We start from the raw sequence: 227,456 nt of genomic DNA on the forward strand, positions 1-227,456 counted from the left end.
GGACGGGTGGGTGCGTACCCGCGATATGGGATGGCTGGACCACGATGGGTTCCTCTACCTGGCCGACCGCAAGGAGGACATGATCATCTCCGGCGGCTACAACATCTGGCCGGCCGAGTTGGAGAACGTTCTGGTGGAGCACCCGGCCGTCCGCGAGGCCGCCGTGGTGGGCATCCCGCACGAGAAGTGGGTCGAAACCCCGCACGCCGACGTCGTCCTCGAAGATGGCTGTGCCGCAACCGTTTCCCCACAAGATCTGATCGATTGGACGCGGGAGCGTCTCGGGTCGGTCAAGAAGATCACCAGCGTCGCGTTTGTCGAGACGCTGCCGAAGACCCCGATCGGGAAGGTGTTGCGGCGCGAGATCCGCGACCGGTACCGCTGATTTCCAGTGATTTCGGTGCGCTGGGGGGCGCTGAGCGCCCCCCAGCGCACCGAAATCGCCACTGCGTCAGGGCATCAGCAGGCTCTGCCAGGTACGCTCCCCCTCGGGCGCCGGGGCCAAATTGGTCTGAGTGACGGTCTTGCCGTCCGGTCCCACGTACGTCCCGGTCGCCGGGTCGTACTCGGCGAACGCCACCGGCGGGACCGGTGCCGCATCGGCCGCCGGCGCGCTGGTCAACTGCGGGATGTCCTGCCCGGACAGCGTCGCGTTGGGATCACCCTTCCAGTTGAGGCCGTCGTTGAGCGGGACATACTCTTCATCGCTCTCACACATCTGCCACGTGGGGGCCCGCTTGCCCGGCCGCGTCACACACGGCGTGTTGCGGGCGCCGCGCACGTTGAAGCCCGAATCCTGCGGGGTTCGGCAGTACAGATCGCCGGGCGGCCGGTCCGGATAGTCCTGGAGCGACGGCACCCGCTGCTGAGCGACCGGGAGGAATCCGGTGGTGCACGGTGGCGGCAGGTTCACGTTCAAGTTGAAACTCAGGTAGGCGCCCGTGTACTTCTGGGGGGCGTTGCGGTTGGCCACCCCGATGGCCTGCATGGCGGCCGCACCCTGCGGTAGCAACACCAGCAATTGCTCGATGTTGTCCCGGTAGGTGACGGCCACCTCTCCGAGACTGACCATGTTGGCCAGCACAATGGGTAGCGTCGGCGCTACCCGGTCGAACAGCTGTCGCACTTCGCCGAGGGCCGAGGGGCCGTCCCGTAGGACGCCCTGCAGATCACCGTCGGTGGCTCGCAGCTGGTCGGTGACGGACGCGACGTTGGCCGCCCAGGCCCGCACGGCATCCGAGGTCTCGGTCTGCGTATTGAGCACCGGCGCGGCCTGGTCGAGTAATGCGGTCCAGGCGTCCAGGTTCTCCTCGGCGTCGAGGGCGACTGCAGCTGAGCCCTTGACCAGCCGCGAGATCTCCGGTCCCAGACCACCGACGGCAAGATAGGCCTCATCGACAAGTGTCTTCAGATTGTCCTGCGGCACGGCGCCCAAACCCGCGTTGGTGGCATCCAGCAGCGTGTTGATGTCGGGCGGCACCGAGGTCCGATCGACGGGTATCACGTCACCGTCCTTCAGGTCCGGCCCCTCGCCGCTGCGCGGTAACAGGGTGATGAACTGTTCACCGACCGCAGTCTGGCTGTGCACCTGGGCATCGAGGTCGGCGGGGATCCTGGTGTTGGAGTCCAATGTCAACTGCGCTTGCACCCCGCCGCCGCGCATGAGCATGACCGATGTCACCTCACCGACCGCAGTGCCCCGGTAGGTCACGTTCGCGCGTTCGTAGAGCCCAGCCGCATCCGGCAGTTCGACAGTCACGCTGTACTTTCCGATGTCGAACAACAAGCTGGGCAGTTTGATGTAGACCAACATCAGCGAAACGAAAGCCAGCGTCGACACCGTGCCGACGATGGCCAACTGCAGCCAAATCCGTCTGGTTATGCGCATTTCAGCGGCCCTGATCCATTCGGTAGGGGACCACCAGCGGGTTTCCGGCGGTGTACGGGCTGGGCAGTTGCCCGATGGTGCGGCCCCACTGCATCTCCAGTTCGGTCAGGTTGCCCTCCCAGCGGGTGCCGGTGAAGAACGACGAGTCCAGCCGACTCAGCGTGAGGTCGATCACCGCGCTGAGATTCGAATAGTCGCCACGCTGCCATTTGGTGATCGTCTCCTTGGGCCACGGGAAGGTGGAGTAGAAGCTCAGGGAGCGGGTCAACGACGGGCCCGCGTCGGCCAGCGACTGTAGCACCGGCCCGAGGTCCTTGAGCTCCTTGACCAGGTTCTCCTTGGTCAAATGAACTGAGTCACCAGCTAATTCACTGAATCGTCCCATTTGGTGAAATGCGTCGGTGAGGGTGTCGCGTTGGTCCCGCAGTACCGCCACGGCATCCGGCAGCGTGCGCAGCGCGTTGTCGACGACGGGCCGCTGATCGGCCACCTGACCGACGAGCGAGTTGAGGCTTTCGACGGCTCCGATGATCTCCTCGGTTTGGTTCTCGCCGTGCTCGATGAACAGATCGACCTGTTCGATCAGGCTGCGCAGATCATCTTCGCGGCCCGCGAACGCCGTGCTCAACGACTGGGTGATGTCGTGGAGGTTGCCGATGCCGCCCTGGTTGAGCAGCAACGACACCGCGGCCAACGCCTGTTCGGTGGAGGGGTAGCGGCTGCCCGACGACAGCGGGATCAACGATCCGTCCTGCAGTCGTCCGGAGGGCGGGGCATCGGTGGGCGCCGCCAGTTCGATGTGCAGCGAGCCGAGCAGGCTGGTTTGTCCGACGGTAGCGGTGGTGTTGGCCGGCAACTCGACGTCCCCGTTGAGCCGCATGGTCACCAGGGCGTGCCAATCCTGCAACTCGATCTTGGTGACGTTGCCGACGGTGACGTCGTCGACCCGCACCCGGGAGTTGCGCTCGATGTTGTCGACATCGGGCAATTGCGCCCGCACTGTGTAGGCTCCCGGCCCGCCGCCCTCGGTCCCGGGCAACGGCAACGTGTTCGCGCCCTGCCACTCTGAGCAGCCGGACACCGCGAGGCTGACGGATACCGCCAGCGCCGCAGTTCCCACCACGCGCCTCATGATCCGCCCCCGGGCGGTAGCATCAGGGATTCCAGTCCGGAGCCAGGCTGGTGTGCCGGCGCTTCCGCGCTGTGCGACACCACTTCTGCAGGCGGGGCCGGCGGGCCCGGCGGAATGTAGTCCGGCCGCATCCAATCCTCGCTGTAGGTGATCTCGTTCGGCCGTGCCGACGGACCCACGATCACGTTCTCGCCGATCGGCGGGAAGTTGTACTGGCGGTTCTTCACGATGGGCGCCAGATACTGGACACACAACTTCGCTGATTGTTCGGCCCCCAGCCGTGATGCCGCCTGCACGGCGCTGCAGAGGAACCCAATCGGATCAGCGAAGTTGGTGATGGCCAGGCCACTGGTCATGGTGCCCTGCGCCGGCTGGTAGATGTTCAGGAAGTTCTGAAAGACGTTGGGCGTCAGGTGCAGGGTCTGCTTGATGTCATCGAGGCTGTCGTGCAGTGCCTGGCTGACCGAGGCAAGCTTGTCGGTCGTGGTGCCCAGCGTCTCGCGATTATCGGCGACGAACGAACCGACCTCTGCCACTACCGAGTTGACGTTGCGAACGGCGTGCCCGACCTCGCCGGGGTCATTGGCGAGCAGCCCCGTGACCGAAGCGATGTTCTGGTTGAGGTACCGCATCAACTCGGTGCTGTTGGTCAGGGCGGACACCAGGATCGACAAACTCTCCACGGTGGAAAAGATGTCGTCGCTGTGGTCTCCGAGCATCGAGAACGCTTGCGCCAGTTGGACTACCGCTTCGCGGATGTTGGCACCCTCGCCGCGCACGTTGTCTGCGGCGGTATTGATGTAGGAGCCCAGGGTACTCACTCCCCCGGCCTCGGTGGGCTGCAGTGTCTCGGTCAGTCGTTCGAGTTGCTCTCGGAAGTCGTCCCATTCCACCGGCACCGCGGTGCGATCCGCGGTGATGACGGCACCGTCCTGCAGCAGTGGCCCCCCGGTGTAGGCCGGTGTCAGCTGGATCGCGCGGGCGGTGACCAGCGACGGTGACAGGATCACTGCCTTCGCGTCAGCGGGGACCTCGTACTTGTTCGGGTAGGAGAAACGAATCTTGACCTCGGTGGCCTGCGGCTCGATGGACTCGATCTTGCCCACCGCCACGCCGAGGATGCGGACCTCGTCACCGACGAAAATGCCGTTGCTGTTGGCGAAGTAGGCCTCCACGGTGATGCGCCGTAACGCATCGCCGGCGACCACTGTGGACAGCCCCGCGATCAGGACTGCGACCAGGACGACCGCAGTACCCAGCCGGTACTTCGTTGATGTGGTCACGGTGTCGCCTCCCCGGACGGTGCTACCTCATTGGGTGCCGGCTCATAGACCGGGCTTGGCGTGGGCTCGGGAACCGACGCCAGTTCTGGCGGCGTCTCGGCCGGCGGCCCGGGCGGCGGGCCGCCCGGCGCCGGTGCCGGCGGTGGTTCCCGGTAGGGGTAGCGCGGATCACCGGGATTGCCGGTGATCGCGTCGGGCAGCGTGGTTCTCGGCTCGCCGCCCTGCCCCGTTCGCGGAAAGGGCACCGGCAACGCGGGGGTTGCCGGCTGGCCCATCGGTGGATCGGTGCGCTCGGAGGGTAACAACACGTTGGGGTCCAGGCCGAGGTCGGAGAACGCCGCGTCGACGAACGGCTGTACGAACTGTCCGGGTAGCAGGTTGGCGATGTATGCGCTGAAGAACGGGGCCGAGGACACTGATTCGCCCAACGACATCGCATACGAGTTCAGCCGCGTGATCGACTCCTGCACATCTTCTTTGCGGTTGTCGACGATCGCCAGCACGCCGTTGAGTTTCTCCAGGGCCGGCCGCAATGTCTGACGGTTCTCGGTAATGAAGCCGTTGATCTGTTCGGCCACCGCGGCAATGCTGCCGGAGATTCGATCCAGGGCCTGGCTTTGGGATCGCAGCGCCACCAGCAATGCGTTGCTGTCGGCGATCAGATCGACCACCCGGCCGCTACGCTCGGCAAGCACCGACGTCGCTTTGTTGGCGTTGTGCAGCAGGTTGCGCAGTTGGTCATCGCGTTTGTTGAGGGTTTCGGCGAACCTCGACACTCCCTCGACCGCGATCTTGAGGTCCGGCGGTGAGTCCTGAAAAGTCTGCGCCAGTACCCGCAGCGAGTCCGAAAGCTGGTGCGTGTCCAGTCCGCTGATCGCGGTTGTCAGATCACCGATCGCCTCCGGCAAGTCATATGGTGATCGGGTACGGTCCAGCGGGATGGGACCCTCGAGGGCCTTGTCGCCGCGGGGCGTGACTTCGAGGACCTTGGCGCCGAGGATGGTCTGGGTCTTGATGGCCGCCTCGGTGCGGTCACCGAGCTGAACATCGGGGCCAACGCGGAATCGCACCCACACCCGTGGGCCGTCCAAGTCGATCGCGGACACCGAGCCGACCTTGAGCCCGGACACCTGCACATCGGCGCCGGCGGTGATCCCGCCGGCTTCACTGAAATAGCCCGAATAATCATTGCCTTGGTTGAAGAACGGCAGCTTGTCGTACTGCAATGCGCCGACGGCCAGCACGACAATGGCGCCGACACCGACGGCCCCGACGACAACCGGGTTTCGTCGCAATGGGGGCTTCATTTCGGTGCACACCTCCCGGTGCTCTGGCCGGCCATCTTGACGTACACCGGCTGGCCGCCTTTCCCGTTCAGCTTCAGCACGATGTCGCACAGGTAGAAGCTGAAGAAGTCGCCATACAGGCCTTGCCTTCCCAGCGCCTGATACGCCTCCGGCAGTGTGTCGAGCAACTCGTCGACATACTCGTGGTCGGCGACCACCAGTCCGGCCGCCCGATCCGTCTCTGCGACGACCTTCGTCAGCGGCGGCCGGGCCTGCTGCAGCAGGTCTGCGATGGAACCTGCTGCCGAATCGGCATGGCCCACCGCCGCGCTGATGTCGGACTTGCGGGCGGCAAGGCCGTCGACGAGTTCGGACAACGCAGCCACCCCTTTGTCGAACTGTGCGCTCTGATCTCCGAACGCCCCCAGCACCGAGTGCAGATTCCCGATGACCTCGCCGATGAGTTCATCGCGGTCCGCCAGCGTGTTGGTCAGCGCGGCAGTGTGCGACAACAGGGAGTTGATGGTGGACCCCTGCCCCTGGAGGGCGCGGATCAACTGCCCGCTCAACTCGTTGACCTGGTCCGGGTCCAACGCCCGGAACAGCGGACGAAAGCCACCGACGAGCGCGTCGAGGTCGAGCGCGGGCGCGGTCTGGCTCAGGGGAATGGTGTCACCCGGTTGGAGTTTCGCTGTCCCACCAGGTCCCTCCTCGAGCCCCAGATATCGGCCCCCGATCAGATCGTCATAACGAATGACAGCGCGACTACCCGAGGTCAGCGTTACCGCGTCACTCGCCGCGAATTCTACGAGCAGGCTGGAATCCGGTTGCAGGGCAATGGACTTCACCTTGCCCACTTCCACTCCCGCGACGCGCACGAAATCGCCGCTTTCCAGTCCGGTGACGTTGCTGAACTCCGCTCGGTAGTCCTGTCGATCGACAAAGCGCAGTTCTGCGAACACTGCGAACATGGCGAACAATGCGAGCGCGCACACCGCCAAAAAAACTGCCAGACGCCAAGCAATCTGGCGCATCTCGACTCTCATCGCAGCGTCGCTTCCTTCATCACGGTGCCGGCGGACTGAACGGTTCGCTGCCGGGTGGGGGTGGGCCCGGCTCCCGCGGCTGTCCGGGCGGCGGCGCCTCAGGTAGACCCGGCCATAGCGGAGCCCCGTCCGGGGCATAGAGCTGCGCACCGTACGCCGGGGCACCCGGGTAAGGGATGGGGCCCGGCGCGGGCGGCCCCTCGTAGCGAATGCTCGGCGGTTCGGGGACCCCACGGGTGGTCGGGAAGTAATTGGCCCAGCCGGGGAAGCCGATCCCCGGATTGGGCCGAAGGTCCAGCCCGGTGCCCCAGCCGGTGTTGGTAACGAGATGCCGGTGCGGGAAGTTGTCGTCGACGATGGGCAGCGAGCCACAACCCGGTTGTCCACCGGGGCCGCCCTTGGCACCCACGATCGGCAGGTGCTGCGGGAACCGGTAGGGATCGTCCCCGAACAACAATGCGACGTCGGTGGAGACAGACTTCCCGTTGATGCCGCCGGTGACGTCGTAGCCACCGTTCTCCAGGAACCAGTGCCCGCCCACGAGCATGCAGGTGAGCTGCGGGTCGTACTTGTGCACCAACCGGGTCGTCGGCTCAAGGGTGTTCACGGCGTTGACCAGGTTCTCCTTGTTTGCTCCGAGCAGATCCGTTCCGCTGCGCGACATTCCGGCGAGGTTGATCAACAGACTGTCGAGCTGGTCAGCGTGACCGGCGATCGTCGTAGCGGTGGTGCTGGCCGCGTCCAGCACTGTGAGAATGTCTGATGCGGCTGCGCTGTAGGTGTCGCTGAAGCCCGCGACCGCCTGCCAGTCCTCCCGGATCGTTTCACTGCGCGGATTGAGTTCCAGCAGCACATTGTTGGCCGCTGTGGTGGCGCGACCGAGGGTGTCACCTTGGTCCCGCAGCCCTTCGGCCACGGCGGAGAGCACCCCATTGAGCTTGACCGGGTCGATCTGCTTGAGCACATCGGTGAGATTCTGGAACACCGTGTTGACTTCAGTGCTGACGTTGTCCGCTGAGATCACCGCGCCGGCGCTCAGGGCCTGCGGGGCCGGGTCGTCGGGATACACCAGGTCGACATACTTGGCGCCGAAAGCGGTGGTGGCTTTGATTTGTGCGGTCACGTTGGCCGGGATGTACTCCGCCTGCTTCGGATCGATGTCCAGCTGCAGACGTACCGGCTGATTACCGCCTCCGATGGCGCTGACCGTGCCGATCTGGATGCCGTACATCTTCACCTTGGCACCCGTCTCCAGCACCAGGCCGGAACGGTCGGAGGTGACGGTGACCGGTATCCGCGGCGTGAACGAGCGGGTGAACAGCGCCCACGTTCCGAACACCATGCCCAGCACCACCGCGAAGAGAATCAACGTCCACCAACCTGGGTGCAGCCCTTGGTTTTGTCGTGTTTCCATGCGCTATCCCGCGAAGTTGAAGTTGCCGGATTGGCCGTAGATGGCCAAGGAGACGAGCAGTGTCACCGAAGCCGACACCACGAGCGACGCCCGCACTGCACGGCCGACGGCTTCGCCCACCCCGGCGGGGCCGCCGGATGCAGTGAAGCCGTAGTAGGTGTGGACCAGCATCACCACCACGGCGATCGTGATCGCTTGTACGAATGACCAGATGAGGTCGACGGGGTTGAGGAAGGTGCTGAAGTAGTGGTCATAAACGCCGCTGGACTGGCCGTAGAAGAAGGTGGTGCCGACTCGGGCGGCCACAAATGCCACCTGGACGGCGATGCAGTACAACGGAATCACCACGAGTACACCGGCAAGTACCCGCGTCGAGGCCAGGTAGGCGATGGACCGGATACCCATCACTTCCAAGGCGTCGATCTCCTCGTTGATGCGCATCGCGCCGAGTTGTGCGGTGGCGCCCGCGCCGACCGTGGCGGCCAAACCGATGCCGGCCACCGCCGGGGAGGTGATCCGAACGTTGAGGAAAGCCGAAGTGAAGCCGGCCAGCGCCTCCACTCCGACGTCAGCGAGCTGGTTGTAGGCCTGCACCGCGATCCAGGCGCCGGCCGACAACGTGAGGAACCCCACGATGACCAGCGTTCCGCCGATGATCGCCAGCGCCCCGATGCCGAGACTCATCTGCGCGATGAGCCGCAGCAATTCCACCTTGTAGTTGGCCACCGCATCCCAGATGCCCCGGAGCGTGAGGCCGTAGAACTGCGTCTGCCTGCCCAGCCGGTTCCATACCTCCGCCCAGCCGGACACCATCCGACGGGACCTAGGGAACTGCGTACTCGGCTTGGCCGGTGCGGTGGCGGTCACAGCGTCACCTTCACCGCGACGGCGGTGGCCACCACGTTGATCACGAACAGTGACATGAAGGAATACACCACCGTTTCGTTGACGGCGTTACCGACACCGGCCGGGCCCCCGCCCACCGAAATTCCCTTGTAACAGGCGATCAAGGCGGCGGCGAGTCCGAAGATCGATGCCTTGACCAGGCACACGATGACCTCGGGAAGCCCGATCAACAACGTCATCCCCGCGACGAACGCGCCCGGGGTGACATGCTGGACGTACACCGAGAAGAGGAAGCCCCCGACGATGCCCACGATGGTGACGACGGACGCCAGCAAGAACGAAACAAGGGTTGCAGCAAGAACTCTCGGGACGACCAGGGCCTGTACCGGGTCGATGCCGAGCACCCGCATCGCGTCGAGTTCCTCGCGGATGGTGCGTGAGCCCAGATCCGCGCACATCGCGGTGGCGCCTGCACCAGCAATCACCAGCACGGTCACGATCGGCCCGATCTGGGTGACTGCCCCTAGGGCCGCGCCGGTGCCGGAAAAGTCGGCAGCGCCGATCTCGACGAACAAGATGTTGAGGGTGAAGACCGTGAGCACCGTGAACGGAATGGCCAACATGATGGTCGGCAGGATCGAAACCCTTGCCACAAACCAGGTCTGAGCCAGGAACTCCCGCCACGCGAAGGGCGGTTTGAAGATCAGCCGCAACGTGTCGGCGGACATGATGAAGAAGTCCCCTATTGCCCGCACAGGTTTGATTGCGGCTTGAGCGACACTCACAGCGGGACCTCATCGCCTGCCGGTAGCCGCCAACGGATATCGAGATCGCGGCACTCCATGGCGTGCCTCGGGTCAGCCACGTACATCCCGCCCTTCCATTCGACTTTACCGGCCAGCCGGTAAAGTAAATTGAACGTAAGCTGTGTCACCGGCAGTGTCAAGGGGTGGCCTGAGTCACTGCAGAACGAACACCCCAGTCGACCCTCGAGCCCGGCGGCATCCGCGGACCCGAGGCCCGCCGCAGCCCGACCCGCCGGTTCGTTTCGCGCCACTGGCCCTCAACCCCCCCTAAGTTTACTGCTTGGTAAAGTTAAAATCGGAGACTAGCTACGGCATGTAACACTGTCAAGGATTGCGAAGCAGCAGACCGGCCCGCCCTTGACAGATTCACAAAAGCCGCCGGGGTCGGCCGCACACCGCGATCCCCGTGCCGTCTCGGCCATGAAATACGGTTTGCCACACCATTTATGACTGATCTGGCGGGGATCAGGGTACACACCCAGCCGCAGCGTCCGCCCTGGCAACGAAGGTCTCCGAAATGCGCCATCGGCTGACCCGCTGATCGGTCGGGCCCACTGAGACTTGGTTTGATTCTGGCCGAGGACGCACCAACACCACTTACTGATAAGTATTGTTAAGGCACTGGACCCCGGTTTTCTACGACGGCAGTCCCTGCTAGGTCGCACTCGCGGCACCGCCGTCAACCTCGAGCACACTGCCGGTCAGGTACGCCCCCGCGCGCGATGCGAGAAATTGAACGGCCCCGACGATGTCCTCAGGCGTCCCGGTGCGTCCCAGCGGTATCGACGAGAGCAACTCGGCGCGCATCGACTCATCGTCTAGGGCGAACGCGCTCATCCGACTCGGGAAGTAACCGGGGGCGACCGCGTTCACCGTGATGTGCTCACGGGCCAACCGGCCGGCCAGATGCCGCGTCAACATGTGCACGCCGGCCTTGGTCGCGCTGTACGGGTAGTTCTCCACCTCGGTCACCCGCAGCCCGGCCAATGATCCGATATTGATGATCGTGGCCGGCGTCCCGGGCGTAGCGTTGCGCCGCAGGGGGTCCAGCAGCCTTGTCGTCAGGCGGAAGAGGCCAATCAGGTTGACGTTGGCGAGCTTGAGCCAGGCTTCATCGGGGAAGGCGTCGATCGGCGCCCCCCAGGTCGCCCCCGCGTTGTTCACCAGGATGTCCAACCGGCCGCCGAAGGTGGCGGCGACCGCTTCGGCGATGGCCGCACTCCCCTCCGGGGTACCGACATCGGCGACGACGTAGTCGCACACACCCTCTCCGCCCAGCCTGTCGGCCAGGCCGGCCAGTGCATCCACCTTCCGCGCACTGATCAGGACTCGCGCCCCCGCCGCCACCAGGCCCGCGGCGATCATCGCGCCGATCCCCGAGGATCCGCCGGTGACCACCGCGGACCTGCCGGCAACCGAGAACAGGTCCTCGGGACCCACGACAGTCACAAGGTCACCGAAAAGCCGCCATTGACACCCACCGTCTGCCCGGTGACCCAGCCGGCCGCCTCGGAGGCCAGGAAGCAAATCATCGCCGAACCGTCGGCGGGGTCGCCGATGCGCCGAATCATGTAATGCTCCAGGACTTTACGGTGCACGCGCTCATCGGCGAGCATATCGGCGGTGGCCGGGGTGTAGGTGGCGCCCAGCGCCACCGAGTTGGCGGTGATCAAGTAACGACCGCCGATCCGGGCCAGCGCCCGGGTCAGCCCCGCCGCGCCGGCCTTCGCGCCGGAGTAGGCTTCCAGTCCGTTCCCCTCCCCCATCCGCCCGGCGTCGGAAATGACGGTGATGATGCGGCCGCCCTTGCCGACCCGCACCATCTGTTCGACCGCATGACGGCCACAGTTGAGCACGCCGCCCAGGTTGACCCGGACCGACCGGTCCCACTGTTCCGGCAGCTGCTCCCAGAAGGGCACTGCCGGCGGTGCGGTCCCGCCGCCACCCTGGTTCCCGGCGTTGTTGACCAGAATCCCGACCGGTCCGAGTTCGCGTTCGACCATCGCGAATGCGGCACCCACACCGTCAAAGTCGCCGACGTCGGCCGGTGCCGCGATGGCAGGCACGCCTATTTCGCGAATCTCCTTGGCAACGCGCTCAGCTCGGTCGGCATCGATGTCGTTGACGGCCACACCGCCGGCACCCAGCCGCGCCAGATCGTGCACGATGCGCTGCCCGACGCCCTGTCCCGCGCCCGTGACGAAGGCGATTCGCCCGGCCATGTCCAGGCCATTCGCGGCACCGGGCTGCTCGACTGCTGCTTCACTCATGCTTATCGTCCTCTCCATACCGGGGTTCTCTTCTCGGCGAAGGCCGCCAATCCCTCTTTGAAGTCCTCGGACTCCAGCACCGGCTCGATCAGCGGGACCTGCAGATCCCAGCTCTGCCGGTCCTCCCAGTCCTGGGAGCGCCGCACCACCGCGGCACTCGCGGCCACCGCGACGGGCCCGTTGGCCGCGATGTCCTGCGCCAATTCCATTGCCACGGCCAGGCTCTGCCCCGGCTCGGCCAATCTGTTGACCAGGCCCAGCTCATGAAACTGTTCAGCCGTCAACGGTTTACCGGTGAGCGCCACCTCCATCGCGCGGTGGTACGGGATGCGGCGGGGCAGCCGAAACAGGCCGCCGCCCATCGCCGGCACCGCACGCGACGCCTCGGGCAACCCCATCTTCGCGTCGCGGGCCGCGACAATCAGGTCACAGGCCAGACAGAGTTCAAGGCCGCCACCGAGCGCATGCCCCTCCACCGCAGCGATCACCGGCTTGGTCGGCGGCTCGAGCATGATGCCGCAACCGCCCCGGCGCTCGGTCCGGGCGATCTCCCCGCGGGCGGCGGCCTTCATGTCCTGCCCCGCGGAGAACGACCCGCCAGCTCCGGTCAGGACGGCGACCCGCAACTGCGGGTCGGCCTCGAACTCGTCGACCGCGGCCTCCATGGCCTGCGCGGTCGCCAGGTCGAAAGCGTTGCGGCGCTGCGGCCGGTTGATGGTGATGACAACCACGTGGTCGATGCGTTCGACCAGAATCAGCTCGGAACCGGACATCAGGCGACCTTCCGATACAGGGTCACGACGCAGGCACTGCCGAGACCGTGGTTGTGCGACAGCGCAATACGCGCTCCGTCGACCTGCCGGGCTTCGGCCTCGCCGCGCAGTTGCCAGACGAGCTCGGCACACTGCGCCAGCCCGGTCGCACCCAGCGGGTGACCTTTGGAGATCAGCCCACCCGAGGGGTTGACCACCCAGCGGCCGCCGTAGGTGGTGGCACCGTCGTCGATCAGCCGCCCGCCGTCTCCTTCGGCGCACAGCCCCAACGCCTCATACAGCAGCACCTCGTTGATCGAGAAGCAGTCGTGCAACTCGATGACGTCGATATCGGCCGGGCCCAATCCGGTTCGGTCGTAGACCGCATTGGCGGCGCGCCGGGAGGCGTCACGCCCGACGACATCGAAGGAACTGCCCGATTCGAAGGATTCGACGGTATCGGTGGTCATGGCCTGGCCGACGATGTGCACTGCCCTGCTCTCCAGACCATGGCGTGCCACGAAGTCTTCGGAGGCCACGATCGCGGCTGCCGAACCGTCCGAGGTCGGAGAGCACTGCAGCTTGGTCAGCATGTCGCACACCTGCGTCGAGGCCATGATCTCCTCGAGCGAGTACACCGTGCGGAACTGTGCCCGTGCGTTGTTCGCCGAATGCCGGTGGTTCTTCTCGGCGACCTTGCCGAACTGCTCGGCGGTGGTGCCGAACTTCTCCTGGTGTTCCAGGCCGGCGTTACGGAACAGTTCGAGCATCGCCGGGGCGCCACTGGCCGGCCGGTGCCGGGCGGCCACGTCCAGGAACGGCTGCACCGGGCTGGCGAGTTCGGGATAGGCCATCGCCCCCAGCGATCCCGGCTTCATCTTCTCGAAACCCACCGCCAAAACGCACTCGGCCAATCCACCTTGCACGAGTTGCCGGGCCGCGAACAGCGCCGAAGATCCGCTGGCGCAGTTGTTGTTGACGTTGAGTACCGGAATACCGGTTCGGCCAACGTCGTAGAGCGCACGCTGGCCCGCGGTCGAGTCAGCATGCACATATCCCACCACCGCCTGCTCGACGTGGCCATACTCGATACCGGCGTCGAGCAGCGCCGCGTTGATCGCGGCGCCGGCCAGCTCGGGATAATCAGCCGACGACGCGCCGGGTTTGGTGAAGGGCGTCATTCCGACGCCGATGACATGGGCGGTACTCATCGCGTTGCCATTCCTGTTCTCGTAGAGGTTGTAGATTCGGAAAGCCAAGTGCCATTGGGATCCTCGGTGTGCTGGTCGCGTATTTGGTTTCGGAGCACCTTGCCCATCGGGGATCGGGGAAGTTGCGTACCGAACCGGACCGCACCGAGTTTCTTGACCGGGCCGAGCTTCTCGCGCGTCCACTCGACAAGTCCTGACTCGGTGATCGGCGGGCCCCCCGCGGCGGGGACGATCAGCGCAAGCGGGGTCTCGCCCCACCGGTCATGCGGAATGCCGACGACGGCGGCCTCGGCCACGGCAGGGTGCGCCGCGAGGACCAGCTCGAGTTCGGTGGGCCAGATGTTGAAGCCGCCGGAGATGATCAGGTCTTCCTTCCGACCAGTCAGGAACAGATACCCGTCGTCGTCCAGGTAGCCCATATCCCTGGTGAGCACCGCACCGTCCGGCAGGAATCTCGACTTCGACGCGTCCGCATCACCCCAGACGCCGGCGAATGCGGTCGGCGTCCGGGACGCGATCTCGCCTACCTCGCCGCGGGGCAGCTCGCGGCCGTCAGCCCCGACGATCAGCAGCTGCGACCCGGGCACGGGTTTGCCCGCGGAGCCCAGCCACCGACCACCCTCGGCGAGGTGATCGGCAGGACTCAGATAACTCAGCGGCGCGCCTTCGCTCTGCCCGTAGATCTGCAGCAGCACATCGCCGAATGCGTTGCGCGCCAGCCGCATGGTCTCTGGCGTGATCGGTGACCCGCCGTAGGCGATACATCGCAGGCTGCTCAGGTCGGTGGCCGTTACCGCCGGGTGCGTCGCCGCGGCATGGATCATCGTGGGAACGCCGAAGCTGAAGGTGCATCGCAGCCGCTCGATCAGGGTCAGGTAGGTGCCCGCGTCGAAACTGCGCATCAAGGCGATGGACCCGCCGGTGGCGGCGAAGGCGGGCATCGGCATCAGGCTCGCATGCGAGAGTGGGCCGGCGGCCAGGTAGCGGTCCTCGGGTCCGAAAGTGGGGAGGATCCTGGCCGTTTCGGTACCGACGGCGGTCCAACCCGCCACATCGTGAAAAACCGCTTTGGGACGGCCGGTGGTACCGGCGGAGAAGCGGATGGTCTGCGGCCGGTCCGGCGGGATCTCGAGGTGCGGATCCTGCGCTGAGGCGGCGCTGAGCACGTCCCCGTAGACCATTGCCGTCCCCAGATTTCCGGCGGCACCATCGCACACCAACACCGTGGACAGCCCGGGCGCACGGTCGAGATGCGGCGCGATGGACGCGAGATGCCGGTGCTGCACTATGAGCGCAGAGGCGCCGATCGCCACCAACAATTCGGCGTTGGTCTCGGGGGTGTTGTGGGTGTAGAGGGAGGCACGTACGAACCCGCCCAGCGCGATACCGAAGATCAGCTCGAGCGCCTCGGGTGAGTTGTCAGCGAGCGTCGCCACCCGGTCACCGGGCTCGAGGCCGAGCCCGGCCAGCGCCTGCGCCAGACGGCAGGCCCGCTGGTAGCACTGCGCATAGGTCTGCTCTTGGTCATCGCAGATCAGGAGGGGATTATCGGGAAACCGCTCCGCTCCCCGGCGAATCAACGTCATCAGGTCCGTCACGCTTTCGACGCTATGAGCCGGCCACCGGCCCAACAATGGGATGAGGTGCCACCAGCCGGTGGCCGACGGGCACATCGACGCGCCCGGGTGTGACTCGGGTCATACCTCGTGCCGGGCGGCGGCTAGCATGGGCAACGTCGAAGCAGCGCTGCGGGGACAACGTGATGTGAGGTACCGGTCATGGCGATGGACACCGTCCAGATCGAACAGGTGAGCACACGCGGCCTGGAGCCGGCCGAAGGGCGCGAGCTGTGGACTGAGCGGCTGATGTCCTACGAATCCGATTTCGACTGCAGCTTCGCACCGACGTGGATGAACGGGTCGGCGGTACGAGCCCGCACCAGCCGATTTCAGTATGTTTCGTGGCGGTGCGACAGCACCAGCTATCGACGCACGTCGCACCACATCAGCAAGGACCGCGACCTCAGTGCCCGCCTGATGGTGCCCCGTCGCGGTTCACTGACCGTGACCGACGACGAGAAGACCGTGGTGGTCCACGCCGGCCAGGCCTATCCGATCTCGATGGCCCGCCCGGTGCTGCTCAGACACGGCCCAGACGCCGAACTGCTCGCGATGGCACTCGATTCCGAGATGCTCGCCCGCCGCTTGTACGACCTCGGTGGACCGGCCCAGCCCATCGACTTGCGTAGCGGGCTGGGCAGCTCGGTGCACGCGTTGCTCTCCAGCCTGATCCGGGAATCCGAGGTGCTGGCCGCCCACGAGTTCGACGCGGTGGCCGATCGCCTGATCGACCTGTTCGCCCTCACTCAGGAACGGGTCGCGGCCGACGTTGCGCCCGGCCGGCTCCACGAGGTTGCATGTGCTGCCCGGCGCTACATCCAACAGCATCTGGGCGACCGCGATCTGTCCGTCCACCACATCGCCGCGGCACTGGGGTGGTCTCCCCGCCAGGTGCAGCTGGCCCTCAAACATGTTGGCACCACGACCAACAAGCTGATCAAAGATGAGCGGCTCAGCGCGGCGTACGCGGTTGTGGTTGCGCCCGGGGCATCAAGCACCATCACCGAGTTGGCCACCGAGCTGGGGTTTTCGACACCGAGCGCGTTCAGTACGGCGTTTCGCGAGCGCTACGGGCTCAGCCCCCGGCGGTTGCGCGAACAGTCCAGGAACGCGGCGCTCAACAACGGTTAGCGGCGGCCGCCAACACGCTCAGATCGGCGTCGCCCGGGATGGGCCCGTCGGAGACGATCGGTCCGTCATATCCGGTGACGAGCGTCGGCCACAACTGGTCGAACGCCACGGTTCCGAAATCGGCGGCGACCGCCAGGCCCCGGCCCGCGACGACGTGGTGCGCGTAGCCGAGTTCGTCGAGTCCCTCAGCGCCGCACAACACGGCGGGAACGCCCATGGTGTCGAGCCGGCGCAGCATCGGACCGTGCGAGTCCGCCACGTCGTCGGGCAGATCGGACTCAAACGACTCCCACACCAGGATCCGGCCGGCGCCGGCGGCCACATAGCTGCCGACCAGCACTCCGAGCAGATCGCCGACATCGGCGATGAGGTCCGGCAGGTCCTCGTCAGGGGTGGAAAAGCGCTGCGCGAGGATTTTACTCAGCGTGCCCGGACCGGTGACCGAGGCCGCGACCGGCTGCCCCGGATACAACCGGGCCAGCACGGTGGTCAGCTCCAGCGCCGCCGCCAGTATCGGGGTCCGGGCCAGGTCGACATCGACCACCGCCGCCGATGCGGTGACCGACGCGGTCACCGCATCGGCCTCCGCGAATGGATCGAAGTGGGTGATCACCCAGTCCGGCCGCACCAAACCGACGGCCTCCCGCAGGCAGTACGCCCAGCGCGTCGAATCGGTTCGCCAGCAGGGATGAGACCCGGCAATCCGGGCCGCCACCTGATCGAGCACCGGCGCGAACACGTTGGCGCCCTGCATCATTGGCGTGCGACTCCGTCCTCACCGTCGGACCAGTCCCATGACCCCAGGTAGCCGAGGTGCGCCGGCGGCTGGTCGGCGCGCCACTTGGCGACGAATTCGTCATAGCGCAAACCCTTGTCGAGCCGGTCCTTGCGGGCCTGCGCACGCGCCTCTCGGGTGCGTTCCTCGTCGAGGTCGCCATTACCGTCCCGGACCATCCGGTAGACGTCGCGCGCCACCGTGTCGCTGATCAACCCGCGCCGCAGATCCTTCATCACGTCCGCGGGCTCGCGTTCCAGCGGATCGCCATAGCCGCCGCCGCCCCCGACGCGCTGAATCCAGATGTCGCCCTCGGCGATCGGGTCGGCGGCCTGCACCGGGTTGCTCACCTCGTAAGACCCCGGCAACGGTTGATCGGCCACGAAGCTGCGGGCGTCATAGTTCAGCCCGGGCGCCCCCTTCGCCATCCAATCGAGCACCGCGTCCACACCGCCTTCGGGTCGCACCCGCACCAACGGTATGCACGCGCCGGCGTAGCCGCCGAACATGCCGCCGGTCACCGGGAACTTTCCGCCCATGCTGGTGATGCCGAAGGCGAACATCTGACTGCCGTAGAGCATGTAGGCCCATTCCACCGACGATCCGCCCCGGTACTTACCGAAGCCGTGATTGTCGGGGGGGATCCGACGCCACATGCCCAGCACCGGAATCTCGTTCTCCCGCATCTCGATTTCGCCCCAGTCCGAGACCGGCGCGAACACCGGGCCGGCCGCGTGTTCGCCGTCCTCGTCGCAGCGGGCGCCACCGCCGGCCGCGTTCATCTCGGTCGAGACGTTCGCGGTGAGCTGCCCGTGCTGAGTCAGCCCGCCGTACTGCAGGGTCGGGATCATCGCGTACCAGGGCGCCATCGGCCGAACACTGCCCGGATTGGCGAACAACGCCTTGGTCACCGCCGAATGCACGGCGGCACTGAAGCAGAACATCGTCATCAGCGACAGACTGGTCGGCTGCTCGGGGTCCGCGGTGACGATGGACCCCGGCTCCAGTTCGAAATCGAGCGCGGAGACGAAACCGGCGGTGCGGGGCAGATCGGCGAACAGGAAGTTCATGAACAGGTTGCCGACCATGGCCCGGGTGAAATGTGCCTGGGCGTTGAGCGCGCGGTCGATCGACGGTGAGGAGCCTCTGGTGCGGACGGTGAGCTGATCACCGCGCTTCTCCAACTCGACGCTGATCTTGAACAGGCGCTCCTCCAGGAGCGTGGTATCCGCGAACTGGCTGCCCCGGTAGATGCCGTCGGGCCAGGCCGCGATTCGGCGCCGGACTTCGGCCTCGGTCGATTCCAACACCGTGCGCATGGTGGCGATCAGCAGCTCCGCCGACCGTTCCGCCATGAAGTCGTGCATGCGCTGTTCGACCATCCGGGCGGTCGCCAGCTTCGACCGGAAGTCGGTCAGCCACAACAGCGGGTCACGGACCTGGTTTTGGAACAGGTTGATCAGATCACGGCGGAACGTGTAGTTCTCGCCGACCTTCATCGGCGGGATCCGCACTCCTTCCCCGTACTTCGTGGTCGCGCGCAGCGCGAAGCCGCCGGGATCGACCGCTGCACCGTTTTCGCCCTCGTGCACGATTGCACCGATCCAGGCGATGTGCTCGCCCTGCCAGTACAGCGGGATCAACAGGGTGTGATCGGGGTTGTGGGTGCCGCCGTAATTGGCGTCGTTGTGATAGAACACGTCGCCCTCGGCGATACCCACGGTGGGCTCGTCGGCCCAGTACCGATTGATGAACTTCGGCACCGGCGACGTGGTGGCCGAGAACATGTTCACCCCACCCGAACTGGCCACCGCGAACTCACCCTCGCGGGTGTAGATCCCGACGATCAGGTCCCCGTACTTGGCCGCGGGTGAGGCGCAGATCTGCTCCAGCATCTCCATCGCGGACTCGAGGACCGCCTCGATCCGGCTCAACCCCACCGTGATATCGGTGGGATCGGTGACCGATCGCATCGCCTCGTCCTCGCGCAAGGTGCGCTCGCGCAGGCGGTGTTCGGCGGTGATATCGCTGTCGGGTCCGTACATCACCGGCTGGTTGCTGATCAGATCGGTGAGGAACTGCTGTGCTTCCGCGTCATCCAAAGTGGTCATCGCATGTTCTCCTGTCGCATCCGGAAGAAGCCGTAAGCGTCCATCTCGCCGGACCAGCCGGGTTCGACGAGGATTGTGGTGTCGGCGGATTCGATGACCGCCGGTCCGACAATGTGGTGGCCGGGTTGCACCGCGCCGTAGTCATATATGTCGGTGTCCGCCGGACCGTCTAGCCACACACACGTCCGCGATCCGGTCCAGGCCGCCGCCGCCCCCGTTGGGTTCCCGGTGGTGGTTCGTACCTCGGGGCGAGGGGCCTCGCGGGGGATCCACGACCGTAGCCGGATCGCGTCGATGGACACGCCCACCTCCCGGGTGAGCGCAAGATCACCGAACCGGTCGCCGTATTCGTCGAAATAGGCCCGGATCACGGCGGCGACATCCGCCTCGGTTCGCAGCCGTTTGACCGGACTGGCGATGGTGATGACGAAAAGCTGTCCGGTAGAACGCATGTCCAGTTCCACGGCCATTTCGACGTCGTCGGGACCGAAGCCCTGCCCGGCGAAGTCTTGGTTGGCCTTGGTTTCGAACTCCTCGATCACCGAATTGAACACGGTGTAGTCCGCCAGCACCTGTTTGATCAACGGGTTGAACAACACCTCCCAAACCGACTGCTCATAGATGTGCAGACGCTCGAGTCCGGCGGCGCCGGTGGCCGAGAACACCTCGCTGTGCGGCGGTACCACGACTTGGTCGGCGTTCAGCGAGCGCGCATAGCCACAGGCGTGTAGCGGTCCGCCACCACCGAACGAGAACACCGTGAACTCGCGCGGGTCATATCCCTTGACGGTGATTGATTTGAACAGTTCCGAACCCATGGTCTCGTCCACCACTCGGCGGATGCGCAGGGCTGCTTCGGCGACGGGGATGCCCAGGGGCTTGGCTATCCGTCGCTCGATGGCCCGCTCCGCGCGGCGCACATCCAACGGGAGCTCACCACCGTGGTACCGCTTGGGGTCCAGGTAGCCCAGGACAAGATCGGCATCGGTGACGGTCGGTTCGGTGCCGCCCTGCCCGTAACAGGCCGGGCCGGGATCTGAGCCCGCCGACTCGGGACCGACCATGATTCCGGCCACCGCGTCCAGCCGCGCAATCGAGCCTCCCCCGGCGCCGATCGCCGAGATGTCCATCATCGGCACCTGCACCCGCCACCGGTCGATGACCGGGTTGAAGTCGTAGAAGCGCACCGATCCGGCGACCACGGTGCCGACGTCGAAGGAGGTTCCGCCCATGTCGGTGGTCACCACCTTGTCGAAGCCGTGGGCCGCGGCGACGTGGCGCGAGCCGTAGAGCCCGGACACCGGGCCGGCATGCACGGTGTGGATGGGGGTGGTCGCCGCCAAGGTGCCCATCCCGCCGCTGTTGTGCACGAGTAGCAGTTCGCCGCGGTAGCCGCGCCGCCGCAGCTCGTCACGCAAGTGGGAAAGCCGGTCTGCGGTGAACCGATGCAGATAGGCGTTGATGGTCGCGGTCATGGTCCGCGCGTACTCCCCGGAGCGACGGGAAATCTCATGGGTGAGGATCACCGGGAAGCGACCGAGATATGTTGAGGGGTACTCGCTTTCGATGATCTCGCGCACGCGCCGTTCGTGGTCGGGGTTGGCGTGCGAGTTCAGCAGGGACACCACGAATCCGCGTACCCCCGCATCGACGAGGTCCTGTATCCGATCGGCGACCTCATCGTCACGCAGCGGGATCAGCACCCGGCCGTTGACATCCACCCGCTCCTTGAGGACCGCGATCTGTTCGGGCTCGACGAGCGGCTCGGGACGGCGCGCCCGCGGCAGGTCGCGGGTGACCTGCGCAGGCAGGCCGTCGGCCCATTGCCGGCACCGGCCGATCGGAACGGTGTGTTCGTGGCCCGCGGTGGTCAGCAAGCCCAGCCGGGGACCGTTGCGTTCGATCAGCGCGTTGGTGCCCAGGGTGGTCGCGTAACGAATGGTGTCGGTCTGCGCCAGCATGTCATCGACGCCGAAACCTGATGCGGTGGCAATGGACTCGATGGCCCGAAAGAAGCCGAGCGCGAGATCGTGATGCGTGGTGAGCGCCTTGGCGGTGCGTGGGCCGCCGGGCCAGTCTCCGGTGGCGACACAGTCGGTGAAGGTGCCACCGATGTCGACGTTGATCTCCATCTGTTCTCCTATCCCTGGTCGCCGGCGGCGGTGCGGTGCGCAGCAATCAGCGCGTCAACGTCGATGTCCATGTCGCGGGTCAGCGGATGCCCGGGGGGCAGATACTCGGTCTCCACCTGACTGGCGCAGCCCGGGCAGTAGTACTCGACAATGCGGCACCACTGCGGGTCCGGGGTGTAACCGCGGTCCCCGGGCAGACCTGCCGGGTAGATGTCGCGGGGATCCCGGTCGTAGAGCAGTAGACCGCGTTTGTAGTCCACGTCGGCGGGTCCAATGTCGCGGCTACAGCGCAGGCACACCCATCGTCGGGTGTCCGCAACGATGCCCAGATACTCGGTTATCGTGATGACGCTGCTCATGCTCGGTCCTTTCCGGAGCCGTTGCGACGCAACCGGAATGCGCCGTGCTCGTCGATGGCCAAGACCCAGCCGGGTGGTACGACACATGTCGAGGCCGCTCCGTCGATCAAGGCCGGTCCAACCACCTCGAATCCGGGTGGGACCTGCTTCCGATCGGCGATCGTGGTGGGCACGACGCCGTACCCGTCCCAGAACACCTCAGCGGAGCCGGTGACCGAGGCGCTGTCGGCAGCGTCAGCGGCCGTCGGTACAGCCGAATTCGCGCGCGGCAGCGAGTAGCGTCCCTCGACGCTGACATAGCTGAATCCGTCGCGCGTGTGCTGCGCGGTTTCGAGCTGGACCAGGTCGGCGTGGTAACCCTCGCCCCGCATATCGCGCAGGACCGCGTTGCGCAGTCGCGGCTGCGGATCGGGTTCACCGTCAGCCGGCACGGGCGCCTCATGGCGGTGCACGATGTCGACCGTGGACGCCCCGTACGCCGAGAACACCGGCGCGTACGGCATCACCAGCACATCACGCATTCCGGCCGCCTCGGCGATCGACACACAGTGAGTGGGCCCGTTGCCGCCGAAGGCCAACATCGTGGCGGCGGCGGGGTCGGTCCCCCACGCCGTGAGCTGCGCTGCCAGCTGTCGTCCGGTTTCGCGGTGCAGGGCGGCCCGGACCCGGGCGGCGGTCTCGACCACGCTGAGGCCCATCTCGTCGGCAATGCGTTGGTATGCGCGCCGCGCCGCATCCACATCCAGCGGCATCGACCCACCCAGAAAGGTTTCCGGCCGCAGGATGCCCAGTACCGCATCGGCGTCGGTGACGGTGGGTTCGGTTCCGCCCAGACCGAAACACGCCGGACCAGGATAGGCGCCCGCACTGCGGGGCCCGACACGCAACGTCGTGCCGTCGAGCCAGGCAATCGAACCGCCGCCGGCGCCGAATGGCTCCAACTGCGGTAGTGCCAGGGAGATTTCGACGCCGGCGACCAGACCGTGGTCGAGCATGCGCACGGTACCGTCCCCGACGACACCGACGTCGAGGCTGGTCCCGCCCATGTCGACGGTGACCAGGGAGTCGATGCCGTAGTCACGAGCGATCTCGCGGGCACCGAGCAGGCCTGCCATCGGACCCGAGTTGTACGTCTTGGCCGCGATCGTGCGCGCCACCCGGGCCGCCCCACCGTCGTTGTGCACAATCAGCAAGGGCCGCCGGTAGCCCAGTGACCGCAGGTGGTCCTCGGCGCGGTAGAGGAAGTCGGCCGCGGACGGATGCACGTAGGCGTTGAAAAGTGCGGTGGCGACCCGACGGCTCGCATCGGAATCCGGAACCACCTCACCGGCTGCCAGCAGTGGCACCGCATCGAGGCAATAGCGCGGATAATTCTCCCGAAAAATCTCGGTGAACCGTTCGGTCGCATCGTCGTCATCAGCCGCGATGACCAGACCGCGCGCCCCACGGTGCAACAGATCTCTGATCTCCGGCAGTGCGTCGGTCTCACGCGCCGAATCCGCGAGCTCGGCGACCATCTCCGGTTCCACGAAAACGCCGACGCCCGCGGCGTTCCCGGCCGGTCTCGCAGTCAACAGCCCGAGCCGGGGCCCGGTGCGCTCGATCACCTGGTTGGTGCCGACGGTGGTCGCGTATCGCACCACCTCGGTGCCGCGCAGCAGCTCTGCGACGCCGACGCCGATCGCTTCGGCGGCCGCTGCGAGCACGGCACGAAAGCACACCAAGAGATCGTGCGGTGTGGTCAGCGTCTTCACCGTGTGGACCTGACCGTCGTGGAGGATGAACCCGTCGGTGAATGTCCCGCCGGTGTCGATACTGATCGTCGTTGCAGCCATTGGATCCTTTCGCTGCGGTCGTCGCGATGTTCGTGAGATCAACCCTGCTGGGCGGTCTGGGCAGCGACAATGTCCTTCCCGACCACAGTGCGGTGGTGCCAGCAACCAATCGCTGCGCTGAGCCCAAACCTTGTGCGCTCCCACGCAGGTTCTGTGCGCTCAGCGGAAAGCACGCCCCGCTGCGTGGTGCCAGCATCGGGGGGTATGAGTACCCCTACCGTCACCCCGGAAGTGGGTCGCGACGACACCGAGTCACAGCCGTGGCGGTGGCTGTCGGCGTGGATCGCCGGCGAGCACGATGCCATTCTCGATCGGCTCACCGAGGAAGTATTGGGAGAACTGCCCGAACTCGCGTTCGCGCCGCAACGCCCCGAGGTCCACGTCCGCGAAGCCATCGGCGCCCATGTTGGCACGTTGCAACAAGTACTCGGCCAGCCGGGTGAGATGAGTCCGGTGATCATGCCCGCGGTCTTTGACGACTACACCCGGCGATTGGCCCGCGATGAAACTCCGGCGCTGTCGGTGCTGCTGCGTTCCTTCGACAAGGTCCACGCCAACTTGTGGGGTCAGCTGCTAGCGGCCATGCGTAGCCCACAGCGCCGCATTGCGTCGCGGGAGCGCGCGGACCTCCTCGAGTTCGCATCGGCACGGCTGTTCCAGTACTTCCATTCGGTCAGTTCCCAGACCGCGCGCGCCTATCAGGCCGCACGCTCGTTGCACCAGATGCGCAACGCAGGCGCGCGCCACGAACTGGTCACCCGAATACTGGCCGGTGAACTCGAACAGGGCGAGGCCGAAATATTGTTGCGCCACGAGTTCAATACCCCCCAAATCGGTTACGTCGCAACGTTCGACGACCCCTCCCTGGCCGACCGGTTAGCCACCACACTCTCGCACCTCGGCGGACGGATCGGGGCACGCAATCACTTGGCGATGCGCGGACCCGACGGCTGCTACGGCTGGTTCAGTGGCTGGTTGAGTCCGCCGCGGGAAGACTGGAGCGAGACGCTGCGCGACCTACCGACGCCCGATTCGGTGGTGCTGTGCCTGGGTGCTCCGCATGAGGGTCTATCCGGTTTCAGGCAGACCCGTTCCGAAGCGCACGAGGGCCACCGCGTCGCGGCCGCCCTATCGCGCCGCGGTGTGGTGTTATTCGAGGAGGTCGCCCATCTCGCCTTGGCCACAAGGGATCTGGCGGCAGCTCGCATCCTGGTCGAGCGTGAACTCGGCCGGCTCTTTGCCACCGACGAAGCCACGTCGCGACTGCTCGACACCTTGCGGGTCTACCTCGACACGCTGGCCAGTCCGACCAGGACCGCGCGCCGGATGTACATCCATCCCAACACCGTGATCAAGCGGCTGGAACGGATCGAGGAGTTCCTCGGCCGGCCAATCAGCCCGAACAGCCTGAACCTCCGGATGGCGGTCGAGTTGGCGCCGCTGGTCCGGGCCCAATGACCCCAAGCGCAAACCGATTACGACTTCTTCGCCATGGCCTCGCGCGTCATCTGGCCCAGCTGGTCTGCCCGGGCCGGCAGTTTCACAACCTGCGGAAGCAGCCCGTCCTCGAACTCGTCGACGAGCGACTCCAGGGCGGCGGCGGGGTCCTCGGCGTGGTCGATGCGGACATCCCAGAGCGGGTACTCCTCGGTGTCCACGACATAGATCGCGCCCGACAGGGAGCCTTTTGTGTCTGCGCCGGTGGCCTCGCCGGCCTGGAGGGCACGCAGCAGTCTATGGGCGAGGTCGAGGTGCTGGTTATCGTAGAAGGCGTCCAGCGTCGCCTCCAGCGTCTCGATTCCGACCAGCCGGTTTCCCTGCGCGACGGCGCTGCCCCGCTGCAGGTGCCCGGACCAGTCCTCGGTCCGGGCACCGCTCCAGGCAGCCGTGTTCCCCTGGGCGTCGACCACACCGACCTGACGGTAGTCCCGTCCGTCGTCGCGGCTGATCACCTCCTCGAGCGCCTGCTGGGCGGTCTGTCCCGTGGTCATCAGTTCGAGACCGTCCAGGGCCAGGTACGGGTTCATCATGGCTTGAGACGCCGCAGCGCCGACACCCGCGCGAGCGTGCGAGACGAGCTTGCCGACGCCGAGCATGGCCGTGATGGCGCCTACGCCCAGTTGCCCGGTGGCGGGATCATACGCACAGATAGAGAAGGTCACCGATGTCCTTTCGTCGGTAACCCTCGTTCCCGTCCGCTGTGGTATCGAAACCCGAAAGCGCGGGACTTGCCTAGTTGCCGGGGCGCTCCAGGATCGTCACGGCGCACACCGCGTTGTCGTTGCCGATCACCCCGCCGCCGTTCTCAGCCAGCCCGAAGCGGGGGTTGGCGACCGCGTTGCCGCCGGCCTCGCCCCGCAGTTGGATAGCGATCTCGTTGAGCATCATCAACCCGGTGGCACCGATCGGATGCCCGCGCGAGACCAACCCGCCCGACGCGTTGACCGGCAGCTCACCGCCGATAGCGGTGGCACCAGATGCGGTGAACTCGCCGCCCTTGCCGCGCTTGCAGAAGCCAAGATCCTCGAGGATATGGATTTCAGCGAACGAACTCGCATCGTGCAACTCGACCAGGTCGATGTCCGCCGGCGTCAGAGCCGCGCTCCGGAAGGCACGACGCCCGGCGATCACTGGTGCGCGGTCGTCCTCCCAGGAGGTGTCGAAGACCCCGCACGCAACCTCGCTGGCCCGCACTCGCACAGCCCGCTCCCGCACCTCGGCCGGGCAGCTGTCGAGGTAGGACTGCGAGCAGACCAGCGCGGCGGCGGCACCGTCGCCGACGGGCGCGCACATTGCCCGGGTCAGCGGATCGCTGACCATCCGGTCCTCGAGCACCTGTTGGGCCGTCAGGGGGAACTGGTACTGGGCGCGCGGATTGTGCACTGAGTTGGCGTGGTTCTTGGCTGCCGCGATGGCGAGTTGCTCCGGGGTCGTTCCGTAGGCCCGCATGTGGGTGTGCGCCCACATCCCGTACAGGTCCATCGCCAAACTGCGTTCCGGGGCGTTCTCGAACTTCATGCCGTTGGCCGCGGCCGTGCGTTCGTAAAGATCGCGCCACGACTGCGGTTCCAACCAGTCCAGCGCACCTTCCATGCCCCGCAACGCGGCCCGTGGGTTCTCCGGGTCCACCATCTTCTCCACACCGATGGCCAAGGCCACCTCGCTGTGCCCGGACTGCACCTCGCGCAGCGCGTTGTTGAATGCCTGCGATCCCGCGGCGCAACCGCCTTCGACATTGGTGATGGGTGTACCGCGCGGGAGCAAGCCCTCGTTGACCAGCGGGCTGAAGCACAGCTGACCCTTGAGATACGGCTGCCCCTGGTTCTCCATCAGCATGTTGGAGAACCACACTGCACCAATCGCGTCGGTGTTCTCCAGCCGCGCGTCGGCGAGCACTCCGAGGTAGGCAGCGCGGGTCAGATCCTTGGGGCTCTGGTCGGGAAACTTGCCGACATTGGTCGCGTAGACCCCCAGTATGTAGGTGTTCATATCGGTTATCGTCCTTCGAATACGGGTGCGCGCTTCTCGGTGAAAGCTGTCAGACCCTCGTGGAAATCTTTGCTGCTCATATGGTTTCGTAGCAGTAGCATTTCGTGGCGTAGCGCCAGGGCCTCGCTGTGGTCCAGTGCTGCGTTGGCCACTTCCTTCATCCCCTGCAACACCAGCGGGCTCTTGTCGGCAAGCTTGTTGCAGTACTGCTCGACCGTGGTCCGCAACTGGTCATCAGGCACCACCTGGTACACCATCCCCCACTCCCGCATGGTCTCTGCCGATACCGAATCACCGCTGAACAACAGCGCTTTGGCACGCTGCGGAGCGATACGACGCGGGAGCACGGCAGCCCCGCCGCCGCCGGGCAGCAGCCCGTACTTGGCATGACCGTCGGCAAAGGTGGCGCTCTCGGCCGCGAAGAGCACATCGCAGAACAGCAACAGCTCAAAGCCCCCGGCCACGGCCGGTCCGTTGACCGCGGCGATCACCGGCTTCGGGCAGTTGCGTAGCGCGGTGAACGCCGGAACGCTGGTGGCCACACCGTCTGGCCCGTCCGTACCTTCCTCGAGCTCGCCGAGCACGAACTTGAGATCGCCGCCTGCGCTGAATGCGCGGCCGGCTCCGGTGAGCGCGACCACGCGCACCTCCGGGTCGTCCGTGGCCGCCTCCAACGCATCCCGCAGCGCATTGAGCAACTCGCTGTTGAGCGCGTTGAGGACCTCGGGCCGGTTGAAGCACAACCACTGCACCCGGCCGTCGCGATGGGTTTCCAAAATTTTCGACATGAGGTTGATGGGCTCCTAGTGGCGGGCGCGCAGCCCGGCATCCAAGCTGATGCAGGTGGCGTTGAAATAAGAATTGGTGATGATGTGCTCGACCAGACGACCGATCTCCGGCGGATCGCCCATCCGCTTGGGATAGAGCACCGACTCCTGCAGTGAGGTCAAAACCGTCTCAGAGATCTCACCGACCATCCCGGTCTGGAACACGCCGGGGACCACTGATACGCAGCGGATCCCCTCGCCGGCAAGATCGCGGGCAATCGGCATGGACATACCGACGACACCGGCCTTGCTGGCGGCGTAGGCGACGGTGCCACGGGTGCCGTCCCAGGCCGCACCGGAGGCGATGTTGACCAAGACACCCCGCTCGGTGGTCTCCGGGTCAGGCTGGTTGGTCACCATCTGGGCGGCCGCGAACCTGATCACGTTGAACACCCCGGTGAGGTTGACGTCGATCACGCGCTGCCATACCTCGAGGCTGTGCGGGATGCCTTTGGACACCGTTTTCATCATCGACGGAATGCCCGCGCAGTTGACCGCGGCATGCACGGTGCCGAACCGCTCGGTGGCGATCCGCACCGCCGTCTCGACCTGATCGGCGTCACTGACATCGGTGGGCAACGCGATGGCTCCCTCGCCCAGTTCGGCGGCCGTCTTCTCCAGCGGCTCCTCGATGACGTCGAGCAGCACCACATTGGCGCCTGCCTCGTGCAGGGTTCGCGCGGTGGCGCGGCCCATGCCGGACCCGGCGCCGGTCACGATGGCGCAGCGGCCGTCCAATTTCATTGTTGTGCTCCTTGTTTGGTGAGTTGCGGCAGTTCCGCCGCATCAGCCAGGCCCTGCTGCCTCAGTTTGTATTTCTGGACCTTGGCGGTTTCGGTCTTGGGTAGTTCGTCGACGAAGCGGACGTAGCGTGGTATCGCGAAGCGCGGCAAAGATTCCGCGCAGACGGTGGCGATCTCGTCAAGGCTCGGCGGGCGGCCCGGCTCGCTGACCACCGCGACGGCGATCTCGTCCTCACCGAACTCTGACGGCACCGGGTAGGCACCGCATTCCACCACGCCGGTGATCGTGTTGACCGCATCCTCGACGGTGCGTGGCGAGATGTTCTCACCGCGGCGACGGATCATTTCCTTGAGCCGGTCGACGTAGTAGACGTATCCGTTCTCGTCGACCCGGCCCGCGTCTCCGGTATGGAACCAGAAGTTACGGATCACCTTCAGAGTCTCTTCGGGTTGGTTCCAGTAGCCGCTGGACATCGCCCACGGCTCCTCGCAACTGATGCAGAGTTCGCCAACCTCGCCGGGAGGCAGTTCGCGGTCGTACTCGTCGACGATGCGAACCCGGTACGGCTCGACCGGCCGGCCGCAGGAGCCGTGGGGTACGGCGCCGTCGGCCGAGTTCAGGATCGGAATGTTGATCTCGGTGGCGCCGTACATCTCGAAGATCGGGATGTCGAACCGTTGCGCGAAGGCTGAAATCATCGTCTGCGGAGCCGGGACGATCAACGCCCGGGTGATGTCGTTGGTTCGATCTTCAGGCGACTCTGGTTGAGCAAGTAGAAAATGCGCCATCGACACCACCATGTGCGCCACGGTCGCCCGGTGCCGGCGGGCCTGCTCCCAGAAGTTGCTCGCACTGAACTTGCGGACCACCACCAGCCGGGTGCCCGACAGCAGGCACGCGCCGACGTTCATGTACTTGCCGCCCCCGTGGAACAGCGGCAGCACGGTGATCAAGGTGTCGTCCGGTGTCAGCCTCAGTGCCCGCACGGTGCGCTCGCCCATGCGCACCGTGGCGCGATGCGGCAGTACCGCGCCCTTGGGCAGGCCGGTGGTACCGGACGTGTACATGATCGACGCGGTGTCCGGCCCCAACGCCGAGGTTCTCACGGCCGCACCGGCGCTCGCGATGATCGTGTCCAGCACGTCGGGACCGGTGGCCGGCATACCGCATTCCGGCAGCACCTCCACGATCAGGCCGCAGTTGCCTTCGGGCAGCGCTTCTTCGATGGCATCTCGCCGTCGAGCGTCGATGACCGCCGCCTTGGGCGCGGCATCGTGTAGGACGTGACGCAGGCTTGCGCCCACCAGGCCCGGGTTGATCGGCACCTCGACAGCACCGATCTTGCTGAGCCCCAACATCACATAGACGGCCCGAACGTCGTTGGGAACCAACGTCATCACCCGGTCGCCGGCGCCTACCCCGCGGTCACGCAGCGCAGCGGCGACCGCCGAGGCGCGCTGGTCGAGCTCACGGTAGGTGACCTCGAGGCCGTCGTCCTGCACAATGCACACCCGGTCGGGGTCGTAGGCGGCCCAGCGTTCGACGACCGCGCTCAGCACCGAGTCGAGGATGTCGAACTCCCCAAGCGGCGACGTGTTCACTACACCTCCCCCGACAGCACCGGCGACTCGATGCGCTGCGAATCCGCAGTGTGCAGACACGACCGGCATTTGACGACGCGCAGCCAGCCGCGGTAGTCGACCACGCGGTAACGGGATAGCGGTCGCACGCCGCAGCGTTCACACGCCTCGTCGACGTCCTCGATCGCCTCGCTGATGAACAGTTCCGTTGGCTGAGGGAAAATCTTCATGGCTTACTCCTCCAGAAAGCAGCGTCGGGTCAGGAGCCCGCGGTCACGATGTCGTTGCGGATATCGCGCGCAATCGCGTTCGGATCGCGCCGGGCGGGGTCACCGCAGCCGCCCGCGCCGGGAGTCTGATGCACGACGACATCTCGGGCGCCGATCTGCACGCCAGCCTGTTTGCTGGACCTGAACTCCGTCGCACCGGGAACCTCTGCGCTCACCAACCGACCGGAGTCGTCGACGATGCCGGCCAGCACTTCCGGTTCCCCGAGGTCGGCACCGGAGGCCCAGGCGTCGAGGGCGTTTCGATAAACAACGATGTGCCCGGTAGCCCCGGGGTCCCCGCCCGCCGCGCCCCGCGGTCCGATCCGGCACTGGTCAAGCTGGAACGAGCTTTCCGAATCCGCCAGCGGGACCAGCACGGAACGGGTAGCCGGGCCGCCGCGATGTTGTCCGGGTCCGGCGGTGTCGGCGACGAACTCGCGTTGCAGCAGCAGCACCGGGAAGGATTCTTCGTCGAGTTCCACCGAGGTCACCACGCAGTTGCCGCCCTCCTGGAAGGTGTAGCAGCTGCCGTCGCCCAGCGCAGTCCCGCCGAATGGGCCCTGGAACAGGTTCATGAAGATGAACGGCGTCGGTACGCCGCTGCGGGTGTCGGCGCCGGCGAAGCTCATGAACAGGACGTCGTCGTAGTTCTCCGCCACGGCCATCGACGGCTCCGCCTGTGACAGAGCTCTTTTCACCAGGTTGATCGCCTTGGCGATGAACATGGTGTGCCCGGCATTGGTGGCCATCGGGGGCAGAGCGTGCAGACAACTTCCCGGCGGCAACACCACGTGCACCGGACGGTAGGCGCCGGCGTTGGGGCTGATCGAGTCCGGCAGCGCCACTTGCAGACCCAGGTGGGCGCCGGACACCCCGTCGGACCAGGTGCAGGCGAACCCGCCCCATTCGTTGCGAGATGAACCCGAGTAGTCGACCTCCACCTCTCCGCCGCGCTTTCGCACGGTGCAGCGGATCAGCATCGTGTCGCCGTCCATGTCGTTGTCCATGTAGTCCTCGGCGGTGTAGTCGCCGTCCGGGATTTGGCTCAGGGCCGCGCGCATGGCCCGCTCGGTGTGGTCGAGGGAATACTGGATGGCGCCCGCGTAAACCTCCCGCCCGTAGCGGTTGACGTAGCGCAACACCATCTCCGCGCCCAACTCCAGGGCCGAACGGATGACCTGAAGATCGTTGATGCTGATATCGGGGATCCGGGTTTGCCCGGTGAACAGTTCGACGGTTTCCCGTACGAGTTGTCCCTCGCGATACAGGTGCCGCGGCGAGAGCCGGATCCCTTCGGCGTACATGTCGCGTTGCAGGCCCGGACCGAACCCGGTGGGGATCGGCCCGCCGATATCGAGCCAGTGTGTGATCGCGGCGGCAAAACCGACCAGCACTTGGTCGTCGTCGAAGATCGGCATCAGCGTGCCGACGTCGTTGATGTGACTGCCGCCGCGGTAGGGCTCGTTGAAGATGATGACGTCGCCGGGCTTGAAGTTCTCCACGCCCCAGTGCTCGATGGCCATCCGCGCGTAGAACTGGTTGATCACATAGTGCCCTGGTGCCGCGGTACCCATTGCGATCGCATCGAAGTCCAGGTTGCGTTCCAGATCCCGCGGTGCCAACAACCCGATGCCGAAATCGTTGACCTCGCTGAGCAGCGGGCTCAGCGCCGCGGTGTTGATCTTGATCTGCATCTGCAGGCCGATGTGTTCCAGCGCGTGCCGGATGACTTCGGCGGTGGTGAGATCTACGCCGTAGCGGGCTTCGACCTCGGCGGCACCGAGTACTGAAACCGGTTGGGGGGCTAGCGTTGTCACTGGTTATCCTCCTTGATCTCAATGATCACGTCACCGAACTCGTTCACCGTTGCGATATCTCCGGCAACGAGCACACCGGTGTAGGTCTGCGCCTCGATCACCGCGGGGCCGGTCACCACCTGATTGGGCGCGAAGTCGTCGGCGTTGTAGACCGGGACGTCTCGGTTCAGCTCACCCATCAGGGTGATATCGCGGCGGCGCTTCGGCTGTGCCGGTTGGCTGTTGGTGAGTCGGGGTGGGAACAACCGCCGCTGGTCGGTCGACACGGCCCGGGTACGCAGCGTCTGGACGTAGATCGGCGCATCCAGGCTGTAGCCGAACTGACGCCGGTGCGCGGCGGCGAAGGCTTCGGTCAGGTGTGCCAGCGGCTCTGGATGCGACGGGTCGATGACCGCCGCGAGCTCCCAGCGTTGCCCCAGGTAGGTGGCGTCGAGCCAGGCCTCCACGACGACGTCTTGGTTTCCGCGTCCGCGCAGTTGACGGATCAGGACGCCCAGGCTCTTCCGGGCCCGGTCGAATACATCGTCGGCGACCTCCGCGGTTACGGTCGCCATGACCGGCGTGACCTCTTCCTCGAACGCCTGCGCGGTAAGCAGACCGAACGCCGAGAACACCCCGGACAGGGCTGGGATGACCACCCGCGGAATCTGCAACGCGCGGGCAATCTGGCTCGTGACCAGCGGCCCGGCCGCGCCGTAGCTGACGAGTCCGAACTCGCGGGGGTCGGCGCCGCGATAGACCGTGAGCCGACGAACCGCCTCGGCCATGTTGTGGATGGCGACCTCAAGCGACGTGCGAGCCACGTCAGCGGGTGTCAGACCCAGCGCCGTGGCCAGCGGTGCGAACGCAGCCTCGGCCGCCGCCACATCCGGGTAGATCTCGCCGCCCAGCGGTACCTGCGAGTCCAGCACGCCGAGCAGCAGGAACGCGTCGGTGACGGTCGGCTGCGTGCCGCCGTGCCCATAGCATGCCGGGCCCGGCTCGCTGCCGGCACTTTCCGGGCCGACCTTCAGCCCGCCGCCCTCGTCGATTGTGATCAGACTGCCGCCGCCCGCCCCGATGCTGTGGATCTCCACCACGGGGAGGCTGACGAGCAGGTCGTGCTCGATCTCGAGCTCGCGCTTCACCGAGGCGCGGCCGTCCACCACCACCGCGACTTCCGTGCTGGTACCGCCCATGTCGAAGCCCACCAGGTTCGGCATCCCCAGTCGCTCGGCGTAGGCCTGCACACCCATCACCCCGCCGACGGGTCCGCTGTTGAGCGTCGCCACCGGGCGGGCCGCGACTTGTTCGGCGGTGACCAGCCCGCCGTCGTTGGTCATGAACGTCAATGGGGCTTCGATGCCGGCCTCGCGCAGCCGGTCCTCCACCCGCGTGGTGTAGGACTCCATGAGTGGCTGGACGTAGGCGTTGAGCACGCAGGTGGAGAACCGGTTGTATTCGCGGGGAAAGGGCGCAACCTCCGCCGAGGTGCTCACGCTGATGCCCGGGAACCGGTCGCGGATGAGTTCGGCGGCACGCTGTTCATGCCCCGGATGCTTGTAGGCGTGTAGGAAGCAGACCGCGATGCCCTGGCACCCGTCGGCCACCAGGCGTTCCACCTCCTGCAGCAGGCGGTCTTCGTCGAGGGTCATCAACACCCCGCCGTCGGCCATCAACCGCTCGCCGACGGTACGGCGGCGGTACCGCTCGATGATCGGCCGTAGCTCGTGGGGCCGACGCCAGCGCGGGTCCACCATGGCGTTGAAGGGGCGCCAGCCACGAGCCATGTCGAGCAGGTCGCGGTAACCGCGGGTGGTCACCATGCCGACCTCGGCGCCGCGACGGGTCAGGATCGCGTTGAGTGCGACCGTGGTGCCGTGCACGATCTGATCGACCGGAGCGTCACCGGGCTCGGCCTTCTCGATGGTGCGGAGCAAGCCGTTGGCGAGGTCGTCGTAGGTCGTCAGCGATTTGGTGCCGATACGCACGTGTTCACCCTCGGCGAGCACCAAATCGGTAAAGGTGCCGCCGGTGTCGATACCGATCCGCAGTGCCGTATTCGGGGTCATGCTCGCTCTCCTTTGTCACTATGTGAAGACCTCATGCCGAAAAGCAGCCGGTCCGCGAACGACTCGGCGATGTGCTCGATTGCCATCGCGCCTTCCGGGTCGAACCAGAACGCGGTGAAGTTACATGCACCCAGGATGGCGAGTGCGTCCAAATGCGGGTCACCCGAACGGAATTCACCGGAGTCGATACCCTGCTTGATCACCGTCTCGAAATCGGTTCGAAACTGTGCACGCCCCTTGCCGATCGTTACCGCCATCTCGCCGGTGAGATGCGAGTACTCGCGAAGGAACACCGTGCCTTCCGCTTGGTAGGTACCGGCGGTTTGCACGGTCTCGATGATCAGTGCCCGCAGTTTCTCGGTCGGCGCGAGGTCCGACTCGACGATCCGCTGCGCGGAGTCTCGCAGCTTGATCGCAAACCGCTCATGCAGCGCATAGAGCAACACTTCCTTGCTGGCCACGTGGTAGTACAACCCCGCCTTGGTCATGCCGGCCTCTTCGGCGATCTGGCGCAGCGAAGCGTTGGCGAAACCTTCGCGTTCCATGACGCGAGCGGCCGCGATGAGGATACGTTCGGGTATCTGCGGCTTGTCTTTGGCGGTGGCATCAGATTCGGTCATCCCCGGCCTTTCGGTTCACTTTACCGGCCGGCCGGTAAAGTTGCTTGAAGGCAAGTTAACCCCACGCGGGCCCCCTGTCAAGGGTCAGCGCGGGGTTAAGACTCGGTTGCAGTAGCCGAATCCGGGACAGGCCTACACAATTCGACCTAACCCGTTACGGCTCAGGACTTTTCGGCCGGCTCCGGCTTGGCGTCGATGCCCGACTCCTTGCGCTGCTGCGCGGTGATGGGCGCCGGGGCGTCGGTCAGCGGGTCCACGCCGCCGCCGGTCTTCGGGAAGGCGATGACCTCCCGGATCGAGTCCTCACCGGCCAGCAGCGCGGTGATCCGGTCCCAACCGAAGGCGATGCCGCCATGCGGTGGCGCCCCAAAGGTGAAGGCGTCCAACAGGAAACCGAACTTGTCCTGGGCCTCGGCCGAATCGATGCCCATCATCGCGAACACCCGTTCCTGGACGTCGCGCCGATGGATACGAATCGAGCCGCCGCCGATCTCGTTGCCGTTGCAGACGATGTCGTAGGCATTGGCCCGCGCCGAACCCGGATCGGTGTCGAAGGTGGCCTCCGACTCGGGTTGCGGCGCGGTGAAGGCGTGGTGCACGGCGGTCCAGGCCCCGGAGCCCAGGGCCACGTCGCCGGCCGCGGCGGCCTCGTCGGCCGCCTCGAACAGCGGCCAGTCCACCACCCAGGCCAGCGCCCACGCGGTCGGATCGATCAGGTCCAGCCGCTTGGCGATCTCGATCCGGGTGGCGCCCAACAGGGCCCGGGCCGACTTGGCCGAACCGGCCGCGAAGAATACGCAGTCGCCCGGGCCGGCCCCGACGTGGGCCGCGAGCCCGTCGCGCTCGGCGTCGGAGAGGTTCTTGGCGACGGGACCGCCGAGGCTGCCGTCCTCGGCGATGAGCACGTAGGCCAGCCCCTTGTGGCCGCGCTGCTTGGCGAACTCCTGCCAACCGTCCAGCGTGCGTCGCGGCTGCGACGCCCCGCCCGGCATTACCACCGCGCCGACGTGCGGGGCCTGGAACACCCGGAACGGGGTGTCGGAGAAGTAGTCGGTGCATTCGACGAGTTCGAGCCCGAACCGCAGATCCGGCTTGTCGCTGCCGAAGCGGCGCATCGCGTCGGCGTAGCTGATCCGGGGCAACGGGGTGGGCAGGTCGTGGCCGATCAGGGCCCATAACGCCGTGAGGATCTCCTCGGACACCGCGATCACGTCGTCGGCCTCGACGAAGCTCATCTCCAGGTCCAGCTGGGTGAATTCGGGCTGGCGGTCGGCGCGGAAGTCCTCATCGCGATAGCACCGGGCGATCTGGTAGTAGCGCTCCATGCCCGCGACCATCAACAACTGCTTGAACAGCTGCGGGCTCTGCGGAAGCGCGTAGAACGAGCCGGGCTGCAGCCGCGCCGGAACCAGGAAGTCCCGGGCCCCTTCGGGGGTGGACCTGGTGAGCGTCGGGGTCTCGATCTCGACGAAGTCGTGCCGCTCGAGCACCGCGCGCGCAGCTGCGTTCACCTTGGAACGCAACCGGATCGCGTTACCCGGGCCCTCGCGCCGCAGATCCAGGTAGCGGTACCTGAGCCGGGCCTCCTCGCCCGCGGTCTCGTCGAGTTGGAACGGCAACGCCGCGCTCTCGCCGAGCACCGTCAGCGAGTCGACGTTGATCTCGATCTCCCCCGTCGGGATCTCGGTGTTGGCGTTGCCCTCGGGCCGGATCTCGACGACGCCGGTGACGGCCACGCAGAACTCGGCCCGCAACCGGTGCGCCTGCGCCAGCACGTCATCGTTGCGGAACACCACCTGCGCCACCCCGCTGGCGTCGCGCAGATCGATGAAGATGACGCCACCGTGGTCGCGACGGCGCGCGACCCAGCCGGCGAGCGTGACCGTCTGGCCGGCGTCGGCGGCACGCAACGAACCGGCGGTGCGGGAGCGCAGCACTGAGGTACTCCATCTTTCGGGGTATGAGACGAATGACCAGTCTAAGGGGCGCCGTTCGACGTCCCGACCAGACCGGCGGGCCTCAGCCGCCCAGGGGCGGGTAAACCGCCTCCCACGCCGCGCGCCGGGCCCCGTCGGGATCGCCGACGGTGATGTCGCGGGTGGTGCGGATCACGCGGGTGGCGCGGCGCGGCACGTCGTAACGCGGCCACGGTTGCGGCCGCGGGGCCGTCGCGAAGTCCAGCCAGGTGCGCTGCATCCGCCGGCCGACCGCCGGTTGGACCCGGCGGCCCAGCGGGTGCAGTTTGCGGCCCAGGTAGGACCCGTAGCTGTGCTGAATGTGCACGATCTCGCTGCCGTGGGTGGCGCCGAGGCCCAACGCCCGCAACGTCCAGGTGGCGTGTTCGAACCGGTAGACGTAGGTGTCGCCGTGTTCGCTGTAGGCGTCGGCGAAGGCCCAGGTGGGTGCGCCGAAGGTGGCGTCCGAACCGATCGCGATCAGGGCGCGCCGACGTGGGTAGCCCGGATAGGCCGCCAGCACCCGGTCCTGGGCCGCCGGATCGTGGCGGGCGAAGAAGGTCTCGATGTTGGCCTGGGTCGTCGGCAGCATCGCCGGCTTGGACCAGGCGAACATCGAGGCCTCGTGGCTGTTGGTGCCGATGATCAGCGGCACCTCCAAGACGGCACCGGCGCGCGCGGCCTCGATGGGGTGGCGCGGCAGCAGGTCGACGCCGTGGGTCAATCCGTAGGCCAGCGTGGGTGTTGTTGCAACACTGTGCAATTGGACCATACCGGCGGCGCGGCGCAACGATCTCTGCGGCTGATTCTTGAGCTCTGCGGCGCTGACGCCGACCTCGTGCAGGAAACGCTCGGCCTGCTCGGCCCGGCTCTGATAGTCCGCGATCAGCGGCAGCGCGGGGCTCTGCGCGATCGCGCGACCGAACAGGCCCGCGGCGGCGGGACTGGCGAGCAGCGCCAATACCGAGGTGGCCCCGGCGGATTCGCCGAACACCGTGACCTGGTCCGGGTCCCCGCCGAAGCCCGCGATGTTCTCCTGCACCCAACGCAGCGCCGCGATCTGATCCCGCAGGCACAGGTTGTCGTCGAAACCCTCCCCCAGCGAACCCAATTCGAAGCCGCCGAAGACCCCGATGCGGTAGGTGAGGTTGACCACCACCACGTCGCCGTTGGCCGCCAACCGGGAACCGTTGTACAGCTGCAACTGACCCGCGCCGTAGACGAACGCGCCGCCAGGGATCCACACCATCACCGGCAGCGACGCCGAGGTATCCGGCGACCACACCGTCAGCGTCAGACACGCCTCGTCGCGCACCTTGGGGTCGTCGCGGCCACCGCCCACGAAGGATCGGCCCTGCGGCGGCAACGGCCCATGCTCGACGGCGTCGCGCACCCCCGGCCACGGCGCCGGCGGGACCGGTGCGGCAAACCGCCGCTGGCCCAGCGGTTGCTCGGCATACGGAATCCCGCGCCACACGCCGACGCCACCGTCGGTCTCGCCGCGCACCGCGCCTGCGGCGGTTTGCACCACCCGCGCGGACGCGATCGCACCTTTCGGATTGCCGGACACACCGTGAATCGTATGTGCAAAGCTATGTCCATGACCTTCAGCGAAGGGATGCGGATCGACACCAGCACCACCACGACCAGCGGTGGTGGTCGGGGCGGGCGCGGCATGGCCGTCGGAGGTGGCCTCGGCGGCCTGGTGGTGTTGCTGATCGCGCTGTTCCTGGGCGTCGATCCGGGCGGCGTGATGAGCCAGCAACCCCTGGACACCCAGGGCGTGGAGGCGCCCGGCTTCGATGTCAGCGCCTGCCGGACCGGCACCGACGCCAACACCATCGTGGAGTGCCGGGTGATCGCCACCGGCAACTCGTTGGACCACATCTGGGGCCAGCTGCTGCAGGGCTACACCCGGCCCAGTCTGCGGCTGTTCACCGGGCAGGTGGACACCGGCTGCGGGCCCGCGACCTCCGAGGTCGGACCGTTCTACTGCCCGGCCGACCAGACCGCCTACTTCGACACCGGCTTCTTCGAGGTGCTCAAGAACCAATTCGGTTCCAGCGGCGGGCCGCTGGCCCAGGAGTATGTGGTCGCCCATGAGTACGGCCACCACGTACAGCAGCTGCTCGGGAACCTGGCCCGGGCCCAGCGCGGCGGCGCCGGCGCCGAAAGCAACGCCGTGCGTGCCGAACTGCAGGCCGACTGCTTCGCCGGAGTGTGGGCGCACCACGCCGCGATCACCAAGCAGCCCGGCACCGACGTGAACTTCCTGGAGCCGTTGACCGACCGCGACATCGCCGACGCGGTGTCGGCGGCCCAGGCCGTCGGGGACGACCGGATCCAGCAGGCGGCGACGGGCCGGGTCAATCCCGAGTCCTGGACGCACGGCTCCGCGGCGCAGCGTCAGCACTGGTTCACCGTCGGCTATCAGACCGGCGACCCGAACAAGTGCGACACCTTCGGTGCGGCCAGCCTCGACGGCTGAGGCCGGCCGCCACCGAGGTTAGAGCCGCGACTGGGCGGCGATCGCGGTGTCGTTGGTCCGCAACGGACGGATCAACGCATCCTGGGTGAACGACGCCAGCAGCGCCCCCTCCTCGGTGTGCACGGTGCCCCGCACGTAGGACATACCCGCGCCGACCTGGGTGCTCTCGTGCGAGTACAGCAGCCAGCCGGTCCAGCTCACGGGTTCGTGGAAGCTCACGCTGACCGTCATCGGTGCCGTCGAGACCGTCAGGTGCGCCTGGCTGGTACCGATGCCCTCGTGCGCGCGCATCGTGGTCGAAATCCCGAGATGGCCGGTGAAATACGCGATCAACGCCTTGGCCAGATCGTCGCGGGTGGGGATCGGGTCGTAGTGCAGCCAGGCGTGCAACTCCGGCGGACCGACCTCGTCGGGGCTGTTGACATCGACGACGTCGACCAACCGCAATTCCCGTCCGGCCATGGGCATCTCGGAGAGGTTCGACTCGGCCGGGGACTTGACCTCGGGCCGGGGCAGGTGGTGGGTGATGACGTCGGCGGTCGGGACGTCGCAGAGCACGGTGATGGTGATGCAGCGCTTGCCGTTCTGCAGGGCGGTCACCACCGCGGTGGCCGTCGAGCGCCCCTCCTGCACCACATCGAGCGCGAGTTCCACTGGGGTGCCCACCATTACGACACGGCTGAACACCGCATAGACCGAGCGTACCGACTTCTCCGGGAAACGCTTGGCCACCGCGACGATGGCCTGCGCGAGCACCTGGGTGCCCTCGACCACCTGCCGCTCGTCCTCGCCGGCGGGTCCGGTCGGCGCGGTGAACCGGTCGGGTTCGCCCGCCTCGACGTCGAACAGGTCGAGCAGCCCCTCCACAGTCCATTCGATCGGGCTGGATTCCGTTGTCACGCTTTGCTTCCTCCTGATTGGGCGATGACTTTCATTACCGTGTCTGCGAACTCGTCCAGGGTGGCCGGTGCGGCGAAGTCGGCGAACCACACGTAGAACCGCTCGACGCCCTTGTCGATCAGCCGGGCGAAGTGGGCGACCAATTCGTCGGCAGGCCCACCCACCAGCCCGTCGCCGAGGTACCCGAACCGGCGGTGGGCGGCAGCGGCGACGGCGGCGGCGTCGGCCTTGCGGCCGGCGAAGGCCACCATCTGCTGCATGGACACCCGCGCGGTGCCGACGGTCGGCAGCAACTGATCGAGGCGGTCGAGTTGATGCGACGGGATGTTCCACCAGTCGGCATACTTGCGCACCAGCTCCATCGTGGTCTTTCCGGTGCCGCCGAGAACCAGCGGAATACGTTGGGAAGCAACGGGTTCCTGGGTCCGCTCGGTGGGGCCGTCAGCGCCCCAGAACTCGCGGATGAGCTCCACGTCGGTGGCCAGCCGGCGGGCCCGGCCCTTGGCGTCGTCGCCGCCCTCGATGCCGAAGCGGGCGAACTCCGCGGGCCAGGACCCGGAGCCCAACCCGAGTTCGAATCGGCCGCCGGAGGCCTCGGCGAGCGTGACCGCCTGCTTGGCCAGCACCGCCGGATGACGGAAGCCGTCGCACAGCACCAGGTGGCCGATCTTGAGGCGTTCGGTGCGCGCGGCCACCCAGGTGGCGATTGTCATTGCCTCCCAGATGCTTTGATGGGTAGCGCCGGGCGGCTCCAGGTGATCGATGAACGCGATGCCGTCAAATCCGTTGCGCTCGGCGGTCTGTGCGCGCAGGACCACCTCATCGATGCCCTGCCGCACCTGCGGCAGGAAGAGAAACCACTCGGCCATGGGTTCAAGACAGTAACCCCCCGTCGCCACCGGCGCTAGACACTCGCACAGCATGCGTTCGAACCGGTACCCTCGTGCACCAAACGCGCGGTCGAGACCGCGCACGAGCGTCAGGGGTGGACGATGGCCAAGGCCAGCGGAGCCGAATCGCGGCAACCGCAACCCGACGCTGCGCCCGATCCCGCGCGGGCCAAATCGGCGGCGCGCGCACAGAGTTTCATGCGCTCGGCGTTGGCGATCCTCGGCGAGACCGGCCGCACGGACTTCACGGTGCTCGAAGTCGTCGAACGGTCCAAGACGTCGCTGCGAGCGTTCTACCAGCACTTCGGCACCAAGGACGAACTGCTGCTGGCCTTGGTCGAGAAGATCATGGCCGAATCCACCGAGCGGTGGCGCGCCCAGACGGCCGAGCTGCCCAGCGCCGAGGCGCTGCGCGTGCTGATCGAACGCATCAGCGCGCCGGCCGAGTCGAGCACCCAGAGCAGCATTAACCGCGGGCTGACCTACTACAACGACCACCTCCTGGAGAGCCGGCCCACGCAGTTCGCCCGGGTGCTGCAACCGCTGCATCACCTGATCAGCGACATCCTGCGGCGCGGGATCGCCGAGGGTACTTTCCGCGCCGATCTCGACGTCGACACCGATGCCGCGATCCTGATGCAGACGGTGCTGAACACCCTGCGGTTGCGGGAACTCGGCGCGGAGCTCAACGGCGTGCCGATCGTGGGCGACCACGTCTACCGGTTCTGCCTTCGCGGGCTCGCGCGATAACTCGCTGATCAGGACAAACACTTCCCCAAGCTCGTTGTGGCATTGCCCCGCGGGCGCATGGTAATCTCGTTACCATGCAACGGTAATGCCATTACCGCTACCCGAAAACACGACATGGCACAGGAGCCCAACATGCCGTCACGGAATCTCGATTTCCCGGTGTTCGACGCGGACAACCACTTCTACGAGCCCCAGGAAGCGCTGACCCAATTCCTGCCGGAGCACCGCAAGGGCATCATCGACTACATCGACGTCCGCGGCCGCACCAAGATCGTGGTGCGCAACCAGATCAGCGACTACATCCCCAACCCGACCTTCGAGGTCGTGGCCCGCCCCGGCGCCCAGGAGGAGTACTTCCGGCACGGCAGCGGTGGCAAGAGCTACCGCGAGGTGATGGGCAAGCCGATGAAGGCGATCCCGGCCTTCCGCAACCCGCAGGCCCGCCTCGAGGTGCTCGACGGACTCGGCCTCGACTACACGATCATGTTCCCGACCCTGGCCAGCCTGGTCGAGGAGCGGCTCAAAGACGATCCCGACGCGATCCTCGACATCATTCACGCGCTCAACCAGTGGATGTACGAGACCTGGACGTTCAACTACGAGAACCGGATCTTCTCGACCCCGGTCATCAACCTGAGCGTCGTCGACCGGGCCCTCGAAGAGCTGGAATGGTGCCTCGAACGCGGCGCGAAGACCGTGCTGGTCCGGCCGGCGCCGGTGCCCGGTTACCGCGGTACGCGCTCGCTCGGCCTGCCCGAATTCGACCCGTTCTGGGCCGCCTGCGTCAAGGCCGGCATCCCCGTCTGCATGCACGCTTCCGACAGCGGCTACGCCGAATACCTCAACGACTGGGAACCCGCCGACGAGTTCCTGCCGTTCAAGCCGACGTCGTTCCGCATGGTGGCGATGGGCAAGCGCCCGATCGAGGACACCATGGCGGCGATGGTCTGCCACGGCGCCTTCACCCGCAACCCGGATCTGCGCGTCCTCTCGGTCGAGAACGGCGCCTCCTGGGTGCCGTACCTGTTCTACCAGTTCAAGGATGTCTACGCGAAGATGCCGCAGGAGTTCCCGGAGGACCCGATCGAGGCCTTCAAGCGCTGCGTCTACGTCGCCCCGTTCTGGGAGGACGACTTCAAGCAGATGGCCGACCTGTGCGGCGTCGACCGCATCATCTTCGGCTCGGACTGGCCGCACCCCGAGGGGCTGGCCGACCCGATCAACCTGGTCGACGACCTGGAGCGCAACGGCCTGGACGCCGAGGGCATCCGAAAGGTCATGGGCGGCAACCTGGTCGACCTGTTCAAGGTCGAGAACAAGAAGGTGCACAAGCCCGACGTGCCGGCCCTCGTCATCGCATGACCGACCTGGCCACCAACCCGGAACAGCTGCTGTTCGCCTCCACCACCCGGGCATTCCTGGAGAAGGAGGCGTCGCTGACCCACGTGCGCGGGCTACACGAGGCCGACTCGTCCTTCGAGTCCGATTGGTGGCAACGGGCCGCCGAATTGGGCTGGGCCAGCCTCCTGGTGCCCGAGGACCTCGGTGGCGGAAGCGTTTCCGGTGACGGGGTCGCGGACCTGGCGTTGGTCGCCGAGGAGATCGGGCATTCGGTGGCGCCCGGTCCCCTGCATCCGGTCAGCGTGGTGTTGGCGGCCCTGGTGGAGGCCCCCGCCGGCCATCAGGATTCCATCGAGGCCCTGGTGTCCGGCGAGCTCATCGCGTCCTGGGCGCTGTACGAACCCGGCCGCCCGCTGCCGCTGCCGGCCGCCGCGATCCAGACCGTTGCGACCCGTACCGAATCCGGCTACCGGATCGACGGGGTCAAGGACCGGGTCGAGGCCGGCGCGCAAAGCGGCGCCGTGCTGGTGCTCGCGACCTGCGACGGGGCGCTGCGCCAGTTCCTGGTGCCGACCGACGCCGCCGGCGTCAGCGTGACCGAGCAGAACTCGGTCGACCTCGTGAAGCGCTACGCCCGAGTGCAATTCGACGGGGTCCTGGTCGACGAATCGGCCGCCGTGGGCGAGGCCGCGCAAACGCCGGCAATCCTCGAACGCCAGCGCCAGGTCGCGTTGGTCCTGCAGTGCGCCGAGATCGTGGGCATTCTCGAATCGGTGTTGGCGATGACCAACCAGTGGCTGTTCGATCGGCACAGCTTCGGGCGTCCGCTGGCCTCGTATCAGGCCCTCAAGCACCGCGCGGCGGACATGAAGATGTGGTTCGAGGCGTGTCGCGGCACCACCGCGGCAGCGGTGGCAGCGGTGGCGTCGCGCTCACCCGACGCGCCGCTGCTGGTCAGCGTCGCCAAGTCCTACGTCGCTGAACGGGCGCCGGTGATGCTGCAGGACTGCGTGCAGTTGCACGGCGGCATCGGGGTCACCTGGGAGCACGACCTGCACCTGTACCTGCGCCGAGTGTCGCTGTACCGCGCCATGTTCGGCTCCCCGGAAGATCACCATCGTGCCGTCTACGCGTTGAGCAGGAAGTCGGATACCCCGTCATGACCGAAACCGTGATCGCGACCGAGACCGAGACCAGCGAATCGGTCCAGGAGTTCGCCGCCCGCGCCCGGTCCTGGCTGGCCGCGAACATGCCGAGCATCGATCCCGAGAAGCCGCCGTTTTCGGTACGCGCCGAGGCCGAATCCTGGGAGCGCGCAAAGGAACTGCAGCAACGCCTGTACAAGGGCGGCTTCGCCGGCATCTGCTTCCCGCGCGAATACGGCGGGCTCGGACTGGATTTCGCCTATCAGCAGGCATTCAACGCCGAGGCCCGCTCGTACGAGATGCCGCTGATCCTCAACACGCCGTCGTTCACGATCTGCGCGGCGACCATCCTCGACATGGGCAGCGAGGACCAGAAGCGGACGCGGATCTCGGCCGCGATCCGCGGTGAAGAGATCCTGGTCCAGCTGCTGTCGGAGCCCAGCGGCGGTTCCGACCTCGCCGGGGTGATCACCCGCGCCGACCGTCGGGGTGACAAGTGGATCATCAACGGCGCCAAGACCTGGAGCACCAGCGCGTTCGCGGGTGACTACGGCCTGATGCTGGCCCGCACCGACTGGACCGTGCCCAAGCACGCGGGGCTGACAATGTTCCTGGTGCCCCTGAACGCTCCCGGCATCACCATGCGTCGCATCAAGGAGGTCAACGGCAACGAGGAGTTCTGCGAAGAGTTCTTCGACGGTCTGGAACTCGACGACGACGCCGTTGTCGGCGCGGTCAACGACGGTTGGACCGTCGCCACCCGTCAGCTGCACCATGAGCGGCGCGCGGTCGGCGGCGGCTCGGAATTCGCCAGCGGCACCGGCGCCGAGAACGCCAACGAGATGCCGCCGGACCATATCGGGTTGGCCGAGGCGACCGGGCAGGGTGATGACCCGCGCGTCCAGGAACTCGCGGGCCGCGCGCTGGTGCGCCGGGCCGTCAAGAACCACCTCATCGAGCACGTCTCACGCTCGATCGCCAACGGATCGCTGCCGGCGAACGCCGGAACGCTGATCCGGCTGTTCCACGCCGAGACCACCGAACTCGAGGTCGATACCGCGCTGGCCATCGCCGGCACCGCGGGTGTGGTCGACGAGGGCAGCGACGGAAACCCCGACCTGGCGGGCCTGCTGGACATCGGCGTGCGCTACCTGTCGCGGCAGACCGGCTCGCTGGGTGGCGGCAGCAGCGAGATGGCGCGCAACGTCATCGGGGAACGGGTGCTGGGCTTCCCCCGGGAGGCCGCCGCCGACCGCGGCGTCCCGTTCAACGAGGTCAAACGCGGCCGTTCCTGAGCCCAACGGGCCGCGCGGCTCGTTAAGGTGGATTCATGACCGACACCAGCACCGACATCTCCCCCGCGTTGGCGGCGTCCCAGGCGTCGTGGCGAGCCGTGCACACGGGCGACCGTGAGGCGTGGCTGGCGCTGATGGCCGACGACGTCCTCATCGAGGACCCGATCGGGCAGGCCCCCACCAACGCCGACGGCACGGGCGTGCGCGGCAAGGAGAACGTCTACACGTTCTACGACAACACCATCGGCAAGGCCACGACGCGCCGCATCACCTGCGAGGAGACCTTTCCCTCGAGTTCCCCGCAGGAGATCGCCCACATCCTGAACCTGCACTTCGAGTTCGAGGGCGGGTTCACCAGCGACGTCCGCGGGATCTTCACCTACCGGGTGAACGACGCCGGGCTGCTGACGAACCTGCGCGGGTACTGGAACATGGATGCCATGAAATTCGGTCAGGTCGAACCGGACTGAACGGCCCGTCCCGCCGTGTGCCAGTACTGCGGATGCCGCGACATTCCGCTGCTGCGGGACTACATCGCCGAGCACGAGCGCGTCATCAACCTCGGTGGCGCGGCCATCAGGGCCCTCGACGACGGCGACTACCATCGAGCACGAACCGAACTGGCCGCCATGGCCGAGGAGTTGCGGTCCCACTGGCGCGGTGAGGAGGCCGGCCTGTTCGCGGTGATGAGTCGCGACGCGTTGTTCCGCGAACACATCACCCCGCTGATCCAGGAGCATCGGGAACTCGGGGCCCTGCTCGACACCGTGGACCTGGACATCGCCGACGACCGGGACCGGGTGCGGGTGGCGTTCGAGGAACTCTACGAACACATCGCCAAGGAAGAGGACGGGCTGTTCCCGGCGGCGTTGACCTCCCTCGACGGTGAGGACTGGGACACCGCGATCGCGGCCTGGAAGCAAGCCCACCCGAGGCTGTGACACGGGCCCCACGATTTAGTGAAACCGCTGGCCTAGGCCACAATCAGGAGCACATGACCAACCCAGAGTACGAAGACGAATTGCGGTCCGAGCGCAGCTACACCGCCGACCTCTACACCCGACTGGACGCCGAACGGGCAGCGGCGAAGATCCGCTACCGAGCGGCGCTGCGCGGGGACATCGACGCCCAGGACGGCGGCACGCTGGTTCATCGCGACGCCGAGGTTCGGGCACTCACCGGGCGGATTCAGCGCCTGGACGTCGCCGATGAGGGGCTGTGCTTCGGCCGGCTGGACGCCGCCTCGGGCGAACGCCTCTACATCGGCCGGATCGGCCTGTTCGACGACACCGACTCCTATGAACCGCTGCTGCTGGACTGGCGGGCGCCCGCGGCGCGGGCGTTCTACGTCGCCACCGCCGCGAACCCGGAGGGCATGCGTCGGCGCCGTCAGTTCCAGACCCGCGGACGCCAGATCATCGACTTCACCGATGAGGCGCTCGGCCGCCCCGACGGCTCTGAGCAGCCCGGACGGCGCGGCGGGATGGGCGACGCGGCCCTGCTGGCCGCGGTCAACGCCCCCCGCGGTCCGGGGATGCGCGACATCGTCGCCACGATCCAGTCCGAACAGGACGAGATCATCCGGCTGGAGCACCCGGGCGTGCTGGTCATCGAGGGCGGACCGGGCACGGGAAAGACCGTGGTCGCCCTGCACCGCGTGGCGTACCTGCTCTACACCCAACGGGAACGCATGGAACGCCACGGCGTGCTGGTCGTGGGTCCGAACCCGGCGTTCCTGGACCACGTCGGCCGCGTGCTGCCGTCGCTGGGTGAGTCCAACGTCGTGTTCATGACACCCGGCGACCTGGTGCCGGGACTGCGAGTGACCGCCGAGGACGCGCCGGAGACCGCCCGGATCAAGGGGTCACGCGCCATCCTGGACGTGCTGGCGGCGGTGATCGCCGATCGCCAGCGGGTGCCGGACGAACCGTTGCCGATCGAGTTGACCGACACCGCGGTGCGCATCGACGCCGAAACCGCCCAATGGGCCATCGAGGAGGCCCGCGGCAGCGGCCTGCCGCACAACGAGGCCCGCGCGGTGTTCATCGACGTCGTGACCTGGGTGCTCACCGAACGCGCCATCGCCAAGATCGGCCGGGGTTGGTTGAACCGGGACGACCGCGCGGCATGGGAGCATCTGCGGGCCGAACTGCTCGACGAACTCGCCGACCACGCCGGGTTCAACGCCGCCCTCGATGCGCTGTGGCCGTCGTTGACGCCGGCCGCGCTGCTGGGGCAGCTCTACAGCTCGCGGGAGCGGCTTGCCGCTGCGGGGGCCGACCCCGTGCTGTGGCGCGCCGACGGCGAGGCCTGGACGGTGTCGGACGTGCCGCTGCTCGACGAGCTCGTCGACCTGCTGGGACGCGACAAGGAAGCCGAACACGCGGCGCAGGCCGCCGAGCGGGAACGCCAGGAGGAGGCCGCGTACGCCGCGGGCGTGCTGGACCTGATGACCGCCCGCGAGGACATGATGGACGACGAGGACCACCTGATGGCCCAGGATGTCATCGCCGCCGAGGACCTCGCGGACCGTTTCCTCGAGCGCGACACCCGGGAGCTGGCCGAACGCGCGGCCGCCGACCGCGACTGGACCTACCGGCACGTGGTCGTCGACGAGGCCCAGGAGCTGTCCGAGATGGACTGGCGGGTGCTGATGCGGCGCTGTCCGGGCCGCTCCTTCACCGTGGTGGGCGACCTGGCGCAGCGCCGGTCGGCGGCCGGGGCCACCGCGTGGGCGCACATGCTCGACCCGTACGTGCCCGGCCGCTGGGTGTACCGCCCGCTGACCGTCAACTACCGCACCCCGGCGGAGATCATGGCGGTGGCCGCCCGGCTGCTCGCGGAGTTCGCGCCCGGGGTGCGCGCACCCGAGTCGGTCCGGTCGACCGGCGTCCAACCGTGGTCGCGGCGGGTCGACGACGACGTCGAACTGGTGGCCGCCATCGAGGAGTTCGTGGCCGCCGAAGCCGGCCGAGACGGCACCAGTGTCGTCATCGGACCGCCGGACGTGCCCGGCGCGGTCGCGCCGTCGGACACCAAGGGACTGGAATACGACGCCGTACTGGTGGTGGAACCGGAACGCATCATCGCCGACGGCCCGCGCGGGGCGGCCGAGCTCTACGTCGCGCTCACCCGCGCCACCCAGCGCCTGGGCGTGCTGCACCGCGGTCCGTTGCCGGCGGCGCTGGCCGATCTACCCGCAGCGGCGGATCACCACTTCGAGAGCTGACACCGCACGTTGTAGGGATCGTCGTGCTGGACCACCACCGCGCCGTCCACGGCGATGTCACAGTGCGCGTTCGGCGCGCCCACGCCGCCCCGGGTGGTGCTGCTCACCTGCAGAATGGCCCACTGCGGGTCCGACATCGTGGTTTCGAAGACCCACGGCACACCGGGGGCCAGGCTCACCTTCTCCCGCTTCGCGTACGCGTAGGCGTCGGCGTTGAAGGCCTCCATGCTGGCCGGCTCCGCCGTCAGATAGAAGAGGTCGAAGTCGTAGGCACCGGCCGAGGTGAGCGTGTACCGGACCTGATGCTCGGCCGGTTCGGCGGCGGACGTGCCATGTGTGAACGCGAATGCGGCCGACGCCACCATCGCGGCGGCGCCGATCCTACGTGTCGTTTTTCCCATGTTCGTCATATCTTCCGACGCTACCGCATCGTTACACCCGTATTCGGGGCTCCGCCGAGGCGATCTCACCGGCGGGTGAACGCCCGCCGAACAAGTCGTTAATACGTTCGTGACACACAGATATTTCAAAGAAACACGGGAGCCATAACGTCCGGTCTCGACACCCGCCGGGGTGCTCGCACCGTCCGTCATGAAAGGCCCTCGATGCCCAGCTCTTCGCGTCCTTATCTGAGAAAGTCGGCTGTTGCCGCGGGAACGCTCGTCTGCGCCACCGCCCTGACCCTGGCCGGTTGCGGCAGCAGAGCCACCGACTCGGCGGGGCCGTCCGCGGGTGGCGGCGCCGAATCATGCGTGGACACCAGCGGTTCCGCGGTCAAGGTCGGCTCCTTGAACTCGCTGTCGGGCACCATGGCGATCTCCGAGGTCACCGTCCGTGATGCGATCCTGCTGGCCGTCGAGCAGATCAACGCCGAGGGCGGCGTGCTGGGCAAGCAGATCGAAATCGTCGGCGAGGACGGCGCATCGGAGCCGACGGTGTTCGCCGAGAAGGCCGAGAAACTGATCAAGAACGACTGTGTGGCCGCGGTGTTCGGCGGCTGGACCTCGTCGAGCCGCAAGGCGATGCTGCCGGTCTTCGAGGGCAACGACGCGCTGTTGTACTACCCGGTGCAGTACGAGGGACTGGAGTCCAGCGACAACATCTTCTACACCGGCGCCACCACCAATCAGCAGATTGTCCCCGCCCTGGACTACCTCAAGGAGAAGGGCGTGACCTCGCTGTACCTGGTGGGCAGCGACTATGTGTTCCCGCAGACCGCCAACCGCATCATCCGGGCCTACGCCGAGGCCAACGGCATGGAGATAAGGGGCGAGGACTACACGCCGCTGGGCTCGACCGACTTCTCCACGATCATCAACAAGGTCCGGGCCGCCGGCGCCGGCGCGGTGTTCAACACCCTCAACGGCGATTCCAACGTCGCGTTCTTCAAGGAGTACACCAACGCCGGACTGACCCCGGACCAGATGCCGGTGATCTCGGTGTCGATCGCCGAGGAAGAGGTCAAGGGCATCGGCGCGCAGAACATCGACGGTCAGCTGACCGCGTGGAACTACTACCAGACCGTCGACACCCCGGAGAATCAGGCGTTCGTCAAGGCCTTCCAGGACAAGTTCGGCGCCGACCGGGTCACCTCCGACCCGATGGAGGCCGCCTACGTGTCGGTCTATCTGTGGAAGAACACCGTCGAGAAGGCGAACTCCTTCGACGTCAAGGCAATCCAGGACAACGCCGACGGGGTGAGCTTCGCCGCGCCGGAGGGCCTGGTGACCATCGACGGGGACAACAACCACATCACCAAGACCGCCCGCATCGGCGAGATCCGACCCGACGGCCTGATCTACCCGACCTGGGAATCCCCCGGTCCGATCGAGCCGGACCCGTATCTGGCGTCCTACCCGTGGGCCGCCGGACTCTCCGGCTGAGCGACTAGATGGATGTCCTGATCGGACAGTTGGCAACGGGATTGAGTCTCGGCTCGATCCTGTTGCTGGCTGCACTCGGGTTGGCGCTGACGTTCGGCCAGATGGGCGTCATCAACATGGCGCACGGCGAATTCATCATGGCGGGCTGCTACACCGCCTACCTCACCCAACAGCTCATCTCCGATGCCGGTGCCTCGCTGCTGATCTCGCTGGCCGTCGGATTCGTGGTCGGCGGGCTGCTCGGGGTGCTGCTGGAAACCACGCTGATCCAGCGGATGTACCACCGGCCGCTCGACACGCTCCTGGTGACCTTCGGGGTCGGTTTGATCCTGCAGCAGGTCGCCCGCGACATCTTCGGCGCGCCGGCGGTCAATGTCATTGCGCCGGCGTGGTTGTCGGGTGGCGTGGAGATCTTCGGTGCCGTGGTACCCAAGACCCGGCTGTTCATCCTGCTGCTCGCGATCGTCTGCGTCACCGTGTTGGCCGCCGTGTTGAAGGCCAGCCCGATGGGTCGCCGCATCCGGGCCGTCGTGCAGAACCGCGACCTCGCCGAGACCAGCGGCATCTCATCGCGCCGCACCGATATCACGACGTTCTTCATCGGGTCGGGGTTGGCGAGCGTCGCGGGGGTGGCGTTGACGCTGATCGGCTCTACCAGTCCGACGATCGGGCAGAGCTATCTGATCGACGCCTTCCTGGTGGTGGTGGTCGGCGGACTGGGCCAGATCAAGGGCACCGTGATCGCGGCGTTCGCGCTGGGCTTCCTGAACTCGTTCATCGAGTACAGCACCACCGCGTCGCTGGCCAAGGTGCTGGTATTCGTACTCATCGTGGTGTTTTTGCAGGTCCGCCCGCAGGGCCTGTTCACCGTCCGGACAAGGAGCCTCGCATGAGAACGCTGCTGGGACGCTGGCAGACGTGGGCCGGGTTCGGTGTCGCCGCGGCACTGCTGTTCGGCCTGGCGCCCGTGGTGCTTTCCGATTTCCGACTCAGCATGTTCGCCAAGTTCCTGTGCTTTGCGATCGTCGCGGTCGGCATCGGGCTGGCCTGGGGTCGCGGCGGCATGCTGGTGCTGGGTCAGGGGGTGTTCTTCGGACTGGGCGGCTACATGATGGCCATGCATCTGAAGGTCGCCGACGCCCAACTGCGCGGCGAGGCGGTGCCCGACTTCATGCAGATCGCCGGCATCCGGGTGCTGCCCGGCTACTGGGCGCCGTTCGCCTCCCCCGTGTTCACGCTGCTGGCCATCCTCATCGTGCCGACGACCATCGCGGTCGCGCTGGGTTTCGGCGTCTTCAAACGCCGGGTCAAGGGCGCGTACTTCGCGATCCTGTCGCAGGCCCTGGCGGCGGCGCTGGCCATCCTGCTGGTCGGCCAGACCAGCCTCGGCGGATCCAACGGCCTCAACAGGTTTCGCACCTTCTTCGGGTTCACCCTCAACGATCCGGCCAATCGACGGATGCTGTACTTCATCGCGGCCGGCGTGCTGTTGGCGGTGGTGGCGATCGCGCGGCAGCTGATGCAGAGCCGGTACGGCGAGTTGCTGGTGGCCGTGCGCGACGGCGAGGAACGGGTGCGCTTCCTGGGCTACGATCCGGCCAACATCAAGGTGGTCGCCTACGCCGTGGCCGCGTTGTTCGCCGCCGTCGCCGGGGCCCTGTTCGCGCCGATCGTCGGCTTCATCGCGCCCTCGCAGATCGGCATCCTGCCGTCGATCGCATTCGTGATCGGTGTCGCGATCGGCGGGCGGACCACGCTGTTCGGACCGGTGCTGGGCGCCATCGGGATCGCGTGGGCGCAAACCCTGTTCTCCGAACGGTTCCCGTCGGAATGGACCTACGCGCAGGGCCTGCTGTTCATCATCGTGGTGGGCTTCTTCCCGGCCGGCCTGGCGGGCCTCGGTGTGCTGTTCGCCCGGCGACGCCGACAGGCCGATCAGACGCCGCGCCCGCCCGCTGCGGATCCGGCGCCCGATCCCGACCCGCAGACCGAAGCCGAGACGGCGGGAGCGCGACTGTGAGCACCCCACTGGAACCGGTAGCCGGCGGCAATGTCGGCATGGGCACCGAGTATCTCGAAGTACACGGCCTCACAGTCGATTTCGACGGCTTCAAGGCGGTCAGCGATATCGACCTCACGCTGTTCCAGGGCGATCTTCGGTTTCTGATCGGCCCCAACGGCGCCGGCAAGACCACCGTGATCGATGCGATCACGGGCCTGGTATCCGGCAGCGGATCGGTCAGCAAGTCCGGCGTCGAACTGCTCGGCAAGAAGGTGCATCAGATCGCCCGACTCGGGGTGGGCCGCACCTTCCAGACCGCCTCGGTCTTCGAACAACTCACGGTGTTACAGAATCTCGACATCGCCGCCGGCGCGGAGCGGTCGTGGTGGACGCTGCTGCGCCGCCGCCGCGAGGTGCTGCCGGTGATCGATGAGGCGTTGGAGACCATCGGCCTGAGCGCGCTGGCCGATCGGCCCGCCGGGGTGCTGGCCCACGGCCAGAAGCAATGGCTCGAGATCGGCATGCTGCTGGTCCAGAACGCCGACGTGTTGCTGCTCGACGAACCCGTGGCGGGAATGAGCGCCGAAGAACGCGACGAGACCGGAAACCTGTTGCGCCGCATCGGCGCCGAACGCACCGTCGTCGTCGTCGAACATGACATGGACTTCATGCGCGCGTTTGCGACCTCGGTGACGGTGTTGGCACGCGGCCAGGTCATCGCCGAGGGCACCGTGGCCGAGGTCCAGGCCAACCCGAAAGTCCAGGAGGTCTACCTGGGCACCACGGCCGCTACCGGAATCGAGGACACCGCGTGAGCCTGCAACTGATCGATGTGCGCACCGGCTACGGACGCTCCGAGGTGATCCACGGGGTCAGCCTCGAGGTGCCGGCCGACGGGGTGGCCGCGGTCATGGGACACAACGGCGCCGGGAAGACCACGCTGCTGCGGGCCGCGGTCGGGCTGCTCAAATGCGGTGCGGGCAAGGTGGTTTTCGACGGTGAGGACATCACCAAGCTGCGGCCGTCGGCGCGGGTGGCGCGCGGCCTGGCCTACGTCCCACAGGGGCAGCAGTCGTTCGGGCAGTTGACCACCGCCGAGAATCTGCAGGTGGTCGCCGACGGCCGCAAGCACGGCAAGCGGCTGATCGACGCCCAGCTCGATCTGTTCCCGGCGCTCAGGGAGTTGCTCAACCGGCGCGCCGGGCTGCTCTCGGGCGGGCAACGGCAACAACTGGCGATCGCCCGCGCATTGATCACCAGCCCGAAGACACTGATCCTCGACGAACCGACCGAGGGGATCCAGCCGTCGGTGGTCGCCGAGATCGAACAGGCCATCACGGCGCTGACCAGCCGCGGCGACCTCGGCGTGCTGCTGGTCGAACAGCACATCGGCTTCGCCCTGGACGCTGCCCAGCAGTACTACGTGCTGGAGGCGGGCCGGGTGAGTTCCTCGGGCGCCGGCGGTCGCGCCGCCGAGGCCGATGTGCGGGCCGCGATGACCATCTGACCCCCCCTCTTACCGCGAGGGTGCGAGTCCCCGGCCGACACGCCGGGAAATTCTCGTGGTTTGCGCACCGTCGCGCGTAGTCGAGATGGCAGGCTCGCCGCTATGAGCGAAGCCCAGTACCGGATCCTGGCCGACACCGGCGGCCTTGTCGTCACCGACGACGGCCGTCGCGTGGTGGTGATCGACCGCCGGATCGGCGCGCTGTCCGTGCTGGCCTTCGCGCTCGGCGTTGGCGGCGTCGTGCTGATCGTGTTCGGGGTGGTCGCGTGGGTCGGCGGCCTGCTCCCGGGAGTCGGCAGCGTCGGGCTTCTCGCGCTCGGTGTCGTCCTGGCTGCCCTGACCTTCTGGTTGATCCGCACGATCCGGGCTCGCCGTGCGGCACCGCTGGGAAGCTGCCGACCGGCGGCCGTGCTGGACCGCAAGCTCGGGTTGTTCAGTGCCGGCGGTGGCGCACTGATGAATCTGGCTGACGTGCGATTCGAGCGGCGGCTCCAGGTGACCTCGAGTGCGGCCAAACTGGTGGCGGTGACGCCCTCCGGTGTCCTGGTCCTCAAGCGCGGCACCCCCTTCGACGGCGGTGTCGGCGATGCGCACGGCGTCCTCAACAGCGTCGTGCAGAAGAACGCTGAGGACGCGCGAGGGTGCGCAGAATCCGAGAATTAAGCGGCGTGTCGGCCGGGGACCCGCACGCTCGCGGGGAGGGGGGCGAGGCGGGGAGGGGGGCGAGGCGGGTCAGCGGCGGAGGCGGGACAGCACCTCGGCGAGCACCGCCTCCGCGGCGACGTCGACCTGTTCGCCGGAGGCCAGCTCCTTGACACCGAGCGTGCCGGCATCGATGTCGCGGTCACCGGCGACCAGCGCCAGCGTGGCCCCGGACCGGTCGGCGGCGCGCATCGCGCCCTTGAGCCCGCGGTCGCCGTAGGCCAGGTCGACCCGCACCCCGGCGGCCCGCAACTGCGCGGCGAGCACCACCAGCGTGGCCTTGGCCCGCTCCCCCAACGGCACGCAGAACACGTCGACGCGGGTGGTCGCACCGACCGCCTTCCCCTCGGCCTTGAGCGCCAGCACCGTGCGGTCGACGCCCAGTCCGAAGCCGATGCCGGACAGATCCTGCCCGCCGAGTTGCCGCATCAGGCCGTCGTAGCGGCCCCCGCCGCCGATGCCCGACTGCGCGCCGAGCCCGTCGTGGACGAACTCGAAGGTCGTCTTGGTGTAGTAGTCCAGCCCACGCACCATCCGGGGGTTGACCACGTACGGCACCCCCAGCGCGGTCAGATGCGCCAGCACCGCATCGAAATGCTGCTGCGCCGACGCCGAGAGGTGATCGAGCATCACCGGCGCGTCGGCAGTCATCGCCCGGACGTCGGGACGCTTGTCGTCGAGGACCCGCAGCGGGTTGATCTCGGCGCGGGCCCGGGTGGCCTCGTCGAGGTCAAGCTTGAACAGGAAGTCCTGCAGCAACTCTCGATACGCGGGCCGGCAGGTGTCGTCGCCCAGGGAGGTGATCTCGAGCCGGAAACCGTCGAGACCGAGGGACCGGAATCCGGCGTCGGCCACCGCGATGACCTCGGCGTCCAGCGCCGGGTCGTCGACCCCGATGGCCTCGATGCCGACCTGCTGCAACTGGCGGTACCGCCCCGCCTGGGGCCGCTCGTAGCGGAAGAACGGCCCGGAGTAGCAGAGCTTCACCGGCAGCCCACCGCGGTCGAGGCCGTGCTCGATGACCGCGCGCATCACCCCGGCGGTGCCCTCCGGTCGCAGGGTGACCGAGCGGTCCCCGCGATCGGCGAAGGTGTACATCTCCTTGGAGACCACGTCGGTCGACTCGCCGACGCCGCGGGCGAACAAACCGGTGTCCTCGAAGATCGGCAGTTCGATATCGCCGTACCCGGCCCGGCGCGCCGCGGCCAGCAGACCGTCGCGCACCGCCACGAACTGCGCCGAGTCGGGCGGCAGGTAGTCCGGCACGCCCTTGGGGCCCTGAAAGGACGATGCTTCGCTCACGGGGCCTGATCCTTCATGGTGTTGTGCTCCTTCACGGCGCCGAGGTGCCCAGATGTGTGTTGAAACGACGTTCGCTGCCGATGGTCGTCGAGGCGCCGCGTCCCGGTAGTACCACGGTGTCGTCGTCGAGAACCAACAGTTTTGCTCCGATCGAGGCGAGCAGTTGCCGGCGGTCACTATCGCATCCCGGCTGCCCGACCGTGCGAAAGCCCAGCGTGTGTCCGGTGAACGCGACAGGCGCGGGACCCTCGTCGGTGTCGGCGAGCACCCGATAGACCACCGATCCCGGGGTGTGGCCCGGCGTGTGATCCACCGTCACCTCGATCTCGGCGAGCGGCACCTGCTGGCCGTCGGCGACGTCGACGAGGATCTCCGGCGGGTCGGTCAGCAGGTCGCGGTCGGCCGGGTGCAGATGGACCGGGATGTCCCAACCCGCGCACAGATCGAACGCCGAACCGGTGACGTCGCGCCGGCCGCTGGTCAGCAGCACCGCGGCGGGGGTGAGGTCGTTGACGGCGAAGTAGTACTCCAGCGTCGCCACGGCGTCCTCGCCGGGATCGATGACGATCGCGGGGCCACCGCGGCGCGGCGCCACGAGATAACAGTTGGTTTCGGCGGCGCCGGCGGCAAACCCGGTGATGAGCACGACCACCAGTGTCGCACCCGGCCGCCGCGGGTCGGACAGCGCTTCCGCCGGGACAGCTGGCACACTCGTCTCGAGCACATTCACCGGCAGAGTTGGAGGGCATCGGCAGTGCCGACTAACGAACAGCGACGTGAGACCGCCAAGCGCAAGCTGGAGCGGCAACTCGAACGACGGGCCGAGCAGGCCAAGAAGCGCCGCCTGATCGCCATCATCGGCGGCGTCACCGCGGTCGTCGTGCTGATCGCGGCGGTAGTGGCCGCGGTGCTGCTGAACAGGGATGATGCCGACGATTCCGCGGCTTCGCAGACCCCCGGCGAGGATTCGTCGGCCCTGGACTCCGGTCCGGTCACCGAGCCACCGGCCGACGGTCAGCTGCCCCCGTTCACCCCGTCGGCCAATACCGGGGCCGACTGCCAGTACCCGTCGGCGCGGGAGGCCAGCAAGCCCGTCGAGCCGCCGCGCACCGGCAAGGTGCCCACCGATCCGGCCCAGGTCAGCGTCAGCATGGCCACCACCCAGGGCAACATCGGCCTGCAGCTGGACAACGGGAAGTCACCGTGCACCGTCAACAGCTTCGTGAGCCTGGCCCAGCAGGGCTACTTCGACGACACCGTGTGCCACCGGCTGACCACCACGCCGGGCCTGTCGGTGCTGCAGTGCGGTGACCCCACCGGAACCGGTTCCGGCGGCCCGGGCTATCAGTTCGCCAACGAGTACCCGACCGACCAGTACCCCGCCGGCAGCCCGGGCGTGCAGAACACCGTGACCTATCCGCGTGGCACCCTCGCGATGGCCAACGCGGGCCCCGGCACCAACGGCAGCCAGTTCTTCCTGGTCTACGCCGACTCGCAGCTGCCGCCGCAGTACACGGTCTTCGGCACCATCGACGAGACGGGTCTGGCGACCCTGGACCGGGTTGCCAACGGCGGTGTCCAGGGCGGGGCCGGCGACGGCGCCCCCGCGAACGAAGTCAAGATCACCTCGGTCGCGCTCGACTGAGCTGACGAATGCCCAGTCAGGCCGCCGAGGTCACCCGGTAGACGTCATAGACGCCTTCGACATTGCGGACCACGTTCAGCACGTGACCGAGATGTTTGGGGTCGCCCATCTCAAAGGTGAAGCGGCTGACCGCGACCCGGTCGTCGGAAGTGGTCACCTGTGCGGAGAGAATGTTGACCTTCTCGTCGGCGAGGACGCGGGTGACGTCGGAGAGCAGCCGGTGCCGGTCCAGCGCCTCGACCTGGATCGCCACCAGGAACACCGACGTCGGGCCCGGCGCCCAGTTCACCTCGATGATGCGTTCCGATTGTTCCTGCAGCGCAGCGGCATTGGTGCAGTCGGTCCGGTGCACGCTGACGCCCCCGCCGCGGGTCACGAAGCCCATGATGACGTCGCCCGGCACCGGAGTGCAGCACTTGGCCAGCTTGGTCAGGATGCCGGGTGCACCGGGCACCGACACCCCCACGTCGTCGCTGCTGCGCTGGCGGACCACCACATTCGAGGGCGTCGACCGTTCGGCGATCTCGTCCTCGGCGTCGTCGGCACCGCCGAACTGCGCCAGCAGTCGGTGCACCACATGCTGGGCCGAGATGTGTCCTTCACCGACCGCGGTGTAGAGCGCCGAGACGTCGGCGTACCGCAGCTCGCGGGCCAGTGCCCCCATGGATTCGCCGTTGACCAAGCGCTGCAGCGGAATTCCACCGCGACGCACCTCCCGGGCGATGGCGTCCTTGCCCGACTCCAGCGCCTCCTCGCGGCGCTCCTTGGCGAACCACTGCCGAATCTTGGCCTTCGCCCGCGGCGAGACCACGAAACTCTGCCAGTCGCGAGTGGGACCGGCGTTGGGGGCCTTCGACGTGAAAACCTCCACCACTTCCCCGTTTTCGAGCTTGCGCTCCAGCGCCACCAACCGGCCGTTCACGCGCGCGCCGATGCAGCGGTGCCCGACCTCGGTGTGCACCGCGTAGGCGAAGTCCACCGGTGTCGACCCGGTGGGCAGCGTGATGACGTCGCCCTTCGGGGTGAACACGAAGATCTCCTGGACCGCCAGGTCGTAGCGCAGCGATTCGAGGAACTCGCCCGGGTCGGCGGCCTCCCGCTGCCAGTCGAGCAGCTGCCGCATCCAGGCCATATCGTCGATTTCGGCGGCGGCGTGGCTGGCCGGGACGCCGTTGCGGCCGCGGGCCTCCTTGTAACGCCAATGGGCCGCGATGCCGTACTCCGCGGTGCGGTGCATGTCCCGGGTGCGGATCTGCACCTCCAGCGGCTTGCCCTCCGGGCCCACGACGGTGGTGTGCAGCGACTGATATACGCCGAACCGCGGCTGGGCGATGTAGTCCTTGAACCGGCCCGCCATCGGCTGCCAGAGCGAATGCACCACTCCCACCGCGGCGTAGCAGTCCCGGATCTCGTCGCACAGGATCCGCACCCCGACCAGGTCATGGATGTCGTCGAAGTCGCGGCCCTTGACGATCATCTTCTGATAGATCGACCAGTAATGCTTGGGCCGGCTCTCGACGGTGGCGTCGATGCGTGAAGCACTCAGCGTCGCAACGATTTCCGTGCGCACCCGGGCCAGGTAGGTGTCCCGCGACGGCGCCCGGTCGGCGACCAGGCGCACGATCTCCTCGTAGCGCTTGGGGTGCAGGATCGCGAACGACAGGTCTTCGAGCTCCCACTTGACGGTGGCCATCCCGAGGCGGTGCGCCAGCGGGGAGATGACTTCCAGCGTCTCCCGGGCCTTGCGCGCCTGCTTCTCCGGCGGCAGGAACCGCATGGTGCGCATGTTGTGCAACCGGTCGGCGACCTTGATGACCAGCACCCGCGGATCGCGGGCCATCGCGATGATCATCTTGCGGATGGTCTCGGCCTCCGCGGCGGTGCCGAGCGCCACCCGGTCCAGTTTGGTGACGCCGTCGACGAGGTGGCCGACCTCCTCACCGAAGTCGGCGGTCAGGGCCTCCAGCGAGTAGCCGGTGTCCTCGACGGTGTCGTGCAGCAGCGCGGCCACCAGCGTGGTGGTGTCCATCCCCAGCTCGGCCAGGATGTTGGCGACCGCCAGCGGGTGGGTGATGTACGGATCGCCCGAGCGACGCATCTGGGTGGCGTGCCGCTCCTCGGCCACCGCGTAGGCGCGCTGCAGCATCGACAGGTCGGCCTTGGGATAGATCTCCCGGTGCACCGCCACCAGGGGTTCCAGCACCGGGTTGATGGTGCTGCGCTGCGAGGTCATCCGTCGGGCCAGCCGGGCCCGTACCCGTCGCGAGGCGCTGGGCGTCCGGCCCGGCCCGGCGGCCGGCGGCGTCTCGGCCGGGGGCACCGCGGCGGGGCTGTTCTGCACGGCGGCCACCGTGGTCTGCTGCTCCTCGGCCACGTCCGTCACCTCCGCCCGTACCAACGCCTTGAGCTCCCCAGACTAGTCCCCGGCGGCTCAGACGGTGTGGAGGCTCGTCACCTGCAGCGGCGCGACGGCCGCGCGCCCGCCGAGCTCGGGAAGTTCCAGGACGACGGCCGCGCCCGGGACCACCGCGCCGCAGTGCTGCAGCAGCCGGGTCGCGGCCATCAGGGTCCCGCCGGTGGCCAGCACATCGTCGACGATGAACACCGAACGCCCGGCCAGATCGATCCCGTCGGCCGGCAGTTCGAGCTTCGCGGTCCCGTATTCGAGCGCGTACTCCTCGCAGTGCACCGGCGGCGGCAGCTTGCCGCCCTTGCGGACGGCCAGCACGCCGGTGCCCATCGTGATGGCCACCGCGGCGCCCAGCAGAAAACCCCGCGCGTCCAACCCGGCGATCAGGTCGGCGCCGGCGGCGGCCTCGGCCAGCGCCTCGGTGACCGCGGCCAACCCGCGACCGTCGGCCAGCAGCGGGGTCAGATCCTTGAACAGCACCCCGGGTTCGGGGAAGTCGGCGACCTCACGGGTCATCGAGGCCACCAGGGCGCCGATGTCGGAGCGCGTCATTTGCGCAGCACCCAGCGATCCATGTTCCATCCCGCGCCCCACCGGGTCGGGTTACTGCTGACGGCATACATTTTCGCCGAGGTCAGCAGCGTGCGCTGCTGTCGGTACAGCGGCAGCGTCGGCATGTCGGCCCACAGCACCGGTGCCCCCTCGGCCAGCAGTCGGACCTGCTCCTTGGGATCGATGGTGACCGCGAGTGCACTGATGACACCGTCGATCTGGGGGTTGGCGTAGCGCGCCAGGTTGTCGCCGTTGCCGGCGAACAGCGTGTACGCGTCGACGGCCGACGCGCCGCTGGAGCCCGCGCCGGTCGCGCCGCCGGTGCTGCCGATGAGGACATCGATCTGTCCTTCGAGCAGGGTGTTCGGCCCGACCTCGGTGCCGCCCGCATCCTGCACGGTGATGCCGGCCGGGGCGCAGGACTTCGCGATCGAACCGACCGTGGCCGCCAGCCGCGGGTTCGGCGTCTGGTAGCCGATGCGCACCGTCAGCGGCGCGCCGTCGAGTGCCTCGCGCGCGGCGTCGGGGTTACCGATCAGAAACTGCCCGGCCTCGGGGATGCCCTCGGCCTGGGTCAGCGCATCCTCGGCGGCCGGATTCAGCCGCGAATTGCTAACCGGCACTTCGGCATTGCGGGCGATCGCCTCTCTCGGGGTACAGAACGCGAGCGCCCGGCGCGCGGGGACGGCCGCCAACGGGCCCTGCGGTGCGAAGATCAGCTGTTCGATGCCGGCGGACGCGTATTCGGTGAGCTCGTAGCCGTCCGGCATGGTCAACGTCCCCGAGGACCCGGCCGCGATGTCGACGACGTCGAAGGTGGCGTCGTTGATGCGGTCCTGCACCTCGATGCCGTGCGGCCAGACCGTCACCTTCGGTGTCTCGGGCTTTGGGCCCCACCACTTGTCGTTGGTCACCAGGACCACCGCGCCGTCGTCGCGCACGGACTCGATCCGGTAGGGCCCCGAGGACGGGAAGTTATTGAGGTCGAGGTCGGGCTTGAGCTCCCACATGGTGTTCCACAACCGGGCGATCTGTTCGGCTTGGGCGATGTCGTTGCGCAGCAGCGCCGTGCTGACCCCGCCCTCGCCGAGCCCCAACTCGTCGGCGATGACATGCGAGGGCATCAGGCTGGTCGCCGTGAACAATTGGGTGAACTCGGCGAAGTTGCGATCGACGGCGAACGACACCCGCGCCTTCTTCTGGCCGGGCGCACAGTCGATGGTGGCGATGTCGATGTAGCCCGCCCGGCTCGCGGAGTGGAAGGCCGGGAACCGACCGGATTGCGCGGCCCAGGTCAGCACCATGTCGTCGCAGGTAATCGGCTTGCCGTCGGAATACACCGCGTCGTCGGCGATCTGGTAGTCCAGCACCAGCGGCTCGCGGCCCACCACCGAGATCGAGCCGAAGTCGTGGTCGGCGACCACCTGCCCGTCGGGACCGTGGTATCCGAATCCGCTGAGGACCCGGCCGAAGGCCTGCGGCCCGCCCGAGGCGGCGCCGACCACGGTGTTGGTGTTGTAGGTGGTCAGCGTGCCGTCCACGGCGTAGTCGATCTCGCCTTCGGCACCGCTGCCGCAGCCGACGAGCGAGCCCACCAGCGCGGCGGTCACCGCCACCGCCGCGGTGGTCAACCGTCGTCGTCGCATCCGCGCCATGATCACACCTAGGGTCGCGGGTTTTGCTTACCCGAGGGGCGTCCCGTCCGTCGCGCCGTGGGACGCGAGGGCCTGGTCGGGCGCGCGCCGGGCGCGGGCTTGCTGCCCACGGCGGCGGTCGGCTCGGCGGCGGCCCTCGACTCCGTCGCCGCCACGGCGGTATCGGACGTCGACGAGTCGGCGTCGGAGGATTCGTCAGCGACGTTGTTCCCGGCGACCCGATCCCGCTTACGCATGACGCGCCGGGTGTGGTTGCGCACCTTTTCGGTCCGCTCCCGCAAGCTCACCAACAGCGGCGTGGCGAAGAAGATCGACGAGTAGGTCCCCACGATGACGCCGACGAGCTGCACCAGCGCGAGATCCTTGAGGGTGCCGACGCCGAGCAGCCAGACCGCGACGATGATGAGCGCCAGGATCGGCAGCACGGAGATCACGCTGGTGTTGATCGACCGCATGAAGGTCTGGTTCACCGCGAGGTTGGCGTGTTCGGCGTAGGTACGCCGGGTGGTGTGCTCGAAGCCCTCGGTGTTCTCCTCCACCTTGTCGAACACGATGACCGTGTCGTACAGCGAGAAGCCCAGGATCGTCAGTAATCCGATGACGGTGGCGGGGGTGACCTCGAAACCGACCAGCGCGTAGATGCCCGCGGTCACGATGAGGTCGAAGAACATCGTGGCCATGGCCGCGATCGCCATATAGCGCTCGTAGCGGAACGTGATGTAGACGGTGACGATCACCACGAACACCAGCAGCGCGATCAGCGCCTTCTGGGTGATCTGCCCGCCCCAGGTCTCCGAGACCGCCGAGTCGCTGATCGCCAGCGGGCTGGGCTGCCCGTCTGCGCCGACCGGCTGGAACGCCTCGAACAGCGCCTCCCGCAGCGCGCTGGTCTGCTCGTTGTCCAGCGTCTCCGAGCGGATCTGCACGGTGGCCGAGGCGCCGCTGCCCACGATGACCACGGACTCCGGTTCGACGCCGATGGTGTCGCTGAAGACGGTCTCCACCTGCTCGACGGAGACCTCGCCGCGCGGCATCGACACCTTGGTGCCGCCCTCGAAGTCGATGCCGAAGGAGAATCCGCGCAGCAGCATCGCCCCGATCGCGATCCCGATGATGACCGCGCTGACGATGTACCACATCTTGCGCCGGCCGACGACCTCGAAGGCGCCGGTGCCGGTGTAGAGCCGGTGGAAGAAGCCGTGATGCGGCAGCTGGCTACCGGTGGCCGGCGCCTCCTCGGCGTTGCTTTCGGTCACTTCGAGGTCGGTATCGCTTGTCATCTCACTTTTCTTGCTGGCCACCGCGTTACCCCCGCCCCGCCGAAGTCGCGGCAGCTCGCCGTTCACGCGCGATCTGCTGGACCGCGCCCAACCCGTTGAACGCCGGTTTGGCCATGATTGTGGTCTTCGAGGCGAGGTACACCAGCGGCCACGTCACCAGGAACACGACGACGACGTCGAGGATGGTGGTCAGACCGAGGGTGAACGCGAAGCCCTTGACCTGTCCGACGGCCAGGTAGTACAGCACGGCCGCGGCGATGAAGCTGACCATGTTGCCGGACAGGATGGTCTTGCGGGCGCGTGCCCAGCCTCGCGGTACCGCAGAGCGGAAGGTCCGGCCCTCGCGGATCTCGTCCTTGATGCGTTCGAAGAACACCACGAACGAGTCGGCGGTCATACCGATACCGATCACCAGGCCCGCGATGCCGGCCAGGTCCAGCGTGTAGCCGATGTAGCGGCCCAGCAGCACCAGCAGCGCGTAGACCACCGCGCCGGCCATCACCAGGGACAGCGCCACCAGGACGCCGAGTGCCCGGTAGTACAGCAGCGCGTAGGCCAGCGTCAGGACCAGACCGACCGCGCCGGCGATGAGACCGGCCCGCAACGACGACAATCCCAGTGTCGCGGAGACGGTTTCGGCTTCCGAGGACTCGAAGGACAGCGGCAGCGAACCGTACTTGAGCACGTTGGCCAGTTCCCGCGAGCTGGTGGCGTTGAAGTCGCCGGTGATCTGGGTGCGACCACCCGGGATCGCCTGCCGGATCTGCGGCGCGCTGACCACCTGCGAGTCCAGCGTGAACGCGGTCTGGGTGCCGACGTTGGCGGCGGTGAAGTTCGCCCAGGTGTCGACGGCGGAGCCGGTGAACTCCAGGTCGACGACGTACTGGCCGCCCTGTTGATCGAACCCGGAGGTTGCGCTCTTGATGTCCTCACCGCTGATGATGGACGGGTCCAGCACGTAGACCGTGGTGTGGTCGGTCGAGCACGTCACCAGCGGCAGCGCGGGATCGTCGTTGCCGGCCAGCACGTCTTCTTGGCCGCAACGCTCCGCCACGTACGGCACCGCCAGGTACATCAGGATGTTCTGGTTGGTGTTCTGCCGCAGCTGCTTCTCGAAGTTGATCCGGCCGGCCAGGTCCTGACGGTCGTTGGACGGCAGCGCGGGCGCGGTCTCGTCGGCGGGCGCCGGGGCGGGCGCATTTTCGTCGGCGGGCGCCGGTGCCGGCGTCGGCTCGGGAGCCGGCTCCAGCGGATACGGCCGCGGCTGCGGCGCCGGTGCGGGCTCGGCCGGCGGCGCGGGGGGCGCCTGCTCGGCCGGCAGGCCCGGGATCTCCGGCTGACCCGGCAGCCCGGGCATCTCCGGCATCGGCGGGAGACCGGGCTGCTGCTGGCCGGGTGCACCCGGTCCGCCCTGCTGCTCGGCGGCCTGCCGGAGCTGGTCGACCGGGATCGCCTGCGCCACCGGGCGGACGAACAGCCGCGCGGTCTGGCCCAGGTTGCGCGCCTCGTTGCCGTCGTTACCCGGAACGGTGATCACCAGGTTTTCACCATCGATGACCACTTCGGACCCCGAGACGCCGAGTCCGTCGACGCGGGAGGTGATGATCTGTTGTGCCTGCTGCAGGGCTTCCCTGGTGGGCGCCGACCCGTCGGGGGTGCGCGCGGTCAGGGTGACACGGGTGCCGCCCTGCAGGTCGATGCCGAGCTTGGGTTCTGCCTGCTTGTCACCGGTCAGGAACACCAGCAGATACGCGCCGATGAGTATGACCAGGAACAGCGTCAGGTAACGGTACGGATGCACCGGCGCCGTAGACGATGCCACGTTGTTGTGTCTCCTCCGAGTTCGTCCCGGGCAGTCGGGTTGCCCGCAACCGCAATAGGGTACGCGCCCGACCTGTCGGTCGGTCTTTGGTTAGCGGCCGGTGTCGAAGGTCGTGTCGCTGTCGGTGGTCTCGACTTCGTCATCCGACTCGTCGAAGTCGTCGGTGACCTTGTCCCGAATCGCCAGCTTCATCCAGGTGGTGATGACGCCGGGGGCGATCTCGAGATCGACGTGGTCATCGGTGATGTTCGTGATGGTGGCCTGCAATCCGGACGTGGTGTGGACGCGGTCCCCCACCCGCAGCGATTCGTGCAGGTCGATGGTGGCTTGCATGGCCTTGCGCTGGCGCCGCGACGCAAAGAACATGAACGCACCGAGGATGACGATCAGCGGTAAAAGAGTGACGAATTCCATGGCGTTCCGGGTCTCCTCGAGCTAGTGAAGCGGTCTGTGGTGAAGTCGCGTCCCGCTTGCTCGGCAGCAGGTCAACGGGCCTCGTATGTGACCAGTGTGCCATTGCAGTGCGGTGGGAATGCTCACCGGTCGCCTCGGGCCCGCTGCCGGGCCGAGGCGACGCGGGAAATCCCGGTCGTGGCCGCGGGTTGCCAGACTACGCTCGATGCGTGACCGACCTGGAACAGAGCCGTCTTCTCGTCACCGACATCCCCGGCCCGCGCTCGGTTGACCTGGCGGCCCGCAAGGTCGCCGCGGTCTCGGCCGGGATCGGCACCACGATGCCGGTCTATTGCGCCCGGGCCGCCGGCGGAATCATCGAGGACGTCGACGGGAACCGGCTGATCGACCTCGGCTCCGGCATCGCGGTCACCACGATCGGCAACGCCGCACCCCGGGTGGTGGACGCGGTGCGCGCCCAGGTCGCGGAATTCACCCATACCTGCTTCATGGTGACGCCCTACGAGCAGTACATCGCGGTGGCCGAGCGGCTCAACCGCCTCACGCCCGGATCCGGCGAGAAACGGTCCGTGCTGTTCAACTCGGGCGCCGAGGCCGTGGAGAACGCCGTCAAGATCGCGCGCGCCTACACCGGTAAGCAGGCCGTGGTCGCCTTCGATCACGCCTATCACGGCCGCACCAACCTGACGATGGCGTTGACCGCGAAATCGATGCCCTACAAGAGCGGGTTCGGGCCCTTCGCGCCGGAGGTGTACCGGGCGCCGCTGTCGTATCCGTACCGCGACAGCCTGCTCGACAAGGAATTGGGCACCAACGGCGAACTCGCCGCCGAGCGCGCGATCGAGGTGCTGGACAAGCAGATCGGCGCGGTGAACCTGGCCGCGGTGATCATCGAGCCGATCCAGGGTGAGGGCGGCTTCATCGTCCCGGCGGCCGGCTTCCTACCCGCGCTGCTCGCATGGTGCCGGGACAACAACGTGGTCTTCATCGCCGACGAGGTGCAGACCGGCTTCGCCCGCACCGGCGCGATGTTTGCCTGCGAGCATGAGGGGATCGAGCCGGACCTGATCTGTACCGCCAAAGGGATCGCCGGCGGCCTGCCGTTGTCGGCGGTGACCGGGCGGGCCGAGATCGTGGACGCACCACACGTTTCCGGCCTGGGCGGCACCTACGGGGGCAACCCGATCGCGTGCGCCGCGGCGCTGGCGACCATCGACACCATTGAGCGCGACGGGCTGGTCGAGCGCGCCGCCGAGATCGAGACGCTGATGAAGCAGCGCCTGGGTCGACTGCAGGCCGACGACGACCGCATCGGCGACGTGCGCGGCCGCGGCGCGATGATCGCCGCCGAGCTGGTGAAATCCGGCACCGACGATCCGGACCCGGACCTGACCAAGCGGCTGGCCGCCGCCGCCCACGCGGCCGGGGTGGTGGTGCTGACCTGCGGCACCTACGGCAACGTGCTGCGGTTCCTGCCGCCCCTGACCATCAGAGACGAACTGCTCACCGAGGGCCTCGACGTGCTGGCCTCGCTGCTGACCGACCTGTAGCCCTCAGTGCGGCACCGGCGTGTGATGCCGGCCGAACCGGTCGGACAGCCGGTGCCTGAGGCTGGGGCGGGCCCGCCGCGTCGTGGGTTCGGGCACCGACTCGCCGTTGCGCTCCGTGGGAGGTTCCTCGCGGGTCACCACGGCCTCGCGGTGGGCCGCGTCGGACTCGCCGTGGTCGACCTCGAGTCGACGTTCGGCGTACTGCAGGTCGCGCACGCTGCGCACCGACAATCGGCCCAGCGCGGCGGCGCCCAGGAAGACCACGAATGCACCCAACGCGGAGAAGTAGGCCAACTCCAGTGCGACCGTCTTCGCCGGCGTCGCCGCGGCCGGGACCCCGATCTCGCCGATGTTCAGGGTCATGGCGAACGCGCGGCCCACGATGAACCACACACCCGCCGCCACGGCCAACCAGCCGCCGAACGTCGCGGTGGCGCGGTTACGCGTCATTATCAAGATCAGCCCGCCGAGCACGGCCACGGCGCCGGGTAGCACCTCGAGCCAACCACGCGCGTCGGTCCAGACCCAGGGCCGATCCGGCGAATATGCGAAGTCGAAGTACGGCCCGATGAATGGAATCAGGGCACCCCAGAGCCCGAGCAGAACGAGAAGGAGTCCGCTGGCCGCGCCACGGCTACGAGGAATGTGGAACCGGCCGCCCCTCGGCCGCGCCGGTGTTTCGTAAGTCTTCATGATCTTTCTCCCATCGCTGCGAACGGGATACCCACACCGGGCGCCACGGTAACTATCGAGGCCAGATGCGCCTCGACGACACTCGACTGACCGCCGGTAAGCGCGAGCTGCGTAACCAATTACGCCGCGTGGCCCACAATCTCGATCGCGATGCGTGTTTCGATCTCGCTGACCTCCACGATCACGCTGCCCGGCAGCGGCGGCGCCTTCGAATGGTGCCGGGCCCCGGTGGGCGTGACGAATTCCGTGCTGTGCTGACCATTCTCGTCGGCCCAGGCGCTGACCCGCCAACCGTCGGCTTCCTTGGCGTAGTTGCAGGCCTCGCACAGCCCCTGCCCGTTGGCGGCCGAGGTCGCGCCGCCGCGGACATTCGGTGTCACGTGGTCGGTATGTCGAATCGGCGCATCGCAGTACGGCGTCCGGCACGTGTCGTCGCGAAGCCGAATGAACTCGGCCAAACCCTTCGGGAAGTTCCGCGACCTCGACTCCATGGCCACCAACGCCCCCGACACCGGATGCTTGTAAAGCCGACGCAGCGTTGCCCGGGAGCGCTCATCCGCCACAGCCGCCCGCACCAGGGTGCGCGCCACCGCAGCCGGGATGGGCCCGTATCCGGCCACCCGCGCCGGGTCAGCACCGCCGGCGAGCAGCGTCTCGTCGGTCAGCACCAAGTTGACCGCGATCGAAGCGGCAGCCTCCGCCGGTTGGCCGGTGACCCGCTCGATCAGGGTGTCGGCCATGGCCTGGCCGCGGGAGCGACCATCACAGCACACGTCGGCCTCGCGCTTGAGCGCGGCGTAGACAGCCACGCCCTGCGCCATCGGCAACAACGCCGACAACTGCGTCATGGCATCCGGCGCCGGACGCAGAGTCACGCGACGCTCGGCCGGCGCGCGCGCGGCCCGATCCACCACCGCCTGCGGATCCAGCCGATAGGCGATCGCCTTGGCCTCCGCGACAATCCGCGCGTCGCCCCAACCGACCAAGGCCGCCGCATCGGCGCACAACTCGGCGTCCAGGACGCGGCGATCCTCGACATCCAGACACGCCGATTCCCGCACGATCAACGTCGCCCGCCACTCCGAGAGCAACCCCCGCTCCAGGGCCGCCAACGTATGCGGCATCTCGAACACCAACGCCTTCGCGAACCCCAGATGCTGATTACCGCGCGCCGGGGAATCCCGCCGCGCCAACGCCACCTCCGAGGCCAACCCACGACCCCGCCGCGCCGCCGGCACCCCGCGCTCGACCTCCGCGGCGGCCCTGCGCTGCGCCAACGCGGCCGTCGCCCGCGCCTGCGCCGCGGTCGCGCGCGCCTTCAAAATCTCCAACTCGCCGATATGCGCCACCAACGCCGCCTCATCGGCGCCGGCCCCCACCTCCACCACTCCTTCGAACATACTTTCGATTGTGCCATGGGGGTACGACACGCCAATTCCCGCTAATCAACGACGACGCAGCACGATCACGTTGTCCACCAGCGTGCCCGGCCGACCCTCGGGACCCGTCAGTCGAACATCGCCTGCTGACCAAGCCCCACCGCTCCCGGCGGGGCGGTGAGACCCAGGTGCGTCCAGGCCTGAGCGGTGGCCACCCGGCCCCGGGGCGTGCGCGCGATCATGCCCGCCCGCACCAGGAACGGCTCGCACACCTCCTCGACGGTGGTGGGTTCCTCACCGACGGCGACGGCCAGCGTCGAGACTCCGACCGGTCCGCCGCCGAAGCTGCGGGTCAGCGCCGAGAGCACCGCTCGGTCGAGTCGGTCGAGTCCGAGTTCGTCGACGTCGTACACCGCGAGGGCGGCCTTGGCGACGTCGCGGGTGATGATGCCGTCGGCGCGGACCTCGGCGTAGTCGCGCACCCGCCGCAGCAGCCGGTTGGCGATCCGCGGGGTACCGCGCGCGCGGCGGGCGATCTCCGATCCCGCTTCCGACCCCAGGTCGATGCCGAGGATGCCGGCCGACCGCGACAGCACGCGTTCGAGTTCGGCGGGCTCATAGAAGTCCATGTGCGCGGTGAACCCGAACCTGTCGCGCAGCGGCCCGGTCAGTGCACCGGACCGAGTGGTGGCACCCACCAACGTAAACGGTGCCACCTCAAGCGGAATCGAGGTGGCGCCCGGGCCTTTGCCGACCACCACGTCGACGCGGAAGTCCTCCATGGCCAGATACAACATCTCTTCGGCGGGCCGGGCGATGCGGTGGATCTCGTCGATGAACAGCACATCGTGTTCGACGAGATTGGACAGCATGGCCGCCAGGTCGCCCGCGCGTTCCAGCGCCGGCCCGGAGGTGACCCGCAGCGCCGAACCGAGTTCGGCCGCGATGATCATCGCCAGGGAGGTCTTGCCCAGGCCGGGCGGCCCGGACAGCAGAATGTGATCCGGCGTGCTGCCCCGGTTCTTGGCCCCTTCGAGCACCAGTTGCAACTGCTCGCGCACCCGGGGCTGACCGATGAACTCCCCCAGCGACCGCGGCCGCAGGCTGGCGTCGACGTCGCCCTCGCCGACGGTCAGCGCGGCCGAGACCTCGCGGTCTTCGGTGTCCTCCTGATCCGCGTCCTGATCGCCGTCGAAGCGGCTCATTTGGTGTTACCCAACAGGTTCAAGGCGGCCCGCAGCGCGCTCGACGTCGTGGCCTCCTGGTCGAGCTTCAACACCTTGTCGGTGGCCTCCTCGGCCGGCTTGGCCCCGAAGCCGAGGCCGATCAGGGCCTCCACCACCGGGCCGCGGATCGCGCCACCGCCGACTCCGGCCACCGCCGTCGCGGCCGGCGACACCCCGATCTTGTCGCGCAGTTCCAGCACCAAGCGTTCGGCGCTGCGCTTGCCGATCCCCGGGACCCGGGTCAGCGCGGCGATGTCGCCGTCGGCCAGGGCCTGGCGCAGCGTCGGGGCGTCGTAGACCGCGAGCGTCGCCATCGCGATCTTGGGCCCCACCCCGGAGACCCCGAGCAGCGTGGTGAACACGTCGCGGGCGTCGGGGTCGGCGAAGCCGTAGAGCGTCATCGAGTCCTCGCGCACGATCATGGCGGTGATCAGCCGGGCCTCGCTGCCGCGGCGCAGCGTCGCCAACGCCGACGGCGTCGCCATCACCTTGTAGCCCACGCCGGCCGCTTCGATGACGGCGTGGTCCAACGCGATCTCGATGACCTCGCCACGTACCGAGGAGATCATCGGGCGGCCTTTGCCTTCGCCTTCGCGGTCGCCTTGAGCGTCGCCTGATACTTGCGACGCTGTTCGGCCGCCAGGGCCTCGGCCGCGGCCATCCGGGCGATCATCGGCGCCCGCCAACAATGGCAGATCGCCAATGCCAACGCGTCGGCCGCGTCCGCTGGGGTCGGCTTCTGTTGTAACGCAAGAATTTTGGTGACCATCGTGGTGACTTGCGCCTTGTCGGCGCGGCCGTTGCCGGTCACGGCGGCCTTGACCTCGCTGGGCGTGTGGAAATGCACGTCGATGTCGCGGCGGGCGGCGGCCAACGCGATGACGCCGCCGGCCTGTCCGGTGCCCATGGCGGTGTTGGCGTTCTGGTTCGAGAACACCCGCTCGATGGCGACGACGTCGGGCCGGTGGGTGTCCATCCAGTGTTCGACCGTCTCACTGATGATGAGCAACCGCCGATGCAGGGGTTGGTCGGCCGGCGTGCGGACGACGTCGACGTCCAACGCCACCAGTTGACGCCCGCGGCCGCTGTCGATCACCGACAGCCCGCAGCGGGTCAAGCCGGGGTCGACTCCCATCACGCGCACGAGCCCTCCCTGGTCCGAAATGCCAGAACATGTGTTCGAACCACACCCTAATGCCACCAGACGACGGGGCCGGGTAGGGACACGCTGGGCCAGCCGAGGGTCAGTCGTCCTCGTCGAGTTGCGCCGCGACATCGTCGGGGATGTCCATATTCGTGTAGATCTCCTGCACGTCGTCGCTGTCCTCGAGGGCGTCGATGAGTTTGAGCACCTTGCGCGCGCCCTCGAGGTCGACGGGAACCGTCACCGAGGGCTGAAAGCTGGCCTCGGCGGAGTCGTAGTCGATGCCGGCCTCCTGCAGCGCGGTGCGCACCGCGACCAGATCGCCGGGTTCGGTGATGACCTCGAACGCGTCCCCGAGATCGTTGACCTCCTCGGCGCCGGCTTCCAGCACCGCCAGCAGCAGGTCGTCCTCGGTCAGGTCGTTCTTCTCCAGGGTGATCACACCCTTGCGGGAGAACAGGTAGGCCACCGAGCCGGGGTCGGCCATGTTGCCGCCGTTGCGGGTCATCGTCACCCGGACCTCGCCGGCGGCGCGGTTGCGATTGTCGGTCAAACACTCGATGAGCACGGCGACCCCATTGGGGCCGTACCCCTCGTAGGTGATGTCCTGCCAGTCGGAGCCGCCGGCTTCCTCGCCGCCGCCGCGTTTGCGGGCCCGCTCGATGTTGTCGTTGGGGACCGAAGACTTCTTGGCCTTCTGAATCGCGTCGTACAACGTGGGGTTGCCTGCCGGGTCACCGCCGCCCACCCGCGCTGCAACCTCGACATTCTTGATCAGCTTGGCGAACATCTTGCCGCGCTTGGCGTCGACGATGGCCTTCTTGTGCTTGGTCGTGGCCCACTTGGAATGGCCGCTCATGCAGGTACTACCTCATTCCCTCTGCTGCAAATCCGACTTCATAGTCTACGTGCAGCTTTAGGCTTCCAGCGTTACGCCCGCCCCGTCACAATATCGACGAAGAGTCGGTGAACGCGGCGATCGCCGGTCATTTCCGGGTGAAAAGCGGTGGCCAGGGTCCGGCCCTGGCGGACCGCGACAACGTGGCCGTCGGCCCTGGCGAGCACCTCGACCTGCGGGCCCACCCGCTCGACCCAGGGCGCGCGAATGAACACCGCGTGCATGGGACCCGTGATGCCGCCGAACTCCAGCTCACCCTCGAACGAGTCGACCTGACGCCCGAATGCGTTGCGCCGCACGGTCATATCGATGGCCCCCAGCGCCAGCGCTGCGCGTCCCGGCGCGCCGGCATCGAGGATCTCGGAGGCCATCAGGATCATCCCCGCGCACGAACCGTAGGCCGGCATACCGTCGGCCAGCCGGGCCCGCAGCGGTTCGAGTAGCTCGAACTCGCGCAACAGATGGCTCATCGCAGTCGATTCCCCGCCGGGGATCACCAAGGCGTCGACGGATTCCAGTTCGCCGCGGCGGCGCACCGTGCTCGCCTCGGCACCGGCTTCCCGCAACGCGGCCAGGTGTTCGCGGGTGTCCCCCTGCAGCGCGAGCACCCCGATCCGGGGCGCGTTCACTGGTCGGCCGGGCGTCGATAGTCGCGCCTGTAGCGGGTCAGCCCCTCCTGCATGACCGCCGCGACCATCTCGCCGTAGCGGTTGAAGATCTTGCCCTGGGTCAACGACCGACCGCCGCACGCCGACGGCGAGGACTGGTCGTAGAGCAACCACTCGTCGGCCCGGAACGGACGCATGAACCACATCGCGTGATCGAGCGACGCCACCATCAGATGCTTGCGTTCCTCGACGTGGTTGACCTGAGCGGAGCCCAACAGCGTCAGATCGCTCATATAGGCCAGGGCACAGATGTGCAGCACCGGATCGTCGGGCAGCGCATCGCGGTGCCGGAACCAGACCTGCTGCTGGGAGGCCTTGCCGTCGCGGACGGCCAGGGCGTCCCGCGGCACGATGCGCACGTCCCACTCGTCGAACTGCGCGAAACCGGCGTCATCGAAGGCGCCGCCGGAGCGGAAGCCGGGCAGATCCTCGGGGCCGGGGGCCGCCGGGACCGCGTCCTGGTGCTCGATCCCGCTCTGATCGGTCTGGAACGACGCCGACATCGAGAAGATCGTCTGCCCGTGCTGGATGGCGCTGACCCGGCGGGTGCAGAACGAGCCGCCGTCGCGAATCCGCTCCACCAGGTACACCGACGGCGCACGCGCGTCGCCGGGCCGCAGGAAGTAGCCGTGCAACGAATGCACCTCGAAGCCCGGTTCTACCGTCCGGACCGCCGACACCAGCGACTGGCCCGCGACGTGACCACCGAAAGTCCTTTGCAGAAAACCGGATTCGGGGCTGAAAACCCCACCGCGGTAAATGTTGACCTCGAGCTGCTCGAGATCAAGGATCTCCTCGATCGCCATCGGCGCTGGGGTTACCAGCCGCGTTCGGCCAGCCGGTGCGGCTGGGCGATGTCCTCGACGTTGATGCCGACCATGGCTTCTCCGAGTCCACGCGAGACCTTGGCCAACACGTCGGGATCGTCGTAGAAGGTGGTGGCCTTGACGATGGCCGCGGCGCGGGTGGCGGGGTCACCGGACTTGAAGATGCCCGAGCCGACGAACACGCCCTCGGCGCCCAGTTGCATCATCATCGCCGCGTCGGCCGGAGTCGCGAGGCCGCCGGCGGTGAACAACGTGACCGGCAGCTTGCCGGCGCGCGCCACCTCGGCGACCAGCTCGTAGGGGGCCTGCAGTTCCTTGGCCGCGACGTACAGCTCGTCGGGTGACAGCGAGGACAACCGGCGGATCTCGCCGCCGATCTTGCGCATGTGGGTGGTGGCGTTGGAGACGTCCCCGGTGCCGGCCTCACCCTTGGAGCGGATCATCGCCGCGCCCTCGGTGATCCGGCGCAGGGCCTCGCCCAGGTTGGTGGCACCGCACACGAACGGGACCGTGAAGTTCCACTTGTCGATGTGGTGCTCGTAGTCGGCCGGGGTCAGCACCTCGGACTCGTCGATGTAGTCGACGCCGAGGCTCTGCAGGATCTGGGCCTCGACGAAATGCCCGATGCGGACCTTGGCCATGACCGGGATGGTGACCGCCGCGACGATGCCCTCGATCATGTCGGGATCGCTCATCCGCGACACCCCGCCCTGGGCGCGGATGTCGGCCGGAACCCGCTCGAGCGCCATGACGGCCACCGCGCCGGCACCCTCGGCGATCCGAGCCTGCTCGGGGGTGACGACGTCCATGATGACGCCGCCCTTGAGCATCTCCGCCATGCCGCGCTTGACGCGGGCGGTTCCGGTTTGCCCGCCAGAGGCCGACCCGTTGGTGTGAGCGACCTGGCCTTCTCGGCTGTCCACTGGTCTCTTCTCCTTGATTGGTCCTCGGTCGAGTCTAATGGTGAACGGCAAGTCGAATTGCCCGCGCCGGTCAGTGGATGGCACGCAGGCTGTGCTCGGTGGGTTCGGCAACCGTCGCGGCCCGGTGCACACCCGCGGCCGCGACCTCATTCGCGCTGGCCAGCAACTCGCCGAGTTGCGTCGGGTACACCGCTTCGCCGGCCGCGCTCAGCTCGGCGATATGGGCAGCATCACACCACCGGTGGCCGAGGATGTAGCGGTGCTCGAGGTCGGTGCGACCGGCCGCCGACGGCTCGAAGCGCCGGGTCCGGTACACGAAGAAATACTCCTGGCTGCGCACCACCGCGCCGTTGAAGTCCAACATGGCGTCGCGCCGCCACAGCGGCCCGAGCAGTTCGGATGCGGGTACCTGCAGCCCGGTCTCCTCCGCCAGTTCGCGCGCGGCGGCCTGGGCCAGCCGCTCGCCGGGCCGGGCCTGACCGCCCACGGTGAACCAGAACCGGCGGGCCGAACCGTCGGTGATCGCCGGGTCGGTGCCGCGCAGCAGCAACACCCGGCCGTCCTCGTCGAGCAACACCACCCGCGCGGAGCTGCGGACCGTCGCGTTTCCGGCGGGGGCGCCGACCTCGGAGCGTTCGGCGATCTCGAAGTACACCGGCAGCGGCGCGCGCCCCCCGAGGCGCAGCAGGCGCACCACCGGACGTTCCCGCAGTGCCAACGTGTCGCGCACCGCGTCGTTGTGGAAGCGCCGCGCCAGCAGGACCCGGGCCTCGACGTCGGCCAGCTCCGCGATCAACGCCGTTGGAAGCCGCGCGATGTCGATGGCGGCCAGCGCCGCCGAGAGCTCGTTCTCGGCGGTCTCGCGGGCCGGCCGCGACGCCCGTTCGGCGGCGTCGGCCAGCGCGACCAGTCGGGTGTCGTCGGCCACCGTCTCGCTGGCATTGGCGGCGACCGCGCGGGCCACCACCGCGCGGCGGCCGAGCGCGGCGTCCAGCACGTGCCAGGACAGGTCGTAGCGCACGTGGAGCCGGTCCAGCCGGTTGGCGGTCTGGTAGGCCCAGCCGCCGATCAACACCAGCACGATCACCGCCGCCACCACGGCGACGACGAGCCACAGCGTCACCGTCGTCCCCCGGAAACTTCGCTGCGCCCGGTGCCGGCCACCCGGATCTTGATGCCCGACCCGGCGACGGTCTCGTAGACCCGCATGATCTTCCGGGACACCTCCGACCAGTCGTAGCGCTGCACCGCCTCGGCAGCGGCGGCCACCAACCGGTCCCGTTCGCGCGCATCCTCGAGCACCTCGATCAGGGCGGTTGCCAACGCCTCGGAGTCGTCGACGGGGACCAGCCGACCGGCTTGACCGTCGAGCAGCACCCGACGGAACGCGTCGAGGTCGCTGGCCACCACCGCGGTGTGCGCCGCCATCGCCTCGACCAGCACGATGCCGAAACTCTCGCCGCCGGTGTTGGGCGCGCAGTACACGTCGGCACTGCGCATGGCGCTGGCCTTCTCGCGGTCGTCGACCTGTCCCAGGAAATTGAGGTGGTCACCCAACTCGCCTGCCGCGCTGCGTAATTCGTCTTCATCGCCGCGACCCACGATGAGAATCTCCAGGTCCGGGAATCGGTCTACCAGGGCCGGCAGCGCCCCCAGCAGGACCGCCATCCCCTTGCGTGGCTCGTCGAAGCGGCCCAGGAACAACACCGATTTACCCGGCCGCGGGTAGCCCGGCAGCCGTGGCGCCTCCACGAACGAGGCGACATCGACTCCGTTCGGGATCTCGACGGCGTCGGAGCCCAAGGCCTCCATCTGCCAGCGGCGGGCCAGGTCCGACACCGCGATCCGGCCCACGATCTTCTCGTGGAACGGCCGCAAGATCCCTTGGAACACCGACAGCGTCAACGATTTGGTGGTCGAGGTGTGAAAGGTCGCGACGATCGGCCCCTCGGCGGCCTGCAGGGCCAGCATCGACAGGCTCGGCGCGTTGGGTTCGTGCAGATGCAGTACGTCGAAATCGCCGTCGGCGAGCCACTTCTTGACCTTGCGATGCGTCGCGGGTCCGAACCGTAGCCGGGCCACCGAACCGTTGTACGGGATGGGGATCGCCTTGCCGCCGGCGACGACGTAGTCGGGCAACGTCGCATCGCTCGAGGACGGTGCCAGCACGCTCACGTGATGGCCCTGGGCGTGGAACACCTCGGCGAGTTGCAGCACATGCGATTGGACCCCGCCCGGCACATCGAACGAGTAGGGGCACACCATGCCGATGCGCATCAGCGCTCGCCCGGTTCGTCGAGCGGTGTAGTTCCGCGAGGACGAGGCCGGGCGACAAACGAACCGCCCGGCTCGTCCAGCCAGGCTCGGCGCTCTTCGGACAGATCCGCGAGCCACTGCGGCTGCAGCATGTGCCAGTCGGCGGGGTGCGCGGCGATGCCGTCGGCGAACCGGTTCGCGATTTCCTGCGTGATGACCGTGACGTCGCCGGAGCTGACGTCGACGGGACCGTAGACCTGAAAGCGCCAGTCGTCGGGCTCATTCCACAGGTGCGCCGTCAACAACGTCGCGCCGGTTTCGAGCGCCAGCTTGGCGGGGCCGGCGGGCAGCCGGGTCGGTTCCCCGAACATGTCCACCTGCACGCCGTTGCGGGTCAGGTCGCGGTCGGCCATCAGGCAGATCATCCCGTTGGAGCGCAGGCGGTCACAGAGCACCTCGAACACCGGGCGCGGGCCGCCGGTCAACGGCAGGATCTCGAAGCCGAGGGTTTCGCGGTACTCGATGAAACGCTGGTAGAGCGATTCGGGTTTGAGCCGCTCGGCAACGGTGGTGAGCTTGCCGTAATGCTGGACGAACCACACCCCGGCCATGTCCCAGTTGCCGCTGTGCGGCAGCGCCACGATGGTGCCGCGGCCCGCCGCCATCGAGGCCTCCAGGTGCTCCCGGCCCAGCAGGCACGGATCGAGGCGGGCACCGAGCTCTGCCTGGTCCATCGCGGGCAACCGGAACGCCTCGCGCCAGTACCGGGCGTAGGACGCCAGGGCGGCGCGGATCAGCGAACCGGGCACCTCGGCCGGCGGCACGCCCAGCACCCGCGACAGGTTCTTGCGCAGCTGTTCGGGTCCGCCCGAGCGCGACGCGTACAGCGCGCCGGCATCAAAGGTGTTGCGGGCGACGAACTCCGGCATCGCGCGCACCAGTCGCCAGCCGGCCGCATAGCCCCAGTCCGACAATTGACCGCTCAGCGGTGCGGTCAGGCCCCGCATCTTCGGGATGCCGGGCAGACCCGAGGTGGGCGTCGACATCAGTGCTTGTCCGCCTCGGGCTCATCGGGTCCGTCGCCGCCGGTGGCCGGTGCGTCGTCGCGCAGCGGATCGATGGCGCCCGGCGAACACCGCACGGTGTGCACCCGCTGCGCCACGGTGACCAGGCTCGCGGCCGCCAGGCCCCACATCGCGACATCGAGCAGCCACGGCACCCCCAGGAAGGGCACTCCGGAAAGACCGGTACCGATCAGCACGATGAGCAGCCGCTCGGGGCGTTCGATCAGGCCGCCGCCGCCGGCCAGGCCGGTGGCCTCCGCGCGCGCCTTCACATACGAGATCACCTGCGAGGTGACCAGACAGATCATCGTCGCGACCGCCAGCGGCGTGCTCTGCAGCCCGAATGCGGCCCACCACAGCAGCCCGCAGAACACCGCACCGTCGGCAATGCGGTCGCAGGTCGCGTCGAGCACGGCACCGAATCGGGTGCTGTAGCCGCGTTGGCGCGCCATCGCCCCGTCGAGCATGTCGGCGAGCACGAAGAACGACACCGCGACCGCGCCCCACCACAGCTGGCCCACCGGGAACAGCGTGAGCGCGGCGATGACGGTGCCCGCGGTGCCGATGATGGTGATGCTGTCCGGCGTAAGACCCGCCTTGAGCGCCACCTTGGCGACCGGGCGGCTGAGCTTGGCGTAGGCCGCCCGGGTCATCAGGTAGAAGTCGCTCACGGCTGCTGTGACCATTTCTCGGCCAACAACACGCGGGTGTCGCGCAGCAGTTGCGGGATGACCTTGGCGTTGCCGATCACCGTGATGAAGTTCGCGTCGCCGCGCCAGCGCGGCACGATGTGCATGTGCAGGTGCTCGGCCAGGGAGCCGCCGGCCGAGCGGCCCAGATTGAGTCCGACGTTGAAGCCATCCGGGTTGGAGACGCTCTTCATCACCCGAATCGCCTTCTGCGTGAACGCCATCAACTCGGCGCTCTCGGCGATGGTGAGATCCTCGAGTTCGGCGACCCGGCGGTACGGGACCACCATCAGGTGGCCGGGGTTGTACGGGTACAGGTTGAGCACCGCGTAGACGAGTTCGCCGCGCGCCACCACCAGACCGTCCTCGTCGGTCATCTGCGGGATGGCGGTGAACGGTTGTTTGGCGGCCGCCGAGGAGTCGTTGGACTCGCTGGTGGCGTCGGGCTTGAGCGCTCCGACGATGTAGTCCATCCGGTAGGGCGTCCACAGCCGCTGCAGGTGATCGGGTTCGCCCACGCCGGAATCGCGGTATTCCCGGGGCTGCTCGGTCATTCCCAACCCCCTTGAGCCGCCAGCAATTCGTTGACCAGGTCCGCGGTGGGGGCCGCGTTGCGCCGGTCGGCCACCCACGCGGCGATCGCGGCCACCGCGGCATCCCGGGGCACGCCGTTGACCTGGCTGCGGTCGGCGAACCGGAACGACACCGCCGCGGCCTCGGCATCGCGGTCCCCGACCAGCAACATGAACGGCACCTTCATGTTGGTCTGGTTGACGATCTTCTTGGCCATCCGGTCGTCGCTGGCGTCCACCTCGACCCGGATGCCCTGCGCCTTCAATTGCGCCGCAACATCTTCGAGGTACTCGACGTGGGCGTCGGCGACGGGAATCCCGGCCACCTGCACCGGCGCCAGCCAGGCCGGGAACGCCCCGGCGTAGTGCTCGGTGAGCACCCCGAAGAACCGTTCGATGGAGCCGAACAACGCGCGGTGGATCAGTACCGGACGCTGCCGGGTGCCGTCGGCCGCGGTGTATTCCAGCTCGAAGCGTTCGGGCATGTTGAAGTCGAGCTGAATGGTCGACATCTGCCAGTTGCGGCCCAGCGCGTCCTTGACCTGTACGGAGATCTTGGGCCCGTAGAACGCCGCCCCGCCGGGATCGGGAACCAAGTGCAACCCGGAGGCCTCGGCCACTTCGCGCAGCGTCTCGGTGGCCTCGTCCCAGTCCGCGTCGGAGCCGACGTACTTCTCCGGATCCTTGGTCGACAGTTCCAGGTAGAAGTCGTCGAGGCCGTAGTCGCTGAGCAGATCCAGGACGAACCGCAGCAGCGACGCCAACTCGTCGCGCATCTGTTCCCGCGTGGTGTAGATGTGCGCATCGTCCTGGGTCATGCCCCGTACCCGAGTCAGCCCGTGCACCACACCCGACTTCTCATACCGGTAGACGGACCCGAATTCGAAGAGCCGCAGCGGTAGTTCGCGGTAGGACCGGCCGCGGGAGCGGTAGATCAGGTGGTGCATGGGGCAGTTCATCGGTTTGAGGTAGTAGTTCTGCCCGGGCTTGCGCAGTTGCCCGTCGTCGCCGTACTCGGCGTCGATGTGCATGGCCGGGAACATGCCCTCGGCGTACCACTCCAGGTGTCCGGAGGTGACGTAGAGCTGTTCCTTGGTGATGTGCGGGGTGTTGACGAACTCGTAGTCGGCCTCGGCGTGCTTACTCCGCGAGTAGTCCTCGAGTTCCTTGCGGATCACGCCGCCCTTGGGGTGGAACACCGGCAGCCCCGAACCCAGTTCGTCGGGGAAGCTGAACAGGTCCAGCTCCACGCCGAGCTTGCGGTGGTCGCGGCGCTGCGCCTCCTCGAGCAGTTCGAGGTGGCGGTCCAGCGCCTCCTGGGACTCCCAGGCGGTGCCGTAAATGCGCTGCAGGCTCGCGTTGTTCTGGTCGCCGCGCCAGTACGCCGCGGAAGAGCGGGTGAGCTTGAACGCCGGGATGTAGCGGGTGGTCGGGATGTGCGGCCCGCGGCACAGGTCGCCCCAAACCCGTTCCCGGGTGCGCGGGTTGAGGTTGTCGTAGGCGGTCAGCTCGTCGCCGCCGACCTCCATGACGTCGGGGTCGCCCGACTTGTCGTCGACGAGTTCGAGTTTGTACGGCTCGGACTGCAGTTCGCGGCGCGCCTCGTCCTTGGACCCGTAGACGCGGCGTTCGAAGAGTTGACCGTCTTTGACGATCTTGCGCATCCGCTTCTCCAGCGCCTCGAGATGCTCGGGCGTGAACGGTTCGCTGACGTCGAAGTCGTAGTAGAAGCCGTCGGTGATCGGCGGGCCGATACCGAGCTTGGCCTCGGGGAACATGTCCTGGACCGCCTGGGCGAGCACATGCGCGGCGGAGTGCCGGATGACGCTGCGGCCGGCCTCGGTGTCGGCGGCGACCGGCGTGACCTCGACGTCGGAGTCCGGGGTCCAGCTCAGATCCCGCAGGTTGCCTTCGGCGTCGGCCACCACCACGATGGCGTCGGCGCTGCCCCGGCCTGGCAGGCCGGCCGCACGGACGGCCGCGCCCGCGGTGGTCCCGGCGGGCACCCGGATCGGGGCCACTGCGGCGGGGGTTGCGGGGGCGCTCATCGGCGTGTCTCCAGTCTCGAGGTGGGTGCCCTGTGCTGGTGCCGCCCAGGGATACAGACGGCGACCATGCTATCGGGGTGGGTCAGCGCGGTTGCACTCATGACCCGATGCCGAGCGGGCTGTTCAGCCACGGCCATTCGATGCCGACGAGGCCGGCCCCCCATGCGACGGCGCCGAGCACCCACAGCGTGGTCATCACCACGGCCGCGGTGAACAGCGCGCCGAGGATCTGGATCCACAGCCCCTGCAGCCAGAACCAGGCCATGAACCGGTCGTAGCGCTCCCGGGCGTAGCCGAGCAGGCGACGTGCCCAGCTGAACTCGGTGGCCAGGATGCCCAGGCCCAGGAACACGATCGCCCAGCCCGGCCCCGGGTACGGGATAGTGACGATCCCGACCGCGAGCACCAGCACACCGACCACACCGATGACGCCGCGGTAGACCAGGTTGGCAATGCGGCGCCCGCGCACGCCTTCGCGCCAGCGTTGCCACCGGCGGACGAACTCCGGGGTCACGGCTGACCTGGTTTGAGCTTCACGAACAGCGCGTGCGCCTCGGCCAACAACACCGCGCCGGGTTGGTCGGCGTCCGCATCGTCGTAGAGGCAGGCCTCGACGAAGATCTTGCGGCCCTCGTCGCTGCGCAACCGGGTCTCGACCCGCAGGGTCTTCTCCACCGGCACGATCTTGCGGTAGTCGATGTGCAGGAACGCGGTGCGCTGCCGGTAGCCGCCGGTCAGCACCGCCGCGCTGTAGCCCAGCACCGAGTCGAACAGCAGGCCCAGGGCCCCGCCGTGCGCCGCGCCGTTGCGGCCCAGGTAGAACCGGTTGAACCGGACCGGGCCGCCCACCGTGGCGTCGTCGATCTTGGCCACCTCCGACGGGACGCCGAGCACCCCGCCACGATTGGGCAGGTCGAAGCGACGCCCGGACGGGGTCGTCCACTCGTCACCGTCGTAGGGCGTCAGCAGCGCCGAGAGCTTTTCCAGCAGATCAGCCGCCTCGCTGATCACCTCGTCGGGGGCGTCGATGGTGCGGGCGTGGTCCTGCAACGTCCGCACCCCGGCCACGAACCGGCCGAAGTCGGGCCCGCCCTTGCTGGTGGGCGGCGGGACATTGAAGCCGCCGCCCTCATGTCGCTGATCGTCGGCCACGCTGACCACCGTATTGCCTGCCCACCGTCGAGCGCGCCTCGGATCGGTGTGGGCGGGCCCTCGGACCGGACGGCTCCCTAGGATTCGGGCATGTCGGACAAGATGTCGCTGGGCAATGCGCGTTCGGTGCTGCGGGCCGAGCTGGGCAATATCCGCCAACGCAGCCCCGACCTGGACCCCGCGGACCTCACGTTGTTCACGTTCCCGCTGCTGGTGCGCGCGCTGGGCGTCCTGTTGGTCGGGGCGGTGCCGCTGTTGGTCGTGCGCAGCGGCGGCGACGAGGACGCGATGCTGGTGCCACTGATCGGCTCGCTGGCGCTGGTGATCATCTGCACGGCGATCGTGGCGTGGTTGACCTCGATCGTGATTTCGGGGCTGGTGGTGATGATCCTGTACCGGACCGGGCCGGGACCGTCGTCGCATCTGGTGGTCCGGATCCTCACCGACTCGTTCCGCCGGATCAGCGACTCCAGCTCGCATCTCACGCTGCTCGCGTTGGTGGCGGGGCTGTTGTCCCTGGCCATCGGCCTGCCGACCCGACCGGGTGATGACCAGGCCAATTCGGTGATCGAGGACCTGCTGGCCGCGCAGGTCGGCGTGCTGCTGGCGGTGCTCGGCTTTGCCTTCGTGGCCGAGTCGATCCGGTCCTCGGCCGACATCGTCGACGATCAGTCGCTGATGCTGGCGTGGCCCTGGGCGCTGATCATCGCGTGCGGGTCGTGGTCGCTGGCGACCCTGGTCGGACCGTTCGAGACCACCCGGATGCTGTCCATCCTGCTCAACGAGTGGCTGCCGGCGATGGTCGACGGCACGCCGCGGGCCACGGTGATCGCCGACCTGATACCCCCTGGCGCGGGGTGGTGGGCGGCGCTCGGACCGCTGCCGGTCATCGCGCTGGTCTGGGCGATCCAGGCATGGCGGCGCGACGGCTTCACCCAGATCCGGGAATTCCTCGAAGGAGACGACCAGGTGCCCGCGACGCGGCGGCCGATAATCGGGGGCAATGTTTAGAACTGGGTCTCCCGGAGAACTGCTGTGGGCAGCAAGTCACCGTCTCAGGGAGGAACAATGACAGGTTCAGAGCCGGCACGTTCGGCGGGTGCGCAGCGGACGCGCACTCCGGTCCAACTCGCCGCGCTGGTGGTGGGCGCGGTCTTTCTGCTGGTGGGGATCTTGGGGTTCATTCCTGGGATCACCACAAACTTCGATCAGCTGACCTTCGCGGGCCACCACTCCGGGGCGATGCTCCTGGGCATCTTTCACGTTTCGATCCTGCACAACCTGGTGCATCTAGCGTTCGGCGTGGCCGGTCTGGCACTGGCCCGCACGTTCTCCGGGGCACGGGGCTTTCTGCTGGTCAGCGGTGTAATTTACGCACTGCTGGGGATCTACGGCGTGGTGATCAACCAGCAGTCGTCAGCGAACTTCGTGCCGGTCAACACCGCCGACAACTGGCTGCACTTCGGGTTGGCAGCGTTGATGTTGGCGCTGGGCTTGGTCCTCGGCAAGGGCGGCACGGAGCTGAGCACGCGGCGCGGCACCGGGATCATCGAGTAGCGATCGCCTCCACGCGCGCCGGGACGTGCTTGTGCCACGGCGTCCCGGCGAAGGCGTCGCGCCAGTCCGACGACGTCAGCGAGTTGGGGGCCACTCCGGGCACGTGGACCCTGCCGTCGGCGTCGGTGTAGTCGAGCCCGAAGCCGTTGGGCAGTGCGGCGTGTCCGGGTTGCATCGTTTCGCTGACCTCCACGGTGGCTTCGGCGCTGCCGGCCGCGGTCGTCACCCTGGCGCGGCCACCGTCCACCAGGCCCAGCTGCTGGGCGTCTGCCACGCTGATCCGCAGGGCACCATCGCGATCCCGTCTGCGCCAACTCGGGTCGCGGATGATGTCGTTGGCGGTGTCGGCCCGCCGCTCGCCGGCCGCCAAGACCAGAGGGAACTCCGCGGTGGTGAACTGGGGTGGGGTGGCCGGCAGTTTCCGTAGCTCGGCGAGCAGTTCGGGGATCTCCACCGCGATCTTGTGGTCGGCATGGCTGATCAACCCGAAGTCGTCGGCGTATTCGTGCGCGGTGAACGTCACGCCCGAGCGCTGGGTCAAGATCGCGTCGAACAGCGCGTTGCCGTCGGCGTGACCGGCCCGCGCGAGCGCCTCCGGGTAGGTCAACGCCACCTTCTGCGCCAGGCCCCACAGCGCCGCGGCCCCGGCCAGGCCCTCGGGCAGGGTGGGACCGAGCGTCTCGTACAGCACATAGGGCAGCGTCTTGGCCAGGGCGGGCACGGTGGCCACGGCCGTCAGGAACGCCTGGGCGTAGGAGTCCCGGCCTTGGCGGGCGGCGCGCCGCAACGGTTCCAGGTCGCCGTCGTCGACGTAGTTCAGCGCCCGTACCAGCCGGGCCCAGATCTCGGGTTCCGGCAGGGTGCCTGCGGCCGGCTCAAAGATCGGGTGGCGCAGCTGAAAGTTGTTGTGCGGGAATTCCAGGTTGAAGAACGTCGCCTCGACCTTCTCGAATTGTGAGGCGGCCGGCAGCACGTAGTGCGCCAACCGGGCGGTCTCGGTCATTGCGACGTCGATGACCACCACCAATTCCAGCGCCTCCAACGCCGCGCGCATGGCCGTCGAATCCGCAATGGAGTGCGCCGGATTGCTGCTCTCGACGATCATGGCCCGGAACCGGTCCGGGTGATCGGTCAGAATCTCCTGGGGCACAACGTTGCTCGGCGTCAAACCGCCGATGATCGGGGCCCCGGTGACCGGCGTCCGGCCCACTCCCCCGGGTGCGAACAGCGGCGCCATCCAAGAATGCAAATGCTGGCCACCGCGTTTGGCGAAGTTGCCGGTGAGGATCCACAGCATCTTGTTCAGATACGAGCACAGCGTGCTGTTCGGGCCCTGCTGCACGCCCAGGTCCTCGAACACCGCGACGCTCCCGGCAGCGGCGATGCGGCGCGCGGCCGCGCGCAACAGTTCCTCGTCCACGCCGCTTCGGGCGGCGTAGTCGGCGACGGAGATCTCAGCCAAGGCGGCCTTGACCACGTCGGCGCCGTTGACATGGTCGGCGAGAAATGCCTCGTCGCACAGGTTCTCCTGCACCAGCACGGCGGCCAGCGCCGCCAGGCACCACGCGTCGGTACCGGGCTTGACCCGCAGGTGGTAGTCGGCCATCTTCGCGGTATCGGTCAGCACCGGATCCAGCACGATCATCGACCGGATCGGATCCTTGGCAATCTCGTTGAGCACCACGCGGGCCCGCGGGAAGCTCTGCGACATCCACGGGTTCTTACCGACGAACACCGCGACCTCGGCATGCTCGAACTCACCGCGGGTGTGGCCGCCGTAGAGTTGCGCATCCACCCAACCCTCGCCGGTCTTCTCCTGGGCCAAGGCATTTGACCGGTAGCGGGCGCCGAGCGCTTTGAGAAATGCGCCGCTGTAGGCACCGCCGAGGTGATTGCCCTGCCCGCCGCCGCCGTAGTAGAAGATCTTGTCGCCGCCGTGGCGGTCGCGGACGTCGGCGAACTTCGCCGCGATCTCGGCAATCGCGGTGTCCCAATCGATTTCCTCGAAGCTACCGTCGGCGCGGCGGCGCAGCGGGGAGGTCAACCGGGCCCGGTTGTTCTGGTAGTGATCGAGTCGCAGGGCCTTGTTGCAGGTGTAGCCCTGGCTGCCGGGATGGTCCTTGTCCCCGCGGATGCGGGCGAGATGCCGACCTTCGGTCTGCACGACGATCCCGCAGTTGCATTCGCACAGGATGCACGCAGTCGGTTGCCAGACTGCGGATTTCTGCTCAGTCATCGCTGCTCCCTTGCCACCGGCGATTGACGAATCATAGACCATTCAGTCCACTTGGTCACGGGTCCGGGACGAGGTCTACATTGCGGGCATGGTCGAAGAACTGTTCTCCGTGGCCGGTAAGACGGCCCTGATCACCGGTGGCACCAGCGGCATCGGCCTGATGATCGCGGAGGGCTACCTGCGGGCCGGGGTCAAGGTGTACGTGTCGTCGCGCAAACCCGACGCGTGCGCCGCGGCGGTCCGGCAGCTCTCCGAGTTCGGCGACGTGTTCGCGATCCCGGCCGATGTCAGCGACGAGGCGCAGTGCCGCGCGCTCATCGATGACGTGGGCGGCCGCGAGGACCGCTTGCACATCCTGGTGAACAATGCCGGCGCGGTATGGGGTGAACCCTTCGACACGTTCCCGCTCGAGGCCTTCGACAAGGTGCTGACGCTCAACGTCAAGGCGCCGTTCGCGCTGACCCAGTTGGCGCGCCCGCTGCTGGACGCCGCCGCCGTCGAGGACGACCCGGCCCGGGTGATCAACGTGGGTTCCGTCGACGGCATCGTGGTGCCGCGCACGCCCACGTTCTCCTATTCGGCCTCCAAGGCGGCCGTGCACCAGCTGACCAAACACATGGCTCACGTGCTGGCTCCGAAGATCCTGGTGAATGCCATTGCGCCAGGGCCCTTTCAGTCCAAGATGATGGCCGCGACGCTGGACGCGGTGGGCGAGCAACTGGCGGCCAGCGCGCCGGTCCAGCGCATCGGCCGGGCCGAGGACATGATGGGCGCGGCGATCTACCTGGCCGCGCGCGCCAGCAATTACGTGACCGGCGCGGTGATCCCGGTTGACGGCGGCCTGAGCACGACCGCGGGGTTGTCCCTCTAGTCGGGTTCGATTCGGTGGTCGAAAGACCGGGCACCCGAGGCGTGGTGCGGCTTAGGCTGGCCGCAACGGAATGTCCGTGCGCACCGCGAAGGAGAACCCGTCATGACCAAGTACGCCGTCGTCGATCCCGCGACCGGGGAAACGATCAAGGAATACCCGACCGCGACCGACAAACAGATCGAGCAGGCACTGGCCGCCGCCGCCTCGGCGTTCGGCCAGTGGTCGAAGTCGTCGACGGTTGCCGAGCGGGCCGCACTCATCCGCAAGGTCGGTCAGTTGCACGCCGAACGCGCCGACGAACTGGCCAAGATCATCGGCCGGGAGATGGGGAAGCCCTATGACCAGGCCAAGGGCGAAGCCGAGTTCTCCGCCGCCATCTACGAGTACTACGCGGACAACGCCGAGAAGTTTCTTGCCGACGAACCCATCACGCTGCTCGAGGGCGACGGCTCGGCACTGATCCGGCGTTCGGCCGTCGGCGTGCTGCTGGGCATCATGCCGTGGAACTACCCGTACTACCAGGTGGCCCGGTTCGCCGGACCGAACCTCACGCTGGGCAACACCATCGTGCTCAAACACGCGCCGCAGTGCCCCGAGTCCGCCGCGGCGCTGCAACAGATCTTCGACGACGCCGGCTACCCCAAGGGCGCCTACGTCAACGTATACGCCACCAACGAACAGATCGCCGAGGCTATCGCCGACCCACGGGTGCAAGGGGTTTCGCTGACCGGCTCCGAGCGCGCCGGCGCGGCGGTGGCGGAAGTGGCCGGGCGCAACCTCAAGAAGGTGGTGCTCGAACTCGGCGGGTCCGACCCGTTCATCGTGCTCGGCTCCGACGACCTCGACGCCACCGTGGACGCCGCGGTCGAAGGACGGTTCGAGAACACCGGACAGGCGTGTAACGCGGCCAAGCGGATCATCGTCGCGGCCGACGTGTATGACGAGTTCCTCGACAAGTTCACCAAGAAGGTCCTTGCCAAGGCCGACGGACTGGCCCCGCTGTCGTCGGCGGCCGCCGCGGACCGGCTCGCCGAACAGGTCAGCCACGCCGTGGACAACGGCGCCAATCTGGTCTCCAGCGGGGAACGCAAGGGTGCCTTCTTCCCGCCCGGCGTGCTGACCGGCGTCACCAAGGACTCGCCGGCCTACCACGAGGAACTGTTCGGTCCGGTGGCCACGGTCTTCAAGGTGGACTCCGAGGACGAGGCCGTCGAACTCGCCAACGACACGCCTTTCGGGCTCGGGTCCTACGTGTATGCCACCGACAAGGAACAGGCCAAGCGGGTGGCCGACAAGATCGAGGCCGGCATGGTGTTCGTCAACTGCGTGGGCGCCGAGGGGGTCGAGTTGCCGTTCGGCGGGGTCAAGCGCTCCGGCTTCGGCCGGGAACTGGGCCGGTTCGGCATCGACGAATTCGTCAACAAGAAGCTGATCCGCATCGGGTAACGCGGTCTCGGTGAACCGCCGCCGGTCCCGGCTGACACCGAACTTCGACGACGGGGATGAACTCCAGAGCGCCGCCGCGTTCGACCGAGCAGAAGGGTTCATTTTAACGTCGGCGACGGCGGTCAGGAGAATAGACATGAGCGTGGACAATCTTGCTGCGGTAGGTAGCCAGCGACTCGACGAGCTGGTGCCGTCGCGCTACGCGGTGCAGGTCGGCGACATCGAAGTGCTGGTGATCAGCGACGGCGTGTTACCGATCACCGCCAGGACGATGGCAACCAACGCCGACCCCACCGAGTTCGGGCACTGGCTCGATGACAGGTTTTTGCCGCAGGACGTGCTCGACTGGCCGTTGAACGTGGTGGTGGTGCGCAGTGGCGACCGAACCATTCTCGTCGACGCCGGACTCGGGGTGGAGTTCCCGGACTTCCCGCGCGCCGGCCAGACGGTCCACCGACTCGAGGCCGCCGGTATCGATCCCTCGGCCGTGACCGACGTGGTGCTCACCCACCTGCACATGGACCATGTCGGCGGGTTGCTCACCGCCGGGTTGAAGGAACGGCTGCGCCCCGATCTGCGGGTGCACGTCGCCAGCGCCGAGGCCGAATTCTGGGAGGCACCCGACTTCTCCCACACCGAGATGCCTGCGCCGGTGCCGGACGCGCTGCGGTCGATCGCGTCCCGCTTCCTCGACGAATACCGCGGCCACCTGCGCACCTTCGAGACGGAGTACGAGGTGGCGCCCGGGGTACTCGTCGCCCGCACCGGAGGTCACACCCCCGGGCACAGCATCGTGCGCCTGGCCTCGGGCGGCGAGGGACTGACCTTCGCCGGCGACGCCGTGTTCGCACCCGGGTTCGACAACCCGCAGTGGCACAACGGTTTCGAACACGACCCCGAGGAATCGACCCGGGTCCGGGTCCAGCTCCTGCGGGAGCTGGCGGCGACCGGGGAGGCCCTGGTGGCCACCCACCTGCCGTTCCCGTCGGTCTGCCATGTGGCGACCGCGGGGGACGTCTTCCGCTGCGTTCCCGCCGGCTGGGACTACTGACCGCGTCCGGCGTTGCGGGTGCCCTCGGTGCACATCGAGCCCATCGCATCCGCGACTGGATCCTCGAAACAGCGTTGCGAGGGACGGCGCGCGAATAGTGCACTCCCCCATACGGACTACGGACTCTCAAGGGTTCGTTCCGGCTGGGCAGCTGCGAGTGGAATGGACGGCACAAACAGTCACGCGGAAGGCGCAATAGTGAACGTGTACGAAGCGGTGCAGAGCCGGCGGGCGGTGCGAGGGTTCAGCGACGAGCCGGTCCCGGGCGACGTGCTGCAGCGGGTGTTGTCCGCCGCAGCCTGGGCACCATCAGGATCGAATCTGCAACCGTGGCGGATCTACGTGGTCACCGGCGCACCGCTGGCCCGCCTCAAGAAGGTTGCCGTGGAGCGGGTGTCCGCCGGAGACCCCTGGGACGAGCGAGAATTCGAGATGTACCCAGCCGCCCTGAAGGCCCCGTACGGTGCGCGGCGTTCCACATTCGGTAGGGAGCGGTACAGCTCGCTCGGTATCACCCGCGATGACTGGGAGGCACGTCAGCGAGCCGCGATCGGCAACTGGGATTGTTTCGGGGCACCGGCCGCATTGTTCTGTTACATCGACCGTGATCTGGGCCGACCGCAATGGGCGGACCTCGGCATGTACCTGCAGACCGTCATGTTGCTGCTGCGTGCCGAAGGGTTGCACAGCTGCCCCCAGATGGCCTGGTCCCAGGTTCGTGAAACTGTCGCGGAGGCAGTCTTGCCGCCCGAGGACCTCATCTTGTTCTGCGGCATGTCGATTGGCTACGAGGACCCCGACGTGACCTTCATTCGCACCGGCCGCGCACCGCTGGCAGAAACGGTCACGTTCATCGGGGATTGAGGCGGAGCCAAGAATCACGCTGGCCGCGTCCATCAGGGAGTCGATGGGCAGAGGAACGCTGAGCATTTTGGCCAAGCACCTGGGCTGACCTGGTGGTCCCGGCTGGTTTCGAACCAGCGACCTTCCGCGTGTGAGAACGGCGGTGATCTATTCGCCCTGTTCGCTGCTCGCCGCCCGTTTCGCTGACCAGGTGTTTCCCACCGCGCACCGCGCGGGTCGCCGCGGTGAATGGGTCATCGGTGGGTCATCGGGGCCGTGTTTGAACAGGTGCGCGGGCCGACCCGCGCCGCGGCCGTCGCGGTGCCACGCGGCGTGCTCCCATGCGCGCATGACCAAAACCAGAGGCGTCCCAGGGCGCAGTTTCGAATACAAGATCGGCAGCCCCACTGCGAGGGCAGAGGTCGGTCGCCGTGTCGCGGCGGGTGAGCGGGTCGAGGCCGTCGCAGCCGCGTACGGCATCTCGGCCACTACCGCACGCCGCTACGCCGCGAAGGTCGAGGCCAGCCGATGAGCGACGGCGCGAACGATCCCACCGCCACCGAGGCGGAGTCCCGCAAGGCGGCGGACGGGGCAGATGCGAAATCCGGTGCGGCCGACAAGTCCGGTGCCAGCCCGAAAGCTGGTGACAGCAACGGAGCGACGGGCGGCGACGGCAACGGCTCCAAGGGCGGCGACGGCAACGGGTCCAAGCCTGGTGACGGCGCGAAGGGTGACCGCGGGGCGGCGAAAGCTGCCGAGGCGGGCAAGGCCAAGCCCCTGCCACCGGGCTTGGCCAGCGCGGCCGCCAAGGCCGGGCTGCGGCATCAGGACGGCGAACCCATCAAAAACGTTCGCGGCCTTGCCAAAGCGCAGTGGGACGCGGGCCGATACTGGGCCAACGCCAGTGCCGAGGCCGCCGGGAAGGCACTGCCGGGGAGCGGACCGGCCGCTGGCGCAGCTCGCGGCCTGACCAAGGGTGCTATCAAGGCCGTCCCAGTCCTGGGTGCCCTCGCTTCCGGCGCTCAGGCTTTTCACGACTTCAAGGACGGCGATTACATCGGCGCGGCGCTCCACGCCATCGGCATCATCCCGGGGCCGATCGGCTGGGTCGCGATCGGCGCCAGCTTGCTGCGGGACGTGGTCGGCGATGGAGGGATCGGCGAGTGGGATGCGCCCAACGGCACCACCACGCAGATGCTCCCCGGGACCGCCAATGAGATCAGCGGTGTCACCGACCTCGACAAGGGGCTAACGGCCGCCCAGCGCGGCGTGTTCTCGTTCCAGGACGGCCCCAACGGCAACGTATGGAACTCCAACCCTCCCGAAACCCTGCGGATCGACACCCCAAAAGTCCGGAAAGAGGTAGCCAACTGGCTCAACGGGATCTCTGACCACTTCGCGAAGATCGAGGCGACGATGGCCTCCAGCAGCGAGCCGTACATCATGGAGTACCGCGCAAAACTTGCGCCGCACTTCCAGGCGATGGCCGCGTTGCCGGAACTGGCGCCGAAGATCGTCGCCCAACTGAGCGCATCTTCTGACGCGGCGGGCGATGCCTACAAGGCTGTGTTGGCCGCGAACCAGGCGGCGCGACTGCAGCTCGCCGAGCACGGTTCTTTGACCGACGGCGGACCGGCGACCACGCTGCGCACCGAACTGGGTAACGCCTCGGCTCGTATCGCCGCTGCCGACGAGCACCTGTCGAAGCTGACCCCGGACCTGGTGCCGGTGCTGGCACCGGTCTACGGCGAGGCTCCGAAGCAGCGGCGGATGGAGGAGGCGGGGCCTGTGATTCCCACAACGCCGGTCGCTCCGGCACCCGCCGCACCAGTCGCTTCGGTCGGTCCGGTCGCTCCGGTCGCTCCGTCGAAGCCCACCGAGACTAAGGACGACCTCGGAAAGCTGCTGTCCGCACTGAGGAGCAGCCAACCGGCGATGGGCAACCCGATGGGCGGGATGGGCTCACCGATGGGCGGTGGCGCACCGGGCGGAACTCCGCTAGCCGGACCGTCGACCACGCCGAAGTCGGAGGGCCGCAAGCTGGACGACGGGCTGGACCGCAAGCGCGAGCGGCACGAGGAGGAAACGCCGAAGCTCGCCGCTGCCAAGCCGGATAACAAGTCCGCCGAGAAGCCGGTGAACCCCGCGGCCGCTCCTACTGCTCCTGCTGCTGCGCCCGTTCCCGCCACAGTGGCGGGACCGGACAAGCCCGCGGCGGCGAAGCCTGCCGCCAAGCCGGACACCGAAGTCGACGTGAAGGGCGAGAAGGTGCGGTTCCCCGACGCCAAGACTGCCAAGCTCGCTCAGCTGCTCGGCGCGGCGAACCCGAACAACCCTGTGGCGCTGTCGGATGCGGCGGCGCAAGCCGGGTTGACCCCACCGGTCCCCGGTCAGGACCCGGGCAGCCAGATCGCTCCGGTCGATGCCAAGCCCGGCGACGTCCTCGTCGCCGGTGAGAAGAGCTTCATGGTCCTGGGAGACGGCAAGTTCTACGACCTGTCCGCATATCAAGTGGTGGATGCGGACATGCTGCCGAAGGACCTCGGTGACAGGGCCGGGTACTTCCGCCTCGGTGACCCCGGCGATGGCGGCCCCGGTGGACCGGTGAGTGGCCCGACGCGGGGGGCGGTGCCGTTCGATGTGCCTGGCGGTGAGACGGTGGCGGTGATGGTGGATCCGGCTGCAACACAGTCAGTTCCGGCCACCGGGACGCCCGGCGTGCCGAAACAGGCTGAAAGCGGCGGGCCGGCCAACGAAGCCGCCACCGACACCGGGATCGGTGAACAGCCGCCCTCCGCATCGACGCCGGGACTTGATCCGGGAGCGGTGAAGTGAGCGGCGACGTGCTCGGCGACATCGAGGCGGCGTGGAGCAAAGGAGCGTTCACCGCGGCTGAGGCCGTAGGCATCTTCATCGACGACCCCGACGATCCGCATGTGGCCGTTGTCGTGCAGGACGGGCGCATTGTCTACATCGGGATCAGTGACCCCATGCTGCGCGGCCCCCTCGACGAGCTGCAGGACGTGCTCAACGCGGGCATCTTCTCCGCGTTCAGCATGTGGCAGGCACAGCTGAGGGGCGTCTGCTAACGCACAAGTGCCGCCGAACCACACTGTGCCTCCGCTGATCTGGTGGGGGCACAGTGCATTTCAGGTGCTGACCTGCCGATTCGACGTGCCCGGAACGGTTTTGAAATCCCAGTTTTAGAGAATTGGGACCGGTTCCGATTCTCTAAAACAAGGAATACCGTTGCAGGAAACGACGATTCGCGTCAGGCGTGTCGTGTCGTCTCAATGGCTCGACACGGCGCGGCATGGCATACTGATCGCGTACCGGCTCGGCGTGGCCGGGGACGAACCCTCAGTGGGCGTCCGAAATGGCAACTGGCTCTCATACCGGAACCCGATCCCGCCCTCGCCGGGGCGTTGTGCGGTCGGGTGGCCCGGGTGTCCACATCCACACAAAACGTGTATGGGAGAGCCCAAATGACCACTGCCACCACCACCTTCACACCCCCCACGGTCGACGGTGTACCCGCGTCGGTCGTGACCGTCCCCGTCGCCGCTGCGCTGCTCAATGCTGGCCAGCGGTCGGTATGGCGCTGGATCGCCGACGGGCAATTGCCCGCATTGAGGCTGCCTTCCGGATCGGTGCGGATTCGCGTTTCGGACCTCGAAGGGCTTGTTGCGCCGCTCGCTCGTGACTGACCCCTGAAATGCAAAATGGCCAGCCCCCAGGCTGGCCATCCGCATCCCAATCCGTAGCCCCACCAAGGCACTGAAAGAGAAAGAAACTGCTGATGCTCATCATAACTGAAACTCCCGACCGCGCACGTGCGCGGCGGCGACACGCCGCCGCCGCCCGGTCCCGCGCTCGTCGCCACGGCCGGACATGGACCACAGTGCCCGCCGACACCCCTGATCTCGCAGCGGTGGTCGGGCATCTGGCGGTGACCCGATGACCGCCGCGAGCACCCCGGCCGCAGCTGATCCGCTGGAGCGCATGGTGAGTCTCCGCGCGCATCTGATGCCGCTCTCGCCCGGGTTGAAAACTCCGACAGCCAAACAGTGGCAGTTGGCCGCGGCGCTGACCCTCGCCGATGCCCAGGCCCGCCTAAACAAGGGCGGCAACATCGGCGTAAACCTCGCCTCGTCACGCATGATCTGCCTGGACGCCGAAAACGCCACCGCCACCGCCGCTGTGACCGCAGCGGGGTTCACGCCCACCGTCATCCCGGCTAAAGCGCAGGACTCTGCCAGCGCCAAGCACGGCGGTTCCCACACCTGGCTGCGCGTCCCCGACGGAATCGACGCGGTCACGCTGCCATCCGATGCGATGGGAATCACCCTGCCTTGCGGGGGGATCATCGACGTGTTGGCGGGGCGCCGCTACGCCGTTGCACCGCCGTCACGCCTGCATGAGGCTCCCGGATACTTCTACGCGCCCGCCGTGGGTGGGCCGCTGGACCTCGCCAGCGACGGCGCGGACATTGCCACGGCGCCGATGTGGTTGTTCGACCGCGCCGTCCCGTGCCCTCCGGGCCTCGAGCCGCTGCACGGCTGCCTGGCGCCCAAGACGGCCTATGAACGCATCGAGGCCGATGCGCGCTCTCAGGACCTGTCTGACCGCATCGATGCGGTGCCGTGGGCCGACTGGCTCGACGGCGACCCCCGCCTGGTGCCGACCGGACAAGTGGATGGCTGCGGCTGCGAAATCTGGCACTTCGCCGGCGCGGACAACATCAAGTCGGCGACCCTGCACGAGAACTGCGAGCAGGGCTCCGGAGCGCACATCTGGTCGGGCACCATGATCGGGCAGTTGGAGCTGGACGGCGATCACCTGAGCCGCCTGGACCTTTCAGTGGCGCTGCGTGGAGTCTCACGCCGCGAGGCCGCTGCGTCGGTGGGAATCGAGCTGGGCGGCGGCGTCGAGCCGCTGACCCCGGTGCGCCCGGAACACTACGAGCAGTCGGCTCGCGAAGCCGAAGCCGTCGGCGATACGGAGCGCGCCGCGCTGTTCCGGCGCGCGGCAATGGCGCTGCGCAGCATGATGCCTGACACCGGCACCGCCGCCGGGGGTGAAATCCACGGCGCCTCGCCGATCGCAGGCGGGGTCCCGGCGACACCGCGGCTGACGGTGCTGCAGGGCGGAGACGCCGCGGGTGGGGAGGACCCGGAGCCAGTGCCAGAGCCGGAACCCGCGGCGAAGCCGAAGCGAGAGATCAAGCGGTTTCAGGGATTGGTGTTCGGGGAGATCCCGCAGCCGGGCGAGGGCGAGATCCACGAATATCCCCTGCCGCCCGTACCTGACCATGTTCCGCCGGTGCGCGGAGCACGGACTGAGTTCGCCAACGTGTTCCCCCCTTTGGCAAACCGGAAGTCGCACGAGACCGTGAAACACGAGTGGGTCTTCTCGGCGACACCGGGATTGAGCCAAGTCGCCGCAGCTGCCGATTCACGTGGAGTCAGCCGGTTCGGAATGCTGGCAGCGCTGCTGCCCCGAGTAGCCGCGCACATCCCACCGACGGTGCGGCTGGCGCCAGCCGGAGCCGCCGCCGCGGAGCTGCCCGCCGGCCCCACCGGCCTGGGGACTTCGATCAACCTCTACTCGGTGCTTGTCGGTCCTCCGGCATCGGGCAAGTCGGTGACGCTGGCCGCCGCTGACGCACTGGTCCCCGATGTGCAGATGGTTCCGGTGGGCACCGGCGAGGGAATCTTGAAGCTGTTCCCGCGCGCTGCGGACGACGAGGACAGCGACGAGTACGTGCCCGACGGTGAGACCCGTATCGCCAACGTCGGCGAGTCGCGATCCTGCGACTCGGTGCTGCTCAGCAGCGACGAGATCGACGTGTTCGTCGCGGAGATGGGCCGCCAGGGAACTAAGGCCTCTGGCCTGTATCGCCAGATGTGGATGGGCGGCGACGTCGGCAACATCACCAGCGATCGTGAACGCCACTCCATGGTCGCCGCACACACCTACCGCTTCGGCATACGGCTGGGCGCCCAGCCCGAGGCGGTGACCCCGATGTTCGACGAGACGGGCCGCGGGACCCCGCAGCGGTTCCTGTGGATCGGCGCTCAGCGCATGCCGCGTCGCGGGGCGTTCTACCCGCCGCGGCTGCAGGTCGAGCCGGTGTACTGGTTCGACGGATCCCCGTCGATGCTCCCGCAGACGGCTGGTACGCGGCCGGTGTGGGTGGTCGCGCCGCCCGCAGCGGTGGACGAACTGCTCGATGAGGAATGGCGCTCGGCTACCGCGAACGTAGCTGCGGCCGATGGCGGTTACGGCGGTCTGGCCGATGCAGATCGAGCCGCGGCGATCTCCGAACGCCACGCGCTACTGCAGCAGCTCAAGATTTGCGCGGTGCTGGCGGTGCTCGACGGGTTGCCTCAGCCCCAGGACACGCACTGGTTTGCCGCCGCGGCGATCATGGAAGTGCGCTGCAGGATGATCTTCGATCTCGTCGAAGTGGCGCAAGCCGCTGCTGAAGAGGAGCGACGGAAGTCCGGCAACCTGCGCGGGATCGAGTTGGCCGAAACCGACGCCAAAAAGCGATCGGTGAGCAGCGAGATGGCGGCTAAGGCCGCCGACAAGCAGCTCCAAATGCTTCAGATGCGGTTCGGCGGGAAGGCGACGCGCGGCAAGCTGGGCGCTAGCAACCTGACGAGGAGCCTGCGGAATTTCCGCGACGCGGGGATCCGCGATCTCGTGCTGCGGGGTCGGGTCGACGTGATCGGCACAGGCGACAGCATGGAAGATGTGGTGATCCTCCGGTCGCTTAATCAGCATGAGCAGCAGGCCGCAGCACCGCCACCGCCACCGGCGCCCACCATCGGCAGCATCGCCTGACCACCACTACCAACCAGACCCCGGTAGCCGCGGCTGCCGGGGTCTGGCGCTTCTCAGCGGGTGATACCCCATCTAGCAAACTTCTGACCGTCGCTGGGATCGCATAGCGGATGCCGTCGAGGCCGCATAATCGAACCGTCTCTTTCAGTTTCACGCTCGCCGATGACGATTACGGCCAAAAATCGTCATTGATGACGATCCCTAAATTAGTCCTGACCTGCCTCGATGACGCGATGACGCGATGACGCGAATTCCAGGGCGCCCCCTCCGGGAGCAGCCTTCCTCTCAGCGTGGCTCTCAGGTTCAGCAAAGGCAATGACCTATATATGGCTGATTCTAGTTAGCGTATCTATACAAATAGCTGGAGCCTGTTGCTCTGGCCGAGAGAGAAGCGGTCCGGGAGGGGTACCCCGAAACATGCGTCATCGCGTCATCCCGTCATCGCAGCTGGTCAAGGTGCATTTCACAACCGTCATCGATGACGATTTCGGGCTAGAATCGTCATCGAGGTCGCTGAAATGTCCGGTTAGAGCGGGTGAACCAGGTATCGAGAACATTTCACCAGCCGGGATGAGAGTTTGCCGGACGGACGCCGCAAGCGCCCCGAGCCGGGGGCGGTGGGGTCCCGAATCTGCCACCACCCTCACACCCGCGCCGCGCACCGCCCCGGACGCCAATCACGAGGAGAGTGCGGGGCATGACCGAGACATCTGAAACCGACACCTCCAAGCACAGGTCGGCGGACCCCGACGCGGTCCGCGCCCTACTGGCTGCCGATCCGCGTTTCACAGCCGTGGAGGGAGTGAAAGGACGAGCCAACGAGTTCTATGCCGCCGCAGAGCCATTCGTCGGCGAGTCCCACCTCCAACCCCACGCTCGCGCGTCCGTGGATGACGAGCGTGAACAGGTTTTTCTCACCGTGACCGCCGCGGAGACAGTGACTTTCATCCAGCTGCGCTTCAGCGCCTTCGATACCGCTGGTCAGCTCACCGCCGCGCTGTTCCCCGTCGCGGTGGCGCTGGCCGCCGCGCTGGCCGAACCGACCCAGGAGGCGTCGAAGTGACTGCAGTCGATGTGATGGTCGTCCGCGGGCTGCCCCTGGTGCGACTCATCGGGCCGGTCACCGAACGCAGCGGCGCCGAACTTGCCACCGCGGTGATGGACGCAATTTACTTCTACAGCACGGATGTGCCTGGGGAGTTTCCGCACCCACTGAGCGAGAGGCATCCGCAATCGACGCTTTGAGTTCCCCGTGCCGCCCACCCAGCCGCGCCGCGTGAGGTGAACGGCGACGGGGCGGAGCAGCCTCTTTCCCATGTCTGAAACACCTGAAACCGATGTCGTCGCCATTTTCGACCGCGAAAAGTTCCAAGCCGCGATCGACTGCCTCGACGCTACCGCCGCCGACATCGCCGAGGCCGGTGAGGATGCCCGCCGGATCGCCGCGTCCATCGCCGCCGCTCAGGCCAACGCCGCGGATGAACCGGGCAGTTCCGCCGCGGCGGTCGGACCGGCAATGAGCCTCTTCATGGCCGCGCTTGTCGACAGCAGTGCGGAGTTGGCGGCAGAGGTGACGCCTATCGCCGAAAAGGTAGCGGCGGTCAGCGGCGAGCTACGGGACTTCTACGACGAGCAGACCTCCATCCAGGCCAAAGGCGCGGCGGATGTGACTGAGATGGGAGAATCAGGACCATGACCCGGACCGCTGTCGCTACTGCCGCGCTGGCCGTTGCCTGCGCGGTGGCGGTCGGCTGCGGGGCGACGGTGGACGGGGTGCCGGTGGTCGGTGTGACACCGACAGCGGCGACCATGGCGGCGCCCGCAGCAGCAGCAGCAGCAGCAGCGAACCGGTGGATGGACGTGACCGGTCAAGGTGTCGAGGCACCCCGCGACAACGTCGACGGCGCGCAGTACGGTCCGGTGCCGCTGCCAGGCACCAAGGTGCTGCACTTGCTGAACAGCAGCGGAGACATGGACTTCTGCACCCTCGGCCCCGCGATTCGCAGCGTCGACGGCAACCGCGCCGGATTCTTGACCGCTGGCCATTGCGGCATAGGCGGGTACGCAGCCGAGCAATTCTTGCAAACCACTGCCGACGGCGAGACCGAGCTGCTGGGGATCGCGACCGCCGCTGAGGACGACGACCGAGGTATCGACTCTGCTGCGATCTGGGTGCCCGGCGGGGTCGACCCGCGAGCATCGTCGATCGCCGGGTTTCCAGTGCACCGAGTGATGAGCGCGCCGGAGGTGCGCAGTAGTCTGCCGGCGGGCAGCCCGGTGTGCCTGAACGGCGCGCTGGCCGGGGTGGCCTGCGGCCAGCTGCTCGACCCCGACGACGACCGCCGGATCCGGTTCAGCGCGATCACCGATGAAGGCGACTCCGGCGCACCGGTTTTCGTTGTCGACAGGGTGACCAAGCGCGCCACGGTCATTGGAATCCTCGAGGGCGGAAACGCTTTGACTACGACCGCGACCTACGCAGAGCCGGCGCTGGCACGGCTCGGTGCGGTTTTGGCCACGGCGCCCTGACCGCGTCGCGCCGGGTTCCACCTGCGGAAACCTGGGAGAATCGACCCATGAGCCTCGGCGTATACGGCGGTTTCCGCGACATCCCCGCTTTTGAGTTTCTTGACGGGCCTACCGGCGCTGGCATCCGCGGTGTCGCGCCTCGCCTTGAGGCCTCGGCAGATGACCTTCGCCGAGCGGGGACCGTCGAGCTGCCTTCGGCCGGCACGGGTGTCACCGTGAACCGCGCGATCGAAATCCTCGGCGAGGCGCGCCAGCGAGCAGACCGGACCGTGGATCGGCATCTGCGCATCGCGGCTGCGGTCGAGGCAGCCCGCGCGGCAGCTAAGGCGTTCCTGAAGACCTCCCCCACCGACGCCGAGCTAGAGTCCGCCGCCGCGGCGTACGACGAGACGAAGATAGCGCTGGCTGCTGCTGCGGACTCTGACGTAGCCACGCGCACGGCAAGCCGCGACGCAGCAGCCGCCGCGCGGAAGCGGCTTCGCGACCTGACGGCCGAGCGCGCCTCGGCAGCAGCGGCGTTCGAGGACGCGATGGAGAGGATTGCGGCGACGCTGGGCGCGGATCGAGACCGTGACGGCGGCAGCGGCGTGAAGCGTCCCATTCACGGGAAGAAGGTCATGACCCAGCCTGGCCTCGGCACACCCTCGTCCCCCAGCGCACCCGCCGCACCCCGCACCCCGACCGCTCCCCGGTCCATCGCTCCCGCTAACACCGGCCCCACCTCCGCACAAAACGCCGCGGTGGCCGACCTGCTGGCGACGACGCAGCGCCCGCAGCAGCAGCCCGTGCCGTTCCTGCAACAGCCGCAGGCTCCGGCCCCGGTCGCCGCTCCGCTGTCCGCGCCCACCGCGGCGTCGCAGCCGCGGAACGACAAAGCGAACGCGATCACCCCCGCTGACATCCCCGACGTCGCCGCAGCTCTCGCGACGGTCCCCGTCACCAGCCCGCCCACCGCACCTGCCACTGCACCGGCCGCCGCGCCCGCACCCCCGACCCCGTCCGGGCCGACCGGGACCAGCACCGCGGGCCTGACCACCGACGCGAACACGACCGGCCGCAGCGAGGGTGCCCGCACGGGCCTGTCAGCTGCCAGCACCGACCAGGCGACGGGGACCAACGCGGCGCAGCGGCCCGGTGACGCCGCGCGTCCGATGGGTGGTGCGCCGGTGATGGGGCCGATGGGCGGCATCGGCGCGGGTGCCCCCAGCAACCCGAAGAGAGACTCCGCGGAGCAGATCACCCGCCACGCCACCTCGGATGAAGCGGTGCTGCATGGTGATGAGACGGTTTCAGAGGCCGTCAAGGGCGGGACGATCGCTCAGCGGCGCGACGGGTGACCACAGCAGCGCCCGAACCTCAATCCGTCTCTCCCACAACCGATTCTCTATTTTAGAGAACCACCCCACCCGGCACGCCGCGTGTCACATCGGCGTGCCAGGCTCACTGTCATGAAGTGGATCCCCGACACGGACACTCTCGAACTCACCCAGCGCAACATCACCGCCCTCACCGACAAACTCGACGACCCACTCAGCGCCCGAACCCTGCGGTCCCCGTGCGGCCAGATCATGGCCACCGCTGTGCCGAGCGCCGGCGCGGGCGAAGCCGTCGCCGCACCCGGCACGGTGCCGCTGACGCGATCGCAGCTGGAGGAGCTGGCCGTCATGGGAGCCGAGGTGCGGGTGGCGGGGATCACGGTGGTCGCCGTGCCAGATGAGGCTCATTACGGCGACCGGCCGGCGGGCACGGTGTACATGCCGAGCAGCCGCGAATACCGTTGACCCGCCACCCGATCAACGACGCCGCCGCTTGGCTGAATGCTCAGGGAGAGCCCACGCGCCGTGCACTGATCGCCCTCGGTGAATTGCTCGCCGGCGTCACGGACCGCGACGCTGACGAGCCGGAGAACGCCACCGGCTTCACCGTTCGCTGCCTCGGCGTGAGGCACCTGGGAGAGGCGGCGACCGAGGAGCACGTGCTGGCGCCGGTAGCGCGGCTGACAGCGGCTCTTGCCCTGGCCGAACTGCTCGACGAGCACGATGGTGCGGTGGAACTCGGCCCGGGGATGTACGCCGATCCGCCAGCGTGGATGACCTCCGAGATTGGCGACACCACCTACCGGCACCCGGCAAGCTTGCGCGCCGGATTCCCCGCCGGCACGCTGATCGACGGGGTGCCGTGCGTGGTCGCGATCCGGGTCCGTGACTCGCACGTCCACACCCCGCAGCTGACCATTTTCGTCCACCACACGCGCCAGGCCGAGGCGCGTGCGGTACTGGACCGGCTGATGGCCCGAGCCGCCGAACTCAGCCCGTACCGAGGCCGCGCGGTGCGTACGAGCTACAGCGTTGGCCTCAAACTCACCGTCATCGACCTCCCAGCCGCCCTGACCCGCGACACCGTTGTCGTCGCCGAAACCGTCTGGCGCGAAATCGATCTTGGAGTCACCGCGGTCCGCGACCGGCACCAGTTGCTCAACGCGCACGGGCTGGGCGCCCGTCGCGGGGTGCTGCTGGTCGGCCCTCCCGGGACGGGGAAGTCGGCGGTCTCAGCGGTGATCGCAGCCGAGGTCGTCGGAACCTTTACCGTCATCTACGTGGAGGCGCGGGCGGGTGAGGCCCTGCTTACCTCGGTGGTCTCTGCAGCGCAGCAGCTCGGCGGACCGGTGCTCCTGGTGCTCGAAGACGTGGATCTGTGGTGCCGTGACCGCAACCGGGGCAACGGTGGGGGCGGGCTGTCAGAGTTGTTGCAGGCCATGGACATCGCCCCTGACGCACGGATCCTGACCCTCGCCTCCACCAACGACGCCGCCACCCTCGACGCCGCCGCGATCCGCACCGGCCGCTTCGATTCCATCGTCGAGGTCGGCTACCCCACCCGGGCCGACGCCGCGCGCATCCTGGCGGCGCTGCTGGCCGGCCTCCCAGGTGGGACCGCTGTAGACACCGCAGCGGTGGCATCACGGCTGCCGGAGCAGACCAGCGGCAGCGATCTGCGCGAGATCGTGCGCCGCGCAGTGCTTTCCAACGGTGACGACGGGGAACTGACAACGGCGTCGCTGCTGGCCGAGGTCGGAGACGGCCGGTACAAGGCGACGGTCCCCGGCGCGGGACAGTACCTGTAGGGCGGGGGCGAACGTGATCAAGGTGGCGGCACCGTGATTCCGAACTCCGAGTGCTGGACTGACCCCCGGTGCGGTGGGCACGGTCGTCGGCAGTTACGGAAGAGGCGGGTATGAGGTCGAGTTTGTGGCCGACGACGGCTCCGCAACTGCCGTAGTCACCCCGGCCGCGGTGTTTTGTGCGAGTGCAGAGCGCGGAACCGCGCCAGGATCTGCTGGGGCGCTAGAGCGGACATGGCGGCTCCGGGTGACTCCGCCAAGGCGAAGGGATCGAGGTTATCGGAGGGGTGGGAAAGGCTACTTCCCCCGAGCCACATCGATCATGAAATCGATGTGCGATTCGACTTGATCTGCCTCGTACTCATCGATCTCCTCCTGAGTCGCATCATCTGGGTGCAGCTGTATCTCCAGGGGCACCGCAGCCTCGACCAGATAACTTCGGCGGTCCAGCTTGAGTCGGCATACGCCACATTCGAACCGATCGGCGGAGCCGTCCCGCTCGACATATGCGGCAAAGGGCTGATTACCGTATCCACCCTCCTCCGAGTACTCGACTGTCGGTGGGCTACGGTGCACTTCGTACACGACCCACCCCATGTTGTGGCACGCGGGGCACTGGTATGGCGACACCTCCTCAGCACCTGAGTTGATGGTCGGAGGGACCTCTGCGAACTGCCTGATGACCTCAGACTTTCCAGCCTCCACCAGGCTCTCTGTCAGCTTCTGGTAGTCATCCCGTGCTCGGCGCAGCAACTGCTCGTATCGGACCCTTGCTTCGCTGATCGCCTTGTCTACGATCGCGCGGACGAACTTCTCGGCGTCCTCACCGCCCCAGTACTGAACCCGCGTCGACGGTTCGGTGCTCAGACACGTAAACAGCCGGTCGGTGAGCAGCACCATCTGCTTGAAAGCGACCTCGTTCGCCCTAGTCGACGCGACTCCGAGATGAAGAGCTGCGTTACGCACCTGGAAGACCTGCTCGAAGTCAGCCTTCTTCAGCTGCAGACCACACAGACCGTTCGCTCGGTCGAATGCCGCCAATCCAACGACCGTTGTCAGCTGCGGCAAGTGCGAAGCTGCGGTTCCCTTGCCATCCAGCGTCAGCGCCGTCTCGATCGCGAACTTGTCCGGCAGCAGATGGAAACTCTGAAGTGCAAGCGCATACTTGAGAAGTAGCTCCACAGCGGTTCCGATCGAGATCGCCAGGCGCTGCGCATCCCATCCATCCTCGCCGGGATACAGCTCGTGCACCACGCGCGCATGTCGAGAAGATCCGTTCAGCAGCACATCAGGCAGCATGCTGTATGCGACGTGATGGGTACCCGCTGGCCAGCCCGAAGTCATGGGGCTCAGAGTAGTTCGCCGAAATCGACAGGCCGACAGTCCCTCGGTGGCCGACTCGGAACCGGTGTCACGTTTAGCGATCCCGGTGCGGTCTGGCCGTGAAGGCTCGCCGCACGGGGATTACTCGGCACCGAATAATCCCTGTCGGGGGGCACCACGGATACTGCGTTGATGATTGGGTGTCCGATTTCGGGCCACGCGAACGCGATCATCTTGTAACTGCTCTTCGGAAAGCCGACCCGCGAGAAGGTAATACCGCAAGGGCGGTAGATCTGCCGCACCGGTGGCTCCTCGAGACTGATGAGAAATTCGAAGCTGGCGATCTGCACGTAACCGCCAAGGATCTCACCGCCCACGCTCGCCGGCCGCAGGCGAATACCCTTCGGTACAGAAGGACGGTCGTTGTCACGGTTGAGCAGAACATAGAGCCCCCAGGTCTTGGGCCACGGCGCTCCGCGCCAGAGAATTTCGGCCAACTGCTCTTTAGTGACGCCGAGTCGGAAGCGATACGCGGTCTGTCCGTCAACTTCGAGTGCACCAGCCTCGATGGCACCCCAGAACACCTTGAGCATCCACAGTTCGAAGTAGGGACCGCTGACCATGGTGAAGCCACGTGAAAAGCTATCGCGGTCGTCGTTACCGAAGTACTTGAAAACGTCGAGGTGATCCTCTAGGGAGCACCGGAAGAAGTCCGCGGCCATCTTGTCCAGCGGTGACAGAGCGGTGTTGTGGCGGCGACACAGCATCTTGCGCGAAAGTGACGCACGACCGATTTGCTTTCGTCTCTCGGTCTTGCCCAACCATGCCGCGCCTTCGACAACGACGACCTTGCCGTCAGCTGAGATCGCGTTGAGAACATCGTCAGTGATGAAGTGCTCGCGTGTCAGTTCCTCGTCACAGTCCTGACTCGCACGGGCGTAGCAGCCCGGATTGGCGTAGCCCGTGCGAGGACCGGCCAGTAGTGGTGGAGGCGGTTCGGCGATCCACGATCCGTCCTTTGCGCGGTGGCACCGTTCCGCTCGACGCTGCGACCCGCAGGGGCAGTCGTCTTCGGGTGGTGGTCCGTACCAGCGACTGGCTCGCACATCAGGGTCTCGAATGACCCGCTCGTCAAGCCGTCTGATTGCCTGCTCAAGGCCTTCACTCACAATCGAGATGTTAACGGTACTAACGGCTTCGGTTTCACATTTCCACTCACGACACCCACGCTTCGGGGGGAACTCCCGGCAGGTGATACTTTCCGGCGATGACACGAGTTTACCGGCAGCTCGCAGAAGCGCCCGTTCCCGTTTGGCTGAGCGAAGGCGACGGCGAGCCGGAGATTGGCGATGCCCCGATCATCGAACTGTTCAGAAGCTTGGAGCCTGTCAACGGACAGCAATGGATCGCATTCCGGGGCACGTCCATCGAGCGATTGCCGGCAGTGCTACGCAACGGAGTCGACGTCGAACCGACCGACGCCCCGATCTATTGCGCTGATCCTGACAAGGCGAGTGAGTACGCGAAACCGGGTTTCGGACAATCCGGACCGGGCCTGCTCATGGCGTTTCATGGTGGCCATCTCGACCAGAGTTTCCGCATACTGCCCGCCGATGCGTCGTCGGCCGAGATCACCGAAGTCGAGCGCTTCTACCCTCACCTGCACCGCTATCCAGACGGCCGGATGTGGTTCACCCGGTTTTCCGACAGCGCTAGCGCCTACGAGATCGAATACGGTTACTGGATACCGGGGAGCGCCCGGGACGCCCTGCTCGCGATCTTCCTGCTGGGGCAGGAAGATGAGCTCATCGAAGCGATCGCCACCGTCACCAGCGCGGCTGCATCCTCGTAGGCGGCGCGGTCTGCCCGTCTCCCGCAAACACCACCTGTGGGAAACGCGGACGCTGAACCCGTCTCCGCAGTTTGCATTGCCCGGGTGGGCGCAACTGTTTGCGCAATTGATCGTCGATTTGCAGGCCATCGATCCCGACCTTGTCGTGTTAGAGGTGACGACGAGTCTCGGCGATCTGAGCGTGACTGTGGACACTTCTCGAGAAGAACTGCGCCCCATGGTGTACCGGCGTATCGACGATGCCACGGATGATGCACTGCGGACGTGCGTCGTGTGCGGTGCGCTGGCCCACGCACCCGCTGAGCCGGTGCCCACGCGCTGCGAGGACCACACCGCGCCCGGCACGCCCAGGTGAATTTCTAGGCATTTCTACGGTTTGCCGTAGAGGGCCGTAGAAATTTCTAGAAACGGGATCGCTGGAGTCCGCCGGGGCAGTGCCGTTGCCCGCAGCGGTGTGAATACAGTCCTGCCGATGTGGCACAGATGGCCGTGCATCGCGGAACCCCGCTTCGGCAACTGGACCATCCTTCGGATGTCGACCGACGCGCGATGCGACTTCTTCGCCTCGAGGGACCCCGCGGGTGTCCCCCACCATTGAACCTCCCGAACCCGCGACCGTGACCAGAGTCCGGGCCATAGGGTGGGCCACGTGACCGATCCGCACCCCGACCCATCGGAGGCCGCCGATGCGTTCCTCACGCTTGGGCACGTGCTGACCGGTATCGGCGAACAGTACGACCCGCCGATCGGGCTGGAGGACATCCGCGTCATCCGGCACAGCTTCAACACCGGCGACGAGGGCGGGCTGCAGGGGCCGGGAGATCTGAACGAGGGCCGGGTGCGCGAATACACCCGTTCCCAAGCGTTTCCGGCCCGGCGATTTCCCGCCGAGCCCGAACCGTACTGGGTGCTGCTCGTCGCCGATGGCCAGAAGCGCTCCCGGCTGTGGGGGACTTTGGCCAACCACGGCGAGATCAGCGCCGAACGCACCGCCACGAACCGCTACTTCGACCTGCGCCGTCACGGATTCCTAGCATCGTTAGCCGGAAAGCTGGTGGTGGAGTGGGACATTCCCCTCGTTTGGAACCGGCGGGCGGCCGACGCGGCGAGCATGCCGGTCCTCAAGATCGCCGCCCGGGATAACGTGCCGTTCCCGGGATTCGACAACATCCTGCTGCCGTTCCCCGAACTGGGCGAGATGGTCTTGGACGACCGCTACGCGGACTGGCAGGTGGCGCTGCGAGAGGTGCAGGGGATCTACCTGATCACCGACTCGTCCAACGGCAAGCAATACGTCGGGAAAGCCACCGGGACTGAACGAATCCTGGGCCGGTGGGCCGACTACGCCGGCGACGGCCACGGCGGTAACCGCGCCCTGCGCGAACTGGCCGAAGCCAGCATCGGCGCCGGCGGCGCAAAGACGGACCACGCCCAGCATTTCGTGTTCAGCATCCTGCGGGTGTTCGGACCCAGCACCTCGTCCTCCGAGGTCGACGCCGCTGAGACACACTACAAGAAGGCGCTGATGACCCAGACGTTTGGTCTCAACCGGAACTGATCGCCCCGGCTGCAGCCCGTGTCACGTCCTTGAGCTGTGACCGCTCCGCGTCCACCCCGCCTTGCATCCGAAGCTGAAACTGTTGCCTAACAGCTGATTACACGCGGTTGCGTAAAGTACGCAACAACTGTTACGGTACGAAACATGGAGCGCGAGACTCGCTCGGCTCCTCCCCCGGAGGGAATCGAAAATGACACTCGCCATCGAGACCAGCATCGACCGTCTGAGCGCAGCCATCGAGGGCAAGCAGTTCGAAATGCGCCGCAGCGACGGTGCGGAATGGATGCCAATGAGCGCCGACCAGCTCATTGGCGAACTCGCCGGCAGCGAGCACGCCGCAGCGATCATCGTCGCCCGCCTGGAGGGCGGACACCGGAGCCTGATCGAATTCACGGATGAGTTCGAGATCCGCGTCCGAGAGTAACGTGACTGATTCTCCCGCATCGTCCGCGCACCTGCGGACGCTGCGGGAGTCGTGCGGCCTGACGATGCAGACCGCTGCTGACCTTTGCGGCGTCAGCCTCAGGACGTGGCAATACTGGGAATCGCCAGCCTCTGAGCAGACGATCAAGCCGGATGTGCGGAAGCTGCTGGGCGACCTGCTAGAGCGGAAATCGGAGCTGGTCGCAGAGTTCCTCGCCTCCGTTGGCGAGGACGGCGACGGCGCGCCGGTCGTGCTTGTCCGCTACCGCTCACAGGAGGAACTGGATCGGCACCGGCCCGGATTCCCAGGCGGGTTCGGATTGCACAACGCCATCATCGCGGCGCTGTTGGAGCAACTCGGTGAGCGTGCGGTCGTTCAGTGGGCGCCGCTGCTAGGGGCCACGGCGCGACAGCAAACGGACCCCTCTGAATCTAAGTGATCGAAGCCGCGACGATCCTCCACTGGGAATGCACGGACGCGCGCTACCGCCGAGTCGCGTGTGGACACCAGGTCAGGGGCGGCCGCTCGATTAGCCTTCGCGCAACTTGGGGTTAGTTGTCCCGGAACTCATTCGAGTTCCGCCACGGATAAACGTGTATGGCCGCTGGACGGCGGCCAAGTAGCAAGGAGGTGTGCGGGTGGACCCAAATCCAAAGGCTGACGTGCTGTCCGATGTATGCGCTGCTCTTCTGGACAGGGATTCTCATTCTGCTAAGGCGACCCTTCGGTCGCGCTATCCGTTCGTGCCGGTAGAGAAGATCGCCCGCCGGTTCTCGGTAGGTAAGTCGATGGACCTGTTCATGCGCGATGGCTTCATCGACATCTACACGGGCAAGCGACTCGTTAACCCCGGTGTTCTCCGGCTCCTCCATGTTGTGCTCGGGGACGACTTCCCGGCACATGCGAACTGGAAGGCCTCAGAGACGCACATCGCTTTCTGGGAGTTGTTCCCGACGGTCGATCATCTCGTGCCCGTGAGCCGAGGTGGGTGCGACGACGAGTCGAACTGGGTCACCGCTTCGATGCTGAGCAATGGGGCCAAGGCCCACTGGACGCTGGAGGAACTCGGTTGGGAGCGGCATCCGGTTGGCGCTGTGGAGGAGTGGGACGGGTTGTCGCGGTGGCTGGTCGAGTATCTCGCGGATAACCCGCCCGTGTTGGAGGAAGCAGCTGAGCCCCACCGCGGCTACATCCGAAAATGGCTTAAAGCCACCAAGGCGGCGCTAGAAGGGGATGGCTAACCGGTGGAGTTTCGGTTCCAAAGAACGTCTGGTGGGAAGTCTGCCGGTCACTGAACAGACCCGCAGAAAGGCCCGACCATGGACACCACCATCCCGGCCACCAACCTGCTGACCTTCGCCGAGGCCGCGCCTCGGCCTCGACATGGTGCTCCGTTCGGTCCGTACCGAACAGGCTCCGGTCGTCATCGTGGGTCGCTGTAAGCGGATCCCGGCGGCGTGGATCGACGCCCAGCCCGAGGCCAAAATGTCGGACCCGTCCGGTAAGGCTGTCAGCTATGACGAGCCACCACGATGAAACGGCCACCGGGTGGCGTGACCTCGCCGACCAGTTGACCGACGAACAGCTTCTCCAGTTGGAGATCTACGAACGTCGGCCGCCCTCGCCGCGTATGGCGGATCCTGCGGCCCGCTTGTGGCTGGCCCGCTCGATGGCCCGGTCGAACTTGATCCAACACTTGCATGCCGAGATCCCGTTACCGGCGGATGCCGCCGACCTCGACGAGGTCAACAACTGGCAATTGTGGAAGGGCACCTACTCCCGGCTCTACACGGCGTGGTCGCACATCGAAGATGGCCTCACTGTGCATGTGTTCGGCACCCAGTTCGCCGATGGCCGGGTCGAGCGCAGCATCACAGTTGAAATGCCAGGACCCGGGATGGATGCCCGTCTGGCGCGGGGCTGTGCCGCCGCCCTGTTGAATGCCGCCGACCTGCTCGACCAGTTCGACGGTGCGTAGCCTGGCGGAAGACCGTGGGAACAGGGAATGCGTATCCGCGCTATCGCGTCAGCTACAGGCAACAAGACGGTCGAGTTCCGGTTTGGAACAACGTCTACGTCGAAAGCCAAGGCCTAGCCCTAACTCCACCCACTCTCGCCACCGCTAATTGTCGGTGGCGCGGAGTACGTTCTGGCACATGGGAAAACGGGGCGACAAGAAGCGCGCTAAGCAACGAGATCAACGGCTCGCCGACGCGCAGCGGCGTCGCCCGGCTGACCGCCCCGAGCGGGCAGCCAAGCCGATACGCGAACCGCAGCCGGTCGCCCAGCGGAGGCACACGACCCCCGAGCCGAAGCCAAAGTGGATGGGTCCGCCTGAGCCGCCCGACCCCGAAGGCCCAGACGGGCCGCTGACTCCGCGCAAAATCTCGGAGTCCGAATACATGTCGGTCGAGTGGCCACCCGAGGAGGGTGCGCCCGCAACCGCGCCGTCGATTCAATTCCTGCTGAAGATCACCAAGCGGACCGTCAACATCAGCACCGGCATCGTCGAACTGAAGACAATGCCGGTCGAGAACACGATCCACCCGCGAGAGTTGGCGTTCGATCCTCCGCTGCAGCAGTTCGGTAAGGACGGAGCCAAGGGGTTCCGGCACTACTGGGAGAAGTTGGACTACGTCTTCGGGTTGCCGGACCCTGGCGCGTTTCCGCAGATTTCATTGCAGGGCGACGACCGCGAGAGCGCGCTGAGGTTCATCGAGATGAGCCGACGCCTGGCCGGATTCAGCGTGATCAACGACGACACCACGCTGTCCGTCGGCACCGACATGGGCACCGACGACTGGCACGTGAAGGTAGTCGACCCTCCGACTGATGAAAGCTTCCTGGGTGCGTCCGCTGCCTTCCGCCAGCTGCACAACGACGGCGAACCCGCCTGCTTCACCACCATCTGCAACACCTTGTTCAGGGTGATGAAGACGCTGCCCGAGGCGCAGCAGGCGGCGATCAAGGAGGTCGTGCCGCAGTGGCGATCGGCGCGGGGCAAGCTGATGAACCAGACCGTCCACACGCTCACCGCGTTGAAGGCAGCGAACGCCAAGCCGGGCGACCCCCTCAGCTACGGCAACATCAATCCCGATGAGTTGATCCGCACCTTTAACTACGGCGACTCGCTGCACTTTGGTAGCTCCAAGGACCACCTGGACGACCTGTTGGCCGACCCGTTCCATGAGGCCTACTACAGGTACTGCGCGCTGATCTCGATCGTGGGATTGAGCCACCTGTACTTTGGCTTTGCTGCTGTGCTCACAAGCGCCTTGAGCGGGGGAGCTACCCGCTGATCCGGCGGCGCAGGTACTCCGGTATCGCCGTGATCGAGCCGTCGCGCATCCGCCGCTCGGTGTCGAGTGGTGACGAGAAGCCCCACTGCTGTCCGATCGAGTGGACCAACACGTCGTGGGCCACGACCGTTGCAGCGAGGCTGTCGGGCTGGTGCTGTCCGGCTTGCCAGGTGACCGCCGCTTGTTCGAGGTCGGGCAGGTGCCCGGCGATGCGGGTGGTGCCGGTCTCCAAGCCCTGCAGCAGCGCCGCCGACCGGGCCATCGCATCGCCGCCGCGCCCGCTGCCCTTCGGAGTCCAGGTGGTGACGCGGATCGGGTGCGGCGTCTGAGTCCGGCGAATCGCGTCCTTGACGACCCGCTGATCATCTCGTGTGCCGCGAAACCCTCCACGGCGATCTCCGACGCGCCGACGCAAACAGCCAGATCGACAGCGGCCCCGGCCCATTAATCAGAGGTCATAGGTACAGAGACTTCGGCGATAACGGCCACCACTCCCTCGCGAGTCAGCGAGGGCGCCACGATGTTGCTGGCGCGCAACCGCCGCGAAGTCGCTGACCGCTGATCGCGGCGTCCTAACCCCCGCACTGCTTGCGCAGCGTCGCAGGCGGTTTGGAGACGTGGCAGAGTGGCGAATGCAGCGCCTTGCTAAGGCGTAGTCGGTGTTCACCGGCCGCGGGTTCGAGTCCCGCCGTCTCCGCTTCGCATCACACACTGTGGGACGCGCCGCGTATGGCCGGTGCGCGCTGAGCACCGCATTCTCGTTGCAATCCAACCACTTCCCTCTCCCCCGACAGGATTGCCTGTGCGCCGCGACCCGCTTTCTGACCATGTACTGCGTCGCTTCCGTGAGGAGGCTGACCGCGCAGCGCATTCCAACTTCGACGCGCGAGAGCTGCTGGCGTCTCACGGCGTCGCGTGGGACGACGTCAACGCGGCCTGGAGCCGACTGCGGCCCCACAGCGGTGAGCTTGACGACCGGATCGGCAAGCACTGGCGCGAGCAGTACCGCCGCACCTGCGCGGAGCTGTCGAAGTAGGTCGCGCCGCGCAGAAGTCCCCGCCGCTGTGCGTGTCACCGTCCGCTGCATGTTTGTCTGTGAGTTCCAGAAGGTCAGCAACGGTGAGTTTTTCGGCCGGTCGGTACACCCGAGTCGGCCAGCCGCCGAACAGCATGCGATCACCGAGCTGCGCAAGCTCGGTGAAGAGGAGCAGGACATCCTCAGCGCGGTCGCGGCGGCCGGCTACGGCTGTGCCGACACCAGTCACACCGGATACGGCGTGCGGATATTCGGAGACAATTAGCGCCCGGCGCCGTGTCACGTCCCCGGCTTCGGTGTCATCCGCCGCGCTGCATCGACGGGCCGGGATCGCCGCTCAGGTACAGCAGTTCGGGTCGAGCACCACACACAGTGCCTGCAGCGCCTCAGGTCGAACCCGGTGAAAGACGTTCATCCCGCGCCGCTCGGAGAGCACTAGCCCGGCTCGGCGGAGTTGGCCGATGTGGTGGCTGATGGTGGATTCGTTGAGGTCCAATTTGGCGGCCAGCTCGCCGCTGGTTTTCTCACCGGCGTTGGCGCCGAACAGAAACGACACGATCTTGACCCGAGCCGGGTCGGCGATCGCCTTGAGCCGCATCGCGATCTGCAGCGCATCGTCATCGCTGACCGGACCGGCGGCGACCGGGGCGCAGCACACCGGGGCGGACATGTCGATCACGGGTAACGCTTTGGGCATAAACTCCATCCTGCCATGGTTCTTGACATATATCGAAAAGGAGCGGATTCTGAACTTGGCGCCACTTCGATATATGCCACAACACTAGAGGAGGACATCATGTCCCGAGCCCAATTGGCACTGAACGTCGACGATCTCGACGAAGCCATCACGTTCTACACCAAGCTGTTCAACACCGCCCCGGCCAAGGTGAAGCCCGGCTACGCCAACTTCGCGGTCACCGAACCGCCACTGAAGCTGGTGTTGCTGGAGAACCCCGGCAAAGGCGGCACCATCAACCACCTCGGTGTGGAGGTCGAGTCCAGCGCGCAGGTGCACGCCGAGATCGCCCGGCTGTCCGGGGAGGGGTTGTTCACCGACGAGGAAATCAACACCACCTGCTGCTTTGCTACCCAGGACAAGGTGTGGGTGACCGGGCCGGCCGGGGAGAAGTGGGAGGTCTACACCGTGCTGGCCGATTCGGAAACCTTCGGCGCCAGCCCGCAACACCTCGATCCCGAGGCCGAAGGCGGGCAGTGCTGCGGCGGTGCAGCCGCCGCCGATGTGGACCAGCCAGCAGAAAGCGCGGCCTGCTGCTGACATCGGTCTCCTAGGCCGGGTGGTCACCGCGTCGCGGTGGTCCACCTGGCCTACGGTCGTGCACACCCCCGCGCCCGGGCGAGCGCTTCAAGGATGCGCTCACGCGTCGGGAGGTCCAGGCGACATGCCCGACCCAGCAGCTGCTCGGCGCTTCCGGTCACGACGTCAACGCCATCGACCAGCACAGTCGGGGACGGATAGTCGCCCACCACATCGACCACAGCGTCGGGCAAGCCCAGCTCACGCAGGCACTCATCGAGCGACTGCCGCACCGTTTCGGCGTTCGGACACCCCGGATGACGCCGAAGTTCAACGCGCACTGAGCGCCACCTCCTCGGGTGTCGCGAGCCTCTTGACCCGTCCATCATGACAGTCTCCCCGCGTTCCCTGCTGCTCGTATCCGCCGGCTTGCGGCCAGCTTAGATACCTGTCAATATCGACGTATGTCGAAGTCATCGCCGGATCTGTTGAGTGCCCAGGATTCCTGCCCGCCGGGGGCCCTGTTGCGCGAGCCGCTGTCGGCTACCGAGGCCGCCGATATGGCGGTGAAGCTCAAGGCGCTGGCCGATCCGGTACGGCTGCAGCTGTTCTCCGCGATCGCCAGCCACGAAGGTGGTGAGGCCTGCGTCTGCGACATCTCGACCGACGTCGAGGTCTCGCAGCCGACGGTGTCGCATCACCTCAAGGTGCTGCGCGACGCCGGTCTGCTCACCTCGCAGCGCCGCGCCTCGTGGGTCTACTACGCGGTGGTGCCCGAAGCGCTGGCCAGCCTGTCGGTGATCCTGGGCGCAGCCGGCGCCGAGCCGGTCGGGGCGCCGCGATGACCGCCACCGCGCCGGCTACCGGGTCGGCGGTTGTGGGCAATATGTCGACCCTCGACCGCTACCTGACGGTGTGGATCGGCGCCGCCATGATTGCCGGCCTGCTGCTGGGACGCTGGATCCCCGGCCTGAACACCATGCTGGAAAGTGTTCAGATCGACGGGATTTCGCTACCCATCGCCCTCGGGTTGCTGATCATGATGTACCCCGTGCTGGCCAAGGTCCGTTACGACCGCCTCGACACCGTCACCGGTGACCGAAAACTGCTGCTGTCCTCGCTGGTACTGAACTGGGTGTTCGGCCCGGCGCTGATGTTCGCCCTGGCTTGGCTGATGCTGCCCGATCTGCCCGAATACCGCACCGGGCTGATCATCGTCGGGTTGGCCCGCTGCATCGCCATGGTCATCATCTGGAACGACCTGGCCTGCGGCGACCGCGAAGCCGCCGCCGTCCTCGTGGCGCTCAACTCAATCTTCCAAGTCGTCATGTTCGCCGTCCTCGGCTGGTTCTACCTGTCGGTGCTGCCCGGCTGGCTCGGCCTGGAACAGACCACCATTGACACCTCGCCGTGGCAGATCGCCAAATCCGTGCTCATCTTCCTCGGCATCCCACTGATCGCCGGCTACCTGTCACGGCGCATCGGCGAACGCACCAAAGGCCGCGACTGGTACGAGACAAAATTCCTACCGCGCATCGGACCGTGGGCGCTCTACGGCTTGCTGTTCACCGTCGTGATCCTCTTTGCGCTGCAAGGCGAACAGATCACCAGCCGCCCAATGGATGTCGCCCGCATCGCTCTCCCGCTTCTCGCCTACTTCGCCATCATGTGGGGCAGCGGCTTCCTACTGGGCGCCGCGATCGGTCTGGGCTATGAGCGCACCACCACCCTGGCTTTCACCGCCGCCGGCAACAACTTCGAATTGGCCATCGCGGTCGCCATCGCCACCTACGGCGCCACCTCCGGCCAGGCGCTGGCCACCGTCGTCGGACCCCTCATCGAAGTCCCGGTACTGGTGGCGCTGATCTATGTTTCGCTGGCCCTGCGCAGCCGCTTCACCACCAGCACCGTGTCCTCGGATGCATCACCGGCCCTCGATGATCGGGCCATCATCGATAAAGGAAGCACACCATGACCGACAGCCCTGTCACCCACCCCGACCGCGACCTGTCCATCGACCAACAACTGGCACTGCGCACCGCCGCGACCAGGCTGCAAACCGAGTTCGCCGACACCTTCGGCGTTGAGACCATCGAACGATTCCTGGGCTCCTCCTACGACCAATTCGCCGGCCGAGCCACCATCCCCAACTTCCTGCCGCTGCTCGCCGAACGCTTCGCCCACCAACGCCTGTCTGCTCTGGCCCGCGTCGAGGGCAAGGTCAGTGACGGCAAACCCACCGTGCTGTTCCTATGCACCCACAACGCCGGCCGCTCCCAAATGGCCCTCGGATTCTTCACCCACCACGCCGGAGACAACGCCGTCGCCTGGTCGGGCGGATCCGAACCCGGTGACGAAGTCAACCCCGCCGCCATCGCCGCCATGGCAGAGGTCGGCATCGACATCACCGGCGAATTCCCCAAACCCTGGACCGACGAGATCCTGCACGCCGCCGACGTTGTCATCACCATGGGCTGCGGTGACGCCTGCCCCATCTACCCCGGGAAACGCTACGAAAACTGGGAGCTGCCCGATCCAGCCGGACACGACGTCGACGCAGTGCGCCCCATCCGCGACATGATCGACACCCAGGTCAGAGCACTGCTTGCCGAACTCGACGTCACCATCACCCGATGATCATCCCGACAAAGCCCACCGTGCTGTTCGTCTGCGTCAGCAACGCCGGCAAATCCGTGATGGCACAAGCACTCACGCAGCACACCGCCGGCGAGGCGTTCAACGCACTCTCCGCGGGCACTCACGCCAAAACCGCCGTCAACCCCGTCTCCGCGCAAGCCCTGGCCGAACTCGGCATCGACATCGCCGGCCACCAACCCACCCAACTCGACGACACCCTCATCACCGCGGCAGACCTGATCGTCATCCTCGGCACTCGAGCCCACATCGATTCAGCCGCCGACGGCGCACCCGTGCAAACCTGGCACATCGACGAGCCCTCCCTACGCGGCATCGACGGCATCGATCGAATGCGCCTGATCCGCGACGACATCGCAGCACGCGTCCACGATCTCGTTCGCCAATTCACACACGATCACCAGACACAGCCCCGCGAATAACAACCCCGTCTACCCACCACCGACAACGATTCTCGCCACACCCTGGGACACCTGGATCGTCGAGCGGCCCTACGGATCCGAAGGGGTCGGCGGGTCACTGCGTCGCGGCCGTGGCGGGGATCAGGCGTGGGATGACGCGCACGTAGATGACCATGCCGACGAGTTCGATGAGGGTTTGGGTGACCACGATGACTGCGGTGATCGCGTAGGCGTCGGGCAGGGCCAATGCCAGCGGTAGGACGACCAGGGAGTTGCGGGTGGCGCCGCTGAACACCAGGGCCCGCGAGCGCCCGGCGTCTAACCGCAGCAGCCGCCCGGCGACCAGACCAATCAGGGCCATGATGAGCAGGAACGCGGCGTAGAGGGGAACGACGCGCACGACCTGGTCGGTTTGGTCGCTGATCTTGGGGAATTGGCCGGCGACCACCACGAACAGGGTGGCGGTCATCAGCGGCACCATCGCGGTGCTCATCGCCGAGGAGATGACGTGCCCGCTGCGGTGGCGGGTTGCCAGCGCCTCGGTGGCCCAGGCCAGGGTCAGCGGCAACACGATCAGGATGAGGAACGCTTCGACGAAGGGGCCGACCTCGACGATGTCGGCCAAATCCGATCCGACGAACAACCACAACAGCGCGGGAAGGGCGAGCATCTGGGCGAGCATCAGCAGCGGTGCGGCGGCCAGCAGACGCTCACTATTCCCGCCGGCCAGGCCGCAGAACACGATGACGTAGTCGATGCACGGAGTGAGCAGTGTCAGCAGCACTCCGAGCAGGACGGCTTGGGACAGCGACACCAGCCCGGTCAGTGCGGCCACGACTAGGGGCACCACGGCGAAGTTGAGCACCAGCAGCGCGGTGAGGAACTTGATGTCCCGAAACGCCGCGGACAGCTTGGTGAACGGCACCTGCAGGAACGTGGCATACAGCAGCGCCCCGAGCACCGGGTAGATGGCGGCCTCCCAGGTAGGTCCGGCGGCCGGCCAGGCAAGTCCTACCGCGGCGCCCGCTACCAGTCCGCCCAGGTAGATGACGATCTGGTGGCGTTCCAGCCACTCTGTGACAGGAGAGTTCAAGGGATGGTCCTTCCGTGGGTGTAACCGCCGATGTCGGGACACCGGCGACTGCCGCTTCACAGCGCTGTGGACAGCGGGACGCCTCTGCTAGCTGTCGTGGCGGGAAACCGCGGCGACCAGTGGGTGATCGAACGGCAACGCACCGGTCTTGGCCGCGCCGCCCGGCGACCCGAGTTCGGTGAAGAACTCGGCGTTGATGGCGGTGTAGTGCGCCCACTGCTCGGGCAGGCCGTCTTCGTAGAAGATGGCCTCGACCGGACACACCGGTTCACAGGCCCCGCAGTCCACGCATTCCTCGGGGTGGATGTAGAGCATCCGGGCGCCTTCGTAGATGCAGTCCACCGGGCATTCCTCGATGCAGGCCCGGTCCTTGACATCCACGCACGACTCGGCGATCACGCAGGTCATCGACGCGCCACCGCCGGGGAAATCTCCTGCAGCCCTTGGCGGGTGCGCAGGAAGCTGCACCGGGCATCACACGGCTCAGCCCGATCAGGCAGGGCATCAAGGCGGTCAAGGCCCTCAGTGAGCACCTCGGCGAAGCGCTGCAGTTCGGCGATCCGCGCCACGACCTCATCCAGGCGTGCGGTGATCATCGGCCGCATCCGTCCCCGCACATCCACACACGCACCCTCATCCCAGACGGCCAGCAATTCGCGGATCTCCTCCAACGGTAGGCCGACCTGTTTGGCGGCCCGGATGAACCCCAGCCGCTGCACCGACTCGTCGTCATAGACCCGGTAACCCGAATCGGTGCGCTCGGACGGCAACAATCCCACCGACTCGTAGAAACGCAGGGTGCTCGCCGGCACACCGCTGCGCTGCGCAAGCTGCGAAATCCGCATCTGGACCATACGCCGAACCCTAAACCTTCCACCTAGCTCGAAGGTCAACCCGAACCGCATCTGACCAGACACCGGGGCTGGTCAACCGTTGTAATCTCGCCACCGTCTCCGATACTCAGCAAGCTCCTCCGCGGTGGGGTCGGCGGTAAAGACACCACAGCCCCCACAACGAACGCGGCAACAGTCACCGAGCCCAGCAGTGCCGCCGCGCCGATGGCTCCCACACCGGCGGCCACCAGCAAACCCGCATGGGTCGCGATACCGAAAAGGATCAGCGTGAGTCCGCACAGCAGCCATCGATAGCGGCCTATCCCCGACCGGTCGCGGACTCGGACGACCCCGTCGTTGCCGCGCTGGCGCTGCGAGAGGTTCTGGACACCCACAGTGCGCACGTTAAGCCTTTGACCTAGCTGGAAGGTCAAGGCCCGAACACACTCATGCCGTGCCGCCGGTCGCGGTTTCTCGGTGCCACGACGGCGTTGTCATCGCCGGACCTGCGAGATCAGGGCTCGGTCCCCAACTCGCATCAGGGTGGGTCCGAGAACGAAGTCAGAGTCGTTCGCGCCCAGCGGGTTCAGACCGCACCCCGGGCATGATCGGATCAACTGAGCCGCAGCCGCACGCATCGTGCGAGTGACCCGGTGAGCAACTGCCTCGGGGGGCGGCGGGCCCGGATCCGCGAGGCCACAAAGCCGATCACCCCGACAGCGACCAACGCGAAACCGATCGGCTCCAGCCATCCAGCCCCGACCAGCAGCGCACCGCTTCCAGCCAGGCCGGCCGCAGCCAGCAGCGGCACCACCACACAACAGCCCGCACAGGCCAGCGCCCCGACGCCGATCACCGCCCACCAGCGTCTACCGGACCGGATCGCCATTGAAAGGCAGTGGACAACACGGACTCTCCGCGCACACCAGAAGGTCCTCGCAGCCCGCTTCCAGCGTCGCGCGCAGCGTGTCCCGCACCGCGGACAGTTCGGCCAGCTTCTGGTCGACCTCGGTCAACTTCAGCACCGCCCGAGCTCGCAACCCCGCATCCGAGCGGCCGCCCAACCGGGTCGCGGCCAACAAATCCCCGACCTCATCCAAGGTGAACCCCAGACGCTGCGCGGCTTTGATCACCCGCAGCGTCGTCACCGTCTCCGGCGGATACGACCGATGCCCGCCCAACGACCGATGCGGCTCGACCAGCAGTCCGCGCCGCTCGTAGTAACGCAACGTCTCGATATTCACCCTGACCGCCGCGGCCACCTCACCGATGCGCAATCCCGCCTCGCTCACCGCACTTCACCCCCAGCCATCGCGTCGACCCGGCGAGCCAGTGCATCGAGCATCTGAACGTGCGAGTGCGGAACCTCAATGCGCATCACCACATCGGCGCCGACCGACTCGAAACCGAAGCGGAAAAACGAGCAGCACCCCGTTTCCCGCGCAGCCAGCTCCCACGCCTCCGGCTCAGCCTCACCGGCCAGCGCCAGATCCAATCGAGTGCTGCTCAGCCGCGTCGACCGCAACACCGATTCGCCAAATAACCGGTCGAACTCAGCCACCCGCAGCGGGCGCTCCACTGAGGGCAGCGAGCACGACTGCGGCACCCAACCCGACACATCCTTGATCGCCATACCCCGACGATAAACCCGTACCTAGGTACGGGATGCAACCCCGCGCGACGGGCAACCGCATCCGCGGCGGCATCGCCGCACGTCTCATCGACCTCGCCCTCCAACTACCCACCGCCGTGCGAGACCACCCTCAACCACCAGATACAGGCCCTCAAATAACACCGTTCCTCACGGCAGCACGCTGCCCACCACACACCATGAGCCACAACCAGATACACCCACCACCGGCCTACAGATAAAGGACACTGAGAAAGGCGCGGCAAGCGTCCGTGACAAGGTGCGGGACAGCGTCAAGAAGACGACCGACAATGCCAGCAGCAGCTCCCGGTCCGACTCCAAGTAGGCGGCGCTGACACAGCGGGTGCGGTTTTCGGGGCCGAACCCCTGCCCGCTGTGTACCGCCGCGGCGGTGCAGGAGATCCTCTAAGAGGAGCTTGGCGTGCGCCGCGCTGCAGACTCATACCGCATTCGGTTGCCGGGTCACACCTCTGCTCGCAGCGGCGGAACAGGTTCGTCGAGTAGACGTAGTAGGTCCTCGAGGATCCGGTCAGCGCGACTCTCGACGTCGTCGAGCACATCGGTCACGCCGTCAAGCGCACCCGCCGCGCGGCGCCGGGCGGCCACTCCACGTGTGAAGCTGGCGGGATCGAGCAGTGCAGCGGGAACCGGCGGCTCGGGCAGTGCGGGTGATATCGGGTCACGTTCGGGTGTTCCGGTGATCGCCGGGTGCGGTCTGGCCCAGCCGTTGAGGTGTGAGTTCACGATGTGCGACACCGAGGCCGGACGCAGCGGTGTGGGCAGCCACGGCGTCGCTCCCCAGCGGTCAATCGGCGTCAGCAGTGCCAGGTCGTCAGGAACCGCACCGACCGCGGGCACCGGTTCGCCCCGCAGGTAGGCAGCCAACCAGCGCGGGCTCGGCCTGTGGTGCTGAATGGCGCGGACCCGCAACCACTGTGCGAGAACCTTCCTCGGCGATACATCCCCTTGCGCCAAACTGGCCGGGGTTCTGAACGTTTCCCCGTTCACTGTGATGACCAGGCTGTCGCTGAGCATGTCGGCCTGGACATCGCCGGCACGCAGTTCGGCGATGGCCCGCAGGGGAACCGCAGCAGCCGACAGTGCCAGCAGAATCGCGTCTCGGCGGGCGAACAGCGCGGTGGGCCAGCCGGTTTCAGGTAGGCGGCTGATCGCTTCGGCCGCAGCGGTGCCGCGCATCTGTGCTTTCGCGCCTCGCCGGGCATCGATCAGTTGCCGGACTGTCTCGGCTCGTCCCGGCTCGGGGTGCCCGCATCGTCGGTGAACCGCGTTGACGACGCCGACCCGGCGCCGCTGGGTTCCCTGCGCGGCGGGATTGGCGGCGATGAACTGCGCCAGCACCGCGGGGCCAGCTGGAAGGGCGCGGTGCCCCAGTGCGGTGCACCAGTCGGTGAACAGTTGCCACACAGCGCCACTGCGCGCATCCGCCGACACGGTCACAGTCCCAGGGACGTGACAGCGTTGCCGACTAACGGCGCCTCTTCCCGCGCGTAGCGCTCCACCATGGCCGGGGTGCGGTGGGCGGTCTGACGCATGATCGCGTGCGCATCGGCACCGTTGCGGAACGCCTGCGTCACGAACCCGGAACGCAGACTGTGCGCGCCCAGTCGAGCCACCGCGGATGCCGGGAACCCGGCTCGGGCAGCGCGGCGGCGGATCGCGGCGTGCACCGCGGCCCCCGACATCGCCGTCTCCGACAGATTGCCGTTCTGGGCGATGGACCGGAAAATCGCACGGCGGGCGCGGATTTCACGCTGCCCCGGCGATTGGCACACGTGAACGGCCAAGCCGAGGTCCTCCCCGGAAAGCAGCCTGATCACCGCCGAGCGTCCGCCGTCGTCGAAAGCTGCGACCACTTGCGCCCAGCGGGCGAATGCGCACGGCGGGCAGCGTCTCGGGTCCTCGGCGCGGGGCAGGGCGTGTACCCGGCCCTGACCCTCCTGGTCGGTCTTGGAGCGGCGGATGTGGACGTGGACGCCGTCGAGGGTATGCAGGACTGCGTCGGCGCCAGTGAGCCCGACCAGCTCGCTGCGGCGGAAGGCGCCGGTGAAGCCCATCAGCAGCAGAGCTGAATCTCGGCGCTCATGTACGGATTCGGCCCAACCGAGCGCCTGGTCGCGGGCCGCGGCGACGATGACGAGCACGTCGTCGGTGAGCAGCGGTGTCCTCGGAGAACGGGGGCGATCACCAGCTGCGGCGTACTCGCGACGGATGCCGGCGATGGTCGACAGCACCACGGGATGCTGCGTCGGCGCGGTGTCGGCGCCCGCTCGGCGGTGACGGTCGGAGATCGCTGCGACCCACTTGCTCAGCGTCGCCGGGGCGTAGGAGCGCCGGCCGTCACCGTCAACGGTGTCCGCGGCGTCGACGAGATACGCGGCGACCACAGCCGGTGCGGCAGGCAATGGTTGGTGCCCTTGGTGCGAGCACCAGTTCTCGAAGCGGCGCCACGCGCTGTCGTAAGCCCGTCGCGTTCCCGGGGACTGCGCAGCCGCCGCAGCGCGCAGGATCCTGTCCTGTGTGCGCCGATCCAGCTCGGTGTCCGGACCGGCCGCGCGGACGGCGGGTGACGGCATCCACGCAGCCTATCGCCACTGCCAGACAGGCGAGCAGTGCCGCACAACGGCAATCCTCCTCACCGCGCTGCCATTTCGATCGAGCATCCGGCTGAGGTGGAACTGTCACGTCCCGGTGTGTTGCCGAAGCCGTCGCCCATGCCCGCGTTCCAGCGGTATCCACGACCACACCGTGTGGTCCTGAACCAGTGGTCGCGGTGCTGCGGACCGTCATTGTCGCGGTATCGATCGACGACGCCGTGCTGCCTGGTTCATCGCGGGTGCCCTGATCAGCCGATATGACGGTGGCCTCATCGGGTGTCAGATACACCTGCACGGGGTCGCTGGGGACCGGAGCGGCGGCGACCACCGTGTAGGCGTCCAGATCCACCTTGACGACCGCGGACGGATCGGTGATTCCGGCATACGCGAACCGCCCGTCCGCGGTGACCGCCACCTGGGCTGGATTCGCGCCCACCGGAACAGAACCCAATACCGTGTCAGTTGCGGGGTCGATCACGTCCAGTGCGGCCTCCATGGTGTTGGCGATCACGACGATCGAGCCGTCGGCCGAGGGCCGCAGACCATGCGGCATCCCGCCAACAGTGATCTGCCCAATCGGCTGCAGCTCACCTGCCCGGTACACCGCCACCGTGCCGTCCGCCGAATTGGTCACGTAAATCTTGTCATTCGTCTCGATGACATGGGCAGGCCCGCCGCCCGTCGGCGCGATGGCCCTGACGCCGTATGTCACTGCATCAATGGCCACCATCGTATTGCTGCCGCTGACGGCGTACACGGTCTGCCCGTCCCGGCCGACTTGTACGTTGTGCGGAGCTTCGATCCCCCCGAGTGTGGTGATCACCTCTCACTCTCGCCGCATCGATGACCGTCAGGCTGTCACCGCCCTCGTTCGCCACCGATAGCGAACCGGCCACGCCCGAAGCTGACGACGGTAATGTGCCCGGCTGATCATCGGGCCGATCCGCAGCGTTGGAACAGCCTCTGTCCGCCAATCCCAACAGTAGAATCGCCGCAGTTGTCCACAGCCGAGGCATAACCAATGTGGCTGAACGGGAGGGCGTTTCGATTCCGTAGTGCAGGAAGCTGGTCATTGCGCGGCCTTATGCTCCCTGAGCAGGGCAATGCGCCGACGGTATTCGTCGTCGTCAATTTCGCCCTGTGCATAGCGTTCGGCGAGCACATCTTCTGCGCGACTGCCACTTACGCCGCTACCGCTTCTGGCGCGGGGCGACGAAACGCGTCTGCTGCGTTCTGAGATCAGATACCGCACGGCGAACACGATAACCGCAATGATCGCCACCCAAAACAGCGCCATCGCAACGGCCATCAGAGTCCAACCGCCCCAACCCCAACTGTCGTGCCACATCCATCGGTCACCGCCGTGCATCCAAACCACCTCGTACCTGTTCGACATGTTTCGCCGCCACGCTGTGGTACGGACGGTGTTCGCACACTTTCCTTACATCCCGTGATGTGCACAGCACGGGCACGACGTCCCCACTTCGTCGCACGGACAATCGGCCATGCTCATCTCGGGATTCATTTGCATGTGCCCCATATCCATTCCGGGGCCCATCGGCATGTCCATCATCGAGCCTGCGCAGCACCACATCATCGCAGGGTGCGCCGCGCCGGTGGTATAGATCAGCGCAACGGGATCGTCGGCCGTGACATCGAAGTACAGTTTGCCCGTGGATGTCTGACCTTGGCTGAGGGTTGCACCTGAGATCCCGTTTGCGCTAGGAACCTGCCACAACACCGGATACCGGACACCGGAATCTGATACGGCCTGGAAATTGGGGATGAGCGGAGTGACGGTGCCGCTGGTGGCCGCCACGGACACGTCGGCCTCCCATAGTTTCCCAGCCGTGGTGTAGCCCGGGAGCACCTCGGAGCTTTCCCGAAGATCGTTGGCGGTCCAATGCTGCCCCACTGCACCGTCAGTGAACTGCTGTTGTGATCCGAACATGTGCGGGCATTGGTTCACTGCGGAAGCTGTCGGTATGCCGAAGCTTGCTAGAAAAAGCATCGATGCCGCGGCCACTGCAAATTTCATGAATTTCTGCACCTTCATTGTCCTTTCAGGAAAAGTTTCGACCACGCACTAGCCCGCAGGTTCGTATCGCCGATGGCCATGTCAACTCTCAGAACCCGGTGGCCTATTTCGGTGGATATACACCATGATTCGCTGCTACGACAGCAATCTGACCGAAAACCGTGACAGAGCCATCTAGCGAAGTGGCACGCAGCCACTTCCTTAGCTGAACCATCCTTCCTTCTATGCGACCGATACATAGCGCCGCGCTGTGCAGAAAAGAGGCGACTGAGGCAGCGATACCGGCTAGGGGGTCGGACCGACACCCCAGCCGCCCCACGTACATACTATCCGTCTCCGTAGTTGGTCGGCCCCATTGGCACCGATTGCTCACTCACGGCCTATGGGGGTGCTAAAAGGGATCGGTCTTCAGTCCAACGTGTAGAGCTCTTGGGCAGTTGCGGCGTAGGCGGTGTCGTAGTCGATGGCCAACACTGCTTCCACTCGACCCACAACGGCGCGCTGCTCCCACGCCTGCCCGGTTCGGCTGCGCCAAGTAGTGCCACCGGTATCGACTCCCCACAGTGATCCATCTGTAGCCGCGGAAAACAAAACCAGGCTGGGGGCGCCGGCAACGGTGGTGAAGGTGCGGCCGGTGTCGGTGCTGTGCTGCAGCCCGTCGCGGGTGAGCGCCCACATGCCGGCGTCGGTGACGGCGAGTGCGGCGGCAGGCAACGCGGCGCCTTTGGACCACTCAGTGCCAGCGTTGGTGGAGATCAACAGACCGGAGCGGCCGTCGAATCCGACGAGAATCTCGCCGTCGGTGGCCAGGGCGTGGAAGTCGACTTCGCCGGTCAGCGACTTCGCCGCCCAGTTACGCCCACCATCGGTGCTTTCGATCAACCCCAACGGGTTGGGCATCGAGCTCGACGCTCCAGGATGTCCGGAGGCGAACAGGTGGTCGGTCCCCGGCACTCCGGTCAACCCCATGAAGTCATCGTCGGATTCACCGATGCGTGCGGTGCGACCGGCGGTGTCGATCGCGACCAAGCCGGTGTGGGTGCCGGCCAACACCGTTCCCTGCGCGTCGAGATGCAGACCGTGCACATGGTCGAGCGCAGGCGTCAATGCCACCCTGGGTGCCGGCGGGGTCGCACTGGATGCCGGCTCCTGCAGGGTCGGCGCCGATGGTCGCGGGGGCGTTCCGCAGGCCGCCAGCATGATCGCTGTGACAGCGACGACGGCACCAATCCGGCCACGGAGGAGTCTTCTAGACATGGGAATTGACTGAGGCGTCTCTGCTGACGCGGCTGTGGCCAGTGGTCAGTCGGGGGCGGGCCAAGCGGGCGGGGTCGAGATCGAGTCGGCGCAACAGCTGTGCATTGAGCGCGACGACGATCGTTGAGATCGACATCAGCACTGCGGCTGCAGCCGGCGGGAGCACCACCCCGATCGGGGCCAGCACACCAGCGGCCAACGGCACGGCAATGATGTTGTATCCGGTCGCCCACGCCAGGTTCTGCCACATCTTGCGGTAGCTGGCATGGGAAAGTTCGATGATCGATAACACCGCTCGCGGGTCGTTGGCCGCCAGCACCACTCCAGCAGACTCGATCGCGACGTCGGTACCGGCACCGATGGCGACGCCGACGTCAGCGCGGGCCAACGCCGGCGCGTCGTTGACCCCATCGCCGACCATCGCCACTCGGTGCCCACGGCTCTGCAGTTCGGCGACCTTCGCATCCTTATGTTCGGGCAGCACCTCGGCGAACACCTCATCGATGCCCAGATCGGCAGCGACCGCGTCGGCGACCTGTTGGGCATCGCCGGTAATCAGCGCCACCTTGACGTTTCGCGCATGCAGAGCGTCGATCGCCTGACGCGATTCCTCCCGAACGGCATCCTCGAGCGCCACCGCGCCCAGCACATGACCATCGCGGGCAATATGCAGCACCGAGGCGCCGCGCTGCACCCACCCGCGGGTCACCGCGCTGACACCTTCGGGGACCGGCAGTCGCAGGTCGGCCAGCATCGCCGGGCCACCGACCGAGACGTCCAGCCCGTCGACCCTGGCCCGTACGCCGCGACCGGGCAGCGACCGGAAATCCGAAGCGACGACCCGCTCACTGAACGGCACGCGCGATTGCGCCGCGGCCACAATGGCGCGGGCCACCGGATGCTCACTGTCGGACTCGACCGCCGCTGCCAGCGCGAGCAACTGCTCCTCACTTATCCCGGTCGTGGCGACGACGCCGGTGACCCGATGCCGCCCCTCGGTCAGGGTGCCGGTCTTATCGAAGAGCACCACGTCGACGGTGCGCATCCGTTCCAGCGCCAGCCGATCTTTGACCAGGACCCCCGCCCGGGCGGCGCGTTCGGTGGAGATCGCGATGACCAGTGGGATCGCCAATCCGAGGGCATGCGGGCACGCGATGACCAGCACGGTGACGGTGCGGACCACCGCCTCATCGAGATTCCCGAGTAGCAGCGCCCACACCAAAAAAGTGATGATGCCCGCGCCGGTCGCAAAATAAAACAGGAAGGCTGCGGCCTTGTCGGCGAGCGCCTGGGCCCGCGAGGACGACGCCTGGGCATCGGCGACCATGCGCTGAATGCCGGCCAGGGCGGTGTCGTCGCCGACCGCGGTGATCCGAACCCGCAGGGCGCTGTCGGTGGCGACGGTGCCAGCCACCACGGTATCGCCGACCTGTCGGGTCACCGGCTTGGACTCACCGGTGATCATTGATTCGTCTACCTCGGCGCGACCGTCGGTGACGGCGCCATCGGCCGGCACCCGGGCACCGGCGCGTACCAGCACCACATCGCCAAGATCCAGCTCCGAGACAGCGACCTCACGGACTCCGTCGTCGGTGACCTTCTCGGCGGTGTCGGGCAGCATCGCAGCCAGCGCGTCCAGTGCCCCCGATGCGGAACCCAAGGCCCGCATCTCCAGCCAATGCCCCAGCAGCATGATGACGATCAGCAGCGCCAGCTCCCACCAGAAATCCAGGTTGAAGCCCCCGACCCCCAGGGTGGTAACCCACGAGGCGATGAACGCGACGCTGATCGCCATCCCGATCAGAAGCATCATCCCGGGACGGCGGGACTTCAGCTCGGCCCAGCCGCCGGTGAGAAACGGCATGCCACCGTAGAAGAAGATCACCGTGCCCAGAATCGGAGCGATCCACGGCATGCCGGGAAAGTCGGGCCGGGTGTAGCCGAGCAGTTCGGCGACCATATGGCTGAAGACAACCACCGGTACCGACAGAACGAGGCTGACCCAGAACCGGCGGCGGAACATCTCGCCGTGCGCGCCGTGTCCGGCATGTCGATCATGGTCCGCATGCCCGGCATCGGCGTCGTGTCCGATGTAGGCCAGATGCTCTCCGTGCCCGGCGTGGGGATCTGCGTCGCTCGGCGTTGGGCTCTGTGTCTGGCTGGCGTGCTCGTGCTTGGCGGATCCCGGCTGGTGGCCGGCGTGTCCCTGCTCCGGGTCGGACATCACAACTCCTGACAGCAAGTAGGCGGGGTGGATCGGGTCATCATCAGTGAACCCCGCACGCTTCGAAGACTTGAAATGGTTACCGTCAACTTCTACTGACCGACATAGTACGACAGCGGGCCGTTACACAAGTCTTCGGGACGTCGCCCGATCTCGTTGGGTTGGTGGGAGCACGGCACAAAATCAGGTCAATGGTGCACTAGCCCGCGCTCGCGCTCGGAAATTCACGACGGCACCGGCCCGTGTGGAGCCGAATCATGTTCGCGGGCAGCGCGATATCCATGGTGTGGAACACGCCTCAGAATCTGAGGGTCGTGCTCAGTCGGCGTTAACGTACGGGTCGTTCGGCGCGAAGATGTCCATTTCGGTCAGTTTCGGTCGCCGAGGCTACCGGCCACGTTCACACGTCAGCGTCTTGGCGCCTCGAGGTTTCAGCACACCAGCGTGCCTGTGGCCATCAACGTGAAAGTGACCAACGGGCCACCGGCAATCATCGCCGATGCGCTGATCAACGCCGCCCGAGCGCGTATCCGCATCGGTGGGGTCGCGGGGACAGCCAGACGTTCGGCGCGGCTCAATGTTGCTACGCCGGCTGCCCCCAACGCCCCCGCCGGCGCCGCCACCCCTGCCAGAGACATCAACCCCGAGAGCAGGGTGCGGTTACCGAAACGACGCGCTGCCGCGTCATCGGCGCACATCTCCAGCATCCTCGACACCTCAGTGGCACCCTGCGTCATCAATGCGAGCTTCGGGAAGACGGTAACGATGCTGCGCAGCGCCCCCAGCACCAGGTGGTGGCGGCCTGCCAGATGAGCGCGTTCGTGGGCCAGTACCGCGCCGAGTTGGTCGGCGTCGAGAGCTGCCAAGGCTCCGGTGGTCACCACGATGACCGGCGGCCGCCCTGACACGCAGTAGGCGACCCGCTCGCTGGAATCGACAACAAAGACGCCGTCATCGCTGGCGGGGTGCCCGACCAGCCGCACCGCCTCGGCATGCTCGCGTGTGCGAACCCGCAGGCCAACAAAACCTTTCACCAATCGGACGGTGGCTACCGACACTGCCATGACACCGCCTGCTGCAGCGGCAAGCAGCAGTATCTGGGGGATACGACCGGCGTGTCCGAAGACCACGTCGCACACGAACGCAAAACACGACGCCAGCACACCGGTGTGGTGCCCACCACCGGTGAGCAACTCTGCCACGGTCAGCAATGCGGCCGCGAACCAGCTGATCAGAACACTGGCAACTGCGACCAGCCACGCGGCAACACCGCAACGCGGAGCGTGACCTGCGCGAGTCAGCTGGCGCAACATCGGCGGGCCGATGAGGCACACTGCAATGCTGTACAACAGCAGGCACGCAGCGAGGCTCACCGTTTACTCGGCGGTTTCTTTGGCACCCGACGCAGCGCCGCGCGCAACCGCTCAGATTCCCTAGACCCGATCTGTTCGATGAAGTGGCTCAGCACCACGTCGGAACGTCCGCCGCCCTTGAGCGCCTCGTGCATCAGGCGCGCGGTGTGCTGTTCGCGTGTCAGGGTTGCCCAATAGCGGTAGGCCCGCCCGTCACGTTCGCGCGTCAGCCACCCTTTGGTGTGCAGATTGTCCATCGTCGACATCACCGTGGTGTAGGCGATTCGCCGTTCGGAGGTCAGTTCGTCGAAGATATCGCGCACGGTCACTGCCGCATCGGGACCGTAGTTCCACACGCGATCCATGATGACCGCTTCCAACTGGCCGAAACCACGCACTCGCACCGCTAGAACCTCCGCTGTTTGACGACGTAGCTTACCGTCCCCTTGCCACGCACCCACCATTCGACAGGCCAATTGGTGCCAGCGGCGGCCAATCGATCCGCTGCGGTCTGACGTAGCGGTCTGTGCAGCCATGGCGCGCTGCTGGTTCAGCGCAGGATAGTTGGAGCACGGGGCACGATGTGTGCGTAGGTCGGCGTGGGTGCTGCTGTTTTCACTGCACAAGGGGGCCGCGCGCTTTACATCGCTAATCGGGTTCGGCGGCTATTTCGGCCGGCGCCGGTTGCAACCGGCCGCTGCGGTCGAGGTAGAACAGCGCCATTGCCGTGAGCCCGCCGATCAGACCCAGCGTGATCCAGATCAGCTCGGGCGCGCCGGCGTCGCGTGCGGTCTGCATGAGCGCCCCGGTGGCCAGGTTGCCGACCAGTATGCCGACACCGACGATGGTGTTGTAGAAGCCGTAATGGGTCGCCACCAAACGGTTTCGGGAAAGCGATACTACGGTGTCCATCTCGAAGGGAAACACTGCTGCGGATCCGACCGCCAGTAGTGCGGCCGCGGCTAGTAATGCAATGACGGCTGCGGCCAGACCGAAACGTTCAGGGGTGGGTATGACGGCTAGGGGCGCGAACGCGGCGGCTAAAACCAGCATTCCGATCATCAGGGATCGCCCGGGACTCCACCGCGCGCGCAAGATGCGGGTAATGCGCAATTGCCCACCCACTGCGATGACTCCGGATACTACAAAGATTGCGGCCACCAAGACCGATTGGGCGTCCGGTGCCAAGATGGCGGCGTGCAAGGGCAGTGCGAGATACACCTGGAAAGACAGCACGTAGCAACCGACCATCGCCATTGCGAACAGCAGAAACGACCGGTTGGCCGCCACGGCGCGCCAGTCGTCGAGCACCGAGGTCTTCTTCGGTTCATCGGCGGCGCTGTGTTGCGGTAGGGCGAACAGTTGAGCAATGGTCAGCAGTGCGAACACCACTGCCGCGGCTGCGGCGGTGGTCCGAAAGTCGAGCATCATCAACGCCAGCCCCACCAGCGGTCCTGCCAGGATGCCCGCCTGGTAGAAGATGTTGAATACGGCGAACGCCTCAACGCGCCGCTCCCCGGAATCAGCTGCGAGGTAGGCCCGTACTGCCGGGTTGAATAGCGCCCCGGCGAAACCTGTTGCCGCTGAGGCGATGAGCACCATTGGCAATGATTCGGCCACGACCAACAAACCGAAGCCGCCGGTACGCAGTAGGCATCCGGCCACGATCAGTGGCTTGTAGCCCAAGCGGTCAGCCAGAGTGCCGCCTACGATGAACATGCCCTGTTGGGAGAAATTGCGCACCCCCAACACCAGGCCGACCGCCCACGCGGCCAATCCCAAAGGACCTGCCAGATACCCCGCCAAATATGGCATCAACATGTAGAAACCCAGATTGATGCCGAACTGGTTGATCATCAAAAGTCGGCTCGGCCAGCCGAAGCTACCGAACTGTGCGGCGAAGGCCTTCACAGTGCCACCACAGCTGGGTCATGCACGCGCGCACACCGCGTCCATGACTGCACGACGCGCTCGGTCGGGTCGCCGACGACCGCTGGCTCTAGTCCCGGTGGGCCTTCGAGGAGTCCGTGGGTCCGGCAGTAGTCGTCGTTGTAGACGGTGTCGAAGTAGCGTTGCGGACCATCGGGAAACACTGCGGCAATGGTCGTACCCTTCGGGTAGTTTCGCGCTGCCCAACCGGCCACCAACGCTACCGCTCCCACACTCCACCCGCCGCTGGCGTAGTGGGTGGCCGCCAAGGCGCGACATGCCCACACCGCCTCAGCCGGTGCCACCCAGTGGACCTCGGTGAATGCGTTGTAGTCCACGTTGCGGGGGTAGATGCTGGAGCCCAGTCCGCGCATCAACCTCGTGGTTGCGGGCTGGCCGAAAATCGTCGAACCGATGGCGTCGACGCCGATCAACTGCAAGTCGGGATTGAATTCGCGCAGCACGCGTGCCACACCGGCCGAATGCCCGCCGGTGCCTACCGAGCAGACCAACACGTCAATGGTCCCGAGCTGTGCCTGCAATTCCAGCGCCAATCCCCGATATGCGTCGACATTGTCGGGGTTGTTGTACTGATCGGGATACCAGGCGTTGGGATTCCCTGCCAAGATCTCGGCCACCCGGTCGCGTCGGGCCTGCTGCCAGCCGCCCTGTGGGTGCGGTTCGGCCACCAGATCCACTTTCCCACCGTAGGCGGTGAGCATGCGTTGGACAATCGGTTCCATACCGGGGTCGGCAACCAGCGTCACCGGATGGCCATATGCCGTGCCGGCCAGCGCCAGGCCCAAGCCCAGGGTTCCGCTGGTGGATTCCACGATGCGGCCACCAGGGCGTAGATCACCGCGGGCCAGGGCCTGTTGCACCATGTGCATCGCCGGACGATCTTTCATCCCGCCGGGGTTGAAACCCTCGAGTTTGGCCCAAAATCCGCGCGCGCCAGAACTGAAAGGGGCATCGATCCACAACACCGGGGTGTGGCCGACCAGGGTGGCAGGCCGGTGACAGCGGCCCAGTGCTGGCTTTCGTGAGGCAGACGGGTCAGGTGTGTGTACGGATAGGTCATGGTTCATGGGTTTGGGTCGTTTCTGCGTCGAAGCCGCGCTTGAGAAGCGCTACGGCTGTGGGTGATTGGGCGGTCGGTGACCCGGCCCCGTGCGGCGGACCGGGCCAGTCGCGCCCAGTCAGCTGCGTATGACGCAAAAACGAGTCAAAATAGCTCGACCTGAGAGAACTGACGGGCCCCGGCGAGGCGGACCGCGCATCGATACACCCACAGCAGTCCCCCACCCGCCCAGCGCCAAAGCCACGACGAAGGCCAGCCCGAGCGCCATAGCCAATGTGGTGACGCGGGGCAACGCCCCAGCGGTGAGGTTCAGCTGAGCGTGCGCCATAGACCCGTCATCGGCGTGCGGGTGATCAACAACATCAGCAAACTGATGGACAAGGGAGGAGGCATGAGCGTGCGGGCTGGTCGGGGCCGGTGCATCCAAACACGGAACACCACACTCGGTGGCGACAACTACCAGCACCCACGACACCAGCACGACACCGGCCAGTCGGCGCAGCCATGAGGTGGTGCGCAAGCCGTGGTAGTTCACAATTTCTCCACTGTAACAGCGCACAACCACGCCACAGCTGTGGCGCGAAGTTGCGGCCGTGTTGTTACCGGGCCGCGATACCGACGGCTAAGCCCACCGGCACCAGTGCTGGATGTCATGTTGTCGCGACTGCAATCATTCTGTGTCCCATCAAATTCTGACCTGAACCACGACTGCCAGCGACACACGCGTGAGCATCGTGCCTGCTTGAAGTACTATTTGTGTACGTACACAGTGTGACCGATTGGCGCGCATCAAGGTCAACTTGGGATCGGCGACGGTGTGTATCGGTTTGTGATGAGTTTTGACTCACCGCTACAGCCCGCGGCATGTAACGCGAATCACCGAATTGAACGTGAGCGGATCGACTGGTTCGTAGTCGACCCCCGATGTATCGGCGACGGTTGAAACGTCCGACTGTCTCTCCCGGACCCCGTGTGTAGCTAACAATTACACTCCACCGCGGCCCTTTGGACAGCGTGGCCAGCTGCTGGCCGATCTGGCGAACCGCAACGCCTGATCCGGGCCCGGCAGTGTCGCTCTCGCGTGGCACATGCGCGTTGGCAGTCCCGCGTTGCGATCCACGATGTCCAGGGCAGCTCTCTGTCCGGTGGGCCGCTGGGGCTCGGCGTCGAGGGATCAACTGCTGTAGTTCAGGCTAGTCATCATGCCTGCCTCCTGGTGATACGTGTTATGGCAATGCAGCATCCACACCCCTGGATTGTCGGCATCAAAGATCACCGTCAGCTTTTGCATGGGAAGCACATTGACGGTGTCCTTGCGGGCCCCGGGTCGCCCGTCGTGGGTCACGACTTCGAAAGTGTGGCCATGTAAGTGCATCGGATGCCACATCATCGACATGTTGCTGAACGTCAGTGCGACACGCTGGCCTTGCTGCACAGCCAGTGGATCGGTGGTGGCGAAGGGGCGGCCGTTGATCGTCCAGGCGTAGGGGCTCATTGACCCACCCAAGTCGGCGGGCAGCGCCACGTCAGCCGTGCGGTTCGGCAGCGCCACGGCGGACGCCGCGCTCAACTGCGCGACCGTACCGACGCGACCCGACAACTCGGCCGGCCGGAAATCCGGTGCAGCAGGTGCGCCAGACCCGGTCACCAGCAGGGCACGAGCCACCGAGTTCTTGCCTTCCGCGGCCGCGACAAGGGGGAAGACCCCATCACCGGCGGTGACGACCACGTCATAGCGCTCCCCCATCCCGATCAGCACCGCATCGAACTCGGCCGGGGCCACCGGGAACCCATCGGTATGGGTGACCGTCATCCGGTGGCCAGTCAACGCCACCCGAAACGCGGTATCGGAGCCGGCGTTGATCAAGCGAATACGAACCCGCTGACCGGGCTTAACGCGAAATGTGCTCGCCGCTCCCGGAATGCGGCCATTCGCCAGGTAATACGGATAGGTGACATCACCGGCGTCGCCACCGAGCAGTTCACTGCCGCGGGTGCCGCCCATCCCGGGAACCGCGGATGCGGCCATGTCGTCCATATCACCGGTCCCGGGCATGTGGTGGGCAGACCCGGACATGGTGAGCAGCCCTTCATAAATTTGCCGAGGGCTCGATCCGATGCCGTCGGTCCAGTCGTCAAGCATCACAACCCATTCGGCATCGTAGTCTCCGGGCTCCGCGGGGTCGTCGACGATCACCGGTAGATATAGGCCGGTGTCCGCTTGCAGGCCGGTGTGCGGATGCGCCCAATAGGTGCCCGGGTGGGGCACCGAGAACCGGTAGGTGAAATCCTGCCCGGCGTCGATGTCGGGGGTCGCCGGAGCGGCACCATCCATATCGTTGCGCAGCGCAATGCCGTGCCAGTGCACCGACGTCGGCTCGTTTAATCGGTTACGCACGGTGACCGCCACCTCATCGCCCACACTGGCCCTCAGCAGCGGCCCGGGCACGGTGTCGTTGTAGGACAGCGTCTCGGCCATCACCCCGCCGATGTCAGCCCGGGTGCGCTGGGCGCTCAGTGTCGCGTTGACGGTACGGCCACTGTGCGGGCGACGCGATTCGGCAATCGCCACCGGATCCGGCACGGTGCCGTCGGTTCGGCTGGCACATCCCGCCAACACCAGGCCCGCTGCGGCGCTGACGCCAAGAAACCTCCGTCTGCTCAGCTCACCGCCGAACGACGCCGCCAGGTCCCCCATCATTCGCCCTCCCGCGCGGCGACCGATACCGGTTCCCGACACCGGTTCGGGCACCGCTGGCTCAGCGAGCCGCTCACATGTCGGTTACCGGGCAACCCGCTCCTGCGATACTGCGCTCGATATCCAAACATCCCAACGCCACTGGTGACTCGCGTGCGCCGACTCGACTTCCTCACGGTCTTATCGTCCCCCTCGAACCGCCGCGAATCCATCAATATCGAATGAAGATTCGTTCAAGAACTGATGGGCGAAGCGCTTCACTACGGACGAAATCGTCAGGGGAGCCACGTATGTCAGGCATCTCAACCGCATCTTAAGCAAGTCTTCACGCGACCTCCATCCGTTACGCCGACATCGCAGTACACGGTCGAACCCAGACAGTGACTGAGACGAGACGGACGGGTGCCGAGAAGAAATGGCCCGCACCAGTTTTCATAACTCGTTGCTGAAATGCCACCTACGAGGAGGATGCGCCCACCGTGAAAGTGAATATTGCCATCGCGAGGGCGATAGCCGTCGTCGTGGCGGGAAGTAGTTTAATGTTGTCGCCCCCGGTCGCGGCGGCGGCGCCTGACTTGGTAGGCCAGACCTATGCCGATGCCGCGGCGGCTATCGCGAAGTTAGGCAGCACGGCAGTAGTGGCGTCCCGACTCGGCAGCCGTCTGCCCCTAAGTGAATGCAAGGTGACCAACGTTTCACGTCCAACGTCGTTAAGAACTAATCATGAGGTAGTTCCGGGGCAGGCTGGACAGTTGCGACGTCCACGACATCGTTACCGGATCGTTGAACCTGAATACCGGCTCACGCTGAACTGCAACGACTCTGTTTCCTCAGCCAAAACCCCGAGAAACTCGGCGGCAAGATAACCATGTACCGCCGGATGGAAGACACTCCCACGAAACCGATTGCGGTCGCGCCTACCGCCTTCCGGCGGTATCACTACTTCGCAGCAGGGCAGACATAGCCAACGTCAGCGGTTTGAACACTGAGACGGTCGGGCCAAAGGTCCGGGTGAGGATGAGTGCGCCGCGGTGCCGCGGACCTCACCTCCGGTGAGCGCCAGATCAACGACGATCTCGCAGCGGGTCCACGATGTAACTACTCGCTGGGTGGATGGTCGATCACCGCAGGCTCGCGCGGTGGCGATGTGAGCAAAAGATCGTGGGGGCGGCAGTAGTCGTCGTTGTAGACATGTCGAAGTGCTGGGTCCGTCGGGGAACATCGCGGCGCTCGTCGTGCCGACGGTGAAGGTGCGCGCAGCCCGGCCCGCGACCAGTGCGACCGCGCCGGCGCTCCATCCGCCGGTGGCGTGCTGGCAGTCGCAATGTGCGGCACGGTGCCAACCGAGCACACCAACACATCGACTTGTCCCCACTGAGTTTGCACTTCCAACGCCAGTGGCCGATACGTATCAACATTGTTGAGGTTGTTGTACTGGTCGGGTTGCCATGCGTCGGGGTCGCCGGCCATCAGCTCAGCGACACCGGTCGTTGCGTGCCTGCTGCCAGCCGCCGGTCGGGTGCGGGTCGGTAACCCATGTCGACGTCGGCGCCGTAGGCGCGCAGCATCCACACGATCATGGGCTCCATACCCGGATCGGTAACCAGAGTCACCGGATGGCGGTAGACGATTCCGGCCAGGGCAGGCCCTAAACCCAAGGTGCCGCTCGTGAATTCGATAATGTGCGCACCCGGGCGCAGGTCATTACGCGCGGGGCGCGCTCGACCATGTGCAGGGCTGGGCGATCCTTCAGCCCCCCGGGATTGAACCCTTCCAGCTTGGTCCAGAATCCCCGGTCGGCGGAACTGAACGGCTCAGAGATCCGCAGGACTGGGGTACGCCCGACAAGGTTCTCGGGCCGTTCGTAGCGGTCGAGGCCGCGGTAGTGCGGTGCGTGCAGTTCCGGTGTGGGGATAGACAGGACATGACTCATGTGATCGTCGATTCCTTATCAATCACCGCGGCCGGGCGGTGTCGCCGGTCCGGGTGGGCTGTGTCGGCAACGTCGACCTCCCCGCCTGGTGCCGACGAAGCCACGATGCCGGTTGGGCGTTCGCCAGAAACCGTGCCGAACAGCGCAATGGTCATCGCGGTGACCGCCAGCCAAAACCCGACCAGCATGCCGGTAGTCAGCAGCCAGTCATCCCAAGCCATGCCAGCGTGGCGCCCGCGTATCCAGTACGGCAACATGTCGATCCGCCCTCCTCGCGTAATCCACGGCGGGGCCCACCCGCTGATTCGGTGCAGGTTGAGTAAAGATTTGGTGAAGGTCCTACCGGTGCGGCGGAGAGTCTGGTGCTGTTGTTGGGTCGGCGATGTGTGAGCGGTGGTTAGCGGGCACCATGAACACCATGAACCAGAAGTCAACACAGCCAGGTGCTGAGGCGCACGGCTACCGTGCGCTCATCGTCGACGACGAGGTAGCGCTTGCTGAAGTGGTGGCCAGCTACCTCAATCGCGAACATTTCGAAACCCATATCGCCGTTGATGGTTCGCAAGCAGTGGCCGTGGCGCGGGAGTTTGATCCCGATGTGGTGGTTCTCGACGTGGGGTTGCCGGGTATCGACGGGCTGGAAGTATGTCGGCAGCTGCGCACCTTCTCCGACGCCTACGTGGTCATGCTCACCGCCCGCGACACCGAAGTCGACACGATCGTTGGCCTGACGGTCGGCGCCGACGACTATGTCACCAAACCGTTCAGTCCGCGAGAACTTGTGGCCCGCATCCGCGCAATGCTTCGCCGGCCCCGCTCGGTGGCCGTCGATGGCGCAGCCGCCGGTGAGCACGCACCGCCGCCGCGACGCTTCGGGGCGCTGCAAATTGACCTCGCCGCGCGGGAGGTCGAGCTCGATGGCGAGCCGATCCGGTTGACGCGCACAGAATTCGACGTGCTTGTGGCCTTGTCTGCACGTCCGGCGACGGTGTTGACCCGTCGCCAGCTACTAGAAACGGTGCGGGACGGACCGTGGGTCGGTGACGAGCATGTCATTGACGTCCACATCGGCCATCTGCGGCGCAAGCTCGGCGAAAACGCGAGCACGCCCCGTTACGTCCTCACCGTCCGCGGTGTCGGATACCGGATGGGGAACGGGCAATGAGCGCCCCTGCGACCTCCCGGACAGCATCGCTGCACATCGAGCGCCATCCCGGGATCGGTATGCGTCTGCTGGTCGCCCAAACAATGGTTTTGCTGGCCGGCGCGGTGACCACCTGGGTTGTCGCCGCGATCGTCGGGCCGCCGTTGTTTCGTGACCATCTGCGCCAAGCCGGCGTGGCCGCCAACTCCGCCGAGCAACACCACGCCGAGGAGGCCTTTCGATACGCGATGGCCGCCGCGGTGGGCGGCGCGTTGGCGGTTTCGGCGTTGGCCGCCTTCGCCGTCAGCTGGTATATCAGTCGGCGGCTGCAGCGCTCCATCACTGTGGTCGCCTCGGCGGCGACGGCGGTCGCCGACGGCCGCTACGGCGTGCGGGTCGTCTCACCGCACCTGGGTCGAGAATTTGATGCGCTGGCATCGGCGTTTAATCAGATGGCCGAGCGTCTGCAGGACGTGGAAGCTACCCGACGCCAGCTATTTGGCGACCTGGCCCATGAAATCCGCACACCGGTGGCGGTGTTGGAGGCTTATATGGAGGCGTTGGAGGACGGTGTCGAGTCGCTGAATCCGACGAACGTGGCCATGCTGCGCGATCAGACCCGTCGGTTGGTGCGCTTTGCCCACGATGCCGCCGCGCTAGCTCAAGCCGAGGAAAGCTCGGCGTCGATGTCAATGTCGGAGATCGACCTCCACGACGTGGTCACCACCGCGGTCAGCGCCGCATCCGAGCAGTACCGCGCCGAACAAGTGTCTCTGTCGGCGCACCTACAACCGAATCTGCCACCTGTGTTGGGCGACTCGCACCGACTCGGACAGGTCCTGGCCAACCTGCTCGACAACGCATTACGCCACACACCCCCCGATGGCCAGGTCGAGGTGCGGGCTCACAGCGAACCCCAAAGCGTGATTGTCCGTGTCACCGACACCGGGGAAGGAATCTCCGCGCAACATCTTCCCCACGTGTTCGAGCGGTTCTACCGCGCCGAGGCGGCACGCACCCGAGACAAGGGCGGAGCCGGCATCGGATTGGCCATCGCCAAGGCTCTCATCGAAGCCCACGGCGGAACCATCGCCGCAAGCAGTCAAGGACCAGGCACCGGGGCCACGTTCACCATCGGGCTCCCCCCAGCCGCCACCCCCGTGCGGCAGCTACCAGCGTCACCCGGCCATGACGAGCTCTCCGCCTTCGGTGGGTGACTCGTTCGACTCACGGCCCACCCTGGTCTATTGTCTGCGTATGAATGCAGATAGTGGTGGATGCCGGCGGCGGCTCCCGGACGATCAGATCGCCTTGGTCGTCGAGGTGTTCCGGATGCTGTCCGAGGCCACCCGTGTCCAACTGCTGTGGGCACTGATCGATCGAGAGATGGCGGTGAATGAGCTGGCTGAGCACGTCAGTAAGCCGGCGCCGTCGGTATCGCAGCACTTGGCCAAGCTGAGAATGGCCCGGTTGGTCCGTACTCGCCGTGAGGGCACCACCATCTTCTACAGCCTCGAAAACGATCACATCGGGCAACTGGTGACCGATGCGGTGTTCAATGCCGAGCACGCCGGCCCCGGCACGCCCGGTCATCACCGTGGCACCGCAGAACTGCGCGAGTTGCACCTCATCGCCGAGTCCCACGCCTCGCCACGGCAGCGAGGAGGACGCGACGCATGACGCACCAGGCGCATCAGGCGCACCAGCACGTTCATAGCGACGGCGGTTCTCATCACGACCATGTTGGCCGGGGCGGGAGAGCCAAAACCGCGCTGCGGGAAGTCTTCGCTCCGCACACTCACGACGCCGCCGACAGCATCGACGACGCGCTGGAATCCAGCGCCGCGGGCATTCGCGCGGTGAAGATCAGCCTCGTCGTCCTAGGCGTCACGGCGCTCGCTCAGCTCGTCATCGTGGCCATCTCGGGCTCGGTCGCGCTGCTCGCCGACACGATCCACAACTTTTCCGACGCGCTGACCGCCATACCGTTGTGGATTGCTTTCGTGCTTGGTCGGCGAGCAGCCACCCGGCGGTATACCTACGGCTTCGGCCGCGCCGAAGACCTTGCTGGACTATTCGTCATCGCGATGATCGCGTTGTCGGCAGCGATCGCCGCCTACGAATCTGTACGCCGCCTGATTCTCCCGGTCCCCATCGACCATGTCGGCTGGGTCGCCGCCGCCGGGTTCGTCGGGTTCATCGGCAACGAACTTATCGCGATCTACCGCATCCGCGTCGGCCGCCGAATCGGCTCAGCCGCCCTCGTCGCCGACGGCCTGCACGCCCGCACAGACGGATTCACCTCGCTGGCCGTGCTTCTCGGCGCCGGCGGTGTCGCGCTGGGCTTCCCCCTGGCCGACCCGATCATCGGAATCCTCATCACCGTCGCCATCCTCGCCGTTCTATGCACCGCGGCGCGCGACGTGTTCCGCCGACTCCTCGACGGTGTGGACCCCGAACTCGTCGACGCCGCCGAAGCCGCGCTTGCCGCCGAACCCGGCGTCACAGAGGTACGCAGCCTCAGAATGCGCTGGATCGGCCACCGCCTACACGCCGACGCCGAACTCGACATCGACCCCACCCTCGGCCTTCTCGACGCGCACAAGATCGCCCACAACGCCGAACACACCCTCACCCACGCCGTTCCCAAACTCTCCACAGCGCTCATCCACGCCTACCCGGCCTGACAAGGCCCCAGACAGCCAAATCCACCGCCCACCGCCCGAAACCGCGCTACACGGCGTCGAGACAAGTTGAGAACTGTTTTGGAGAGGTTCGCGGCACTCGGATCACACTGGCTACGAGTAACGTTGGCTGGCAGGAAGGGAGAAACGCCGTGAGCGAAGTGGACAGCCGCGATCCCGCCGAGGTCTACGAGCGCTATTTGGGCCGTGCGATCGCCGACCCTTTCACGCGCGTACTCCTCGAGTATGCCGCGCCGAGGCGCGGCGAAAGAGTTCTCGACCTGGCCTGCGGTACCGGCAGCGTCGCACGCCAAGTAGCACCGACGGTCGGAGCCGAAGGCCACGTGATCGCACTGGATATCAATCCGGGCATGCTCGCCGTCGGGCGTGCCGCTCCCCCGCCGGCAGGTGCCGTCATTGAATGGCGAGAAGGTGACGCAGCGAGCCATGATCTGCCGGGTCGAACCGTCGACCTGGTGCTATGCCAGCAGGGACTTCAATTCTTTGCAGACCGCATTGCAGCACTGCATGAAACCCGCCGCGTATTGGTCCGCACCGGCATGGCGGCGTTCAGCGTTTGGCAGCCTCTCGATGCACATCCGATCTACAAAGCACTGTTCGAAGCCACCGCCCGCCATCTTGGTGCGGCAACCTCTGATCTGGCCGTGGCCTTCTCATTAGGTAAGGCAGACGAGCTGCAGTCGCTTTTTGCGGACGCGGGCTTTGAACAGGCTGCGATCCATCCACGATCCCTCGTCGTGCGATTCGCCTCGCCTGAGCATTTCGTGTCGCTCACCGTCGCCGGCGCGGCGACCTCAGTGCCTGCGTTTATCCAGATGAGTGCCGAAACCCGGACCGAGCTGATCGCAGCTGTTGCGGGCGAGCTTGCACCGGTGATCGAAGGTCATGTCGTGGACGGTGAGTTGATGTTCCAGATGTCCACGCACGTCGTTGTGGCGTCTTAACCGTTGTGCTGCATGGGCGTCGCGGAGCGACATACCGAATGGTGAGCCACCGCCTCGGCCGCCCCAGCGCATGGCCCATCAAGGGAACTCACCGTGCGCGTCGCCCTGCTTGCAGCAGATCCTCTGCGCCCCAAGAGGTTATGCGCGACAACTTGGTGCAACGAGCCAAGTAGCGGATGGCCAACACCACGACCGAAATTCACGCCGCCCGGATCAACACCATCGCGATGATCGTGAGATCACCCCTTCGCCTATTTCTTGTTTAACATCAGCATGCCTGTCTACTGACTCAAGCCGTACGCCCAATGGTCCTGGCCTCAACTCGATATGGCCGGCGTCACTGGACGCATGAAGATTCGATGAAGAATCGCGTGCACCCTTCTTGTATACCCCATAGGGGTATATGGTGGCGGTTGACGACGGCGCTGCTTTGCTCGGCGCTCGGGCGTAACAACATCGCCGCATCGCCATCATGAGAAAGGGAGCTCGGGATGACTACGACGGAATACCGCGTTACGGGGATGACTTGCGGGCACTGCGAGTCGTCGGTTCGAGACGCAGTCCGCGATCTTGACGGTGTTAAGCGGGCAGAGGTGAGTGCTGCGACGGGAAAGTTGGTGGTGACAAGCGACGAGCCCGCCGCCGATGCCGCGGTGTTGGCAGCGGTCGTCGAGGCCGGATACACCGCTGTGCGGGTTGGCTGACCACCCTGACCCAGCGTGTTGCCGCGGCAGCGGCCATGAGTCCGCGGATGCGTCCCCCGCCTGAGAGGAAGTCCTGAATGTCAACATCATCGGTGCAACCCACGCCCGCCGGTGCCCACGTCGAACTCGATATCAGGGGCATGACATGCGCCTCCTGCGCTGCGCGCATCGAGCGCAATCTCAACAAACTCGACGGTGTCACCGCCACCGTGAACTACGCCACCGAAAAGGCCCACATCACCGTGCGGTCGGGAACCGACCCTCAGACATTGATCACCGAGGTCGACAAGACCGGCTACACTGCGACGTTGCGGCGCGGCGAGGATCACGGCGCCGGCTCCGGCGTTGAGAATGCCGACGGCGCGGAACTGAGCGCGCTGCGTCGTCGCCTGATCGGTGCCATCGTGCTATCGGTTCCAGTCATCGCCATGGCGATGGTCCCTGTCCTGCAGTTCACCTACTGGCAGTGGGTTTCTCTGGCGTTGGCCACCCCGGTGGTCGCGTGGGCAGGCTGGCCGTTCCACAAGGCCGCGCTGACGAACCTGCGTCGCGGTACGGCCACCATGGACACCCTCATCTCACTGGGCACGACGGCCGCACTGCTGTGGTCGCTGTATGCGTTGTTCTTCGGCACCGCCGGCATGCCGGGCATGACCCATGAATTCACGCTGACCGTCGCTCCCAGCGATGGTGCGGCCAACATCTACCTCGAGGTCGCGGCGGGCGTGACGATGTTCGTGCTGCTTGGCCGATACTTCGAGAAACGCTCCAAGCGCCGGGCGGGGGCGGCACTGCGGGCGTTGCTGCAACTGGGCGCCAAGGACGTGGCGGTCATGCGCGACGGTGTCGAGACCCGCATACCGATCGACCGGCTCGCTCCCGGCGACGAGTTCGTCGTGCGGCCAGGCGAAAAGATCGCTACCGACGGAGTCGTCGTATCGGGTAGCTCAGCCGTCGACGCCTCCATGCTCACCGGGGAATCGGTGCCGGTGGAGGTCGCCGCGGGCGACGCTGTCACCGGGGCCACCGTCAACGCCGGCGGCCGAATCATTGTGCGGGCCACCCGTGTCGGCTCAGACACCCAGCTGGCGCAGATGGCCAAGCTGGTGGAAAACGCCCAGTCCGGTAAGGCGCAGGTGCAGCGTCTGGCCGACCGGGTGTCGGCCGTCTTCGTTCCGATCGTGATCGCCGTGTCGCTGGTTACACTCGGCGCGTGGCTTGTCGCTGGCTTTCCCGCCAGCGCAGGGTTCACCGCGGCGGTCGCCGTGCTGATCATTGCCTGCCCGTGCGCGCTGGGTCTGGCCACCCCGACCGCACTGCTGGTCGGCACCGGGCGCGGGGCACAACTCGGCATCCTCATCAAAGGCCCCGAAGTGCTCGAGTCCACTCGCCGCATCGACACGGTGGTGCTGGACAAGACCGGCACGGTCACCACCGGCAAGATGGCGCTGAGCGATGTGATTCCCGCCGCCAGTACCGACCGCGCCGACCTGCTTAGGTTCGCCGGAGCGCTGGAGGATGCCTCAGAGCATCCCATTGCCAAGGCAATCTCCAGCGGTGCGGCCGCGGAGCTTGGGACGTTGCCCCCAGTGCAGGATTTCGCCAACGTGGAAGGCAAGGGCGTCCGAGGCATCGTCGACGGCCACGCCGTTGTGGTCGGGCGTGAATCACTGCTCGCCGACTGGTCTTTGCCGCTGCCCCCTGAGCTTGCCGAGGCCAAAACCGACGCCGAGAGGCAAGGGAAGACGGTGGTCTCCGTCGCATGGGACGGTCAGCCCCGGGGTCTGCTGGCCATCGCCGACCAAGTCAAACCCACCAGCGCGCAAGCGGTCGCCGACCTCATCGCTCTGGGCCTGACACCGGTGCTGCTGACTGGAGACAACGCCATCGTGGCCCACCAGATCGGTGCCGAGGTCGGCATCGACCAGATCATCGCGGAGGTGATGCCACAGGAAAAAGTTGAGGTTGTCGCCCGACTGCAGACCGAAGGCAAAGTGGTCGCAATGGTCGGCGACGGCGTCAACGACGCCGCGGCCCTGGCGCAGGCCGACCTCGGGTTGGCGATGGGCACCGGCACCGACGTCGCCATCGAAGCAGCCGACATCACGTTGGTACGCGGCGATCTGCGCAGTGCCGCAGACGCGATTCGCCTGTCCCGCAGCACGCTGCGCGCCATCCAAACCAACCTGTTCTGGGCGTTCGCCTACAACGTCGCGGCCATACCGCTGGCGGCACTGGGCCTACTCAACCCCATGCTGGCCGGGGCAGCGATGGCATTTTCCAGCGTGTTCGTCGTCGGAAACAGCCTGCGTCTTCGGTCGTTCAACAGCCAAGCCGCTAAGGGGCCCGCGCTCATTGCGGCAAGTGCGCGAGCCGCAGCGAATGGTCGATGACCACCTCAAGGGTTGCGTCGTCGAGGCAAAAGCGCAGGTCGGCAACGCAGGTGCCGAGATCAGCCATGTCACTGATGCGTTCGCCAGGTCGGTGCGCTCCTGGAAGTTAGCAGGATCAGCCCAGCGATGTAAGCAGCTGCTGGCACGCCTGCTCGCAACGTCGGCACACTTCGGTGCAAATTCGGCAGTGTTCGTGGCGCTCGGCGTGCCTGCCGCATTCATCCCCGCAGGAGCGGCACGCCGTGGCGCAGGCCGCCAGCACCGAACGCGTGCCATTGGCGTCGTAGCCGGTGTGGCGCGAAAGCACGCGACCCGTGGTGTCGCACACATCGGCACAGTCGAGATTGGTGCGAACACAGTCGGTTAGCTCTTGGACCGACTGTTCTCCTAGACAGGCGTCGGCGCACGCCGTACACGATTGCGCGCACTCCACGCATGCCTCAACACACGCCGTCCACGCGGCTGTATCGACGCTCCCTAGATTCTGTGGGTAGCTCTCCAGTATGTTGCCTGCGACACTCATGTCCGTCCCTCTTTTCGCTGTCGTTGTTATATGCGGCCGCGTGGGTCCTACCACGCCGCGCGGGTACCCCCGGCTGAGTACACCCGAACGGCACGGTCCGGCCGACGGACAATCGCCGAATACCTCGACCATCTACGGGTGAACCCCGTAGGATCGGATCTTCGCCGACAGGCGCGGCGCCGCAGCCGGGCCGGACTGGTTCGGCTGATGCATGATTGAGTGGTTCAACTTCTGGCTGCCGCCGCATCGTGGCTTGTGCGGGTACAAGGACGAGGCGCTCCATACTTACGTAGCAGAGCAGTACGCTGTGAACCGGGCATCGGGAGGTCGCCTCGCCGCGGTGCCGAGTGGCGAGGATGCCGGCCACTATCACCAAGGGAGACGTCATGACTGCTCAACTGAAATCGTTTTCGGCTTCGCGAACTGTCAAGCGGCTCATGGCCAACCCGACGTTCAGAGCAGTTGCCCGGTGTGCGGTGATGTGCGCCTTCCGCGCGGCTTACCAGGGCGGCCAGCGTGTTAGCCATGGATGTGATGCCGAGCCGTGATAGCCACGACGGCAGCACAGACCCACGGCACGGCTCATCTCGAGGGCGCATGCCCAATTTCCGAAAGATGCGGCAAACATGCTGTCGGCAGCCGGCTACAACATCGCCACTGTGCCGTTGCCCGCCGGTGCGCCGACCTTTCGTCAGGTACCGACGAGGGTTCTGCCGCTGTCCTGCCAGGCATTCATCCCGCCGCGCAGTTCCACCAAGTCGGTGTATCCGAGTGCGGTGAGATCTTCTGCCGCTTGTGCGCTCATTGGTCCGGTAAGGCAATAGATGGCCAGAGGGGTGCCGCGAGCGGCCGGCAGCGCCGTGGCCTGCTCGTCGATCTGGTCGAACGGGATCGATAGGTCCGTGCCTGGGATGTCGCCTTCGTAGGGCACATGCACGTTGATGGTTACGCGGTCAGGTTCGGTGATCGCAGCTGCGAACTCGTCGGGTCCGACGAGCCGGTGAGACTCGACAGCGAGGGCGCTCGTGCTCGACGCCACGACCTCCGGTCGCTCTTCGCCTATGCCGCATCCGGTGAAAACGCCCACAGCGACACTAACCATCGCCGCGGTCAACACTGGTGCCCACCTAGTCATACGTCAAGGCCCCACGGGGTGTCGGTTTCACTGGCCCTTTCCTCGCGCGCTGTCCGACGCGCTCCAGTCGGGTGTTGGCCCGGGGCGATGGCGGCCCGCACCGCGTCCATATCCACCAGCTTCACCTGGCGAATCAGTTCTTCCAGAACCACGCCCGACAGCGCACCCGCTTCCCGCAGGACCAACACTCCATCACGAAACACCAGCATCGTCGGCATGGTTTGCACTTCGGCGATCTCCACGAGCCGCTCCTGAGCATCCACCTCGACTGTCGCATGCACCACTTCGGGATGCAACCGCGCCGAAGCGGCGTAGACCGGCGCGAATTCCGCGGATGTAGCACTGCGTGGTGAATCGAAATCGACCAACACAATTGAGTTGACTGCGATCACCGCCTCGATGGTGTCGATGCTTAGTTCCACGACAGAGGTAGCAGGGCCCTTTCCCCGTCGGACGCGGTGCAATGCCTTCACATATCCGACCCTCCAGCTCAGTCTGGCCATATCGTCCTCCTGGTGGCAGATGTTGCGGCACCTCAGCATTCGCGCCCGAGCACCGTCGATGTCCGAGCGTAACGGTCGGCCCTATCCGAGGTGTCGATGACACCACCTGGTCTCCAGAGCTCACATTGCGCACACACCCATCGGCCTTCGGCAACAACAACCCGGCGCGCCGCGAACACAATGACAGGACAGTGTGCCCGCATTGGCCGGCCACTGGCACCAGGGGAAGACCTTCATCACATCTTGTTCGTCCTACAGCACTTTAACAGGATGCAGTCGACCGACTGAGCACTTCACCGGGGGCTCCGTACGTACAGTGTGCTTACGTAGATAGGATTTATGGACACGGATCTTCTTGATTTCCATCGAGTTGCACGCTGGCCGGCTTGCGTGGATCACAAGAGTGTCGCCGCCGCCAGCAGCGTCAGAGACGACGATCTGCGTCACGGTTTCCGAGGGAAGGACTCGAAATGCACAACAAGTCAAGGGCGACCACCGCCGCCGCACTCGCTGCGATCGTGGCGCTATCCGGCTGCGGTAACTCCGACAGCAATGATGCCAATTCGACGCCCACTGCCCAAACAGCGCAGACTGCAGTCGACACCGCGACGCAGGACAGCCACAACCAGGCCGACGTCGACTTCGCGCAAGGCATGATCCCGCATCACGAGCAGGCCGTGGAGATGAGCGACATCCTGCTGGCCAAGCCGGATATCGATCCGCGGGTGGCCCAACTCGCCGAGGAGATCAAGGCGGCTCAAGCCCCCGAAATCGAACAGCTGCAAGGCTGGCTTACACAGTGGGGGGCTCCAGCGGCGTCAGATCATGGCATGGAAGGCATGCACGGGATGATGTCCGAGCAAGACATCGCCGAGTTGCGCGACGCGCAGGGCACCGAGGCGAGCCGACTGTTTCTCACGCAGATGATCGAGCACCACGACGGCGCTGTCATCATGGCCCAAACCGAAATCGACAGCGGTCAGTTCTCCGACGCAGTGGCCATGGCCCGCGATATCATCTCCACCCAACAGCAGGAAATCGACCACATGCGCGAAATCCTGCAGTCCCTGTAGATGACCGACCGCGTTTCCACGCCCGATACGCGCCACCGAACGAGCCGGCAGCAGCGAGGGTCCCTAAACACGCACGCCGGTTACCTGGCTTGTGCGGCTTGAGCTTTATCTTGTTGCCATTGGCATCACGACGCAAGCTGGCAGCCGCCAAGCCGAGATGTAAGCAAAGCCTATCGCCGAGGCACCACGTGCGGTCTACCCAACAGTGCACGCGCACGCGCTCTTAGCGCGAAAGCATCACAGCGCCAATATTTCTCGAAGGATCGGCCAGCCCGTCCGCGGTATCGATGCGGTGAACTATCGAAGCTATCGGTTGTGATATCACTACGTAGCATATACGTAGAGGATGTGGTTGGACGTGACCAGACGTAGCGGGCGGTGCCGGGATGCGATGGACAGGCGCGGTCGTCCATGAGCGGTTTTACTGAGATTGCCATTTCGGGTCATGTGGTGCTCGCGCTGCCGGTGTCGGTGTTGGCGGGGCTTGTGTCGTTTGCATCACCGTGTGTGGTGCCACTTGTCCCGGGATACCTCTCCTACCTGGCCGCCGTGGTCGGGGTCGACGGGGCCGGTAACGACGCAGCGGGGCAGGGTGCTCGGCTGCGGGTGGCTGGGGCGGCGGCGTTGTTCATTGCTGGCTTCACCGTGGTGTTCTTGATGGGTACTATTGCGATCTTGGGATTGACCACGACCGTCATCAGTAACCAACTGTTGCTGCAGCGGGTCGGTGGTGTCATCACGATTGTGATGGGCTTGGTGTTCATGGGTTTCATTCCCGGGCTGCAGCGCCAAGCCAGGTTTGCTCCGCAGTCTCTGTCCACGATTGGGGGTGCCCCGCTGCTGGGTGCGGTGTTCGGACTTGGGTGGACGCCGTGCCTGGGTCCCACGCTTACCGGGGTGATCGCGGTGGCCTCGGCGACGGAGGGCCCGAGCATCCTGCGCGGCGTGGTGCTCGTTATCGCGTACTGCCTGGGCCTCGGCGTTCCGTTTGTCCTGTTGGCGTTGGGATCCGCCCGCGCGCTGCACGCGATGGGCTGGCTCCGCCGTAACACCAGGGCAATACAGATCTTCGGCGGCGTCCTGCTCGTCGCTGTGGGGGTGGCGTTGGTGACCGGAATGTGGAACGAACTGGTCTCCTGGGTGCGTGACACGTTCGTCACCAACACGACCTTGCCGATATGACCCGCGCATTCGCTTACCTTCGCAACACGTGGCGGAGCCTCACCTCGATGGGAACAGCGCTGATGCTGCTGTTCCTGTTGGCGGCGGCGGCGATACCGGGTGCTTTGTGGCCACAACGCGACGTTAATCCCACCACCGTTGCGTTTTACATCGCCGATAATCCCCGGTTAGGGCCGTGGCTGGACCGCCTTCAGGTGTTCGACGTGTTCTCCAGTATCTGGTTCACGTCGATCTATGTCCTGCTGTTCATTTCGCTGATCGGTTGCCTGACACCACGATTGATTGAGCATGCCCGCAGTTTGAGGGCGGCTCCGGTGCGGTCACCGCGCAATCTCGCGCGTCTACCGAAATACCAGGTGGTGACCGTTAGCGGGGATCCGCAGGCGGTTTCAGATGCGGTGGTAGCGAAGCTGCGGGGTTGGCGCACGATCAGGCGCAGCAGCGCTGCTGGCGTGCAGATCTCGGCAGAGAAGGGTTATCTGCGCGAGGCTGGAAATCTGCTGTTCCACTTCTCTCTGCTCGGGCTTCTCGTCGCGGTGGCGGCCGGCAAGCTGTTCGGCTACGAAGGCAATGTGATCGTGATCGCCGACGGAGGGCCGGGATTCTGTTCGGCAGCCCCGGCCGCTTTCGACGCATTCCGGCCAGGCGCCACCGTCGACGGCACAGCGCTTTATCCGATCTGCCTGCGGGTCAACGATTTCGATGCCGAGTTCCTGCCCAGCGGGCAGGCGACATCATTTGCGGCCGATATCGTCTACCAAGCCGACGAAGACCTGATCACCAACACCTGGCAGTCCTACCAATTGAAAGTCAACGCGCCGCTGCGCGTGGGCGGAAATCGCGTGTACCTGCTCGGTCACGGCTACGCACCAACGTTTACGGTGACGTTTCCAGACGGACAAACCCGTTCTCAGACGCTGCAATGGCAGCCCGACGATTTGCTCACGTTGCTGTCGTCGGGAGCGATGCGGTTCGACCCGCCGGCGGGCAACTACCCCGACCCCGGCGAGCGTCGGAAGAATCAGATCGCCATCGAAGGACTGCTCGCCCCGACCGAACAGCTCGACGGCACGCTTCTGTCCTCGGCTTTTCCCGCCCTGAACAATCCCGCCGTGGCCATCGACATCTACAAAGGCGACACCGGACTGGACTCGGGCCGTCCTCAATCGATCTTCGCGTTGGACAAGCGCATGATCGAACAGGACCGCCTCACAAGGATGGCCCGGGTAAACTTGCGGCTCGGTGAGGAAACGCGACTCGAGGACGGCACCGCGGTCCGGTTTGACGCGATCACCGACTTCATCAGCGTGCAAGTGTCTTACGACCCCGCGCAGATCTGGGTTCTGGTGTTCGCCATCACCATGATGGCCGGCCTGTTGGCATCGCTCATCGTTCGTCGTCGACGGGTCTGGGCGAAAATCGATCGGGACGACGACACCGGCGTCGTGACAATGGAAATGGGTGGGCTGGCGCGCACCGACAACGCCGGATGGGGTGAAGAATTCGACCGCCTGGTAACGCGACTTGTCCCAGAACACTCATCGCTTACACAGACGGATGCGTCGACGAACGCAGCGAAAGACGCTGGTGAGTGAGGTCTGTGGACGCACTTGAAACTACGGTGTGGCCGCCAAAAATACCGGCGGCGTGAGCAATACCGGTCGAGATCGCGGTGTCAGCAACGGCGACGGCGACCACAATCGGTGGCAACGCGGCCGGACGGATCGCCATTGCGGTGGTTGCCCCGTTCTGTCAGGTTTGCCTACACAAGTGCACTACTTGCTGCCGCGGGCGCCGCAACGGTGGTGACGACGCTATGTGCCGACAGACCGGAACGCTTGGTAGACACCCAGCAGCGCATCCTCGTTGTTTGGTAAGCGTTATTCAACAGCCATCTATAGGGCCGGTAGCGGTTCGTGTGTCGCCCATCTACTAAAGTACTGGCTACTACCGTAGATCGTTGAGATGCGGGGAAGCGCGACGACGATGGCGAGAAGCGCTCGCTGACAACCGGTGCCAAGGAGTCGGGATGGTGGCAGTCCGAAATTTTGCGGGTCTTGCTGCGGGACTTGGCCTCATCGTCGCGTTAGCAACTGGCTGCACCGGCGATGGTGCGGTGGCTCAGGGCGGCACCTTCGACTTCGTCTCGCCCGGCGGCCAAACGGCCATCTTCTACGACCCGCCGTCGGCCCGGGGAACGGTCGGTTCGTTGAGCGGCCCGGACTTGTTCACCGACGAGCCGATACGGCTCACTGACTTCACCGGAAAGATCGTGGTGATCAACGTGTGGGGTTCGTGGTGTGCACCCTGCCGCACCGAGACACCGGAACTGGAAACAATTTCCGAAGAATACCGCGATCGCGGAGTTCAATTCCTCGGTATCGACGTTCGCGATAGACGCGAGGCCGCCCGAGATTTCGTCACCGACCGCAGGGTCAGCTACCCCTCCATCTTCGATCCCGAGATGCGTACCCTCATCGCCCTAGCACGCAACTATCCAGCCAGTGTCGTGCCGACCACGATGGTTCTCGACAGCCGACATCGCGTCGCGGCGGTGTTTCTGATGGCGCTGCTGGCCGAAGACCTCCGCCCCTTACTGGATCGGCTGACCACCGAGCCATAAACCGGGCACAATCCACCACCATCACAACCAGCGCGCACAGGGCCAACCCCAGCGGTAACAAGCCCGACATCACGCCCGTCGCAGTGATCAGGGACTCACTGGCAGGGAGGGTGCGTACACCGCGGCACCTCTGCTCGCGTCAAATCGTATGCCCGGCATACGCGGTCACCGGTCCGTCCGTGGCACGCCACAAGCACCGACGGCCTTGTGGGCGTTATGCCGCAGGGATTCCAGCCGCCACCTGTGCCATTCTTCATCTACGCAATATGTACGTAGAATGCTCTGTGAAATGGATGTGGGGCGTAAGGGACGGGATGCACTCATGAGGCTGGTCAAGTCCGCAACGACGGGGCGGCGGCGTTGTGTCCGGCGGATAGCGGTGGTGCTGGCGGTGATCGGCGTAGCGCTGGGACTGACTGCATGCAACTCCCCTGCGTCGCCGGCTGGGGTCATCGTCGACAAGGGCGCGCCCTACGCGGATCTTCTCATCCCCAAAGTGGGGACTTCGGTCACCGACGGCGCCATCGATGTGTCGGTGTCGTCACCAGTCACGGTGGGTGCCGAGACCGGTGTCCTCGCTGCGGTGGCGATGGTCAACGAAGACGGCAAAGTGGTCCAAGGGGAGCTGAGTCCCGATGGGACCACATGGCACTCCGCCGAACCGCTGGGCTACAGCAGGCAGTACACCGTGAGCGCCGAAGCGTTAGGCATGGGCGGGGTAGCTCGTAGCACTGCGGCGTTCCAGACCCAGTCACCGCAAGACCTGACCATGCCGTTGGTGGTTCCCAGTGACGGGGCGGTGGTGGGCGTAGGACAGCCGGTTGCCGTGCGTTTTGACCAGAACATTCCCGATCGGTTGGCCGCCCAGCGCGCGATTACCGTCATCAGTGATCCACCTGTGCAGGGGGCGTTCTACTGGATGAGCAATCGTGAAGTCCGTTGGCGCCCAGCCCAATACTGGGCACCAGGGACCGCCGTGGAAGTTCGTGTCAAGACCTATGGTGTTGATCTGGGCGATGGGCTCTTCGGTCAACGCGACCTCACCAGCCGCTTCACCATCGGTGATGAGGTGATCACGACCGTTGATGACGCCACTAAGACGATGACGGTGCGCGTAAACGGCAAGGTGGTCAAGTCGATGCCGGTCTCGCTGGGCAAGGACAGAACTCCGACCGACAACGGCACCTACCTCATCGGCGACCGCAATTCATCTCTGGTCATGGACTCTTCGACTTTCGGGGTGCCGGTCGACTCGGCTGAGGGTTACCGCTTGGAAGTCGATTGGGCCACCCAGATGTCCTACAGCGGAATCTATGTGCACTCCGCGCCGTGGTCAGTCAGCAGCCAGGGACGCGCCAACGTCAGTAACGGCTGTCTGAACCTGAGTCCGGAGAATGCAAAATGGTTCTACGACAACAGCAAACGCGGTGACCTCGTCGAGGTCATCAACACCGTGGCCACCACACTGTCGGGCACCGATGGTCTTGGCGACTGGAACATCCCTTGGGATCGATGGAAGGCCGGCAACGCCACGGTGTAGGGCGATCCGTGATCGACGCAGCGGCTACCAAAGCGTATGGCGGGCTTGCGACCCGCGTCGTGGGCAGGGATGGCCGGACCCCGCACTGAAGACACCGCCTCTCACGGATACATCTCCAGCGTGGATCACTCCCTCGACCGGCGACCGACGGTAAACGTTCAAGTCGGCTCAAAGGCCAAGTCGTATGCAAAGGTCGACAACTCGCCGACCTACCTCAGTCTCACCAAACCGCCCACCCGTCCCATCGCCTTAGTCTTCTGACGGCGGCCGCGATGAACCGTTCCCCGCCACAGCCACCCTCAAGCCCCTTCACGCGCGCAGGGGGCCGCGACCGCGCCGGCCGGCAACACAGTTGCACCCACCTCGCCGCACGGTGCCACGTTCACCCTGTGGGGCGCGAAGGCAAGCCGATAGCCGACACCGCGCACGTTCAGCACCAACTCTGGCTCCTCGGGATCGTCTCCGAGTCGGCGGCGCAGCGCACCGATGTGTACGCTGACCCGCTCGGCGTTGCCATTCGAACGCGGCCCCCAGACCGCCTCCATCAGATCCTGCCGTGTCACCACCGCACCGCGTTTCCTGGCCAGCTCGACTAGGATGTCGAACTGGGTACGGGTCAATCCGATCCGCTCATCGGCGACCCGTACCTCACGCCGAACGACGTCGATGGACAACGGGCCGCACGAATATTGTTGTGGCGCTGTGCCACCACTTCCAGCGAGAGCTGCGTAAGCCGTCCGTCTCCGCAGCGCGGCCCGCACCCGTGCAGCCAGTTCGCGACTACTGCGCGCGCCGATGAGGACGTCGTCAGCACCTGCCCGGAAGCCTGCGACGACGACGTTCTCATTCCCCGCACTCGAGCACATCGTGACGTGGCCATCGCAGACATCGCGTATTTCTCGACATACCTGCAACACGGACCCACCCAGTGAATCGACGTCGAGTGCCACGAACCCCGGTCGCAGGCGTTGGGCGACGTCGACCGCCTCTCCGCCGTCGTGGGCCACCACCAGGGACACCTCATCGGTGCGGAAGTGGTCGGCGACCGCCTCGATCCATCGGACGTGATCACCCACGATCAACACCATCGCCGGAGTCGGTATCGCCGTTATCGAGCCATCGCGCATTTAGCAGATAAATGCCCTACTGCGTAGCTACGCACACGTTCATCGGCTGGCGTGTCGGCGCCTCGCCTCGACACCGCCTCGGTGCACCGCCGCGCTTGGACGCCGATCACGCCGGTCCCACGCCAACCTACTGCCGGACAGCTAAGGGCCAGTGACAATTCCGGACAACCCGCTCGCGCAGTCGACGCGACGCGCCCGGCGACTAGCGATTGTTACGCAAGTGAGATGAGAGGCGTAAGTCACGTCCCGTGATTCGGTGTTACCGTTCTGCTGGAACGTATTACGTACGTACTTCCCTACGACGTAGACAGCCCATCGGAATTCGATGAGTAGATAGATGGCAGCGGCTCCGCCTGGGGGATCGAACCAATGCAACGATCGCCGACGACCGGGAAGGCGAGGACGGTGTCCACTATGCTCCACCCGCAGCTGAAGGCACTGGCCTGGTTGACCGTCGCGGTGCTCGCTGTGGCCTTTGCTACGCCCGCGGCCGCAGAGCCTGGCGACGGAACCTGGGATCCGACCCTCCCCAAATCCGTCAGCGCAGGTGCACCGGGTGACCCGCTGGCGATCGCCAACGCCTCGCTGCGGGCGACCGCCCTGGCCACCCAGACCACGATGGATCTCGGCCGAAACTTTCTACGCAGTTTGGGGTTGGGGGGCGTCGAGCCCAGTGCCGTTCCGATCGGTTCGGGCCGCGTGTCTGGGCGCCAGGCTATCGAGTACGTGATTCGCCGAGCGGGCAGTCAGATAGGGGTGCCCTATTCCTGGGGCGGCGGAAGCCTGACAGGACCCAGTCGAGGAATCGACCAGGGCGCCGGCACGATCGGGTTCGACTGTTCCGGACTGACCCGGTACGCCTTCGCCGGTATCGGCATACTGCTGCCGCGTTGGTCCGGTGACCAGTACAACGCCGGCCGTAAGATCCCGCCGTCTCAGGCCCGGCGGGGCGATCTGCTGTTCTGGGGTCCCGGTGGTAGCCAGCATGAAGCGATCTACCTCGGCAACGGCCAGATGCTGGAAGCCCAGCAAACGGGTGTGCCCATCAAAATCTCACCGGTGCGCATGGCAGGAATGACGCCGTACGTGACGCGCATCATCGAGTGATGCGGTGGCCGTCGGAGGTTCTTCCGCCGACGGTCGCGACTAAGACCTACGGCCTTTCTACATATATAGTCGAACGCGAGAATCCATACCCACAAGCCCGTCTCGGCGCACCGCCGCGGTACGCGGCTGCGCCGGCGCAGAACAGACGTTCGCTGATTTCACGAAGGACTATTCAGATGGCACCCGCCACACGAATTCTGCTGACCGTCTTCGCGGTCATCACCATCATCATCGGGGTTGGTGTATATCTGTCGGTCCAGGACAAGAACCCTCCCGCCGTTGCGCAGGCCCAGGGTGAAGAGGTTGGTCAGCTGGTCCGTGACAACAGCCGCCGCCTCAACACCGTGCCGAATAGTGACGTCACCTTCGTCGAGTTCCTCGACTTCGAATGCGAGGCGTGCCGTGCGGCCTTCCCGATGGTCGAGGAGCTGCGCGCTGAGTACGGGGACCGTGTCAACTTCGTCATCCGCTACTTCCCTATCCCCTCGCATTTCAACGCCGAGCGGGCAGCGCGTGCGGTCGAGTCGGCTGCCCAGCAGGGCAAGTTCGAGCCCATGTACAAGAAGATGTACGAGACCCAGAGTCAGTGGGGCGAACAGCGGACTCCGGCCGACTCCACGTTCCGCGGCTTCGCAACCGAACTCGGTCTCGACATGGCCACGTTCGATGCTGCCTACAGCGACCCCGCCACGCTGGACCGTGTCAACGTGGATGTCGCCGACGGTAAGGCCCTCGGTGTTCAGGGGACACCGACCTTCTTCCTCGACGGAAGCAAAGTGGAATTCAGGAGCTACCAAGACCTTTCGGCGGCAGTTGAGCAGGCCTTGAAAAAGTAGTCGGTGAGTGGCGGCCCACGCACAACGGTTCGCGGTGCGGTGCGTGAGGCAACATCGCCGACGTGCTCGTCCGGGCTTGACCTCCGGCACTGCATCGTCACACTGTCATCAAGCCGCGGTGAAACACTTGCACCAGCACTACTTTCGGGCTTGCCAAAATTCGCGAAACTCGAAACCTACTTCGACCAAGGCGCCATCGAGGTCGATCCGGACACGTTCGGGCGGTGAAGGTGATCTACCCGTGCGGATGGAAACCACCACCGCCGGGTGAGGCTCCGCCATGGGACCTTGGACATCTCGAGGGCGTGGGTATTGTGAAGGATCGTCTGCTGAAGAAATGTGGCATCCGCGTCATTGTGGATGGCGGCGCTGCCTGACGAGCCCAGGCGATCCTGGGCGACACTATTCGTGTCGCTGCAGGCGCTCAGCCCGATGACCAAAGTCACGCAGACCGTGATAGGACTATCAGGCGCCTCGTCACGAGTCGACGCCAGTCGCCGCGGGCATCGGTCCATCGCAGGGCGACCGGTAGGGCTCAGGTTCAGGACCGCGATAACCGTCAGCATCGCCAAAACACCACCGACTGCACCGATTACACCTCCAAGTCTCTGGTCGCTGAGCACATCCGTGTGCCAGTTCAGTTTCAAGGAGCGGTAGAAGGCGTCACCTGTACGATCTGCATGTTCACCACCACACGTCGACGAGAACGAACTGCGACAACAACGGACAGCAGCATTGTGCTGGGTACCTTGCTTGACAACGTGTTGCCGCACAACCCGTCTGGAGGCTCGGCCGAGATCAGGGTGGATCCGCACCGGCAGGCGGTGGGCGATAGCGGTCATCGACAGCCGCAGCGGAATCCCCGTCGAACACCTGCCTCGGCTATTCGAATTATTCTACCGTGCCGCGGCGGCGTCGGCGGGGACGGCGGGGACGGCGCGTCTTCTAGCGCGACCGGCTCATTGCTTGTCCAGGAGTTCTTGCATGGTGGTGATCTCCTCCTGCTGCGTGAAAACTATGGTTCGTGCCATGTCGACCGCCGCGGGGAACTGCCCGTTGTCGATCTCCGGTTGGGCCATGGTGATCGCACCCTCGTGGTGCTCGATCATCTGGGACAGGAACAACCGCCCGGCCTCGGCACCTTGTGCGTTCTGCAGCGCGGCCATGTCGGCGTCAGACATCATCCCGTGACCGCCACCAGCCATGCCCGGCATCTGACCCATGTCACCGCCGCCGGACATGTCGTGGCCCGGCATGTCGTGCCCGGGCATACCGCTGCTGCTGGGCGCCGGCGTGGACGAGGCGCCCCACTCTTGCAGCCAGCCCTGCAACTGCTCGATCTCTGGACCTTGCGCGTTCTTGATTTGGTTGGCCAGCGACACAATCTGGGGGTCGATGCCCTGTTTGCCGAGAATCATGTCGCTCATCTCGATCGCCTGCTGATGATGCGGAATCATGCCCTGTGTAAAGGCCACGTCGGCGTCATTGTGCGCGGCGTTGTTGCTGGCGGCGCTGGTGGAGGCGGACGACGCCACCGAGGTGGTCGACGAAGCCTGGGTATCGCTTGCCGCGTTCGAGCAGGCACTGACGACAAGGGCCGCCGCCACCGTCGCCGCGAGCCCGTATCCATATCGTTTGTGCTGCATCGCACATCCTTCCTTGACCAATGTCCGTGACAACGTCCGTTCACCCGACGCGCGCTGTAGCCGCCGGTTGACTCCAGCTTCGAGAGTTCAAGTATGGGTCGGTTCGCCTTCCGATGAAGATTTGGTAAAGACCCGTCTGCCTCGATCACCGCAGAACCGCGCTCCTCGCCGTCATGGCCGCCGTCACCCGATTGCGCTGCGGGTCAATCTACTATGAGGATACGTAGATTCGTCGACGACTGAAAGGACTTGTAATGAAGCCGTGCGGTGTCCTTGCGGTCGGCCCGCCCGGAGCGTTGGACGTGGCTTGCTTGTCGAGTACCGCGGAGGACAACCCCGCGTTGGTGCCGGGCGTGGTGCACATCCATGGTCGTGGCATCAATGCTGCTGACGCAATGTGGTATGTGACAACGCATTACGGGCCCTTCCAGGTACGCGATAATCAATCGCCGCAACTCGTCGGCGATCTGATGCAAGATTGCATGGGTTCACCGTCCCCGGTGCTGCTGAACTTCTGGCCGGCGGCCCTCCGGTGCCGGCAGATCCTCAACAACCGCCGCCCGTCGGCCCGATCAAGAGTACCGACGCCGGTGAGTCTTGGGAATCTCTGTCGCTCAAGGGAAGTGCTGACTTTCACGCGCCGGAGTATCGCCACGGGCGCGTCTACGGTCACGACAGCCAGTCGGGGAAGGTGATGGTGCGCGTCCTGCCGTCCATCGAATCAGGCGGTCGGAATCAACGAGTCCGACCGCCGTCTCAAACACGCCTTCTCAATCTTCACCGATGCCCGCCAGGAAAGGAATCCCATGCCGAACGACCAGCACTTCGTAACTACCGGCGCCACGATCGCCTACCAACTCAACGGACCGGACATCGCGGTGCCGATCGGTTATGGGCACGGTGTGCTCATGAGCCGGACAATCGTGCGCGGGCTCGGCGTCTTTGACATCGATGCCATCGCAGAAGGACGACGCCTGCTCACCTACGACCAACGTGGGCATGGACTGTCCTCCGGCCGCCCGGAACCCGCCGACTACCGCTTCGAACAGGCCGCCACCGACCTGCTTGGTGTGCTTGACGTCGCTGGCCTGGATGAACCGATCGACTTCGCGGGTTCCTCGCTGGGGGCCGCAGCGGCGCTGTACGCCGTACTGGATGCCCCTGAGCGTTTCCGACGGTTGGCGCTGCTGATCCCGCCCGTCGCGTGGGAAACCGGTCCTGACCAGAGACGTCAGTGGTACTTCGAGACCGCTGACCTCATCGACGACATCGGCCCGACCGCATGGCGACAACGGTGGGCCGAAGCACCCCCACTGCCGATCTTCGCCGACTATCCGCAAGGTCAGTTCACCCCCGGTGTGTCCGATGCCGTGGCGTCCTCGGCACTGCGCGGCGTCGGCTCGTCTGACCTCCCCGACCCACACCGCCTCACCTCCATTCGGCAGCCCACACTGGTCTTGGCCTGGGACACCGACCCTCTGCACCCGACGGCAACCGCCGAGCGGATCGCTGATCTCATTCCTGACTGCACGCTGCACGTGGCCCGGACGGTCGACGAGGTCCAGTCATGGACCAGACTCACCGCGACCTTCTTCAATGGTTAGGGCGGCGCCGGGAAGCCTGCTCTAGTACCGGCGGGCGTTGTGGATGGGTGCCGACGAGATGGGCGCCACTTTCACCGGTGTGCCGAACGTCGACGCGTGAACCATCATGCCGTCTCCGATGTAGATGCCAGCGTGTGAGACATCGGCATAGAACGTGACAATGTCGCCCGGCTTGAGATCGGCGACCGCGACTGGCTGCCCGCCTCCGGCCAGGGCCTGACTAGAGCGCGGCAACGACTTGCCGTTCTGCAGGAACGCCCATTTGATCAGTCCTGAGCAATCGAACGCGTCGGGGCCGGTTGCCCCCCATGAGTAGGGCGACCCCACCCGCGACAGCGCGGCCTGAACGACCGCGATGCCGCCCCCGGCCGGATCATCAGCGGTTCGTCCCGGCATAGCGACGATACTCGGGTCGGCTACCGGTGGACTTGCGGGCAGTGGTGGGGACTGCGGCCCCGGGTCGGCCAGAACGGCGCGCTGATCAGGTGTCAGGGTGTCGTAGCGGCCCTGCACGGCAGCGATCTGTATTGCGAGTTCGCCCTGTTTCGCCTGCAGATCCGCTCGTACAGCCGCGGACTTGTCGGACGATTGTTTGGCTTCGGAGGCCGACTTCCTAGACTGTTCCGCCGCGGTGGCAGCACGGACGCGGGCGGAGCGGAAAGCCGTCATCTGCGCAGCCATCTCCGACCCGACGGTCTGCTGTATTGCCAACTGGTCGATGAGCTGTTGCGGAGAGCTGGCCGTCAACGCAGCAGCAAGAGCGCCAGTTCGGCCACCCATGTAGCTGGCGGCGACGACCTTGTCGACTGCACTCTGGTACTTGACCATCCCCGCGTCAGCGGCGTCAGCGGCGGCACGATCGACTGCCTGCTTTCGTTCGGCGGTTTCTAGCAGCAACAGCTTCTCGTCGAGGTCGATCTGAGCGGTGTGGATCTGCTCTGTGGTCTGTTCAGCCTGACGCGACAATTCGGTCAACTGGGTCAGCGCATCGGCCGCTGGATCAGCGCTGCCGTCGGTAGCAAGGAGTGCGGCGATAATGCTGGCAGCGACCAGTCCCGAAGCAACGCGTTTGCCCATCGCGCGCAATCGGCGCTGAGGCGCAAACGAATTCACAATGACGCAAACTTTCAGTTTCTTACGTAAGTACGTAGTAGATACTCAGATCGCGATCAGAGTACGAAATTCGGTGACCGATGTCCACCTCGCCACAGGACATTCAGCGCGCTTGTCCGTCACCTTGCCCGCCCGGCTGCTCGAACGATTACTGAGGGACTGGCACCTCAAGGGCGTCCGCGATGCCGAAAGGCGCCGGCCACCGAACTGCAGCAGCACCGCACTTCATAGCGCCCTGCAACCACCGCAACGGCGCGGATTTCAACACTGTCATCTCAGCCCGGTTCATCAACATACTTCGCGCCCTCCCGCGATCAACTACGTTGCGGCGCGATGGTGATCTCCCCTTGAGCTATGGGTTCGCCTGGGCCCCGCCTTACCGAAGCCGGGACCACCGGATCGACGTCTGGAAGTTCGTATCGTCGTCACCTGGCGATCAGTACAGGCATGACGCTATCATCGTTAAATGGCGATGCCAACGGACACTTTAGTGGAGCGAAAGCCCTGCGACCTCGCACCGGCAGCGGCGCTGTTTCACAGCCTGTCGGATCCGACCCGGCTGGCGATCCTGCAACGGCTCACCCAATGTGAAGCCAGAGTGGTCGACCTGATCGGGGAGCTCGGTCTGGCGCAGTCCACCGTGTCGGCCCATGTGGCGTGTCTGCGGGACTGCGGCCTGGTCACCGGGCGCCCCGAAGGCCGGCAGGTGTTCTATTCGTTGACCCGCCCCGAGTTGCTCGACATGCTCGCTTCGGCTGAGACGTTGTTGGCCGCCACCGGCAACGTCGTCGAGCTGTGCCCCAACTACGGCATTGATGCACCCACGGATACACCCAGCAAGAAGGGGGCGAGCAAGCGATGAGCGACGCGTGCGGTTGCGGCGACGACGAACCCCGCGGCGGCGAGCACGGTGACGACCACGCGCCCCAACGGTTCTGGGACGTCAATGAACTGCGGCTCGCAGCGATAGCTGGGGCGTTTCTGCTGGCCGGCTTCATCGCCGGCTGGTTGAACGCCCCTGAGCCGGTGGCGCTCACACTGCAGACGGTGGCCCTGCTGATCGGCGCCTCCACCTTCGTGCCGTCGACGCTGCGACAGTTGGCCAAGGGCAAGATCGGTGTGGGCACGCTGATGACCATCGCCGCGGTGGGCGCGGTACTTCTCGGCGAGGTCGGCGAGGCCGCCATGCTGGCGTTCCTGTTCTCCATCAGCGAAGGCCTGGAGGAATACGCGCTGGCCCGCACCCGCCGCGGACTGCGCGCGCTGCTGTCGCTGGTCCCCGATCAGGCCACCATCCTGCGCGACGGAACCGAAACCGTCGTCGCCCCAGCAGATTTGCGTATCGGGGACCGGATGCTGGTCAAACCCGGCGAGCGGGTCGCCACCGACGGGATCATCCGCGGGGGGCACACCGCGTTGGATGTCTCGGCCATCACCGGTGAATCAATGCCGGTCGAAGCCGGACCGGGCGATGAGGTGTTCGCCGGGGCGATCAACGGCACCGGCGTACTCGAAGTCGCGGTCACCACCACCGCTGACGACAACTCGCTGGCCCGCATCGTGCGCATCGTGGAGGCCGAACAATCCCGCAAGGGAACCTCACAACGGCTGGCCGACCGCATCGCCAAACCGTTGGTTCCCGGCATCATGATCGCCGCCACTTTTATCGCGATCATCGGCAGCGTTCTCGGCGACCCGGCCACCTGGATCGAACGCGCCCTGGTGGTGCTCGTGGCGGCGTCGCCGTGCGCGTTGGCGATCTCGATACCAGTCACCGTGGTCGCGGCGATCGGCGCCGCCAGCAAATTCGGGGCCTTGGTCAAAGGCGGTGCCGCACTCGAGGCGCTCGGCGCCGTGCGCGGGGTGGCCCTCGACAAAACCGGCACCCTGACCGCCAACCGGCCCGCCGTCATCGACGTGGCCACCACCAACGGCGCCACCCGCGAACAGGTTCTGGAGCTGGCCGCCGCCCTCGAAGCGCGCAGCGAACACCCGCTGGCCGCAGCGATCCTGGCCGCCGTCGACGACATCACCCCCGCCGCCGACGTCGAGGCCGTGCCCGGCGCCGGGCTCACCGGACACCGCGACGGACGCACCATCCGCCTGGGCCGCCCCGGCTGGCTCGATCCCGGACCACTCGCCCGCGATGTGGCGCGGATGCAGCGCGCCGGCGCCACCGCCGTCCTCGTCGAAGACCACGGCCAAGTACTCGGGGCGATCGCCGTACGCGACGAACTGCGCCCCGAAGCCGCCGACGTCGTCGCCCAACTACACCGCGACGGCTATCAGGTGGCGATGCTCACCGGCGACAACCACGCCACCGCACAAGCGCTGGCCCACGACGTCGGCATCACCGCCGTACACGCCGAACTGCGCCCAGAAGACAAAGCGCGACTGATCCAGCAGCTACGCGCCGAGCGCCCGACCGCCATGGTTGGTGACGGCATCAACGACGCCCCCGCGCTGGCGAGCGCCGACCTCGGCATCGCGATGGGTGCCATGGGCGCTGATGTGGCCATCGAGACCGCCGACGTGGCGTTGATGGGCGAAGACCTGCGGCATCTGCCCCAGACCTTCCGCCACGCCCGACAGGCGCGACGCATCATGCTGCAGAACGTGGGCCTTTCCCTGGCCTTGATCGCCGCCCTGATCCCGCTGGCGCTGTTCGGTGTTCTCGGCCTGGCCGCCGTCGTATTGGTGCACGAACTCGCCGAGATCGCCGTGATCGCCAACGGCGTACGGGCCGGCCGCACCACACCGCTGGCCATCACGCCGGCCACCCAACCCGCATCCCCGCCGCATTACGCAGTCCATGGCTGACAGTCGAGCGCGCCGGTCGATACCAAAGACAACAGCCGGTGACCACAACTGCGATGTCTTCGACAACAACTAACCGAGTAGAGGACTCATGGCTCGCGTCTCCGAGAACGCCCACAGGATCTACCGGAACGAGATGGCTGCCGCCAAGTCGGCCTACACAGCGGACGCCCGCTGGCACCACCTCGAACGGGCTCACATCATCTCCCAACCCGACCCCGGGCTGCACACCCGTAACCACATCGCGATGCTCGCCCTCGCGCTGCACCAACACGACCGGCGCGAAGCCCTGGGCCAGATCGTGCGGATCATCGTCGCTGCGCCCGGCTCACTGAGCGGGCGCTATCCCGAAGGCAACACCGGCCGCGTAGCCGCGGGCCTCATGACACCCATGCCCATCCCTGATGACCTCGCCGCTGCACTATCCCAGTAACGAACGGCCTTTCGCGGGAAATAGTGGCCTCAATCCCGGCCCTGGCGTCGCCTGGTGACCGTCACTGACCCGAATCCACGCAACTCCACCCGCACGGTGGTTGCCGGCTTCGAAGTGGTCGGCACATTCTCGGTGGAATTGACAGAACGCGGTGTCATCGAAGGCAGCATCGAAGTGGACGAACCTATTCAGGTTGCCTAGCGGCCTACCGGCGCGACCACAGGTTCGACGCACAGCTACCGCCCACGCGCGCGTCCCGCGCCACTTTGATGCTGGGGAAATGAACGATTCGCTTTTCCCGGGAGGGAGATTCCGCAGTTCAACACGGCACCGTTCGGAAGCTGCCCCTCGCCTCTCACGCCGCTCTGCGATCCATCCAGCCCCTCACTGACCCCTGAAAAGCCCTGACCAGCGCCGATCCAGTACCTGTTGCGGGAATAGAAATTCTCAGCGGTCAGCGCCGATCAAACACGGGTGACTGTGCTCCGGTCCCGGTTCGACGCCGAAATCCGGTGTCTGCCAGCTGGTTCCCGCCCGGCACCGGCGGGCCTCATTCGAACGTCTGCGCTGGCCAGAAGCATGTCACGTCCCGCTGCGGGTGGTGGCGTGAACGTCCGAATGAAAGTCCCCGCCGGCCTCGACGACGCGGGCCACGATGCGCCAGGCAACGCTGATGTAGCCGGGGCCGTCGCGCCACGACACCTCGGCGACCGGCTGCCCCCACCCACTGACCCGAGCCGCGTATCCGTCGAGTGACACCACCACGCCGCATAGCTGCTCCCGCGTGGCCTGGTCGGGGTATTCGTCGTCGGTCATGCCTGGGATCTTCGACTGATCCGGGACGCCGGCGAGCAGGCGGCGCGTGGTCGCGCGAGCACGTATCGGACTGGAAGGGCTGATATCCGCCTGGACCAAAGCCTCGGCGGTATCTGAATCGTCTTGGCTCAGTTCACCACCGACAGCCACTCAAAGAAGGCGGCGCGGCTGATTTGATCTCGTGCACGCCATCAGTCAAGCTGGTCTATGGCACAGATCGTCGAGGGTATCTCCCGCACATTCAACGAATTCCTGCTCCTGCCCAACAAAACATCAGTCGAATGCCGGGTTGACGACGTTCAACTTGTGGCGCCGCTGGCGCGTCACGCCGTCGGGGCGCATTCGAGGCTTCAACTGCAGGTGCCGTTCACCTCGGCGATCATGCAGGCGGTCAGCTCGCCGGAGTTGGCGATTGCGCTGGGCCGCCACGGCGGACTTAGCTTTCTGCACCACAATCGCCCCATTGCCGAGCAGGTCGCCGATATCCGAGCAGTGAAGGCCTTCAAGGCTGGATTCGTCGTGAGTGACACGAACGTGCAACCCGAGCACACCTTGGGGGATCTGTGGAATGCCATGCAGCGCACCGGGCACAGCACCGCCGCGGTCACCGAGGACGGCAGCGCTCACGGCCGGCTGCTCGGGTTGATCAGCTCCCGCGACTTTCATCCGCAGCGCCACGACCTGCGCGCACCGGTCAGCAGTCGGATGGTGGCGATCGCCGATCTGGCCGTCGCCGAATCTGACATCACGCTTTCTGAGGCCAATTCCAGGCTGTGGGAGCAGCGCCTGGACTGCCTACCCGTCATCGATGCCGATAACCACCTGCAGCACTTGGTCTTTCGATCTGATTACACCGACAACAAGCGCCATCCCCATCAGTTGGTCGACGCGGACAAACGGCTACGGGTCGGTGCGGGGGTCAATACTCACGACTACCGCGAGCGGATCCCTGCACTCCTGGACGCCGGCGCCGACGCACTGTGCCTGGACTCCTCCGACGGCTACAGCGAGTGGCAGGCCCACGCGCTGGACTGGGTGAAAACCCAATATCCCGAGGTGGTGATCGGAGCGGGCAACGTCGTCGACAGGCAAGCATTCGAGTACCTGGCCGACGCCGGTGCCGACTTCGTCAAGATCGGTGTTGGCGGCGGATCGATCTGCATCACCCGCGACCAGAAAGGTATCGGCCGCGGCCAAGCCAGCGCGGTGCTCGACGTCGCGGCCGCTCGCGATGCCTACGCTCAGCGCACCGGCCAGTACGTGCCGGTGTGCTCCGACGGCGGCTTGCAGCTGGACTATCACATGGCACTGGCACTGGCGATGGGCGCGGATTTCGTCATGATGGGCCGCTACTTCGCCCGATTCGATCAGGCACCCGGGGCGAAAGTGCCGACCGCCGACGGCTATGTCAAAGAATATTGGGGTGAGGGCTCCTACCGTGCCCGCAACTGGCAACGCTACGAACAACCCGGCACCGGGCTGACGTTCGAAGAAGGCGTCGACGGGTACGTGCCTTACGCCGGTGACCTCAACGAAGGCCTCGCACTGATAATAGCCAAGATCAAAGCGACCATGACCTCATGCGGCGCCACCACGCTGCGGCAATTCCACGACAGCGCCCGGCTGACTCTGGTTTCTGACCAAAGCTTCCAAGAAGCCCACGCCAGCGTCGACATCCGCACCACCCGAACCAACCTCAACTGACCTGACATGATCGGGACCCTCGCAGCTCTCCCATTCCGAGACGATGTCACCCGGTCCCACACCGACGGTTTGGGGTGGTCAGTCGCACGTCGACGCGGTGGTCGGCTTGGTCGACATGGTCGTGTCGCGCTTGTAGGTCCGGATCGCTGACACGCGGCGCAGCAAGTCTGTGATCTCCTCGGACCGGTCGCCAAAGAACTGCTGCCGAAGCCGAGCGGCGCGAGCTGTCCTCACCGCCGGTTAGGGTGATCGACATGGGAATCCCGACCCACGCGATGGAGTTCAGCAGCGGCAGGGCAACGTTGAAGGGCGGCGGCTCGGGCCTGTTGCAGTTTGTCAGCCCACTGCGCCAGCTGGACGGGGTGGAGCGTTGGTTCATCACCTTGTCCCCGCTGCCGCCCGGCAAGGGCATTGAGTGGGTCCGTCATGGGGACACCCCGGAGTACCTGCAGGCCGGCGGGAGCGCCGACAAGATGCAGCTCGATATCCGCAAACCCGGCGGTGCGCAGTGGGGGGCCGTCGGCGTGCGCTACGTGATCGGCCACGCCCACGAAGGCAATCCGCCCATCGACGTGCCGATCGAGCTGCCGCGTGGTCCCGAGTTCGTCAGCGCCCCCGAGGTGTTCGAGGCAGAGGAGGCCGGGGACATCTTCTTCACCTACTACAAGACCGGCGACATCCCGCCCGGCTACGTGCTGCGGCCCGTTGAGGGCTACACCGCCGACGGCCAGAACATCGACCTGCGAAGCACGCCGCAGCGTTAGGCGGTCCCGCTGGGGTCGACGATGCCCTTCTCGGCCATCCTGCGCCGAATCTCCAGACCAGCCACCCGCAACGCCGGGTCGCCACTGTCGATCATCTGCTGCGGTGTGAGCTGCGTACCCCAGCCCCCGCCGGCGCCCGTTGTCGCTGGCGTGGGAGGCGTCGCACCGCCAGGACCTGCGACGGGACGTCCCGGCTCAGCCGGCGCGACAACCGCTCCTTGACTCACACTCGGGCCGGGTTGCTCACCTGCGGACGGCGGGACCCATCCTTGCGGCGGATACTCCACGTCCGCATCCACGATCGTGATTTCGCGCCCGTTGAGCGTCGCCGTCGCCGGCCGGTCAGGTGAGACGGCCGCGTCGAACTCCTGCTGGTTGGCCCTTAGCGCACCGGGGTTCGTCTTCGCCTCGATGCCGATGTATTCGTCGGGGTTGCCAGTGGGCTCAAGCGCGTCGTAGTAGCGACCCTGGGGTTTCTGCGTTTGTTTGTTGATCATGTCGGGGTGGGTCGCCCGTACCTCCTGACGGATCAGCGGGATGCCGGAGTCCTGTTCACGCTTATCGAGGGCGGCCTTCGCCGCGGCGTCACCGTCACCGCTGTTGCCCTGCCCGTACTTACCGTTGATGGTGCGGTTCGGGTGATCCGGGTGGGGTGCCCACGGGTCCTTCGGTTTCTCGCCACTCTCGCCGCCGGGCTCCGGTGTCGGCTTGTCCGTCGGTCCCTGCTTGAAGTCGACGAGCTGCACCGTTTCGGGGAAGGCGACCTCGCCCAGGGGCGCGACCGCCGTGGTGATCGCGGAAGCGACCGCGGTGTCCGCAGCGGCGAGTTGCGCTGCGCAGGTGTTGATCTCCGCGGACAGCGCCTGGGCTTCGGCGAGTTTGGCGGGGTACTCGGCTGCAGTGAACTCGCGGCGGCTGCTCAGCGACAAGTCCTCGCCGACGTCGAATCCCGCCGCATCCGCGCGGCGCAACGCATCCACGGCTGCGCTCTTGGCGGCGTCGATCCGGTCGGCACCCGTGCGGGCCACCGTCGCCGCACCGTGCAGAGTGTCGGCCAGACCCCGCACCTGGTACAGGTCGGCCAGGGTGCGCTGCTGGGTCGCTTCGGCGGCCGCGCCGTCCCAGTCGGTGCCGCCTGGGTTCAGCGCCGCGCGGTGGGCGATGGAGAAGTTGTCCTCCCACCCCTCCGCGATCGAGGCCCACTGCTGCGCGGCCGATACCAGGTGCGCGGTATCCCAGTTGAGGATCTGCGACAGGGAGGGCAACGCCGCACCGGCACCCGGCGCACCCCCGACCGCTGCCATCTACATCCGGGCCGTGGGGTGCACCGCGGCGACCAGCCGAGCTGAGGCGTGGTCCTGCTCGGTCATCACAGCGCCGACGGTGCGGACCTTGACTCCGGTGGTGGACAGCCACGCGGCCAGTGCAGTTGCTGCGGCGGTGACTGCGGCGTTGGCAGCTGAGACCGCCGCTGAGCTGGCCTGCCCCGAGACGGTCCCGCCCACGGGGATACCGGCAGCGGTCTCCTGGGCGAGCACCGTGTGCTGCACCGCCGCGTGCTGCAGGCCGGGGTTGCTCAGCGCGATCTCGTCCACCTGCAGGATTCTATTGCCGGCGGCCGAGGGTGCAATTCAGTATCTGGATCGTGGTGGCTGCCGCGGTCGCGGTGGCGGTGGCGGTCGCGGTGGCGGTCGCGGTGGCGGTCGCGGTGGCGGTCGCGGTGGCGGTCGCGGTGGCGGTCGCGGTGGCGGTGGCGGTGGCGTCGAGATTTAATCTGGGCGGCCCACATGTCTGACACTCACCGTGGTCGGTTGGTCGCGGCAGAGAAGCGAAACGGGGGGGTGTGACCTGAATCCGATTGACGACGTCCGTGCATGCAAGTAGTGTCATCTGTGACTTATAAACCATCTGTGACATGTGTGGACGGTTGGCATGCAGACCATCGAAACTTCGAATATCACCGCTGAGCAGCTCGCCGCTCTGGACGCGTACGCCCAGAACGCCGGAGCGCAGATGCGCGATGCCCTGCTGCACATCACTCGTTGCGTGCGCGACGGAGCCAAGCTCACCGCCGTCGCCGCCGACGACGTTGTCAGCCCCAACGTCGCTGCGCAGCGGCTCGGGATGAGCCGAACCCATCTCTACAAGCTGCTCGACCGCGGTGAAATCCCCTTCAACAGAGTCGGCCGTGACCGCCGCATCCGCGTGCACGATCTGATCGACTTCGAGGCCCGTCGCCAGCAGGACCGCCACGAACTCGCGCAGCGGTTCGCTTCGCAGCAGAAGACCCGCGCCGGAGCTGTCGACGAAGTCACCGACCTGCTGTAGACCAGCGGTGGCCGTCGGGCGCGTCGGGCATCATGTCGTGCATGCACAGCCGACGTGCCCGACCGACCATTCGCGTGCTCACCGAAGATATCCCCGACGGCTGGTCTTCGCCGCACCCGCGGCGGATGCTCGAAACCGGCGACTACTACGCCCTGCATCCGTTGAGCGAGTTGCCGCACCCGATCATCGCCAAAGCGGCCGAAGCGTTCGGAATGGTGGCCGAGCAGGATAACCCGGTGGGACCGATCGCCAGCAGCACCCAGGTGCGACTCATGGAGATCAAAATCGGTCAGTGGCGAGGCGGGGTGTGGCGGGACCCGGAGACATGTGTGCACTGGCTGGTCGTTGCCGGTCTGGCCAAGGGCGACCACAACGACCACGACGACTTCTACGTGCGCGTCGAGGCCGACAACTCAGGAGACGCGCCACAGCGGTGGATGCCCACCGAGATCGACGTGCGACTGCTCAAGCGGGAGACGGCTTCCCGACTGATCACCGAGTGGGAGCTGCTGGTTCAAGTCCAGGTTCTCAAGGCATTGCGGACGGTCCACGCTGGCGGGACCGCGCGCTTCACCGCCGACCACCCCGTGCCGGGTAAGGGACGGCTGGCCACGGTGACGATCACGGTCAACCCCGTACGTGAGCCCGATTACGAAGCCGACGAGATCGTGGTCGACATCGACCCCGTACCCGAGTTCGCCGGACAACACCTCCTGTGGCAGCTCACAATTCGCGTCTTGACAGCACTGAATCCTCCTCACGAGGGGTGGGACCGCTACGGCAACACCTACTCCAACATCGTCGAGGTGGGCGGCTGGGGGGCCAGGGCCGCTGAACTGGACGCGTACGTGCTGCGGCACGAACTCGTCGAGTCCGAGCCGGGCCAACACTGCCACTACGCGCACCGTGACCACATCGCGGGAAGCACCGTCGAGGGCTCATCGGTTCGCGCACTCTGCGGCGCCTACTTCGTCTCGTGTCGAGACCACACCGACATGCCCGTGTGTCCGGACTGCGAACGGCTATACAGCGCTCTGCCGAAGTAGCGGAGGCCTGAGTCCGTCGCGCGACTCGCTGTTCCGCAGCTCGCGCTGCTTGTCCGCGCTGAGCGGCCAGGTGGAGCTGGAATCCTGAGCCTGCAGGCGCGGCGGTGTGACGTGCTCGGGCAGTGACAGTCGCGCGGCGCGGCTCTATGGCGGCTCATTGGGGCATGCAATTCACCATCTCGGGTGAAGTGCGCCGAACTCGCCGCCGGGCTAGCGTCTGATTCCTCTCCCGTTACCGCCCCGACGCCGTCTCGGCTCGGGGCGGTGTGCGTGGTGGGACGGTGCTAGCCGGTCAGCCTGGGCAGGTTCGCCCCGGCTCGCACGTCTCGCAGATGCGGCGCAGCTTTTTGCCTGGCCGGTATCGACGGGCGCTGACAGGGGGACGGGCGACACCGCGTCGCTCAGTCCGCGGGTCAGTTTGCCGCGCGGCGGGCGGTCGCTGATCGCCTGGGACACCCACAACTGGCGGTGACGGGCGTTGCGGAGCAGTCACCCGGAACCGCCGCCCGGGCCGTCCTCAAACTCGGATGCGTGTCTCCGCCGTGTTGATCGCGCTACCTGGTTGAGTCGCTCTTGAAACCGCGGAGCCGTCGAGAGCGCAGCGGTGCAGTGAGGAAGGGACGAACGTGGGAAGAGTTGAGTGGACGCGCCGAACCGGCGAGGAGATCGAGGCTGTCGTCGGCATGTTCATCTGCAGCGACTTTCCGAATGCGGTACGCGTCCGCCCGAGCCAAGGGGATGGCGGTGTAGATATCTTCGTCCCCGGCCCCGAGGGATTCGCCAAGCAACGCGCGGTATATCAAGTCAAGAAGTTCGCCGAGAACCTGACCAGCAGCCAGAAGCAGAAAATCACGAGGTCATTCACCACCGTCGTTGAAACCAGCAAGAAGGAGGGATGGGAGATCGCCGAGTGGCACCTGGTCATGCCACTAGACCTCACCGATCACAACCTTGCCCGGTGGCTCAAGGACCTCACCAAAGACGCTGGATTCCCCTGCGAGACGCACGGCCTTCTGTACTGCGACACCAAGGCCGCGCAATACCCCAAGATCGTCGACTACTACCTCCACGACGGCAAAGATCGCCTTCGGGCCGCCATGAACGACCTCACCGCGGTCATCGCTCGGCGCAGCGGACGGCAACCAGACGAACCACTTACCGCCTCCGACGTGATGCCCGACCTCAGGTCGATCTACAACGCTCTCAACGAACACGACCCGTTTTATCGTTACGAGTTCTCGGTTTCGGACAGTCCTCCACCTACTGAAACATCTGGCGAGCCTGGGCTCGTTGGTGTGCACGCCACGCAGTACGAATCGGTGTGGATCGCAGTCAAGATCTACGCCGTGTCGAACGCTGCCCTAGAAGAGTCCCCCGTGCGCGGCCACCTCCAGATCAAAGTTCCCGAAGGCAACGCCGGGCTTCGCCAGCGGTTTCAGAAGTTCATCGATTACGGAGCACCCGTAACGATGCCGCTGGGGACCGTGTCAGGATCACTCGGACTTCCGGGAGGGCTCGGAGGTGAGCTTCAGAGTGGCGGTCTTCAGGTGTTGGCCATGCCCGAGGACCCGAACGCAGACCCTGCGGAACTGATCCTCGCCATTGTCGAGCCCGACTCAGAAACCGTCATCGCCAGCACCACCATCAGGCGCACAGAGCTATCCACAGGTGAGCGCGGCCTACGCAGCGTATTCGCCGACCAGGCCGACCTGTTCACGCTCGAGATGTTGACGACGGCAGGCCGGGTCGACGGGACCATGGCGCTGGGCGTCGACTATGACCTGGCTGGTCGTCGCCCCGCGGAGCTTGTCGACAGTCTCAAGGTGCTGTCCGCCTGGCGAGCACCGAACCGACTCGCGTTCGCCCCGGCTTTCGGACCACGAGACTACGGGGTCGTTGCCACCATCGATACCGACCGTGATGGAGACTCGGCGAAATGGGCATTGGTCTGCGAGGCGCTCGCCAAGATCCAAGACCACGTTCCCCGGCTTCTGAAAATGCCGGTCGAGATGTCAGGCGACGATGCCGTGCGCATCGTCGAGGTTGCCAGGATTGTGTCCGGTGAGGCCGTTACAGGTGCAATGTCTGGAGAGTCCAGCGTGTACCACCCAGCCGAGGAACCGTCGATCGAACGCGAGCTCGACCGCATCTATGAGTTCGTAACGATCAAAGCGCTCAAGATCGAACTCGGCGGCGAAACGATCGACGTCGGCAAACAGAGCCTGTTCTTTCGAGGGATTTACACCGAGGCCACACCTGACAGGTCGACGATCAAGCCGATCGGTGAGGGCATCAGCGTTCGCTATGACGGAGAGCTGGAGGTCACCCGTGTGCTAGCCCGATACCTTCCGGATCCGGCCACCGCCCCCGGCCCGGGCGGTGGGACGGACCTACTGCCGCATTCACCGTGACGGTCACCGGGTTGACCTCAACGCCGAGCCGCCGCGTAGCGGCATCGGCACAGGCAGGTATCAGCGAATGCCACCGCTGCGTGGTCCTGCGAACGGTGCCAGCTCATGTCACGTCCTGGTGTTCAGGAAATGCATTTCCAGAACTCGACCGCATCGTCGTCCTGGTCGAAGATCGGCGGTAGGCCGCCGACGCCGTTGAAATCCCGGACCGCCTCCGCGACGGCGTCCAGCGTGTCGGCGTTCCAGGACTCGAAAGCGCCCAGTGAAGCCAGCACCTTCGCCACGGCCATCTGGGCCTGATCGGCCGGGATCATCGCCGCGACCTCGCGCAGACTGTTCACCGTTGTATGCGCCATGTTGCGCCCCTTCGTTTCGCGGTTGCGTGTCGCCGCACGCTAACCAGCGCTGACGCCGCCTACACGCCTGCGGCGCGCGAGGTTGCCGGCGCGATAGGCGACCGCGAAGATCGCCGTAGCGCCTGTACCCCACGGCCCACCTACCGCCCTGCGGGAGCGTTCCGGAGCCCTCTGCCGTAACCGTCTCTGCGATGATCCTCGGCGATGACATCACCACCCGCCCCGATCGCTGCACTCGGCGACATCAAAGTCACCGTGTACCACGGCACCCGCCAGTCGCTGGCAACTGCGATCCTGCGGGACGGATTCCGGCCAACACCCGTCCCCGATCAGACCGCGGCAATAGCTGCGCTCTGGGACATCCCCCTCGCCGATGTGCAAGAGCATCTGGCTACGAAGCCGAACTTCTCGACCGCTGATCCTGACCGCATCAGAACGGTGTCAACGACCGCCAGCGCCTACCGTGCGGGTAGCTGGGCAGAACGAGCCCCCGAAGCGACGTGGGACGCGCTGCGGGCCGTGTACCTGCTCACCCACCCCGAAGACGAAGACCGCTACGCGAACAGCGATGCGGCGGATTTCTGGGTCACCGCGCAGCGGATGGATGATCCACCGGTCTTGGTCGAGGTGCGGTCACGATTAGGCGCGCTGCAGAGTCACGGCTTCTCCGCCGGCGCAACCGCCATCGAGACGATATGGCGAAAGTTCTCCGAGAGGCCGACTATGCAGGATCCGGTGGATGCGCTCGCTGAGGCCGTGACGGGGTTCTTCGACTTCCTGTTCAAGAAAACGTCCGAGTGGCGTATCGGGATCGACGACGCTGAGTTCGTCGCGGTATCCGACCCTGTCCCATTTCGCGTGTCCCCGAGCCTGTTGGCTTACCTCTGCGGGCGATCTGTTGTCGATCTTGGGCCACCGCAGCAGTGCAGCGCTGAGTGGGGGCCGTCCAGCAGCGACGGTCAGTCGGGCGGGCAGTGGTGGCCGTTCAATCAGGTGTGGTCCCGATTGACCCCGCATCGCCGCGCACAGCTTGAGGAGTTCGCCGGCCGGTCGATCACCACACGCTGAGATCGCTCCGCCCACGGATCCGCCACACTCGAGCTCAACCGGAGCTGATCGCCGCCAGCGGTGCCACGTCTCTCAAGCTGTCGCAGCCTCGCGCCCCACTACAGGTCCGGAACCGCCAGCAGCGACGATGCACACCACGTCTGACATCACCGCACGTTCCCTGGAACTGTTCCTCGACTACGCCCGCGACGCCGGAAACTGGGGCGGGACACCACTGGTCGGCGGCAACGTCTGCGGTTCCCGCGAGGACAACGGCAACCTCACCCAGCTCAGCGCAGAGCCCTCTGGAGCTTCACGGCGCAACGACAGGTTCACACAGAGCCCCTCCGGGGTCGGATGCGGGTACGTGCAGTCGCAGGTCTCGGTGCTCGCCGCATCGGACATGCACCGAATCATAGGCCGAGGCAGGGACGAGAATTCGATCGCTCATTTCCTCTAGCCTGCGAATAGCGTTGCGTCCCATCGGAGACGCCGAGGCTTCGGGGCACCCATTTCACCACGGCTCAGCTGCTGACGCCAGACATGGCTCCGAAGCGATGCCCTACCGTCGCTCGTAGTCCTCGAGCGGATACCTGCGAATGACGACAACCCGTCCGCGGCTCACACACGCGGCCGACAAGCATCGCCAATGCTCTTCGCAGCGCTCAATATTGACGCAACTTTTCAGCCTGTGGGCGATCTCGCAGTTACCGCCACAGTAAATGCACGCCGGAGCCGCCGACCCCTTCAGTACGTTTCGAACCACCGGGCCAACCCACCGCTGTTGATGGGGGCGATACTGGCCGCTGATCGTGGCTCGGCGGTACCGCCTCGAACGTCCGTGGCTCGGTGGAGCGCCGACACCCTTTGCGGCTGCAGCACGCGTCGAGCTGCATCCGGCTCCGTGTGTCACCCAACCGACATTCGCCAGCGTTCCTTCAGCACTGCTTGCCAGCCTCATCCTGGGTCTAATGCTCCAGCGGTATCGAGCTTTTGCATTGCTAGAACAGTTGCGTGCAGCGGTCATCGGTTCTCCTCCTTCATAACGGGGTCAAAAGATCCCGGTCACCTACGCGGTGAACCGGGATGTGATTCGAGGGGCGCACGCGAGACTTACTCGTTGCCAGCCTTTGTGGCTGGGCTCGCTCTCAGGCTGCTCGCGGCGCTCAACTCAAAGTAGCGCTGAATCGGACGCTTCCTGCGTCCTCACCAAACTCTCAGAAGTACGGATCCGCAAGGATGCCCATCCGTCGACGCGGCTCCTGGGCGGCTGGGGATGAGCGCCGGATCTGCACGGTTCACGGACGCTCCCCTGACCCGCGCCGCCCACCGCCCGCTGTCAGCAGCCGCGGCGATCATCACCGCCATGAAATGGATCGAAGCTACCCTCACCGTCGAGCTCACCCAGCGCAATGTGCAGGCGCTGACTGACAAGCTCTCTGATCCGCTGTCTGCACGCACCCTCGTCAGCCCGTGTGGCCGAATCATGGTGACCGCCGTACCGGGCGCGGGCGCGGCCGAAGCCGTCGCGGTACCTGGGGTAGTGCCGCTCACGCGCGCACAACTCGAGCAGCTGGCCGTCACGGGAGCCGAGGTGCGGGTCGCGGGGATCAGGGTGTTGGCGGTGGAAGATGCGGATCACTACGGGGACCGTGCGCCCGGCGCCGTCTACATGCCGAGCACCGGCGAGTATCGGTGACGCAATAAGCCGATCGCCGAGAGACTTCGCCGTTGATGCGGCCATGGCGTGCCGCCGCGCCGTGGGCACGTGCCCGTGCCTGCCGGAGATACCTTCCCGCCCATGGGTTCCTACGACCACAGCGGCGTCCCCGACCTGTCCGAGATCGGCGGCCACTGGGATCCGCGCCTGGTTTCCTGGCACGGACCAGCATCGGCATCTGACCGGGACCCGTCGCGCTGGGGCGCCGCATCGCGCGCATCCCCGGCCGGAACCGGCCCTAAACCCCGGAAGAGTGCGCCCTGTACGACGAGCCACGCGGCGAGTGGATCTTTGACGGCCAGGTGCTGCTGTGCACCGGCTGCGGGATAGACGCGACCTGACCGGCAGCCCGCGCCTCACAGGGCCGACAACCGCGCCCGCCACGCATCATCGCCCCGACCCGCCCCTGAGGAAAAGGACTTTGCCATGGCTATCGATGTCTGGACGGTGAAGGTCGGTGACCAGGTGCGCGAGGCAGGGTCCTCGAACGTGCTCAGCGTGTGGCGCATCGATCCCCCAGGCTCGGCTGGCCGGGCGCATCGACACGGGCCGAGCATCTGCGCACACATCCGCCCCGGCGGCTACGGGACGTCGTTCGACGCCGAGACCGCAGACCGCTTCGAGCGGGTGTGACCGTGTCGGAAACCCGTTGCGACAACTGCGACTTCGTCGGCGATGAGTCAGCACTGGATCCCGTCTATGATCTCGACCAGCGCGTCGATCCCGGTGGTGTGATGCCGGCGGGTCAGTGCCCCGTGTGCGGGGCGTTGTCCTACCTCCAAGCCCGCTGACACCCGCCGACACCGAATGCCCCGCCTGCACCTGTGGCTGTGGCTGTGAAGGCTGCCGCTGCGTCTTGAGGAACTGCGACTACTGCGGGTGCCGGGTACCGCGGTCCGCGCTCAGCGAAACGACTCACAAGCAGCTGGGTCTCGGCTGACGCGAGCTGTCACGTCCTCACTTCGATCTCGTCCCGCGCGGCTTTCACGATGCGCTGCACCGAACTCGGGGACAGCCCGGTGCCGGCCGCCACCGCGCGGCTGGACTGCCCGCGAGCCGTGCGCGCGAGCACGTCCTGCACGACTTCGCGCTCCACCGTGGTGCGGCCTGAGTCCACGAGGTGACGCGCCAGCTGCTGGTGTGCGTCAGGTGCATCACCGCGTTGACGCACCGCCGCTGCTCCGTCTGACGCATGCATCGCGGGTATCCCGTTGTGCACCGCGGTGGCGCGCAACTGCGTCTTGACTGCGTCAGCCTGGTTCAGCACTGCGTCACGATGCACCGCGACGATTGGCCTGCTTGCAACTGCGTCACCAGCTCCGGCGGCTGCATCAGCGCTGGTAGAGCCTGCGTCACGGTGCGCCTCGGGTGCGTCGCGGTGCGCGTCAGCTGCGTCACGGTGCAGGGCCTCGATGCGGGAAAGCATCACCAACCCGAGCGTGCACACCGCGATGAGACCGTCGAGAATCAGTGGGAACAGCGCTGCGTCAGCATGGCTGTACCCGTACTGCACCGCCAGTGAGCGCAGCGCTTCGAAGCTGAGGCGGAATGCCGCGGCGGCGATGCCGGCCACCGCGATCAGGAAGCACCAGTAGACGACGCCGCGCCCGCTGATGCGCGACCACATGCCGGCCAGGTGGGTCAGACTCAGCAGCGCCAGCGGTGGGATCGCAGCGGCGAGTATCGCTCCCCCTGCCGTCACCGTGTTCTGGTGCGCCCACGCGTGGGCGATGTTTCCGGCGGTGCTGCCAGAGCTACGCCTCTACCGGTTCAGGCTCCGTGATGACGTGCAAGTGGGTGATCCCGCCCTGATTCACGCAGTCCTGCGCGAGCTCACGGACCTGCTGGTGAAATTCCTCGTCGGAGGCAGCCGCGTTGATCGTCGATCGCACTGGCGTGTAGGTCGATAGCGGCGTGGAGACCCCATCGTAGGTGTAGCCCGTGCCGTCGACCGTCAACACGCAGAGAGGCTGTTCGCCGGTCCACTCGACTCCTACGCACACGTCGTACTCCCCGTGATGCCGCGCCGCGGCCGTCGCGCGGACGAGAGCGGTGAAGTCGGCGATAGCGCATTCAACCGAGCGCGCCTCGACTTGCCAGCCGTCGAAGCACTCGTCACTGCTCCTCCGGTGGCCACCTACGGCGGCCGCCAGCGTCACCGATCCGTCATGGTGCACACCCGCCCAGGCTTCTCGCCACTTCGAACGATCGCCGACCGCCGTGTTGGGTGCGATCCACCGTCGCAGGCCCGGCCGCAGGTTGAGTTGGTCCACGTTCTCGATCGGATGTGGGCCGTTGCGGTTCGAGTACGTGAACGTGATGGTGGCGGTCTGCTTGAAGATCTCCTGCGCTTCATCACGTGACGGGCGAGCGAGCCTCCCCGGTACGCGCGGGGGGTGCGCGACAGCGATCAGCCAGGCGCGGTTCGCAGAGTCGCGACCGGCTGCAGCCTCGGCGTACAGCGACTCGATGGCCTCACTGGAGCGGCGCTGTTCATCGAACCGTGCCCGATACATAGCCGCGATCTGCCGTTCCTTCATCCATACCGTGTCGGCGTTGTTGCGGATCGGAGCGCCGAAGAAGTCGTTCTTGTAGATCAGATGTAAAGAACGAGTCGATGTCCTCCTTCCGGAACTGGTGCGTCGGCTCGTAGAACTTGCACTGGATCGCCGTGTACTCGCCACTGTCCCGCTCGCGCGCGACGAGATCAATTCCAGTATCGGGCTTGCCTTTCCGGTCGGGCCAGTCGATCCACCGCCACACCGCGTCGTACTGCTGCGACAGCAGCGGGTCGAGGTCGAAGTAGCGCACCATCAGCTTTTCGAACTTGGTCCCGCGCTCGGAGTTGGACGGGGCCTCGCGGAACGCCGTCATCACCTCATGGATCGACCCCATGCCGTGTGCCCCCTGTTTGTCGACGGATGCGTCTGGTGAGCCTATTCGGCACCCGTTCGCAGCAGCGGTGGATCGGCGGCCATCGCGTGTCACTACGTCCCTACAGGGGGACCACGCCGTGGAGGCCTCGCGCCAACGTCCCCAGAGGTGGCAACCTAAATGGTTACCCTGCCCAAGTGGGCGATAGTGACCACCGAGATGGACGTCACCGGTGCGGTCGAGTGGCGGGCACGATCGAATGAGCCGGCTCGGTCTCGGCGTGGACGGAGCGAAGTCGCGGTACAGCCAGGCGTATCTGTCCGCGATCTGTTCGCAGTCCGGGCACACGCTGCAGGAGGGGCGGCAGGACGAGGACTGCTGGGCGGTCGACACGACCGTCGACCTGACCGCGGCGTCGGTCTTCGTTCAGCTCAAGTGCACGTCGTCCCCGAAGGCGGCGCGCGGTGGTGGCTACCGAATCTCTCTCAAGCAGCACTGGATCGACAGCTGGTCGGCGAAAATGGTGCCGGTCTACGTGATGTTGGTTGTCGTACCCCCTGCGCAAAATGAATGGATCAAGCAGGTGGACGAGCAGACGGTGCATAGGACGCATGCGTACTGGGAGAGGTTCGACCCGAACGTGCATGGCAAATCGATCGTTCTGCCGAAGGGCCAACGCTTCCAAGCGTCGACGCTCACAGCCTGGGAGACGCACGTGGACGACGTCTTCTCCGGAGGTGCTTCGTGAATACAGTCGGCGCCGTCCGTCTTGACGATGCGAACGCGTGGCTGGCCAGAAACGGGTGGCAGCAGGCGTCAGAGGGCCATGGCGGGTGGCTGTGGCTCAACGAGTCGCTCGGCGGGCGGGTCGGTGTCGTCCGGAATCTCGACCGTGACGAGCATGCGCAGGACGGACTCGTCAGCCGGCTCGCCGACGCCCACAGCCGTGAGGTCACCGATGTCCGCCGGGAGCTCCAGTTCTGGGGCATCGACGTGACCTACGTACGCGCTGCGAACGACGTGGTCATCGCCGACACCATCCCGCTCAACGCTGGGGCCACGATGGTCGAATCCGCACGTCTGATGTTCCGTTCCGCTGCCTCCGCGGCGCTGCGACTGCGACCCGTGATCAAGGGTGGGTACTCGGTCATCGGCGACCGAGTTGCGGACTCGGTGCGTATGGGCCACACGATCAAAGGGTCGTACATCATCCCCGTCGAGGTACGTGTTGGAGTCGGCGAACCGGCCGACGAGCTGGATACGGATACGGGCCAAGACCCCCTCACAGGTTGGGACACTGCGGCGACGGTCGAGTCCATGGAACGACGGATGACCCGGACATTCGCACAGGCGATGGCCGCGGTGCACGCGGAGATCGTCCAGCGCGAGAAATTGCCACGCGGGGAAGCGCTCCTGCACCTGGTGTCGCAGGGTGTGACCGCGGAGTTCGTCGATGCGGTGGCGCGAGTTCTGGACCACAGCGAGGTCGCACAGCTGGACACCACGTTCCAGTGGGCGCAGGCACAGCCCGCCCCGCGGGATGTCAGTGCCACTGTCGCGATCCCCTCCGCGGCGAAGGACAAGATCCGTCGCACCGCAGTGGAACTCAGGTCAGGCAAGCTACCGCGAGTGGAGGTGTTCACCGGCCCCGTGGTCCGCGTGTCCCATGAACCCGAGGAGAGCACGACTACGTTCGCCATTCGCACCGTTCGGGGAGGGCGTCTCTGCCGAGTCGAAGCAGTGACTACGACCCCAATCGCGGAGGTGACCCAGTGGATGCGCGACGGCACGACGATCCAGCTGCAAGGAGCGGTGCAACGCGGCAGCCACGGTCTGTATATCCCAAAGGCAAACGTAGCCGTGCTCGTCCAGCTGCCGAGTCAGATGGAACTAGGCGGCTGATCCAGGCACCGAGTTGGGTATCGCAGCTGCTTGCGACGAAATGTCGGCCAGCGTCGATAGGCTCCCTGGCATGTCTGTGCCTCATGGGCCGTGCCGATGACCGTCCTCAACGACGCCCAGCGGCGGGTCCTGACGTTCATTCAGGCCGCCAACCACGGCGGGTACTCGCCATCGCCGGAAGAGGTCATCGAGTGGGTGGAGCGGCCCGATCGACTTCCGGGGAACGTGACGCGGCGGGTCGTGAAGACGCCCGGGATCAAGATGCCAGACCTCGGTATCAAACTCACCGGCACGCTCATGGACGGGATCAACCGCCAGATGGACGAGCTCAACGTGAAGCTGACTATGCCCGTGATGCCGGAGCTGCAACGCTTTTCCGGCATTTGGGAAAGCCAACGAGTGATCGAGGAACGTGACCCCGGCGAGACGGTGATCGAACAGGTGAAGAGACTCCACTGGGTCGGACCGTCGGCGACTGGGGCAGGCCTCGTACTCACTGGTCTCGGCAGGGCACTCCTGCGTGCAGACACCGACCAGCACACGGATGCGGACGTAGTAGTGCTGGATGGTGACGATCCGCTGGCCTGGGGCAGCCTGGTCGGGACGATCGCCGATGCCGGAGCGTGTCTGATCGTCGACCCATACCTCAAGCCAGAACAGTTTCTCGATGTCGCCAGCTTCACCGGAACAACGCGCGTGATTCTGAGGCGTCCACAGCGGGACTACGAGAAAGCGGCGTGGCAGGTTTATCAGACACTTCCCGCCCTCGACATCACCATCCGCTTTGCGGATCCTCAGCTGTTGCACGACCGCTATATCGTCGGAGAGAACCGCGTCTACCTCCTCGGCTGCTCGTTGAATGGGGTCGGGCGCAAGCCCACAACACTGGTGCCGGTGGCAGGACTGGCAGCCGATCGGATCCGCGAGATGGTGGAGGGCTGGTGGGAAGCGGCCGAACCGGTAGGTGATCCGCCTTCGGCAGACGAGGAAGAGGAAACCGAGTAGAAGTCAGGCGACGAGTGGCTACCACCACGGCAGCATGGGCCACGGCATGATTCACCCCCAACGCGGCCCGGGGCGAGGAAAGTTCGGATGCCCCAGCAGCGCCCCCGTCCAACCCGCGCCACGCCCCTCCCCCGTGCGGCACCGCCCCTAGGCTGCGCCGCATGGCGACGGATGCTGGCCGCGAGACCGTGCTCTACGTGCGCGCGTTGGCAGGGGCGCTGGTGCACGCCGCGAGCAGCTCACCGGTGTCCCTCGACCTGCGCGCGGGGTGAATGAACCGTCACCGGCGGCGCAGAAAGCCGCGGTGACCGAACAGCTCGACCCGGCGCTGGCGGACCTGGAAGCGGTGATTCGTTCCAAAAAGATGCGGCCGTCGCGCATGCACCCGGCGGTGGAGGCCCGCAAGGTGATCGAAATGTACGACGCCTACGACGCTTCCGAATGCACATACACCACCGGGATCGGCTTCCAAGCCATCATCGAGTTCCTGATCCAGGACGAGAAAGTGAAGATCGAGGCCGCGGCCCGGGAGCTCGATCAGCAGAAGCTGCCGGCGCACCCGCGACTACCCCGCCGCCGACTCCCGCTCAGCCGCCACCCACCGAACCACTTTGCCGACCACCGACCTGTCTACGCCCACAGCTGTAGCGATCACCCGCTGCGACTCGCCCTCCTCGGCCAGCCGCAGCACCTTGGCCACCGTCTCGGTATCGGCTTTCACCACACCGGCAGCCACCACCGCGGCCGCCGCCGCTGCGTGGTCGATGTCGGTGGCGAGCGCGACGAGGTGCAGTGGCGGAGTGGCGGCCACGGTGGTGGCTGCCGTCTTCTTGCTGGTTGGCCGGGTGGTTGTTCGGTCGGTAGCTGGCTGGTCGCTGGTGGCTGTCGGAGCGGTGGTGGCTACCTCCTGACCGGCCGCTCTGGTTGGCCGGGCGGCGGTCGGCTTCGGCTTCTGACTGGTGGCGGCCGCCGGGCTGGTGGTTGTCCGGGTGATGGTTGGTTGGCTGCTGGCGGCTGGCGGCTGCTCGGCGGCTGTCGGAGTGGTGGTTGGTTGGTCGCTGGTTGCTGGTTGCTCGGCGGCTGCTCTCCCACCCGCTGCGGTGGTTGTCGCAGCGGGAACCACCAGAGCCACAGCCGCCGCGGCCGCCATCACATCGATCACTATGGGCAGCAGCAGCGCCTCCCATCCGCGGAAACCGACCAACTCCGCCAGGCCAGCCAGGTGGTGGAAGCTCATGGCGAAAGCCGCGAAGGCAGCCACCGCCACGGCCAGCACCACCACCGCCCGGACGGCGCCGCGCGCCCTCGCCGCCTTCGGCACGGAATGGACTGCGAGCGGCAGCGCCAGAGGCGCGACCGAAGCGACGGCAATAGCCACGGCCGTGAATCTGCCGTCGCCGGCCAGAACGGTGAAAGCGATGTTTCCCGCCAACGATGCCGCGGTGAAGCCGAGCAGCATGCCCGTGAACCAGCGGCGATGTGCGGTCATGGGCGCTCGCCGATCGTTTCGGCCCGGACGATCGTCTCAGCGCGCTCGGCCACCACCTCCCAGTTCCTGTGTAGCCACCCGCGCATCCGGTGTGTGCGCACGCCCAACCGGGCCACCTCCTCCAGCGCTTCGGTCGCTGCGGGATCACCCACCGCGACCTCGTCTGGTGGACGGTTGGTGACTCGCGCCTCAGCCTCGACACCGTAGAAAATCGCCCCCGCCGCTCCTAACGGGGCGTCCCCGGCTCGTTCGCGTGCGAGCTCCATCGCGGCGCGGCGATAGGCAGCAACGTGCGGTGCAGCACCTTCCACGGCGGCTCTCCGCGCGTCGATCTCGGCCTGCAGCAGCGCAAGTTCAGGGGCCGGGAGCACACCGATGATTTGAATGATCTCAGCGACCAGCCGCGCCCCCGTGGCGGAGTGGTGCGCGTTCATCTCGGCCTGCAGATCGCGCAGTTGCTGGGCGTCGGTGGCGTGCATCACGCGGTCAACGAAGCTCGGTTCGGGGGCGGTCATGACCACATTCCTTCCGTCGGCGCGGCTGATCCCGTGCGGTGCTCGCACGGTGGCACCCCCGCGGTGCCGTTGACGCATAGGGCGCGGTTCGCGCCCTATCCGGGACGGTTGCGGATTCCGGCCTACGGTGCCCGCACCTATCTCATGCGACCAGGAGGCCCCTCCATGACCCGATTCACACCAAGCGATCTTGACCTCGCTCGCGCGGCCGACGAGCTCCTGATCGATGCCGGAAAGCGGCTCGCCGGCGTAGTCGGCGTAGCAGCCAGCGGCCTCGCCAGCCCCTACCCGGACAGCCACCCGACGGAAATCCTGGCCGCGCTGCAGCGCTGGCTCGGGCGGCAGGCGCGCATCCGCGAATGCGAGAACGAGATCCTGGCGCTGCTTCTCATGCGTGGTGCATCCCGCCGCGGCCTGGCCGATGCGATCGGCGTGCGCCCCGAGACCATTTCCACACGCGTCGGCGGCCACCGGGCCGCGACCGCAACACGCGCCGATATCGCCCGCGATACAGCCGGTCGGTGGCAATGGGCCGATCCCGGGTAGGGGTGTGTGTGTCGAGAGCCGCGACCTGGGGAAATGCAGCGTCTCAGTGGCGATTCCGAGGCGTCCGGCGACTACAAGCGGCGATACAGGGCACGCTACAAGCGGCGCTACAGAGCGCGATACGGCTCTGATCCGTAACAGTGCCGAATATGTGCCTGGGACGGTTACGGATACCCATGCGGAACCGTTACGTTTCCGCAGGTCACAGCGCTGTTTCAGGTCGTGCAACCAGGTGCATCGCGCCGGGATGGTCCGGAGCCTGCACGCGTCCCGTGCACGGTCAGATGCCGGTGATATGTACACCGTGCACGTGTTCTCCCGTTCCGGCACCGGGGAGGCGCAGGTCCCCGTCGCCCTGTTTCTGGGGGCGGCAGGAACATCCGTGTCCGGGATAAGTGCAACCCGCGAGCACATTTTGACCCTGGAATTACAAAACAATCTGCGTTTACTGGCGCGCACGCGCAGACCGGTTTTCCGGTTGCGCGCCGCCGGTTCCCATTCCAGCTGCTAACTAGCCACAGCATCGTTGCGATGGACGGACTCGTGCCGCACTCGGCGGGGTTCAATGAGTTAGGGGGTCGGGGCGTGGGTCATTGCCAGATACAGGCCGGGGTGAGGGTGGGACCGATTCACGCCGCCGCGCCACCGCACTCGATGAACCGCGCGACGTCGTTGGCTCTCACAAGACGCCGTCGCCCCACTTTGACCGATGCAAGGCGCCCGTCTTTGAGCATGGCGTACACCAGAGTCTGACCGCAGCGGAGCGTCTCGGCCGTCTCCGCGACGGTCAGCAGTGTTGGCGCCGGCGGCTGCTCAGCCGGTGACGCCTGAGTTGCGGCGACCAACGCGGCGATGGCTTCTGCCAGTTCGGGGTTAGTGCTCATGTGACGGAGCGTGGCCGGAGTTTCTGACACGACCAAACGAGACGCCGCGACACGCCGAACGTTCGGCGTGTTGGGCGATCCAGGACGTAACCGATGATGAATCGCGGCAAACTGCAGTGCATGGCACGCAGACCCGAGTGGGTGAAGGTAGTAGAGACAAGTGCCGGACGGCGCTACGAGGTGCGGGTGCACGGGCAGCGGCAGGATGGATCGCGGTTCCAGCACAAGAAGCGTTTCGAGACGGTCGACGCGGCGGTGAAGTGGCGGTCGACCGTGGTTTCCGAGCTCGCGCACGGCACACACGTCGCGCCTTCGGAGCTCACCGTGCGCCAGGCCGTAGACTCGTGGCTGCTCGGCCAGCGCATTAGACCGAAGACGATGAGTGCGTATGTGACGAGCCTGCGTCCTTTGGTCGACGCTCTCGGCGACCGCTCCGTGCAGCAAGTCACCAAGGACGACATCGAGGCCGTGGTGAAGTCGTTGCGCGACGGCACCTCGAAGATGGGCACATGGCACGCACCGGAGAAACTGAAGAAGAGCGCGAAGAAGGTGCGGTCTCCGTGGTCTGCCACGAGCATCAACCCCGTGCTCGCGCGCACCAGGTCGATCTTCGACGACCTCATGGCGCAGGGCATCGTGGTGCGGAACCCGGCGACGCTGGTGAAGTCGTTGCCGACCGCGCGGGCGGAGCTGACCACGCTGTCTATAAGCCAAGTGACTCACCTGCTTGAGGCGACGGTGGAACAGCCGTTCCACGTCGCGTGGCGGTTGGCGCTGCTTGGCATGCGCCGCGGTGAGATCCTGGCGTTGCGATGGACCGACATCGACTTCACCGCCGGGACGCTGTCGATCACCGCTGCTCGACTGGCAACCGCCGGTGGCAGTTCCACCGGCGCACCGAAGACGGCAGCAGCCATTAGAACACTGCCGATGCCCGACGATCTGCAGGCAGCACTCAAGCGCGAGCGGAAGCGGCAGAAGGAGTCGCAGCTGCTGTTGGGATCCTCGTGGCCGCACAGTGGGCTGGTAGTGGTCGACGATGCGGGATCTCCCCCGCACCCGGACACCCTCACCACGGCCTGGTCCAAGGCGCTGAAGGGCGCCGCGCTGCCCCACGTCCGCCTACACGATGCCCGCCACACCAACGCCACGCTCATGCATCTCAATGGAGTACCGGCGGTGGTCATCGCGGCGTGGCTCGGCCACACGAACGCGACGTTCACGTTGGCTACCTACGCGCATTCCACGAACGCAGCATTGGCCGACGCCGCAGCGACGCTCGGGGCCATCACCAGTCCCTCGGCGAAGAAAGTGGAGTGACCCAACGATGACCAGCCATGGGTCATCGTTGGGCGATTAAATCGGGAATGGGTCACTGTGGGTCATCGGACGACTTTCCTGATCGGACCCAGAAACACGAAAATCCCCTGCTACCAGGGGATTCAATAGTGGTCCCGGCTGGTTTCGAACCAGCGACCTTCCGCGTGTGAGGCGGACGCTCTCCCACTGAGCTACGGGACCGAAATCCAACGGATTCGACGAGGCAGAAGACTAGCACGAGCCTGAATCGGTACCAGAATCAATATCCGGTTGCATCGCTGCCGACGCAATCGGTGGAGGCCGGCGTGGAGTTCTGCACCTACCGAGCCAGTCGGCCGGCAGGATGTCCCGGTCCACTCCGGCCGCCTCGGGACTCAGCCTGAATGGGCCCGGGTCGACCCAGTTCATCTGCGCGGTGACACTCACCCTCGAAACCGGCCCTCAGGGGCCCTGTGGGCGGTTCCACCCCTGCGGCGAGGGCTCAGGCACCAGCACGCGTTGGCCGGATGACCCGCTGAGACTCAGGTGGCCACGGCTTCACCGGTGGCAACGCAGTCGCACACGCTGTTCTGAGCGCTGGACACTCCTGGCGAGCAAGGGATTTGTGTCTGCACACCCGGGTGGACTATCGTTCTGCTTCGCGACGAGCGACGATCTCGCTTGTGGCACGCGGACGTGGCGCAGCTGGTAGCGCACAACCTTGCCAAGGTTGGGGTCGCGGGTTCGAATCCCGTCGTCCGCTCGAAGGTGCAGTGGCATCAACCCCAATGGTGGAGTGGCCGAGTGGTGAGGCAACGGCCTGCAAAGCCGTGCACACGGGTTCGATTCCCGTCTCCACCTCCAAGTTTCGACCGGCGCGATTAGCTCAGCGGGAGAGCGCTTCCCTGACACGGAAGAGGTCACTGGTTCAATCCCAGTATCGCGCACCATTGTTTGTGCAGGTAGGAATAAGTAGCTAGGTCGTCTACCAAGTGCTCGGGCAACTATCGGGCAATAGCGTTCTCTCACTCGGAGATATTTGCGAGGGAGAACCGCCACCATGACCACCACCGAGTACCCGGTCGACTCGACTACCCGCACGTGCTGCGGCGGCATCGGCCGACACACCCGCGACTGCAGCTTGAGAATCAACGGCATCCGCCGGCGGATCTCCACCATTCTGGATATGGCACCCGCGTCGAGTTGGTCGGCCGAGGAGGCCGAGGCGGTGTGGGAGGCGCTGGCCGGAATCGTCGCCAAACGCCAGAGCGGTACCTCGCAGACCTGACCCTGTACACGGCAGAAGCGCCCCCACCAATATTCCGGTGGGGGCGCTTCGTCATTCCCTGAGCGTCTATTTGGCTCGCACGCGGTAGCGGTTGAGGACGGCGAGCTCGGCGGTGGTCCAGCCGGTGAACGCGCCGCGCAGTGATTGGGAGAACGGGCCGGTGGATATGTCGACGGGGATCTGTGTGCCGTTGGCGGCCAGGCGCGCCGAGGCGGTGGTGATCACCGCGGCGATGTCCTCGTTGGGTTCGTTGCCGGTGAAGCCGTTGCCGCGGGTGTAGGACTTGGCCATGACGGTGATGATCGGCACGACCGTCTCCGCGCTGGACCCGTTGGGGTCGAGGAGCGCGGAGACGGTTGCCGGGTCAACCTCGGCCATTACGAGCCGTCTTCACCGAGGACAACGACGGCCTCGGGGTGCAGCAGGCCGAGGTCGTAGCGAGTTTCGACCCTCAGTCCGATCTGACTGAACTCCGCATATCGCTCGGTCAGCACCGTGATGCTGGGGGCGGTGTCACGGACCACGGCCACCGTCGACATGTCCGCGACGACGGCCGTCCCGGCGTCGAGCTTGTTGGTCACCGTGACCGGTACCTCGAACAGGGTGTGGCCGGCTGCCCGCGACGGATCGGGCTGCAACAGGTAGCGCTTCGACCCCGTCGACTCTTTGACCTTCCTCATGAGAGCAAAATCCGCGCCGGACAGGAAGATCCGGTTCGGGGTGACCTCGTTGGCGTTGAGGGTCGCGATGGCGTCGAGGATGGTGTCCGGGTCGGACGGGTCGAACACCCCGGTTTCCACGCCGGCCTGATTGATGATGCCGGTAATGGAGTCGTCCGGGTCGGACTGGTCGTCAAGGCCGGTGCCGGTCAGCAGGGCCTGGTCGAGGTGGTCACCAACAACCTTGACCAGTCGGGCCTTGAGGACAGCGTCGAGGCCGATGACGGACTGGCGCAGTGATTCCCTCGAAAAGCGCTCGATGACCTTGATGGACTTGCGTTCGGTCGGCATTAAGACGACCTCGTCGAAGCTGGTCGTGTGGGTTGAGGGGATCTCCTGATTCTCGCCGATGAAGCCGACGGTCGAGCTGCCGGTCAGCTTCGGGATGCGCAGTACGCCAGCGGAGTCGAAGATCCGCACACCGGAGGACAGCACCACCGAGGATGCTTCGAGGGGCTGCACCAGAAGGGATGCAACCTGGTCGTTCAACAGTTCGGCGATGTCGCCGGTACCAAGTGCCATGAGAAACGTCCTGACTGTGAGGGGGATTGGGTTGCCCTCGTCGCCAGGACGCAGATGGGGCCGGCCACCAGGACCGGCCCCATCAGAATACCTCAGGGGGTATTAATCCGTATCAAACTCCGGGTTAATGCCCTGGTGGCGGATCGCAGAAAGCTCTTCGGAAATCGACAGAAGCGCGCCAATCTGAGCGACTTTGAGTTGCTGATCAATCGTCAGATGATCGATGTGGTGAAAGAAGCCGCTGCTCTTGCCTTCGGCAGCTCCGATCGTCTTGCAAAGTACGTCCCATGTGTTCCCGTAGGTGTCGCCCATTTGTCTCCCCTTTATCCGGCTTTGCCGCGCAGGATGGCGGCGAGGTCGACGGTAGTGGTTGGCCCCGACATTCCCTGGCCGATGTCTCCGGTGGGGCGGCGCGCGGCCAGGTGAGGTTTCGATGCCAGCAGCTCGTCGAGAGCGAGGGACAGGTTGTCCCCCTCCAGGTGCTCGGCGTCGAACGGCAGATCAGTCGGGTCTGCGAGCCTGCCGGTGGCACGCACCAGCTCGACGTGCAAACGGTTTGCGAGGGAGTCAGCCTCCCCCGCACGTTGCCGATACTTGGCGTTCTCGCTGCGGAGCTGCTCGACGTAGGCCCGCGGGAACGTCTCGGGGTCACCGTCGGGGTCCGATTCCAGATCCGACCCTTCGGGGGTCGCATCTGAAATGTCACCCTCGTGGGCCAGGTCGTCGTCCGTGGCGCTGTCGACCACGGTTGTCTCGTCGGTCATGATGCGACTCTCCTTTGTTTGGTGTAGAGCGTTTCTCTGATTCCCTTGGCCCACACGGGCCGCGGGACGCACGCGCATCCGGTGTGCGTTTGGAACGGATGCGCTTTGGGCCACGTCCGGCCCTCCCGCCACCACCACCGGCAGAGCTGGCAGGGGTCGGCGTCCATGCCGCGGGTCCAGCCCTCGGTCAGGGTGGATTCCCGCACCGACTCCGAATACGTTCGGGCCGCGGTGTTCAGCGGCTCAGCCCGTGCCAGCCGGCCGATGATGTTCTCGGGGACCTCGGACGCCCGGGCCACGTCCAGCACGGTGGTGGCGGCCTTGGCCAGCCGTGCGGTGTCGTCGCGGACGGGCAGGCCGAGGACTGGGACCGCGGTGCGGGTGGCAACCGACGCCTCGGCGGCGAATCCGACTTCGGCCAGTGATTGGGCGCGCGCGTTGTAGGTGGCCACGATGGCCGCCAGCGATGCCCGGAACAGGTCGTCACCGAGGTCATCGACCTGCCACCACAACGAGATGGCCGCGGACTCTGATTCGATGGCCAGCGCCAGCAGCGTTTCCTGGTACGGGGTCATCCGACGAGCCGGGTCAGGTCGATGGCTTGGGCGTCGAGGGCCTCGGCGCGGCGCGCGGTGCGGATCTCGGCCACCTCGTCATCGGAGTAGCCGAGTCGCTTCAAGGCGTAGGAGGCGGGCAGCAGGCCGGCGGCGAACAACTTGGTTACGGCGTCGGCCTCCTGGGCCACACTGCGGGTCGATGGGTCGGCCCACTCCACCCGCACATCGACCTGGAGCGGGTCCGCGCCGTCTCGCACCCCGACGATGAGTCTTGCGAGGTCCTCCCAGGACCGGCCAAACTGAGCTTGCCGTGCCTCGGCGCGGGCAGTCAGTCCGGCCTCGGCGGCCCGGATCGCATCAGCGCTGCTGGGATTGCTGTGGGTGATGCCGAGCATCGACGCCGGAAGTGCAGATACCGCGCTGATCTGCTGAGTGATGACATCAACCGCACGCTCGTAGCCGGCCAGGTCGGCCGCGTCGATGGAACCGAAGCGGCTGGAGTCGTTTTCCGAGATCATCATCTTGTCGTTCTCCGGGAACGGGTTAACTGACGTGGTTTCTCCGGTTTCTTCGCCGTCGTCGTCGAGGATCGGGATTTCTTCGAGCTCGATGCCAGAAGCCCACCGGCGAGGACGTGCAGCGTTCTCGCTGGAGACGAGCATGTCGGCAAGTAGCTTGTTGAGCGCATCGACGAGCGGGATCATGTCGTCGATCTCCGAGACACCCTCGTCCAGAATCCGATCCGAGTTCAGCAGCCGCACCACGGGGACCACGCCCAGCGGGTTGGCGATCTCGTCGACCACCTTGAACCCGGCGGTGGTGGCCCCGGTCTGGTTGGCCCGGTACCGGGTGATCACCTCCGGCCCGTACAGGACGGCCTCGGTCGTCGTCGCGGTCTCCCACCGTTTGATCGCGTGGGTGAGGCGGCGGCTGCCGGGGTCGCGCAGTGCGGTCATCTGATGCGCGGACTCGACGGTCACCAGCGGCCGGCCGTAGGCGTCCGTCCAGCAGATCAGGTAGGACTGACCGAGTAGTAGTGCTTCGCGGTGCGCGGTGCGAGACAGCTCATCGAGGTCACACCGTAGCCAATCCTGGTACACGTCAACACCGTTGAATCCGGTCACCCGTAGCCGCTCGGACAAGGCGGTGATCGCCAGGCGCGGCAGATTCGAGGACATCCGGGCGAACCGGGAACCCAACGCCTCCCTCGCTTCTGGGGCAAGGAATGACAGTGGCTGTCTCCCGGTGTAGTAGCGCTCCAAGTCGCTGTAGCGTGGCCGGTTCTCGTCCAGCTTCTGAAGTAGTGCAGTCAGTGTGTCGGTCATCGTTTGAAGCCTCTCGCTCGTTTCTTCTTCTTGGTGGCGCGCCAGGTGGCACGTGAATGCGCCATGACAAGGCAGGCGGCGCAGTCGATCTTGCGGGCGTGCCGGGACCGGGACGCCTTGTCCAACCTCATCCCCCGCGGGTCCTCCCGAATCACCGCAGCCGCCACATGAGCGGCCAGGGTGGGATGCCCGGAATGTGTCAGCGCGCCGTTGACGCAGGCCTTGTACAAATCGGTGGTGGCCGCGGTCAACCGGGACGGTGAGTGCGGGAACTCCACGATCGGCAGCCGCTCAGCTTCCAGCGCCTGCAGGGTGCGGGTGAACCGGAACGGGTCTGCGCAGATTTCCTGCACCCGCCACCGCTTGCACGCCTCCCGGATGGTCTGCTCGACCTCGGCGACGGGCACCCGGTAATCCGTGTCACCCTTGGGGTCCCAGACCCGCACCACATCGAAGTGCGGTTCCGGTGAGACGGTGGCGACGACCAGCGCGGTGGTATCCCCGTTGTACGAACCGTCGAGGGCCAGGACCACGTCCACCCCGTCAGGTACCGGCTCAGTTGTGGACAAGCTGTCCCAGACACCGGCAGGTAGGAACGCGCCGTCGACATCAATCGGCAACTGACACAACCGTGCCCGCCGGAACGTCGCCTCCCGCGTCTTGGGCGGCAACAACGCATGGAGAGCATCACGGTGCAGGAAGTCATCCAGCGCCGGATTCGCCAGCTCCCAGCAGTGCGTGCAATCCGCAGGATGATCCTCGAACCCGGCCGCCGAGTACTCCCGCCACACCAGCGACGTGTCCTCCGGCTGGTCTCGGTGGTGATCGCGCAGCGACAGCAGCACCTGATCATCGAGGTTCGGGCCAGGCGTGCCAATCGCCACGAGCACCGACCGTTCCCGCTTGCCGGCCGCGAGCTGCACCACCTCGAACAAGTCCCGGTTGATCACCCCGGCCTCGTCGCAGATCGTCAACACACTGTCCCTGCCCTCGGCAGCAGCCGGCGAGGCAGGCATCACCTGAAACGTGCTGTCAGTCAACGGCAGCACCAACTTGTCGGCGTAGACGTAGCAGCGCGACGACAGATCCTCGGACAGCTCGACCATGCGCTTCGCCGCGGAGAATGCCAGACCGGCCTGGCGCTCGTCGACAGCGAACACGTCGACGTTGGCACCTTCGCCCCAGCAGAAGAACACATAGAGGGCAATCGCGGCGTTGAGCGTCGTTTTCCCGGACCCGCGCGGCAGCATCAGGCCGACCGTGCGAGCACCGCTGTCGAGCACGTCGGACGCGATATCCATCTGCCAATCCCGCGGCCGGAACGCACCCTTAGCGCCGGTGCCCTTCGGCACCCGGATGAACTTCTCGCAGAACTTCGCGAACCGCTCCGACTCGACCTCGCTGCGCGGCCTGAACGGCAACGGCACATCGGCGTTTTCGAGCTTTCCCTTGTTACCCGACCGCATCGGGCACCCTCTTATCGACAATCATTGTCGTCTTCATTGCCCTGTGCGCCTTACCGGCCGTCGGAACGCGGACCGGTTCGGGGTATCCCCCCTGGTCACAGGCTCGCTCGGCGGCGGCGATGCGCTCGCGGCCTTTGCGGGTGGGTCGGCGGTTGTAGGCCGCTGTGAGGCGATCTAGGACGTGCTGGGCCTCGTCGTGGGTGTAGGTGTTCTGGCGGCGGTTGTTGTCGAGGGCGCAGAGCACGCGCAAGTTCTCCTCGGCGAACGCCAACTCGGGGGCCACGCCGTGCGGGACGACGTGGTCGACTTGGAGTCGGTCCCCGGATCCGCACTGCTCGCAGAATGGGGACGCTTTGCGTATCCGCTTCGAGAGTGCTTTCCAGCGTGCGCCGTTGGCGTAGGCAGGGTGGTCGCGTGGTGGAGTGTCGGCACGCTGGGGTCGGCAGTCCCGACACCAGCTCCCGGCGGCGATGACCTCACCGCATCCAGCGCACGGGCGGGCGATCACTGGTTGCGTCCTTTGGCGCGTTGGATCAAGTCGTGAAGCAATGTCTCCATCTGCGCGGCGTCTTCGGGGTGCTCGTCGGGCTGGTAGACCGCGGCAAGGAGTCGTTGTAGCTGGCCGTGGATGCGTTCGGCGTGGCCGAGGCGGACGTCGAGGGCGATGTTGATGGGGCCGGCCAACGGGTCGCGGAATACCAGGTGGACGTGTGGGACGGGTTCGCCTTCGGGGGTGATGGACATGCCGATGCAGGCATCGATGCCGTCATCGTCGGGGCGTAACGCCAGTTCGTCGGGGGCGCGGGTCGTCATGCCTCGGACGAAGGGTGTGCGGTCGGTCATGGTCAGTTCCTTTCGAGGTCGCGGTGGGCGTCGTCGCTGGCCCGGTTAAGTCCGGGGCGCAGGTCGAGGCCGACAGCTGCGGCGGCATCGAGCACGGGCGCCAGGATGTTTCGGGTTATCAGGGACAGCGCGGCGGCGGCGAGGTATCCGAAGTAGTCAGGATCGTGGGTCCCGGACCATCGGATGGCTACCTGGTCGGTGGCGGCGTCATCGCCTGCGCTTGCGGCCATTTCGTACATCATCAGGGTGGCGTCGCTGGTGAGTTGGTCGATGTTGATGTGACCGATGGGCAGTCCGTCGTCGCCGACGATGTATGCGTCAGATGGGATCTCAGTCATGGGTGTCTCCATTTCGTGTTGTGAATAGCGGTGTGACGTTGGGCCGTGAATCCCGTGAAAGTCGTGAATCTGCTGGTGGGGCGGTAGTTCCATGACCTGCGATTTCACGGGTTTCACGGCTTTCACGGGGTAGTGGGGCATAGACACCGTGCTTGGGTTTGGCGATGACCTCGGCGTTGTACAGCTCGCTGAGTCGAGTGCCTGCGATTTGGTTGCTCACGCCCAGGTGCTCGGCCAGCTCGGCCGGCGTGGTCGTCTCACGTCCGTTGACGAACTTGACAGCTTCGAGCTTTCGGTCACCGAACTTGTTCTCCGCTGCCCGTTCCCGGCGCGTCTCGATGGTGGCGGCTGCGTCGAGGATGTCTTGTCCGTCGAGGGACCACAGTCCGCCTTCGGTCTTGACGCCGTACTCGTTCTCCTCGATGTCGCGGCCGGTGACCGACAGGATCCCCTCGTCGGACTTGCGTTTCCGCGCAAGGACCAGAACCGAGTCGGCCGCGCCGGCGATGCCCTGCGTGCCCGATACGGTGTCGAGGAAGTCGTCGGCACCTTGCTTGCGGGTGTGGTGTACCGCGATGAGTGCGGCTCCGGGGGTCTCGTCGATTACCGCCTTGATGGCACCTGCGAATCCGTAGTCCTCCTGGTATTGGTTGGCGTTGGCTGCGGTCTGTTGGCGTGCCTTGCCGAGGGTGTCGAGGATGACCAGCGGTGCCGAGTCATGGTGCCGCTGTAGCCATTCGGCGATAGTGGCGAGCAGGACCTTGGGGTGTACCTCGGTGAGCACGTCGAGGTTCTTCGGAAGTGGTTGGCCGCGCCTAATCTTCTGCAGTCGTGATTGCAGGCGACGCTTGCTGTCCTCCAGTGATGCAAGCAGGACGGGGCGTGCCGAGACGTTGATGCCGCCGAGGACCTTTCCGCCACAGGCGCATCCGCAAGCCATGTCGCCTACGAGCCAGGACTTGCCCACCTTGGGCGACCCGACAAATAGGGTGAACCCTTCGACCACTAGGCCAGGTACATGCTGCTCCAGGTCCGGGAATGTCATGCCGTCGAGGTCAGCGGCGTTTAGCAACCCGGACAGCAGCTCGGGTTGGCTCGATGCGGCAGCCTTGCTGCGGAGTCTGTTGGTCGCAGCGATGAGTGCGGACATGTCTGCGCCTGCGGCGTGGTCGATGATGTCGGCGTAACCGCCGATGTGCGCGGCGATCTCCTCGATCATCTGTTCCGGGGAGTTCTTGATCTTATGGCTTCGTGTCATGCGCTCACCTGCTGTACGCAGAGGACCGCGAGGTCGCGGTGCCCGCAACGCCACAGTGCGCGGCCCTGACCTATCCCGAACAGCGGCGCGAGGCCGTGCCTGGTGAGGTGGTCGGCTGCGGCCACGGCCGAGTCGGTTGTCAGTTCGGCGGTGGTGCACCGGCACGTCCAGGGATCGGTGCATCCGCAGTCGAGGACCGGGAGTCGGTAGGTTGCGGCGCGCCGTTGTCTGAGTCCGTGGATATAGTGGTTGCATCCGGTTGTTCTGGAATCCGCCCCGTTGCCCGCGGGGCGGTTTTCTTTTGTGGGTGTCATGTACTCCCATTTCGATTCGGGAAATTTTTCGCCGGCGGCAGCCTAGGAGCCAGCAAAGGATTCGAGGTCGGCCTGCCGGATGCGGAGCAGCTTCGGACCGACGCGCTGCGCCGGGATGAGGCCGCGCGCAACGTAATTCCTCACGGTGCGATCAGTGATGCTGAGGTAGGCGGCGGCCTGCTGGAGAGTCAGCAAGCTTTCCGCAACTGTCGGGTTCGTCATGAAAAGACCGTAAAACAGTTGGGTGACGTAGAACGAACCATCAAGCCGGAAAAGCGTGCGGTTCTTAACATTCCGGGTATGGCGGGCTGGGCCTCGAGCAACCTCGAGCAACCTCGAGCGGCCTCGAGCGGCCTCGAGCGGTAGTACCCAGTACGTATACAAGTAGCGGTGTTCGGTTTTCGGTGAAACTGCTGGTCAGCACCCGTGCGGCAACTGAATTCTAAGAATGTCCCGACTCTGCGTCGCCGGGCGCGTCGTCGAGGTACGGCATGCCAACGATGAAGACAATGAGCCAACGCGCGACGGGCGGATTTTCTTATATGGCAAGGAGGTCCGTCGTTGAGCACATTCTCAAAAGCTTTCGAGACTTGGCGTTACGGGGACGGCGATTTCAACGCCGCAGCCATCCGTTCGGCGATGATGCGGTCGCGGCCCTGCGCCTGGTGCTGGTAGCGCAGCGCGGCCTGCGGTGTCGAGTGTCCCAGTCGCGCCATGAGTTCGGCGAGCGTGGCGCCAGTCTGCGCTGCGAGCACCGCGCCGGAGTGGCGTAAGTCGTGCCAGCGGAGGTCTTCGCGGCCGGCGGCGGTACGGGCCTTGTAGAAGTGTCGGTACAGGGTGGATGGCTGCAGGTGTCCCCCGTTGGCGGCAGCGAATAGTAGCGCGTCTTTGCGTTTGTCGACGTAGGTTGCGAGGTGGTGATTCAGCGCGTCGATCATGTTGGACGGCAGCACCACATCGCGGATCCCGGCGTCGGACTTCGGTGAGCCGACGATCCACTGACCTTTTAGGCGCACGGCACCGCGGCGCACCTTGACCACGTCGCCGTCGATGTCGCCGCGGCGCAGCTCCGCCAACTCACCGAATCGCAGTGCGCCCCAGGCGGCGAGCAGCGTCATAGCCCGCAGTGTTTCGGGCATCGCAGCGACGAGGGTGGCCAGCTCGTCATGGTCGAGGGGTCGCGGCTTGATCTTGCGGTCAGCCTGCCCGGCGCCCTTGATGACGCACGGGTTCGCGTCGATCAGCTTGTCGTCGGTGACGGCGGTTTCGAGAATGGACCGCAGCAGTGAGTAGGAGTGCGCGCGCAATGTTGGTGTGTCGGGGTCCAGCTTGCGGTACCAGCGGTCGACGGACTCGCGGGTGATGGTGGCGACCGGCTTGGTTCCGAACGTCGGGGTGATGTGCTGCTCGAGCAGCTTGGCGTAGTGGGCCTTGGTTCGCGGCTTGAGGGGTTGCCCTTTGACCATCCGCTTGTCGACCCACTTCTCGGCGTAGTCCTTGAACGTTACGGCCTTCTTGTTGGCTCTCTTGGTCTGCTCAGTGGTGGCCGGCGGGGACCAGAGTTCGCGGTCGATCTCGCGGCGGCGGTCGGTGAGCCACGCCTCGGCGTCGACCTTGGCGGCGAACGTGGACGGCGCCGGGTACACGATGCCGTCCGGACCGGTGTAGGCGGCTTGCCAGCGGCCGGATGAGCGTTTGCGGATCCTGCCGAAGCTGCGCCGTTCCCGCTTGTCGTCGTCTGCCTGTCGTTTCGCCATGCGTGTCCCATCCACCGGTTTGGGCAATATATGGGCAATAAGAGCTTGGCCCGTTGCATGAAAATGATACTTGATTCCGTAGATTCCGGTGGGTACTGTGTCAAATATCAGCAGGTAGAGAGCCTGTTGTGGCTGGTCAGCCGACTAGCCGAGAGAACGCCAAGATACAGGTTCAATCCCAGTATCGCGCACCATTGTTGTTGCAGGTCTTCGAGCCCGACGCGGCGAAGCGGCAGTAGCCCCCTCCTCCTGCAATTACTCGTCGTCGAGCTGCCCTTGATGAACGTCTTCAGCGGGTCGTTATCGCGATCGAGTGTGGACTGTCGGCATTGGAGGCCCGGCCACCAGGGTGGGGTCCAACCAATAGCGACGGTCACCCGTGAGGGTGTCGCCGCCTACGTCTAGGCCGACCGACGCGAAAGCCGCTTACGGGCCGACACCCTGGATACCGGATTGCACCGTCTTCGGTGATCAGCACCCATCCCCATTGATTCATGGCGCGAGACGCTACGGCGCCGCCGCCATTCAGGGCCAGTAACCTTCGCCGCCGTCGCGCGCGGAGGCACGCATCGTCGTGAACGGTCACTGGGTCCGAATCGGCCCATCACCGCTCACTGGTTGCGGGCAGATTTAGGTGCACGGACTCCGTGACGAGCGCCGGCCACCCGGGTACCCCCTGACGACCCCGCCGCAACCCGCGTCGGGTGTCTAGGAGATGTGGTTGAGATGACACACGCAGAAGAACCGCAACAACGCGACACCGGTTCAAACAAACCCGGCGGCGGACCCGCGGACCGACCCGCAGGCACGGTAGACGAAGACGCCAACGCTCCATTGAGCAACCCCGACGCAGCCGAAACCTATGGCGGCACCGGAACCCTTCCCCCAAAAGACACCGGTTCAGCCATCCCGCCCTACGAGGACCGCACCGAAAACAGCGAAACGAACCCACGCCCTGGCTCCGGCGAGGCGGGCGGCTTCGGAACCAAAGGCGACACCGATGCGCGGGCTGACAAACCCGCGCCCGAGAAAGAAGACGGCGGCGTGGGGCCAGCCCATACGCCTGGGACGGGACGCGCCGAAGACAAGAGCTGACTTTGGCGGGGCCACCGCCCACCCGAATCTTCTAGCCACTCGGCGGCTGGCGTCGCTTCGACTGTCCACCGGCGAGAAGCACCTCGGCGCCGCCGTCGTCGACGTAGCGCCACCCATCGCGGTTCGAGGGTCAGTCCACGTACCGCCTGAACCAGTCCTGCATCCGGCGCCAGGCGTCTTCCGCAGCGGCACCGTCATAGCGGTCCGGGTTGGTGTCGTTGAAGAAGGCGTGGTCGGCGTTGGGTTCTGTGACGATGTCGTAGACCAGACCCGCCTGCGCCAGCGCGGCTCGGGCAACCGGCTTCGTTGCGTTGACGCGTTGGTCTCGTTCACCGTAAAAAGCCAGAACCGCAACACTTTTGGAGCCGGAGAAGTTCGGAGTCTCCGGTGTCGGGCCGTAGAACGGAACGGCGGCGGACAGTTGCGGGACGCCGGCCGCGAGCAGCCGCCAGACAAATCCGCCGCCCATGCAGAACCCGACCACGGCGACCTTCTTGTCCGGGATCCGTCGCTGCAGTTCGGCAATGCCCGATTCGAGGTCGGCCAGCGCTTGTTCCGGAGGTATCTTGCTCAGCGCGGCGGTGGCCTCGGCGGGGTCGGCGAACCTCGCGGTCCCGCCGTCGCCCGAGAGCAGATCGATGGCCAGCGCCGAGTAGCCGATACCGAGCAATGCCAGCCGCCGGATCGCTTCCCGTCTGGACAACAGCCCGTCGACGTGATCGGTGGCGACCTCCTCGGCGATGTAGCGCTGTAGCGGGGTCACCCTCGGAAGTATGCGCGTACTTGCGCGTCCTCGTAAGCGATCTCACCAGGGAACGATTCGCACCCGACGATCGTTATCACCAAGATGTGCAACCACTTCCACGCGAAAGGAAACCGGCTCAGTTGTCTGTGCCCTTGAGCATTCTCGATCTGGTCCCCATCCCCGAGGGTTCCACCGCCCGCGGCGCGATCGCAGCCTCGACGGCATCGGCACGTCTCGCTGAGCAGCTGGGCTATCGCCGGTTGTGGTTCGCCGAGCACCACAACACCCCGAATCTCGCCGCCAGCGCCACCGCGTTGCTGATCTCGCAGGCCGCCTCGGTGACCGAGCGGATCCGCGTCGGCTCCGGCGGGGTGATGCTGCCCAACCACGCTCCGCTGATGGTGGCCGAGCAGTACGGGACCCTGGCCAACATCCATGGCGACCGGATCGATCTGGGTCTGGGGCGCGCTCCGGGCACGGACATGATGACCGCGCAGGCGCTGGGCCGCTCGTCGGCCGAGCCGCCGGCCTTCGCCCAGAGCATCTACGACCTGCAGGGCTGGTTCAGCAACACCGGCACCGCGCACAGCTCGCCGATTGTGTCCGCGGTGTCCGCCGGGACCGAGGTGCCCATCTGGGTGCTCGGATCGACGGTTAACGGCGCTTCCATCGCCGGCCAATTGGGCCTGCCGTTCTCGGTCGCGTCGCACTTCGCACCGGACCAGCTCGACGCGGCCATCCGCACCTACCGCGAGGTGTTCTCCACCGAAGCCCCCACCGCGCAGATCGACAAGCCCTACGTGATGGCGGGCATCAACGTCATGGTCGCCGACACCGACGAGGAAGCACAGCGCCAGTTCACGGTCCTCGAGCAGATGTTCCTCGACATCCAGCGCAACCGGCGCCGCAAAATCCAACCGCCGGTGGATCCGGAGGCCCTCGCCGCCCAGGGCGGACGGGACCAACCGATGCTGCGGATCAAGGCGGTGGGTTCCCCGGAAACCGTGACGACGCAGCTGCGGGAGTTCGTGGAACGCACGGGTGCCGACGAACTCATCACCGTCACCTACGCGTTCGACCCGGCCGTCCGGGACCGCTCGCTGGAGTTGCTCGCCAAGTGCTGGTTCTGAGCCCAGACTCAGCTCCCGGCCACCAATGCAGCCAGGTACTTGTCTGTGATGCGGCGCTGGACCACCGAGGCGATCCGGGAACCGGCTTTGGACCACCACCGCCACGGCCGCGAAAACGCCACGATCTGGGCGTACACGGTGCCGTCGGCCGCATCGAAACGGACGCCGAAGAACTCCTCCCCTGACTCGGGATGGCCAGGCAACGTTCCGTAGGCGAAGCCGCACCTGTTCGGTTCGTCGACCACGTAGACCACTCGGCACACACCAGACAGCGGCCCAACACCCACCTTCACCATTGCTCCTGGCTCGGCCTTCGGAGCCGATGCACCTTTCAGGACACCGGCGCGTCGCTGCATTTCCCAACTCATCAGCTTGGCCCCGGCCTCCTCGAAGACGTGTCGGCCCGCGCCGATCGGCGCCTCGCGACGAACGTGGTGATATCCAGTCGGTAGCTCACCGGCGGTTGCTCCAACTTCCTTATATGTCAACGGAATTGGAGCCAGTCTTTGCCAGTTCACAATCGGATCAAGCTGGCTGGGTCTCGTGCGATCCGACCGGCGCAGGCCGCCGCCGCGTCGCACCCCACAACCCCACCCCGATCCCGACCACGGCACCGCCGAGGCCGATCACCTGTTGTCCGCGTTTGAGGTCGCCGTGCACGCTCCAGCCACCCAGCAGGTCGGCGGCATCGGCGCCGCCCGAAGCCAGGAACCAGCCGCGGGTATCGCGGCCGCGAAGCCCCGCCCCTAATAGGAGGCCCCCGATGAGCGCGTCGCGGTAACCCATCGATCGCAGCAGCAACCGCGCCGAGGGCCCGGGATCCTCGGGTTCACCCCACCACCTGTTGGCCCGCAGTGGGTCAAGCAGGAACGACACCCCAGAGGCCAGCCGGATACTTCCCACAGCCAGCGCCGCACGGTCAATCGACATGGACGGCAGCCTAGGTTCCCGACTCCCTCCGGCGGTGTGACTCGGTCGAATGCGGTGCGCACCGACCGACGTTTGACACGACCTCGAAACGGCAACAGAAGCCTCACGGACCGGCCGCGAAAATGGCCCCAAACTATGGCCTAGGTAACACTTCTGCAACTTCAGCAAACATAATTTCCCAAATGCAGCTAGTTTTACCGCGAATGACCGAGTCGGCAGTGCCCGCCGCATGTCGCCTTGGGATACCGCGCCTTACCTGGTACTTTAGCTACCTTGCCGGAGCCCGATCGGCGGTTGATTTTGCTTTTTCGGCACCGCAATCTGGGTAATCCACGTCACATAACCTGGCATATGTAACCGGCGGCGCAAATTTTGCGGCCACGGAAAACATGTTGTTAACGTCCCGGCGCATGTTTGCTTTAGCCACGTTGTTGACTCTCGTCAACCAGGTGTCGGGCACGCCGTATGTTCCCGGCGGGGATACGCCCAACGGCACCGACTGCTCGGGCCTGGCATCTTGGGTCGCCAATGCCGCGACCGGCCGTCCCATCTACGGCGACCGTTTCCACACCGGAAATCAAGAGCGCGCACTGCTGGCCCGCGGCTTCAAGTACGGCACCGCACCCGACTCGCTGGTGATCGGATGGAACGGCGGCCACACCGCCGTCACGCTTCCGGACGGCACCCCGGTCTCCAGCGGCGAGGGCGGCGGCGTCAAGATCGGTGGCGGCGGCGCGTACCAGCCGCAGTTCACCAAGCACATGCACCTGCCCGCCCAGGAGCTCGCCGGTAACGAGCCGCCCGTCGACCCCATGCTGCCGCCCCCGCCGGCGCCGATCTTCGTCGAAGCGCACACGATGATGCCGCCGCCTCCGCCACCGCCCCCGCCTGCGCCGTTGCCGCCGCCGGGCCCCGAGGTCGTGCCCGCCGACGCCATGTTGCCGCCGCCGCCGGCTCCCCCACTGCCGCCCCCGGGACCGCAGTTCGTGCCGGCCGACGCGATGCTGCCGCCCCCGCCGCCTCCGCCGGCGCCGGTCGGCATCTAGCTAGGGGTCGCGCCGCCGCGCCAATTCGGCCACCAGCCGCTCCACCGACTCCTTGATGTCGGCCGGTACGCGGTCGCGGTCGGCCGAGTGCGCCAGGTTGAACTCGATCGGCTCGCCCGACGGCTCGGGCGCCAACCGGGGCCGGGCACGCACCCGGCGTCGCCAGATCACCAAGGCGAAGCCGCCGATCCCGGCCAGCACCAGGATGCCGATGCTGACCACATACACCCCTCCGTTGGAGGTCTCCGGTTGCGGCGCGGGCTCCTGCGCCGGGGCCGCCGGGGCGCTGACGGAGGTGGACGGCGCGGTGGTCGGATCGCCGTCGGGCGCGCCGAGGGCCAGCACCACCATCAGAAACACGATGAAGATGGCCAGCAGCGCGGCCCCGGCGATCAGCACGGCCGAAATCCAGCGGACCGGGGTGCGCCCCAGATAATCGGTGGTCCGGTACGACAGTGGGTTCACGACGGGCGCGGCGCCCTCGCCGGGGCGCGGCCGCGGCGCCGTCCCGATGACGGCCGACCGCAGCTTCTTCAGATCGGCACGCAGCGCCTTCTCATCGCCGGTCCACACCGAATCGTCCATCCGGTGGACCACCTCGGCCACGGCGGGCCAACGTTCCGCGGGCAGCGTCAGCCGCACCACTGAGGTCAGCGCTACCGAGACTTCGTCGGTCAGCGCCACGGGAAGGTCGTCGGGCACAAGGCCGGATCTTAACCACCGGCCCTCGGCGAGGGAATCGCGGTCGACAACCCAGGGTTGACGATTGCGGGATCGTCAACCTAGGGTTGTCGCATGAACGCACCTCGTCCCGCGGCGTCGGTCAGCCTCGACACCCTCATCCAGGCCATCAGGTCCGTGCACACCGACGCGCTCGACCAACTGACCGACGCCGTCCTGGCCGCCGAACACCTCGACGAGGTCGCCGACCATCTCATCGGACACTTCGTGGACCAGGCCCGCCGCTCGGGTGCCTCCTGGACCCAGATCGGCAAATGCATGGGCGTCACCAAGCAGGCCGTCCAGAAGCGCTTCGTGCCCAAAGCCGAAACCATGGACCCCAACGAGGGATTCACCCGCTTCACCCCCCGCGCCCGCAATGCGGTCGTCGCCGCCCAGGAAGCCGCCCGCCAGACCCGCAACAGCGAGATCTCCACCGACCATGTGATTCTCGGTCTGCTCGCCGACCGCACCAGCCTGGCCATCGCGATCCTGCAGCGCCGGCAGATCGACCTCGCCGAACTGGCCCGTCTGGTTCAGGCGCCGCCCGGCGACGCCGAGTCGCCCGAGTTGATCCCGTTCAACAGCGCCGCGAAGAAGGCGCTGGAGCTCACCTTCCGCGAGGCACTGCGCCTGGGCCACAACTACATCGGCACCGAGCACCTGCTGCTGGCACTACTCGAGTGCGAGAACGATCTTCCCGAACCGGGTCCGCTGCACCGGGTCGGGATCGACAAGGAGACGTTCGAGGCCGACCTCGGCGCGGCGCTGGCAGCGCTGACGCAGACGAATCCCTGACGCCGGGCTTTTCGGACAACTCGCGATGAGCATGGGCCGATGTGCCATTATTCGTGGCATGCGCCGCTGGTTTAGCACCGTCCTGGCCATGCTCGTGGCCGCCGCCCTGGGCATGGCGGCGCCGCTGCTGCCGACCGCCGCCGCCGCCGACATCCCGATCGGCCGAATCGGCGACACGCTGCGGGTGCAGTACGGGGACCTGGTGGCGGACGTCACCGTCGGCACCATCGTGCCCTCGGAGATCCCACCGGGCTTCGGGTATCCGCCCCGGCCACCGCGCCATCAGGTGTGGAAGGCGCAGGTGGTGGTGCAGGCGGTCCGGGTGCCCAACCCGTACGCGATGGCCACGAGCTTCGTCTTCAACGGCGTCACCCCCACCGGCGACGCCTACCGGCCGCGGAACAGCGATGGGCCCGAAGGTCTGATGAACAACCTCCGCAACGCCCCCGAGGGTGCCACCGTCGCCGGATTCGTGTATTGGGACTGCTACCGCGACCTCGTCACCAACGTGGTGATCACCGACAAGGAGAGCGGAATCCGGCTGGCCCAGTGGAACGTCTGAGGTGAGTTGCCGCGTCGTCGCGGCCACCTCGGCCCCTGACGAACTGGCCGAACTCGCAGACGTCGCGGCCCGCACCTTCCCGCTGGCCTGCCCGCCGGAATCCGGCCCCGCGGACATCGCCGAGTTCATCGCGACCCAACTGTCCGCCGAGCGGTTCGCCGCATACATCGCCGACGCCGATCGCGCGGTGTTGGTGGCCCGCACCGACGACAGCCCGATCCTGGGCTACACCATGCTGATTCGTGGCGTCCCCGACGACCCCGACGTGCAGCGGGCGGTCGGCGAGCGGCCCGCGGTGGAGCTGTCGAAGATGTATGTGCTGCCCGATGCCCACGACGGCACGGTGTCGGCTGCCCTGATGCGCGCCGCACTCGAGCGGGCGAGGCGATTCGGCGCCCGCACCGTCTGGCTAGGCGTCAATCAGGAAAACGTACGGGCCCAACGGTTTTACGCCAAGCACGGATTCACGGTCAGTGGAACCAAGACCTTCCCGCTGGGCTCGCGGATCGAACACGACTTTGTGATGGTGCGGCCGGCCTAACCCGTCTCCATGCCCGCCGCGGTCAGCGCCAGCAGCCGCGACGTGGCGCGCAGGTACTTCTTGCGGTACCCGCCGGCCAGCATCTCCTCGCTGAAGACGGTGTCCAGCTTCTCGCCCGAGGCCACCACCGGGATGCCCGCGTCGTAGAGCCGGTCGGTCAACGACACCAGCCGCAGCGCCACGTTCTGATCGTCCAGCGCGTGCACCCCGGTCAGGTAGACGGCCTGCACACCCTCGATCAACGTCGAGTACCGCGACGGGTGCATGGTCGCCAAATGCGCACACAGGGCGTCGAATTCATCCAGGGTGGCACCCTCGACGCGGGCGGCCCGCTCGGCCACCTGCGCATCGGTCAACGGGTCGGGCGCCGGGGGCAGACCGCGGTGCCGGTAGTCGGGCCCCTCGATGCGCACGGTCGTGAAGATCTGCGACAGCGTGTTGATCTCCCGCAGGAAGTCCTGGGCGGCGAAGCGGCCCTCGCCGAGTTGCTCGGGCAGCGTGTTGGAGGTCGCCGCGATCGACACGCCCCGCTCCACCAGTTGCGAGAGCATCCGCGACACCAGGGTGGTGTTGCCCGGGTCGTCGAGCTCGAACTCGTCGATGCACACCACCACGTAGTCGGCGAGCAACTCGATGCACTCGGTGAACCCGAACACGCCGGCCAGCTGGGTCAGTTCACCGAAGGTCGCGAACGCGGCCTTGGCACCGTCACCCCCGAACTCGGAGGCCGCCAACGCGAAGTAGGTGGAGGCCAGCAGGTGCGTCTTGCCCACGCCGAAGCCACCGTCGAGGTAGACGCCGACGCCCGGAAGCACCTCGCGCTTGCCGAACAGCTTCTTCTTTCCGGCGCGCCGGGTCAGCGCCTCCTCGCAGAAATGCCCGCACGCGATCACCGCGTCGGCCTGCGACGGCTCGGCGGGATCCGGTTGATAACTACCGAAGCTGACATCGACGAATGTCGGCGGCGGGACCAGTTGCGCAATCAACCGTTCCGGCGACACCGTCGGATGCCGATCCACAAGGCGGGGGGCGACCATGGCAGAAACTGTAGCCACGTGCTGCAATCGTCCTCATGGCCCAACCCGCTGCTGGGATGCAGCTCACACTCCTCGGCGGGGCCGAGACCGTTGACGAGCACCGCCTCGGCGACCTGTACGCCTACCCGGACGCGCTGACCCGCTGCTGGGTTCGCTCCAACTTCATCGCCAGCATCGACGGGGCCGCGACCGCCGAAGGCAAGTCGGGCGGTCTCGGTGCCGCCGGCGATCGCGTGCTGTTCGCGCTGATGCGCCAACTCGCCGACGTGATTGTCGTCGGCGCCGGCACGGTGCGCGTCGAAAACTACGGCGGCGCGCAGATGTCGGTGGGGGCCCGGCAGGCGCGGCAGGCCCGCGGGCAGGCCGAGGTGCCGCCGATCGCGATCGTGACCGGAACCGGCGCGCTCGAGCGCGACATGAAGGTGTTCACCCACAGCGAGGTGGTCCCGCTCGTGCTGACGTCGGCGACCGCGCTCGAGTCGACCAGGACCCGCCTCGGCGCGGCCGCCGAGGTGATCGACTGCTCCACGAGCGACAAGACCGCCGTTGACGTCGCCATGGTGCTGGCCGCGCTGGCCGACCGCGGCCACCTGCGGGTCCTCACCGAGGGCGGCCCGCGACTGCACGGCAGCTTCATCGAGGCGAAGCTGCTCGACGAGCTGTGTTTGACCGTCGCCCCGGTCCTCGTCGGTGGCCACGCGCCCCGCATCACCACCGGGCTCGCGCCGGTGCAGACCGACCTGCGGCGCGCGCATCTGTTGGCCGACGACGACGGCTACCTGTACGCCCGCTACGTGCGGACCGCGTGAGCGACGCCCCGCTCGCGGCTCTCGCTACTCTTGGCGGCATGCATCGGCCGGCCCCGTTCGCCACGATCCTCGTCGCGGTGATCGCACTCGTCGCGGGTTGTGCGCCGCTCATCGGCGCCGACCCGCAGTACGCCACCCAGCGGGACCGCAACGTCAGCGAGTCCGACGCCACCCCCGAGGCCCCGGCGGGCCCACCGCCGATCGCCGCGCCGCAGACCGATCTGGCGTGGCAGGAGTGCACGTCCCGGGTGTTCGACGACGCCGGGGTGGCGGCCCCGCCCGGTGTGCAACTCGACTGCGCCACCTACGACGCCGACCTCGACACCATCAGCGGCGCCGCCGGCAGCCTGACCGTCGGCGTGGTGCGCGCCCAGTCCGACCGGACCCCGGCCGACGCCGGGCCGGTGGTCTTCACGACCGGAACCGACCTGCCCACCTCCCGGCTGCTGCCGGAATGGCTCACCCGCGCCGGCGCCGACGTGCTGGAGACCAACCCGATCGTCGCGGTCGACCGCCGCGGGATGGGCCGCTCCAGCGCGGTGGACTGCCGCGACCTGTTCGACCGGCAGGAGATGCGCGACCAAACCCAGTTCGAACCCGGTGACGACCCCGTCGCGAACCTCGGCGCGATCACCATGACCGCCACCACCAGTTGCACCGACATCATCGCGCCGGGCGATTCCGCCTACGACAACGCGCACGCCGCCGAGGACCTCGAGCGGCTGCGCAGCCTCTGGGATGTGCCCGCCCTGGCGCTGCTCGGCGTCGGCAACGGCGCCCAGGTCGCGCTGGCCTACGCCGGTTCCCACCCCGACAAGGTGGCGCGGCTGATCCTCGATTCCCCGCTGCCACTGGGCATCAGCGCCGAGGCCGCCGCCGAACAACGCGTCCGGGGACAGCAGGCCGCGCTCGAGGCCTTCGCGACCCAGTGCGCGGCGACCAACTGCGCGCTCGGACCGGATCCCAAGGGCGCCGTCGACGCATTGATGAACGCGGCGCGCAACGGCCGCGGACCCGGCGGCGCCTCGGTGGCCGCGCTGAGCACCGCGATCGTGACCGCGCTCGGGTTTCCCGACGGCGACCGGGTCGCCTCGACCGCCGCCCTGGCCGACACGCTGGCCGCGGCGCGCGGCGGCGACGACGGACCGATCATGGATCTGATCAACCGCTCCGAGGCGCTGCGGGAATCGGACGGACAGTTCATCAACCGCTGCAGCGACGCCCTGCACCGGCCCACCCCGAACCGGGTGCGCGAACTCGTCGTCGCCTGGCCCAAGGTGTACCCGCAGTTCGGCGCCGTCGGCGCGCTCGATCTGGTGAAGTGCCTGAACTGGCCCAGCGGCAAGGCCCCGAAGGAACCCAACGACCTCGACATCGACGTCCTGTTGCTCGGCGTGCAGAACGATCCGATCGTCGGCTCCGAGGGCGTGGCCGCCACCGCGGCCACCATCATCAACGCCGGCGCCACCGGCAAACGCGTCATGTGGCAGGGCATCGGGCACGGCGCCAGCATCTACTCCCCCTGCGCCATGCCCGCGGTCCGCGGCTACCTCGACACCGGCGAGACTCCCTCGACCGACACGTTCTGCCCCGCCTGATACGTCCCAGGTGGGCGTCGGTGTAGGTTGCGGTGCGTGACGGCACCTGACTCGACCCATCACGGCCCGCGCAACGCCCTGCTCGCGGCCTTTCGCCCGCGCACCAGCGCGCCGCGGACCGCGGACGTCCTGCGCTCGATCCTGTGGCCCATCGCGATCATGTCGATCTTCCACCGCACCTATGTGCTGGCCACCAACGGCTACATCACCGACGATTTCGGGCCGGTGTACACCGCGGTCGTCAACTTCAAGCTGGGCCTGCCGGTCTACACCGGCAACTTCGACTTCGTGGATCCGCACTACCTGTACCCGCCGGGCGGCACCCTGCTGCTGGCGCCGTTCGCGTATCTCCCGGTCGATGCCTCGCGCTACTGGTACATCACGTTCAACACCGTGGCGATCCTGCTGGCCGCCTACTTCCTGCTGCGGCTGTTCAAGCTGTCGCTGACCTCCGTCGCCGCGCCGGCGCTACTGCTGGCGATGTACGTCACCGAATCGGTGACCAGCACCCTGGTCTTCACCAACATCAACGGCTGCATGCTGCTGGCCGGGGTCTTGTTCTTCCGTTGGCTGCTGGACGGCCGGACCAGTCGAGAATGGCTGGCGGGCGTCGCGATCGGCCTGACCCTGGTGATCAAACCCTCGCTTGCGCCGCTGCTGCTGCTGCCGGTGTTGAATCGCCAGTGGCGGCCGCTGGTCGGCGCCTTCGGGATTCCGCTGGCATTCAACGCCGTGGCGTGGCCGTTGGTGGCCGACCCGATGAACTTCGTGCACCGGACCATCCCCTACATCCTGGGCACCCGGGACTACTTCAACTCCTCGATCCTGGGCAACGGCGTGTATTACGGCCTGCCGACCTGGCTGATACTCACGCTGCGAATCCTGTTCCTGCTGTTGGCAATCGGCAGCCTCTACCTGCTGTACCGCTACTACCGGACCCGGGATCCGCTGTTCTGGATGCTGACGTCGTCCGGGGTGCTGCTGACCGCGTCCTACCTGGTGCTGTCGCTGGGGCAGGCCTACTACTCGATGATGCTGTTCCCGTTCCTGATGACGGTGGTGCTGCGCAATTCGGTGCTGCACAACTGGCCGGCCTGGCTGGCCATCTACGGCTTCTTGACGATGGACCGCTACCTGCTCTGGCACTGGCCGACCACCGGTCGGTACCTGGAGTACATGAAGATCACCTACGGCTGGTCGCTGCTGCTGATCGTGGTGTTCTGCGTGTTGTACTTCCGCTACCTCGACGCCAAGGCCGACCAACGTCTTGATCAGGGTATTGACCCAGCTTGGATGACGCCGGAGCGGCCGCGCGCTAGCGTGGACGCATGACCCGCACCCAGCCGACGGATCTTCCGCCCGCCAAGGTCGCCCTCACCGACGACGAGTGGCGTCAGAAGCTGACCCCCGAGGAATTCGCGGTGCTACGCCAGGCCGGCACCGAACGCCCCGGCGTCGGCGAATACGTCGACACCCACACCGAGGGCGTCTATCAGTGCCGGGCCTGTGGCGCCGAATTGTTCCGCAGCTCAGAGAAATTCGATTCGCACTGCGGATGGCCGTCGTTCTTCGACCCGTCGCAGTCCGACGCGGTGATCCTGCGTCCCGACGACTCCCACGGCATGCGCCGGGTGGAGGTGCTGTGCTCCAGCTGCCACAGCCACCTCGGCCACGTGTTCACCGGCGAGGGTTACCCCACGCCCACCGACCAGCGCTACTGCATCAACTCGATCTCGCTGCGGCTGGTCGCCACGGAGCTCTGATCAGGGCAACGCGTTGATCAACTGCTCGGGGCTGACCCGCGGCCCGGTGTAGAACGGCGTTTCCTCCCGCACGTGGCGGCGCGCATCGGTGTAGCGCAGCTTCCACATCAATTCGACGATGCGGGCCAGGTCCGGGCCTTCGAACGCGAGCACCCACTCGTAGTCGCCGAGCGCGAAGGCCGGCACCGTGTTGGCCCGCACATCCGGGTACTCGCGGCCCTCCATGCCGTGCTCGACGAGCATCCTGCGACGCTCCTCGTCCGGCAGCAGGTACCACTCGAGCGAGCGCACGAACGGGTAGACGCAGATGTAGTCGCCGGGGTCCTCGCCCGCGACGAAGGCCGGGACGTGGCTCTTGTTGAATTCGGCGGGGCGGTGCAAGGCCACCACACTCCACACCGGGTCGCTGGCCCGGCCCAGGGTCGTGCGGCGGAAATCCCGGTAGGTGGCCTGCAGCGACTCGACCCGCTCGGAATGCGTCCACATCATGAAGTCCGCGTCGGCGCGGAAACCGGCCACGTCGTACAGACCGCGAACCACCACGCCGTTGTCTTCCTGCTGTTTGAGGAACGTCGACGTTTCCTCGACGACGGCGGAACGGTCCTGCTCCAACGCCTCCGCCTGGGCGGCGAACACCGAGATCATCATGTATCTCGTCATGGAATTGAGGGCGTCATAATCCAACTTGGCCATGGCTCCATCGTGCCACCGGAGACTAACGCGACCCCCACCGGGCCACCTCGGCCGCGGCCCGGCTCGCCGCGGCCACGCAGGCCGGCACGCCGATGCCGTCGAGGTAACTGCCGGCCACCGCCAGGCCGCGCGGCAGCCCGGCCCGGATCTCGGCCGCGATCGCGGCGTGGCCCGGACCGTACTGCGGCATCGCGTCCAGCCAGCGCTGCACGCGCACGTCGACGGGGTCCACCTCGATGTCGAAGATCGTGCCGAGGTCGCGCAGCGACCAGGCCAACAACTCGTCGTCGGAGGCGCTGCGGGCGATGCTGTCGCCGAAGCGGCCGAACGACAACCGCAGCAACTCGGCGTTGCCGCCGCGGCCCCACTTGCGGCTCGACAGCGTCAGCGCCTTGGCGTGCAACCGCTCACCGGTCGCCACCAGCACGCCCGAGCGTTGCGGCAGCGGGGTGCCGCCCGGCACCGCCAGCGCCACCACCGCCGACGACGCCGTCGCCACCTTGGCCGCCGCGGCCGCGCTGCGGGGCGCCACCGAGGCCACCAGCGGGGCCAGCCGCGGCGCGGGCAGCGCCAGGATCACCGCGTCGGCCCGGAAGTGTGCGCCCTCGTCGTCGCGCACCATCCAGCGGGGCCCGTCGGCGGCCACGGCCTCGACCGTGGTCTGCACCCAGCTCAACCCGCTCTGTTCCACCAGCGCCCGCAGCAGCACCTCGTAGCCGCCCGCGACGGCACCGAACACCGGGGCGCCCGTGGTGGGCGGCAGCGCGGACCGCACGGCCGCGGTCAGGCTCGGGGCGCCGCGGTCCAGCGCGGCCACCACGGTCGGTACCGCCGCGCGCATCCCGATGGTCGCGGCCGAACCCGCGTACACCCCCGCCAGCATCGGGTCGACGGCGCGCGCGACCACCTGCGCGCCGAACCGGTCCCCCACGACGTCGCCGACCGCGGGGTCGGCGCCGGGCCGCCACGGCATCGGACGCGACGGCTCGGCCGTCATCCACTCCAGCACGTCGTCGCCGACGAGCCCGCTCATCGAGGCCGCCGAGCTGGGAATCCCGTTGACGGTCTCGGCCGGCAGCGGATGCAGCCGGCCCCCGCAGTACAGCAGCGGTCGGATCCCGGTGGTGCCGACCTGGGTTGCCGCCAAACCCAATTCGGCCAGCAATTCCGGGACCTCGGGGCGGCGCACGACGAACGCCTCGGCACCGACGTCCAGCGGTTGGCCCGCGACCCGTTCGGTGCGCAGCACCCCGCCGAGCCGGTCGGCGGGGTCGAATACCGTGATCGAGGCCTCCGGGCCCACCAACCGGCGCAGTCGGAAGGCCGCGACCAGACCCGAGATGCCCCCGCCGACGATGCAGTACGCGGCCGTCACGGCGACCTCACAACGAGTGCACCAAGGCCACCAGGTCGGTCAGCACGCCGGGATCGGTGGCCGGCATGACACCGTGACCGAGGTTGAACACGTGGCCGGCGGCCCCGGCGGCGATCGCCGCCCGGCCGTCCTCGACGACGCCGCGGGCGCACCGCTCGACGGCGTCCCAGCCGGCCATCAGCACGGCCGGGTCGAGGTTGCCCTGCAGTGCCCGGTTCGGTCCGACCCGCCCGGCCGCCGCCGTCAGCGTGGTGCGCCAGTCGACGCCGACGACTCGCGCCGGCCCCGCGCCCAGTGCCTCGGACATCGCGCCCAGCAGTTCCGCCGTGCCGATGCCGAAGTGCGTCATCGGCACGCCGGTGTCGGCGAGGCTGGCGAACACCCGGGTGCTGTAGGGCAGCACGTGCTCGCGGTAGTCGGCCAGCGACAGCGCCCCGGCCCAGGAGTCGAACATCTGGATCGCGTCGACGCCGGCGGCGATCTGCAGCCGCAGGAACTCCTCGGTGACGCCGGTCAACGCCTCCATCAGGGCGTGCCAGGTCGCCGGTTCGCCGTGCATCATCGCCTTGGTGTGCTCGTGGTTGCGGCTGGGACCGCCCTCGACCAGATAGGACGCCAGCGTGAACGGTGCGCCCGCAAAGCCGATCAGCGGCACCTCACCCAACTCGCCGACCAGGTTCGTCACCGCCTCGGTCACCGGCGCCACCTGATGGGCTTCCAGGGGCTTGACCCCGGCCACGTCGGCGCTGGTGCGGATCGGGTGCGCGATCACCGGGCCCACATCGGGGACGATGTCCAGGTCGATTCCGGCGGCCCGCAGCGGCACCACGATGTCGGAAAAGAGGATCGCCGCGTCCACGCCGTGGCGTCGGACCGGCTGCAGGGTGATCTCGGTGACCAGATCCGCATTGAAGCAGGATTCCAGCATGCTGCGATGCCGTTCCCGCAGCGCGCGGTACTCCGGCAGCGATCGACCGGCCTGCCGCATGAACCAAACGGGCAGGTGGCGGGGGGTGCGGCCGCTGACGGCAGCCAGATACGGCGAATCGGGTAGCTCACGGCGGGTGTTCATCGGCTTTCATGCTGCCATCGCAGCTCGGAAGGGGCCAAAACAGCGAAATTGGCTCGCTCCACCTCCGCACGCGTTCCGCCCCTGCAAGCGGGGACCCCAGCGCGGGATCGTCGACTCGGCGCCCGGCGCGCCTGCGCCCGTAGCTGGGCCAACAGGGCTAGCGTGAATCGTCGTGACGTCCGGCGACCCGGCAGAATTCCGCGCGGCGGTAGCTGCGATGAGCGACGTGGCTGTCCGCCCGGAGATCGAACTCGGCCCCATCCGCCCACCGCAGCGGCTGGCGCCGTACAGCTATGCCGTGGGGGCGGAGGTCAAACAACCCGACCTCGCGGTGGTGCCCGAGCAGTCCGAGGGCGACGCATTCGGCCGCTTGATCCTGCTGCATGACCCCGATGGTGCCGACGCCTGGTCCGGCACCATGCGCCTGGTCGCCTATATTCAGGCTGACCTCGATTCCAGCGAGGCGGTGGACCCATTGCTTCCGGAGGTGGCCTGGAGTTGGTTGGTGGAAGCCCTGGAGTCGCGCTCCGAACAGTTCACCGCCCTGGGTGGGACGGTGACGTCCACGACCTCGGTGCGCTACGGCGACATCTCCGGTCCGCCGCGAGCCCATCAGCTGGAACTGCGCGCGTCGTGGACCGCTTTGACCCCGGATCTGGGCACCCACGTCCAGGCCTTCTGCGAAGTACTCGAGCACGCCGCGGGGCTCCCGCCGGACGGGGTCACCGACCTCGGATCGCGGTCCCGCGCCTGACATGAGTGAGCACGCTCCCCCGGATCCCGCGGACGAGTCGGCCGAGGAAGCCGTCGCCGACCCCATACCGCTGACCGCCCCTGCCGACGGGGTGCCCGCGCTGTCGGTCTATGCCAACGAAATTGCCGGGGCCGCAGAGTTTTTGGCGACCGGCCAGGGACCGTTCGCGGTCGATGCCGAGCGCGCGTCCGGTTTCCGGTACTCCAACCGGGCCTACCTGATCCAGATCCGTCGCGCCGGTGCCGGCACCGTACTGATCGACCCGGTCAGCCACGGCCGCGATCCGCTGGCCACGCTGCGTCCCATCGCAGATGTGCTCGACGAGGACGAGTGGATCCTGCATGCGGCCGATCAGGATCTGCCGTGCCTGGCCGAACTCGGGATCCGGCCACCCGCGTTGTATGACACCGAATTGGCCGGGCGCCTCGCCGGGTTCGACAAGGTCAACCTGGCCGCGATGGTGCAGCGGTTGCTCGGCCTGGGCCTGGCCAAGGGGCACGGCGCCGCTGACTGGTCCAAGCGCCCGCTGCCGGATGCGTGGCTCAATTACGCGGCGCTGGATGTCGAGGTGCTGCTGGAGTTGCGGGCCGCGATCGCGGCTGAACTGGAGGCACAGGGTAAATCCGACTGGGCCGCACAGGAATTCGAGTTCTTGCGCACCTATGAGGCGGCTCCGACGCGCCGTGACCGGTGGCGGCGCACCTCGGGCATCCACAAGGTGCGCACGCCGCGCGCGCTGGCCGAGGTCCGCGAGCTGTGGCAGGTGCGCGATCACATTGCGCGCCGCCGCGATATCGCACCGGGGCGGGTACTGCCGGACTCGGCCATTGTCGAGGCCGCCCTGGCGGACCCGAAGACGCTCGACGAGCTGGTGAAGTTGCCGGTGTTCGGCGGCCCCAAGCAACGCCGGAGTGCGCAGACCTGGCTGGACGCCCTGGCGGCGGGCCGCACCAATCCCGATCTGCCGCAACGGTCCGAGCCGCAGAACGGCCCACCCCCTGCGGTGCGGTGGAGCAAGCGCAAACCCGAGGCCGCCGCCCGGCTCGAGGCCGCGCGCGCCGGGCTGTCCGCGCTGTCGCAGCGGGTCCATGTCCCCAGCGAGAACCTGGTGTCCCCCGACCTCGTGCGTCGGCTGTGTTGGGACTGGGCGCCGACCGACGACATCGCGGCGGCCGTCGAAGCGTTTTTGCGCGACGGTGGCGCGCGTCGGTGGCAGCGCGAGTTGGTGGTGCCGGTGCTGACGGCGGCGCTGGCCGCCGCGGCGGTCGAGCCGGACGATTCGGCCGAAGCCGCGGCACCGGCCGAACTCGAGGAGCCGGCGGAGCCGGCCTAGTCGGCGAACATCGCCCGCAGCCACGGCGTCGAGTCGGCCATGGAGGCCAACACCGCGCTGCTGTGGTCGTCGTCCGGATACACCTCGAGCGTGACGTCCTGACCGTTGGCGACCAGTTGCTCGTGGAACTTGAGCGTCAGGTCCGGCGGCACGTCCCGGTCCTGCAGGCCCACGCCGAGGAAGATCGGCCGGTCGAACCCGGTGTGCGGGGTGCCCATGTAGTCCTCGACGAAGGCGTCGAAGCCGGGAATCGAGGCCACCGGCGCAGTGAAGAAGCCCGGCAGGGTCATATCGGTCAGCGTGTCAGCGAGAGCGTGGGTGCACATGGTCTCGGCCTGATCGGCCGCGGCCCGCCCGGCCGGGGTCAGCACCGAGTCGATGTCCAGGTGCCGTCCGGCCTCCCGCAGGGCCGCCACGATGTAAGCGGTGTAGGCGTTGGCGACCGGCGCCAGGTCAGGTACCTGCATGTCGGGCCCGGCCCGCTGCACCAGCGACACCACATTGGCCGGGGTGCCGGTGGCGACCACACCGCGGTACTCCAGCCCGGAGCCCGCGCTGAACTCGGTGGCCCAGCGCGCGGTGTCGATGGCCGCTCCGCCGCCCTGCGACTGGCCGACCACGGCCCACTGCGGCGACACCGGCACGTCCAACTTGTGCGCGGCGATCACCGAGTCGACGATCCCGTGCGCGGTGGTGGTGCCGTTCAGGTAGCTCATCAGCCCCGGCGTGCCCAGCCCGGCGTAGTCGGCCCCGACCACCAGGTAGCCCTGATCCAGCCAGTGCGTGAGGTACTCGTTGTCGCGAACGCTGCGCGGTTGCGCCGACGGGGTGCAGTCGTCGCCGAGCCCCACGGTGCCGTGCGCCCAGGCGATCACGGGCCAACCGCCTTGCGGTGGCGTGCCTTTGGGTACGAACACCGCCGCGGTGCCGACCGCGGGCTGCTGATGTTGATCGGTGGTCGAATACAAAATCCGGTAGGCCCGACTCGCTCCGGCCACCGACAGCGCCGGATCCAGCGGCACCGCCTCGATCAGGGCACCGGGGGCCGGGATCGGGCCGTCGTAGTGTCGCGCGTCGAGCCCGGACCAGTTCGGGGTGGCCGCGGCGGCTACCGCGGGGGCCAGCGCCAGGGCGGTCATGAACAACAACACCGTGCCCAGTACCCGCGCTACGGCCATGCTGATCGGCCGGGCGGGCCCGGTCCACAAGTTATTCGAGATGTCCGCTCACTTCCGCTTCATTTGTCGAGGTGCCCAGTGCGGCAACCCAGCCCGTGATTCGTCGGGCCACATGTTGATCGGTCAGGCCGATCTCGTCGAGGATCTCGCCACGCGAGGCGTGTGCCAGGAACTCTTGCGGCACCCCCACGTCGCGGCACGGTACGTCGATTTCGTTGTGGCGCAACGCGGCCGAGACGGCCGATCCGATGCCGCCGGCCACGCCGTTGTCCTCCAGCGTGACCACGAGTTGGTGTTCGAGCGCCAACCGGCCGATCAACTCCGGCACCGGCAGCACCCAGCGGGGATCGATCACGGTCACGCCGATGCCCTGGGTCCGCAACCGCTGCGCGGCACCCAACGCCAAACCCGCCATCGAACCGACCGCGACCATCAGCACATCGGCGGTGAGTCCGTCGGCCGGCTCGGCCAGCACGTCCACGCCGTCAACCCGGCGGATCGCCGGAATGTCTTCTCCGACATCGCCCTTCGGGAATCGCAGCGCGGTGGGTCCGTCCTTGACGGCCAGCGCCTCACCGAGCGCTTCGCGCAGCGTGCTGGCGTCCCGCGGTGCGGCGACCCGCATGCCCGGCACCACACCCAGGATCGACAGATCCCACACGCCGTTGTGGCTGGCGCCGTCGGGTCCGGTGACCCCGGCCCGGTCGAGGACCATCGTGACCGGCAGCTTGTGCAGTGCGACATCCATCATCACCTGATCGAAGGCACGGTTGAGGAACGTCGAATACACCGCGACCACCGGATGCATGCCGCCCATCGCCAGGCCCGCGGCCGAGGTCATCGCGTGCTGTTCGGCGATGCCGACGTCGAAGAGCCGGTCCGGGTAATGCTGGCCGAACGGCGCCAGGCCCGTCGGGCCCGGCATGGCCGCGGTGATCGCCACCACGTCGCGACGCTTGCGCGCCAGCCGGATCAGCTCATCGGAGAACGTCGCGGTCCACCCCGGCGCCGACTCCGAGGTCGCCATCCCGGTCACGGGGTCGATGACCCCGCACGCGTGCATCTGCTCGGCCTCGTCCGCCTCGGCGGGCCCGAAACCCATACCCTTGCGCGTGACGACGTGGACGATCACCGGCGCGTTGAACGCGCGGGCATGCCGGAGCGCGCCCTCCACCGCGTGTTCGTCGTGGCCGTCGATCGGACCGACGTACTTCAGGCCCAGGTCGGTGAACATCGCCTGCGGTTGCAGCGCATCCTTGAGGCCGGCCTTGACGCTGTGCATGCACTGATAGCAGAACTCGCCGATGACGGGCATGCCGCGCACGGCGGAGCGGCCCTTCTCCAGCAGCTTCTCGTAGCCCGGTTGCAGGCGCAGCGCAGCAAGGTGATCGGCCAACCCCCCGATGGTGGGCGCGTAGCTGCGCCCGTTGTCGTTGACGACGATCACCACCGGCCGCTTGGCGGCGGCGATGTTGTTCAGCGCCTCCCAGCACATCCCGCCCGTCAGCGCGCCGTCGCCGACGACGGCGACGACGTGGCGGTTACGGTGCCCGGTCAGCTTGAAGGCCTTGGCCAGTCCGTCGGCGTACGACAGCGCCGCCGAGGCGTGGCTCGATTCCACCCAGTCGTGGTCGCTCTCCTCGCGGCTCGGATAGCCCGACAGGCCGTCCTTCTTGCGCAGCGAGTCGAAGTCCGAGCACCGCCCGGTGAGCATCTTGTGGACGTAGGCCTGGTGGCCGGTGTCGAAGATGATCGGGTCGTGCGGGGAGTCGAAGACCCGGTGCAACGCCAGCGTCAACTCGACGACGCCGAGGTTTGGGCCGAGATGTCCACCTGTGGCAGCCACCTTGTGGATCAGGAAATCGCGGATTTCGTGAGCCAAGTCACTCAATTGTGACTGCGAAAGGTGCTGCAGATCAGCGGGACCGCGGATCTGTTGAAGCATTCCGTCAGTCTACGCAGAACGTCGGATTCGCTCGCGTTGTGTGCCCCACACCCGCGTGGCTCGGCACGGCAACGGGTATCCGCACCTACTCGGTGTCGGCGACGCTGCCGTAAGCTGTTCACAGCCTTTTCACAGCAATCTCCACAGCAGCGGCACAGGAACACCGGGACGGGAGGTCTGACATGGGTGCGCGTCTACCCGCGACCGATCCCGCGCTGATCTATCTGGTTGCCCCAGCCGGCAACCCCAACTACGGCGACGAGTTCATTCTGCGGGCCTGGTTGCGCTACCTCGCCCGGGTCCGCCCCGGCACCGAGGTCGTGGTGGACTGCCACACCCCTGGGCAGGCCGCCGTATTGCTGCGGCATTGCCACCCGCGGGTCACATTCGTCGACACCGTGTGGCGCATCTGCTTCGAATCCGCGGATCAATCCGCCGACCAGGCCGTCGCGCTGGCCGCCGACGTGCTCGACAATCCCGGCCGGCTGCCGCGCATCGTCTCCGGCGTCGAACTGCTGACCCGCGCCGACACCGTGCACCTGGTCGGCGGCGGCTACCTCAACACCGTGTGGCCGCACCATCTGTCGCTGCTGGCCACCGCCGCGGCCGCCGCCCAGCAATTCGGGGTTCGGGCGGTGGCCACCGGCCAGGGCCTGCTGCCCACCGGCGGCGACGACCGGCGGGCTTTGACCCAGAAGCTGGGATCGAGCTTCGCGCTGTTCGATGTGCGCGACCGGCCGTCGCTGGACGCCCTGGCCGACAGCGGGTGTCCGACCTCCTTCACCGGCGATGACGCCTGGCTCGGGGTCGACGACGACGGCGTGTACGACCGCGAGTCGCCGGCGGCAGCCCGTGACGTGGTGTTCTGTCTGCAGTCGGACCTGATGGACGACCACGACGACAATCGCGGCGTCGAGGGCCTGGCCGCGGCCGTGTCGCAGCTGATCCAGCAGTGGCGGCTACGCGGTGAGCAGGTGGCCTTCGTCGAGGGGTTGCCGGGCGCCGACCGCCTGGTCTATGACCGGGTGGCGGCGCAGCTGCCCGGGGCGCTTTTTGTGCCGTTTACCGACCTGTGGAACCGGGGCGTCCCGGCGCGGGCCGGACAAACCTGGGTCAGCACCCGGTTCCATCCGCATCTGCTGGCCGCAGCCGTCGGGGCCAGCGGTGTCGCGGTGTCCGGGCGCACCGACTACTACCCCATCAAGCACGAGTCGCTGGTGGCGGCCGGTTCCCGTTGGCAGGTCAGCGTGGCCGGTGCGCTGCCGGAGTCCCCGCCCGCCGACGGCGGATTCGACGCGGCCACGGTGGCCCGGTTGCGGGCGGACAAGCTGGCGCTGGCCGCGCAGCTCTACCCGCCCCCGGCCCCGCCACCGTCTCGGATCCGCCGGGCGATCCGCGGGATCAGCCGGTTTCGGTAGGTCCGCGGTCCGGGTCCCGGCGTTGATACACATCGGGCACGCCGTCGCGGTCGTCGTCGCGTGCCTCCAGTTCCGCGATGCGGCGGTAGGTCGCGTTGCGGCTCAGCAGCACGGTGGCGGCCAGCAACGCCGAGGCCAGGCTGCCGCACAGCACCCCGATCTTGACCTCGGTGCCGTAGGTGGTGCCGGCGCCGAAGGCCAACTCACCGATCAGCAGTGAAACCGTGAACCCGATCCCGGCCAGCATCGACACGCCCAGGACGTCGCGCCAGGCCAGGTCGTCGTCGAGGCGCGCCCGGGTGAAGCGGGCCAGCAGGTAGGTGGTGCCCAACACGCCGATGGGTTTGCCGAGCACCAGCCCGGCCAGCACGCCGAGCGTGACCGGTTCGCGCAGCGCTTCGGTGAAACCGATGTCGCTGATCGTCACCCCCGCGGCGAAGAAGGCGAACACCGGTATCGCCAGCCCGGCCGAGACCGGCCGCGCCAGGTGTTCAAGACGTTCGGTGGCGGCGTGCTTGCCGATCACCGGAACGGTGAATCCCAGCACCACCCCCGCGATGGTGGCGTGCACGCCGCTGGCGTGGACGAATGCCCAGGTAACAGCGCCCAGCGGCAGCAGTATCCACAACTGTCCGACGCCGCGCCGAACGGCCAGGGCGTAGAGCCCGCCCGGGATCAACGCCAACAACAGCGGGCCGAGGTTCAGGGTTTCGGTGTAGAACACCGCGATCACGGTGATCGCCAGCAGGTCGTCGACGACGGCGAGGGTCAGCAGGAACGTCCGCAGCGCGAGGGGAAGGTGGCTGCCCAGCACCGCGAGCACCGCGACTGCGAACGCGATGTCGGTGGCCGTCGGTACTGCCCAACCCCTCACGGTGTCGGCCGAACCCGCCGCCACCTGGACCCCGACGAAGATCAGCGCCGGCACCACCATGCCGCCCACCGCGGCCACCACGGGCAATGCTGCCTTTGCCGGATTGCGGAGATCCCCGGCGACGAACTCGCGCTTGAGTTCCAACCCCACCACGAAGAAGAACACCGCCAGCAGACCGTCGGCGGCCCAGGTGGCCAGGGTGAGGTTCAAGTGCAGGGACTCGGGCCCGATCGTCACGTTGGACAGCCGGTCATAGGCCGCCGACCACGGGGAATTCGCCCAGATCAGCGCCGCGGCCGCCGCCACGAACAAGATGATGCCGCCGACGGTTTCCCGCCGCAGCACATCGGCGATGCGGGACGCCTCGGGCCAGGATCCGCGGGCGAACAAACGCGTACCGGAGGTCGGGTGATTACTTTGTTCGGAGGACATGACCACCTTTGCTGATCGGGACACAGTTAATCGCCGCCGACCAGACTTCCCGGCACACCGTCGCTCAGCCTAATCGAGGCTTCAGCGGCTCAGCAGCGCGAAGCACTCCACGTGGTGCGTCAGCGGAAAGGCGTCGTAGACGCGGAGTTGTTCGACGGTGTACCCACGTTCCCGGTAAAGCCCGACGTCCCGCGCAAACGCGGCTGCTTCGCAACCGATGTGGATGATTCTCGGCACATTCGCGGCGGCAATGAGATCGATCACCTCGCGGCCGGCCCCGGCACGCGGCGGATCCAGCACCGCGACGTCGGCGGTACTGCCACCCGCCGCGCCCGCGTCGGACAGGGCGCGTCGCACCGAGTCGGTGACCAGCCGGACCTGTGGGAGATCGGCCAGCGCCGCCCGGCCCGCACGCACCCCCGCCCGGGAGGTGTCGATGCTGAGCACCCGGCCGTCGTCGCCGACGGCCTCCCCCAGCACCGCGGCGAACAACCCCGCGCCGCCGTAGAGATCCCAGGCCGCCATCCCGGGCTGCAGCTGCGCCCATTCCGCGATGCGCCGGCTGTAGGTCTCCGGGGCCTCGCGATGGGCCTGCCAGAAGGCAGTGACGGGCAGTCGCCAGGTGCGCGCACCGACCCGCTGCACCCCCTCGTAGTCGCCCTCGACCACCCGGGTTCGGCGGCGCTGACCGCCGCACACCACGTGGCGGTTGCCGTCGTCGTCGCGGACGACGTGCACCTGATCGCCTTCCCGGAACTGATCCTCGGGCAGGGCCTCGACCAGTCCCTCCGACAGCTGGCCGCACCGCACCTCGGTGATCAGTTCGGAGCTGCGATAGCGATGCACGCCGGCGCGGCCGTCGGCGCCGACCTCCAGGCGCACCCGGGTGCGCCAGCCGGTGGGCGTACCGGCGCCCACCGGTTCGGCCACGCCCTGCCAGTCGAAGCCGCCGAGGCGCTGCAGCTGGTTGGCCACCACCTCGCCCTTGATCCCACGCAGTGCCGCCGGATCGATGAAGGCTTGATCGCAACACCCGGCGCCGTCGTGGCCGGCCATCGGACACAGCGACTCGACCCGGTCGGGCGAGGCTTCGAGCACCTCGACGGCGTCGGCGTGCCAATAGGATCCGCGCTCGTTGGTGACGTTCGCCCGGACGGTCTCGCCGGGCAACGCGTAACGCACGAACACCACCCGACCGTCGTGGCGTGCCACGCAGCTGCCGCCGTTGGCGGGGGCGCCCACTGTCAAGGTCAAGGTGTTCAACTGACGATGCCCCGTCGGGTATCGCCGGGTGCCGAGCCCGGCGGCCGGGTGATGTTCACCCGGTCCGACGAATTGAGCTGCCACGGAACCGAAGTCACCATCACGTTGGGCATGAACAACAGTCTGCCCTTGAGTCGCAACGCACTCTGGTTGTGCAGCACGCCCTCCCACCAATGACCGACCACATACTCGGGAATGAACACAGTGACCACCGTTCGTGGGGATTCGTTGGTGATCCGTTTGACGTAGTCGAGCACCGGTCGGGTCACCTCTCGATAGGGCGAGGCGATGACCTTCAGCGGCACCGACACGTCGCTATCCTGCCACTTGTGCACCAGTTCCCTGGTCTCGGCGTCGTCGACGCTCACGGTGATGGCTTCCAGGGTGTCGGGGCGGGTCGCGCGGGCGTAGGCCAGCGCCCGCAGCGTAGGCAGGTGCAACTTGGAGACCAACACCACCGCGTGGTTGCGGCTGGGCAGGGTGACCTCGTTGGCCTCGGCCTCGTCGCGGACTAGCTCCTCGGCCACGGCGGCGTAGTGCCGATGGATGGCCTTCATCAGGATGTACAACGCGACCATCGCGACCACGGCAATCCAGGCGCCGGCGACGAACTTGGTGACCACCACCACCACCAACACGGTGCCGGTGCACACGAACCCGACGGTGTTGACCATCCGGGACCGGATCATCCTGGCCCGTTCGGCCGGATCGTCCTCGGTCTTCAGGTGATGCGTCCAGTGCCGCACCATGCCGATCTGCGACAGCGTGAACGAGACGAACACCCCGACGATGTAGAGCTGGATCAGCGCGGTGACCGAGGCCTGGAAGGCCACCACGATCGCCACGGCCGCGATCGCCAAGAACAGGATCCCGTTGGAGAACGCCAGCCGGTCGCCGCGGGTGTGTAATTGCCGCGGCAGGTAACTGTCCTGGGCCAGAATCGATCCCAACACCGGGAAACCGTTGAACGCGGTGTTGGCCGCCAGCACCAGAATCAGCGCCGTCACGACGGTGATGAGCACGAAGCCCAGGTGGAAGCTACCGAATACCGACTGTGCCAGCTGAGCCACCAAGGTCTTCTGGTGGTAATCGGCCGGGGCGCCCACCAGCTGCGTCGCCGGATCCTCGGCGATCTGCACGCCGAGCTTGTTCGCCAGCACGATGATGCCCATCAACAACGCGATCGAGAGTCCACCGAGCATCAGCAGCGTGGTGGCGGCGTTCTTGGACTTGGGTTTCCGGAATGCGGGGACACCGTTGCTGATGGCCTCGACCCCGGTCAGAGCGGCGCAGCCGGACGAGAACGACCGTGCGACCAGGAACACCAGCGCGAAACCCAACACTTCGCCGTGCTCGGACTGCAACTCGAAGCCGGCGGATTCGGCCTGGAGCGGATCGCCCAGCACGTAGATCCGGAACAGGCCGTACCCCAGCATCAGGAAGATACCGACGATGAACGCATAGGTGGGAATGGCGAACGCGATCCCGGACTCGCGGATGCCGCGCAGATTCATCGACATCAGCACCACGATCGCCAACACCGCGAACAACACCTTGTGCTGGGCCACCAATGGCACCGCCGAGCCGATGTTCGCCATGGCCGCCGACATCGAAACCGCGACGGTCAACACGTAATCCACCATCAGCGCGCTGGCCACCGTGACCCCGGCGGCCGGGCCCAGGTTGGTGGTCACCACTTCGTAGTCGCCGCCGCCGGACGGATAGGCGTGCACATTCTGCCGATAGCTCGCGACCACCACGAGCAACACGAAGGCCACCGCCAGCCCGATCCACGGCGTCATCGCATAGGCGCTGATCCCCGCTACGGACAGCACCAGGAAAATCTCCTCGGGCGCATACGCCACCGAGGACATCGCATCGGAGGCGAACACCGGGAGGGCGATGCGCTTGGGCAGCAGCGTGCTGCCGATCCGGTCACTGCGGAACGGCCGACCCAACAGCAACCGCCTGGTGGCGGTCGAAAGCTTGGACACGAGGTCCAAGAGTATGCCTAAGCGTCGTTAGCGGTAGCGTTCCGGCGTACCGTCTCCAGGGCAACCCGCAAGTACAGGCCGAAAGGGTTTTGCACAGTGCGCGTAGTGGTGATGGGCTGCGGTCGGGTGGGCGCCGCCTTGGCGGATGCGCTGGCCCGGATCGGCCACGATGTGGCCGTGATCGATCGCGACAGTTCGGCGTTTCAGCGCCTGCCTGCCGACTTCCCCGGCGAACGCGTACTCGGCATGGGGTTCGACCGTGACGTGTTGCTGCGGGCCGGAATCGAGAGCGCCGGCGCGTTCGCCGCGGTGTCCTCCGGCGACAACTCCAACATCATCTCCGCGCGGGTGGCGCGCGAGAACTTCGGCGTCGAACGCGTCGTCGCGCGGATCTACGACGCCAAACGGGCCGCGGTCTACGAGCGCCTCGGCATCCCGACCATCGCCACCGTGCCGTGGACCACCGACCGGCTACTCAACGCGCTGACCCGCGACGCGGAGACCACCAAGTGGCGCGACCCCACCGGATCGGTGTCCGTCGCCGAGGTCGTCCTGCACGAGGATTGGGTGGGCCGGCGGCTGACCGACCTCGAAAGCGCGACCGGCGCCCGGGTGGCGTTTCTGATCCGGTTCGGCGAGGGCATGCTGCCCGAGATCAAGACCGTGCTGCAGGCCAGCGACCAGGTGTACATCGCCGCACTGGCCGACCACCTCACCCGGGCGATGGGGGTGGCCGCGTTGCCGCCCAGCCCGGACCTCGACTCCGAAGGCGGACGATGAAGG

General features: G+C 66.6%; 226 protein-coding genes, 5 tRNA genes and 3 pseudogenes (2 of these 234 only partly in view). 107 read left to right on the top strand and 127 right to left on the bottom strand.

Annotated elements, in window-relative coordinates; translation table 11 throughout:
- Positions 1-385, top strand: partial view of a class I adenylate-forming enzyme family protein gene (locus RCP80_RS14010; protein ID WP_308482842.1) — the final stretch only. The gene continues 1,127 nt to the left of window position 1, outside the view; only the last 385 of its 1,512 coding nucleotides appear in the window; its start codon lies beyond the left edge, outside the window; its stop codon occupies positions 383-385.
- A gap of 66 nt (positions 386-451) precedes the next feature.
- Here RCP80_RS14010 and RCP80_RS14015 read toward each other — a convergent pair whose 3' ends face one another.
- The 13 genes from RCP80_RS14015 to RCP80_RS14075 form a co-directional block, all read right to left on the bottom strand.
- On the bottom strand, positions 452-1,888 hold the full coding sequence (locus RCP80_RS14015) for an MCE family protein (protein WP_308478250.1): 1,437 nt from the start codon (positions 1,886-1,888) through the stop codon (positions 452-454).
- Between the two features lies 1 nt (position 1,889).
- On the bottom strand, positions 1,890-3,020 hold the full coding sequence (locus RCP80_RS14020) for an MCE family protein (RefSeq protein WP_308478251.1): 1,131 nt from the start codon (positions 3,018-3,020) through the stop codon (positions 1,890-1,892).
- Positions 3,017-4,303 (bottom strand): MCE family protein, encoded by a 1,287-nt coding sequence (locus tag RCP80_RS14025; protein ID WP_308478252.1) that lies wholly within the window; start codon positions 4,301-4,303, stop codon positions 3,017-3,019. The genes RCP80_RS14020 and RCP80_RS14025 overlap by 4 nt, the downstream gene beginning before the upstream one ends.
- Entirely contained in the window at positions 4,300-5,610 is a 1,311-nt protein-coding gene (locus tag RCP80_RS14030) for an MCE family protein (protein WP_308478253.1), read from the bottom strand. Before RCP80_RS14030 ends, RCP80_RS14025 begins: the two co-directional genes overlap by 4 nt.
- The gene (locus RCP80_RS14035) at positions 5,607-6,635 is read right to left on the bottom strand and encodes an MCE family protein (RefSeq protein ID WP_308478254.1); all 1,029 of its coding nucleotides are present in this window, start codon (positions 6,633-6,635) and stop codon (positions 5,607-5,609) included. The genes RCP80_RS14030 and RCP80_RS14035 overlap by 4 nt, the downstream gene beginning before the upstream one ends.
- A 19-nt stretch (positions 6,636-6,654) precedes the next feature.
- The gene (locus RCP80_RS14040; protein ID WP_308478255.1) at positions 6,655-8,049 is read right to left on the bottom strand and encodes an MCE family protein; all 1,395 of its coding nucleotides are present in this window, start codon (positions 8,047-8,049) and stop codon (positions 6,655-6,657) included.
- Between the two features lie 3 nt (positions 8,050-8,052).
- Positions 8,053-8,862 (bottom strand): ABC transporter permease, encoded by an 810-nt coding sequence (locus tag RCP80_RS14045; RefSeq protein WP_308482843.1) that lies wholly within the window; start codon positions 8,860-8,862, stop codon positions 8,053-8,055.
- Positions 8,863-8,912: 50 nt separating this feature from the next.
- Entirely contained in the window at positions 8,913-9,623 is a 711-nt protein-coding gene (locus RCP80_RS14050) for an MlaE family ABC transporter permease (protein WP_308482844.1), read from the bottom strand.
- 732 nt (positions 9,624-10,355) lie between these two features.
- The gene (locus tag RCP80_RS14055; RefSeq protein WP_308478256.1) at positions 10,356-11,150 is read right to left on the bottom strand and encodes an SDR family oxidoreductase; all 795 of its coding nucleotides are present in this window, start codon (positions 11,148-11,150) and stop codon (positions 10,356-10,358) included.
- A complete protein-coding gene (locus RCP80_RS14060; protein WP_308478257.1) occupies positions 11,147-11,971 on the bottom strand; it encodes an SDR family NAD(P)-dependent oxidoreductase in 825 nt (274 codons plus the stop codon). The genes RCP80_RS14055 and RCP80_RS14060 overlap by 4 nt, the downstream gene beginning before the upstream one ends.
- A 2-nt stretch (positions 11,972-11,973) precedes the next feature.
- Complete coding sequence (locus tag RCP80_RS14065) at positions 11,974-12,744, bottom strand: crotonase/enoyl-CoA hydratase family protein (RefSeq protein WP_308478258.1); 771 nt, start codon at positions 12,742-12,744, stop codon at positions 11,974-11,976.
- Positions 12,744-13,934, bottom strand: coding sequence for a lipid-transfer protein (locus RCP80_RS14070; RefSeq protein ID WP_308478260.1), 1,191 nt, complete (start codon positions 13,932-13,934; stop codon positions 12,744-12,746). The genes RCP80_RS14065 and RCP80_RS14070 overlap by 1 nt, the downstream gene beginning before the upstream one ends.
- Complete coding sequence (locus tag RCP80_RS14075; RefSeq protein ID WP_308478261.1) at positions 13,931-15,532, bottom strand: class I adenylate-forming enzyme family protein; 1,602 nt, start codon at positions 15,530-15,532, stop codon at positions 13,931-13,933. The genes RCP80_RS14070 and RCP80_RS14075 overlap by 4 nt, the downstream gene beginning before the upstream one ends.
- A 180-nt stretch (positions 15,533-15,712) precedes the next feature.
- On the opposite strand from RCP80_RS14075, the gene RCP80_RS14080 reads away from it, so the two are divergent.
- Entirely contained in the window at positions 15,713-16,684 is a 972-nt protein-coding gene (locus tag RCP80_RS14080; RefSeq protein WP_308478262.1) for a helix-turn-helix domain-containing protein, read from the top strand.
- On the opposite strand, the gene RCP80_RS14085 is transcribed toward RCP80_RS14080, so the two are convergent.
- The 5 genes from RCP80_RS14085 to RCP80_RS14105 are packed head-to-tail and all read right to left on the bottom strand — an operon-like array spanning position 16,671 to position 23,896.
- Positions 16,671-17,441 carry a hypothetical protein gene (locus RCP80_RS14085; RefSeq protein ID WP_308478263.1) on the bottom strand — a complete coding sequence of 257 codons (771 nt, stop codon included), beginning with the start codon at positions 17,439-17,441 and terminating at the stop codon, positions 16,671-16,673. The genes RCP80_RS14080 and RCP80_RS14085 overlap by 14 nt on opposite strands.
- Complete coding sequence (locus RCP80_RS14090) at positions 17,438-19,570, bottom strand: hydantoinase B/oxoprolinase family protein (RefSeq protein WP_308478264.1); 2,133 nt, start codon at positions 19,568-19,570, stop codon at positions 17,438-17,440. Before RCP80_RS14090 ends, RCP80_RS14085 begins: the two co-directional genes overlap by 4 nt.
- Positions 19,567-21,702 carry a hydantoinase/oxoprolinase family protein gene (locus tag RCP80_RS14095; protein WP_308478265.1) on the bottom strand — a complete coding sequence of 712 codons (2,136 nt, stop codon included), beginning with the start codon at positions 21,700-21,702 and terminating at the stop codon, positions 19,567-19,569. The genes RCP80_RS14090 and RCP80_RS14095 overlap by 4 nt, the downstream gene beginning before the upstream one ends.
- Positions 21,703-21,710: 8 nt before the next feature.
- Positions 21,711-22,061, bottom strand: a complete 351-nt coding sequence (locus RCP80_RS14100) for an acetone carboxylase subunit gamma (protein ID WP_308478266.1) — start codon at positions 22,059-22,061, stop codon at positions 21,711-21,713.
- A complete protein-coding gene (locus RCP80_RS14105) occupies positions 22,058-23,896 on the bottom strand; it encodes a hydantoinase/oxoprolinase family protein (protein WP_308478267.1) in 1,839 nt (612 codons plus the stop codon). Before RCP80_RS14105 ends, RCP80_RS14100 begins: the two co-directional genes overlap by 4 nt.
- A 204-nt stretch (positions 23,897-24,100) precedes the next feature.
- On the opposite strand from RCP80_RS14105, the gene RCP80_RS14110 reads away from it, so the two are divergent.
- Positions 24,101-25,354 carry a PucR family transcriptional regulator gene (locus RCP80_RS14110; protein WP_308478268.1) on the top strand — a complete coding sequence of 418 codons (1,254 nt, stop codon included), beginning with the start codon at positions 24,101-24,103 and terminating at the stop codon, positions 25,352-25,354.
- 17 nt (positions 25,355-25,371) lie between these two features.
- Here RCP80_RS14110 and RCP80_RS14115 read toward each other — a convergent pair whose 3' ends face one another.
- From RCP80_RS14115 to RCP80_RS14165, 11 genes are all read right to left on the bottom strand, one after another.
- Positions 25,372-26,058, bottom strand: coding sequence for a DUF1028 domain-containing protein (locus RCP80_RS14115; RefSeq protein ID WP_308478269.1), 687 nt, complete (start codon positions 26,056-26,058; stop codon positions 25,372-25,374).
- A gap of 70 nt (positions 26,059-26,128) precedes the next feature.
- Positions 26,129-27,385: a thiolase family protein gene (locus tag RCP80_RS14120; RefSeq protein WP_308478270.1), complete on the bottom strand. Its 1,257-nt coding sequence runs from the start codon at positions 27,383-27,385 to the stop codon at positions 26,129-26,131.
- A gap of 5 nt (positions 27,386-27,390) precedes the next feature.
- Positions 27,391-28,173, bottom strand: coding sequence for an enoyl-CoA hydratase/isomerase family protein (locus tag RCP80_RS14125; protein ID WP_308478271.1), 783 nt, complete (start codon positions 28,171-28,173; stop codon positions 27,391-27,393).
- A gap of 15 nt (positions 28,174-28,188) precedes the next feature.
- The gene (locus tag RCP80_RS14130; protein WP_308478272.1) at positions 28,189-28,956 is read right to left on the bottom strand and encodes an SDR family NAD(P)-dependent oxidoreductase; all 768 of its coding nucleotides are present in this window, start codon (positions 28,954-28,956) and stop codon (positions 28,189-28,191) included.
- Complete coding sequence (locus tag RCP80_RS14135) at positions 28,953-30,557, bottom strand: AMP-binding protein (protein WP_308478273.1); 1,605 nt, start codon at positions 30,555-30,557, stop codon at positions 28,953-28,955. Before RCP80_RS14135 ends, RCP80_RS14130 begins: the two co-directional genes overlap by 4 nt.
- Positions 30,557-30,766, bottom strand: coding sequence for a hypothetical protein (locus RCP80_RS14140; protein WP_308478274.1), 210 nt, complete (start codon positions 30,764-30,766; stop codon positions 30,557-30,559). Before RCP80_RS14140 ends, RCP80_RS14135 begins: the two co-directional genes overlap by 1 nt.
- A 29-nt stretch (positions 30,767-30,795) precedes the next feature.
- On the bottom strand, positions 30,796-32,622 hold the full coding sequence (locus tag RCP80_RS14145) for a hydantoinase B/oxoprolinase family protein (RefSeq protein WP_308478275.1): 1,827 nt from the start codon (positions 32,620-32,622) through the stop codon (positions 30,796-30,798).
- Positions 32,619-34,673, bottom strand: coding sequence for a hydantoinase/oxoprolinase family protein (locus tag RCP80_RS14150; RefSeq protein ID WP_308478276.1), 2,055 nt, complete (start codon positions 34,671-34,673; stop codon positions 32,619-32,621). Before RCP80_RS14150 ends, RCP80_RS14145 begins: the two co-directional genes overlap by 4 nt.
- Complete coding sequence (locus tag RCP80_RS14155) at positions 34,670-35,293, bottom strand: TetR/AcrR family transcriptional regulator (RefSeq protein ID WP_308478277.1); 624 nt, start codon at positions 35,291-35,293, stop codon at positions 34,670-34,672. The genes RCP80_RS14150 and RCP80_RS14155 overlap by 4 nt, the downstream gene beginning before the upstream one ends.
- Positions 35,294-35,454: 161 nt before the next feature.
- On the bottom strand, positions 35,455-37,230 hold the full coding sequence (aspS, locus tag RCP80_RS14160; protein WP_308478278.1) for an aspartate--tRNA ligase: 1,776 nt from the start codon (positions 37,228-37,230) through the stop codon (positions 35,455-35,457).
- Positions 37,231-37,312: 82 nt separating this feature from the next.
- A complete protein-coding gene (locus RCP80_RS14165; RefSeq protein ID WP_373693536.1) occupies positions 37,313-38,776 on the bottom strand; it encodes a carboxylesterase/lipase family protein in 1,464 nt (487 codons plus the stop codon).
- Between the two features lie 72 nt (positions 38,777-38,848).
- On the opposite strand from RCP80_RS14165, the gene ypfJ reads away from it, so the two are divergent.
- Complete coding sequence (gene ypfJ, locus RCP80_RS14170; RefSeq protein WP_308478280.1) at positions 38,849-39,736, top strand: KPN_02809 family neutral zinc metallopeptidase; 888 nt, start codon at positions 38,849-38,851, stop codon at positions 39,734-39,736.
- An 18-nt stretch (positions 39,737-39,754) separates the two neighbouring features.
- Here the strand turns inward: ypfJ and RCP80_RS14175 are convergent, their stop codons facing one another.
- A complete protein-coding gene (locus tag RCP80_RS14175) occupies positions 39,755-40,636 on the bottom strand; it encodes an acyl-CoA thioesterase (protein ID WP_308478281.1) in 882 nt (293 codons plus the stop codon).
- The gene (locus tag RCP80_RS14180) at positions 40,633-41,505 is read right to left on the bottom strand and encodes an LLM class flavin-dependent oxidoreductase (protein ID WP_308478282.1); all 873 of its coding nucleotides are present in this window, start codon (positions 41,503-41,505) and stop codon (positions 40,633-40,635) included. Before RCP80_RS14180 ends, RCP80_RS14175 begins: the two co-directional genes overlap by 4 nt.
- Positions 41,506-41,628: 123 nt before the next feature.
- Between RCP80_RS14180 and RCP80_RS14185 the strand changes: the two genes are divergently transcribed.
- The 7 genes from RCP80_RS14185 (at position 41,629) to helR (ending at position 49,286) form a co-directional block, all read left to right on the top strand.
- Positions 41,629-42,276: a TetR/AcrR family transcriptional regulator gene (locus tag RCP80_RS14185; protein ID WP_308478283.1), complete on the top strand. Its 648-nt coding sequence runs from the start codon at positions 41,629-41,631 to the stop codon at positions 42,274-42,276.
- A gap of 132 nt (positions 42,277-42,408) precedes the next feature.
- Positions 42,409-43,638 (top strand): amidohydrolase family protein, encoded by a 1,230-nt coding sequence (locus tag RCP80_RS14190; protein ID WP_308478284.1) that lies wholly within the window; start codon positions 42,409-42,411, stop codon positions 43,636-43,638.
- Positions 43,635-44,780: an acyl-CoA dehydrogenase family protein gene (locus RCP80_RS14195; RefSeq protein ID WP_308478285.1), complete on the top strand. Its 1,146-nt coding sequence runs from the start codon at positions 43,635-43,637 to the stop codon at positions 44,778-44,780. Before RCP80_RS14190 ends, RCP80_RS14195 begins: the two co-directional genes overlap by 4 nt.
- A complete protein-coding gene (locus RCP80_RS14200) occupies positions 44,777-46,057 on the top strand; it encodes an acyl-CoA dehydrogenase family protein (protein ID WP_308478287.1) in 1,281 nt (426 codons plus the stop codon). The genes RCP80_RS14195 and RCP80_RS14200 overlap by 4 nt, the downstream gene beginning before the upstream one ends.
- 35 nt (positions 46,058-46,092) lie before the next feature.
- The gene (locus tag RCP80_RS14205) at positions 46,093-46,527 is read left to right on the top strand and encodes a ketosteroid isomerase family protein (RefSeq protein ID WP_308478288.1); all 435 of its coding nucleotides are present in this window, start codon (positions 46,093-46,095) and stop codon (positions 46,525-46,527) included.
- A 15-nt stretch (positions 46,528-46,542) separates the two neighbouring features.
- Positions 46,543-46,998 carry a hemerythrin domain-containing protein gene (locus tag RCP80_RS14210; protein WP_308478289.1) on the top strand — a complete coding sequence of 152 codons (456 nt, stop codon included), beginning with the start codon at positions 46,543-46,545 and terminating at the stop codon, positions 46,996-46,998.
- A 53-nt stretch (positions 46,999-47,051) separates the two neighbouring features.
- Positions 47,052-49,286: an RNA polymerase recycling motor ATPase HelR gene (gene helR / locus RCP80_RS14215; RefSeq protein ID WP_308478290.1), complete on the top strand. Its 2,235-nt coding sequence runs from the start codon at positions 47,052-47,054 to the stop codon at positions 49,284-49,286.
- Here helR and RCP80_RS14220 read toward each other — a convergent pair.
- A complete protein-coding gene (locus RCP80_RS14220; RefSeq protein WP_373693347.1) occupies positions 49,268-49,696 on the bottom strand; it encodes an Rv2576c family protein in 429 nt (142 codons plus the stop codon). The two genes, helR and RCP80_RS14220, sit on opposite strands and share 19 nt — an antisense overlap.
- Before the next feature lie 195 nt (positions 49,697-49,891).
- Between RCP80_RS14220 and urtA the strand changes: the two genes are divergently transcribed.
- From urtA to RCP80_RS14250, 6 genes are all read left to right on the top strand, one after another.
- Complete coding sequence (gene urtA / locus RCP80_RS14225; protein ID WP_308478291.1) at positions 49,892-51,169, top strand: urea ABC transporter substrate-binding protein; 1,278 nt, start codon at positions 49,892-49,894, stop codon at positions 51,167-51,169.
- A gap of 8 nt (positions 51,170-51,177) precedes the next feature.
- Positions 51,178-52,062, top strand: coding sequence for an urea ABC transporter permease subunit UrtB (gene urtB, locus RCP80_RS14230; RefSeq protein WP_308478292.1), 885 nt, complete (start codon positions 51,178-51,180; stop codon positions 52,060-52,062).
- Positions 52,059-53,189 carry an urea ABC transporter permease subunit UrtC gene (gene urtC / locus RCP80_RS14235; protein WP_308478293.1) on the top strand — a complete coding sequence of 377 codons (1,131 nt, stop codon included), beginning with the start codon at positions 52,059-52,061 and terminating at the stop codon, positions 53,187-53,189. Before urtB ends, urtC begins: the two co-directional genes overlap by 4 nt.
- A gap of 38 nt (positions 53,190-53,227) precedes the next feature.
- On the top strand, positions 53,228-53,986 hold the full coding sequence (urtD, locus tag RCP80_RS14240; RefSeq protein WP_308482846.1) for an urea ABC transporter ATP-binding protein UrtD: 759 nt from the start codon (positions 53,228-53,230) through the stop codon (positions 53,984-53,986).
- 2 nt (positions 53,987-53,988) lie between these two features.
- On the top strand, positions 53,989-54,678 hold the full coding sequence (urtE, locus tag RCP80_RS14245) for an urea ABC transporter ATP-binding subunit UrtE (RefSeq protein WP_308482847.1): 690 nt from the start codon (positions 53,989-53,991) through the stop codon (positions 54,676-54,678).
- A gap of 102 nt (positions 54,679-54,780) precedes the next feature.
- A complete protein-coding gene (locus RCP80_RS14250) occupies positions 54,781-55,341 on the top strand; it encodes a hypothetical protein (protein ID WP_308478294.1) in 561 nt (186 codons plus the stop codon).
- Positions 55,342-55,410: 69 nt separating this feature from the next.
- Here the strand turns inward: RCP80_RS14250 and hisS are convergent, their stop codons facing one another.
- Positions 55,411-56,682, bottom strand: coding sequence for a histidine--tRNA ligase (hisS, locus tag RCP80_RS14255; RefSeq protein WP_308478295.1), 1,272 nt, complete (start codon positions 56,680-56,682; stop codon positions 55,411-55,413).
- 31 nt (positions 56,683-56,713) lie between these two features.
- Positions 56,714-57,328, bottom strand: coding sequence for an MBL fold metallo-hydrolase (locus tag RCP80_RS14260; protein WP_308482848.1), 615 nt, complete (start codon positions 57,326-57,328; stop codon positions 56,714-56,716).
- A gap of 108 nt (positions 57,329-57,436) precedes the next feature.
- Between RCP80_RS14260 and RCP80_RS14265 the strand changes: the two genes are divergently transcribed.
- Positions 57,437-58,327 carry a peptidylprolyl isomerase gene (locus tag RCP80_RS14265; RefSeq protein ID WP_308478296.1) on the top strand — a complete coding sequence of 297 codons (891 nt, stop codon included), beginning with the start codon at positions 57,437-57,439 and terminating at the stop codon, positions 58,325-58,327.
- A gap of 16 nt (positions 58,328-58,343) precedes the next feature.
- Here the strand turns inward: RCP80_RS14265 and RCP80_RS14270 are convergent, their stop codons facing one another.
- The 6 genes from RCP80_RS14270 to yajC all read right to left on the bottom strand — a co-directional run bounded on the left by RCP80_RS14270 (position 58,344) and on the right by yajC (position 66,460).
- A complete protein-coding gene (locus RCP80_RS14270) occupies positions 58,344-60,701 on the bottom strand; it encodes a RelA/SpoT family protein (protein ID WP_308478297.1) in 2,358 nt (785 codons plus the stop codon).
- A 57-nt stretch (positions 60,702-60,758) separates the two neighbouring features.
- The gene (locus tag RCP80_RS14275) at positions 60,759-61,289 is read right to left on the bottom strand and encodes an adenine phosphoribosyltransferase (RefSeq protein ID WP_308478298.1); all 531 of its coding nucleotides are present in this window, start codon (positions 61,287-61,289) and stop codon (positions 60,759-60,761) included.
- Positions 61,286-62,935, bottom strand: a complete 1,650-nt coding sequence (locus RCP80_RS14280; protein WP_373693537.1) for an ABC transporter substrate-binding protein — start codon at positions 62,933-62,935, stop codon at positions 61,286-61,288. The genes RCP80_RS14275 and RCP80_RS14280 overlap by 4 nt, the downstream gene beginning before the upstream one ends.
- A gap of 17 nt (positions 62,936-62,952) precedes the next feature.
- On the bottom strand, positions 62,953-64,224 hold the full coding sequence (gene secF / locus RCP80_RS14285) for a protein translocase subunit SecF (protein ID WP_308478300.1): 1,272 nt from the start codon (positions 64,222-64,224) through the stop codon (positions 62,953-62,955).
- A gap of 25 nt (positions 64,225-64,249) precedes the next feature.
- Positions 64,250-66,046 (bottom strand): protein translocase subunit SecD, encoded by a 1,797-nt coding sequence (gene secD / locus RCP80_RS14290; RefSeq protein ID WP_308478301.1) that lies wholly within the window; start codon positions 66,044-66,046, stop codon positions 64,250-64,252.
- Between the two features lie 90 nt (positions 66,047-66,136).
- The gene (gene yajC, locus RCP80_RS14295) at positions 66,137-66,460 is read right to left on the bottom strand and encodes a preprotein translocase subunit YajC (RefSeq protein WP_308478302.1); all 324 of its coding nucleotides are present in this window, start codon (positions 66,458-66,460) and stop codon (positions 66,137-66,139) included.
- 209 nt (positions 66,461-66,669) lie between these two features.
- On the opposite strand from yajC, the gene gabT reads away from it, so the two are divergent.
- On the top strand, positions 66,670-68,010 hold the full coding sequence (gabT, locus tag RCP80_RS14300; protein ID WP_308478303.1) for a 4-aminobutyrate--2-oxoglutarate transaminase: 1,341 nt from the start codon (positions 66,670-66,672) through the stop codon (positions 68,008-68,010).
- A 3-nt stretch (positions 68,011-68,013) separates the two neighbouring features.
- Here the strand turns inward: gabT and RCP80_RS14305 are convergent, their stop codons facing one another.
- The 17 genes and pseudogenes from RCP80_RS14305 to RCP80_RS14385 all read right to left on the bottom strand — a co-directional run bounded on the left by RCP80_RS14305 (position 68,014) and on the right by RCP80_RS14385 (position 83,549).
- Entirely contained in the window at positions 68,014-68,703 is a 690-nt protein-coding gene (locus tag RCP80_RS14305) for a hypothetical protein (protein ID WP_308478304.1), read from the bottom strand.
- A gap of 119 nt (positions 68,704-68,822) precedes the next feature.
- Positions 68,823-70,103, bottom strand: coding sequence for an HNH endonuclease (locus RCP80_RS14310; RefSeq protein WP_308478305.1), 1,281 nt, complete (start codon positions 70,101-70,103; stop codon positions 68,823-68,825).
- 107 nt (positions 70,104-70,210) lie between these two features.
- Complete coding sequence (ruvB, locus tag RCP80_RS14315) at positions 70,211-71,287, bottom strand: Holliday junction branch migration DNA helicase RuvB (RefSeq protein WP_308478306.1); 1,077 nt, start codon at positions 71,285-71,287, stop codon at positions 70,211-70,213.
- Positions 71,284-71,877: a Holliday junction branch migration protein RuvA gene (ruvA, locus tag RCP80_RS14320; protein ID WP_308478307.1), complete on the bottom strand. Its 594-nt coding sequence runs from the start codon at positions 71,875-71,877 to the stop codon at positions 71,284-71,286. The genes ruvB and ruvA overlap by 4 nt, the downstream gene beginning before the upstream one ends.
- Positions 71,874-72,452 carry a crossover junction endodeoxyribonuclease RuvC gene (ruvC, locus tag RCP80_RS14325; RefSeq protein WP_308478308.1) on the bottom strand — a complete coding sequence of 193 codons (579 nt, stop codon included), beginning with the start codon at positions 72,450-72,452 and terminating at the stop codon, positions 71,874-71,876. The genes ruvA and ruvC overlap by 4 nt, the downstream gene beginning before the upstream one ends.
- A 100-nt stretch (positions 72,453-72,552) precedes the next feature.
- A complete protein-coding gene (locus RCP80_RS14330; protein ID WP_308478309.1) occupies positions 72,553-73,311 on the bottom strand; it encodes a YebC/PmpR family DNA-binding transcriptional regulator in 759 nt (252 codons plus the stop codon).
- Positions 73,312-73,382: 71 nt separating this feature from the next.
- On the bottom strand, positions 73,383-73,979 hold the full coding sequence (gene pdxT / locus RCP80_RS14335; protein WP_308478310.1) for a pyridoxal 5'-phosphate synthase glutaminase subunit PdxT: 597 nt from the start codon (positions 73,977-73,979) through the stop codon (positions 73,383-73,385).
- Positions 73,976-74,824: an acyl-CoA thioesterase II gene (tesB, locus tag RCP80_RS14340; RefSeq protein WP_308478311.1), complete on the bottom strand. Its 849-nt coding sequence runs from the start codon at positions 74,822-74,824 to the stop codon at positions 73,976-73,978. Before tesB ends, pdxT begins: the two co-directional genes overlap by 4 nt.
- Before the next feature lie 11 nt (positions 74,825-74,835).
- On the bottom strand, positions 74,836-75,768 hold the full coding sequence (gene pdxS, locus RCP80_RS14345; RefSeq protein ID WP_308478312.1) for a pyridoxal 5'-phosphate synthase lyase subunit PdxS: 933 nt from the start codon (positions 75,766-75,768) through the stop codon (positions 74,836-74,838).
- A gap of 70 nt (positions 75,769-75,838) precedes the next feature.
- Positions 75,839-76,891, bottom strand: coding sequence for an NUDIX hydrolase (locus tag RCP80_RS14350; RefSeq protein ID WP_308478313.1), 1,053 nt, complete (start codon positions 76,889-76,891; stop codon positions 75,839-75,841).
- Positions 76,888-78,045, bottom strand: a complete 1,158-nt coding sequence (locus RCP80_RS14355; protein WP_308478314.1) for a glycosyltransferase family 4 protein — start codon at positions 78,043-78,045, stop codon at positions 76,888-76,890. The genes RCP80_RS14350 and RCP80_RS14355 overlap by 4 nt, the downstream gene beginning before the upstream one ends.
- A 77-nt stretch (positions 78,046-78,122) precedes the next feature.
- Positions 78,123-79,070, bottom strand: a pseudogene (locus RCP80_RS14360) (phosphatidylinositol mannoside acyltransferase); the annotation flags it as partial.
- Positions 79,070-79,759, bottom strand: a complete 690-nt coding sequence (gene pgsA / locus RCP80_RS14365) for a phosphatidylinositol phosphate synthase (protein ID WP_308482849.1) — start codon at positions 79,757-79,759, stop codon at positions 79,070-79,072. The pseudogene RCP80_RS14360 and the gene pgsA, both read right to left, overlap by 1 nt.
- On the bottom strand, positions 79,756-80,331 hold the full coding sequence (locus tag RCP80_RS14370) for an ATP adenylyltransferase (protein ID WP_308478315.1): 576 nt from the start codon (positions 80,329-80,331) through the stop codon (positions 79,756-79,758). The genes pgsA and RCP80_RS14370 overlap by 4 nt, the downstream gene beginning before the upstream one ends.
- Positions 80,328-82,397, bottom strand: a complete 2,070-nt coding sequence (gene thrS / locus RCP80_RS14375) for a threonine--tRNA ligase (RefSeq protein ID WP_308478316.1) — start codon at positions 82,395-82,397, stop codon at positions 80,328-80,330. The genes RCP80_RS14370 and thrS overlap by 4 nt, the downstream gene beginning before the upstream one ends.
- Positions 82,398-82,494: 97 nt before the next feature.
- Positions 82,495-82,911: a TIGR02611 family protein gene (locus RCP80_RS14380; protein ID WP_308478317.1), complete on the bottom strand. Its 417-nt coding sequence runs from the start codon at positions 82,909-82,911 to the stop codon at positions 82,495-82,497.
- Positions 82,908-83,549 (bottom strand): PaaI family thioesterase, encoded by a 642-nt coding sequence (locus RCP80_RS14385; RefSeq protein ID WP_373693348.1) that lies wholly within the window; start codon positions 83,547-83,549, stop codon positions 82,908-82,910. Before RCP80_RS14385 ends, RCP80_RS14380 begins: the two co-directional genes overlap by 4 nt.
- Positions 83,550-83,639: 90 nt before the next feature.
- Here RCP80_RS14385 and RCP80_RS14390 point away from each other — a divergent pair, with 90 nt between their 5' ends.
- Together RCP80_RS14390 and RCP80_RS14395 are read left to right on the top strand one after the other, a co-directional pair.
- Positions 83,640-84,560 carry a hypothetical protein gene (locus RCP80_RS14390; protein ID WP_308478320.1) on the top strand — a complete coding sequence of 307 codons (921 nt, stop codon included), beginning with the start codon at positions 83,640-83,642 and terminating at the stop codon, positions 84,558-84,560.
- Positions 84,561-84,617: 57 nt separating this feature from the next.
- On the top strand, positions 84,618-85,106 hold the full coding sequence (locus RCP80_RS14395; protein WP_308478321.1) for a DUF4383 domain-containing protein: 489 nt from the start codon (positions 84,618-84,620) through the stop codon (positions 85,104-85,106).
- Here RCP80_RS14395 and RCP80_RS14400 read toward each other — a convergent pair.
- A complete protein-coding gene (locus RCP80_RS14400) occupies positions 85,096-87,342 on the bottom strand; it encodes a molybdopterin-dependent oxidoreductase (protein ID WP_308478322.1) in 2,247 nt (748 codons plus the stop codon). The genes RCP80_RS14395 and RCP80_RS14400 overlap by 11 nt on opposite strands.
- An 88-nt stretch (positions 87,343-87,430) precedes the next feature.
- Here RCP80_RS14400 and RCP80_RS14405 point away from each other — a divergent pair, with 88 nt between their 5' ends.
- The 17 genes from RCP80_RS14405 to RCP80_RS14485 all read left to right on the top strand — a co-directional run bounded on the left by RCP80_RS14405 (position 87,431) and on the right by RCP80_RS14485 (position 104,401).
- Positions 87,431-88,213 (top strand): SDR family oxidoreductase, encoded by a 783-nt coding sequence (locus RCP80_RS14405; RefSeq protein WP_308478323.1) that lies wholly within the window; start codon positions 87,431-87,433, stop codon positions 88,211-88,213.
- Between the two features lie 102 nt (positions 88,214-88,315).
- Positions 88,316-89,659: an NAD-dependent succinate-semialdehyde dehydrogenase gene (locus RCP80_RS14410; RefSeq protein WP_308478324.1), complete on the top strand. Its 1,344-nt coding sequence runs from the start codon at positions 88,316-88,318 to the stop codon at positions 89,657-89,659.
- A 136-nt stretch (positions 89,660-89,795) separates the two neighbouring features.
- Complete coding sequence (locus RCP80_RS14415) at positions 89,796-90,710, top strand: MBL fold metallo-hydrolase (RefSeq protein WP_308478325.1); 915 nt, start codon at positions 89,796-89,798, stop codon at positions 90,708-90,710.
- A 198-nt stretch (positions 90,711-90,908) separates the two neighbouring features.
- Complete coding sequence (locus RCP80_RS14420; protein ID WP_308478326.1) at positions 90,909-91,574, top strand: nitroreductase; 666 nt, start codon at positions 90,909-90,911, stop codon at positions 91,572-91,574.
- A 328-nt stretch (positions 91,575-91,902) separates the two neighbouring features.
- The gene (locus tag RCP80_RS14425) at positions 91,903-92,085 is read left to right on the top strand and encodes a hypothetical protein (RefSeq protein ID WP_308478327.1); all 183 of its coding nucleotides are present in this window, start codon (positions 91,903-91,905) and stop codon (positions 92,083-92,085) included.
- Positions 92,082-94,388: a hypothetical protein gene (locus tag RCP80_RS14430; RefSeq protein WP_308478328.1), complete on the top strand. Its 2,307-nt coding sequence runs from the start codon at positions 92,082-92,084 to the stop codon at positions 94,386-94,388. The genes RCP80_RS14425 and RCP80_RS14430 overlap by 4 nt, the downstream gene beginning before the upstream one ends.
- Positions 94,385-94,642, top strand: coding sequence for a hypothetical protein (locus RCP80_RS14435; protein WP_308478329.1), 258 nt, complete (start codon positions 94,385-94,387; stop codon positions 94,640-94,642). The genes RCP80_RS14430 and RCP80_RS14435 overlap by 4 nt, the downstream gene beginning before the upstream one ends.
- Before the next feature lie 396 nt (positions 94,643-95,038).
- Positions 95,039-95,260, top strand: a complete 222-nt coding sequence (locus RCP80_RS14440; RefSeq protein WP_308478330.1) for a helix-turn-helix domain-containing protein — start codon at positions 95,039-95,041, stop codon at positions 95,258-95,260.
- Between the two features lie 319 nt (positions 95,261-95,579).
- Positions 95,580-98,402 carry a bifunctional DNA primase/polymerase gene (locus RCP80_RS14445; RefSeq protein ID WP_308482850.1) on the top strand — a complete coding sequence of 941 codons (2,823 nt, stop codon included), beginning with the start codon at positions 95,580-95,582 and terminating at the stop codon, positions 98,400-98,402.
- Between the two features lie 697 nt (positions 98,403-99,099).
- The gene (locus RCP80_RS14450) at positions 99,100-99,465 is read left to right on the top strand and encodes a hypothetical protein (protein WP_308478331.1); all 366 of its coding nucleotides are present in this window, start codon (positions 99,100-99,102) and stop codon (positions 99,463-99,465) included.
- Entirely contained in the window at positions 99,462-99,647 is a 186-nt protein-coding gene (locus tag RCP80_RS14455; protein ID WP_308478332.1) for a hypothetical protein, read from the top strand. Before RCP80_RS14450 ends, RCP80_RS14455 begins: the two co-directional genes overlap by 4 nt.
- A gap of 70 nt (positions 99,648-99,717) precedes the next feature.
- Positions 99,718-100,098: a hypothetical protein gene (locus tag RCP80_RS14460; protein ID WP_308478333.1), complete on the top strand. Its 381-nt coding sequence runs from the start codon at positions 99,718-99,720 to the stop codon at positions 100,096-100,098.
- Positions 100,095-100,931, top strand: coding sequence for a chymotrypsin family serine protease (locus RCP80_RS14465; RefSeq protein WP_308478334.1), 837 nt, complete (start codon positions 100,095-100,097; stop codon positions 100,929-100,931). Before RCP80_RS14460 ends, RCP80_RS14465 begins: the two co-directional genes overlap by 4 nt.
- A gap of 47 nt (positions 100,932-100,978) precedes the next feature.
- Positions 100,979-102,268 (top strand): hypothetical protein, encoded by a 1,290-nt coding sequence (locus RCP80_RS14470; protein WP_308478335.1) that lies wholly within the window; start codon positions 100,979-100,981, stop codon positions 102,266-102,268.
- 111 nt (positions 102,269-102,379) lie between these two features.
- Positions 102,380-102,712 (top strand): hypothetical protein, encoded by a 333-nt coding sequence (locus RCP80_RS14475; protein WP_308478336.1) that lies wholly within the window; start codon positions 102,380-102,382, stop codon positions 102,710-102,712.
- The gene (locus RCP80_RS14480; RefSeq protein WP_308478337.1) at positions 102,709-104,055 is read left to right on the top strand and encodes an AAA family ATPase; all 1,347 of its coding nucleotides are present in this window, start codon (positions 102,709-102,711) and stop codon (positions 104,053-104,055) included. Before RCP80_RS14475 ends, RCP80_RS14480 begins: the two co-directional genes overlap by 4 nt.
- A gap of 58 nt (positions 104,056-104,113) precedes the next feature.
- Positions 104,114-104,401 carry a DUF4926 domain-containing protein gene (locus RCP80_RS14485; protein WP_308482851.1) on the top strand — a complete coding sequence of 96 codons (288 nt, stop codon included), beginning with the start codon at positions 104,114-104,116 and terminating at the stop codon, positions 104,399-104,401.
- Here RCP80_RS14485 and RCP80_RS14490 read toward each other — a convergent pair.
- Complete coding sequence (locus tag RCP80_RS14490) at positions 104,350-105,396, bottom strand: hypothetical protein (RefSeq protein ID WP_308478338.1); 1,047 nt, start codon at positions 105,394-105,396, stop codon at positions 104,350-104,352. The genes RCP80_RS14485 and RCP80_RS14490 overlap by 52 nt on opposite strands.
- Before the next feature lie 5 nt (positions 105,397-105,401).
- Positions 105,402-106,544 (bottom strand): hypothetical protein, encoded by a 1,143-nt coding sequence (locus RCP80_RS14495; protein ID WP_308478339.1) that lies wholly within the window; start codon positions 106,542-106,544, stop codon positions 105,402-105,404.
- A gap of 98 nt (positions 106,545-106,642) precedes the next feature.
- Between RCP80_RS14495 and RCP80_RS14500 the strand changes: the two genes are divergently transcribed.
- From RCP80_RS14500 to RCP80_RS14535, 8 genes are all read left to right on the top strand, one after another.
- Positions 106,643-107,227: a hypothetical protein gene (locus RCP80_RS14500; RefSeq protein WP_308478340.1), complete on the top strand. Its 585-nt coding sequence runs from the start codon at positions 106,643-106,645 to the stop codon at positions 107,225-107,227.
- Between the two features lie 106 nt (positions 107,228-107,333).
- Complete coding sequence (locus RCP80_RS14505) at positions 107,334-107,582, top strand: hypothetical protein (protein ID WP_308478341.1); 249 nt, start codon at positions 107,334-107,336, stop codon at positions 107,580-107,582.
- Between the two features lie 294 nt (positions 107,583-107,876).
- Positions 107,877-108,785, top strand: a complete 909-nt coding sequence (locus RCP80_RS14510; RefSeq protein WP_308478342.1) for a GIY-YIG nuclease family protein — start codon at positions 107,877-107,879, stop codon at positions 108,783-108,785.
- Positions 108,786-108,975: 190 nt separating this feature from the next.
- The gene (locus RCP80_RS14515) at positions 108,976-109,209 is read left to right on the top strand and encodes a hypothetical protein (RefSeq protein ID WP_308478343.1); all 234 of its coding nucleotides are present in this window, start codon (positions 108,976-108,978) and stop codon (positions 109,207-109,209) included.
- A 1-nt stretch (position 109,210) separates the two neighbouring features.
- The gene (locus tag RCP80_RS14520; RefSeq protein WP_308478344.1) at positions 109,211-109,648 is read left to right on the top strand and encodes an Aca2/YdiL-like domain-containing protein; all 438 of its coding nucleotides are present in this window, start codon (positions 109,211-109,213) and stop codon (positions 109,646-109,648) included.
- A gap of 199 nt (positions 109,649-109,847) precedes the next feature.
- Positions 109,848-110,450: an HNH endonuclease gene (locus RCP80_RS14525; protein WP_308478345.1), complete on the top strand. Its 603-nt coding sequence runs from the start codon at positions 109,848-109,850 to the stop codon at positions 110,448-110,450.
- 275 nt (positions 110,451-110,725) lie between these two features.
- The gene (locus RCP80_RS14530; protein WP_308478346.1) at positions 110,726-111,187 is read left to right on the top strand and encodes a hypothetical protein; all 462 of its coding nucleotides are present in this window, start codon (positions 110,726-110,728) and stop codon (positions 111,185-111,187) included.
- A 148-nt stretch (positions 111,188-111,335) separates the two neighbouring features.
- Entirely contained in the window at positions 111,336-112,508 is a 1,173-nt protein-coding gene (locus tag RCP80_RS14535; protein WP_308478347.1) for a hypothetical protein, read from the top strand.
- Here RCP80_RS14535 and RCP80_RS14540 read toward each other — a convergent pair.
- Positions 112,498-112,770, bottom strand: a complete 273-nt coding sequence (locus RCP80_RS14540) for a hypothetical protein (protein ID WP_308478348.1) — start codon at positions 112,768-112,770, stop codon at positions 112,498-112,500. The two genes, RCP80_RS14535 and RCP80_RS14540, sit on opposite strands and share 11 nt — an antisense overlap.
- A gap of 349 nt (positions 112,771-113,119) precedes the next feature.
- Here RCP80_RS14540 and RCP80_RS14545 point away from each other — a divergent pair.
- The 3 genes from RCP80_RS14545 (at position 113,120) to RCP80_RS14555 (ending at position 113,809) form a co-directional block, all read left to right on the top strand.
- Positions 113,120-113,205, top strand: a tRNA-Ser gene (locus tag RCP80_RS14545).
- 105 nt (positions 113,206-113,310) lie between these two features.
- Positions 113,311-113,544, top strand: a complete 234-nt coding sequence (locus RCP80_RS14550; RefSeq protein WP_308478349.1) for a hypothetical protein — start codon at positions 113,311-113,313, stop codon at positions 113,542-113,544.
- Positions 113,545-113,593: 49 nt separating this feature from the next.
- Entirely contained in the window at positions 113,594-113,809 is a 216-nt protein-coding gene (locus RCP80_RS14555) for a hypothetical protein (RefSeq protein WP_308478350.1), read from the top strand.
- A gap of 72 nt (positions 113,810-113,881) precedes the next feature.
- Here RCP80_RS14555 and RCP80_RS14560 read toward each other — a convergent pair whose 3' ends face one another.
- On the bottom strand, positions 113,882-114,241 hold the full coding sequence (locus tag RCP80_RS14560; protein ID WP_308478351.1) for an Rv2640c family ArsR-like transcriptional regulator: 360 nt from the start codon (positions 114,239-114,241) through the stop codon (positions 113,882-113,884).
- Between the two features lie 99 nt (positions 114,242-114,340).
- Here RCP80_RS14560 and RCP80_RS14565 point away from each other — a divergent pair, with 99 nt between their 5' ends.
- Positions 114,341-114,820, top strand: coding sequence for an ArsI/CadI family heavy metal resistance metalloenzyme (locus tag RCP80_RS14565; RefSeq protein ID WP_308478352.1), 480 nt, complete (start codon positions 114,341-114,343; stop codon positions 114,818-114,820).
- Positions 114,821-114,870: 50 nt separating this feature from the next.
- On the opposite strand, the gene RCP80_RS14570 is transcribed toward RCP80_RS14565, so the two are convergent.
- On the bottom strand, positions 114,871-115,140 hold the full coding sequence (locus RCP80_RS14570; protein ID WP_308478353.1) for a thioredoxin domain-containing protein: 270 nt from the start codon (positions 115,138-115,140) through the stop codon (positions 114,871-114,873).
- 123 nt (positions 115,141-115,263) lie between these two features.
- Between RCP80_RS14570 and RCP80_RS14575 the strand changes: the two genes are divergently transcribed.
- From RCP80_RS14575 to RCP80_RS14590, 4 genes are read left to right on the top strand one after another with little or no spacing between them, the layout of a single operon-like run.
- On the top strand, positions 115,264-115,644 hold the full coding sequence (locus RCP80_RS14575) for an ArsR/SmtB family transcription factor (RefSeq protein ID WP_308478354.1): 381 nt from the start codon (positions 115,264-115,266) through the stop codon (positions 115,642-115,644).
- Positions 115,641-116,774 carry an ACR3 family arsenite efflux transporter gene (gene arsB, locus RCP80_RS14580; protein WP_308478355.1) on the top strand — a complete coding sequence of 378 codons (1,134 nt, stop codon included), beginning with the start codon at positions 115,641-115,643 and terminating at the stop codon, positions 116,772-116,774. Before RCP80_RS14575 ends, arsB begins: the two co-directional genes overlap by 4 nt.
- A complete protein-coding gene (locus tag RCP80_RS14585; RefSeq protein WP_308478356.1) occupies positions 116,771-117,436 on the top strand; it encodes an arsenate reductase ArsC in 666 nt (221 codons plus the stop codon). Before arsB ends, RCP80_RS14585 begins: the two co-directional genes overlap by 4 nt.
- On the top strand, positions 117,433-117,876 hold the full coding sequence (locus tag RCP80_RS14590) for an arsenate-mycothiol transferase ArsC (protein ID WP_308478357.1): 444 nt from the start codon (positions 117,433-117,435) through the stop codon (positions 117,874-117,876). Before RCP80_RS14585 ends, RCP80_RS14590 begins: the two co-directional genes overlap by 4 nt.
- Positions 117,877-117,970: 94 nt before the next feature.
- Here the strand turns inward: RCP80_RS14590 and RCP80_RS14595 are convergent, their stop codons facing one another.
- The 20 genes and pseudogenes from RCP80_RS14595 to RCP80_RS14685 form a co-directional block, all read right to left on the bottom strand.
- Entirely contained in the window at positions 117,971-118,948 is a 978-nt protein-coding gene (locus RCP80_RS14595) for an arsenic resistance protein (RefSeq protein WP_308478358.1), read from the bottom strand.
- 87 nt (positions 118,949-119,035) lie between these two features.
- Positions 119,036-119,356, bottom strand: coding sequence for a ferredoxin (gene fdxA, locus RCP80_RS14600; protein ID WP_308478359.1), 321 nt, complete (start codon positions 119,354-119,356; stop codon positions 119,036-119,038).
- Entirely contained in the window at positions 119,353-119,802 is a 450-nt protein-coding gene (locus RCP80_RS14605) for a MerR family transcriptional regulator (RefSeq protein WP_308478360.1), read from the bottom strand. The genes fdxA and RCP80_RS14605 overlap by 4 nt, the downstream gene beginning before the upstream one ends.
- Positions 119,803-120,394: 592 nt before the next feature.
- The gene (locus RCP80_RS14610) at positions 120,395-120,670 is read right to left on the bottom strand and encodes a hypothetical protein (RefSeq protein WP_308478361.1); all 276 of its coding nucleotides are present in this window, start codon (positions 120,668-120,670) and stop codon (positions 120,395-120,397) included.
- Positions 120,651-121,073: a MerR family transcriptional regulator gene (locus tag RCP80_RS14615; RefSeq protein ID WP_308478362.1), complete on the bottom strand. Its 423-nt coding sequence runs from the start codon at positions 121,071-121,073 to the stop codon at positions 120,651-120,653. Before RCP80_RS14615 ends, RCP80_RS14610 begins: the two co-directional genes overlap by 20 nt.
- Positions 121,070-121,414 carry a hypothetical protein gene (locus RCP80_RS14620; RefSeq protein ID WP_308478363.1) on the bottom strand — a complete coding sequence of 115 codons (345 nt, stop codon included), beginning with the start codon at positions 121,412-121,414 and terminating at the stop codon, positions 121,070-121,072. Before RCP80_RS14620 ends, RCP80_RS14615 begins: the two co-directional genes overlap by 4 nt.
- A 480-nt stretch (positions 121,415-121,894) precedes the next feature.
- The gene (locus RCP80_RS14625) at positions 121,895-122,890 is read right to left on the bottom strand and encodes a recombinase (protein WP_308478364.1); all 996 of its coding nucleotides are present in this window, start codon (positions 122,888-122,890) and stop codon (positions 121,895-121,897) included.
- Positions 122,887-124,026, bottom strand: coding sequence for a tyrosine-type recombinase/integrase (locus RCP80_RS14630; RefSeq protein WP_308478365.1), 1,140 nt, complete (start codon positions 124,024-124,026; stop codon positions 122,887-122,889). Before RCP80_RS14630 ends, RCP80_RS14625 begins: the two co-directional genes overlap by 4 nt.
- 1,090 nt (positions 124,027-125,116) lie before the next feature.
- Positions 125,117-125,356 carry an SHOCT domain-containing protein gene (locus RCP80_RS14635; RefSeq protein WP_308478366.1) on the bottom strand — a complete coding sequence of 80 codons (240 nt, stop codon included), beginning with the start codon at positions 125,354-125,356 and terminating at the stop codon, positions 125,117-125,119.
- Between the two features lie 132 nt (positions 125,357-125,488).
- Complete coding sequence (locus RCP80_RS14640) at positions 125,489-126,103, bottom strand: DUF1942 domain-containing protein (protein ID WP_373693349.1); 615 nt, start codon at positions 126,101-126,103, stop codon at positions 125,489-125,491.
- Between the two features lie 390 nt (positions 126,104-126,493).
- The gene (locus tag RCP80_RS14645; protein ID WP_308478368.1) at positions 126,494-127,342 is read right to left on the bottom strand and encodes a F510_1955 family glycosylhydrolase; all 849 of its coding nucleotides are present in this window, start codon (positions 127,340-127,342) and stop codon (positions 126,494-126,496) included.
- Complete coding sequence (locus tag RCP80_RS14650; protein WP_373693350.1) at positions 127,335-129,566, bottom strand: heavy metal translocating P-type ATPase; 2,232 nt, start codon at positions 129,564-129,566, stop codon at positions 127,335-127,337. The genes RCP80_RS14645 and RCP80_RS14650 overlap by 8 nt, the downstream gene beginning before the upstream one ends.
- Before the next feature lie 431 nt (positions 129,567-129,997).
- Positions 129,998-130,939 (bottom strand): M56 family metallopeptidase, encoded by a 942-nt coding sequence (locus tag RCP80_RS14655; RefSeq protein WP_308478369.1) that lies wholly within the window; start codon positions 130,937-130,939, stop codon positions 129,998-130,000.
- Positions 130,936-131,322, bottom strand: coding sequence for a BlaI/MecI/CopY family transcriptional regulator (locus tag RCP80_RS14660; RefSeq protein ID WP_308482854.1), 387 nt, complete (start codon positions 131,320-131,322; stop codon positions 130,936-130,938). Before RCP80_RS14660 ends, RCP80_RS14655 begins: the two co-directional genes overlap by 4 nt.
- 244 nt (positions 131,323-131,566) lie before the next feature.
- The gene (locus RCP80_RS14665) at positions 131,567-132,829 is read right to left on the bottom strand and encodes an MFS transporter (RefSeq protein WP_373693351.1); all 1,263 of its coding nucleotides are present in this window, start codon (positions 132,827-132,829) and stop codon (positions 131,567-131,569) included.
- A complete protein-coding gene (locus RCP80_RS14670) occupies positions 132,826-133,935 on the bottom strand; it encodes a PLP-dependent cysteine synthase family protein (RefSeq protein ID WP_308478370.1) in 1,110 nt (369 codons plus the stop codon). The genes RCP80_RS14665 and RCP80_RS14670 overlap by 4 nt, the downstream gene beginning before the upstream one ends.
- 111 nt (positions 133,936-134,046) lie before the next feature.
- A complete protein-coding gene (gene lpqS, locus RCP80_RS26055; protein ID WP_465270700.1) occupies positions 134,047-134,493 on the bottom strand; it encodes a putative copper homeostasis (lipo)protein LpqS in 447 nt (148 codons plus the stop codon).
- Between the two features lie 609 nt (positions 134,494-135,102).
- Complete coding sequence (locus RCP80_RS14675) at positions 135,103-136,626, bottom strand: multicopper oxidase family protein (protein WP_308482856.1); 1,524 nt, start codon at positions 136,624-136,626, stop codon at positions 135,103-135,105.
- A 970-nt stretch (positions 136,627-137,596) separates the two neighbouring features.
- Positions 137,597-138,559: pseudogene (locus tag RCP80_RS14680) on the bottom strand (pyridoxal-phosphate dependent enzyme).
- Positions 138,556-138,816: a hypothetical protein gene (locus tag RCP80_RS14685; RefSeq protein ID WP_085092595.1), complete on the bottom strand. Its 261-nt coding sequence runs from the start codon at positions 138,814-138,816 to the stop codon at positions 138,556-138,558. Before RCP80_RS14685 ends, RCP80_RS14680 begins: the two are co-directional and overlap by 4 nt.
- Positions 138,817-138,968: 152 nt before the next feature.
- Here RCP80_RS14685 and RCP80_RS14690 point away from each other — a divergent pair, with 152 nt between their 5' ends.
- The 7 genes from RCP80_RS14690 to RCP80_RS14720 all read left to right on the top strand — a co-directional run bounded on the left by RCP80_RS14690 (position 138,969) and on the right by RCP80_RS14720 (position 146,449).
- Positions 138,969-139,724, top strand: a complete 756-nt coding sequence (locus RCP80_RS14690; RefSeq protein WP_109750368.1) for a response regulator — start codon at positions 138,969-138,971, stop codon at positions 139,722-139,724.
- Entirely contained in the window at positions 139,721-140,920 is a 1,200-nt protein-coding gene (locus tag RCP80_RS14695; protein WP_085092597.1) for a sensor histidine kinase, read from the top strand. Before RCP80_RS14690 ends, RCP80_RS14695 begins: the two co-directional genes overlap by 4 nt.
- Before the next feature lie 40 nt (positions 140,921-140,960).
- On the top strand, positions 140,961-141,383 hold the full coding sequence (locus RCP80_RS14700) for an ArsR/SmtB family transcription factor (RefSeq protein WP_085092598.1): 423 nt from the start codon (positions 140,961-140,963) through the stop codon (positions 141,381-141,383).
- A complete protein-coding gene (locus tag RCP80_RS14705; RefSeq protein WP_308478371.1) occupies positions 141,380-142,390 on the top strand; it encodes a cation diffusion facilitator family transporter in 1,011 nt (336 codons plus the stop codon). Before RCP80_RS14700 ends, RCP80_RS14705 begins: the two co-directional genes overlap by 4 nt.
- A gap of 149 nt (positions 142,391-142,539) precedes the next feature.
- Positions 142,540-143,352: a class I SAM-dependent methyltransferase gene (locus RCP80_RS14710; protein WP_085092600.1), complete on the top strand. Its 813-nt coding sequence runs from the start codon at positions 142,540-142,542 to the stop codon at positions 143,350-143,352.
- Positions 143,353-143,843: 491 nt separating this feature from the next.
- Entirely contained in the window at positions 143,844-144,056 is a 213-nt protein-coding gene (locus RCP80_RS14715) for a heavy-metal-associated domain-containing protein (RefSeq protein WP_085100108.1), read from the top strand.
- 77 nt (positions 144,057-144,133) lie between these two features.
- On the top strand, positions 144,134-146,449 hold the full coding sequence (locus RCP80_RS14720) for a heavy metal translocating P-type ATPase (RefSeq protein ID WP_308478372.1): 2,316 nt from the start codon (positions 144,134-144,136) through the stop codon (positions 146,447-146,449).
- A 115-nt stretch (positions 146,450-146,564) separates the two neighbouring features.
- On the opposite strand, the gene RCP80_RS14725 is transcribed toward RCP80_RS14720, so the two are convergent.
- From RCP80_RS14725 to RCP80_RS14735, 3 genes are all read right to left on the bottom strand, one after another.
- A complete protein-coding gene (locus tag RCP80_RS14725) occupies positions 146,565-146,972 on the bottom strand; it encodes a four-helix bundle copper-binding protein (RefSeq protein WP_308478373.1) in 408 nt (135 codons plus the stop codon).
- A 691-nt stretch (positions 146,973-147,663) separates the two neighbouring features.
- Positions 147,664-148,089 (bottom strand): rhodanese-like domain-containing protein, encoded by a 426-nt coding sequence (locus RCP80_RS14730; protein ID WP_308478374.1) that lies wholly within the window; start codon positions 148,087-148,089, stop codon positions 147,664-147,666.
- A 14-nt stretch (positions 148,090-148,103) separates the two neighbouring features.
- Positions 148,104-148,649, bottom strand: a complete 546-nt coding sequence (locus tag RCP80_RS14735; protein ID WP_308478375.1) for a thioredoxin family protein — start codon at positions 148,647-148,649, stop codon at positions 148,104-148,106.
- Positions 148,650-149,080: 431 nt separating this feature from the next.
- On the opposite strand from RCP80_RS14735, the gene RCP80_RS14740 reads away from it, so the two are divergent.
- From RCP80_RS14740 to RCP80_RS14760, 5 genes are all read left to right on the top strand, one after another.
- Entirely contained in the window at positions 149,081-149,683 is a 603-nt protein-coding gene (locus RCP80_RS14740; protein ID WP_308478376.1) for a DUF305 domain-containing protein, read from the top strand.
- A gap of 411 nt (positions 149,684-150,094) precedes the next feature.
- Positions 150,095-150,865, top strand: a complete 771-nt coding sequence (locus tag RCP80_RS14745) for a cytochrome c biogenesis CcdA family protein (protein WP_308478377.1) — start codon at positions 150,095-150,097, stop codon at positions 150,863-150,865.
- A complete protein-coding gene (gene resB / locus RCP80_RS14750; protein WP_308478378.1) occupies positions 150,862-152,460 on the top strand; it encodes a cytochrome c biogenesis protein ResB in 1,599 nt (532 codons plus the stop codon). The genes RCP80_RS14745 and resB overlap by 4 nt, the downstream gene beginning before the upstream one ends.
- 434 nt (positions 152,461-152,894) lie before the next feature.
- Positions 152,895-153,488: a TlpA family protein disulfide reductase gene (locus RCP80_RS14755; RefSeq protein ID WP_308478379.1), complete on the top strand. Its 594-nt coding sequence runs from the start codon at positions 152,895-152,897 to the stop codon at positions 153,486-153,488.
- A 322-nt stretch (positions 153,489-153,810) separates the two neighbouring features.
- Positions 153,811-155,028: a L,D-transpeptidase gene (locus RCP80_RS14760; protein ID WP_308478380.1), complete on the top strand. Its 1,218-nt coding sequence runs from the start codon at positions 153,811-153,813 to the stop codon at positions 155,026-155,028.
- Between the two features lie 299 nt (positions 155,029-155,327).
- On the opposite strand, the gene RCP80_RS14765 is transcribed toward RCP80_RS14760, so the two are convergent.
- A complete protein-coding gene (locus RCP80_RS14765) occupies positions 155,328-156,104 on the bottom strand; it encodes a winged helix-turn-helix transcriptional regulator (protein WP_308478381.1) in 777 nt (258 codons plus the stop codon).
- 465 nt (positions 156,105-156,569) lie between these two features.
- On the opposite strand from RCP80_RS14765, the gene ripB reads away from it, so the two are divergent.
- Positions 156,570-157,262, top strand: a complete 693-nt coding sequence (ripB, locus tag RCP80_RS14770) for an NlpC/P60 family peptidoglycan endopeptidase RipB (RefSeq protein ID WP_308478382.1) — start codon at positions 156,570-156,572, stop codon at positions 157,260-157,262.
- A 176-nt stretch (positions 157,263-157,438) separates the two neighbouring features.
- Positions 157,439-158,098 carry a DsbA family protein gene (locus tag RCP80_RS14775; protein WP_308478383.1) on the top strand — a complete coding sequence of 220 codons (660 nt, stop codon included), beginning with the start codon at positions 157,439-157,441 and terminating at the stop codon, positions 158,096-158,098.
- 959 nt (positions 158,099-159,057) lie between these two features.
- Here RCP80_RS14775 and RCP80_RS14780 read toward each other — a convergent pair.
- Positions 159,058-159,744: a DUF305 domain-containing protein gene (locus tag RCP80_RS14780; protein ID WP_308478384.1), complete on the bottom strand. Its 687-nt coding sequence runs from the start codon at positions 159,742-159,744 to the stop codon at positions 159,058-159,060.
- Positions 159,745-160,550: 806 nt separating this feature from the next.
- Here RCP80_RS14780 and RCP80_RS14785 point away from each other — a divergent pair.
- Positions 160,551-161,348, top strand: a complete 798-nt coding sequence (locus tag RCP80_RS14785; protein ID WP_308478385.1) for an alpha/beta fold hydrolase — start codon at positions 160,551-160,553, stop codon at positions 161,346-161,348.
- 21 nt (positions 161,349-161,369) lie between these two features.
- Here RCP80_RS14785 and ripC read toward each other — a convergent pair whose 3' ends face one another.
- Complete coding sequence (ripC, locus tag RCP80_RS14790) at positions 161,370-162,425, bottom strand: peptidoglycan hydrolase RipC (protein WP_308482857.1); 1,056 nt, start codon at positions 162,423-162,425, stop codon at positions 161,370-161,372.
- Between the two features lie 502 nt (positions 162,426-162,927).
- Between ripC and RCP80_RS14795 the strand changes: the two genes are divergently transcribed.
- The 4 genes from RCP80_RS14795 (at position 162,928) to RCP80_RS14810 (ending at position 165,912) form a co-directional block, all read left to right on the top strand.
- Positions 162,928-163,323: an ArsR/SmtB family transcription factor gene (locus tag RCP80_RS14795; RefSeq protein ID WP_308478386.1), complete on the top strand. Its 396-nt coding sequence runs from the start codon at positions 162,928-162,930 to the stop codon at positions 163,321-163,323.
- Positions 163,320-165,281, top strand: coding sequence for a heavy metal translocating P-type ATPase (locus RCP80_RS14800; protein ID WP_308478387.1), 1,962 nt, complete (start codon positions 163,320-163,322; stop codon positions 165,279-165,281). The genes RCP80_RS14795 and RCP80_RS14800 overlap by 4 nt, the downstream gene beginning before the upstream one ends.
- Positions 165,282-165,369: 88 nt before the next feature.
- Entirely contained in the window at positions 165,370-165,711 is a 342-nt protein-coding gene (locus RCP80_RS14805) for a DUF3703 domain-containing protein (protein WP_308478388.1), read from the top strand.
- Positions 165,712-165,765: 54 nt separating this feature from the next.
- Positions 165,766-165,912, top strand: a complete 147-nt coding sequence (locus RCP80_RS14810; RefSeq protein WP_308478389.1) for a hypothetical protein — start codon at positions 165,766-165,768, stop codon at positions 165,910-165,912.
- Positions 165,913-166,293: 381 nt separating this feature from the next.
- On the opposite strand, the gene RCP80_RS14815 is transcribed toward RCP80_RS14810, so the two are convergent.
- Positions 166,294-166,527, bottom strand: a complete 234-nt coding sequence (locus RCP80_RS14815; RefSeq protein ID WP_308478390.1) for a hypothetical protein — start codon at positions 166,525-166,527, stop codon at positions 166,294-166,296.
- 207 nt (positions 166,528-166,734) lie between these two features.
- On the opposite strand from RCP80_RS14815, the gene RCP80_RS14820 reads away from it, so the two are divergent.
- Together RCP80_RS14820 and RCP80_RS14825 are read left to right on the top strand one after the other, a co-directional pair.
- Positions 166,735-168,231: an IMP dehydrogenase gene (locus tag RCP80_RS14820; protein ID WP_308478391.1), complete on the top strand. Its 1,497-nt coding sequence runs from the start codon at positions 166,735-166,737 to the stop codon at positions 168,229-168,231.
- Between the two features lie 254 nt (positions 168,232-168,485).
- Entirely contained in the window at positions 168,486-168,995 is a 510-nt protein-coding gene (locus tag RCP80_RS14825) for a hypothetical protein (protein ID WP_308478392.1), read from the top strand.
- Here RCP80_RS14825 and RCP80_RS14830 read toward each other — a convergent pair.
- Positions 168,992-170,299 (bottom strand): WXG100 family type VII secretion target, encoded by a 1,308-nt coding sequence (locus RCP80_RS14830; RefSeq protein WP_308478393.1) that lies wholly within the window; start codon positions 170,297-170,299, stop codon positions 168,992-168,994. The two genes, RCP80_RS14825 and RCP80_RS14830, sit on opposite strands and share 4 nt — an antisense overlap.
- Entirely contained in the window at positions 170,300-170,590 is a 291-nt protein-coding gene (locus tag RCP80_RS14835) for a hypothetical protein (protein ID WP_308478394.1), read from the bottom strand.
- A 29-nt stretch (positions 170,591-170,619) separates the two neighbouring features.
- Here RCP80_RS14835 and RCP80_RS14840 point away from each other — a divergent pair, with 29 nt between their 5' ends.
- The 4 genes from RCP80_RS14840 to RCP80_RS14855 all read left to right on the top strand — a co-directional run bounded on the left by RCP80_RS14840 (position 170,620) and on the right by RCP80_RS14855 (position 174,780).
- Entirely contained in the window at positions 170,620-170,790 is a 171-nt protein-coding gene (locus RCP80_RS14840; protein ID WP_308478395.1) for a hypothetical protein, read from the top strand.
- Positions 170,791-170,927: 137 nt separating this feature from the next.
- Positions 170,928-171,323, top strand: a complete 396-nt coding sequence (locus tag RCP80_RS14845) for a helix-turn-helix domain-containing protein (RefSeq protein ID WP_308478396.1) — start codon at positions 170,928-170,930, stop codon at positions 171,321-171,323.
- Between the two features lie 41 nt (positions 171,324-171,364).
- Positions 171,365-172,369 (top strand): DUF3039 domain-containing protein, encoded by a 1,005-nt coding sequence (locus tag RCP80_RS14850; protein ID WP_308478397.1) that lies wholly within the window; start codon positions 171,365-171,367, stop codon positions 172,367-172,369.
- A gap of 626 nt (positions 172,370-172,995) precedes the next feature.
- Positions 172,996-174,780 carry a hypothetical protein gene (locus RCP80_RS14855; protein WP_308478398.1) on the top strand — a complete coding sequence of 595 codons (1,785 nt, stop codon included), beginning with the start codon at positions 172,996-172,998 and terminating at the stop codon, positions 174,778-174,780.
- Positions 174,781-174,902: 122 nt separating this feature from the next.
- Here the strand turns inward: RCP80_RS14855 and RCP80_RS14860 are convergent, their stop codons facing one another.
- Positions 174,903-175,136 (bottom strand): hypothetical protein, encoded by a 234-nt coding sequence (locus RCP80_RS14860; protein WP_308478400.1) that lies wholly within the window; start codon positions 175,134-175,136, stop codon positions 174,903-174,905.
- 204 nt (positions 175,137-175,340) lie between these two features.
- Between RCP80_RS14860 and RCP80_RS14865 the strand changes: the two genes are divergently transcribed.
- From RCP80_RS14865 to RCP80_RS14880, 4 genes are all read left to right on the top strand, one after another.
- Entirely contained in the window at positions 175,341-176,204 is an 864-nt protein-coding gene (locus tag RCP80_RS14865; RefSeq protein ID WP_308478401.1) for a hypothetical protein, read from the top strand.
- Between the two features lie 127 nt (positions 176,205-176,331).
- Positions 176,332-176,643, top strand: coding sequence for a hypothetical protein (locus RCP80_RS14870; RefSeq protein ID WP_308478402.1), 312 nt, complete (start codon positions 176,332-176,334; stop codon positions 176,641-176,643).
- An 816-nt stretch (positions 176,644-177,459) separates the two neighbouring features.
- The gene (locus tag RCP80_RS14875) at positions 177,460-177,882 is read left to right on the top strand and encodes a hypothetical protein (RefSeq protein ID WP_308478403.1); all 423 of its coding nucleotides are present in this window, start codon (positions 177,460-177,462) and stop codon (positions 177,880-177,882) included.
- A 447-nt stretch (positions 177,883-178,329) separates the two neighbouring features.
- Positions 178,330-178,536 carry a hypothetical protein gene (locus tag RCP80_RS14880; protein WP_308478404.1) on the top strand — a complete coding sequence of 69 codons (207 nt, stop codon included), beginning with the start codon at positions 178,330-178,332 and terminating at the stop codon, positions 178,534-178,536.
- 316 nt (positions 178,537-178,852) lie between these two features.
- Here the strand turns inward: RCP80_RS14880 and RCP80_RS14885 are convergent, their stop codons facing one another.
- The 3 genes and pseudogenes from RCP80_RS14885 to RCP80_RS14895 form a co-directional block, all read right to left on the bottom strand.
- The gene (locus tag RCP80_RS14885) at positions 178,853-179,530 is read right to left on the bottom strand and encodes a DUF2637 domain-containing protein (RefSeq protein ID WP_308478405.1); all 678 of its coding nucleotides are present in this window, start codon (positions 179,528-179,530) and stop codon (positions 178,853-178,855) included.
- A gap of 127 nt (positions 179,531-179,657) precedes the next feature.
- Positions 179,658-180,443 (bottom strand): hypothetical protein, encoded by a 786-nt coding sequence (locus RCP80_RS14890; RefSeq protein ID WP_308478406.1) that lies wholly within the window; start codon positions 180,441-180,443, stop codon positions 179,658-179,660.
- A 58-nt stretch (positions 180,444-180,501) separates the two neighbouring features.
- Positions 180,502-180,798: pseudogene (locus RCP80_RS14895) on the bottom strand (restriction endonuclease); the annotation flags it as partial.
- Positions 180,799-181,036: 238 nt separating this feature from the next.
- Here RCP80_RS14895 and RCP80_RS14900 point away from each other — a divergent pair.
- From RCP80_RS14900 to RCP80_RS14910, 3 genes are all read left to right on the top strand, one after another.
- Positions 181,037-181,525 (top strand): DUF4365 domain-containing protein, encoded by a 489-nt coding sequence (locus RCP80_RS14900; protein WP_308478407.1) that lies wholly within the window; start codon positions 181,037-181,039, stop codon positions 181,523-181,525.
- Positions 181,522-182,679 carry a hypothetical protein gene (locus RCP80_RS14905; RefSeq protein WP_308478408.1) on the top strand — a complete coding sequence of 386 codons (1,158 nt, stop codon included), beginning with the start codon at positions 181,522-181,524 and terminating at the stop codon, positions 182,677-182,679. Before RCP80_RS14900 ends, RCP80_RS14905 begins: the two co-directional genes overlap by 4 nt.
- Before the next feature lie 96 nt (positions 182,680-182,775).
- Positions 182,776-183,684, top strand: a complete 909-nt coding sequence (locus tag RCP80_RS14910; protein WP_308478409.1) for a hypothetical protein — start codon at positions 182,776-182,778, stop codon at positions 183,682-183,684.
- Positions 183,685-183,964: 280 nt separating this feature from the next.
- Here the strand turns inward: RCP80_RS14910 and RCP80_RS14915 are convergent, their stop codons facing one another.
- The 3 genes from RCP80_RS14915 to RCP80_RS14925 are packed head-to-tail and all read right to left on the bottom strand — an operon-like array spanning position 183,965 to position 185,688.
- Positions 183,965-184,243, bottom strand: a complete 279-nt coding sequence (locus RCP80_RS14915; protein WP_308478410.1) for a hypothetical protein — start codon at positions 184,241-184,243, stop codon at positions 183,965-183,967.
- 6 nt (positions 184,244-184,249) lie between these two features.
- Positions 184,250-185,173 (bottom strand): DUF2637 domain-containing protein, encoded by a 924-nt coding sequence (locus RCP80_RS14920; protein ID WP_308478411.1) that lies wholly within the window; start codon positions 185,171-185,173, stop codon positions 184,250-184,252.
- A complete protein-coding gene (locus RCP80_RS14925; RefSeq protein ID WP_308478412.1) occupies positions 185,170-185,688 on the bottom strand; it encodes a hypothetical protein in 519 nt (172 codons plus the stop codon). The genes RCP80_RS14920 and RCP80_RS14925 overlap by 4 nt, the downstream gene beginning before the upstream one ends.
- A gap of 165 nt (positions 185,689-185,853) precedes the next feature.
- Between RCP80_RS14925 and RCP80_RS14930 the strand changes: the two genes are divergently transcribed.
- Positions 185,854-186,234, top strand: coding sequence for a hypothetical protein (locus tag RCP80_RS14930; protein WP_308478413.1), 381 nt, complete (start codon positions 185,854-185,856; stop codon positions 186,232-186,234).
- A gap of 629 nt (positions 186,235-186,863) precedes the next feature.
- Here RCP80_RS14930 and RCP80_RS14935 read toward each other — a convergent pair.
- On the bottom strand, positions 186,864-187,118 hold the full coding sequence (locus tag RCP80_RS14935) for a helix-turn-helix domain-containing protein (RefSeq protein WP_308478414.1): 255 nt from the start codon (positions 187,116-187,118) through the stop codon (positions 186,864-186,866).
- 120 nt (positions 187,119-187,238) lie between these two features.
- Between RCP80_RS14935 and RCP80_RS14940 the strand changes: the two genes are divergently transcribed.
- Positions 187,239-188,438, top strand: coding sequence for a site-specific integrase (locus RCP80_RS14940; protein WP_308478415.1), 1,200 nt, complete (start codon positions 187,239-187,241; stop codon positions 188,436-188,438).
- A 129-nt stretch (positions 188,439-188,567) separates the two neighbouring features.
- Here RCP80_RS14940 and RCP80_RS14945 read toward each other — a convergent pair.
- Positions 188,568-188,639: transfer RNA gene (locus RCP80_RS14945), tRNA-Val, on the bottom strand.
- 468 nt (positions 188,640-189,107) lie between these two features.
- Here RCP80_RS14945 and RCP80_RS14950 point away from each other — a divergent pair.
- The 4 genes from RCP80_RS14950 to RCP80_RS14965 all read left to right on the top strand — a co-directional run bounded on the left by RCP80_RS14950 (position 189,108) and on the right by RCP80_RS14965 (position 189,705).
- Positions 189,108-189,180 (top strand) — tRNA-Gly (locus RCP80_RS14950).
- 27 nt (positions 189,181-189,207) lie between these two features.
- Positions 189,208-189,281, top strand: a tRNA-Cys gene (locus RCP80_RS14955).
- Between the two features lie 11 nt (positions 189,282-189,292).
- Positions 189,293-189,367, top strand: a tRNA-Val gene (locus RCP80_RS14960).
- Positions 189,368-189,477: 110 nt separating this feature from the next.
- A complete protein-coding gene (locus RCP80_RS14965) occupies positions 189,478-189,705 on the top strand; it encodes a hypothetical protein (protein ID WP_308478416.1) in 228 nt (75 codons plus the stop codon).
- Positions 189,706-189,771: 66 nt separating this feature from the next.
- On the opposite strand, the gene RCP80_RS14970 is transcribed toward RCP80_RS14965, so the two are convergent.
- The 13 genes from RCP80_RS14970 to RCP80_RS15030 all read right to left on the bottom strand — a co-directional run bounded on the left by RCP80_RS14970 (position 189,772) and on the right by RCP80_RS15030 (position 199,568).
- Entirely contained in the window at positions 189,772-190,083 is a 312-nt protein-coding gene (locus RCP80_RS14970; protein WP_308478417.1) for a hypothetical protein, read from the bottom strand.
- Positions 190,083-190,946 (bottom strand): phage major capsid protein, encoded by an 864-nt coding sequence (locus tag RCP80_RS14975; RefSeq protein WP_308478418.1) that lies wholly within the window; start codon positions 190,944-190,946, stop codon positions 190,083-190,085. The genes RCP80_RS14970 and RCP80_RS14975 overlap by 1 nt, the downstream gene beginning before the upstream one ends.
- Positions 190,947-191,048: 102 nt before the next feature.
- On the bottom strand, positions 191,049-191,258 hold the full coding sequence (locus tag RCP80_RS14980) for a hypothetical protein (RefSeq protein ID WP_308478419.1): 210 nt from the start codon (positions 191,256-191,258) through the stop codon (positions 191,049-191,051).
- A gap of 11 nt (positions 191,259-191,269) precedes the next feature.
- The gene (locus tag RCP80_RS14985; RefSeq protein WP_308478421.1) at positions 191,270-191,710 is read right to left on the bottom strand and encodes a hypothetical protein; all 441 of its coding nucleotides are present in this window, start codon (positions 191,708-191,710) and stop codon (positions 191,270-191,272) included.
- Complete coding sequence (locus tag RCP80_RS14990) at positions 191,707-192,285, bottom strand: hypothetical protein (RefSeq protein ID WP_308478422.1); 579 nt, start codon at positions 192,283-192,285, stop codon at positions 191,707-191,709. Before RCP80_RS14990 ends, RCP80_RS14985 begins: the two co-directional genes overlap by 4 nt.
- Positions 192,282-193,592, bottom strand: a complete 1,311-nt coding sequence (locus tag RCP80_RS14995; RefSeq protein ID WP_308478424.1) for a phage portal protein — start codon at positions 193,590-193,592, stop codon at positions 192,282-192,284. The genes RCP80_RS14990 and RCP80_RS14995 overlap by 4 nt, the downstream gene beginning before the upstream one ends.
- Positions 193,589-195,058, bottom strand: coding sequence for a terminase TerL endonuclease subunit (locus tag RCP80_RS15000; protein WP_308478425.1), 1,470 nt, complete (start codon positions 195,056-195,058; stop codon positions 193,589-193,591). Before RCP80_RS15000 ends, RCP80_RS14995 begins: the two co-directional genes overlap by 4 nt.
- Positions 195,045-195,566 (bottom strand): HNH endonuclease signature motif containing protein, encoded by a 522-nt coding sequence (locus RCP80_RS15005; RefSeq protein ID WP_308478426.1) that lies wholly within the window; start codon positions 195,564-195,566, stop codon positions 195,045-195,047. The genes RCP80_RS15000 and RCP80_RS15005 overlap by 14 nt, the downstream gene beginning before the upstream one ends.
- Positions 195,563-195,901, bottom strand: a complete 339-nt coding sequence (locus RCP80_RS15010; RefSeq protein WP_308478427.1) for a hypothetical protein — start codon at positions 195,899-195,901, stop codon at positions 195,563-195,565. Before RCP80_RS15010 ends, RCP80_RS15005 begins: the two co-directional genes overlap by 4 nt.
- A gap of 2 nt (positions 195,902-195,903) precedes the next feature.
- On the bottom strand, positions 195,904-196,239 hold the full coding sequence (locus RCP80_RS15015; protein ID WP_308478428.1) for a hypothetical protein: 336 nt from the start codon (positions 196,237-196,239) through the stop codon (positions 195,904-195,906).
- Positions 196,232-197,497: an AAA family ATPase gene (locus RCP80_RS15020; RefSeq protein WP_308478429.1), complete on the bottom strand. Its 1,266-nt coding sequence runs from the start codon at positions 197,495-197,497 to the stop codon at positions 196,232-196,234. The genes RCP80_RS15015 and RCP80_RS15020 overlap by 8 nt, the downstream gene beginning before the upstream one ends.
- 356 nt (positions 197,498-197,853) lie before the next feature.
- Positions 197,854-198,033 carry a helix-turn-helix domain-containing protein gene (locus tag RCP80_RS15025; RefSeq protein WP_308478430.1) on the bottom strand — a complete coding sequence of 60 codons (180 nt, stop codon included), beginning with the start codon at positions 198,031-198,033 and terminating at the stop codon, positions 197,854-197,856.
- A 374-nt stretch (positions 198,034-198,407) separates the two neighbouring features.
- On the bottom strand, positions 198,408-199,568 hold the full coding sequence (locus RCP80_RS15030) for a tyrosine-type recombinase/integrase (RefSeq protein ID WP_308478431.1): 1,161 nt from the start codon (positions 199,566-199,568) through the stop codon (positions 198,408-198,410).
- A gap of 726 nt (positions 199,569-200,294) precedes the next feature.
- Here RCP80_RS15030 and RCP80_RS15035 point away from each other — a divergent pair.
- Positions 200,295-200,663 (top strand): hypothetical protein, encoded by a 369-nt coding sequence (locus tag RCP80_RS15035; protein WP_308478432.1) that lies wholly within the window; start codon positions 200,295-200,297, stop codon positions 200,661-200,663.
- A 130-nt stretch (positions 200,664-200,793) separates the two neighbouring features.
- Here RCP80_RS15035 and RCP80_RS15040 read toward each other — a convergent pair whose 3' ends face one another.
- Complete coding sequence (locus RCP80_RS15040) at positions 200,794-201,426, bottom strand: dienelactone hydrolase family protein (protein ID WP_308478433.1); 633 nt, start codon at positions 201,424-201,426, stop codon at positions 200,794-200,796.
- 122 nt (positions 201,427-201,548) lie between these two features.
- Between RCP80_RS15040 and RCP80_RS15045 the strand changes: the two genes are divergently transcribed.
- Positions 201,549-202,538: an LLM class flavin-dependent oxidoreductase gene (locus tag RCP80_RS15045; protein ID WP_308478434.1), complete on the top strand. Its 990-nt coding sequence runs from the start codon at positions 201,549-201,551 to the stop codon at positions 202,536-202,538.
- A gap of 8 nt (positions 202,539-202,546) precedes the next feature.
- On the opposite strand, the gene RCP80_RS15050 is transcribed toward RCP80_RS15045, so the two are convergent.
- Positions 202,547-203,026, bottom strand: coding sequence for a DUF1990 domain-containing protein (locus RCP80_RS15050; protein WP_308478435.1), 480 nt, complete (start codon positions 203,024-203,026; stop codon positions 202,547-202,549).
- A 37-nt stretch (positions 203,027-203,063) separates the two neighbouring features.
- Positions 203,064-203,468, bottom strand: coding sequence for a DUF4267 domain-containing protein (locus RCP80_RS15055; protein ID WP_308478436.1), 405 nt, complete (start codon positions 203,466-203,468; stop codon positions 203,064-203,066).
- A gap of 410 nt (positions 203,469-203,878) precedes the next feature.
- Between RCP80_RS15055 and RCP80_RS15060 the strand changes: the two genes are divergently transcribed.
- Positions 203,879-204,514, top strand: a complete 636-nt coding sequence (locus tag RCP80_RS15060) for a peptidoglycan endopeptidase (RefSeq protein ID WP_308478437.1) — start codon at positions 203,879-203,881, stop codon at positions 204,512-204,514.
- Here RCP80_RS15060 and RCP80_RS15065 read toward each other — a convergent pair whose 3' ends face one another.
- Entirely contained in the window at positions 204,515-205,216 is a 702-nt protein-coding gene (locus tag RCP80_RS15065; protein WP_308478438.1) for a CATRA system-associated protein, read from the bottom strand. It abuts the gene before it with no gap.
- Positions 205,217-205,309: 93 nt separating this feature from the next.
- On the opposite strand from RCP80_RS15065, the gene RCP80_RS15070 reads away from it, so the two are divergent.
- From RCP80_RS15070 to RCP80_RS15080, 3 genes are read left to right on the top strand one after another with little or no spacing between them, the layout of a single operon-like run.
- Positions 205,310-206,032: a Clp protease N-terminal domain-containing protein gene (locus RCP80_RS15070; protein WP_308478439.1), complete on the top strand. Its 723-nt coding sequence runs from the start codon at positions 205,310-205,312 to the stop codon at positions 206,030-206,032.
- A gap of 58 nt (positions 206,033-206,090) precedes the next feature.
- Positions 206,091-206,594 carry a DUF1942 domain-containing protein gene (locus tag RCP80_RS15075; RefSeq protein WP_308478440.1) on the top strand — a complete coding sequence of 168 codons (504 nt, stop codon included), beginning with the start codon at positions 206,091-206,093 and terminating at the stop codon, positions 206,592-206,594.
- Position 206,595: 1 nt separating this feature from the next.
- Entirely contained in the window at positions 206,596-207,135 is a 540-nt protein-coding gene (locus tag RCP80_RS15080; protein ID WP_308478441.1) for a GNAT family N-acetyltransferase, read from the top strand.
- Here the strand turns inward: RCP80_RS15080 and zapE are convergent.
- Positions 207,132-208,172 carry a cell division protein ZapE gene (zapE, locus tag RCP80_RS15085; protein WP_308478442.1) on the bottom strand — a complete coding sequence of 347 codons (1,041 nt, stop codon included), beginning with the start codon at positions 208,170-208,172 and terminating at the stop codon, positions 207,132-207,134. The two genes, RCP80_RS15080 and zapE, sit on opposite strands and share 4 nt — an antisense overlap.
- Before the next feature lie 35 nt (positions 208,173-208,207).
- Between zapE and RCP80_RS15090 the strand changes: the two genes are divergently transcribed.
- The 4 genes from RCP80_RS15090 to msrB are packed head-to-tail and all read left to right on the top strand — an operon-like array spanning position 208,208 to position 212,342.
- A complete protein-coding gene (locus RCP80_RS15090) occupies positions 208,208-208,981 on the top strand; it encodes a pyrimidine reductase family protein (protein WP_308478443.1) in 774 nt (257 codons plus the stop codon).
- A 38-nt stretch (positions 208,982-209,019) separates the two neighbouring features.
- Positions 209,020-210,579: an alpha/beta hydrolase gene (locus tag RCP80_RS15095; protein WP_308478444.1), complete on the top strand. Its 1,560-nt coding sequence runs from the start codon at positions 209,020-209,022 to the stop codon at positions 210,577-210,579.
- 27 nt (positions 210,580-210,606) lie between these two features.
- The gene (gene aftC / locus RCP80_RS15100) at positions 210,607-211,911 is read left to right on the top strand and encodes an arabinofuranan 3-O-arabinosyltransferase (RefSeq protein WP_373693352.1); all 1,305 of its coding nucleotides are present in this window, start codon (positions 210,607-210,609) and stop codon (positions 211,909-211,911) included.
- Positions 211,908-212,342, top strand: coding sequence for a peptide-methionine (R)-S-oxide reductase MsrB (gene msrB / locus RCP80_RS15105; protein ID WP_308478446.1), 435 nt, complete (start codon positions 211,908-211,910; stop codon positions 212,340-212,342). The genes aftC and msrB overlap by 4 nt, the downstream gene beginning before the upstream one ends.
- On the opposite strand, the gene hemQ is transcribed toward msrB, so the two are convergent.
- Genes hemQ through hemE form a run of 3 tightly spaced genes read right to left on the bottom strand, consistent with a single transcriptional unit; the run spans position 212,343 to position 215,482 of the window.
- Positions 212,343-213,035, bottom strand: coding sequence for a hydrogen peroxide-dependent heme synthase (gene hemQ, locus RCP80_RS15110; RefSeq protein ID WP_308478447.1), 693 nt, complete (start codon positions 213,033-213,035; stop codon positions 212,343-212,345).
- Positions 213,036-213,057: 22 nt separating this feature from the next.
- Positions 213,058-214,410 (bottom strand): protoporphyrinogen oxidase, encoded by a 1,353-nt coding sequence (locus RCP80_RS15115; protein ID WP_308478448.1) that lies wholly within the window; start codon positions 214,408-214,410, stop codon positions 213,058-213,060.
- Positions 214,411-214,417: 7 nt separating this feature from the next.
- Positions 214,418-215,482, bottom strand: a complete 1,065-nt coding sequence (gene hemE, locus RCP80_RS15120) for a uroporphyrinogen decarboxylase (RefSeq protein WP_308478449.1) — start codon at positions 215,480-215,482, stop codon at positions 214,418-214,420.
- A 217-nt stretch (positions 215,483-215,699) separates the two neighbouring features.
- On the opposite strand from hemE, the gene RCP80_RS15125 reads away from it, so the two are divergent.
- Both RCP80_RS15125 and RCP80_RS15130 read left to right on the top strand, forming a co-directional pair.
- The gene (locus RCP80_RS15125; protein WP_308482858.1) at positions 215,700-216,236 is read left to right on the top strand and encodes a DUF3000 domain-containing protein; all 537 of its coding nucleotides are present in this window, start codon (positions 215,700-215,702) and stop codon (positions 216,234-216,236) included.
- A 1-nt stretch (position 216,237) separates the two neighbouring features.
- A complete protein-coding gene (locus RCP80_RS15130) occupies positions 216,238-217,569 on the top strand; it encodes an HRDC domain-containing protein (RefSeq protein ID WP_308478450.1) in 1,332 nt (443 codons plus the stop codon).
- On the opposite strand, the gene RCP80_RS15135 is transcribed toward RCP80_RS15130, so the two are convergent.
- Positions 217,566-218,747, bottom strand: coding sequence for a prolyl oligopeptidase family serine peptidase (locus tag RCP80_RS15135; RefSeq protein WP_416223199.1), 1,182 nt, complete (start codon positions 218,745-218,747; stop codon positions 217,566-217,568). The two genes, RCP80_RS15130 and RCP80_RS15135, sit on opposite strands and share 4 nt — an antisense overlap.
- A gap of 31 nt (positions 218,748-218,778) precedes the next feature.
- Positions 218,779-220,692: a 1-deoxy-D-xylulose-5-phosphate synthase gene (dxs, locus tag RCP80_RS15140; RefSeq protein ID WP_308478451.1), complete on the bottom strand. Its 1,914-nt coding sequence runs from the start codon at positions 220,690-220,692 to the stop codon at positions 218,779-218,781.
- A gap of 182 nt (positions 220,693-220,874) precedes the next feature.
- Between dxs and RCP80_RS15145 the strand changes: the two genes are divergently transcribed.
- Positions 220,875-222,110 carry a polysaccharide pyruvyl transferase family protein gene (locus RCP80_RS15145; protein WP_308478452.1) on the top strand — a complete coding sequence of 412 codons (1,236 nt, stop codon included), beginning with the start codon at positions 220,875-220,877 and terminating at the stop codon, positions 222,108-222,110.
- On the opposite strand, the gene nhaA is transcribed toward RCP80_RS15145, so the two are convergent.
- The 3 genes from nhaA to RCP80_RS15160 form a co-directional block, all read right to left on the bottom strand.
- A complete protein-coding gene (nhaA, locus tag RCP80_RS15150) occupies positions 222,094-223,416 on the bottom strand; it encodes a Na+/H+ antiporter NhaA (RefSeq protein ID WP_308478453.1) in 1,323 nt (440 codons plus the stop codon). The two genes, RCP80_RS15145 and nhaA, sit on opposite strands and share 17 nt — an antisense overlap.
- Positions 223,417-223,497: 81 nt before the next feature.
- Positions 223,498-224,679 (bottom strand): class I SAM-dependent RNA methyltransferase, encoded by a 1,182-nt coding sequence (locus RCP80_RS15155; RefSeq protein WP_308478454.1) that lies wholly within the window; start codon positions 224,677-224,679, stop codon positions 223,498-223,500.
- Positions 224,676-226,673 carry an APC family permease gene (locus RCP80_RS15160; protein ID WP_308478455.1) on the bottom strand — a complete coding sequence of 666 codons (1,998 nt, stop codon included), beginning with the start codon at positions 226,671-226,673 and terminating at the stop codon, positions 224,676-224,678. The genes RCP80_RS15155 and RCP80_RS15160 overlap by 4 nt, the downstream gene beginning before the upstream one ends.
- A 96-nt stretch (positions 226,674-226,769) precedes the next feature.
- Here RCP80_RS15160 and RCP80_RS15165 point away from each other — a divergent pair, with 96 nt between their 5' ends.
- Positions 226,770-227,453, top strand: a complete 684-nt coding sequence (locus tag RCP80_RS15165) for a potassium channel family protein (protein ID WP_308478456.1) — start codon at positions 226,770-226,772, stop codon at positions 227,451-227,453.
- A protein-coding gene (locus RCP80_RS15170) for a potassium channel family protein (RefSeq protein WP_308478457.1) crosses the window boundary here: on the top strand, positions 227,450-227,456 show its 5' end (the start). Its footprint extends 659 nt past the window's final position; the window shows 7 of its 666 coding nt (coding positions 1-7); the start codon lies at positions 227,450-227,452; its stop codon lies beyond the right edge, outside the window. The genes RCP80_RS15165 and RCP80_RS15170 overlap by 4 nt, the downstream gene beginning before the upstream one ends.

Source organism: Mycolicibacterium sp. MU0053, assembly GCF_963378095.1.
GTDB lineage: Bacteria > Actinomycetota > Actinomycetes > Mycobacteriales > Mycobacteriaceae > Mycobacterium > Mycobacterium burgundiense.

Excerpts from the sequence above, each read along its gene's own strand:
- RCP80_RS14065 (WP_308478258.1), bottom strand. The coding sequence starts at position 12,744 with ATGTCCGGTTCCGAGCTGATTCTGGTCGAACGCATCGACCACGTGGTT.
- zapE (WP_308478442.1), bottom strand. The coding sequence starts at position 208,172 with ATGGTCGCCCCCCGCCTTGTGGATCGGCATCCGACGGTGTCGCCGGAA.
- RCP80_RS14540 (WP_308478348.1), bottom strand. The coding sequence starts at position 112,770 with ATGGCCCGGTCGGCGGCGCTGCTGCAGGGCTTGGAGACCGGCACCACC.
- RCP80_RS14610 (WP_308478361.1), bottom strand. The coding sequence starts at position 120,670 with ATGGCGATCCGGTCCGGTAGACGCTGGTGGGCGGTGATCGGCGTCGGG.
- RCP80_RS14500 (WP_308478340.1), top strand. The coding sequence starts at position 106,643 with ATGACACGAGTTTACCGGCAGCTCGCAGAAGCGCCCGTTCCCGTTTGG.
- RCP80_RS14880 (WP_308478404.1), top strand. The coding sequence starts at position 178,330 with ATGGCTATCGATGTCTGGACGGTGAAGGTCGGTGACCAGGTGCGCGAG.
- RCP80_RS15055 (WP_308478436.1), bottom strand. The coding sequence starts at position 203,468 with ATGTCGATTGACCGTGCGGCGCTGGCTGTGGGAAGTATCCGGCTGGCC.
- RCP80_RS14865 (WP_308478401.1), top strand. The coding sequence starts at position 175,341 with ATGACATCACCACCCGCCCCGATCGCTGCACTCGGCGACATCAAAGTC.
- RCP80_RS14205 (WP_308478288.1), top strand. The coding sequence starts at position 46,093 with ATGACCGACACCAGCACCGACATCTCCCCCGCGTTGGCGGCGTCCCAG.
- RCP80_RS14040 (WP_308478255.1), bottom strand. The coding sequence starts at position 8,049 with ATGGAAACACGACAAAACCAAGGGCTGCACCCAGGTTGGTGGACGTTG.
- RCP80_RS14860 (WP_308478400.1), bottom strand. The coding sequence starts at position 175,136 with ATGGCGCATACAACGGTGAACAGTCTGCGCGAGGTCGCGGCGATGATC.
- RCP80_RS14935 (WP_308478414.1), bottom strand. The coding sequence starts at position 187,118 with ATGAGCACTAACCCCGAACTGGCAGAAGCCATCGCCGCGTTGGTCGCC.
- RCP80_RS14130 (WP_308478272.1), bottom strand. The coding sequence starts at position 28,956 with ATGAAATTGGACGGCCGCTGCGCCATCGTGACCGGCGCCGGGTCCGGC.
- RCP80_RS14020 (WP_308478251.1), bottom strand. The coding sequence starts at position 3,020 with ATGAGGCGCGTGGTGGGAACTGCGGCGCTGGCGGTATCCGTCAGCCTC.
- ripC (WP_308482857.1), bottom strand. The coding sequence starts at position 162,425 with ATGGGCAAACGCGTTGCTTCGGGACTGGTCGCTGCCAGCATTATCGCC.
- RCP80_RS14125 (WP_308478271.1), bottom strand. The coding sequence starts at position 28,173 with ATGTCGAAAATTTTGGAAACCCATCGCGACGGCCGGGTGCAGTGGTTG.
- RCP80_RS15060 (WP_308478437.1), top strand. The coding sequence starts at position 203,879 with ATGTTTGCTTTAGCCACGTTGTTGACTCTCGTCAACCAGGTGTCGGGC.
- RCP80_RS14060 (WP_308478257.1), bottom strand. The coding sequence starts at position 11,971 with ATGAGTGAAGCAGCAGTCGAGCAGCCCGGTGCCGCGAATGGCCTGGAC.
- hemE (WP_308478449.1), bottom strand. The coding sequence starts at position 215,482 with ATGAACACCCGCCGTGAGCTACCCGATTCGCCGTATCTGGCTGCCGTC.
- RCP80_RS14105 (WP_308478267.1), bottom strand. The coding sequence starts at position 23,896 with ATGGCTGCAACGACGATCAGTATCGACACCGGCGGGACATTCACCGAC.
- RCP80_RS14785 (WP_308478385.1), top strand. The coding sequence starts at position 160,551 with ATGCCGAACGACCAGCACTTCGTAACTACCGGCGCCACGATCGCCTAC.
- RCP80_RS14280 (WP_373693537.1), bottom strand. The coding sequence starts at position 62,935 with ATGCGACGACGACGGTTGACCACCGCGGCGGTGGCGGTGACCGCCGCG.
- hemQ (WP_308478447.1), bottom strand. The coding sequence starts at position 213,035 with ATGGCCAAGTTGGATTATGACGCCCTCAATTCCATGACGAGATACATG.
- RCP80_RS14735 (WP_308478375.1), bottom strand. The coding sequence starts at position 148,649 with ATGCTGAGGTGCCGCAACATCTGCCACCAGGAGGACGATATGGCCAGA.
- RCP80_RS14690 (WP_109750368.1), top strand. The coding sequence starts at position 138,969 with ATGAACACCATGAACCAGAAGTCAACACAGCCAGGTGCTGAGGCGCAC.
- RCP80_RS14820 (WP_308478391.1), top strand. The coding sequence starts at position 166,735 with ATGGCACAGATCGTCGAGGGTATCTCCCGCACATTCAACGAATTCCTG.
- RCP80_RS14780 (WP_308478384.1), bottom strand. The coding sequence starts at position 159,744 with ATGCAGCACAAACGATATGGATACGGGCTCGCGGCGACGGTGGCGGCG.
- RCP80_RS14560 (WP_308478351.1), bottom strand. The coding sequence starts at position 114,241 with ATGCCCAAAGCGTTACCCGTGATCGACATGTCCGCCCCGGTGTGCTGC.
- RCP80_RS14675 (WP_308482856.1), bottom strand. The coding sequence starts at position 136,626 with ATGGGGGACCTGGCGGCGTCGTTCGGCGGTGAGCTGAGCAGACGGAGG.
- RCP80_RS15010 (WP_308478427.1), bottom strand. The coding sequence starts at position 195,901 with ATGACCGACCGCACACCCTTCGTCCGAGGCATGACGACCCGCGCCCCC.
- RCP80_RS14200 (WP_308478287.1), top strand. The coding sequence starts at position 44,777 with ATGACCGAAACCGTGATCGCGACCGAGACCGAGACCAGCGAATCGGTC.
- ripB (WP_308478382.1), top strand. The coding sequence starts at position 156,570 with ATGCTCCACCCGCAGCTGAAGGCACTGGCCTGGTTGACCGTCGCGGTG.
- RCP80_RS14050 (WP_308482844.1), bottom strand. The coding sequence starts at position 9,623 with ATGTCCGCCGACACGTTGCGGCTGATCTTCAAACCGCCCTTCGCGTGG.
- RCP80_RS14930 (WP_308478413.1), top strand. The coding sequence starts at position 185,854 with ATGACCCGATTCACACCAAGCGATCTTGACCTCGCTCGCGCGGCCGAC.
- RCP80_RS14740 (WP_308478376.1), top strand. The coding sequence starts at position 149,081 with ATGCACAACAAGTCAAGGGCGACCACCGCCGCCGCACTCGCTGCGATC.
- RCP80_RS14970 (WP_308478417.1), bottom strand. The coding sequence starts at position 190,083 with ATGGCCGAGGTTGACCCGGCAACCGTCTCCGCGCTCCTCGACCCCAAC.
- RCP80_RS14805 (WP_308478388.1), top strand. The coding sequence starts at position 165,370 with ATGGCTCGCGTCTCCGAGAACGCCCACAGGATCTACCGGAACGAGATG.
- RCP80_RS14155 (WP_308478277.1), bottom strand. The coding sequence starts at position 35,293 with ATGACCGAATCTGATGCCACCGCCAAAGACAAGCCGCAGATACCCGAA.
- RCP80_RS14795 (WP_308478386.1), top strand. The coding sequence starts at position 162,928 with ATGGCGATGCCAACGGACACTTTAGTGGAGCGAAAGCCCTGCGACCTC.
- RCP80_RS15035 (WP_308478432.1), top strand. The coding sequence starts at position 200,295 with ATGACACACGCAGAAGAACCGCAACAACGCGACACCGGTTCAAACAAA.
- RCP80_RS14620 (WP_308478363.1), bottom strand. The coding sequence starts at position 121,414 with ATGGCGATCAAGGATGTGTCGGGTTGGGTGCCGCAGTCGTGCTCGCTG.
- RCP80_RS14900 (WP_308478407.1), top strand. The coding sequence starts at position 181,037 with ATGAGCCGGCTCGGTCTCGGCGTGGACGGAGCGAAGTCGCGGTACAGC.
- RCP80_RS14100 (WP_308478266.1), bottom strand. The coding sequence starts at position 22,061 with ATGAGCAGCGTCATCACGATAACCGAGTATCTGGGCATCGTTGCGGAC.
- RCP80_RS15020 (WP_308478429.1), bottom strand. The coding sequence starts at position 197,497 with ATGACACGAAGCCATAAGATCAAGAACTCCCCGGAACAGATGATCGAG.
- RCP80_RS14045 (WP_308482843.1), bottom strand. The coding sequence starts at position 8,862 with ATGGTGTCCGGCTGGGCGGAGGTATGGAACCGGCTGGGCAGGCAGACG.
- RCP80_RS14400 (WP_308478322.1), bottom strand. The coding sequence starts at position 87,342 with ATGACTGAGCAGAAATCCGCAGTCTGGCAACCGACTGCGTGCATCCTG.
- RCP80_RS15000 (WP_308478425.1), bottom strand. The coding sequence starts at position 195,058 with ATGCGGTCGGGTAACAAGGGAAAGCTCGAAAACGCCGATGTGCCGTTG.
- RCP80_RS14140 (WP_308478274.1), bottom strand. The coding sequence starts at position 30,766 with ATGAAGATTTTCCCTCAGCCAACGGAACTGTTCATCAGCGAGGCGATC.
- RCP80_RS14370 (WP_308478315.1), bottom strand. The coding sequence starts at position 80,331 with ATGACCGAGCAGCCCCGGGAATACCGCGATTCCGGCGTGGGCGAACCC.
- RCP80_RS14015 (WP_308478250.1), bottom strand. The coding sequence starts at position 1,888 with ATGCGCATAACCAGACGGATTTGGCTGCAGTTGGCCATCGTCGGCACG.
- RCP80_RS14630 (WP_308478365.1), bottom strand. The coding sequence starts at position 124,026 with ATGCCGTCACCCGCCGTCCGCGCGGCCGGTCCGGACACCGAGCTGGAT.
- RCP80_RS14030 (WP_308478253.1), bottom strand. The coding sequence starts at position 5,610 with ATGAAGCCCCCATTGCGACGAAACCCGGTTGTCGTCGGGGCCGTCGGT.
- RCP80_RS14195 (WP_308478285.1), top strand. The coding sequence starts at position 43,635 with ATGACCGACCTGGCCACCAACCCGGAACAGCTGCTGTTCGCCTCCACC.
- RCP80_RS14490 (WP_308478338.1), bottom strand. The coding sequence starts at position 105,396 with ATGACTTCGGGCTGGCCAGCGGGTACCCATCACGTCGCATACAGCATG.
- RCP80_RS14475 (WP_308478336.1), top strand. The coding sequence starts at position 102,380 with ATGAAGTGGATCCCCGACACGGACACTCTCGAACTCACCCAGCGCAAC.
- RCP80_RS14390 (WP_308478320.1), top strand. The coding sequence starts at position 83,640 with ATGTCGGACAAGATGTCGCTGGGCAATGCGCGTTCGGTGCTGCGGGCC.
- RCP80_RS14640 (WP_373693349.1), bottom strand. The coding sequence starts at position 126,103 with ATGAAGGTGCAGAAATTCATGAAATTTGCAGTGGCCGCGGCATCGATG.
- RCP80_RS14715 (WP_085100108.1), top strand. The coding sequence starts at position 143,844 with ATGACTACGACGGAATACCGCGTTACGGGGATGACTTGCGGGCACTGC.
- RCP80_RS14095 (WP_308478265.1), bottom strand. The coding sequence starts at position 21,702 with ATGGAGATCAACGTCGACATCGGTGGCACCTTCACCGACTGTGTCGCC.
- tesB (WP_308478311.1), bottom strand. The coding sequence starts at position 74,824 with ATGGCGATCGAGGAGATCCTTGATCTCGAGCAGCTCGAGGTCAACATT.
- urtC (WP_308478293.1), top strand. The coding sequence starts at position 52,059 with ATGAGAACGCTGCTGGGACGCTGGCAGACGTGGGCCGGGTTCGGTGTC.
- yajC (WP_308478302.1), bottom strand. The coding sequence starts at position 66,460 with ATGGAATTCGTCACTCTTTTACCGCTGATCGTCATCCTCGGTGCGTTC.
- RCP80_RS14395 (WP_308478321.1), top strand. The coding sequence starts at position 84,618 with ATGACAGGTTCAGAGCCGGCACGTTCGGCGGGTGCGCAGCGGACGCGC.
- RCP80_RS14465 (WP_308478334.1), top strand. The coding sequence starts at position 100,095 with ATGACCCGGACCGCTGTCGCTACTGCCGCGCTGGCCGTTGCCTGCGCG.
- RCP80_RS14815 (WP_308478390.1), bottom strand. The coding sequence starts at position 166,527 with ATGACCGACGACGAATACCCCGACCAGGCCACGCGGGAGCAGCTATGC.
- thrS (WP_308478316.1), bottom strand. The coding sequence starts at position 82,397 with ATGAGCGCCCCCGCAACCCCCGCCGCAGTGGCCCCGATCCGGGTGCCC.
- RCP80_RS14990 (WP_308478422.1), bottom strand. The coding sequence starts at position 192,285 with ATGACCCCGTACCAGGAAACGCTGCTGGCGCTGGCCATCGAATCAGAG.
- RCP80_RS15070 (WP_308478439.1), top strand. The coding sequence starts at position 205,310 with ATGAACGCACCTCGTCCCGCGGCGTCGGTCAGCCTCGACACCCTCATC.
- RCP80_RS14605 (WP_308478360.1), bottom strand. The coding sequence starts at position 119,802 with ATGGTCCAGATGCGGATTTCGCAGCTTGCGCAGCGCAGCGGTGTGCCG.
- RCP80_RS14725 (WP_308478373.1), bottom strand. The coding sequence starts at position 146,972 with ATGAGTGTCGCAGGCAACATACTGGAGAGCTACCCACAGAATCTAGGG.
- RCP80_RS14220 (WP_373693347.1), bottom strand. The coding sequence starts at position 49,696 with ATGACGAACATGGGAAAAACGACACGTAGGATCGGCGCCGCCGCGATG.
- RCP80_RS14430 (WP_308478328.1), top strand. The coding sequence starts at position 92,082 with ATGAGCGACGGCGCGAACGATCCCACCGCCACCGAGGCGGAGTCCCGC.
- RCP80_RS14775 (WP_308478383.1), top strand. The coding sequence starts at position 157,439 with ATGGCACCCGCCACACGAATTCTGCTGACCGTCTTCGCGGTCATCACC.
- RCP80_RS15075 (WP_308478440.1), top strand. The coding sequence starts at position 206,091 with ATGCGCCGCTGGTTTAGCACCGTCCTGGCCATGCTCGTGGCCGCCGCC.
- RCP80_RS14885 (WP_308478405.1), bottom strand. The coding sequence starts at position 179,530 with ATGTGGTCGCGCATCAGCGGGCGCGGCGTCGTCTACTGGTGCTTCCTG.
- RCP80_RS15025 (WP_308478430.1), bottom strand. The coding sequence starts at position 198,033 with ATGACGAACCCGACAGTTGCGGAAAGCTTGCTGACTCTCCAGCAGGCC.
- helR (WP_308478290.1), top strand. The coding sequence starts at position 47,052 with ATGACCAACCCAGAGTACGAAGACGAATTGCGGTCCGAGCGCAGCTAC.
- urtA (WP_308478291.1), top strand. The coding sequence starts at position 49,892 with ATGCCCAGCTCTTCGCGTCCTTATCTGAGAAAGTCGGCTGTTGCCGCG.
- RCP80_RS14920 (WP_308478411.1), bottom strand. The coding sequence starts at position 185,173 with ATGACCGCACATCGCCGCTGGTTCACGGGCATGCTGCTCGGCTTCACC.
- urtD (WP_308482846.1), top strand. The coding sequence starts at position 53,228 with ATGGGCACCGAGTATCTCGAAGTACACGGCCTCACAGTCGATTTCGAC.
- RCP80_RS14405 (WP_308478323.1), top strand. The coding sequence starts at position 87,431 with ATGGTCGAAGAACTGTTCTCCGTGGCCGGTAAGACGGCCCTGATCACC.
- ruvA (WP_308478307.1), bottom strand. The coding sequence starts at position 71,877 with ATGATCTCCTCGGTACGTGGCGAGGTCATCGAGATCGCGTTGGACCAC.
- RCP80_RS14850 (WP_308478397.1), top strand. The coding sequence starts at position 171,365 with ATGCACAGCCGACGTGCCCGACCGACCATTCGCGTGCTCACCGAAGAT.
- RCP80_RS14910 (WP_308478409.1), top strand. The coding sequence starts at position 182,776 with ATGACCGTCCTCAACGACGCCCAGCGGCGGGTCCTGACGTTCATTCAG.
- RCP80_RS15145 (WP_308478452.1), top strand. The coding sequence starts at position 220,875 with ATGGGTGCGCGTCTACCCGCGACCGATCCCGCGCTGATCTATCTGGTT.
- msrB (WP_308478446.1), top strand. The coding sequence starts at position 211,908 with ATGACCCGCACCCAGCCGACGGATCTTCCGCCCGCCAAGGTCGCCCTC.
- RCP80_RS14760 (WP_308478380.1), top strand. The coding sequence starts at position 153,811 with ATGAGGCTGGTCAAGTCCGCAACGACGGGGCGGCGGCGTTGTGTCCGG.
- RCP80_RS14845 (WP_308478396.1), top strand. The coding sequence starts at position 170,928 with ATGCAGACCATCGAAACTTCGAATATCACCGCTGAGCAGCTCGCCGCT.
- RCP80_RS15135 (WP_416223199.1), bottom strand. The coding sequence starts at position 218,747 with ATGGCCGTAGCGCGGGTACTGGGCACGGTGTTGTTGTTCATGACCGCC.
- RCP80_RS14695 (WP_085092597.1), top strand. The coding sequence starts at position 139,721 with ATGAGCGCCCCTGCGACCTCCCGGACAGCATCGCTGCACATCGAGCGC.
- RCP80_RS14305 (WP_308478304.1), bottom strand. The coding sequence starts at position 68,703 with ATGAAGACTTACGAAACACCGGCGCGGCCGAGGGGCGGCCGGTTCCAC.
- RCP80_RS14575 (WP_308478354.1), top strand. The coding sequence starts at position 115,264 with ATGTCGAAGTCATCGCCGGATCTGTTGAGTGCCCAGGATTCCTGCCCG.
- RCP80_RS14635 (WP_308478366.1), bottom strand. The coding sequence starts at position 125,356 with ATGGCCGTTGCGATGGCGCTGTTTTGGGTGGCGATCATTGCGGTTATC.
- RCP80_RS15030 (WP_308478431.1), bottom strand. The coding sequence starts at position 199,568 with ATGGCGAAACGACAGGCAGACGACGACAAGCGGGAACGGCGCAGCTTC.
- RCP80_RS14985 (WP_308478421.1), bottom strand. The coding sequence starts at position 191,710 with ATGACCGACGAGACAACCGTGGTCGACAGCGCCACGGACGACGACCTG.
- RCP80_RS14355 (WP_308478314.1), bottom strand. The coding sequence starts at position 78,045 with ATGCGCATCGGCATGGTGTGCCCCTACTCGTTCGATGTGCCGGGCGGG.
- RCP80_RS14330 (WP_308478309.1), bottom strand. The coding sequence starts at position 73,311 with ATGAGCGGCCATTCCAAGTGGGCCACGACCAAGCACAAGAAGGCCATC.
- RCP80_RS14755 (WP_308478379.1), top strand. The coding sequence starts at position 152,895 with ATGGTGGCAGTCCGAAATTTTGCGGGTCTTGCTGCGGGACTTGGCCTC.
- RCP80_RS14980 (WP_308478419.1), bottom strand. The coding sequence starts at position 191,258 with ATGGGCGACACCTACGGGAACACATGGGACGTACTTTGCAAGACGATC.
- fdxA (WP_308478359.1), bottom strand. The coding sequence starts at position 119,356 with ATGACCTGCGTGATCGCCGAGTCGTGCGTGGATGTCAAGGACCGGGCC.
- RCP80_RS14190 (WP_308478284.1), top strand. The coding sequence starts at position 42,409 with ATGCCGTCACGGAATCTCGATTTCCCGGTGTTCGACGCGGACAACCAC.
- RCP80_RS14150 (WP_308478276.1), bottom strand. The coding sequence starts at position 34,673 with ATGACCCCGAATACGGCACTGCGGATCGGTATCGACACCGGCGGCACC.
- RCP80_RS14590 (WP_308478357.1), top strand. The coding sequence starts at position 117,433 with ATGATCATCCCGACAAAGCCCACCGTGCTGTTCGTCTGCGTCAGCAAC.
- RCP80_RS14940 (WP_308478415.1), top strand. The coding sequence starts at position 187,239 with ATGGCACGCAGACCCGAGTGGGTGAAGGTAGTAGAGACAAGTGCCGGA.
- RCP80_RS14670 (WP_308478370.1), bottom strand. The coding sequence starts at position 133,935 with ATGAACCATGACCTATCCGTACACACACCTGACCCGTCTGCCTCACGA.
- secF (WP_308478300.1), bottom strand. The coding sequence starts at position 64,224 with ATGACAAGCGATACCGACCTCGAAGTGACCGAAAGCAACGCCGAGGAG.
- RCP80_RS14825 (WP_308478392.1), top strand. The coding sequence starts at position 168,486 with ATGGGAATCCCGACCCACGCGATGGAGTTCAGCAGCGGCAGGGCAACG.
- RCP80_RS14460 (WP_308478333.1), top strand. The coding sequence starts at position 99,718 with ATGTCTGAAACACCTGAAACCGATGTCGTCGCCATTTTCGACCGCGAA.
- RCP80_RS14705 (WP_308478371.1), top strand. The coding sequence starts at position 141,380 with ATGACGCACCAGGCGCATCAGGCGCACCAGCACGTTCATAGCGACGGC.
- ypfJ (WP_308478280.1), top strand. The coding sequence starts at position 38,849 with ATGACCTTCAGCGAAGGGATGCGGATCGACACCAGCACCACCACGACC.
- RCP80_RS15125 (WP_308482858.1), top strand. The coding sequence starts at position 215,700 with ATGAGCGACGTGGCTGTCCGCCCGGAGATCGAACTCGGCCCCATCCGC.
- RCP80_RS14870 (WP_308478402.1), top strand. The coding sequence starts at position 176,332 with ATGCACACCACGTCTGACATCACCGCACGTTCCCTGGAACTGTTCCTC.
- RCP80_RS14890 (WP_308478406.1), bottom strand. The coding sequence starts at position 180,443 with ATGAAGGAACGGCAGATCGCGGCTATGTATCGGGCACGGTTCGATGAA.
- resB (WP_308478378.1), top strand. The coding sequence starts at position 150,862 with ATGACCCGCGCATTCGCTTACCTTCGCAACACGTGGCGGAGCCTCACC.
- RCP80_RS14530 (WP_308478346.1), top strand. The coding sequence starts at position 110,726 with ATGACGAGCCACCACGATGAAACGGCCACCGGGTGGCGTGACCTCGCC.
- RCP80_RS14470 (WP_308478335.1), top strand. The coding sequence starts at position 100,979 with ATGAGCCTCGGCGTATACGGCGGTTTCCGCGACATCCCCGCTTTTGAG.
- RCP80_RS14410 (WP_308478324.1), top strand. The coding sequence starts at position 88,316 with ATGACCAAGTACGCCGTCGTCGATCCCGCGACCGGGGAAACGATCAAG.
- RCP80_RS14310 (WP_308478305.1), bottom strand. The coding sequence starts at position 70,103 with ATGTTCGAAGGAGTGGTGGAGGTGGGGGCCGGCGCCGATGAGGCGGCG.
- RCP80_RS14645 (WP_308478368.1), bottom strand. The coding sequence starts at position 127,342 with ATGTCTAGAAGACTCCTCCGTGGCCGGATTGGTGCCGTCGTCGCTGTC.
- RCP80_RS14975 (WP_308478418.1), bottom strand. The coding sequence starts at position 190,946 with ATGGCACTTGGTACCGGCGACATCGCCGAACTGTTGAACGACCAGGTT.
- RCP80_RS14830 (WP_308478393.1), bottom strand. The coding sequence starts at position 170,299 with ATGGCAGCGGTCGGGGGTGCGCCGGGTGCCGGTGCGGCGTTGCCCTCC.
- RCP80_RS14415 (WP_308478325.1), top strand. The coding sequence starts at position 89,796 with ATGAGCGTGGACAATCTTGCTGCGGTAGGTAGCCAGCGACTCGACGAG.
- RCP80_RS14450 (WP_308478331.1), top strand. The coding sequence starts at position 99,100 with ATGACCGAGACATCTGAAACCGACACCTCCAAGCACAGGTCGGCGGAC.
- RCP80_RS15090 (WP_308478443.1), top strand. The coding sequence starts at position 208,208 with ATGGCCCAACCCGCTGCTGGGATGCAGCTCACACTCCTCGGCGGGGCC.
- RCP80_RS14965 (WP_308478416.1), top strand. The coding sequence starts at position 189,478 with ATGACCACCACCGAGTACCCGGTCGACTCGACTACCCGCACGTGCTGC.
- RCP80_RS14440 (WP_308478330.1), top strand. The coding sequence starts at position 95,039 with ATGACCACTGCCACCACCACCTTCACACCCCCCACGGTCGACGGTGTA.
- RCP80_RS14995 (WP_308478424.1), bottom strand. The coding sequence starts at position 193,592 with ATGACCGACACACTGACTGCACTACTTCAGAAGCTGGACGAGAACCGG.
- RCP80_RS14250 (WP_308478294.1), top strand. The coding sequence starts at position 54,781 with ATGAGCGAAGCCCAGTACCGGATCCTGGCCGACACCGGCGGCCTTGTC.
- RCP80_RS14585 (WP_308478356.1), top strand. The coding sequence starts at position 116,771 with ATGACCGACAGCCCTGTCACCCACCCCGACCGCGACCTGTCCATCGAC.
- RCP80_RS14565 (WP_308478352.1), top strand. The coding sequence starts at position 114,341 with ATGTCCCGAGCCCAATTGGCACTGAACGTCGACGATCTCGACGAAGCC.
- RCP80_RS14110 (WP_308478268.1), top strand. The coding sequence starts at position 24,101 with ATGAGTACCCCTACCGTCACCCCGGAAGTGGGTCGCGACGACACCGAG.
- RCP80_RS14925 (WP_308478412.1), bottom strand. The coding sequence starts at position 185,688 with ATGACCGCCCCCGAACCGAGCTTCGTTGACCGCGTGATGCACGCCACC.
- RCP80_RS14085 (WP_308478263.1), bottom strand. The coding sequence starts at position 17,441 with ATGATGCAGGGCGCCAACGTGTTCGCGCCGGTGCTCGATCAGGTGGCG.
- RCP80_RS14875 (WP_308478403.1), top strand. The coding sequence starts at position 177,460 with ATGAGCGCCGGATCTGCACGGTTCACGGACGCTCCCCTGACCCGCGCC.
- RCP80_RS14120 (WP_308478270.1), bottom strand. The coding sequence starts at position 27,385 with ATGAACACCTACATACTGGGGGTCTACGCGACCAATGTCGGCAAGTTT.
- RCP80_RS14720 (WP_308478372.1), top strand. The coding sequence starts at position 144,134 with ATGTCAACATCATCGGTGCAACCCACGCCCGCCGGTGCCCACGTCGAA.
- RCP80_RS14555 (WP_308478350.1), top strand. The coding sequence starts at position 113,594 with ATGTTTGTCTGTGAGTTCCAGAAGGTCAGCAACGGTGAGTTTTTCGGC.
- RCP80_RS14035 (WP_308478254.1), bottom strand. The coding sequence starts at position 6,635 with ATGAGAGTCGAGATGCGCCAGATTGCTTGGCGTCTGGCAGTTTTTTTG.
- RCP80_RS14185 (WP_308478283.1), top strand. The coding sequence starts at position 41,629 with ATGGCCAAGGCCAGCGGAGCCGAATCGCGGCAACCGCAACCCGACGCT.
- RCP80_RS14650 (WP_373693350.1), bottom strand. The coding sequence starts at position 129,566 with ATGTCCGACCCGGAGCAGGGACACGCCGGCCACCAGCCGGGATCCGCC.
- RCP80_RS14685 (WP_085092595.1), bottom strand. The coding sequence starts at position 138,816 with ATGTTGCCGTACTGGATACGCGGGCGCCACGCTGGCATGGCTTGGGAT.
- RCP80_RS14080 (WP_308478262.1), top strand. The coding sequence starts at position 15,713 with ATGGCGATGGACACCGTCCAGATCGAACAGGTGAGCACACGCGGCCTG.
- RCP80_RS15015 (WP_308478428.1), bottom strand. The coding sequence starts at position 196,239 with ATGACTGAGATCCCATCTGACGCATACATCGTCGGCGACGACGGACTG.
- RCP80_RS14445 (WP_308482850.1), top strand. The coding sequence starts at position 95,580 with ATGCCGCTCTCGCCCGGGTTGAAAACTCCGACAGCCAAACAGTGGCAG.
- RCP80_RS14425 (WP_308478327.1), top strand. The coding sequence starts at position 91,903 with ATGACCAAAACCAGAGGCGTCCCAGGGCGCAGTTTCGAATACAAGATC.
- RCP80_RS14180 (WP_308478282.1), bottom strand. The coding sequence starts at position 41,505 with ATGGCCGAGTGGTTTCTCTTCCTGCCGCAGGTGCGGCAGGGCATCGAT.
- RCP80_RS14800 (WP_308478387.1), top strand. The coding sequence starts at position 163,320 with ATGAGCGACGCGTGCGGTTGCGGCGACGACGAACCCCGCGGCGGCGAG.
- dxs (WP_308478451.1), bottom strand. The coding sequence starts at position 220,692 with ATGCTTCAACAGATCCGCGGTCCCGCTGATCTGCAGCACCTTTCGCAG.
- RCP80_RS14275 (WP_308478298.1), bottom strand. The coding sequence starts at position 61,289 with ATGACGCGCTCCGACATCGGCGCCCTGGTGGCCTCGATGACCCGTGAG.
- RCP80_RS14700 (WP_085092598.1), top strand. The coding sequence starts at position 140,961 with ATGAATGCAGATAGTGGTGGATGCCGGCGGCGGCTCCCGGACGATCAG.
- RCP80_RS14070 (WP_308478260.1), bottom strand. The coding sequence starts at position 13,934 with ATGAGTACCGCCCATGTCATCGGCGTCGGAATGACGCCCTTCACCAAA.
- arsB (WP_308478355.1), top strand. The coding sequence starts at position 115,641 with ATGACCGCCACCGCGCCGGCTACCGGGTCGGCGGTTGTGGGCAATATG.
- RCP80_RS14515 (WP_308478343.1), top strand. The coding sequence starts at position 108,976 with ATGACACTCGCCATCGAGACCAGCATCGACCGTCTGAGCGCAGCCATC.
- RCP80_RS14090 (WP_308478264.1), bottom strand. The coding sequence starts at position 19,570 with ATGACCACTTTGGATGACGCGGAAGCACAGCAGTTCCTCACCGATCTG.
- urtB (WP_308478292.1), top strand. The coding sequence starts at position 51,178 with ATGGATGTCCTGATCGGACAGTTGGCAACGGGATTGAGTCTCGGCTCG.
- ruvB (WP_308478306.1), bottom strand. The coding sequence starts at position 71,287 with ATGAGCCGCTTCGACGGCGATCAGGACGCGGATCAGGAGGACACCGAA.
- RCP80_RS14745 (WP_308478377.1), top strand. The coding sequence starts at position 150,095 with ATGAGCGGTTTTACTGAGATTGCCATTTCGGGTCATGTGGTGCTCGCG.
- nhaA (WP_308478453.1), bottom strand. The coding sequence starts at position 223,416 with ATGTCCTCCGAACAAAGTAATCACCCGACCTCCGGTACGCGTTTGTTC.
- RCP80_RS15095 (WP_308478444.1), top strand. The coding sequence starts at position 209,020 with ATGCATCGGCCGGCCCCGTTCGCCACGATCCTCGTCGCGGTGATCGCA.
- RCP80_RS15130 (WP_308478450.1), top strand. The coding sequence starts at position 216,238 with ATGAGTGAGCACGCTCCCCCGGATCCCGCGGACGAGTCGGCCGAGGAA.